We start from the raw sequence: 230,686 nt of genomic DNA, 5'->3' as shown, positions 1-230,686 counted from the left end.
TGCTTATCGGCCGCGAGCTTTTCAACGAATCTAAGTAGATCGGGATTACGGGTAAAAGGCAAATTCTATTGAACAAAGAAAAATTAAACGCTCTTTGCTTTATAGAAATTAGCAAGACACCCACCCTAAATCTTATTAGGTACATTTACGAAAGCTGAACTTTATTTATAGGCCAATGAATTACAAAGACACCCACCGCAGCGAAAGTACTTAGCATGGGGGTCTCGCTAATCATATTGCTAACTAGTGGTTAATGCGACAGCCGTCGCATACGCCCAACACAAGGAGGGGTCATGCCCGTTCTTCGCTCAAGTATAAATACGAAGTCCGAAACATTTATCGCAAACGCCCAGCACATGCAGGCTCAGGTAAATGATTTAGTCGAAAAAATAGAACAAATTTGTCAAGGTGGTGGAGAAAAAGCAGCCGAACGCCACATTTCGCGAGGGAAACTACTACCACGTGACAGAATAAACGCCCTCATCGATCCGGATACTCCATTTCTCGAAATAGGCCAGTTAGCAGCCTGGGAAGTATATGAAGACTATGTGCCCTGTGCAGGGGTTGTTGCCGGTATCGGTATTGTTGCTGGCATCGAGTGCATGATTGTAGCTAATGATGCCACTGTCAAAGGCGGGACTTACTACCCTCTAACTGTTAAAAAGCACCTTCGAGCTCAAACCATCGCAGAGCAAAATAACTTACCTTGTATTTATCTTGTGGATTCAGGTGGTGCTAACTTACCGCGCCAAGATGATGTATTCCCCGACAGAGATCACTTCGGCCGCATATTCTTCAATCAGGCGAATATGTCTGCAAAGAATATCCCACAAATTGCGGTAGTTATGGGCTCCTGTACAGCAGGTGGCGCTTATGTTCCTGCTATGGCTGATGAAAGTATTATCGTTAAAGAGCAGGCGACTATTTTCTTAGGTGGGCCACCTCTTGTTAAAGCAGCAACAGGTGAAGTGGTAACTGCAGAAGAACTTGGTGGCGGAGACGTTCACACTCGTATTTCAGGGGTTGCTGATCAGTTAGCCAACAATGACCATCATGCACTTTCTCTAGCCCGAAATGCTATATCAAGGTTAAACCGAAAGAAACCTCAAGACTTAGACGTTGCTGCGGTGAAACCTCCACGCTACGACACAAAAGAGATATATGGCATCGTGCCTGCCGATAGTCGTCAGACTTATGACGTGAGGGAAATTATTGCTCGAATCGTTGATGATTCAGATTTCGATGAATTCAAACCCCTTTATGGCACTACCCTTGTTTGTGGGTTTGCTCGCATATTCGGTTTCCCTGTCGGCATTGTTGCGAACAACGGCATACTTTTCGGTGAAAGTGCGCTCAAAGGTGCTCATTTCGTCGAGCTTTGCGCAATGCGAAAAATTCCCCTCGTGTTTTTGCAAAACATCACCGGATTTATGGTTGGTAAGCAATACGAACATGGCGGGATCGCAAAACACGGTGCCAAAATGGTAACCGCTGTAGCGTGCGCGAATGTACCAAAACTCACTGTGCTTATCGGCGGAAGTTTTGGTGCAGGTAACTACGGCATGTGCGGCAGAGCCTATGACCCACGCTTTCTTTTCATGTGGCCAAATGCTCGCATCTCTGTGATGGGCGGTGAGCAAGCAGCAGGTGTTCTCGCACAGGTAAAACGCGACCAAAAAGAGCGTTCTGGCGAATCTTGGAGCGCAGAAGAAGAGAAAGCATTCAAACAACCCGTTGTTGATACCTACGAAAAGCAAGGACATCCATACTATGCATCTGCAAGGCTTTGGGACGATGGCGTTATTGACCCGGCGGATACGCGATTAGTGCTTGGGCTATCGCTGTCAGCGACTCTCAACAAGCCTATCGAAGACACCCAATTTGGCATATTTAGAATGTAGGAGTTCGGGTTATGGAACAATCAGTTATTTACAGCGTAGATGATAGAAATATTGCCACTGTTACTTTAAACAGAGCTGAAAAACACAATGCTTTCAACGATGAAATGATAATCGAGCTGACTCGTTTGTTTAAAAAAGCGGGCGAAGACGAAAACGTGCGTGCGCTTATTTTAAGAGCGGAAGGTAAAAGTTTTAGCGCAGGCGCCGATCTTAACTGGATGAAAAAAATGGCCAGTTATACCGAAGCGCAAAATGAAAGTGACGCTTTTGCATTAGCAACCATGCTGCAGACGCTTTATAAAATGCCAAAGCCCACAATAGCGAGAGTACAAGGTGCAGCTTTTGGAGGCGCAGTTGGTTTAATTGCCTGTTGCGATATTGCTATTGGAAGCAAGCTTAGCAAGTTTTGCTTAAGCGAAGTTAAAATAGGCCTTATCCCAGCGACTATCAGCCCCTACGTTGTTGAAGCAATGGGCGCACGAGTGTGCCGACGATACTTCCAGACCGCTGAAGTGTTTTCTGCGCGTAGAGCACGACGACTAGGTTTATTAAGCGAATCAGTTACCGAAGATGAGCTAGATAGCACTATAGATGACATTGTATCAAACATACTGAAAAACGGCCCTCAAGCAGTGGCGAAAGCAAAAGACTTGGTGCAATGGGTGTCTACGCAAGAGATTAACGATGCCCTTCTCACAAAAACGAGCAAGCTTATTGCACAAGTTAGAACTTCTGATGAAGGTCAAGAAGGTTTGTCAGCCTTTTTAGAAAAGCGCAGTGCGTCATGGGTGGAGGTACAAAATGATAAATAAATTACTAATCGCAAACCGTGGCGAAATAGCCTGCCGCGTTATAAAGACAGCCAACGCACAAGGTATAAAAACCGTAGCTGTTTATTCAGACGCGGATGAGAATGCACTTCATGTACAAATGGCTGACGAAGCAGTTTATCTAGGGCCATCTCCGTCAAAAGAAAGTTACTTACGTGGTGAACTCATTATTGAGAAATCGAAAGAGCTGGGTGTAGATGCTATCCACCCGGGTTACGGCTTTCTCTCTGAAAATGCTGAATTTGCAAATCTGTGCGCAGAAAACAATATTATCTTTGTAGGTCCACCCGCATCTGCAATAGAAGCGATGGGTTCCAAATCTGCCGCGAAGCACATCATGGAAAAAGCAGGCGTTCCATTGGTTCCAGGCTATCATGGCGACGAACAAAGTGAAGCAGTGTTGAAAGGCGCTGCCGATGAGATGGGCTATCCAGTGCTTTTAAAAGCCGCAGCTGGTGGCGGCGGTAAAGGCATGCGCCAAGTGTGGAGCGAGAAAGAGTTTTCTCAGGCTTTAAACGCCGCTAAACGTGAATCTATGGCCAGCTTTGGTGACGACCATATGCTGGTTGAAAAGTACCTAACCCGTCCTCGTCATGTTGAAATACAAGTCTTCTGTGACACCCATGGTAACGGTGTATATCTTTTCGAGCGTGATTGTTCGGTGCAACGCCGTCACCAAAAAATTATTGAAGAAGCGCCAGCGCCTAATATGTCTCAGTCAGTGAGAGAAAAAATGGGCGAAGCGGCGATACTGGCGGCGAAAGCAATTAATTACGTAGGTGCAGGAACTGTAGAGTTCTTACTTGATGAAGACGATTCATTTTACTTTATGGAAATGAATACGCGCTTGCAGGTTGAACACCCTGTTACAGAAATGATTACCCGGGAAGATTTGGTTCACTGGCAATTAACTATTGCTGAAGGTAAGCCCCTACCTAAGCAACAAAAGGAACTTACTCTAACAGGACACGCATTCGAAGCACGTATTTATGCTGAAGATCCGAACAACGAGTTTCTACCTTCCACCGGCACGCTGTGCCTGTTGCGCACACCAAAAGAAAATGACGTAGTCCGTGTTGATACTGGCGTTGTGGAAGGCGATGAGGTAAGCGTTTTCTATGACCCTATGATTGCCAAGCTTGTAGTTTGGGGAGAGAACCGTGAGATAGCCCTTAAGCGCCTAATTAGTGCGTTGGGCGATTACTATATTGACGGTGTAAGCACAAATATTGACTTCCTAAAGCGCGTCGCTACCCACCCGGCATTCGGTGCTGCTGAGTTGACAACTACATTTGTTGAAAAGCATAACGATTCGTTGTTTAACCGTATAGCTAGCGAAGACACCCATTCTAATATTCCAGCGATGGCGTTACTTTCCCTATTAAATAGAAAAATTACCTTGAGTAATCGCACACCTGAAGTATGGTCCACTGCAGGTGCGTGGCGGCCTAATGGAAATCACCAAGAAACCCTAACGTTGATTTGCGGCCAAGAAGAGGTCCGCGTTGATGTGAAACATCTACTACACGGGAGTCAGCCTGTTTGGGAGCTAACGGTAGCTAACGAAAGCTTCGAAGTAAAAGGAAAAATCATAGAAAGCACGCTGAAAGCGACAATCAATGGATACAAATCGACGTTTTCGTTTTCAGAAAATGATGGCGTGTTTACTCTTTTTAACAAAGACACCCATGCTAAATTTAGTGTAGTTTCACCCTCGTTAGGTGATCATAACAGTGATGGTGATGATGCCAATTTAAGTGCTCCTATGAATGGAACAATAGTTGCGCATTTAGTTGAAAAAGATCAGCAGGTTAAGAAAGGTGATCCAATTTTAGTCATGGAAGCGATGAAGATGGAGCATAGTATCATTGCCCCACACGACGGCTCAGTAGAAGAGTTCTTCTTCAAACCTGGTGAACTAGTTGATGGCGGGGCCACGCTATTGGCATTTTCGACCAAAGAAGCTGCCGAGGTTTAATATGACGTTTCCTAAAGAAGTAAGCATTGTCGAAGTCGGCCCTCGAGACGGCCTTCAAAATGAAAAGCAGACTTTAAGGGTTGAGCAAAAGGTAGAGCTTATAAAGCTTCTATCAGAAACTGGCCTAAACCGCATTGAGGCGGGTAGCTTTGTTTCGCCCAAATGGGTGCCTCAAATGGCGAATTCAGGTGAGGTTATTAAAGCGCTAAATTCGAAGGCGAATATTCGTTATTCTGCGTTGACCCCCAACCTTAAGGGGCTAGAAGCGGCTATAGAATCGGGAGTGAAAGAGGTTGCAGTATTTGGTGCAGCATCTGAGTCTTTTTCACAAAAGAATATCAACTGCTCAATAAGCGAAAGCTTAAAGCGTTTCGAAGCGCTGTTTGAACTAGCCAATCACAATAATATAAAAGTCAGAGGTTATGTCTCGTGCGTAATGGGCTGTCCCTATGAGGGTGATATCTTACCTAAAGCTGTAACACAGGTCAGTAAGGAGCTGATTGATATGGGATGTTACGAGGTTTCACTAGGCGATACTATTGGGGTGGGCACTCCAAAAGCGACTAGTGTAATGCTTGATGATGTACTAAAAGAGATCGATGTCAGCAAAATTGCAGCTCACTTTCATGATACTTATGGGCAGGCATTAGTTAATTTATATACGGCTCTAGGATATGGTGTTTCTACCATAGATTCGGCTGTTGCAGGACTAGGAGGTTGCCCTTATGCCAAAGGGGCCAGCGGTAACGTAGCGACTGAAGATGTCCTGTATATGTTGAATGGCATGGACATTTCCACAGGAGTGAACATGAATAAGCTGCTTGTAGCCTCATCGTATATTTCTGACGTATTGGGTCGCTCGCCTGTATCGAAATCAGCCAACGCGCTTTTGGGTAGATAGCTTTTGGTTACGGGTCCATGATTTCATGTATCCGTTTTATGAAGACACCCACCCTAAATATTAAGAATATTTTTAAGATGGGTGTCTCTACAAGCTTTCGCTCTATACCAAGCTCTGAAGAATGGATGTCTCTAGTAGCTGCAGCCTCTTTAGGATGGGTGTCTTTGTAAGCTATCCCCCGTTATCGACGTGTGACGATAAAAACCACTCTTTTGTTCAGGTCACAGAACAGCGCCTCCGATGGTAAGGTCTGCTCAAGTAATATAACCTTGCTGGATGAAAAAAGTGGCGCAAAGCAGAAAATCTCTCATTAGCCTTCAAGACACTCCTTACTATCACTGCATATCTCGCTGTGTAAGGCGCAGTTATCTGTGTGGATACGATCGAAACAATAACGTTAGTTATGAACATAGAAAATCATGGGTAGAGAAAAGGCTTCTATTTTTAAGTAAAGTTTTCTCTATAGACATTTGTGCTTATGCAGTAATGAGCAACCACGTTCATGTTGTTCTATGCGTAAATAAAAGCGCTGCGCTTTCGTGGCCGACAGAAACTGTCTTACAGCAGTGGCATAAAATGCACAAAGGCACCCTCCTCACTCAAAAATATATGAAGGGCGAATTACTTAGAGATAGTGAATTAGATGCAGTTAAAGCTACAGCTGAAGTTTATAGAAAACGTCTCTTTGATATCAGTTGGTTTATGAGGAACTTAAATGAGTTTATTGCAAGAAAAGCCAACGAAGAGGATAACTGTACCGGCAGATTTTGGGAGGGGCGTTTTCGTTCACAGGCTTTATTGACTGAAAAGGCTCTACTTTCCTGTATGGCTTATGTCGATTTAAACCCAATTCGTGCAAAGGCTGCAACAAACATACAGAACTCGTATCACACTAGTATACATACCAGGCTAGCTTCAAACGCATTGAATAACAAACCGATTAAAGGGCTAATGCCTTTTAAAAGTCAAAGGATAAGTAAGAACCACCGCTGCTTAAATTTCACCCTCAATAACTATTGTGAGCTTCTCGATGACTCTATTAAGTTACTCACTGATAATAATAAAGAAGCCGCAACACACGAAAGTGATGACGACATAAAGCTAATCGGCCTCGGCAAACCTCATTGGCTCAAAGTCATCAATGATTTTGAGAGCACTTTTTCTTTTGCTGCTGGAGACACAGCATCCATGCAGAAATTCAAAGAACGTACTCATAGAAAGCGAATGGCCAAACAGAAAGCAGCATCGCTCTGCTTCGACCTTAAATCTACTTCTCAGAAGGTAGAATTACAGTCATAACAACTGCCACCAAAAGTACTAATGCCATAATATAAACTACTGAAAATGGTAAAACAGGGGTTAGCGCAGCGTAGAGAGCGCCAAATGCTAATAAAATTACTCCTATCGCGGTATTAGAAAAACCGACTAACTCAGTTCGCTCATGCCCATCTTTAACGTCTAAACTATATGTTTTTCTCCCCGTCCTTACTCCTGTATGAGCAATTGAAAGCAAAAAGAATAGAAATGCCGATGTGACAACAGAGGAGGACTGCAAGTAAAGAAGCCCTCCACATGAACACAGTGCTAGCAAACCAGATAACCGTAGCGTTAATTTTGCACTTTTATCAGCAAGCCTCCCCCAAATAATCGAAGATAAAAGCGCAGCCGCAGCCTCAGCACCTATATAAATTGGTAGCAACTCTTGCGCGTCACCATTTTTTTCAATCATGAAATAGGGAGCAACGAGCGCCGAATGCACGAAAAGCCCCCTTACCAGAATAAATTTATAAACAGTAGAATCAAAGTTGATACTAAACGTTTTCTCTTTGTCGCTACCGGTGTCCACACTTGTCTTGATGGGCCACACACATACCAAGGTCAAAACAAAGGAGAGTAAACTTCCACCTAAAACTAGCAGAAGTACGTTTGAAGAAAGGTTGTCATTTAAAATAACCAAAGGTATTGAAATTACGAGCGTAACCACCCCAGAAATAGTAGAGGCCGACCCTATCAGATTGCCGCGTTTTCCTTTTTCAGCGACATCTGCTTCCATATCTTTCACAGTTAACGAGCACGCCGAACGACCTAAACTTAGAAATATAAGAGAGGCTAGGAGCAAAGCGCCTGCTGTGAAGCTAGAAAAGAATATGACCGAAAATAGCATACCGACTACAGCAAATGCCTGTATTGCCATACCAATGCGCCAAACTATATGCCGTTGCGTGTGTTTTCGAAGATAGACGCTGATAAAAACTTGGGGAAGAAGCGCCCCTGATTCTCTGATAGGAACTAACCACCCCACCATCCAAAGTGGGGCACCAACGCTTAGAAGTACCGCCGTCAAGGTGGTCTTAGCTGATATTAATAGGTCGGCTAACTTATTAAGTGAAAGGCCGGCAATAAGGAGATTTTTTTCTTTCATGGACGATGCCACGTACCGTAAACCAATCTGATGTTTACGGCACTTTTATATTTTCAGATCAAAACGTCGGGCATATCAACTGTTGTTTTCGACCAGCACCTTAAGGTTTTCAAGGCCCATTTCGAAATCTGGGCCAATCATACTATCCATCATCAACGCGAAGTATTTGTTTACTGGATTATTGTCGACAGAACCTTCATCCCTCCAGGTTACTATAGAACCGTCGACTGTAGATTTTATTTCGACCACACCCGATGAGCCCATGTCGAAATCAGGAAAATATAAACGATAGAGAACTCGTTTGTTGTGTTCTAATTGCGTGATTTCCATCTCGCCATTCCCTTCCGTTTCACTTATCCATTCCGAACGCATCCCAATAGCCCTATCTGGACCAGAATAATCAAGCTTCATGTTTGGATCGCGTTTAAACCACACTCCCCACTTCTGCCATTCTTTTAGATCAACGACATACGGATATATCTCAGAAGGTTCGGCGTCTATGCTAACTTTCCTTTCCACACTGTACTCATTTGGAATAAAAAAGCTTGTAATTACAAACAATAGAATTACAACACCAACTACCACTAAAACTTTCTTTAATGCTCCCATCTGAGACTCCACAAAAAAACAGTTATTCAAATATAACATCTAATTAACAATTGTCACTTTAAGTCGTATGTAACGCTTTTCCGAAATTGCCGTTATATAGACACCCAACCAGCTATTTTTAACGGAGTTAAAGGCGCTTCGGCGTACAGGTACCTTTTATGTGTTCGTAATTTTAGATGGGTGTCTTTCTAGCTCCTTCTAACACTCTCCTACCCCGTCTTTCACCTTGTGATAGTGGATACCTCAACTATGCTTTATGAGTATGAATCTTACGATGGGTGTCTTGCTAAACCCTTCTTTCTTATCCCTTAGGAAAGAAGGTCGATGTTACGATGGGTGTCTTGTTTAGATACTTATAGTATAAGTTTGATGTTACGGTGGGTGTCTTGCTTAGAACCATCGTCAAGCAACAAAATATTTAAAAATTTAACCATTTCATCACAAAGCAAGAAAATCACGCTGTTATTATAAATTATCTTGTGTAATATGGGTTTAGGTTATCAGTAAAGCCTGTTCTGTCGGGCCTTTCATGCATAGCGCAATCAATCGCAACACCTCGTTTTCTTTTTATATTTCTATCGATACACAGTTGTCGCTTTTTTACAGGAGTTTTTAGGAAATGGCAGATCAAAGTTCTCGTTACATCAGTAACCTTACCCGCGATACATATGCGCTTATTTTAGCTGGGGGGAAAGGTTCAAGACTACACGAGCTCACTACTTGGCGAGCCAAACCGGCGCTTTATTTCGGCGGTAAATTTAGAATCATCGACTTTCCCCTATCAAATTGTGTTAACTCAGGCATTCGAAGAATTGGCGTAGTGACACAGTACAAGTCTCACTCCTTAATTCGCCACTTGGTCAGAGGATGGGGGCACTTCAAGAAAGAACTTGGCGAATCAGTTGAAATTCTTCCCGCGTCTCAACGGTTTTCCGACAGTTGGTATGAAGGCACCGCCGATGCTGTTTTTCAAAATATCGACATCATTCGTGATGAGCTGCCCAAATACGTTATGATCCTATCAGGTGACCATATCTATCGTATGGACTACGGTGATTTGCTCGCTAAGCACAAAGAGTCTGGTGCGAAAATGACCGTGTCATGTATGTCAGTGCCTCTAGAAGAAGCAGCAGGTGCGTTTGGTGTAATGTCCGTAGATGAAAACTACCGTATCAATGGTTTTGAAGAAAAACCTGCCAACCCTACCCCGCTTCCGAACGACCCCACGCGCTGCCTAGCCTCTATGGGCAACTATGTATTCGACACCGAGTTTTTGTTTGAGCAACTGCGAGTAGACTCTGAAAATATGGGTTCTCAGCGTGATTTTGGTAAAGACATTATTCCATCGATAATAGCTGACCACCCGGTATATGCTTACCCATTTGAGCAAAGTGGCGGTGACAACGCTTATTGGCGTGATGTAGGTACAATTGATTCGTTCTGGGAAGCCAATATGGAGATGGTTGCACCTGTACCTCAGCTTAATCTATACGATAGAAAATGGCCTATTTGGACTTATCAGGAACAATTACCACCTGCCAAGTTTGTATGGGAAGACCACGACAGACGAGGTGAAGCTATTAACTCTGTTGTATCCGGTGGCTGTATAATCTCTGGCTCTACCCTTCGTTCTTCTATTTGTTTTTCTAACGTAAGGGTGCATTCATACGGTCTTATTGAAGATGCCGTCATCCTTCCAGACGTTGAAATTAAACGCCATTGTAAGTTGAAAAAGGTGATTATTGATCGCGGCTGCGTTGTACCGGAAGGAACGACCATTGGTTACGATCACGAACAGGATAAAGCACGAGGCTTCCGTGTATCAGAAAAAGGTGTGGTACTTGTAACACGTGAAATGCTTGGACAGCCAGTGGGTGGGTTAAGCGCCTCGAGCAAACAGAATTAATAAAGGTTTTAAAAGCCTACAAGATTGGTTTTGGCGTTGCACGCCAAAATCAATCTCAGGCCAGCTAGCCTTAAATTAACTTAGCTAAATCTATTTGTTCAACAAGCCAACCCTGCCGTTCAATTCGCCTCATTGTTCCACCTTGTAAGGGTTTGCTCAATGAAGCTCGCTACTGCTTCAGGATGCTCTAACGGGAACATATGCCCCCCATCTAATACCGCATGTTCAATTGCATTATGCTTCATCAGTCGCGAGTACATTTCGGGCTTACATACATTGCTGCTGCTACCCGTCGCCAATACTGCAGGGCACTTTAGCTTTCCTTTGTATTTCCCGAGGTTATGAGGCACGTTGCGAAATAAATCAGCTTCCACGTCAGCCCGAAATGTTAGTGAGATATTGTCTCCCTTACTCTCTGTAACAGACTTCACATAGTCACGTACGCATCGTTTATCCATATCTCTAAACAGTGCTTTGCCATGAAAGTACGCAACCATATCAGTATTGCTTGGCCAACGTGTATTACGCGTTTGCGCAAGTTTTGCAGGCGTTAGTTTATTAATTAAAGGTGTATGTTTCGCAAACTTAAAGAAGTAACTCAGTGGGCCAACTACTAGCGGTGGGTCGAATAAAATAACGCCCCTAAATAGCTCAGGCGCCTCACACGCCGCCATGTAGGTAATTACGGCTCCAAACGAATGCCCTATACCGTAAACACCGCGCGGATCTTTGTTTTCTTTCTTAATATGTTTAATGAGTTCGTGAACCTGATTGCGCCAGTTGCCATTTACGGGAAGCTGAGGGTCGTGCCCGAATCGCTCAACGTGCAAACGGTTAAAGTGGCTGGGTAACGCCGAAAACATTGCGTTATAGCTTCCTGCAGGAAACCCGTTTGCATGGGCAAAATGAAAACTCAACTCTGACGAGGACACCTATACACTCCTTCACATTCAAACAATAAAGGGGCCTATAATCAGCCCCTTACCATGAAAGGTCGATAATACTACAAGCCCCTAGCTTCTGCCATTTCCCAATCTTTTACAATTTTAGTACTTGTCCATAAGAACACTGCAATTGAAATGGCGTAAGGAACTACTAGGTAAATCAAAGCTTGCCTTAGCGCTTCAGTCTCGCCTAAGGACGGCACCAGCGCTTGGCTTATAATACCGGTAAGTGTAGGTCCACCGCCTAATGCGATTATATTTAAAACAAAGAAGAAGAGTGCCGTCGACATTGCCCTTACGTTTATTGGCGCAAGGGTTTGTGCCATTGCAAAACTAGGTCCTAAGTAAGAGCCACTTGTAAATAACAGCAGCGCCATAAGCCCAACCGACAACCACAAGTCTTGAACTTGTAAAGATGCATAGAAGGCAGGCACACCGATAATAAGCGCGATAGCTGGCAACAATGCATAAGCTTTCTTATTGTGCTTGCCCCATCTGTCAGCTATATAGCCACCTAACCACACGCCCAATGCGTATGCAGTACCGTTGATGATGCCAAATACAATAAGAAGTTGTGTAATATCTAGCCCTGCAAATGCTCGCACGTAGTAATCAATGACCCATGTCGATATTGCATAGTTGCCGAACGATCCAAATGAAATACCTAACGCCATTCCCCACCACGTGGGTATTTTTAGCAGCATTTTCAGTGAAGATTTAACACTTGGCTTATTCGCGTCATCTGCACTTGGCGTAGAAACTGTTCTAGCGGGCTCTTTTACCGTCAACTTCAGCAGAATAGCCAGTATTACTCCTGGTATACCCACGCTGTACATTACCGTACGCCAGTCAGCAGATCCGCCTTGTAGAAAGAACGCTGATGCAAAAAACGCCAGCATTACACCAAATGGAATGCCTAAAGAATAAATGGCCAGAGCTCCAGCGCGTTTTTCTTTAGGGAAAAGGTCAGAAATAATGCTGTGCGATGGTGGGCTGCCCCCAGCCTCTCCAATACCTACACCAATGCGAGCAATAGCAAGTTGCATATAGTTAGCTGCCAGGCCAGATGCTGCAGTAAAGCCACTCCAGAGCGTTAATGATATTGCGATGATATTTACTCGGCTATAACGGTCTGCAAGCCACGCAATTGGGATACCCATTACGGTATAAAGTAGCGCAAAGTAGATGCCTTTAAGCCATCCCAACTGGGCGTCATCTAACCCCAGATCGGCTTTGATAAAGGGCGATAATATTCCGATAATTTGCCTATCTATAAAGTTAAAGGCATACACTAAGGTTAATATGAACAGAACGTAATTGCGGTAACTTCTAGATGTTCCAGCTTGGTTAGCGGGAATACCTTCAACGTGCGTATGGGCCATAACAGTCCTTTTGAGTGACGATAACCCAGTCTACGCATCTGGTAAAAAAATAAACAACTAATTGTTACTTATTTGTTAACATAACGAAAATTTCTAACTCAGGCTTTTCGTTCCACAGCGCTTAATGTACGATGACACCCACTTAACTCATCAGACCAGACAAGCCAATATGACAGTAGATGAATTGCTCAATATTCCCCAATTATCACAAACATCGGAAAATACCTGGAAAGTTGACGGGCTAGTCATTCCGAAAACCTGGGGTCAAGGACGAACGGCGTTTGGCGGCATCTCTGCCGGCATGCTATATACCGCTGTGAAGCAGCAGGTAACTGATAATCGCGTATTACGCTCTTTTACTACTAACTTTGTTGGCCCTTTATCCCTCGAAGCCCCTTTTTCTATCGAAGTTACCCTATTAAGAACGGGAAAAAATGTCTCCCAATATACTGCGCATGCCACTCAAGACGGCAAAAGCTGCGTTTTTTCCCAAGCTTGCTTTGGGGTTGCTAGAGAATCTGGTATTAAGGTAGAGAATACCGAAAAACATGATATGCCTTTGCCTAATAAGGCGAAATTTATCCCACAAATACCTAAAGTTACACCAAAGTTTTTACGTTACTTTGACTTAGCCATTGAAGATGGCGGCATTCCTTTTACGCGCAGGAAAACAAGCCACTACCACGGTTTCATGCGTTTTAAACAAGCTCCTGCTGCCATAACTGATGCACACATTATTACCATGATTGATGCCTGGCCGCCTACGCTATTGCAAATGATGAAATTGCCGGCACCGGCTAGCACGGTTAGCTGGAATTTAGAATTTATCCACCCGCATAAGCCAGTAAGCCCTACCGATTGGTTCGGCTATAAAGCCCATACCAGACAGGCAGCTGACGGTTACGGTCATACGGAAGCGACGATTTGGGATAAAGATAACGAAGTCATAGCAATTAGCAGACAAACCGTAGCGGTTTTTGATTAACCGCCACGGCATTAGCTAAGAATAAAGGAGTGTAGCTTTAATAGAGCATAAACGCGTTAGGATTAAACAAGGAAATAACCGAAATACATTGGAGGTTAGTTATATCTAGCGCGTCTTCCAAATCGTCGCGATTAAGCGATAACGCCTCGTGCATCTCAGGTTTTAAATTGTGATAGCTTGGATAAATTTCTGGATTTACGTTATCTAGCGCCAGCACGTAAGAGAGCTGTAGGATTTTATCTTCTACATTTGTCTCCACGTCTTCGCCTTTGTGAATAGTGGCAATTGGCGAGTAAATTGAACTAGGGATATCCCATTTTTCGATCAGTCTTGCCGACAAGTCTGCGTAAGTAAACCCTAATACGCCAAATTGAAGCTCTGCGGGACTTACCCGTGCATTAAATGCCTGACAGCGGGTTGCCGACTCGGGCATAAGCGAAACGGTAACTAGCTCTCCAATATTGTGAAGCAGCCCAGAAACGAAAAGTCTTTCGGGCTCTCTGATATTACGCATATCGGCAAAATACTTGGCTAATAACCCGCAAGAAACGCTTTGTTCCCAGAACTTGTCTAAGTCTATTGCTTGTCCATTTACTTCACTAAATGCCTGACTTACACCATAGGCCAATGCTAAGTCGTAGGTTGAGCGGGTCCCCACAACCTGGATAGCACGTGTTATCGTGTCAATTTTATTGGGAAAACGATAGAGTGCTGAGTTTGCCACTCTGAGTAGCTGGGTAGCCAAGGACGGGTCGAAAGCAATGATATCGCCAATATCGTCAATGCTTGAAGCTTCATCATCCATACAAGCTTTAAGTCTCGTTACCGAGTCTGGTAAAACAAAGAGGTCTTCCGCTTTCGAAACTAATTCATCTAAATTCATTCGTGCACTCTCTTCAATGCAATCTTTGACATTGTTGTGTTCAAGGCACCTCCATTCGCCATGAGCTTCATTAAGGTATAGGCGTTAAAACTAAAGAGGTCAATTAACATCACCTAGTAAAAAAGTATGATTTCTTTATTAATCAGAAAGTTAAAAAACTCTTAGAAGAGTAATTATTAATTGATGTTCCTATATAAGTATAGGCTGTTTTTCCAACCCTGAGCATTATCAATTTTGGTAATACCCTAGACTACAAGACACCTCTGTAGTTCCTCGAACATGCCGGAAAGTCGCGTATTATAACGGGCCGCTTGTTTTTACAAACCTAAAATTCTTTTTCAAAGAAAAACTTAGGGTAATTACCTATAAGAATTAGAATTTCTAAGGCAGAGCCCCTTTAATTAATGACGTGAGTAGTTTTGTGATAGCATTTGCCGCAAAATAACCGTGCAGTTCAGGCACATTTTTAAATAAGAGTTGTAACCCATACCATGTTAAATGTTGTTGTAGTCGGCTATGTGTGGCCCGAGCCAAATTCCTCAGCAGCGGGGCAGAATATGCTCTCTATTATCGAGCGTTGCTTAGCCGCTAACTTCAACGTGACATTTTTAACAGCTGCCACCGATAGCGAGCACAAAGCCGATCTTTTAACAATGGGGGTAAATGTTCAGCCTGTGGCACTAAACTGCAGTTCATTTAATGCTCTTATTGCAGAGATTGCCCCAGACGTGGTTATTTTTGATCGCTACATGACTGAAGAACAGTTTTCCTGGCGAGTAAAAGAAGTTTGCCCGAATGCACTTAGAGTACTTAATACCGAAGATTTACACAGCCTTCGCCAAGCAAGACATGAAGCTGTAAAAAAGCATGGCGACGCAAGCCTAGCACATTTACATAGCGAACTGGCCCAAAGAGAAATTGCTTCAATTATTCGAAGCGATCTAACCTTGATTATCTCAAAAAAAGAAATGGTCTTATTGACTGAACACTACGGTGTACCTTCAGCGCAACTTCAGTATCATCCTCTTGTAGTTGGACGTTCTATTAGTTCTCCCCCACCTTTTGAGCAGCGCTCGCATTTTATCCATATTGGTAACTTTCGCCATGCGCCGAATTGGGATGCGGTTTTGCAGTTAAAGCAGCATCTGTGGCCTTCTATAAAAAAAGCATTACCCCATGCTGAATTGCATATTTACGGCGCTTACCCACCTAAGAAAGCAACGCAACTTCACAACGAAAAACAAGGCTTTCTAGTGAAAGGCTGGGCGAACGATGTTGAGTCTGTAATGATGAATGCTAGAGCCCTTATTGCTCCCTTACGATTCGGCGCGGGGATAAAAGGAAAATTACTTGATGCGATGCGCTGCGGCACGCCTAGTATCACGACTTGGATTGGCGCAGAAGGTATTGCTGAAGATAGCCTTGATGTAAACAGCGACATTAGCGCAAAAGTTGAAAACGAGGGTGAAAATTTGCAGTTTGCACAGTGGCCTGGTGCTCTATGCGATGCTGATACTTCTAATGCGGCGGTTATTCAAAACTACGTCGAAAGGGCCGTAGCGCTCTATGAAGACGAGAAGGTATGGAGTTTAGCCAATAAACATACGGTTAGTTTGATAAACGAATTTAAACAGCAGCAGCCAGAGGTGCCGCTTATTGAAAGAATAAGTGAGTTAAAAGAAGGGCTGAATAAACATAGAGATGCGCTGTTTATGCAAAGTATGTTGTGGCATCAAACGCTTGCAGCAAGTAAATATATGAGCCAGTGGATTGAAGCAAAGAACAAGTAGAGGGGCGAGAGGAAAGCGCCTATACGCCCTTCAACTTTGCTATCACTGACTTTATTCCGTTGCCTCGCGACTGACTTAGATATCGCTCTAACTGGCATCGAGACAAGTAACTTTCGAAGTCAAAATTTTCACGCTGTGCTTCGGACAAGGTATTGGCTTTTTCAAGTAATACAGCAAGTACTCCCCGAATTACCTTACTTGGCGAGTACGCCATTATGCCGCCTTGTTCCTTTAAATATGCCATCCACACAGGGCTTTCACACCCTTCAACTGCTGTGTCTGATGTGCGTTCATCTAAAGGGAGTGGCGTTAAAGATTTACCCGCTAACATAAGTGTGCGAGTGAAATCATCCCACCCTTTTGAAGCGGCAAGCGATGAAGCTAAAGGAAGCAAAGTTTCATCCGAATTCATCTGCTATAAACCCAGACTAATTACCGTTTAGTTCGGCAGCTAAATCTTCTGCAGTCATAACTAAGTTTTCAACGTCACTTGTTGTTGGAAACATAACCAGTTCCACACCATTTTTTGTAAGACCAGGTAACCAAGTTTCTGTAAATTCAGCCAATTCAACACTTACGCATTGGCCTTCTATTTCATTTATGTCTACGAACTTTTGCGCCAAGTCGCGATGTGGGAATACGGGTAATTGAACGCTCTCGCCGCCTTCGAACATAACAAAGCCTTCACTGCCCTGTATCATCCATATTTCTTTTGCTTTCGCTACATAGCTAACAACAAGCTCTTGTCGCTCTTCAGCGCTTAGCTTCATCGCTTGCTCAATGACCGCATCGCTCAACTTGTCTGCAATTGTTTCTGGAAACACGTTTATTCACCTATCTCAAAATTTGGGGCAAGTATACCCGCACCAGCAAAAGGCGCAATGCAATAGTCACCAAAACCTCCCTTACAAAGACACCCATGCTAAAGCAGCATAACCATCCTTACAAAGACACCCACGCTAAAAGCAGCCCCCCCCTTACAAAGACACCCACGCTAAAGCAGCATAACCATCCTTACAAAGACACCCACGCTAAAAGCCCCCCCTTACAAAGACACCCATGCTAAAAGCAGCAAGCAATCTCGTTCATTTGAAATTATCTAGCTTTCCTTCAATTCACTACCAGTTACAGAGACACCCATGCTAAAGTAAAGCCCACCGACAATGACTACAAAGCAACAACGCCAAGATACTTAAACCATGCGCAACCTTTTCACTGCTCTTAAACAAGACACCCATGCAAACCACGATATTTTGGAAAACACCTTCCCATTTTCTATTTATCACAAAGACAGTTTGTTCGATGAAAAGGCATACCTCGCTATTTTGAAAATCATGAGTATGTTCCACCAAGCCTCAGCAAACGCTGTTCAACAAGCTGAATTTGAAGTTCCTGCCCTTGCAGCAGTTGCTTCGATGATAAACAGTGGCGTAATTCAAGATGCGCTAAATCGAGACATTATTGCGCTTACCAGAGATTCACTTACCGAAGACACCCACGCTACAGGTACATACACAGACCAGGCTTACAAAGACACCCACCACAACAAACCATCTATGCCATACAGCAGCTCGCCCACCAGCCAAGCTATTTCAGCTATATACGTATGGCTAGGGTCATCGATGGGAGCGAATATCATTGTTCGTAGGCTAAATGCCATGGAGCGCGATATTCCTACAAACTATTACCAAGCAATGGCTGGATGTGCGAAAGCATGGGTGTCATTCAAACAAGAAGTCGAAAAGCTACTCCCTGAACTCGATTTAGAAAATGAAAGCTTTGTTGCAGATGCAGTTAAAGATGCGAATGCATGGTTTGAATATTTGATTTCATTAGCTGATGCTGAAATGCACAACAACACTAGTCAGGCGGTTGAGATTAGCTAGCATAGCGCTGTTAAGAACAAAGGCGATTTCCGCCATAGGCAGAAATCCCGCGGTAATTCGCCTTAATCACATTCCCCGCCATCACCTGGCGACGATCAAGCTTCCTAGCTATAAATAAACTTAATCCAGCCAATCGACTGAATGCATTAATATATCGGTAGTTCTTCGTTAAGCGCTTGCTGAGTTTCTGATAGAATCAACGTAACCTCGAAACAACAAAAATATAAATATGAAAGTAATCTCATTTAATATAAACGGCATACGCGCCCGCTTGCACCAACTACAAGCGGTTATTGACGCTCACCAACCAGACATTATTGGCTTGCAAGAAATTAAAGTTCACAACGAGCAGTTTCCAGTAGAAGCAGTGGAAGCCATGGGCTACCACGTTTATTTTCACGGGCAAAAAAGTCACTACGGCGTAGCGTTTTTAGCAAAGAAAGAAGCCCTTTCTGTTTCTATGGGTTTCCCTACCGACGAGGAAGATGCCCAGCGTAGAATGATCATCTTGAAAACCACTGATGAAGCTGGCGAACCTCTAACTATCCTTAACGGCTATTTCCCTCAAGGTGAAAACGAGAAACACGAAACGAAATACCCTGCTAAGCGCAAGTTTTATAAAGATTTAATGACGTATTTAAACGAGAACCACACCCCTGATGAAAACGTCGTTGTGATGGGCGATGTGAACATCTCTCATACAGATTTAGACATTGGCATTGGTGAAGAAAACAAAAAGCGCTGGTTGAGGACAGGCAAGTGTAGCTTTTTACCGGAAGAGCGTGAATGGTTGAACACACTTATCGATTGGGGTTTTGAGGATAGCTTTAGAACACTTAACCCTGAAGCTAATGACAAGTTTTCGTGGTTCGATTATCGCTCAAAAGGTTTTAATGACAACCGAGGCCTTCGCATAGACCTGATACTGGCTACAAAAACTCTGCATTCACGTCTGCACGATGCTGGCATTGATTATGAATTAAGAGGCATTGAAAAGCCGTCCGACCACGCTCCAATTTGGGCTGAATACAAAAAGTAGTTGGCCGTTAGCGTATAAAGTAGCCCCATATAAGGAGTACCAGTGAGTTCATTACAGTTGTTGGCATTGCTAATCTATGGCGCGTTTTTGTTAGGCGCGGCTAAGCACATCGACTTTACTCACTTTGCTCGCAATAAACAGCAGCAACACCTTATGTTCGGCACTGCTGCCTCTCTATTTGTGCTTTGGTTGTTTAAAGCGGGAATTTTTGAAGGCTTAGATGTTCATTTTCTAGGCCTTTCTGTACTCACCCTCATGTTGGGCTTTAGAAATGCAATTATTGCCTCTTTTATCGCGCTTCTGGGGGCAAACCTGATAGGTTACGGCACGTGGGAAAACTTCGGTGTTAATGGTCTGCTTGGAACTATTTTACCAATTGGAACAACTTACCTTTTCTACATGCTGTCTTTCCACCGTATACCCAGACAGCTGTTTGTATATATTTTTGTGTGTGCCTTTTTTCCTGCCGCACTGTCAATTGCTTTGAAAACATTATCATTGGGCGCCTTTTACTTTTATGAAGGTACATACACATGGGACATCGTTTTCGATAACTATATTTTACTCATTCCGCTATTGGTGTTTCCAGAAGCGCTTTTGAACGGAATGGCGATCACCCTACTCGTTATTTACCAGCCAACGTGGGTGTACACCTTCCACGACAAGTTCTATCTCGACAACTGATCTTTTTACCTTCTTTCGTCACTTCACTTATTTAACTTATTAAACTAAAAGTTAATAAGCTTTTCTTGATTTCAATCTATCATTACAGTGTGAAGTTGAGTGGTAGAGCTAGATGAATATTCAAACATTCGCCTTACAATGCGGCAGTACTGCGAGCGTAACATCGCAACTGGAAAATATTTTGTCCGATACAAGGCCTTCATTACTCATTGGTTACGGTAACACCGACTTACCTCTTGAAACGCTTGCATCGACCATTAACGATACAGCGCTACCATTTTTTATCTCTAGTTCTTGCTCAGGCGCGTTGCTTTGCGATAACAACATAGCCTCGCCCACTTGTGACTTAGCTTTGTTCTGCATTAACGATGAGAATGGGGCATTCGGTGTAGGCAGCGCAGATATAACTGATTGCAGCCCATTTAAAGCGGGAGCAACATCCTTGCAGAAAGCATTAGCAAACGCAGAGAGGCCATACGAAAGTCCAGCCCTTATCTGGTGCTCGCTCCCCCCTGGCAATGAAGAGAGAATACTCGAAGGTTTTGCCAGCGTAGTAGGAACAAAGGTCCCTATCTTCGGGGGCTCAATGGCAGATAATACTGTTTCAGGCAATTGGTGCACAGCAACAAAAACGTCCTCGGGGCCTCAAACCGTTGCCGTAGCCGTCTTGTACCCCTCAACACCTTTGGGCTTAAGCTATAGCTCTGGTTACAAACCAACTGAGACGGTATTTAAAGCCACTACAGCTCAAGGCCGACAACTTCAACAACTCGATAATGGTAAAGCCAGCACTATCTACAATAATGCGACTAATGGTCTAATTGCGGACCAGCTTAACGGCGGGCAAATATTAGGACTTACTTCATCAGCCCCTTTGGGCAAGCCAGTTGCGTTGGACAATGGTGCGGTTAACTATCTTCTCTGTCATCCCGACTCGGTAGACGAAGATGGTACTCTGAATGTTTTTTCCGAAGTACAGGAAGGCGAAGAGCTGGTTTTAATGGAAGGAAATATTACAAGCCTCACCTCTCGTGCAGAGCGTGTTATCAATAATGCAATCATGCTGCTTCCGGAAAACAAAACGCCCGTTGGCGTATTGATGATTTATTGCGCCGGATGCCGGTTAATGGTTGGCGATGAGATAAATGCGATGTTGAACTCATTACAAAAAACGTTTCCTTCGTTACCTATTTGTGGCCCATTTACGTTTGGCGAACAAGGGCGCTTTTTAGACGGCAAGAACAGGCACGGTAACCTTATGATATCAGCGGTAGTGTTTTCTCAATGAATAAAGATTACGAAAACGTTTTAGAAGATCTAGCCCTTGTTTACCGTTTGAAACAACAAGCTGAGGCTCATAAAAAAGAAAGCGATGCCTTGCTAGAGGGCACGCGAGTACTGCTTACCGCTGAGGATGAAGCAGACCTTTACAAAAAGATGTTTAGCGTCTTTAAGGGGCTTTACAACTACGAAGTATGCTTTGTGCTAGAGAATGAAAGCGCGGGAAAAATGAAATGTATCAATAGTACGCATGACGCTTTACTCAATACGGTTTGGGAGATAGACGACACCCTTTCTAGAGCGGTCAAAAGTGAACCCGTTGCATTGTTTAATGTTCAACAACAGCCTACTTGGCAACAGCACCTGCCATTATTTGAAACTCCAGTCACATCAGTACTCTATTGCCCGTTTAAAGTACATCAGCAGCAGGCCGTTATTGTGTTTTGCCATCAATCTCTGGGTTACTACACCCAAGAATACGTTGATATGGCAAATAGATACCGCACCTTTACCGAGCAAATGGCGATGGGGATGCAGGCCAAATTAATGACGCTGGAAACCGTAAGGCTGAAAGAAGAAAAAGCCAAAGTTGAAAAAAGCCTTATCGATTCTGAAAAAATGGCTTCTTTAGGGTTATTAGCAGCAGGTGTAGCTCACGAAATAAATAATCCGATAGCGTTTATCAATAGTAACATTCACTTTTTAAGAAACGTATTGCCCGCTTTATCTCAGATGCAGGACATAGTGCTGCAGTTGGCATCAAGCGCTAGCGATAAAGAAAGGTTAGAAATAGCGCAAAAAGCAATACTGTGGCAATCGCGCAATAAGATTGATTCACTAAGTGATGAAATTGCGGATATTTGTGGGGAATCCGAAGAAGGTTTAAACAGAGTCACTGACATAATCACCAGCCTTCGTTCTTTTTCTCATGACGCCGACATCCCTGATGACGAAACTATTAATGTAAATGACTGTATTGCGCATGCCTTAAGGTTAGTTAATAGCGAATTAAAGCACCGCATCAAAATACACCAGCGCTTGACCGAAGTCCCGCTAATTAAAGGTAAAACCGGAAAGTTAAATCAGGTGTTGGTAAACCTTTTTGTCAATGCTGCGCAAGCGATGGATGATGGAGACAAGCTAACCATCTCTTCCTTTGAAGAAGATAAGCACACTGTTATCACCATTAAAGACACAGGTTGTGGTATTGAAAAACACGCATTGCAGAAACTTTTCGAGCCGTTTTACACCACTAAGCCTACAGGTAAGGGAACTGGATTAGGTCTTTATATTTCTTTTTCTATCGTTGAGGCCATGGGCGGCACTATTTCCGTAGATAGCGAGGTTAACGTGGGCACTACATTTACGCTCTCGTTTCCAACGAATTTAGCCAATAAAAAAACCGCACAATCGTGCGGTTTAGATACGTTCGACAGCGATTCGTAATCGCTACAAAAGCTATATAGCTGTTATTTTTGGAATAAGATGTCCATAACGTCAGCTAACTCGCCCTTTCCTTCGCGGATCTCTTCTTCAGATAGACCTGCGATTTCGTGAGGAAACACTAGCCATTCATCACTTTCGTTTACGTAGTAATCTGGCACGATATCAGTAGTGTTGTTTTGAGGCTTATACCAAGGGCACGCAATACGAATGTCTTTTGGCATGTTCAAGCGCATAAGCTTGTTAATTTGCTTGATAAGCGCGTCAACACTTCGGCCTGAGTCAAAAACATCATCAACAATCAATAACTTGTCGTCAGCGTTGGCATTTTCAACTAAGTAGTGTAACCCGTGCACACGGATTTCTTTCGACTGCTTATTGATTCCATAGTAAGACGAAGTACGTACCGCGATATGGTCGGTTGACGTATCTTTAAATTCAAAGAATTCTTGAACTGCGATACCAATTGGAGCACCACCACGCCAAATACCAATAATAAAGTCAGGGCGGAAGCCGTCTTCATACACCTTTGCCGCTAAGCGAAAGGAATCCTGTAGAAGCGATTGCGAGGTGATAAAATTCTTGTTCATGACGTCTCACTGAGCAAATTTTAAAAGACCGCGAGTATAGTGAATTTCACGGTCTTTTGCACGGTAAATTCAACTATTTATTCGTTTTGAAGGGCCTGAGACGGTGCAATTTTCATCGCTTTGCGCGCAGGATAAACGCTGGCTAAAACGCACAACAATAACGACAGCAAAGTAATGCTGATAATTTGCACTACGTCCATATCAATGGGCAGCCCTCTTCCGTCAGCCGCTAGCGCTAACGGTGAACCTATTGCTTCCAGAATATTATTTAGCTGAAGGCTTATAAAGACACCCAAGATAAGCCCAAAACCTGCTCCTTTTATGCCATTAAATAAGCCATTAAATACAAAAATCCACATTACCGTACTGGGCAACATGCCTTGAGTTTGAAGTACCGCAATATCGCCCTGCTTTTCGGTGACCACCATTACCAGTGCAGACACTATGTTAAATGCAGCTACAGCGATAATAAGTAGCAACATGAGTGTCATCATGTTCTTTTCCATTTTTACAGCATCAAACAGCGGCCCTTGGCGCTCCCGCCACGTTCTAATATTATTTACAGAGACACCCACCCTATCTGTTAACTCATTAACCACCGCTTGGTAGTTGAACGCATCATCCAGAAAGAGACGCAATGATTGTTTACTGCCTTTGGGGTCTCTCATTAAGCGATTCACATCATCAAGGTTCATGTACATTACCTTGTCATCCATTTGCGAGCCCATATCGAAGACACCCACTACAGTCACAAGCCTCTGACTTGGCATTCTTCCAAACGGAGTATAAACACTGGCCCCGGCAACCATAACTCGAAGCCTGTCGCCCACACGCGCTTCAAGCTTTATAGCCAACGAACGCCCAATAATAGCGGCGAAACTACCTTTCGTTAGGTCGCTAAATCGGCCTTGCTCCATGTGGTTTGCAACTAAGGTGTGTTCAAGCATCACATCTGGCTGAACACCGTGAACCTGCACGCCACGTAAATCTGAGCGCGACTGCACTACGGCTTCAGCTTCTCTGTAATCCATACTGGCAACCACGCCTTCGATGGGTGTCATGCTAATTTCATTTTGGGTGGGTGTCTTTGCAACTTCTTTTTGGGTGGGTGTCTTGCTAAGACTATTTTGCATCTTTAACGTGGGTGTCTTGCTTAGGTTGCCCGACTTTTGTTCGTTTGGCGTGGGTGTCTCTGCAACTTCTTTTTGGTTGGGTGTCTTGCTTAGGCTGTTGCTTGCAATGGGTGTCTTTGTAATTTCGATATGCGGGACTATGCCTAGTATGCGCTGTTTTAACTGCCCTTCTAGGCCGTTCATAACTGATACGACAATAATAAGCGCCATCAAGCCTAGCGCGATGCCGGCCACTGAAAATCGGTTTATAAATGAGACAAAACTGGTTTGGCTTGCTTTGTTAGACTTGGCATAACGATAAGCAATGAATGCAGAAAGAGGATAAAACATAGCGCCTTGCTTTTCAGTAATACGGTAATCTGCCTCACATTTAGCTATGCTTAATGAATAAATAATTCAGATAAGTAGCCCAAAGGCGAGATGACGGGTTAACCCCAAAATAGTAAAGTGGGTATACTACGTGGTCGGTATACTACTTATAAGTTACTAGCGGCACAAGAAATAGTGGCAGAGGAATGATGTGAGCGAACTTAGCCTAGAACAAAAAAAAGCCCAATTCGATGAGTATTTTTCTATTGCGCACAGCATAAATGCGAATGTGCGCCCGTTAGGTGAAGACGAAAAAGTCCCTGATGAGGAAAATCTTGAAGACTCAATGCCCTATGCATTTCGTATTGCCAGTGAAATGGCCGCTTTAGAAGCGCAGGCGATCAGACCTCTAAGAAATCTAGGCGATCATGCTGAAACCTTGGCCGAATACTTGAATCATCAGTCGCGAAAAATTGACCTGATGATGTCTTTTGTATTGCATCAACAAGATGAGCCCGAATACCGTTTCAAAACCGTAAAGCTTGGTGGTGGTGGCGTAATTATCGAATCATCCGATTCGCTAGACGTAGGTACTAGAGCAGAACTAAAGCTTTTTCTTGATGCCGAAGCTGCAGCAATTTTTTGTTTTGGTGAAGTAATTACTTGCGAGCAAGTTGAAGATAGTTACCATATCGCCTTTATTTTTAATACCATTCGAGAGCAAGACCAGGAGCTTTTAGTTCGCGCTAGTTTGCATATTCAAACACAGCAACTAAGAAAACGGGCGAAAGAAAAAAAAGCGGGATCTGAATAGCCCCTAACAACAGTATATAAGCCGTAAAACTTATCTTGCACTTAAAAAACAGGACGTCATGACAGCCACTTTATTATCGCTTCCATTACCTGCGCCTAAAAAAGAAGCCTCATCACAAGATCACAAACACTGGGGCCAGCTTCAAGGTAGCAGCGCCGCGCTATGTATTAGCCAAACGCTAAACCAATACAAAGGCCCTATTGTATTAATCACCGCCGATACGCCATCGGCAATGAAGCTTGAAAAAGAAATAGCATTTTTCCTAAGCGATAATCAAAAAAATACGCCCATTACCCTGTTTCCAGATTGGGAAACATTGCCATACGATTCCTTTTCGCCTCACCAAGATATTGTTTCGCAAAGATTAGAAACTTTGTTTCGCTTTACCCAACAAGTCGAAGGCGTTTTTATTGTTCCTGTTAACACGCTAATGCAGCGCCTTGCGCCTACCGACTATTTAGCACAGTACCTACTAATGCTAAATAAAGGCGATACATTAGACAGAGACCAATTCAGGCGCAACCTAGAGCAAGCTGGCTATCTTCACGTTAGCCAGGTGATGAGCCATAGCGAATTCTCGGTACGCGGCAGCATTATCGACCTGTTCCCAATGGGTAGCGACCAGCCGTTTCGAATAGACTTATTCGACGATGAAATCGACTCTATTCGCTATTTCGATACAGAAACCCAGCGCTCTGGCGAAGCGGTAAATAAAATTCGCCTGCTGCCCGCTCGTGAATTCCCAACAGATAAAGAAGCGATAACCCTTTTTCGCCAGCAATTTTTAGAAAAATTCGACGCCAACAACGCCTCTGAAAGCGTCTTTTCTCAAGTAAGTAAAGGCACCATGCCAAGTGGCGTGGAATATTACTTGCCCTTATTTTTCAAACAAACCGCGACTTTGTTCGACTACCTACACCCGAAAAGCCTGCTGTTACTTCACGGCGACGTGCAAGACGCCAGCGAGTTCTTCTGGGCCGACGTGCAAGAACGTTACGAGCAGTATCGCTATAACTTAGCTCGCCCGTTACTTGCGCCAGATGAACTGTTTTTGCCCATTAACGAGCTATTCGGTGCTATTAAACAGTGGCCTCGTGCGTCACTTTCCAGCAAGGTACTTGAAGAAAAACATGGTTCTACCAACCTTCAGTGCGAAAAACTTGATGACATTGCGATTAACTCGCAGAAAAAAGTACCTGCTGAACGACTTATTAAAACCGTAAATCAAGCCACTGACAACGGGGCTAAAGTACTGTTTTGTGCTGAAACCCAAGGCCGCCGAGAGGGTTTGATTACTGTACTTGCCAAAGCAGGCATAAAACCAAAAATTGTTGATAGCTTTAGCGACTTCATCGCAAGCCACGATACTATTGGTATCACGGTGGGTATGGTTGATAACAGCTTTCGCTGGCAAACCCAGGAAGGTGAACTGTTATTTATTACGGAAACGGAATTATTAGGCCAAAAAGTAAGCCAGCGTCGTTTACGCGATAAGCGCACCGCCACCGATGAAAGTGCTATTATTCGCAACTTGGCCGAACTTTCTATTGGTCAACCTGTAGTGCATTTAGATCACGGCGTGGGCCGTTACTTAGGCTTACAAACGCTAGATGCGGGCGGCGTTGCCACCGAATACTTGTGTATTGAGTACGCCAAGCAGTCTAAGCTTTATGTGCCCGTAGCATCACTTCACTTGATATCTCGCTATACCGGCGGAGACGCAGACAGCGCGCCAGTTAGTGCTTTAGGCTCTGACGCATGGACAAAGGCCAAGCAAAAAGCCGCTGAAAAAGTACGCGACGTAGCCGCCGAGCTTTTAGATGTATACGCACGCCGTGCAGCCAAGCCAGGTTTTGCCTACAAAATTAATTGGGACGACTACCAAGCGTTCTCAGACAGCTTTCCTTTTGAAGAAACGCCCGACCAAGCCCAAGCCATTGCTGCGGTTATGCACGATATGGGCAGTCCTTCAGCAATGGACCGCTTAGTATGTGGTGACGTAGGCTTTGGTAAAACAGAAGTTGCTATGCGCGCGGCATTCCTTGCCGCCAATGCTGGTAAACAGGTGGCCATACTAGTACCTACTACCCTGCTCGCGCAGCAACACTATGAGAACTTTAAAGATCGCTTTGCGGCTTGGCCGTTTGAAATTGAAGTAATGAGCCGCTTTGTAAGCGGTAAAGCGCAAAAATCTGTGGTTGAGCGCATTGGCGAAGGCAAAGTCGATATCGTGGTAGGCACACATAAATTGCTATCTAGCGATATAAAATACAAAGACTTGGGCCTTGTGATCATCGATGAAGAACACCGCTTTGGCGTGCGTCAAAAAGAGAAGCTCAAGTCACTGCGTGCGGATGTAGATATTCTAACCCTTACCGCTACGCCTATTCCACGTACGCTTAACATGGCGCTATCTGGCATGCGCGACTTATCGATTATTGCTACAGCGCCGGCCCGTCGTTTATCAATTAAGACCTTTGTGCAGCAGCGAAACAAAGCCGTTATTCGCGAAGCCATCATGCGTGAAATTTTGCGTGGTGGTCAGGTTTACTTCCTTCACAATGAAGTGGAAAGCATTGCTCGCACGGTGGAGGAAATTGCGGAAATTGTTCCCGAAGCTCGTATTGCAATGGGCCACGGTCAAATGCGCGAGCGCGAATTAGAAGGCGTTATGAGCGACTTCTACCACCAGCGCTACAACGTGCTCGTATGTACCACTATCATTGAAACCGGTATCGACGTACCAAGCGCGAACACTATTATTATGGATAGAGCCGATCATTTAGGCTTAGCGCAGCTTCATCAGCTTCGTGGCCGCGTGGGGCGTTCACACCACCAAGCCTATGCTTACCTGTTAACACCGCATCCAAAGCGCATGACCAAAGATGCAGTGAAGCGCTTAGAAGCCATATCTCAACTTGAAGATTTAGGTGCAGGTTTCGCCCTTGCTACCCACGACTTGGAAATTCGTGGTGCTGGTGAGCTTTTAGGTGACGACCAATCAGGGCAAATAGCCAGCATTGGATTTAGCCTGTATATGGATATGCTCGATAAAGCGGTTAATGCCCTTAAAGAGGGTCGTGAGCCATCACTAGACGATGCAACATCAGGGCACACTGAGGTAGAACTGCGTATTCCTGCTCTATTACCTGAAGATTATATTGCCGACGTCAACACCCGCCTATCGCTATACAAACGTTTGGCAAGCTGTACTAACCAAGACGATATTGACGAATTCCAGGTAGAGTGTATTGACCGTTTTGGTCTTTTACCAGAGCCTGCTAAAAACTTGATAGAAGTAGCTGAAATTAAACTAAAAGCCCAAGAGTTAGGCATTCTAAAAGTAGACTTGTCGGCGCAAGGCGGTACCATAGAGTTTAAAGAAAACACTAAGGTCGACCCAGGCTTCATTATCAGCTTGGTGCAAACCAAACCTAATACTTTCAAATTTGAAGGTAGCCAAAAACTGCGTTTGGTGAAAAAGACCGAAACAGCTAAAGAACGCATCGCGTTTATTAGCGATATTATTGCCGATTTTGCAAAGGAGTCGCGATAACATGAAGTTATCTCGCTGGTGCCCGTTAGTCGCATCAATAAGCGCCGTATTTTTAACAACAATTTCAACCACAGCTTACGCCAACGATAACTGGTGGTTCGATGTGGAAGTGATTGCGTTTAAGCGCAACGTGGCACTGACTGAGTTAGAAGAGCAGTTTTCGCTAGCCGACAACTTAAACGCCCCTCGCGCTCAGGCAGACATCATCAGCGATGTAATTGCACCCGATATCAGCTATTTAAAACAGGGCTTAGCCGTTTGCGGAAAAGCCTCTACAATAAAATGGCCAAACGAAACCTTATTTGATATTCCGTCAAAAGATGTGGACTTTTTGTCGCTATCAACGCAAGAAAGCGAGCAAAGCGCAAATTCGTACACTGATGTGCCATCAAGCTCGAACACTAACGACGCTGGCAGTGCCTATAACAACACCACTGGCCACGCTGCAAATGCTAATAAGCAAGCAAACGACGCGTATACTTCAAACCAAGGTAACCTGGCTTATTCATCGGCGGGTTATACCGAAAACCTTGGCTATGTAAATGAAGAAGTTGCAGGTAACGCACCAGATGCAACAACTATCGCTAGCTACTGGACATCGTTTTTTGGGGTAAAACAAACTACGCCCGTTACTGTTCCCAAGTTTAAATATTGCGAAGAAGCAAAGCCTTGGCTTAGCGCAGAAATTACCACTGTACTAAACGTTGTAGCCTCGACAGAGAGCGACGTTAACAACGAGGCAATGACAAGCGCTATTTCAAATAAAACAGGGGTAATTCAGTCTGCACTGAAGCCGGCTATTGTTTGGAAGGTCAACAAGCCAGACAACAGAATGCCCGCCCCTGCAAGCCTACCCATAGTGGTTGAAGGGCACGACTGGCCACTAGCCTCAAAAGCTCACCTGCTTACCAGTGAGCAACAAGCGCTATCATCTATCTCGCGCCAAATTCGCTCGAACCGACAGTTAGAACGCTTATTTCATGCTACCTGGCGGCAACCCGTTATGTTCGGCAAAAACAATGCTTTTGATGTTCGACTCTACGGCGGTCAAAACTATTCGCAGCAGTTCGATTTAAATGGCGACATGCTAGAGCAAGAAAGCCACACAGCACTTGTTGAATCTGCCAACACTCAGACAGAATTTGGCTATGACGCAACCGCAAATTTAAATAGTGACGAGAGTAATGCAAACTCGCTTGGCACCAGTCAGGCTGCATCCCCTCTTACAGACAGCGCAGCCGCCAACGAGTTTTCGTTGAACGAAAGTAGTGCAACCGCTCAAAGCGTAACCGAAATAGCCACCACTTCAGATATTTTTGCTGATATCGACCGCCGGTTATCGAACCCACAAGCGATAAAGTATGAAGCGTTTAAAGCGCTAGATACCGCCATAATTGTAGAGCAAGGCGACGACAATGCACTAGACCCATCACTTAGAACCCCCATCTGGGAAATTGACGGCACAATAAAAGTATTCCTTAAATACATCAACCGCGTGCCGTATCTTCACGTAGATGGTGAGATGTTCTACCGCCAGCCAGTGCCGTTAAGTTACTTTAGTAGTGAAGAAAGTAACGCCGCATCAGCTGACCAAGCAACACCAACCGAATACAAATTGGTGTCAGTTCCTTTAGCCGAACAACGACGGGTGATCAGTACTCAGCTGCACTACTTCGACCACCCGCTTTTTGGGTTTGTGGTTCAGGTGCGTCGTTACAACCGCCCTAACATTAGCGAGTAGCTCTTTTCGCGCCCGCTACAGCATTGGCGCGTCTAGCTTTGCTAGTCGTTAGTTGCTAGTTGCTAGTTGCTAGTTTTGCCGCATTTAATAGCTAGCGTATAAAAGCAATACAAGAAATGAGTTGAGAGAATAAGGTTTTTATGAAAATTTACACTCGCACTGGCGATAAAGGCAGTACGCAGATTTATGCCGACAAAGCCGTACGTGTTGATAAAGACGATTTGGTAGTTCAAAGCTACGGTGACATGGACGAACTTAATAGCCATATTGGCTTGCTAGCCGCTCATGTTGCTGACGAACATCAGCCTATGCTGCACGATATTCAGCGTAACCTGTTCCAAGCCGGCTTTGCCATCTCTGCAAGCTCTACATTAAAACAAGCCGACGTTGAAAGCTTAGAAAGCCTGATAGACACCATTACAAGTAAAATGCCGCCCAATACCTCATTTGTACTGCCCGGCGGTTGTAAGGCTGCTGCGCAGGCCCATGTATGTCGTGCTGTATGCCGCCGTGCTGAACGGGCAGTTATCAGCCTTTCTAAACATTACGACGTACCCGAAGTAGTACATGCGTATTTAAACCGCTTAAGCGACTTCCTTTTCACCTTTGCGCGCTTTATGAATGTAGAAGCAGGTATAAAGGAAACCGCGGTATAAAGGGCCGCTATCAATTAGCCGGCGCAAAACTAGTTATAGATTCAGTTACGTAGCCAGCGCCCAAACTGGCAAAATCTAAGCAAGTAAAATAAACAAGCAAAAAACGGTAGGATTAAAAAACCTACCGTTCACTTAATTGCTTTACTAACTCAACGGCACTGTCGTACTTATCATTCAGCCCTGCAGGCATAACCCGCCCGTAAAGCGCCATAACCCGCTCTTGCTTCTGTGAATCGCCCTCACTTAAGTTAGAAAAGCGAGCTTCTAATCCATCCAGAATGCTCTCTGCCCCTTTTGGATTATTGCAAGCAAGGACCATGTCGCAGCCAGCATCTAGCGCCGCTTCAGCGCGCTCCACATAGCTTCCGGCAACGCTCGCGCCATGCATAGATAAATCGTCAGAAAATACAGCGCCACTAAAGCCCAAATCACGCTTGAGCACATCTTGTAGCCATTTCGGTGAAAACCCTGCTGGCTTATCGCACACCTGGTTATAAATAACATGGGCAGGCATAACGCCATCAAGCATAGCGCGCTCAACTAAGCGCTCAAACACCACCATATCAGTACTTCGTATAGCATCGAAATCACGCTCATCTACCGGTAATGCAATATGTGAGTCGGGGGCAACACTGCCATGCCCAGGAAAATGCTTTCCAATAGCGGGCATATTGACGGTTTTTAACCCTTGTATAAGGTGGGTAGCAAGACGTATCACCTCTTTTGCATTATCAGCAAATGCTCTATCGCCAATAACCTTAGATACACCGTTAATATCAAGCACAGGCGCAAAACTAAAATCGATATCTAGGGTTTTAAGCTCATGTGCCAACACAAGTCCACACGCCTTAGCATACGCTGCACTCTCATCCTGATGTTCTGACTGCTTTAAAATATTGCCCATAGCAGGTATTGCAGTGAAACCTTCACGGAAGCGCTGAACGCGGCCGCCTTCGTGATCAACTGCTATCAGTACGGGGCGTTTCGCATAGCGTCTTATATCTTGAACAAGCGCAGAAAGCTGGCGTTTGTCATGATAATTACGGCTAAATAAAATTACGCCCCCTACCACTGGGTGAGCTAACTTTTCCTTTTCTTCAGGCGCAAGTTCTTCAGCCTGACAATCCAACATTAATGGTCCCACAGCACCGCCTTTGTATGTGTCATAAAACATCACTTCAATTTTGCTAGTTCTGTGGTTAGGATAGAGAAAAACAAGGAATTTTACACGTGATAAATTGGTTCAAGTGGTTGGTTTTAAGTGTTTTAACACTGCTTCTAATAGCGGCTTTGGGACTATATATATCGCTTCGGCTAAGCTTACCCGCGCTTGATGGCAATAGTGCTACCTATCACGTAAACGCCCCCACCGAGTTAAGCCGCGACGGCTTAGGTCACGCTGTCATTAATGCCGACGATATTTTCGATGCTGCCTATGCGCTAGGCTTTGCTCACGCACAAGACCGTTTTTTTCAAATGGATTTACAACGTCGCGCCGCTTCGGGGAGTTTGTCGCAATGGGTGGGCGATGTAGCTCTAGACATTGATAAAAAAGCCCGCTTTCACCAATTTGAAAAACGCGCAAAAGCCGTTTTCAAAAGCCTGCCTTCAAACCAGCAGGAGGTGTTAGTACGCTACGCTCACGGCGTAAATGACGCACTAGATGAATACACCTTGCCGCCCTTTGAGTACCTCGCAGCAGGCGTTGACATAAAACAATGGCAGCCCACCGACAGTATTCTCGTTATTTACAGTATGTATATAGACTTACAGGGCACCCAAGTAGAACTAGATTTAGCAAGAGAGGCACTACTTTCAACTTTCGGAAATGATATATATAACTTTATTACCCAGCCAAGTAATTATCAAGCAGCGTTAGACGCCAGCGAAATCCCGTTACTTGAAGCTGAAATACCAGACTACCCTGCTTCCCTTCGTACCCTTACCAATCAGCAGAACAATGAAAGCGAGCAAAGCGCGGAGCCCAGCACCCAAAAGAGCAGCGAACAAAACACAAAACAAGGCTCAGATACTTCTACCTCTACCACTTCTACATCAACTACTACAAACGCGAAAACTACAAGCAATAGCAAAAACAACAACACAGCTATTGCTCGGGCTCAATATAACGGCACTGAACTACCTGATATTGGCAGCAACAATTGGGCGGTTACTGGAAGTCACACAGCAACAGGTGCAGGCCTTTTAGCGAACGACATGCACTTAGGATTACGAGTTCCGATCATCTGGTATCGCGCCCAGCTTAACTACCAAGAGTCGGGTAGCAAGGTGCAAATAACTGGCGTGTCTTTACCAGGCATTCCTGGAATAGTGGTGGGTACCAACGGTTATATTGCGTGGGGGTTCACTAACGCAAACTTAGACAACGTAGATTGGATAGCGCTAGATAATACAACGCCCACTAACACGGTGACAGAGCGTATTCCCCTCCCCGACGGTGAGCATGAGTTCACATTTGAAGTAAGTGAGTACGGCCCTGTAAAAGAACTTAACGGCAAACGTTACGCGCTGAACTGGGTTGCACACCATCCATTTGCTGCTAATTTGGGTATCATAAATTTCGGCGCCGCGAAGGATGTTCAAAAAGCTATTAATATAGGCAAGCGCATTGCCATTCCAACACAGAACTTAGTTATTGTAGATAAAACCGGCAATGCCGCGTGGCTTCCTGGCGGCGCGGTTATGAATAGGCAAACGGCGTCGTTCAACGCTATAAAACAGCAAGACGCGACGGTACCTGAGCGTGCTGCAAAACTGCCTATGTTGTTGAACCCTGAAATGGGAAGAATTTGGACAGCCAATGCCAGAGTAATTTCAGCTGACGACTTTAAAGTATGGGGCGACGGTGGCTATGCCCTAGGTGCCCGGGGGCAACAAATAAGAGACAGACTTTTTGAAAAAGACACCTTCAGTGAAACCGACTTTTACGCTATTCAGCTAGATAATCACGCCCGCTTTTTAATTCCATGGCAGCACCTGTTATACGGCTTGCTGAATATGCAAGATATTGAGTTCAAACCAGACCTTGCTTATTTAAACGCGTGGAAAGAATGCGCGTGTGAAGACTCAGTTGGCTACACTCTAGTTAAGCACTTTAGGCGCGAGGTAATACAAACACTTTTTGGTGGCATACTTTCACACTTAGACCAACAAGGCGTAAACAGCCGTACTCTGCTTAGAGGTATTGAACCTGCCACCTGGCAGCTTATTCATAGCCAGCCTGACTCGTGGTTACCTGCCGACACTGAAAGTTTCGACGAGTTATTGGTAGACGCTTACAGACGCGCTAAACACAAATTACTAGATAAGTATTCTCCGGTAGAAGCTGACATGGAAACCTTAGCCTGGGGTAAGGTCAATGCTTTATCAGTAGAGCACCCTTTCGCTAGTCAAATTCCCTTAGTTGGAAGCATGTTAAATATGCAGCAAGTAGAAGGCTTCGGCGATACCTACATGCCTGCAGTTCAAGCGCCTAGCTTCGGTGCATCGGAACGGTTCTTTGTAAGCCCTGGCCATTTGGAAGATGCCATTTTGACCTTACCTGGTGGGCAGAGCGGACACCCGCTGTCAGATTTTTTTACAGCAGGCTTTAACGACTATGCCACCCACGCGGCCACGCCCCTGCTACCCGGCGAACCTATTCACAGTCGAACATTCTATAAAAAAGAGGTTGAATGACACCTGCAATCACACTACTTACCAAAAAGCGTATAGCGCATAAGGTACTAAAGTATGACCACGATGCAAGCGCGGCATCCTATGGGCTAGAAGCGGTTGAAAAGCTAAACCTTAACGCCGATACCGTATTTAAAACCTTAGTGGTTAGTACAGACAACAATAAACTGGCTGTTGCTGTAGTACCCGTTAATACCAAGCTAAGCGAAAAGAAAATGGCAAAAGCCTTAGGTGTAAAAAAGGTAGAAATGGCTCAGGCAAACGCGGTAATGGTTGCCACAGGCTACGTATTAGGTGGGGTAAGCCCGTTGGGCCAGAAAAAGCGGTTAGCCAGCGTAATTCACAAAAGCGCCGAAAGCCTTGCTACTATGCACGTAAGCGCAGGAAAGCGAGGGTTAGAAGTGGCCCTTTCTCCGGCGGATTTGGCTTTGCTGACAAGCGCTAAATTTGCAGATATTTCTGTAAGTTAACTTAGCGCAATCCAATATATCGTTTGCTACGATAGCAAAAACTCGCAATGCAGCTTTTGGTTATGCGACTGCCGCCATTATATTCTTAAGGTTTTCGATTGGTTTGAGCCTTTTTTTAATCAGCACATCGTCGTTTATCTTTAGGATAATACCTTTCAGTAAATCAGTAGTATTTTCTATGTGCGAGAGTGACTTAAGGTGCTCTATGTCTTCGGAAATCTTACGCCCTTTTAGCGATAGGCGCTTTTCTGATCTACCTTTTGCCAAGTCACTTTGAAGGTAATTCGCTATCTTTTTTGCTGATTTTTCATCTTCAGACAATGAGTGAATGTAGTACTTCATCATGCTTGGAACAAAGTCTGTAGTTGCACCAATTTCCATTGTCGCTAAATTTAGAATATCGATTAAATGCGCTGGTAAACGCCCTTCCACTGGCTTTCGCTTTGCTTCATATTGACGTTTAACCGCAGGTGTTGATTGATGAGGTAATACAGTCACGTTTTCACACTTATCACATACCCCCACCAAAACCTTTTTAACTACACCCGTACCATCACTGAAAGGAACATCTCTAAGTTGAAATGTCGCATTTTCAAATGATTGGCAATTGCTGCATGCCGCTTTCTGCGACTCGCCTACTTTGAAAATTTTCATATCTTTTCCTCAATGATGGACGCTAATAAAAACGCTATTCGGCTCTACGAAATACCATTTAACATACCAATTATGACCGGCTAGTCTTTTCTTAATTACGTGTACTGTAATACTGCTATCAAAATGATGAGGGCTGGAAGAATAATCGCTTCCACGACTTCGACCTATAATTTCGGCAACTTCCTCAAGCGACACTTGCCCAATTGCCAATAGGTTTTTAACATCAATATCGTTTCTCTGCTCGTGGGAAACGTATCCTTTATTTAGACAGTCAATGATCTGCCGCTTTATTTCCTTGTAACCCACCCAGCACTCCGCATGCACGTAAAATGTACGCCAAATTGCGTACATTTTCAAATTAAGCTTTCAATCAGTTTATAGTATGAAAAGTAGGAAGAGGTATGAAGCTGGGCTGTGGTATGGGTTTCAGGTGAGTGTGTAAGTGCAGTGCGAGCAATAGCCTAAGTTATAGCCTTAGACATTGCCTTAGACATTGCCTAATTGGCCGCCTGCGCTAACCATTGCTTGCGTGCTTCTTCAAGCGCTGCTTCATCAGGCTGTTCGTTGCCCGAAATAGCTACGGCAATCTGCTGAATAATGTCATCGCGCTTTTTAATCAGCGCATCAGTGCGAGGGAATAGATCTTTAGCTTCAGGATACTGTTCTTTAAGCGCTTCTACATCTTCTAGCGCGTAATAGCGCGCTTCAAAAGCTTCGTTATACAGCTGTCGTTTGGCATTAAAAATTACGTAGTCTTTGGCGGTTTCTGAATTGAGGTAATCCATATCTTCTGACGCTAAATTAGCAGCCTGCCCTACTTCGCGGGCTTCTGCCATCCACGAATCTACAGCTTCAACATTCCCATTTTTAACAGCTTGCTTTACGCCTTGCTGCAAATCGCTGGCGTGAAGAATTTCCATCACGGTAATAAGCGGAACTTGTGCTGCGTCTTGGTCTCGTTTATCTGCATCTAGCGACAAATAGGCAAACCATGAAAAGGTAGCGGCAATAATAATAGCAAGAACGACAAGTGCTTTTTTCACACTTTCCTCCAAAGACATGCATATAGAAATCAGTGCGAATGCACTGCAAAAAAAAGAGGCAATACAAAAAGAGCGAGAGACCCCGCTCTTTTTCAGTATTGTAACGACCTAAAGACTATTGGTCGACAGGCTCTGAGTTTTCAACTCGGCTTTTCAGTTTTTGACCCGGGCGGAATGTCACCACGCGGCGCGCTTTAATTGGAATGTCTTCACCGGTTTTAGGATTACGGCCAGGACGTTCGTTTTTATCTCGCAAGTCAAAGTTACCAAAACCCGACAGTTTTACTTGCTCACCAGATTCCAGAGCGCCTTTAATCTCTTCGAAAAAAAGCTCTACCAGATCCTTCGCATCACGCTTGTTAATGCCTAGTTTCTCGAATAGGTGTTCAGCCATCTCGGCTTTGGTCAATGCCATAGTTTACTCTCTTAACGCGGCCCCAAACTCAGATTCCAGACCTTTAACCACAGTATCTACAGCTTGCTGAATTTCAGCTTCTTCCAAGGTTTTATCCGGATCTTGTAAATGAAGTGACAAAGCAAGGCTCTTATAGCCAGGCTCAATTCCCTTGCCTTTGTACTCATCGAACAAGTTTAGAGCAACTAGTTGATTTACGCCAATATTTTCTATGTAAGAAAGAACATTCCCTACACGCACTTCATCTTTAACCGTAATAGCAATATCACGGCGATTCGATGGGAAGCGCGATACTGGTACGGCTGACGGTAATTTACGATCGGTAATGGCATCTACCACTAGTTCGAACACAAATACGCGGCCGTTAACACCAAGCAATTTAGTAAACTGCGGGTGTATAGCACCAATATAGCCAACTTCTTCATCATTAAGCAAAATTTTTGCCGTCATACCAGGGTGTAACGCACTATGCTGCCCTGTAACGAACTGGAACTCACCGGTTTTACCCGTAAGTGCCAACAACGCCTCAACGTCTGCTTTCGCATCAAAGAAATCAACCGGGCTGTCGCCCAAGTCCCAATGTTCTTCATTACGACGCCCTGCTACTACACCACCAATTACTTGCTGTTGCAATACACCATTAGGCGCATCTTGTTGAGGAATAAAGCGTAATCCGGTTTCAAACATGCGAACACGTTGTTGCTGACGCTTCTGATTATAAGCAGTAGCACCTAGCAAACCCGGCCATAAACTTACGCGCATTACCGACATATCAGAAGAGATTGGGTGTGGTAACACCATGCCTTTCACGTCTGGGAATAATGCGTTTTGAATTTTAGGATCTACAAACGAGTAAGTAATCGCTTCATTGTAGCCACGGCTAAGTAGCAACGACTTCATTGTGTTTAGCGGAAGCTTAGCTTCTTGCGAAGGCAACATTGCCAACGTTGCTTTTGGTGCCACGTTTGGAATGTTGTTGTAGCCGTATACGCGAGCAATTTCTTCAATCAAATCTTCTTCAATTGAAATATCGAAACGATAACTTGGCGCAACTGCTTCCCAGCCGGCTTCAGTTTGCGTTACGTCTAAACCAAGGCGATTTAGCATTTCCGTTACTTTTGCATCGTCAATGCTAATGCCTAGTACGCGAGATAAACGTTCGCGACGAAGCGTAACCGTAGCCTGCTTAGGTAGCTTATCTTCAGCGACTGCTTCAACAACAGGGCCAGCTTCACCACCACAAATTTCTAGTACTAGTGCAGTAGCGCGCTCCATGGCTTTACGCTGAAGCTGTGGATCTACACCACGCTCGTAACGGTGCGATGCATCGGTATGTAAACCGTACTGACGAGCACGGCCCATAATCGCATCACGGCCAAAGAAAGCACTTTCAAGCAAAATGTCTTGAGTTTCAGTGGTTACTCCAGAGTGTAGGCCGCCGAAAATACCCGCCATTGCTAACGCTTTGTTGTCATCAGCAATAACCAAAGTATTGCTTTGCAGCTTAGCTTCGGTTTCGTCAAGTAGCGTAAGGGCTTCGCCTTCATTCGCCATACGCACGTTAATGTTGCCTTCAATGCTGGCAAGGTTAAACGCGTGCATCGGTTGGCCAAGCTCTAGCAATACAAAGTTAGTCACATCTACAATGGGGTCGATGCTGCGAATACCGCAACGACGTAGCTTTTCAACTAACCACAGCGGCGATGCTGCTTTTACGTTAACGCCTTTAACCACACGGCCTAAATAACGTGGGCATGCGTCATCCGCGCTTAACGTAATTGATAATTTATCTTCAATAGTTGCGTTTACCGCAGCTACTTCAGGCTCGCACACGTCAAGGTTATTAAGTACGCCAACTTCACGGGCAATACCGCGAATACCCAAACAGTCTGCGCGGTTTGGTGTTAGGTCTACTTCAATGGCGTTGTCATCAAGACCAAGGTAATTGCGAATGTCTTCGCCAATAGGTGCATCGGCTGGAAGCTCGATAATACCGTCGTGGTCGTCGCTAATACCTAGCTCAGAGAAGCTACACAGCATACCGAATGACGGCTCGCCGCGAAGCTTCGCTTTTTTAATTTTAAAGTCGCCAGGTAATACAGCGCCAACAACAGCAACTGCTACTTTAATGCCCTGACGGCAGTTAGGCGCACCACAAACGATATCAAGTAGCTCATCGCCACCTACGTTAATTTTCGTTACGCGCAGTTTGTCGGCGTTAGGGTGCTGACCGCACTCAACCACTTCACCTACTAGCACGCCTTTAAAGTCGCCTGCTACTGGCTCAACACCGTCTACTTCAAGGCCAGCCATGCTCAACTGTTCAGACAGCTCATGTGCCGACAGCGACGGGTTAACCCACTCTCTTAACCATTTTTCACTGAATTTCATGTGTACTCTCTGCCTTAGTTGAACTGCTTAAGGAAACGAAGATCGTTTTCAAAGAACGCGCGCAAGTCGTTAACACCGTAACGAAGCATAGTTAAGCGCTCTACGCCCATACCAAAGGCAAAACCTGTGTACTCTTCTGGGTCGATACCCACAGCTTTAAGTACATTTGGGTGCACCATGCCGCAGCCCAATACTTCAAGCCACTGGCCGTTTTTACCCATAACGTCTACTTCTGCTGAAGGCTCAGTAAACGGGAAATAAGACGGACGGAAGCGAATTTCTAGCGACTCTTCAAAGAAGTGATGTAAGAAATCATGCAAAATACCTTTAAGGTCGGTAAAGCTAACGTTTTTATCAACCATCAAACCTTCCACTTGGTGGAACATTGGCGTGTGGGTTTGATCGTAGTCGTTACGATAGACGCGCCCTGGCGAGATAATACGCAATGGCGGCTTTTCCGCTTCCATTGTGCGAATTTGAACACCAGAGGTTTGCGTACGAAGCATCATGTCTGGGTTGAAATAAAAGGTATCGTGATCGGCACGCGCTGGGTGATTCGCAGGAATGTTCAGCGCGTCGAAGTTGTGGAAACCGTCTTCAATTTCAGGGCCAGTCTTAACTGAAAAACCAAGCTCGCCAAAGAAAGATTCAATACGCGCAATCGTGCGGCTTACCGGATGCAAGTTTCCTGGCTTTTCAGTGCGACCAGGCAAAGTTACATCAATGGCTTCTTCTGCTAGCTTTTTGTTGAGCTCTTCAGTGCGTAAAAACTCACCTTTTGCAGAAATAGCTTGCTGAATAACCTGCTTAGCTTGGTTAATCTTCTGGCCTGCGGCAGGACGTTCTTCGTTCGATAACTTTCCAAGCCCTTTAAGTAAGTCGGTAAGTTTACCTTTCTTACCCATGAATTCGACCCTAACTTGGTCTAATGTGGCTGCATCTTGTGCAGCGTCAATCTGGCTTTGTGCCTGATTGATAATAGCGTCAAGCTCCATGTTTTCCTCAATTTACATGATGACTGCATGGCCAAAGCATAGGAAGAATTATTCTGTGCGCTAAGGCTTGCCTGAAATAAAAGCGGTAGTTTACACGAGTGACAGACATTACCGCTACCCTATATAGCTGATAATGGCGAAATTTTCGCTACATCTAAACGTTCATTGGGTTTATGAAGTTCGTGATTTTGTTTATTTCTCAATTAAAGCTGCTAATAGCGAAATAAATGTAGCCCATTTTTTAACCAGCCATTATTATTGCTTTTCGTATTTCACTGAAAAGGTATAGCTGTAATTCCCCTTTTTATTTCTCCCCCAAGCAAAAAGGAAGTGTTATGTTCATTAAGGTCGCAGCAGTACTTTTATTTCTCATATCAACCTACGCTAATTCAGCTTTCATGCAGTTCAACTTTACAGGTCAGGTATCGAGTGTCGAAAACTATATCGATACCTATTTTGACGAATCTGCTTTAATTAACACCCCTATCAGAGGCTCATTTAGGCTAGATCTTTCTAAAGAAGTAAACGGTAGGCTTGAAACTCGGTGGTATTGGTGGGGACAAGTTGAATATGGCACACCAGTTCTAACCTCATCAATAACTCTAGGTAGCACAACTTTTAGTTTAAATAACCAAGGTATTTATAACGCTGAAGGTGATGAAAACTTACCAGAAGAAACCATCCATATGTATGACGGACCTGACTACGATGATGCGCCAATAGGTGATGGAGAGTATTTTAGTGATTACGCAAGAGATGTAGAAATCGAAACTAATGGAGAAAGTAACACTGCATACAATTTGAGCATTTACTTTATTGATTTAGTTAACGACTTCCTTCAGTTTAGTGAAGATACTAACCTTTTTGATAAACAACCCGATTTTTCTCAGCCATTTTTGTGGGAAGATTTCGATTTTTCTAATAATGACCAGCAAGGTTCAGGTTCTTTTTATGTTGCGCGGCACTTCTATTCAACAGACGGTGTTTACGAACACTTAGTTGATTCAGAGGTAACGTTCAATTTGAGTTCAGTTAGTGCTATTAAAGTTAGCTCAACAAGTTCGCTAGTTTCCTTCATATTTTTATTCATTAGTTTTGCTGTAATGCGTAATGCTATTTCACGTATGGAAGTCCACTGACGATGTCGTAAGCTTTTGAAAATTAAAGGATAGCATCACCCTCTACTGAGTTGAATCACTGTAGCGCGAATCTGGCAGACTGATTGATAGTGATGCTAAGCGCCATGTTTTTCTCAATTTACATGATGACTTCATGGCCAAAGCTTAGGAAGAATTTTTCTATGCGCTAAGGCTTGCCTGAAATAAAAGGGGTGGTTTTCACGAGTGACAGACATTACCGCTACCCTATATAGCTAATAATGGGAAAAATTAGTGGAAAAAGGACGAACGCTTAAACTAAAGCGGCTTCGTTCATCAAGCGGCAGCGCCAATTTAAAATTTCTTAGGTGTAAAAACGCTATCATATAGCCATTAATATTGGCATTATAGTGATGTCGAGCATAATGATATTCACTCGATGAATTTCTGTCTTTTACAGATATAATCTGTTGATTAACTTAAAGGGATTTAGATGTCTTCATCAGCAGCTCTTGTTGTATTTTTAGTCGTTTCTATAGTACTTTTATATTTCGTTAGTAAATTCTCCTCCCTAAACTTTAGGGAGATAGAAACACCTCGCAATCATGTTCGGGAAGATGAAAAAGTCTCTATTGCAGCTCTTACCCTTCTCTTTGTATCCATTTTTGCTTCAATTTATCTAAGCACTTACAACTTTACCAGTTTCGGTGTTGACTACGATTCAATGTCTGTGCAATTGAACTTCCTCATAAAAAATGAAATAAAATTTCAAATGTGGAACGGAAGGTTTTTTCCTTTATCTCACGTAGACAACGCCATTTTACTTAAGGTTTTTAACAGTTTTACTGCCTTGAAGTTTTATTTAATCGTTCATTTTATTAGTTTGTTAGCGATAGCCTACTTTGCATTTGATTTCATCCCCAAGAACAGAAGGCTAGTATTCCTAAGCTTAGTTGCAATTGCGCCTCCCGTAGTTAACATTTATTCTTCGGCGATTTATTCTGAAAGAAATATTCTTTTGCTTCTATGTGCAAGTGTTCTTTTTCTTCGGTTGGGAATGCGGGGAGTGTTGAGTAAAAAGTTAGCTTTACACCTCTCCCTGTCATCATTTTTGATATCGCTTTACTTTAAAGAAACTACAATACTTTACGTTGGTTCGTTTTTGGGGTTGTTTTTTATTTTAATAAACGTCAAAGCTTTAAAAGCCCTCAACTATTCAGTGTTTATCGATTATTTGAAAAGCCCATTAAGCTATATTGAGACAATATTTCTTATACCGTGCTTGCTTTGGCTTCTCTCGTTCTTTCTTCTTGGCGGAGAGTTAAACCCTGAATATGTAGCTAAAAGGGATAATAGCCTTACAGAGTATGTTGGTAAAAACTACTTAGAACTGACTGTGATTTCTGCCATCTTAGTATTTATGACTCTACGTGCTCAATTCGACCTCTACACCGTTTTAATACTGTCATGTGTTCCTGTAGCTCTTTACTGTCTTTTAGTTAGCCAGTCAATGGGGGCGTATAACATCTTCACTTATTATAACTACCTTATTTATCTTGTTTTCGCCTTATATATTATTTCAACAGGAAAAAGTAAATTTTTAACCTTAGTTCCCATAGTATTTGTAGTGTTTACTGCGATAACTATTACTGGCTTTGTTGAGTTTACAAGAAAAGTTAATATGCGAAATAAGGTTGTAAGTGATGCAGTGGAAATCATTAAAAATGAGACCTTGAGCATTGACCTCGGAGAACCATGGAAGGAGCGTAATCTAGCAAGATTTATTTTATACAAAGCAAACCAAGGCCATATTAATCACTTAACTGGCCATGACTTATTTTGTAAAGACGCTAATTTATATGATGAAAACACGACATGTACTACTGGTGAGCTGCCACCTGGCTGTAAAACGCTTATTAATGCTAAAATATCAAGCGACCAACCAGAAACACTTGAGATCATCGTAGCTGGTCATGAAGGTTGCAACTAGTCTGCTGTTGTGCGTTTAACTTCTTAAAATGTATCGAGGTCGCTTTTTAGTTTCTACGTAGATGCGACCTATATACTCTCCAAGCACCCCTATCCCTATAAGTTGAACTCCACCAAGAAAGAGAACTGACACCATTAAAGACGGATAGCCTGGAACATCATTTCCCCATATAAGTTTTTCAACAATCATCATCAGCCCATATGCAAACGCCAACGAAGAAATAGCGAAGCCAATATAGGTCCACATCCGAAGAGGTACTGTTGAGAAGCCTGTGATCCCCTCTAATGCCAGATTCCATAACTTCCAACCATTAAACTTTGTTGTACCAGCTGCACGTTCATCGCGGGTATATTCTACAATCGCAGTTTTGCCGCCACACCAAGACAAAATAGCTTTCATAAAGAGGTTACGCTCTTCAAGTTGAATAATACTTTGTACTATCTTTTTATCTAGGAGCCTAAAATCGCCAACGTTTTCTTCTATTTTAGTGTTGCTTATTTTGTTGTGGAAAGAGTAAAACCATTGAGCTGTCTTACGTTTGAGGTAAGTATCTGAATCTCGATTGGCGCGTTTAGCGAGCACCATTTCGTAACCTTGTCGCCACTTTGCAATCAATTCGTGAACAACTGCGATAGGATCTTGTAAGTCCACATCAATAGGAATAACTGCGTCACCATCGCTATGCTCTAAACCTGCGAATAGCGCCGGCTCTTTTCCGAAGTTTTTAATAAACGAAAGCGCTTTAACACTTTGGTCATTTGATGCTAGCTGAGTGATAATTTCCAGTGTTTTATCTGAACTACCATCATCTATAAAAACGATCTGTACGTGGTACTGACTCAATTCTGCTTTCACTCTATCATAAAAAATGTTTATGACTTCTTCTTCATTAAATACAGGAACAACTAGCGATATTTTTTCCATGGCTTTGCCTAGACCTCTTTAAAAACAACGTATTTTGAAAACAAAAAACCAACTACTAAACTTGTTCCAGAAAACAGTACTAGCGTAACTAACTCGTGCAATTGCCAGAAGTCTGCTAAAAAACCTAATGAGTAAGCCAAGGCCCCCATAAACGTTGTGAAAGTAATGTAGCGCCCGAGAGAAACGTTGGTCTTGAAAGTGAATTTGCCATTCGCAAAGAACGAAAATGTAACCGCAATAATAAAAGCAATTAAATTTGATCGAGCTTGACCATAACCAAAGTAGGTTAATGCGAAAAATGATAACCAATGAATTGCAGTGTTGATAACACCCACTGAGAGAAATCTTGAAAAAAGCGAGAAGGTTGAAAAGCGTTTTGTTTTGAACAAAGCCATTCCCTAGCATTAGATATAAAAAAACAAAAATCTATTGATAAAAACACTGCACTCTATTCTTGAAGCAGTGCCTAAAAATGAGATAACTAAAACTATCCTCAGTATACATTCTGTCTCTCTTAATTCTATACATTTCTAATGTTCAGACACGGTTAAACACAAAGGAATACATTTTCAAAATTGTTATTTACATAACAATTACAGTGGATACTTTCTAGTAACATATAGTAAAAGTGCTATTACAACTGGAGCACTGGGTAACAAGCGTTTGCCTGAAATCGGTGTTAAAAGGCTAGTAGTATGTATTCGAGTAACTGTAACCCTTTATTGTTACCATGCTAACGCTTCGTATGAAATATGGTAAGATTTTACATCTTGGTGAGCTTTTTGCTTTGAACTAAGCTGTAAGGCTCACAAAGCGTTTTTTAGTTACCTCTTCAAAAACATCATGGAATTAAGATGCAAAAAACAGTTTCCGTTGTAATTACAACACACAATCGCCCTGATTATTTAAAAGAGTCACTCGCTGCAGTACTAAAACAAACTGTTATGCCAAAAGAAGTGTTCGTTATTGATGATGGCTCGTCAGTAAGTTATGAAGAAGTATTATCTCTTTTTCCAAGTGAACAATTTACTTACGTTAATGTTCCAGTTGCATCAGGTGCTAACGCGGCACGTAATTTAGGTATATCCAAGTCGACATCAGATATTATTGCGTTCTTAGATGACGATGATGTATGGGACAATGATTATCTAGAACAGCACATCGCAGAGCATCAACGCGCTGACGCTGTGACCTGTGGCTATCGATTTCTTGAAACGCCCGATAAAATTCACATTAACGAAACTGAAGTTATCACCACCGATGTTATCAAGAAAGGTAATAAATTCTGCGGAATGAGTGGCGTTACGTGCAAGGCTACATTAGCTAAAAAGCTAATGTTTGATGAAGAACTAAAGAACAGCCAAGATTGGGACTTCTTTGTTCGCATCACGTTAGAAGATGCTGTTTTCAGAAACATACCTAAAGATATCTATTTCTATCGCAGAGGTCACGTCAGTATTTCTACCGAAGTAGCTAATATGCCACTAGAAAAAGTCTTCCCAAGGCTTAAGGCATTTAAAAAACATAAGTCGCTATTAGGCAAAGAAGCTTATAACGACCGTGTTGCTAATCAAATTCTTAGTCAAATTGGCAAGAAGAATAATAAGCTAGGCTGGATTAGTTTATCTGTTAGAGAAGCGGGTTTGGTAGCCACAGCAAAAGTTATATTAGGGAAAGACAGGCTTCGTAGGAAATTCGGCAAGTAGCGCCTACATCACTTCACCTGTAGTGTGCGCCGTTAGCAAAATTAACAGCGCACTCGCTATATCAGAACAAATACACTATAAACTCTTTATCACGTCCGCATAGCGCTCGGCCACACTCTTCCAACTAAAGTCTGCTGCTTGCTCTAACGGCGCATTTGCCCAGTTGGTTGATAATGTAGTGGCTATGGCAGCAGCGTATTCTTCAGTGTTTTCAACATCACAGACTACTCCGGCTTTACCTATCAATGTTCTGCGCATGGCATCATCGGTAGCTATAACAGGTAACCCGCTAGCCATTGCTTCTAGATATACTCGCCCAAAAGGCTCGTCTTCAGATGGCAATGTAAATGCATCAACTGAACGATAAACATTAGGAATATCAGCGAAGTCGACTTTAACGATTTTAAAACGTTTTACACCTAACTTTTGTGTACAAAGGTCATTAAAGTACTGTACATCCGGGCCGTCACCACAGATAAGTAACGATACATCGGTTAACTGGCTTACTGCCTCAATCGCTAAATGTATACGCTTGTGATTTTGCCTATTTAACGCACCAACAGTTAATAACACTTTGCCCTGTAAACCATGCTCATATTGTTCGCCCTGCGGGCTAAATTTAGCTAAGTTTACACCGTTAGGGATAATCTCGACCCGTTGTTCAGGTGCTATAGAATGAACATACTCTTTGGTCTCTTGGTTAAAAACAACCAAGCAGTCGGGCTTAAATTTCAAGTTGCGGCGTAATACTTTACCGTTCGATACCATCCCTGCCCTTTCGGTATAAAGAATGGGAGTCTTAAATAGCTTTCTAATTACTGCAGCTACTGCCAAGCCCCCATAATCGTTATTAGGGTAAATGACATCACATCGCTTAAACATTAAATATGGCGTGTATGTTAGGAAGCTAGTTAGCGACTCGATAAGCAATGATGGATTAGAAACAAAGCGAGTAAGTAACCAATCAATAGTTTTATTACGCTGGGCTTTTTTCACTTTCCCTCTGGGAATACAGGGGATAACTACACTGTGTTCACTACATTTAGATGAGCTTAAAAGCTTTACGTCAAAAAATGTGGCAAGGTGTTCCGCCATTTCATACGCACTGAGCTGAGATCCGCCGCTTGATGAAAACCCTGCTTCAGGGTGAATAACGGCTACTTTTTTTTTCATAAAATTTCCATTTTAGTGCATAGAAGCAATTGCTTTGTCCGGTAACCTTGTTAAGTATACCAAATTGTCTTTAAAGATTATTCTTGAAATAGGTGAGTTAGTAACAAGCTATTATTAATAGTCCATTTTCAAATATTTAGATTAAGCAATTTAGATTCCGTTTTTTCTAAAACTTCAAAGAACTACAATAAGGCGGGCTGTTTTACCAGCAGAAGCAAACTAAAATTGTAAAGATCCTAGCCACCGCCTTGCTACGTACCAACGTTAGCACTACCCTTTCAATACAGCCCTAGTTTTCCTTTTATGTTTTTCAATCTATAGGGATATACCATGCACTCTGCTAACTCAAAGCCATCTATTTTTCGCTTCGCTTTTATTGGTTTACTGTCGTTTCTAATGCTTTCTTGTGCCACAGTGAACAAGAATGATAAAGATTATACAAAAGGCGGCCAACCCGGTGATATTTTGTATAACTATCTTAATGCGCATATTAATGACAACAATACCGTAAACTCATTACTAGCTGATTACAAAGGCCCAAAAAACCTATCAACCGTTGTTGAAAAGTACGACGACGAAATAGCCCAACTGTATAAGCAAAAAGTGTTATCACGTAAGCCACCACTTAGTGAAGAAGCAAAGAAAACGCTGTTCGCCAATTTAACCTCTAACCAAGCCTCTGCGCTATTTGCTTTGTACCCAATCGATACAGCAAAATGGATGAAAACAATTTCAACGTACTCGGGCTTAAGTAAGAACGATATTTATGAGTCAGCAATAACAGCAGGGCTAGACCCGTCAATAGTTTTTGCAGCTTCGGCTTCTGGGTTTGAAGATACTGCTACCCCGCTCATTAACTCAATAGGGTTAGTTATTTACGGCCAGGATGAAGAAAGTACTGCCGCCGTTAAATTTAGAGCCGAAGGTGATACCTATTGGCGTGAAGGGCTAGATTTATCTTGGGAGCCCATTTACGGGTCGTTCGCCGGAAGTATAGTGTACCTAGAAGCAGACACTACGTACCATATTGAAGTGACGATTACGGATGCTTATGGCGATATCGTTGAACATTCCTTTCAAACAACTACAAAGCCTAACACGCCCCCTATCGACCCAAACAAAATTTATTACCTTTCAGAAATTTATTCTGGCGGCCAACTGGACTTAGAAGCGCTAAATATAGAAGGTAGCGCCGATGGCTATGCAAAAATTATAGGCGACGGCCCCGTTATTGAAGCTGGCAACGATGCACTTGCGGCTGTGAATATTGGTAACAACTCTTATGTTATGTTAGAAAACCTTACCGTTAAAGGCGGACAGCGTTACGGCATATTTGCAAAAAAGGCACATCATATATGGATAAAAGGCTGCAACGTATCGGAGTATGGCAGAGAAGCAGTGGATATTAGAAATGGTGTAGCCTTTTCAAGTACGACTAATAATTCACCTATCAATTATGATTCCGGTATTTACCTAGAGCGAAGTGGTATTGCTGTGATTGAAGAGTGTGAAGTCCATAGCCCTAACTTAGGTGCGAATAGCTGGGCAGTTGGTCACCCTAAAGGTGCAAATGCGCTTCAAGTTTGGGCATACCACGACAGTGATGCCTACAGGGGCGAATTCATTGTTCGAAATAACCGCTTTTACGGCGCGCCAGACCACAGATTCAACGATGTTATTGAGGGCAGAAAAAATTTTGAAAGGCGGGGTGGCTTCGTTAAGAACTCGGCAATCTATGGCAACTACCTAGCCTATGCAAATGACGACTTGATAGAAATAGATGGCGGCCAACAAAATGTGTTGGTGTACGACAACGAAATGGAGCAAGGCTATGCTGGTATTAGCATAGCGCCAAATACGTTAGGCCCTAGCTATATTTTTCACAACTACATCCACAATTTAGGTGACGAAACAGGTAAAGAGTGGACTGCAATAAAAGCTGGAGGACTAATTTCTAAACCAGCTGGCAGAACCTATGTTTTCGAAAATGTTATTGACGTAGAGCGTAATGGCATTGCAGCATCAAAAGTAAATAATGACACGACATTTTGGGTTACCACCCAGAACAATATTATATGGACTAAGAATACGGGCTATTCAGTTGGCTACTGTATTTTTGATAAAGAAAAATATGTAGGCAGTACAAGCACTAACGACCTTTGTTTTAATGAGAACTCAGGTGACGCAAGATACGAATTTAATTTAGATAACGTTGTTGAACACCCCTACTCTGATGATTTTTCATACATAGAGTCATTGCAAAGCACGTCTGAACCTACTCTATATGTACCCGAAGAATTTAAAATACCTAACTTTTCGACGGAAGTAGCGTTACAAGCCGTTGTAGTGCAGCCGCCAACAGTGTGGGAATTTAAAGCGAGAGAGATTGAATACTCGGGTTTCCCTAAACAGTATCGCTACGGCACTACAACAATTACTGACGACAATACAGTCATTTTAACCGGTAACAACTGGCAGATGTTTCCTATTAGCTACGTACTAACCGAAGACTCTGTATTGGAATTGGAGCTTGAAGTAGAAGGTAACCCAGAGGTAGTTGGTATTGGCTTTGAGACAGATACTAAGTTAAATAGCTCTAGAGTGGTTAAATTTTACGGCAAACAGGCTTGGGGGATTAGGGGCGAAGACTCCTTTGCACCCAAATCTAGCGCTATAACTTTTCCTATTGGGCAATATGTGAAAGGTAGAGTGAACTATTTGATACTAGTACTAGACAATGATGATATTGAGAGCTGGCGTAATAGAGACAAAGCAGTGTTTAGAAAATTAGTTATCAAATAATCGCGATTAATGTTTTGTAGGTAGCTTCATCGTAATATACCTTCGGATATACTCTCGATGACAGCTGTGTCAACATTTTAAACACTTGATAACTTCTTTATAGTTCCACAACTCTTAAGCCATTGTAATTAAAGCTCTTTAACCAGGTGGCACTACAATTGCTTTAAAAATATAGACGTATAAAAATTTACTAATAATTTTGGAGTTATCGTGTTTAAAAAGTTAATTAAAGCGACTTTAGCAGTAGCGGCACTATCTTCTGCTTTATCTGCGAATGCAGAAATAATCTTGGCATCTGATTTTACAGGTACATCAGGTGACCCTTCAAACATTTCTTGGACAGAAAACAGCGTTGAAGTGACAAACACACTTGATCCTCAAACAACTAGTTTTTCTTCTTTAGATCTATTCGACAACTACGACAATTTGTTTGCCGTAGATTACAACATCCACAATGAAGGAACTTGGTTTGTTGACGTTCTACTTACAGCAAGCTTCCTGGTAAGTAGTATCGATCTAGAGTCTCTAACTCTTGATGCTTCAATTTTTAGTAACAATGGACAATTTCAAATAAATCAACGCGACTTTAGCCTTTCACTAGATATTTTTGAAGGCGTAAGTTCACTATTTTCAAGCACCGTAGACGTATTCGAAGGTGATAATAACAACGCTGGTTTCGTACCAACGAAATCAATCGCATTTGATTTAAGCAATGTCACTCTGTCTGGCGGAAGCGACTATGTACTTCGTTTTACAGCATTCGGTGATGGCGGTGGTAACAACGCTGGTTTTGACAACTTAGTACTTAACGGTACAGCGAATGGCTCTTCCCTAGTGAATGTACCAGCACCAGGTAGCATGGCTATATTAATGACTTCTTTAGTTATCCTCTGCTTCCGCAAAACGAAGTAATGTTCTACTAAGCGTTCCTAAAAGGCTCTTATTGTATAAGAGCCTTTTTTATTTCTGCTTTAGTAAATAAAAAAATTAGCATATCATTCTCCACTTAAATATACGTGAAACTTTTTGCATTAAACTTATTATTCCCTGCCTAGAATTAGACAAAACGCCTTCAAGCTTTCGTGTTATTTTTTTGTGCTCATGATGATCTTTTTTACTAGACTACTGAAAATGGGCTATTAATTGCATACCCATTATCTCTATGTGATAAATAAGAACTTAACAGTTTGGTTCAGGTTTAAAATTAAAGGAAAATAATGGAATCTACTTCTCCACTTATCTCTGTAATTATTCCCGCTTTCAACGCGGAGTTATACATTAAAGAAGCTCTAGAAAGCGTTTGCAGCCAGACTTATGTGAATTTAGAAATAATTATAATCGACGACGGTTCTTCTGATAGAACTAGAGAAATAATAGAGAAATTTCAAGACGCCAGAATTAGGCTAATATCTAGGGAAAATCGAGGGTTGATAGCAACTCTAAACGAAGGGATAGAGATTAGTCGTGGCGATTACATTGCAAGAATGGATGCAGATGATATTTGCCTGAGTACAAGACTTGAAACGCAAGTAGAGTATCTACGGAAACATAATAATATTGGATTACTATTTACTGGTATTGAATATATCGATGAAAATGGAAGAAAACTTAGGGAAAAAGTTTCCACTAAATCGCGAAAGCTTGAACCGGTAGAGTTACTCTTTGGCTGTCCAGTTTGCCATCCTACTGTAATGTTTGATATGACAAAATTAAAAAAGAGTGATATTCAATATGATAAAGCTTACTGCCTCGCAGAAGATTTCGAACTATGGACCAGATTAGTTAGCATTACAGAAATTGGTATTATAAACAGAGTGTTGTTTAAATACAGAATTCATCCAAATAGCATCACATCTAAAAACAATGAAAAACAACGTATAGTCGCAACCAGAGCAGTCAAAGAAAATATGATTATGAGTCACCAATTTTCAGATAATCAACATTTTTTTACAATTTACAATAATCATCTAGGTGACGAGTCGAAATTTCAGACATTGCATTCTTTAGCATTCGTGGCATTGAATTTAAAGAAGCTTAACAAGAAGTTCAATTATAGAAAATACTTTTCTAAATCTTACTATTTGTTTAGAGACAAAATAAGAAAAAAAAATAAAAAATTAATAAGAGGCTAGTTTAATCGCTCCATTCAGAACTCCACGTTATTTGTGATAAGTAACTAGATTGCGACGCATGCCTAAAATTGTGCATAAACCAGCCGGCCAGCTCGTCTAGATTGGCTTAATAAAATAGTTACGGACTAAAAGTCCGCTAACTATTAGCAATTAGACAGAGAATGTTAAAATTATAAGCTTCGCTTTTTTATTAATTCAATTATATCTAAATATTGTTCAGTCATTTTATGAGCCAACTTTTCGGGAATTTCGACCTCGCTATTTTCGGCAGTCCTGACGATTTTACCCATTTTGATGTTATTTGAAGTATCACCCGACTTTTCTTTTCCCGTTTTGTTAAATGAAGAATACTCGTTTGACAAAGGAGACTTTAAATTTAGCGCTTTAGACAGTTTCGTAAGCGTCGTTTCTGTATTATCGACAATATCATCCGAATTTAAATAGATAAATTTATCTAGTTTTTTTGCAAACCCTGCAAGCGAGTTGAGCCGCTCAGAATAATATTCACAAGCCCAATCAACGTCACTATACTTTAGGTTATTACGTTTTCTTCCCATTGTTACAATGCTCTTCACAGTAGCCACTGGCTGCCTAACTAGTATGATAGCATTGCAACTAACCTTATCTATATCTGAACATCTTCTAAAGTCATAGCTTTTATGAAGGATTTTGTCGTATAAAATGTTAGAGGAGTCGAACTTCAATCCATCCTGGTGTAACGCGATTTTTTGGTCTATTAGCGAAAAAGCACGTTTGTATTTAATACTTAGCTCACTATAGCCTATTATTTCTTCGTTTGAACCTAGTATATGCGAAAGCAATGATGATCTGCTTCTCATATGGCTGAGCATAAATAGCCTCCTAGGCTTAATCCAGGTAAGCTGGGGGTTTTTTAATAAGTAACCAAATCGCTGACTATGATTCATTAACTAACATTCCTTTTTTTCATTGCTGTACCGAACACAGTTGTTTAATTTAAAGTTCATTTGGGTGGGTATACTTGTCACACCAACTTATTAAATAAGTAACCTAACCTATTTTAAGTAACAGCGTATGTTTCCTACTCTTCACCTAAATTGATAAGATGTATTACTTTACTTAACGATAGACTTTTTGACTAGCCTTCTCAATTGGGCATAATTTTAAGGCCAGAAATTTTCGGTCAAAGAGTGGTAAGATACTATGGCTGTAAAATTTTTTAATTACGCTTACGATAACCGATAAAAATTGAAGTTTATACAATACCTAAGTATTTAAGCGCTGACATTTTAAATTGCATTCAAATTTTTTATAGTTCTGGACGTAAGTATGCTGAAGCGAATAATATGGCCTATAAGTTCGTGGGAAGCTAGAAGAGTTTGTAAGAGAATCTATCTAGTCAAATCAGTCGGTTCATATGGTATGGAATAGTGAAACCTTATCTCAAAAAATTTAGCAATCAATTAATCGAATTTAGAAATTCTATTAAAGTAAAGAAAGCGTGCAAACGTGGGGATTTCTCAAATGTAATTTGGCTTATTGGCGATGGTAGAAGTGGAACTACATGGGTTGCTACATTGATAAACGCCGATAACTCATATAGAGAAATGTTCGAGCCCTTTCATCCTAACAAAGTAAATGAGGCACGTTTTTTTGAAGAAAACATGTACATCCCAAATGAAACTCAAAACCATGAGTTAAAACAGTTGATGTCTTCAATTTTTAGTGGCTCGCTGACCAACTTATGGATAGACAAAACACCTTTATCTAACCAATATGAAGGCTTAATAGTAAAAGATGTATTTGCAAATTTACACGCAAAGTGGTCAACAACACAGTTTCCAAATGTTAAGCCTGTATTACTTGTACGAAACCCTTTATCAGTTGCAGCATCTAAATACGTCACCAGACGCTGGAACTGGCCAAGCTCTCCTGAGCATTTTCTTAACGACAAAGCTTTAATGACTACTCATTTATATGGACTAGACAAAATAATTGAGGAGGTTGCGGCGAGAAATGATTACATAGAAAAACAAATCTTAAATTGGTGCGTTATCCATAGAGTAATTTCCAAGCAGTTTTCTCTAAACGAAATTCATATCATTTGCTACGAGCAAGTATTGAAAAGTCCTCAAGACGAAATTCAAAAGGTACTAGAGTATAGCGGTAAAAAAAGAAACGCTGAGCTAACGACTTCCAAACTGTTCGGCTCTTCAATAGTTTCATTCAAAGGTAGCTCTGTTGTGGAAAACAAAGACCCATTGACGATATGGAAAGAAAGCATTACTGAAAAGCAGGTTTCGCTGGCAAAAAATCTGTTAAAGCAGTTTCAATTAGACGGATGGTACGAAGATCTACATTTGCCTAATATGAACAACATATTTTCGAGCTTCGAGTAGACGACAACTCAGATAACAACTAATCCATTAATTATCAAACTATACTGAGAATCAACTAACTGCCCTTTAAAAATAGTATTCTTTTCTCGCGTTTCTAATGAAAGTGTTGCCTTGAGTAACATACATTCAATTAGAGGACAAGAACACTATATAGAACGCTCTAATGTGGGTTTTAGTAACTGATAAATTGGGAAGCGATTAAAAAACTTCATAGTATTACTAGTTGTGAAATCAACCGTACCAACAATATTAACGGTTCAAGGCTTTTAAATAACCGTACTGCGCCACAGATCATAAGAGGCTTCATATACTATTGTGAATCAGCCAGTTTTTTTGTTTTAAACATAGCTATTAACTCCGCAGCACAAATCTTTGCACTTTTGTAGAAAGCGGCGAAGTATACTATTGGATAGATTAATACCCCTGCAAGAATTAGCAATGTAATCAATAGGATATCGTTTGAGAACCATGTAGTGAAGTAGGGTTTTAAAGCTACTAGAATTAAATACATCGCCATCGATGAAGCGAAGGGCGGTATCAGCTCATGAAACAAACGTTTATAATTTATAGGTACATGTTTGTTTACTATCATTAACCTTATAGGTAACGAAACAAATCCTGCTATTACCGTGCTTATAAGCATTATTTTGACTCCAAACCAAATAGTTGCTCCCGCAACTACTATGCTAGAAAACAAATTTAGCAGCGTAAGGTTGAACGCATCTTTCGTCTTCCCGTTTGCAATAAGAAGGTTTGGTAAGAACCATGCGATGACTGCAGGAAACATACTGAACGAGGTTATAACCATATATTCGGCACTAGGAGAAAATTTTTCTCCGAATGCGATTGTAACAAAAGGATCTGCGATTGCGGCTAGGCCCATGAAAATAGGCAATACCAGTAACGCCGTTAACGCTACCATTTTTATATATAGGTCTCCAAGCTTGTCTTTTTCCGTTACTCTTGAAAAACTCGGCACCACCATAGAATTAATAGAACTCATAGTAACCTGATTGATTATTAGCGAGCCTTTCTGCGCGGCAGCCAAAAGGGCAAAGCTAGCGGGCCCTAGTACAAAACCAGTAAACATGTTGCTGGCTTTCCGGTGAAGAAAGTTCATTATTGTCATTCCGAAAAGGGGCAGGCAAAAGCTGATCAACTCCTTATTGTCACTTTTGTTAAAGTGAAAATAAGGTTTGAATTTAGCTACATAAAGCAGAAGAAAATATTGGACTATTGCGTTAACCAATTTTCCGATAATTAGCGCCCAAAGCCCATAACCATTTTCGGCCAATACTATAATCGTCACAGCAGAGATTAGGGTTGCACAGAACTTTGCTACGCCCATTTGTTTGTTTTTAAATTCGCGAAGTAGTTTACCACTTACCACAACCTGTAAGCTTGTGACTAGGGTAATTGGGGCGAGGCTGGCAACAACCCAAGCAGCTAATTCTGAGTAAGAGTAATAAGCAATAGGCGCCCCTATACCCAGAATTCCTAATACAACTATCATTCCCATACCAGCAACGAACGTCATTGTGCTGGCAGCGTATCTGTCTTCCCACTTGTCTCTTTGAACTAGATTCTGATTAACCCCCGCATTTACAAGCGTATTGGCGAATTCAATGAACAGAAAACAGAAACCAGCCAAACCGAATTCTTCTAAAGTTAGAACTCGTGCCAGATAGGCATATACAAGAAAATCAACGACGTTGATCCCTGTTCTTGTTAAAGACGTCCAAATGCTACCTTTTGTAGCTTTTTTCTTAAGCGACATTTATTTCTCAATAATTTAACTGGAAGGGGGTTTACGAAACTATTAATTAAGTTCTATTTGCTTCTTTTCCTAATTGAAGCTGGAGGAACTCGCTCATGCTGGTGAGAAAGATTAAAAAAAGTAGCCAAGTAAGACTTACCTTACGTTTGAAAGGAAAACTAGCATTCATAAAAGTCTTCTTTGTTCGCCCTAAAAACATTTTAACTAAACCAACACAAAACCGCAGTTTACGTCCTATGCTAGCCTTTGAAAGTTCTGCGTCCCAAGTCCCTCCTACTACACGCTTTCGTTTGATTAACAACTCTTTTTTATTGCGCGATGGGTGAAAAACTTCGGCTTTTTCTGAATATACAATTTCGCCACCGGAGCTCACTACTCGCTGACTAAACTCAACGTCCCCGCCAGATTTTAACTTTTCGTTAAACCCGCCGTGTGTTTCAAGTAATTGCTTTGTACAAAACAAATTTGCAGTTATGCACTTGCCGTTTTTTGCGTTCTGATCTTGTTTCATAGAAAACATGTTTTCAAAGTCTAGAGCACATTGTTCAGTATTTTTTGCGCTATCTGAGAAAAACGATACTTTTCCTGCGACCACAGTCCTTCCACTTTGCGCTTTCCAACAATCAAGTAGGCTATGAAGCCAATTTTCAGACACTAGACAATCGGAATCTGTAAATGCCACGAATTCACCTTTAGCTAATTTCAACCCTTCATTTCGGGCTGCATAAGATCCGGGGGTGAGGCATTGAATAAGGCGAAACGCTTTATCATCTAATTCAGAAACTAATTTTTGAAGAAATTCGTAGGTACCGTCAGATGAACCATTATCAATAATAATCACCTCATATTCATCTTTAGGAAAAGCCATGGCACTTAGCTTTTCTATACAAAGGCCCACTCTATCAATATCGTTATAAACTGGTATTAAAACGCTTACTTGTGGGGGATATAGGGAAGCACTGTTATCTGAATTCATTCTATTTTCGTCCAATACTCTAGGCATTATTTATAACCGTATTCCAAGCTTCGACTACTCGGTTTTCACCGTAACAAGCTAACACCTCTTTGCGAACTTCTCTTTTAGATACAAAAATAGTTTGCAGCAAATCCTTTGAAATTTTCCCAATATCTACTAGATGAACAAATGAATGCTGCTCACTTTTGACTCTTCCAAACTGACTTGCATTCACTAGGACGTTACACCCTTCACCAATAGCATGATAAAAAGACCCTGAACTTATCATAGTGTTATCCGAATGAGGTAATAGGACAAACTTTGATGACTTCAACATTTCATTCAACTCATCACTTGAAAGAAAGCGATTATCCCAATCAACGTTTAGGCCTCGTTCTTTAATTATCTTTTCTAACTTCCGAGTGTAAGATAAATCAGAGCACTTCCCCGCTATTTTCAAGGAAAGTGACGAAGGCCAGTCGAGAAGAACTTTATCCAAATTTTTATAAGGCTTTATCCCACCAAAAAACAACACATCTATCGTATTTTCTTGCTCTGTTTCTTCATCGTCCTCAATAAGTTCATTGTCAGATTTATACAACGGATGAATAAGAGACGGAGAAGAAAAGTAACTCTCTAATGATATTGGAGGAATGTTTAGCAATGAATATAACTTGCATAAAAAATCGAAGCGCTTAGTGCTTCCTCTGCTATTATGGGGCCGAAAGTTATGCTTTATCCAAATCACTTTTTTCGCACATACTTTTGAAAAGATGACTAATAAAACCATTTTAAAAAAATACTGAACAGTAGTTTTATATGACCTGCCATATACTCTATCTTCAACCCAGTTCAAAATCACAATGGCTTTCTTAGGGTGGGATAATAAATATCTAATAAAAGTTAAATCTGTAGGCTGAACATCGTAACCTAACTTATGGAGTGCTTTTTTATTTAAGTCTAGAAACTCATTTTGACTTCTTGGTGGATACATAAAAGCTTTTTGCATACTTTCCTGCTTCATTACGCTAATCCCAACTTAGTTATTTCCTTCGCTTTTATTCCAACTAAATACACTATATCGCCATAGGTTTTTTCAATACTTTTCTGCGCAAAGCTCTAAAGAAAAAATTTACCGTAGCTTTGAAACCGACAAGCTTTATTGATAAAGAAATCCACCTTTTTTTATCTTCTTTGTGTTTTAACGAAAAGAGTACTTGCTCACTTACACGCTTTTTAAACCAGTAATCGCCTAAAAAATCCTTATGCTTGTATGCAGAAGCTAACCTAGGGTAAATATCTTTAGGAGCTAATTTACGCACTTTGGCTCCAATTCCATCTTCATTTTGAAAGCGGTATAAAAACAGTGCCTCTGGAATGTTTCTAAAATCTATTCCTTTTGTGAATAACCTCACAAACATATCCCAATCTTGTCCGTTGGGCAGAGCTTCATCGAACCGCAGCTTTTCTAAAACTTTCCTGCAGCAGCTAAACCCAGACATTCCACAATATGTGTTTCCACGTAACAATGATGTTTTCGTTACTTCTACATCACTGTTAATAACAACAACATTTTCTTTTCCCAGTTGCTTAAATCCAGCAACTACCGCATCGGCTCCGCTTTGGTATTTAGCCAAAATTTCATTCAAATACTCTGGTAGCCAAATGTCATCGTCATCTAAAAAAGCTATAATTTCGCCAGAACATTCTTCGATACCGATATTTCTAGCTCTGTTAGCGCCACTTCTCTCTTTCAAGAGAATGTGTTTCGCATTTACTTTTTTAATAACATCTAAAACTGATTCGTATGAAATATCAGAGCAGTCATTGACGATAATGACTTCTTTTGGTTTATATGTTTGCGCTGCTATACCTTCTAACGCTTCCTTTAAGAAAGCCGGCCGATTACACGTAGTGATTACAACTGAAATATCCAAATAGATTCCCTTCTAACTGCAATGAATAAAATTTTAACTCACGTTATGATACCAAATTTTTAGCATGACCGAACGTTGTTGTAGCTATACTTTCCCAGTCATACTTATTTAAAAATTCCTCTCTATCAAGACTTAGGTTTAGGCTCGATAAGGTAGATAATTTTACAGAAAGCTCTTCAACGTTCCCCACTTGAAAATAGCTATCGGCAGGTGCTTCTATATCAATATTGGGTGAAATATCGCTCAATAACACTTTACTACCAGCACTTATCGCCTCTAACGCTACAATGGGAAGACCTTCATGGTACGATGGTAAAACAAACACTGAAGCATGCTGATATAATGCTTTCAATTCGTCTCCTGAACGCCTGCCGGCAAATATAATGTTTGCACTTGCCGAACGTTTTAAACTTTTCGAATAGTCATCTTCATGATCTGCATCACCAACAATTACTAATTTTGGTGAAACGTTAGATTGTTTATAAGCTTCTACTAGGTCGTGAAAACCCTTTTCGGGAACTAGCCTACCAACAGTTAAAATATAACTATCCGCGCTGATACCTAAATCTTTTGGTAGATAGTCGGGCGTTATCTTTCCTGTAAGTGTAGGCAACATACCATTGGGAACAAAGCTAATTTTATCTGAATGTTTGGGGAAGCTATATTTAAGCTGTTCACTCAAGCTTCGCCCCACTACCAACACTCTATTTCCGTAGGTGATCCCCATCTTCTCGCCAAACTTTAGTACCTTTTTAGCGAATGGACTCCACTTTTGCCTGTCGTAGTCTGCCCCATGATGAGTAACCATTACCTTCATACCAAGTACTCGAGCTAACGGCGTAAATAGTGCCGGTCCTATAGCATGCAAATGCACAATATCTGGTTTTACAAAAAGTCTGGCATAAATAATCGCGATAAAGGTATGCAAAAAGGTTTCTAGCAATTTGTGCCTTAGTGCCCAAACACTAATAACTTCCACACCTTCATATTCGTATCGCTTCTGACTTACATACGGCGAGCGCGCCAGAACCGTAACTTCTGCACCTTGCCTTATCATTTTAGGATAAAGCTGTTGGCAATGAGACTCTATCCCTCCCATAACATCTGGAATACCGCGTAGACCTATTGCGCAAATCTTCATAAAACTAATCCGTTGTAGTTAATAGTGCTAACTGGTTTCTAAAACTATACCGCGCTTTTGCTGGGGCAGTATTACCTAAAGAAACGCCTATCAAAATTGCGAAGAATATTAGTCCTTCTATATTCCATAGCGGCATTGTTGCTAAATTCATTGTTAAAAAGCCAATTAAAGATAGTGGTAAGATTTTTGACAAGCGTTTGTCTTTTACACCAGCGGTAATAATCAAAGAATACGAGCATAGGAAAAGAAACGAGAACAGCCCTATGTATCCGTATTCATAAAAGTAAGAAACATATGTGTTATGTGCGTAATGCTTAAAGACACCATTCCACGCCTCTGGTCCATAACCAATCAATTGTTGAAGCAAGTCTGAATTTGTCAAAGCATCTATATATTGACTCCACAAATATACTCTTGAAGACATAATGTCTTTTTCAGCTTCAGTAAAATAAGCAGGTGCTTTAAATATTAGGTCTAAGTTCGATGCTAACGTCCCAACGTCGGCAAACCTTTCCCTCATCGTAAAAGAAAGTGCAACGAAAACAAAAATCAGAAACATAGAAACCACTGTTAAAACAGGGGCTTTTTGAGATGGCTTTAAACGCTGTTCTACTAACGAGTAATAGAATATTGCAGCGATGGGTAAAATTGTTAACACTGCAGTTCTGTAATTAACGAGTATAAGTAGAAAAACTGCTATCGTAAAAAGTGTAGTTCGAAACCTAATAGCATGTCTTTCTGTTAACCCAAGTACAAAGATGAAGCTAACTATTATCATAGAGAAAGCTGCTTCGTGGTTGTACCCGCCAATATAGCTAGCCGAGCCGTCATTCTCTGTAGCTTTCACTTCCCCAAGCACTATAGACAGCACTTGCATTGCTACAGGCATAAAAAAGCACACTAATAACTTTTTGAAAGTAACGCTGTGACCTTGAGCCCTTACAGATAAAAATATAGCCCCAGTTAACACCAAGAAATAACACCATTTAACTAAGACGTTTATAGTGCCTGGAATCAACATGTTGACAAAGCCACTTATTGCAATGGCAAGAAACAGAAAGTAGAAAGGAAGTAGTTTACGTAAGGTAAATACTGCAAACGGTAAAAAGAAAAGCCCAAGCCCTGCAACCGATATACTTGAAAGCGCATTAATTGAAAAACCCGCTACCAAAGAAGGGTACGTAATAGTATGAAACGCCGACAAAAAGAATCGCAGCCATATAGCGCAAATAGCAAACGCTAGATATTTATTGCAGTTCCCAGTTATGGTGCGATACACCATAATAAAACTTATTAGGCCAACAACTACTTTTAACCCTTCAAACATGTTTATTTGCAAACCTTTTCAATAATGGCTATTACTTTTTCTTGAAAGGCATTGTAAGAAAATTGCTTTGCACAGCTTTTGCTCTTAGCAGCGTAAGATACCCGAACGGTTTCATCACTGAATGAGCCTAACGCACTTGCAACACCTTCAGCGTTATTTAACTCACACAGAATACCGTTTTTTTCCTCACTAGCGCCAGTTACTCTGTAAGGATATTGTTCGGCAATAATTTCCGCAGGGCCCGACTCACAGTTTGTTGCTATTACTGCTTTTCCTAAACACATAGCTTCAACAATGGCGTTAGGAAACCCTTCAGCATTCGATGTACTTACAAAGTATTCGGCATTACTTAAATAAGGGTATGGGTTTGCTTTAAAGCCAAGAAACTGAACCTTGTTATCAATTCCTAGCTCTTTAGCTTGCGCTTTAAGGTTTGCTTCTTCATCGCCTACGCCCAAAATTACCAAGCTTTCTGCTATGTTTGCCTTGGCGTAGGCGTTAATTAGTAAAGAGAAGTTTTTATTCTTAACTAAGCGCCCTACCCCAATAATGTAAGGCTTAGTCGGTAGGTCCGACACACTTTCTGAAGCCTGAATCTGAAGCTGGTCTATATCGTAAGGGTTGTACAACACCGATACCTTGTCTCTTGATACTGAATAGTTATCGATAAGGTCAGCTCTTACACCTTCAGATACAGCTACAACACTGTCGGCTTTATTGTAAAGCAGACGAACTAATAAACGGCTTACACTATCCTTTAAGCCGCCAGAGAGATGACTTGTTGTATTAACCCGCTCGCTAATTATAGCTTTAAACTTTAAGCGCTTGGCTAACGTAGCGTTCAAGAAGTTACTTCGCGTTAAAAAGCTAAAGCAATATTCTGGGTTTAGTTCTGCTAGAACGGGCTTAAGCTGTTTATAACCTGAAACTAAACTGCCTTGGGAATTAAGCACTATTTTATTAACGTACTCGGGGCAAACTTGAGATTCTGGCAAGTCGTCTAGCAGAATTAGATGTACAGGAATGTTTTTAGCAACGAAATAAGATTGCATTATGGTTAACAATTTAACCATTACTCGTTCAGCGCCACCGCCTTCAAGTGAATTAATGATAAACACCGCTGGACGCGCTGAGTACTCCATGAAAGTTCCTTTTCGTTGTAAATTTACTACAAAGCTTGGTAATGATACCAGAAGGTGTGCAAGTTCATAACCCACACCCTGTACTTATATGTTCAAAACTCTATTCGAAGATAGGTTAAACATAAAATGTGCCAAAAAGATCAATAACAAACAAAAAAACTTCTTGGCTTCCAAAATGCCTTTCAAGTTCTTAATAAGTTTGCCATCATTGTCTTATTGGTTGGCAAGCTATGCTATAGCATGGTAGTGAAAGATTTTTTACACTTGCCTTAATCTATTGCATAAAGTACCCACGGTTTGCACCAAAAGAAACGTTTTTGTTTTCCTTTTCTTACCCAATCAGCTTTGCGCAGCATGCTAACCGCTGTTCGCTCGGCTGTTGTTGTAGGTCTTACTTTACTTGCGGTTACATCGCCAATCGCCCAACAAAAAACCGTTTTCACACCGCAAGTTTATGCACGCATTAACTCAGTTTATGGCAGCGAAGCAAAAGAAGACGTTGCTAAATGGCGACAATTGGTTGATGAGTTACAGAGCGAAGATCTAGACGAAAAGCTTTATCAGATAAACCGCTTTTTTAACCGTTTCGATTTTGTAGACGACCTTGTTCATTGGCAGCAAAAAGATTATTGGGCAACGCCAATTGAGTTTATTTCTACCGGTGCTGGCGACTGTGAAGACTACACTATTGCCAAATACTTCTCTTTAATTGAACTTGGCGTCCCTGAACAACAGTTGCGATTAATGTATGTAACCGCCTTAGAATTACGCCAACCCCACATGGTTTTGGCGTATTATGAAACCCCAACCTCTATTCCACTTGTTTTGGATAATATAAATAGGCGTATATTGCCTGCTAATAAAAGAAGAGATTTGTCACCCATTTATAGCTTTAATGGTAACGGCTTGTGGGCCGCAAAAGCTATGGGAACGGGCCGTAAGCTAAGGGGAAGTGGCCCGATGAAGATGTGGGACGATATGGTAGAGCGGCTAGACCGCGTTATGTACGGAGATAAAGAAGAATAATGAGACTATCTACCCAATTAAGTACAAGCTTACTCGTTTTTTTGATACTGGTTTTTGCTGGTTCTTTCATAATAAACGTTAAGCTAACCAGAGAGTATGTAAACGAGCAGCTTGCCACCCACGCGCAAGATACTGCGACCTCGTTGGGGCTATCTATCACCCCATATTTAAGTGAAGACAACGGTATTGCGGTAGCCGAAACCATGGTCAATGCTATTTTCGATAGAGGGTTTTACCAATATATAACCATTACCGATATGGAAGGGAATTTACTAATTGAAAGGCGCAACCCTAATACCATTGATTCAGTGCCAGACTGGTTTACTAACATTGTGGAAGTTACACCACCGGTAGAGAAAACTGAATTGAATAATGGTTGGACGATGGCGGGTGAGCTTGCGGTTCAAAGTCACCCAGGGCTTGCAAATGAAACCCTGTGGGAAAGCGTTAAACAAAGCGCGTTTATGTTTTTTGCAGCCTTCGTTTTTGCCTATATTGCCCTGCTCTTTATCATTACTGCCATCACAAAACCCCTTCGTATTGTGGTAAACAAAATTGAAGATATTCAAAATCAAAAGTTTTCCCACATTAACTACAAACCTTTTACGAAAGAACTTTCTTTTATAACTCAGGCGGTAAACAGGCTTTCATCTTCTGTTGAAGTAATGTTTAAAGAATTAACCCAAAAGGCCGAGCAGTTTAGAATTCAAGCTTTTGAAGACAGTCTTACCGGTGTGCAAAATAGAAACGCTTTCACCCGCCATATGAACGCGCTACTAAGTAAAACTGCCACCTCGGATGAAGGCTATGTAATTTTAATACGTCTTGCACAACTAAACGCTATTAACATGACATTAGGCGCACAAGATGGTGATAAGTATGTTACTGATGTGGCCAAAGAGCTTAAAAACTTCTCATCTAGTATTCAAGAAACATCATTTTTGTTTAGGATATCGGGCGCTGATTTTGTGTTAGTTACCGAGGCTATGACAAAGCAAGAATGTGAAGCGCACCTGCAGGTACTTAATACCACTTTGTCTCACTACAACCCGCTTAAAGATGGCAGTAAGGCAGTGTGGATAGGTGCAGCGCAATTCAATGACCAGCAATCTTTTTCTGAAATTATGGAAAACGCTGATAGCGCGCTTATGGCAGCCACAAAGCAACCCAATGGCTGGCAATTTGCGTCTGAGCTTTCTCACATTCACAGCAATACGGCGTGGAAAGAGCGTTTGAACCAAATATTACACCAGCAGTATGCCGATATACTTATTCAGCCTGTAATGAACGTTGACCAAAACACGCCCGCTTATTTCGAGGCGTTTGCCCGATTTAAAGACAAAGATACTGGCAACCCTATACCAATGTCTCAATTAATTCCGGCGTCAGAGCGCTTGAACTTAATTCCTGAGGTAGATAAGTTGGTGGTAAGTCTAGTGCTTAATAAGCTAGCAAAAGATAAACGCAATGTTGCCATTAACATTGCGAACGCGTCGCTAGCCAATGCTTCGTTTAGACAGTGGCTATTAGGTTTACTGAACCAAAATGAAGCGCTGTGCACCTATTTGATCTTTGAATTAGAAGATTCTGCACTAATACACCATAAGAACGATGCAGTATCGTTTTGCAAGTTGCTGGTTAATTTAGGCTGCAAGATTACCATTGAACATTTTGGAGACAATCTTGCATCGTTAGTCGGGTTGAGGGCTATTCAGCCTCATTTTGTAAAAATTTCCGGCAAACTTACGAAAGATATTCACTCAGACAAAGACAGTCAGCTGTTTGTAAGTAGTTTATTGAGTATCGCTCGTGGGTTAAGTATTAACATTATTGCTGAACTTGTTGAGAATGAAGCGGAATGTGTCGCTTTATCAAAGTTAGATGTTTCATATCAACAAGGGTTTTATTTCGCGAAACCTTCGCTGTGGCAGTATTAATACACGCGTAAAATGAGCATAAGTGAATAAGATGTACAACAAAAGCGAGATCTTGTACGTTCACTTGTTGTACAATATGGCTATATGGTGTTAGCAAGAAGCTAACCCGACGTTTTTAATCTAAGGATAAGTTATGCGTAGCAACGTTTTTTTATCTGTGCTTTTAAGCGCTTTAATCGCTTTTTCGACAGTTTCTTTTGCACAAGAAGGTAGCGTACCAGGCCTACAAGTTAGAAACCTTTTGGTTACTGAAATTGAAGAAGGTGCCGCGGTTGAGCAAGCAGCAAGTGAAGTAAGCCAAACCGTGCTTGATGAAGCACTATTTTTTGATGCATCAGCTATGGCTTATCTAGGTGAAAATCAGAATGCTTTCGAATCATTGGTGGGCCTTTTGAATGATAACGCCACCGGCTTTGAACTTGCTATAGCAGGTTTTACAGCATTGCCTGAACAAGCTGCGCAGGTTGTAACCATTGCTATTTTGATGTTCCCAGAAGATGCTAACGAGATTTATAACATTGCCCTTCAGATGCAGGTTATAAGCGAAGAAGACGCGCTATTAGCGGTTATCAATGCGGGTGTAGACCCTAGTACCCTAACTGCAACTGCTGCAGGCGCGGCTGGCAATACGTTTTCTCCGCTAGGTGTAGGTACGGGAGCTGCTGGCGCTGGCGGCGGCGACACCACTATTTCAGCGAACTAAAGTCCATTACATTTAAATTTCGCGCTAGTACGTTGTAAGTGCCTATTTTTAATACCCAGAAAACCGAAAAGTTTCTTTTCGGTTTTCTTTTGTTTACCTTGTTTTGGCTGCCTTTATCACTAGGTGCCAATCGCCCGTGGGCGTGGGCACTAATGCAAATGTCAGTTTTCTTTCTTGGCGGCATTTTATTACTTACGCACAAATCTCTACTTACAAAGCTATACACAAAATACAAACTGCTGGTAATTGTATGGTTAGTATTTTTAACCTGGCAGCTTATCAATATAGTCCCCCTACCCTTTTCTTTGATTGAAGCTCTGCGCCCCGAACGCGTTAATTTTTTACTTAATGAAAATATTCAGGGTATGGAAAATATAAGCTCGCAATGGCTACCTCTTAGCTTCGATGTGGGCCAAAGCGATGTAATATTCTTCAAATCCCTCGCCTATTGTTTCTTATTTTTTATAACGCTGACTTTGGTTAATACAGGCAAGCGACTTAGATATATATTGATTGTGATAAGTGCTGCTGGCGTGTTTCAGGCTATATATGGTTCGTTAGAAGTATTGTCTGGTCTGCAGTATAGCTTGGTGTTTAAGTTACCAGTTTCGCATATCGCAACGGGAAGTTTTGTGTATAAGAACCACTACGCTAACTTTCTTTTGCTATGTTTGAGCGCTGCCATTGGTTACATGATAGCTAGTTTGCGTGTTCGAAGCGGTTCTAGCCCTAGAGAGCGATTACGAAGAATAGTACGTTTTTGGTTAAGCAATAAAGTGCTGTTTCGTATAGGTATTATTATAATGGTTATCGCGTTAGTTATGTCTCGCTCTAGAATGGGTAACAGCGCTTTTTTCATAGCCATGACTATTACCGCTACACTAGGCTTAATTTACTTTAAACCCCGTCAAAAAAGCTATGTAGTACTATTTATCAGTATGCTGGTAATCGACATTCTTATTGTTAGTAGCCTTTTTGGACTTAAGCAGGTACAGCAACGCTTAGAACAAACAAACTTAACCCAAGAAAGCAGAGATGAAGTTGTAACTGATGCCCTGCCCCTTCTTTCTCAATATGGAGTTATCGGTACAGGCGGGGGCACCTTTTATACGGTATACCCTCAGGTACAAAGTGAATCTATTCAGCACTTTTACGATCACGCTCACAATGAATACCTTCAGTTTGCTATTGAGTTTGGCATAGTAGGCGCAGCCATTATAGCCGTGCTTGTATTGCTGTGCGCGAAAAGCGCCTTAAGCGCAATACGACACCGAAGACATCCACTGCCAAGAGGAACAGCCTTTGCAACTGTTATGGCGGTTATTGGGATGGCATTACACAGTACAGTAGACTTTCCTCTACAAGCACCAGCAAATACCGCTATATTTATTATACTGTTAGCGCTAGGTGCGTTAAGCCGCGATATACCTATGGGAAGACAAGATAAATAACCAGCATTGGTTTTATAACACAAGGGGATTTGTGTGGTATTAAAGATAAAGCGACCGATAAAAGAAGAGCCAAACGTTCAACATATGCTGGAACGTATGCCTAAAAATGTTGCCGATTCTTTTACTGACGACCAACTGTTTCACTTAAACACAGCCCTGGCCGGTCGGCGATGGGGTAGCCACAAAGTTGATGTAAGAGGCACTATAGGTTTACTACGAAGCCGATATTACTTTGTTTTATTGGCAGGCCGAGATAAGCGCGACCTGTCGCGTACCGAAAGCCGTATAGGCAAACTGGTGATGGCGGCGATTATTGCTTTATTCTTATGCGTATCTTTAGTGTTAGGCTTAGTGCTACTGTATATTTTAAAGAGCTGGTTGGGTATAAACCTTTTTGAAGGGTTTTCTTTAGGCTTGTGGGATTGGCTAAATGGAAAAGGCTAACTAATCATAAGTTATGCAGTTAGAAATGCGTTTTCGAACTGGGTAACTGGCGTCACGTAACCATCTACAAACGGTTTCACTCGCATTATGCTTTTGTATTGCCTTTAAAACAAAATCTCTGCTTAGTGGGTTTTGAAGGCCTAAATTCAAATGCTGTTTCAATTGCTCTTTAATTTTTACGTAGTGGATAGACCTTGCACTAAACATTTCTAAGCCGAACTCCACAATAAACTTGTGCACTATGGCATCCTGTGGGCCGGCTTGCTTGGCGTTTTTTAGATAACGATAAAACTCATCATCTAACTCATCACGCAGCAGCTTTACAGATGCCAAGCCAATCCAACTGCCGCTCCAAGTAGGCCTTAATAACAGGCTTTTTTCATAGCTTTCTGCCGCATTGTTTAAGTTATCGCTATGGCTCTTTAAGCCTAATTCAGCATCGCCCGATTCTTCACTTCTCTTTTCAACAACGGCTTTCCACTCAAATAACTGCCCTTGTATTTGATAATACAGAGCGTTATCTGGGAAATAATCGATAGCGTTCCCAATTTTACCTAGGCCCCTGTCAATTCTGTTTATTGAAGCTTTGTCAGGGCTTAGTTGCCACCCCTCAATATCATTTTTGACACTGTAATACGCATTGCCCGCTATAAAAAGCTGGAAGCTCCACAAAAAACAGAAGCCAGCAACTAGCACCATTGTCCACTTCAGTATTAGGCTGTTATCTTTGAAGATATTAAGTGAACGGCTAGTCATTGATTGGTTCATTTTTTTGTTCAAACGACACTATCGCACCAGGTCGCGTTACAAAAACTTCTTGTGCAAATTCATCACTGAATGCCGACACAACTTCGTAAGCGGCCCCCATATCGTTAGGCCGGCGTACAAGGTCATGGGTGTCTGACGCCACTACATGAAATGCTTTGTTTCGCATCATAGCTAATGCGAAATCTTCTACCTTGTCGCCAAAGCGGCCTGTTAACGCACCTGCGGTAACTTGAAACATACAGCCTTGACGCTGCAACCAACTAAATTTGTGCTGCTCGGCTAACAGCTCGCGATTGCGCTCTGGGTGTGCAATAAGTGGCTGTACATTATTTTTCAAGAGCCATTTTATAAGAACTTCCAAGCCTTGCGGTATATGACTATGTGGCATTTCCAGTAGCAGGATATGCTTGCCGTTATAATCGCCTAAAAAAGGCAGTTCCTTTTGCTTGAACCAAATAGGAATTAGCTCGTTAACGCGCACTTCTGCGGCAAAAGAAAGAGAAAGAGGAATAGACGCGCGGTTTATTTCTTTTTTAAATTCTAGGAAAGTATGTTCGATAGACTTAAACGTATTGTCAAAGTAGCCTTTGTGAATATGTGGTGTACAGACCATATGGCGAACACCGCCATCTACAGCTTGCTGCGCCATTTCCAAGGCAATGTCTAAAGACCTGGCACCATCGTCGATGCCAGGCAATATGTGGCTATGTAAGTCTATCAATAAATGCTGTTAGCTGTTTTTATGACTGGTATACCCATATTGATCATAAAACCCAGCGTACCTTTGTGCTGCTCCTGATTTGCGTAAGTCTACTTGATTTAGTACTACGCCATCAAGGCGATGACCTACTTGTAAGAAGCGAGACAGCCCATTATTAATAAGCTTTTCACTGGTACTATCAGCACGCACAACGTAAATAACCGAGTCACAAGAGTTAGCAATTAACATAGAGTCGCTTACCGCTTGAGTAGGTGCAGTATCAATTACAACATACTTATACTGTGTTTTTAACAGCTCAATAAGCTCGTTGAAACCTTTATCCGACAATAATTCCTGCGGGTTAGAAGGTATAGTACCTGCTGATAAAATATCAATATTAGACTCTTCATCCCTCACCAAACATTCATCTAAAGTATGTGACTTCAAGATAAGGTTTGCTACGCCCGGCTGATAGTTCGGAATGTTAAATTGCTTACCTACACTAGGACGACGTAAATCTGCATCGATAAGTATCGTTTTATCTAGCTGACCTAAGGCGAACGCCAAGTTTATAGAAACCGTCGTTTTACCTTCTTTAGGTACACTTGAGGTTACCATTATAGCTTGTTGCTCTTTGTCTAAATTCAATAGCGACAAGCTAGTACGCAATGTACGTACAGACTCGGCAAACTGATGCTTTTTACCGTCGAAGAATGAGCGAACGGGCAAATCAGTCTTTTTCTTATGTGGTAACCAAGGAATGAGGCCCAGCATACGTTGACCAAGCTTGCGCTCAACATCTTCCACTGAACGTATACCACTGTTAAGCGTTTCCATCGCAATAGCTAAGAACACACCAAAACCCACGCTGAATACAAAAGCTGCGCCAATTAACAATTTCTTGTTTGGTTTTGAAGGCGCGTAATTTGGAAGCGCTTCATCCAACACTCTTGCGTTTGCAGATTCAAAACCACCAAGCTCGTCTGTTTCTTTTAAGCGTGTGAAGAATGAATTGTATAGCTGCTGATTAATATCAACTTCTCGCTGAAGGGCTTTGCGCTGATTATCCAGCGCGGATAGGTCGCGGAATTCAGCTTTCGCACGAGACACTTCTCGTTCTAATTGCGCTACCCTATCTTCAGATACTTCGTATTGCGTTGTAATGCTTCTAATTAGGTCGCGTATTTGGCCGCTTAGTGTTTCTCTTATTGATGAAAGTTCAGCGTTTGCTGCAATCATACGCGGGTGTTTAGGGCCGTATACATTGCTAAGCTCGCTTACACGCGTCATAGCCTTAGCTTCATCTCGGCGAACGTCTCTGATAGTCGGGTGGTTAAGTACTTCAGGCAAGCGTGCAATGTCATCTAATGAAACATCATTACGCGTTTGTTTGTAAATAACCGCGTTTAATTTAAGCGCCGTTTGCGCATCTAATAACTGCTTACTTAGCTGCTCTAGCTCTTCAGACGCTAAACCTACTACACCGTCAATGTTTACTACTTGGTTTTCTTCATAGAACTTCGCCAAGTTACGTTCAGCTACATCTAGCTTTTGCTTCAAACCTTCTAAACTTTCTGTAAGAAAAGACGTCGCTTTTGCTGTCATATCTAACTTAGCTTGAAGGTAGTTTTCGATGTACACGTCAGCAACAGCATTTGCTAATTCAGCCGACAGTCGCGGAGATTCAGTAGTAACGGTAATACGCATTACTTGCGTGTTATCTACCATCTCTACTGACAATGCCCTCATCAATAAAGAAGTAGCTTTACGTTTTTTAGCCGCTAAAATTTGCTCTTCAGTAAGCTCTTTTGGATCTTCCTGAGGCAAAAATGGTAATGCTTCTAGAAGGCTGGCTTTAAGCTGGTCGACAATACCCGGCTCTTCTTTGGCTGGCATAAACTCTTCATTGTTCCATAATGATAAGCTTTCCACGGTACGCTCTGCAATTTGACGCGACTGTAATATTTCAAACTGAGTTTGCATGTAGTCTTTGCGCTTTGTATCTAAGCCATAGACCTCTTCAATTGAAACAACATTTGCTTTGTCTGCTTCTACCAAAATAGTGGTGGTAGAAGTATACATAGGCGTCATGCGCATTACCAAAAGCGCCACAAGTATTGTGAACGCGATTGCTAGCGAAATAATACGAAATGCGTAACGCTTTATAATTCCTAAATAGTGAGCAATGTCGATGGTTTCATTTTCAAACACACCGGCATTTGACTCTTCCCTGCTATTTACTGCCATTTTTATTCCTGAACGCTACGTATAATTTAGAAGAAACGCTGATTAATGGTGATTATGTCACCAGGCTGGATCATGTCGCTAACCGTTACTGTGAACTCGTTAGTTCTGCCATCTTTTTCACGAATGATAGTAATTTTGTCGCGCGCTGCGCGTTCGGTATACCCGCCTGCTAACGCGGCCGCTTTATTTACTGACAACCCTGGTTGATAAGCATAGCCGCCAGGGCGCTTAACTTCGCCATCAATAAAGAACGGACGATATTCTACAATAGCGACAGAAACAGATGGGTTAACAAGGTAATCCCCTAGTAAACCGTCGTAAATAAGCTGCTCTACTTGCGCTGCAGTTAGGCCTACAAGCTTTATCTCACCAAGAAATGGATAATTAATAGTACCTACATCTGGCAGGCGAACTTCCATAGATAGGTCTTCTTGCCCAAAAACGCTTATTTTAATTCTATCGCCAGAGCCCAACTGATATTGGCTCATACTTAAGTTGCCCTCTTGGGCCATTACTTGTAACGAGCCCAAAAGTAAAAATATTAATGAAAATAAGCTAACCGCTTTTTGCTTCACAGTGTTACCTCTACTGTTACACCAATTTCGCTTTTGTCGTAGCCAATGGTATCTCGGTTACTATCTCTATCTGTGTATTTGTAAAACGTGCTAAATTTTAACCATCTACGTGCTTGATAATTCAGCGCCGCCGAGTAGTTCATCAATTCGTCATCCCTATTAACAATATCTATTTCATTGAATACATATTCGTCATTTTGCTGTGTAACACTAAAAGACGTGCTGACTCTCTCTAACCAATCATGGTTCCATCGCACACTATAATTTTGACCTCGAATGAAGTCACCCTCACCGTTGGTTTCAAACGTATCTGCGCTGGTAGAAATTCTTACAGTTGAATAGCTAACAGGTTGCCAATCAATACCCACTTCCCAGTCGGTACCGTAGAAAGTACCACGAGATTCATCATCAAAGTCTTTTTCTTTATAACCTACTTTCGCAAAACCGGTAGTTGCAGCAGTACTCTCCCATACAACACCAACAAGTATACGAGTTTCATCATTGTCACGAGTAACTAAACCAAGTTGTTCGTCATATTTTACGAAAGTCTTTGTTACATCAACAACCATACTTGTTGCGGAGCCAATCTGGTAACCAAATTCAGCGCCGACCATGTTTTTTGCGCGGTCACGAATAATGTAAGCATCTTCTGTTCTATCGTAATCAAGGGTTTGACGACGTGCCTTTAACGTTATCATGCCATCAGTAGTAGCAGCGCCATAGCTATATTCACCATATAAATTGCTGCTTTTGTAAGTGTCTGGCGTCGATATATCTAACCCTGATCCAATTGAAAAACCAGTACCTCGGTTTTCATGCCCGTCTTCATATTGAGCAAGTGCACTTATGCGATGACGACTGTTTAATTCAAAGTCACCCGACGCTTCTACGAAATGGTCAATGTAATCATCATTTTCGCTAGAGAAATACACACCTTTCTCTAATCTGTAACCGACTTGAATTGGGTTTCCGTCAACCTCTGTGGCGGCGATTATCTCTGGAGAAAGTTTTGCTCGCCAGCTGTAGATTTTACTTTGATTGTCTCTTGCATTTGCTACGTTATCGACATACGCCATCGACGAAGTAAATGATGGAACTAAATCGAACTGCCCTGCTTGAATTCGACCGGCCTCTTGGGCATATAGTGTCGGAGTGGCGCAAATTACCGACATTGCTATGATGCTTTTGGTCCTTTTAAACATGTTTTTTCCTTCCTTCGATGACCTATCTGTAATGACAAACTATTAACTGTAACTTCGTTTCGGTTTCACACATTGCACAAGTAAATAATTCTATAAAGAGACAAATTGCATCTTTTACAGCTTTTGGTGTTTTTTTACCGATTTTCCTAAACTATATCTTACCGTGAGCAATAGACGTGCCGTTTTTGCGGGATCGTGCTTTGATGTGTAAGAAGTTGGTTCGTTCACATCTAAGTCAAACTCTCTCACTTACTAACACATCAGCCAAAATGAAAGTATGCACTAAAGTACCTAGGTATTGTTTCAGCTATATGTCGTCACGCTATTCTGCTTAGTATGCTATCGTATTTATATAACTAATGGAAAGTGCGTGGGCGTCATTCTACTCTTTCTGCACCAAATTAGTACGAAATAAAGTCGCTTGCTGTAATAAAATTACAATAACGGTCCAATATTGTTACAATGGCAAATGATGAATCTAAAATGACTAAGTTAATTACGTATAGTTGAGTGAGCAGCAGAAGTGGCGACACTATCAGGCATGACTCTTGCTTAGATTTAGACAAATGTATTAGCTGTTTTTACTGTTTACGTAATATTTGGATCAAGTTAGTAAGATAACCAATCCATTCACGGCGGCCTTCACTTTTCACCTAGAGATTACCTAAATGGACAATAGAGTAGATTCTAACAAAGCGATTAAAGCTCATCCGGTTGAACCCAATACCAACGGTGGTTTAGTTGTTAGAAACCAAAGTGGTTTTTCTACTGTTTACAGACTTATTGACCTTTCCCTTGTCACTATTCTTTATTATTCATCTGCTGCGTATTACGGAAATCAGATAGACACGACAAGCCTTATCCTTTTATTTGTTAATGTAATTTGCTTTCAAATTTCAGCAGAAGGCGTAGAGCTTTACAGGTCTTGGCGTGGACATGGAACCCAAGAGATGCTAAGAGCAGCAGCTATTACTTGGGCATTGAGTATTTTAGGTACTATGACGATGGGCTATTTCTTTGTTCAGGAAATCAAGACCCCGCCGCCTGCAATTTTATTATGGTTCGCATCGTCATTTGTTGTGTTGATAATGTGGCGCTTTGTAATGCGTAAATTTTTATTTCGCATTCGTAAAAGTGGCCTTAACTCTCGTCGTTCAATCATTATCGGCGCAACTCAACTTGGCGCAAATGTCGCACTTCAGATACAGCAAAATGAGCATTTGGGTATTAAGTTCAATGGCTTATTTGACGACAGAGAAGCAGATCGGCTGCCTCACGAAATGCAAGGTGCGGTGCTTGGAAATATAGAAGCCGCGATAGAAATGGCAAAGCGCAATGAAGTTGATTACATTTACATTGCCCTTCCTATGAGTGCGGAAAATCGGATTCGCAGCATATTAGAGCAGTGTAGTGATACAACAGCGAACGTTTATGTTATTCCGAACTTCTTCATGTACAACCTACTAAATGCTCGCTGGCAGACGGTAGGTAACGTACAGGCGCTAAGTGTTTATGACACCCCGTTCCAAGGTGCAAGCGACGTTCTGAAGCGTTTAGAAGACGTAGTCTTAAGCTCGTTAATTCTTATGCTGATATCTATACCCATGTTGGCAATTGCAGCAGCGGTTAAACTTACGTCTAAAGGGCCCGTAATTTTTAAACAAAAGCGTTACGGGTTAGATGGTAAGCAAATTACAGTGTACAAATTCCGGTCTATGACCACGCAAGATAATGGTGCGGTTGTGAAACAAGCCACCAAAAACGACGCGCGTTTGACTAAGATTGGTGGTTTCTTAAGAAGAACCTCTTTAGATGAACTTCCGCAGTTTATTAATGTTCTGCAAGGCCGCATGTCGATTGTAGGCCCTCGCCCTCACGCTGTGGCGCATAACGAGGAATACCGTAAAATTATTACAGGCTACATGTTACGCCATAAAGTTAAACCAGGAATTACAGGCTGGGCACAAGTGAATGGTCTGCGTGGTGAAACCGAGACAACAAATAAAATGGTACAGCGCGTAGAATACGATTTAGATTACATACATCGCTGGTCTATTTGGTTCGATATCAAAATAGTGTTTATGACCGTTTTTAATGGGTTTATTAATAAGAACGCGTACTAGACAGAATTTATAAGAAAGGGAAATCAGTAATGAAACCTGTAGTATTAGCTGGCGGAACAGGTAGCCGCCTGTGGCCGAAATCACGAGCAGCTCTACCTAAACAATTTTTAGCGCTAACTTCCGACAGCACAATGTTGCAAGATACCATAACGCGCCTAAGCGGCACTGATGCCGAAGAGCCCGTATTCATATGTAATGAAGCGCATCGTTTTTTAGTTGCTGAGCAGCTTCGTAAAAAGAATATTAAGCACGGTGGTATTCTATTAGAGCCTGTTGGTCGTAACACTGCCCCCGCGATAGCACTCGCAGCATTACACGCCACCAAGAATGGCGAAGATCCTATACTTCTTGTACTTGCAGCAGACCACCTAATTAAAGACCAAAGTACATTTCATAGTGCGATTACTAAAGCAGAAGCTTTAGCAAACGAAGGTAAGCTTGTAACTTTCGGTATAGTTCCAGACCAACCGCATACGGGATACGGTTACATCAAAGCTGGAAATGTACTTAATGTCGGGTTTGAAGTAGCTGAGTTTGTTGAAAAGCCAGAACTTGAAACTGCAAAACAGTATGTTGAGTCTGGTGACTTTTTCTGGAATAGCGGTATGTTTATGTTTAAAGCTAGCCGCTATATTGAAGAATTAGGTAAGTATCACCCTGAGATGCTAGAAATCTGTCGTCGGGCCATTGAAACTGAAGCCCCTGATTTAGACTTCATTCGTGTTGATTCTGAAATATTTTCTACCTGCCCTGACGATTCAATTGACTATGCAGTTATGGAGAAAACTGACAGCGCTGCAATGGTTCCATTAGATGCTGGGTGGAGTGACGTAGGCAGCTGGACGTCACTGTGGGAAACCGCAGATAAAGATGACAGTGGGAACGTTTGTGTAGGCGATACTATTTTAGAAAATACCAAAAATAGTTATGTAAACGCAGAGCAACGCTTAGTTTCGGTAATTGGTTTAGAAGATGTGATAGTCGTTGAAACTAAAGACGCTGTAATGGTCGCTCACAAAGACGATGCACAGAGCATTAAGAACGTTGTTAATAAATTAAAAGCCGAAAAGCGCCCTGAATTTGAATTCCATCGTGAAGTTTTCCGTCCTTGGGGTAGCTACGATTCAATTGACAGCGGCGCACGCTTCCAGGTTAAACGTATCACGGTAAAACCAGGCGAGAAACTATCAGTTCAAATGCACCACCATCGTGCCGAGCACTGGATTGTAGTTTCAGGCAGTGCCAATGTGACTATTGATGACAACACTCAGTTAGTAACAGAAAACGAATCTGTCTATATCCCAATTGGTGCAGTACACGCTTTAGAAAACCCTGGAAAAATCCCTCTAGAGCTTATAGAGGTGCAGTCGGGGGCTTACCTTGGTGAAGACGATATTGTTAGGTTTTCAGACCGTTATGGGCGCGTAGAGAAAAAATAACAGAGAGCGCTACACGCTAGTGTGATAGATATAAGCAGAGCTTTGGCTCTGCTTTTTTGTACTTGGGGATATAAAGGCTCTATTACCTACAACAATCGAAACCACAATAGCAGGTTGTCCATTCGAGATAAGAAAACCTCATAATAGGCCTGACGAGCGTTGCTTGTTAAAAATCGCGCTATCGACAAAATTAATTGTTGGATTATCGGAATGGGTTGTTGCGATTTACTCTATTACTATGGCCTTACATCCGGGGCTTATTCGCAATTCCTTCATATAAGATCCTATATAAAATTTTTGCTATACTGCGCCGCTGTCTTTCTTAACCTTAAAAGTCATAAAATTGAGCTTATTCATTTCCCTAATTCGCAACGCACTTGGCGGTTTTATCGCCTTGCTTGATTTAATTACTCGCGGCAGAAAACTTAAACGATTGCCACATGAACAACAGCAGGTTGAAAAAGCCGTACAAGAATTAACACTTTATCAATTTTTTGCATGCCCTTTTTGTATTAAAACACGCCGCGCTATGTATAAAATGAATTTGCCTATTCGTAAGCGCAGCGTATCGAGTGGGTCACCGTATCGTAATGAATTGGCGCAAGGCGGAGGAAAAGTGAAGGCCCCTTGCTTACGCATACAAACTACTGAAAAGGATATTTGGTTGTACGAGTCTTCAGAAATTATTAAGTATTTGCAGCAGCGCTTTCAGTAAGTTATTTATGCTAGCCTCTTAAAGGCGTGCAAAGTCAGCCACAAGGTAAAAAACCATAATAGAGTGTTTATCTAAACCCCAGAAACGAAAAAAGGCGAGCATCCTGCTCGCCTTTTTCCGAAAGAACTTAAACTTAATTAGTTAATAATTAAGCTAATGCGCCTTTAGCCGCTTCGACTAGTGCGCTGAAAGCTGCTTTGTCATGTACTGCGATGTCGGCAAGGATCTTACGATCGATCTCAACAGACGCTTTCTTCAAACCGTTAATGAAACGGCTGTATGACATACCATTTTGACGAGCAGCAGCATTGATACGTGCAATCCATAGTTGACGGAATTGACGCTTGCGCTGACGACGGTCACGGTAAGCATATTGACCAGCTTTAGTTACAGCTTGTACCGCTACGCGATATACACGTGAACGTGCGCCGTAATAACCTTTTGCCTGCTTGAGGACTTTTTTGTGACGAGCACGTGCGATAGTGCCGCGTTTTACTCTAGCCATTAATCAGTCTCCTAAGTCTTATACGTAAGGCAACATGCGCTGAACCAATTTGGTATCAGAGTCATGAACCAGTTTTTTGCCACGAAGGTGACGTTTACGCTTAGAGCTCTTCTTAGTCAGAATGTGACGTAAGTGAGACTGTTTGCTTTTAAAGCGGCCAGAACCCGTTTTCTTGAAACGTTTGGCGGCACCGCTTACAGTTTTCATTTTAGGCATTGCTAAAACTCCGCATTGTTTAATATCGGTATTTTTCGTGTTGCAGTCACTTCATACCGGCTAATGTTTAGCAGCAAGGTGTTTAAGGGTGCAGATTCCTTAAAACTTTAGACCGTTACTACTTCTTATTTGGGGCTAGCACCATGATCATCTGACGACCTTCCACACGACGTGGGAAAGACTCGCAGGTAGCGATATCTTCCAAATCACCTTTAACGCGATTTAGTAGATCGATACCGATGTCTTGGTGCGCCATTTCACGACCGCGGAAGCGGATCGTAACTTTGGCTTTGTCACCACCTTCAAGAAAGCGACGCAGGTTGCGCAGTTTTACCTGGTAATCGCCTTCATCAGTGCCAGGGCGAAATTTAATCTCCTTGACCTGAATTTGCTTCTGTTTTTTCTTCTGCTCTTTTTGAGCTTTACTTTTTTCGAAGAGGAATTTGCCATAGTCCATAACTTTACAGACTGGCGGCTCGGCATTTGGACTGATTTCTACTAGATCTAGGCTCGCTTCTTCAGCGGCACGCGTAGCATCTGCTAGCGAAACCACACCAACCTGTTCACCGTCTTTGCCAATTAATCTTACTTCTCTGGCTTTAATCTCATCGTTAATGCGGGCTTTGTCGCCCTGAGCCTTGTTGTTAGCGCCTTTAATGTGCTATTCCTCCAAACATTTAATTCTTTTGTCTGCTTCTGGGATAGTCGATTGACCTAAAGTAAAACCAAAAGCAGACACCTTACTTGTGCATTATACACAAATTGCTCAACTATTTAATTGTCTTTTCTACAACTTCTTGTTGAGCCATGGCAATAAAGTCTTCCAGGCTCATTTTGCCTAGGTCGTCGCCGCGACGAGAGCGCACTGCTACTTCGCCCGCTTCCATTTCTTTATCGCCCACAACTAGCATATATGGAATACGCTTTAACGTGTGCTCGCGGATTTTAAAGCCGATCTTCTCATTTCGCAAGTCAGACTTTGCTCTAAACCCTAAATCTTGCAGTTTTTTTACACAATTTGATGCGTAATCAGCTTGTTTGTCAGTAATGTTCATTACTACAACTTGCTGAGGTGCTAACCAAAGTGGGAAGAAACCTGCAAATTCTTCGGTCAAAATACCGATGAAGCGTTCTAGTGAACCCAAAATAGCGCGGTGAATCATTACCGGTACTTTGCGCTCGCCATCTTCAGCTACATAAGTAGAGCCTAAGCGACCTGGCATTGAGAAATCTAGCTGTACGGTTCCGCACTGCCATGCACGGTCTAAGCAATCGTGCAGCGTAAACTCAATTTTTGGCCCGTAGAACGCACCTTCGCCTGGCTGATAATCGAATTCGATATCGTTGGCTTTAAGTGCTTCCGCAAGCGCAGCTTCAGATTTATCCCAAATCTCGTCAGCACCTACACGCTTTTCAGGGCGAGTAGACAGCTTGACTTTGATATCTTCAAAACCAAACGCTGCGTATGTCTCATACACCATTTTAATACAGTCACTTACCTCTTGTAGGATCTGTTCTTCCGTACAAAAAATATGAGCATCGTCCTGCGTAAAGCCACGAACACGCATTAGACCGTGTAGTGCGCCTGATGGCTCATTACGGTGACAGCAGCCAAATTCCGCCATTTTTAGCGGTAGGTCGCGGTACGATTTCAAACCCTGGTTGAAAATTTGTACGTGGCCTGGGCAGTTCATTGGCTTAACAGCATATTCACGCTTTTCAGATTCGGTGGTGAACATGTTTTCTGCGTACTTGTCCCAGTGACCCGATTTTTCCCAAAGCGTACGGTCCATCATTAATGGGCCTTTTACTTCGTCGTAGCCGTATTCGCGAAGCTTCTTACGCACAAAGCTTTCTAGTTCGGTATAAATTGACCAACCATCGTTGTGCCAGAACACCATACCAGGCGCTTCTTCTTGCCAATGGAATAGGTTAAGTGCTTTACCAATTTTACGGTGGTCGCGCTTTTCCGCTTCTTCTAAACGCTGTAGGTAAGACTTAAGCTGCTTCTTGTCAGCCCATGCAGTACCGTAGATACGCTGAAGCATTTTGTTGTCGCTGTCGCCACGCCAGTAAGCACCTGCCACTTTCATTAGTTTGAAGTGGTGACAGAACTTCATGTTTGGCACGTGAGGACCACGACACATGTCTGTGTATTCTTCGTGGTGATAAAGTGCTGGGCGGTCGTCCTTGCTGATGTTCTCATCAAGAATTTCCATTTTGTAGCTTTCACCGCGTGCTTCAAATGCATCGCGTGCTTCTTGCCAGCTCACTTTATTTTTAACCACGTTGTAATTGGTTTTAGCCAGTTCAAGCATACGCTTTTCTAGTTTGGCTAAATCTTCCTGGGTTAGGCTTTCTTCCATATCAACATCGTAATAAAAACCGTTGTCGATAACTGGGCCGATAGCCATTTTGGTGTTAGGCCAAAGCTGTTTAATAGCGTGACCTAACAAGTGCGCGCAACTGTGACGAAGAATTTCTAACCCTTCATCGTCTTTTGCAGTAATAATTTGAAGTTGTGCGTCCGCGTCAATCATATCAACGGCGTCAACTAGCTCACCGTTTACTTTCCCTGCAATGGTTGCTTTGGCTAAACCAGGGCCAATGTCGTTTGCAACGTCTAGTACAGAAACAGCGTTATCGAAAGCGCGTTGGCTTCCATCAGGAAGGGTAATTACAGGCATTTTAATTCCTTTACAGTGGTGACGCCTACTCTGCGCCACATGCATTTATTTGATAAATTTAATCGTGCTTTTTAGCACTCGAAACTTGCTTAACTAATCCACGCTAGCTATCTACATTAGCTATCCAAAATAGCGTAACGGTAAAACACACGCGGTGCGCTTGTTTAATAAGCTTTTATAAATCAAGCCGTGTTAAAGCAAGTGGTGGATTATAACCAGTGTATGGTCAACTTCAATATTGAAAAGCCTTTATTCACTAATTAGTGTGTCATTGTTTATATCAAATAGGTTTTTAATTAGATTTGATGTCGTAACTTATGCATTTCACCATTTTTATCCCATACTTTAGTTGAAGGCGATAATGGTGAATAAACAAGCCCCTTGTATGCAACTCAAATTACATTAGGCCAATATCTGCAGAGCACCCTTTCCGCCTTGGGCTTAAGCATTAAACCAAGCAGAGTATGTAATATGTGGCATTTTATCAGCGAACATATTTCAGATGAAACACAGCAATTTTTTAGCTGCCAAAGGGCCGAGCGCGTAAGCGGTGGCGATACTCACGAAAGCTACATCATAAAAGATGAGACCCACAGGTATTTTGTAAAAACAAGGGGCTACGACGACACCCAGCAACTTTCACATGAAGCTGAAGGACTAACTGCTATTGCCAATACACAAACCATGTGTACGCCCCAGGTTATTTGTCACGGTATTACGGCAAACGAATCGCCCAATATGGAATATTTAGTACTTTCTCATATTCGATTTGTTGAGCCTGCTGTAAGCGATTATTTTACGCTAGGGCAGCAGCTTGCTGCGCTGCATAGCGTTAACGCCTACACCAGCTATGGGTGGCCCCACGACAACTATATTGGGGCCAGCGTGCAAACCAACGGGCGCATGGCATCGTGGGCCGACTTTTTTGCTGAGAAACGCATTGGCAGTATGTTAGAACGCTTGGCATTGAATGGGCAATGGACAAAACAAAACGGAGATATTGATAATATTGTTACGAAAGTAAAACACCTTCTAAGCTTACATCAACCCCACCCTTCGCTGCTTCACGGCGATTTATGGGCGGGTAACGCAGGCTTCAACAAAAAGGGGCCTGTTTTGTTCGACCCTGCCGTTTATGTTGGCGATGGGGAAACTGACCTTGCTATGGCTGAACTGTTTGGTGGGTTCCCTGATACCTTCTTTGATGGCTACCATCAGCACACGCCAATTGAAAAAAATTACGCGTTAAGAAAACCAATTTACCAGCTTTACCATATTTTAAATCACGGGTTATTATTCGGCGCGCATTATATTGCGCAAGCCGAGCAAATATTAGAAGACATCTATAGGCATTAAAAAAAGCGCAGTACACAAGCCTTACAACCGCCAAACGATTTAAAATAGAGAGTAGCTTTTATTATGACAAATTCAGGCCCTGTTGCACTTCCTGTAGCAATGATTACTGGGGCAGCTAAACGAATAGGCGCCGCCATGGCGTGTAAGCTACACAATGAAGGCTATCGCATTATCATTCATTATGGGCACTCTAAAGACGATGCTTTTGCGCTGGCTGAAAAGCTAAATAGTCAACGACCGGATTCTGCCGCCTGCCTACAAGCCAACCTTTGCAATTCAGACGAAGTAAAGGCGCTAGGCAAAAAGGCACTAGATGTATGGGGTCAGCTAGACGTGTTAGTAAACAATGCTTCAAGCTTTTACCCTACGCCCGTGGGTGATATTTCAGAAGATGATTGGGACTCTCTAGTAGGAAGCAACGTAAAAGGGCCGCTGTTTTTATCGCAAGCGCTAGCCCCCGCTTTAGAAACGAACAAAGGTTGCATTATCAACATGGTTGACATGCATATTGACCGGCCCCTGCCCAGCCACAGCGTTTATTTAATTGCTAAGTCGGGGCTTGCCTCGCTTACCCAATCGTTAGCTATAGATTTAGCCCCTAACGTACGTGTAAATGGTATCGCCCCTGGCGCTATTTTGTGGCCAGAGCGGGAAATGGATGATGCAGAAAAAGACAAACTGCTATCAAGCATTCCGCTGGGCGAGCTAGGTACACCTGAAGACATTGCTAATACGCTGTCGTTTTTAGTGTCGGCGCCCTATATCACCGGGCAAATCATCTATGTTGACGGTGGTCGCGGCCTTCATACTGGTGCATCAGCATGAAGGCTTTACGCAACCTGACTTTTCAATTGAAAAGCGCCCGCGGCTGTAAGAATAAAAGCCTCTACGGCTATGAGGGCAAGAGCGACCGCGGCTATCAGAAAAAAAGCTCCTGCGGCGCCCAAGATACAAATATATACAGCGGCGGTAGATTCATAAAACTCTGCCGCATCAGTATTGTCAGCGCAGGCATAGTTACCTTGTTCGGGTGCTTTGGGGGCAATACGGTAAAGCAGAGCATTGAAGATTATGCAGAACGTCTTTCTAGAGTACTAGACACGCCCCTACCCGATACATTCAACGACAAGATCACTACCCCACTTCCTAAACTGGCCGACTCAGCAACGCTAAAACACACTATAGAGGGTGTTAGCATTAACTTGCGCGAGTTTTATGCGCTGCAAGATTGTGAGTTAGGCACTGTGGTTGCCGAGCGCAATACATCGTTGGGAAAAAGCCAGCTGCCGTCACAAAGACTAGCTTACGAAAGCAAATTGCTTAGTGTTTTGAAAAGCTGTGAAGCAGCATTAGTAGCAAGTGGCAGGGTTAGTGATAGTGAAAGCGCAGATAAAAACGCGCTTAAAAAAAATAAGGCGCTGGCCGAAACGATTGCTTCGTGGCGTGAACAAAAGTCACAAGATTACAGCAAAACATGGGCAAACCTTATTCAAGGGAGCCAAGAATTAAGGTTGGCGCTAAACACGCCTGAACGTCTTTTTTCCGTTGAAAATAATAAAGACGCCCTTTCAAGCGTTAACGCGCTTTTTTACCTAAGCAGCTTAAATAACATGTCATTTTCTTATGGCGAGACGGCACCAAAGCAAAGCACTAGAACGGTGACCACCAATCAGAACCGCGTAGGCAATGCTTCTGAAGGTGTTACAGGTAGCGCCAGTGACGAGGTCATTGATAAAAGCCCAATTGATAGTGAAGAAAGCCTTATCGACAGCAGCGAGTTAGAACAACAGCTACAAATTATACGTTCAGCTCGATTACCCGCTACGCTGTGGCATACACAGCAAACGTTAACGCAAAACCTTTCTTTGCTTACAAACATGCTAACCACTGAACTTGATTCAGTGAGCTGCCCGGAAGGCCGCGCTAGTGATAAAGCTAAGATACTGCGAAACGTATTTTACTTATTTTTCATTGAAGAAATACAGCCCGTGGGAAGCTTGGTAAATCAATACCATTACAAGCTAGCTCCCTTGTGGGAAGACTGGCTTAAGCAGCCTGCGTTACATGAAGAGTTCAAAAACTATATCAAGCAGCAATCTCAAGACGGTTTTGATGAATACAGTCGCGCTATGAAAGCCCATGTTAACCTGTGGCAAGGGTTTCTTGGCAGGTGTAACCTTTCACCTGTACCACCGGTTTAACGCCGCGGTATTAGAGAATATTCTCACCGGCCTCTGGGTCTCTCGACTTGCGGGCCTGCTCTCTTATTTCATGGGCTTCTGATGATACGTCATCTTCATTAGATGTTGGCTGTTGGCGATTCTCTGTTTGCTTATTGCCTTTATGGCTATCGTTTTTGTGGCTATTAGTTTGTTGCTGCTCGTTGCTGTGCGCTGAAGTGCCTGAAGGCTCAACTGTATAATCACCGGCAGGACTATGACCTAACGGGTTCTTGCCCTTGCTCTTTTTCCGACTCTTGCCCTGGCCCTTCGTGTTAGCAGCACTTTCACTGCTTGTAGCCCTACCACTTTTATCACTTGAATGTTCAGCCACATTTTCCTGGGCCGATTCTTTTCCACCAGAAAAGCCTGAAGATACGCTTTCCTTGTCGCCTGTGCCTAGTTCTGGCTTTAGTTCTGAGCTTAGCTCTGGGCAGTCTTCTGTGTTTTCTTCATGACGTTGCGAGCCTACCGCTTCGCTTTTTTCAATACTAAGGTTCATACCCTCTGGGAATATTCGTTCTCGAGCATCATCCGGCATACTAATATTCGCATCTAAGAACGCTTGCGTGATATTACGCATTAGCACAGAAGCCATTTTTAATACGCTGGTTTTCTCTACATCTACCCAAAAGTAAACTTTTACGTTGTAGGTAGACGCACCTAGTTCATCAATAAGAATTTGCGGTTCAGGGTCACTTAAAACATTGCCTTGCTCTACTGTAACTTCGCGGGCAATTCGCTGCGCATCTTGTATGTCGGCGTCGTAACCTACCCCAATAACAAAATGGCCTCGCATAAGCGGATTAGCGGTTAAGTTCTTAATCACGCCTTTGTAAATGGTCGCGTTGGGTATTTGTATGTGGTTACCGTCAAAATCCACCAGCGTTGTCGCGCGCGCCGTCACTTTCTGAATAATGCCGGTGAAGTCATTAATTTGTACGATATCGCCTATTCGAAACGGGCGTTGAATGGTAAGCAAAAGGCTTGAAATAAAATTCTCTGCAATATCGCGAAATGCGAAACCAAGAATAAGCCCAACTACACCGGTACCACTTACTACCGCAATGGCAAAACCGGTAAGCCCAGCTAAGAACAGAAAAAGATAAATACCCAGTAGTATTAAAAGTAAGCTAACGCTTCGTTGAATTACCGAGCGCAAAAGCGGAGATGTGGTTGTCCGCGTTAGCGGCTTAACTAAAATCTTTGCGACATGTGGCGCCAAGAGAATGAACGCCACCATAATGACTATGCCTAACGCCATGCCTGGCAAACGATAAATAAAGTTATCCCACAGCTGCGAGAGCAACGACTGAGCGCTCGACAAGCTAGTTATCGCACCAGCGTCATCATCTTGCTGAAGCAAAGTTTGTGTGAAGGGGTTGAAAGCTAATTCTTTTAATTTCAGCGCTATGTCGTTTGAATTCAGGTCTACGCCGTTTAAGTTTGTGGCTACGCCGCTTAAACTTTCGGCTACGCCGCTGGAAAAAAAACTATTCTTTAAGCACTTATCTGCGATTGTTGATAGCAAAGTTTGCAAAGCACTGAACATAACCCTACTCCTTGGTGTTCATGTGTGATTGTTATTAACAAACGTTGTTACGAAGCAATAACTAAATAAGATCCCAACCCAATGGTGAACAAAAAGCTTCCCCATATGGCATGTTCAATAACCACAACAGGCGTTGAGTTTGTTTGCATATACCTGTAGCCAAAAATAGCACCACCAATCCAAGAAACTACTACTGCAATCCAGTTTCCATATACCAAATGAGCAAGACCAAATAGAAAAGTACTTAGCCCCCATCTTGCGTATTTGGAAGGCAAAATACGCTTGTAACGATGAAAGAAATAGGTACGGAAAATAATCTCTTGTGGGATAACCGACACTATGGGGTAAATCAGCAAAGTAGCTACCCACATCCATGGTTGATTCATAGGCCAGTGCAAAAACAGTTCGGGTTTTAAAAAGTAAACCACAAGCGCGAGTAAACTCGCCCACGGCAAAAATAGCCTAAGCGTACTTTTAAAATGTATTCGATAATCTTCCCAATGCCACAATTTAATACGTTTAAATTGTTTATCTGCTAACAAGACAGCCAAACAGCAAAGCCCCATTACCCCTAAGATAGGCATGAGATAATCTGCAAAATGCTTAATCCAGTAAAGAACGGCAAAAGGAACTGCTACAAATAGCAAGATCAATTCAGACCACAGCTTTGCCACAACTCACCTCTTTCTTTAAACCACGCTGAACTCGCTGTAGACCTTTCTAGTAAATCGGGTGTGCCTAGAAAAACAGCAAAACAGCTAAGCCAACAACATGATTACCAACTGATGACACTTTCGTGAATTTTTACCGTTAGTATGTATGAAAGTGTAGTGCCAAAATGTATGAATTGAAGAAGTAATTAGATGCAACTTTAGCCCAATACAGGCGTTAGTTTAGGTAAGCCATTACTGGCTTTAAACTTTTTAGATTTGTACTCGATAAATAAAGTTTGAAGGGCGGAATTTAGTAACCTATTTATTCGTTATTATCGCTCTTATCTTCGTAACCCTTGGCGATTTTCAGTGGAATTGATTGGTGAATTTCACGTTGTGTTTGTATATCGAACAAAAGTCGTGAAATAATTGCACAAGATGTATAAGGCGATACCAATGACAAAAAATAGCCCTAGCGACGTTTTACAACAGATTGAAAAACACTATGCCGCGTTGTCACCTTCGGGCAAATCTATCGCGCATTACATTCAGCAAAACCCTATCGCTGTCCTTAGCCAGTCCACCTCATTCATTGCAGAAAAAACAGGAACTTCGAAAGCCACCGTAAGTCGGTTCTTTCGCCAGCTGGGCTTCGAGTCGCACCAACAAGCCAAAGACGCATTAGTGCAACTACGTGAGCAGGGCGTGCCTGTAGTAAATCCTTCAAGCAGCGTTCTACAGCATGAAAGTGATAGTAAAAATTTAGCTAATACATTCGACGGTACATCGTCCGATGCACTAAAAGATATAGCTACACTGCTTGCTTCAGCAGGTCAGATTACTTTAATTGGGTTTCGCAACGCTTACCCAATCGCCCTTCATTTTAGACAGCAGCTTAAGCAAATTAGGACATCGGTTCGCGTACTTCCCCAACCTGGGCAGACCCTTAGCGAAGATCTTATTGACCTCACAGAAAATGATCTAGTGGTACTTTTCGGCTTTCGCCGCAGGACCCGCCAGTTCAAGTTTGTTCTAAACAGCATAAAACACTGCAAAACGGTGCTAATAACCGACCCTACAGGCCAAGGTTATCGCAATGATGTAGACCACCTGCTTGTAACCCACATTGGCAGTGACTCTCCTTTCGATAGCTACGCCGCGCCCATGAGCTTAGTCGCATCCCTGTGTAACCTTACCTACGACGCATTAGGTAGTAAGGCCGCAGACCGTGTTGATGCCATTACTGATATCTACATTCAAATGGATGAATTAGAAAGCCCTAAGCGTTAACTCTTCCCATAGCACACTTTTTAAGCAATACTATATAGGCGGTCGTAGCACACAATTACGATTTCGCAAGCGAAAATGGAACTTTTTCGATAAAAAGAAGTATAAGTCTTAATGACTTTAATTTTACTGCAGTAAGCGTGTAGTTGAGGTGAATATGGATAAAACGCGAGTAGTCATGGAAGAGGCTAACGGTGTACTAGACTTTTGGTTTGGTGAACTGTCACCTGAACAATGGTTTAAAGAAGATGCAGCATTAGATAAAACCATTGCTTCACGGTTTTCTACGTTGCGCACAGCGGCTGTGCGTGGTGAACTTTGGCCTTGGCGCGCTACGGCCACAGGTAGGCTTGCCGAAATTATTCTTCTTGATCAATTTTCCCGAAATATTTATCGCAATCAGCCAGATGCATTTAGTGCTGACAGTATAGCGCTGATATTGGCTCAAGAAGCGGTAAGCGTAGAGGCTGACAAAATGCTTACCCCGCAACAACGAGCGTTTCTGTACATGCCTTTTATGCACAGCGAGTCGTTAGCTATTCACGATGTAGCGCTGGAACTCTTCTCTCAGGAAGGGCTTGAGAAAGAATACACTTTTGAGAAACGCCATCAGGCGGTCATTGAAAGGTTTGGACGCTACCCTCACCGAAATTCAGTGTTGGGCCGTGAATCTACAGCCGAAGAAGCTGCCTTTCTGAAAGAAAACCCTCAAGGCTTTTAGCTACTAACTGGCACAACTACGCATATCCCAAGCTATTTACCCCATCCAAATAGCCTCAGAGAAAACGCAGAGAAAAGCACACAGCTTGGTAAGGCTGCTTAACCGTAATCCGCTGTAACTGAGCCTTGCTTTGCGTTCTTGCTCACGTCTTCATTTATTCTCTCTCAGTCAATTATTTCTATTGAAGCGAAAAGCAACGATCGTTTCTCTTGACTTTATAGTGAAACAGTTGTTTCATGATGGAAAGACTAATAAAGAAACAATAATTAATAAGTAACGCGCTGTGAGCTCTCCTTTTGTACTAAAGCCCTGTGATGCAAAGTTCACGCAGGCGATTGAAAATTTAGAAACAACCTTTAATGGCTTTAAAAACCGTAAGGAAGACACGTCTTCTTTAAATAACGGGGCAAGCCAAGGGTTAACCGAAGGCACAACAAAAGCGTGCAATGTAAACAAACCGCTAAGCGGTTTAGGGCTCGCGGTAAAAGACTTATTCGATATTGAAGGGTTACCGACAGCAGCGGGCAACCCGGATTGGTTGGCAACGCACCCCGTACCAAAAAGTACAAATAGCTGTGTGGCGAACATGCTTGCAGCAGGCGCCGCGTTTAAAGGTAAAACCATTACTGACGAACTTGCTTACAGCTTACACGGGCAAAATAAGCATTACGAAACGCTTGTGAACCCGGTAGCGCCAGCTCATATTCCTGGCGGTTCTTCGTCAGGCTCTGCGGTTGCCGTTAGCGCACACCTTGCCGATATTGGTCTTGGCACAGATACAGGTGGCTCTATACGCGTACCGTCTAGCTATCAGGGTTTATGGGGGCTTCGCACCACCCATGGCGCCGTGGCTTGCGACAACATGGTAGCCCTTGCGCCATCGTTCGATACCGTGGGTTGGATGACAAGGGATTTAGATACACTGTCAAAGGTAGCCAATGTTTGTCTTGATAGTGCTACGCAAAGTGACATACCTAACGAACCTCGCTTGGGTATAGCGGCACACTTATTTGAGCAAACCGCTCATACATCGCTTTGCCAAACCTGGCTTAATGCTCTTGAAGACAGCAATAATTGTATTGTGCTGTCAGAAACACAAGTTGATTTAAACAAGTTACAAACCGCCGCTACATTTCGCACTTTACAAGGCAGTGAAATTTGGCAGCAGCATGGCGAATGGATTGAAAATACTCAACCCGACATCGCTAACGATATTATGTTGCGCTTAGATTGGTGTAAAACCATAACAACACAAGATGTAGAACAAGCTAAAGCGCAGCAAATCGTGGTAATAAACCATTTAACTAGGCTATTTGAAGAAATAGACGTTTTGGTTATGCCCACAACACCTGGTGTCGCACCTCGATGTGACGCCGATGATACGACTCTGGCAAATGATAGAAACGCTCTGCTCGCCCTTACGGCAGTAGCAGGGCTTGCGGGTTTACCCCAGCTTCATTTACCGTTGTTTACCCTACACAATGCCCCGTGCGGATTATCGCTTGTGGGCAAAAAAGGCAACGATCTTGCACTTCTCGCGTTAGCTAAAACGCTAACCACTCGCTAAAGGTGAAAAGCGCGCAAAGTATCTGTTTAACTTCATTTAAGTGCCGGTTATGCCGCACTAAAATAAAGCACAGAGCGCCCTATCGCACTTAAGTTGAAAAAAGAGACGGAAGTTAGACGAGACAGCACGTCTATTTACCTAGCTATTGACTAACTAGGGCTAAACACGATGGCGTGGTTGCTGAGTTTTTGAAGGAAATAATTATGAGTGAAAAACCTAATATTGCGTTTACAGCCCCTCACTTTGCAGCATCACAAGTGGGCTTAAACATACTAGAAAAAGGCGGCACCGCTATTGAAGCTATGGTAGCCGCTGCAGCCTCTATTGCCGTTGAATACCCACATATGAACGGCATGGGCGGTGACGGATTTTGGCTCATCAGTGAGCCGGGCAAAAAGCCTATTGGTATCGATGCATCAGGCGTGGCAGCAAAAGGCGCAACACCCGCATTTTACGAAGGTAGCGATGCCATACCAAGCCGAGGCGGAAAGTCTGCATTGACCATGGCCGGCGCAGTGGCCGGTTGGAAAGCTGCTCTAGATATAAGCCATGAATGGCAAAGTGGTTTACCACTAACCACATTGTTTGATACGGCGATAAGCCAAGCTAACTGGGGTATTGAAGTTACTCAAAGTTTAGTTGATGCCAGTAACAAGACCTTCGACGAACTAAGCGCTGACGAAAACTTCGCGCAATTTTTAATTAAAGGCAAGGCGCTTAAAAAAGGCAAAATTTTAAAACTGACAAAGCTGTCAGAAACCTTAAAGCAATTGGCAGATAAAGGGCTTGATGATTTTTACCATGGTGAATTAGCGGCAAAACTGGCTGAAGACTTAGAAGCGGCTGGCTCGCCTATTCGCCTTGAAGATTTCAACAATTACAAAGCAACGATTGTTGAGCCATTGTCAGTATCTACCAGCAAAGGCAAGCTTTATAACCTACCTGCACCAACGCAAGGTGTAGCCTCGCTTATTATCTTGGCACTTTATGACAAGGTTCAGCATTTAGGCAATACCGATGCAGACATGGTGCATTTACTTATTGAATGTACCAAACAAGCTTTCATTGCCCGTAACGCGAATGTAACCGACCCGTCTCGTACCCCGGTAAATTTACAAAGCCTGTTAAGTGACGACGCACTTGATGAAATGGTGAAAAACATTTCACTAGATAAAGCATTGCCGTGGCCACACGAAGCCAAGCATGGCGATACCATCTGGATGGGCTGCTGCGACTCAGAAGGTCGTATGGTGAGCTACATTCAATCTCTTTATTGGGAGTTCGGTTCAGGCGTAGTTAGCCCTCAAACCGGCATTGTATGGAATAACCGAGGCACTTCGTTCTCGCTAGACTCAAACAGTAACCAATATTTAGCGCCTGGCTTAAAGCCGTTCCATACCTTAAACCCTGCGTTTGCCGAGCTTATCGACGGACGCCGTATGAGTTACGGCACCATGGGTGGTGAGGGTCAACCTCAAACCCAAGCCGCGCTATTTGCCCGCCATATTTACCACGGACAGCCTATTGGTAAAGCGATTTCCCTTGGTCGATGGTTACTTGGCAGAACCTGGGGCGATCAAAGCCACAACTTAAAAGCAGAACGTGATTTAGTTGAATACGTGGGCGAAAGCTTACTGGCAAGGGGGCACGATATGGTTACGGTAGATCCTTGCAACGAACTTATGGGCCACGCGGGTGCCATTATTCGCGACACAGAGGGCTCGGTTAGCGGCGCGAGCGACCCGCGAAGTGACGGTAAAGCTTACTTCGGTCATCGCTAGTTTTTTTTTAAACCTTGGCTTCCACAACCCCGTTTTTTTGGAAAGCGTCTGCAAAGGCGCTTCTCAAACAGCTTAACGCATACAAAGTATTTAAATAGCAATTGTTAAAGAGATAGAAATCACATGCAGTTTTTAATGGATAACCTCACGGTTATATTATCGCTCGCGGGAACGGGCGTATTTGCCGGCATACTAGCAGGTATGCTTGGCGTAGGTGGCGGTATTGTTATTGTGCCGGTACTATTTTTTCTTTTCCAAGCACTTGGTGTGTCGCCTGAAAGTGCCATGGTTATTGCCACGGCCACGTCGCTTGCGACTATCGTCCCTACTTCAGTTAGCTCTATTCGCGCTCACCACAGTAAAGGCAACGTTGACTTTGCGCTGCTAAAAGCATGGGCAGTATTTATTTTAATTGGGGTACTTGCTGGAAGCTATGCGGTAACCGTGGTTAACCCAACGTTCTTGACCCTGTTGTTCGGCGTTATCGCAACCTTATCTGCCATCAATATGCTTATTGGCAAAAAAGATGCGCTATTTAAAGGGCTACCGGGCCGTGCAGGTCAGTCAGTGATGGCAACGTGTATTGGTTTATTTAGCTCTATGGTGGGTATTGGCGGCGGTACGCTAACCGTGCCTACACTCACTTTTTGTAATTACCCAGCGCACAAAGCGGTTGGAACTGCTGCGGCGGTAGGCTTAATTATTTCGCTACCCGCAGCACTTACGTTGTTATTCGTAGGAACCACACCTGCTGACGCCCCCTTCGCAACATACGGCTATGTAAACTTGCTAGGTTTTGCGTGCATTGTTCCGCTAACGGTTTTATTTGCACCAGTCGGCGCGACCATTGCCAACAAGCTAGACGCTGGTTTACTTAAAAAAATCTTCGCCGTTGTTCTCATCATCACTGGCTTGCGCATGCTAGCGCAAGTGCTTATCTAGGAGTGCCCACATGTCTAAAGAAGCGTCTACAGGAACTTTCGCGCCACTTAATCCTCCACCTCGTTTGTTAATGGGCCCTGGCCCTATTAACTGCTACCCACGTGTGTTAAGCGCGATGTCTACTCAATTAGTAGGCCAGTACGACCCGGTAATGACAGGCTATATGAATGAGACAATGCAGCTTTATCGCGATGTGTTTAATACCCAAAACCAGCAAACCTTTTTGGTCGACGGTACATCGCGCGCGGGTATCGAAGCGGTTTTGGTCTCGGCAATAGAGCCAGGCGACAAAGTCCTTGTGCCTATCTTCGGGCGCTTCGGCCACTTACTTGCTGAAATTGCAGAGCGTGCCGACGCTGAAGTACACACCATTGAAGTGCCTTGGGGTGAAGTATTTACGCCTGAGCAAATAGAAGCAGCAGTAAAAGAAGTAAAACCCAAGCTTCTTGCCATTGTACAAGGCGATACCTCTACCACAATGCTTCAACCGCTTGAGCATATTGGCGCCATTTGTGAGGCGAATGACGTCTTGTTTTACTGCGATGCAACCGCGTCAGTAGGTGGAAACCCACTGGATGTTGATGCATGGAAATTAGACGCGGTATCGGTTGGCCTTCAAAAGTGTTTGGGTGGTCCGTCAGGCAGTGCGCCTATTACCCTTAGCGACAAGTTTGTTAAAAGCGTACGTACCCGTCATCACGTGGAAGCCGGTATTCGCGATGCCCATCACGAGGCGGCGCGCGGCCCTAAGATTCGCTCTAACTACTTCGATTTACCTATGATCATGGATTATTGGGGCGAAGAGCGCTTAAACCACCATACCGAAGCGGCCACTATGCTTTATTGCGCTCGGGAATGTGCGCGTGTGCATTTAGAGGAAGGTCAGCAAAACGTTATTGCGCGTCATAAAGTGGCTGGTGACGCCATGCTTGCCGGTATACAGGCTATGGGGCTTAAACCATTCGGCAATCTTAAGCACAAAATGTACAACGTGGTTGGTGTTCATATTCCCGATGGTGTTCACGGTGAAGAAGTACGCGAAACCTTATTGCTGCGATTCAATATTGAAATCGGCACCAGCTTTGGGCCTTTAAAAGGTAAGATTTGGCGCATTGGTACAATGGGGTACAACGCCAGAGAAGATGCCGTAATGCATACACTCCAGTCGCTTGAAACCGTACTTCGCATGCAAGGGTTTGCGCTACCTTCGGGTAAAGGGGTAGACGCTGCGCTTAGCGTTTATGCTGAGGCTAAAGCAACGGGAGTTGCGAATGGGTGAATTCGTAGAATTTACTGAACTAGCGACCCAGGTTATGGCAAGGTGCGAAACGTTAGGCACCTTAAGCCAAGACCCCACTTGCCTAGACAGACGCTATTTAACCGAGCAGCACAAGCTTGCCAACCAACTGGCCTCTGGCTGGATGATTGAGGCGGGCATGACTACATGGCAAGATGCCGTTGGCAACATTTGGGGGCGCTATACCTCCAGTGTGCCCAATGCGCCGCGATTAATTCTAGGTAGTCATCTCGACACCGTGCCTAACGGCGGAAAGTACGACGGAATGCTGGGCGTAGTTGCCGCTATCTCAATGGTTGCTATGTTTGACGGCACACAAACTAAGTTCCCGTTCCACATCGACATTGTGGGCTTTTGTGATGAAGAAGGCACGCGTTTTGGCACCACGCTATTAGGTAGCCGTGCACTAACCGGCAAATGGCAAGAGCAGTGGCGTCACTTAAAAGATGAAAACGGTGTAAGCCTAGAACAAGCCATGGCTAACTTTGGGCTTAGTTTCGATGCGGTTAACAGCGCGGCTATTTCCCCCACTGACATTCTGGGCTATTTAGAGCTTCACATTGAACAAGGGCCTGTTTTAGAGCAAGAAAACCTGCCTGTAGGTGTCGTAAGTGCTATTGCAGGTGCCAAGCGTTTTAACTTTACCGTAGAAGGAATGGCTGGACACGCCGGTACTGTGCCTATGTCTATGCGTCGTGACGCCCTATGCGCAAGTGCAGAAATGTTACTAGCGGTAGAAAGCATAAGCTTACAACGCCCGGGGGTTGTGGCCACCGTAGGTAAAATTGAGAATGCGCCGAACGGCGTAAACGTAATATCTGGGCGCACGCGATTCTCCCTTGATATTAGAAGCGAGGATGATGATTTACGCGATTCAGTATTGGCAGAAATATTGCAAAAATTTGATGACATTGCGCAAGCTAGGCAGTTAACTTTCACCCGCGAGCAAACCCATAGTGCGCCTGCGGTACATTGCGATAGTCAGTTAAAGCAAGCACTTGTTCGCGGTGTTCAAGAAAGCGGTATAGCACCACGAATTCTTGCTTCAGGAGCGGGTCATGACGCTATGGCTATTGCAGATATTTGCCCTGTAGCCATGCTATTCACACGCTGTAAGGGTGGCATAAGCCATCACCCAGCTGAGTCTATTACCCATGAGGATGTGGCTGCCAGTTTGTCGGTGCTTTATAAAACCATAAGCAAACTCAAGCACGCGTAATGTTCAAATCAGTACAGTCTTAAACAAGGGTCGATAATGAAAATAACAAGGATTTACAACGATGAAGCGGGCAAAAGCCACTTTGGCGAGGTCGAAATAGCGCTAAAAGACGGCGGTCCTATCGGTATGCTTTCAGAGAAATTTGGTGCAGATAAAATTATCTTTCGCGAGACACCTGCCGACTATGACTTCAAATGGCACCCTGCCCCTGCACGACAACTTCTTTTCATTATAAAAGGTCGTGCCGAATTTACAGTATCAAACGGAGAGCGCCATGTATTTGGTGCGGGCGATGTACTGCTGTTAGAAGATACCGAGGGTGAAGGTCACTGCTCTCGCGCGATGTACAATGAAGTACGTCACTCAATTTTTGTCACGCTAGATGAAGGTGTTACTCTTTAAATTAAACCTTCAAATCTTTCTTGAAAAAATGCGCTAATTTAGCGCATTTTTTTGTTTAAGCACCAAATTGGGGCTTATCCATTCATCCCTCTTATCCATCAAGATATAAGAATCAAAAATTAACTATTAAAAACAGTGTGATACAGCGGCAATTGTGAGCAGACCAATTGGTCAATATCTTGCAGTCATTGAGCAACTGTTATTAAGAAATATTGCTCATGTCTTCAAATCACAGCGAATTACTTTACGACCTTCACGATAGCCCGGCATTTCTTCCTTCTCTTACCGCGGCGTTCCAGCACTTATTAGCCAGCTTTGTTGGCGTTATTACACCAACACTCATTGTCACATCAACTTTAGGTCTTACCGAATATACACCTTACCTTATCAGCATGGCACTGTTTGTTAGTGGCCTAGGTACTGCAATACAAACAAAGCGTATTGGGCCGGTAGGTAGCGGGTTGGTAGCCATTCAAGGTACCAGCTTTGCGTTTATTAGCTCGCTAATTCTGGCGGGAAACCAAGTTAAAGCAAATGGCGGTACGCCCGAAGATATTTTAGCACTGCTGTTTGGCCTCACCATGGCAGGTGCGCTTGTTGAGGTAGTGTTCAGTCTATTTGTAGATAAACTTAAACGCATCATTACCCCTTTAACTACTGGCATTGTGATCACGGCCATAGGGCTTAGCTTAATCAACGTGGGCATGACCGACCTTGCAGGCGGTTTTCATGCTGCGGACTTTGCGAGTACTGACAACCTAGCGGTAGGTCTTGGCGTGTTGCTTGTTATTGTATTTTTAAACGCATCTCACAATCATTGGCTACGCTTAAGCGCTATTTTTATTGGCATGGCCATTGGTGCAACTTATGTTGGATTTACAAAAGGTCTTGATTTTAGCGGCCTTGCCTCTTTATCTATTGTCGCTATTCCTACGCCGTTTGCATTTGGCATCTCATTTGATATCAATCTGTTTTTACCTATTGCGCTAATTTACTTATTCAGTGCTATAGAAACCGCGGGCGATCTAACGGCCAATAGCCTTTTCTGCAAGCAACCGGTGAGCGGCCCGGTTTACTTAGCCCGAGTAAAGGGCGGTATTTTAGGCGACGGCGTAAATTCGCTACTGGCAGGTATGTTTAACACGTTTCCGAACACTACCTTTGGTCAAAATAATGGAGTTATTCAGCTAACTGGTATCGCAAGTCGCAAAGTGGGCTTCTTTGTTGCTGCGCTGTTTGTTCTTATTGGCTGCTTTCCAATTGTTGGTGGTGTGTTGCAGGCTATCCCTAAGTCTGTTTTAGGCGGCGCAACATTAGTGATGTTTGCCATGGTTGCAGTAGGCGGCCTTAAACTTCTTGCCAGCTATGCGTTGGATAGACGCAGCAGTTTGGTTACGGCTTGTGCCCTTGGTATGGCAATTGGGGTAATGATGGTACCCGAAGCCTTGGCCGAACTACCTAACTGGCTTGAAAATATTCTTCTTTCCCCTGTTACGTCAGCAGGACTTACGGCGGTTATTTTAGATTTAACGTTACCCGGGAAAAAAGGCGCTAGTGATAAGTCAGAAGCTTTGGCAACCACCGTCAATCAACTTACAGAAAGTAATGCGAGTGAAGCTTTGGACGACTCGGTCAAAACCGCTTCCCCTGAGGTAAAAAAGCGTACTAAAGAGAATCGCAGCAACTCAGCAACTTCCCCCCATAAAGCGATATTAGGTATAAAGCAGCGCCAAGTGCTGCGCCCTGCTCTTTATAGTGCAAAACCACGGTAGAAATCACTGCGAAGGTGCAAAAATAAGAAAAACCTTATTCGTTAACACAATAATAACAATATAAGAACAACATTATATTTTTAAATCCATATAATTCAGCAACTTAAGAGCAGGTTAAAAGTTGACCAACTGGTTAGGAAGTTGGCACTCATCCTGCTAAACCTCTTGCATACAGCAAGGCGCAATAGAAATAGTGCGTTGATAAAGCCCTAAAAAAGGGCAACTAAAAATAATGAGGAAACCATGAAAAACACTACATTCGCATTATCTCCTCTAGCAAAAGCCTTAGCGATGACAACGGCGGTAGCATTGTCATCTCAAGCATTTGCACAAGAAGAGACAGAGGTACAAGAAAAAGATGTCGAAAAGATTCAGGTGACTGGGTCGCTAGGCAGCTTGCCCGGGCAAGACGTCGAGTCGGTATTTGGCTTTGGTAAATCTATTCTTGAAACACCGCGCTCAGCATCCACTATTTCTCAAGAGCAAATGGAGCGTTTTAACGTTTCTGATATTGATGAATTAGTAGCATTTGCGCCAGGTACGTTCACCCAGTCTTTCTTTGGTGTTGCAGGCTCACTTGACGTACGTGGTACCCCGGGTGAAGTTTACTTTAGAGGGGTTCGCCGTTTAGATAACCCTGGCAACTACCCAACGCCAATTGGCGCCTCTAGTAGTGTAGATATTGTTCGTGGACCCGCCTCTCCTATTTATGGCCCAGCTAAAATAGGCGGATACCTAAACTTCAACCCTAAATCAGCAAAAGTAGGTAGAGGCCAATATCTAGATAACCCTACCGGTCAATTTTCTTATACCACAGGCTCTTGGGATAAGAATATCCTTACCGCCGAAGTCGGTGGACCGGGCAAGCTAGCCGGTAAAGATCTTGGCTATTATATCTATGCTGAGCAAGAAAACTCTGACTCTTACTATCGCAATAGTGAAACTGACCAAACCGTAGTTCAAGCCGCATTTGATATGGACTTGACTGATAATTTGAGTATCGAATTTGGCGGTATGTATCACAAGTACGATGGTAACCAAAACGCTGGCTGGAACCGCGTTACACAGGATTTAATTGATAATGGCACCTACATCACTGGTAACGCAAAACCGCTAGACGCTGATGGCGATGGTAGCATTAGTCACTTCGAATACTTCGCTGGCAATCTTTTTGTCGACGGTATTGACCCTTTGACAGAAGACGGTTCGAGCTTCGGCGATTCCATGGCTTTGGTCGATGTGGGTACTGCTCAGCTAGGTCGTGATCAAACCCTAATTGCTGCAGACGACGTGCTAGAAAATGAAGTCACAACGTTTTATTTCGATATGATTTATTTTGCAGATGACTGGGAAGTAAAGAATCAGTTCTTCTACGAAAGTTATGAAAATCTTAACGAAAATGCCTATGGTTTCTCGCAGTTTCACGATGCTTATGTGATAGAAGACAAGGTCGTATTTGCTACCGAATATGAAAACGATAGCCTACTTGCTCAGTTCCAGTTCTCTCCATCAATTCGATACACAGACTTTGAAAGTGGTGACGACTTCATAAATGAGTACTTCGATCGTCGCGACCTAACCGGCCCTTCAACGGCTTTAGATAGACGTTTACTTGCCACCCGCGCAGGCTTCGGCTACTCGAACTATGATGTAGGTAATTACCTTAACTTAGGTATAGCCGCAATGACCGACCTTACTTGGGAAAATGGATTAAATATTGTATTAGGGCTGCGCTACGACTCGGTAGATGTTGAAAGTACAACACCAGGAGGTATTACGCTGTTTGGTGGCGATGAAGATGTGACCGCTGAAGATAAAGAAGATGGTATTTCGTGGAATGCGAGTGTTTCATACAAAACAGATTTCGGTTTAATCCCCTACATTACCGTTGCTGAACAAGCGACTATTGTTGCGGGTCAAGGCGCGAACATCGATGTGGAAAACATCCCTGGTGGATACTTTGATACCTCTGAGCTTTTCGAATACGGTGTTAAAGGCTCATTTTTGGACGATAGCCTATATGTAGCTTTATCAATCTACGAGCAAGAGCGTACCGATATTAATGCACAGTCTACCGTTACAAATAACACAACATTAAATGAAGGTACTGAATTTGAACTTCGCTGGGTAGTAAACGAGCAATTGGTACTTACTGCTGTTTACACCAACATTGAAGTCACTAACTTAACCGTGCTTGATGGCGCTGGTTTCCAATTTGGTTTCTTCGGTGCTGAGGATTTTGCAAACATTGACGACCCATCTATTTTCTTTGGCGGAACACCTGTTGGTAACACTGCATATAGTAATGAAGGGGCAATCAAAGCGGGCATACCAGAAAATACGTATGGTTTAACCGCTACTTACGATTTCCTAAATGGCTATGCGGCTAGTGTAAGTGTTGTAAATGCTGACGAAGTGGCTTCTGGCTTCTCAGGCGCAGTTACACTACCTTCTTACACTTTGGTTAATGCTGGCCTTTCTTATCAGGCGGAAGATTGGAGCGTTAATCTAACAGTTAAGAACTTAACTGATGAAGATTACTTCCGTTCTAACTTCCCTGATCTGTTCGGTAGCCAAATCGTTCTACCTGAACTACCGCGTCACTGGAATGCTAAATTTACTTATTCATTCTAAGTATGCTTAGTTGTGGTGTTGTCGTACGTCTATCCAAGATAGAAGTGCGACTTTAATTCACTGCATCACATTCACTAAAGAGCTCAGTTTTTTTGAAACCTGGGCTCTTTTTTTTAGGAGTATCTTATGTTTTTACCGATGGAGAAGACTATTCGCCGTAAAAATACAGCTTATATAACCAAAAGCCTCTAAGCTGCTACTGATTTTGCATCTAGCGCTATCTTAAGCTGTAACGTTACATCATTTTGCACTACGGGCTTGGCCAGAAAGTCCTGCATGCCTGCTTCGCTGCAGCTAGCTTTATCTTCGGCTGTCGTGTTGGCGGTAACCGCAATAATTCGGCCATGCTTCGGCATCAGGTTTTCTTGCAGTATTATTTTCGTTGCACTTACACCATCTAATACAGGCATAGCACAGTCCATAAAGATGATATCGTACTTTTTGGCTCTTGCCATTTGTACTGCAACTTCTCCGTTTTCTGCTTCATCCGGTAGATAATTAAACTTCTCTAGCATAGACCCTAAAACCAGGCGGTTTATGTCGTTATCGTCAACTACTAATACGTTTAAAGGTACACTTAAAAGCTCAGAGGACAATTCTACATCGCCAGTGACTTTTTCATTTAATGACGCCATTTCAATGGGTATAGCCACGTCAAAACAGGTTCCCTTACCCACATTTGAGCGCACTTCAAGCTCACCGCCCATCTTGTCAACGAGTTGGTTTACTATAGATAGGCCTAACCCGTTGCCGTTTAGCTCTTCTGACGCACAGCCGGTATCATTCTGAAACGGTGTGAATACCCGTGACAGGATATCGTCGCTCATGCCTACGCCGGTGTCTTCTACTGAAGCAAGTAGAATGGGCACCTCGCCTTGATGTTTTAGCGTAACCTGCACTGAAATATAGCCTTTAGCAGTGAACTTTACGGCATTCGACAACAAGTTAGTTATTACCTGACTTATTCTTGCGGCATCGCCATGTACATAGGTCTTTTCGTCAAAAGACAGCACAGCGTAAAGCCGCACGCCTTTTTCAGCGCATTTAGTTTTAAACACATCTACAATGTCTTCGCACAAGGAGCGAACGCAAAAATCACTGTGCTTTAAGCTGAATTCCCCGTTGATAATTGATGTATAATCAAGCACATCGTTTATAAGCGATAACAAACGATCGGCGCTGTGTAGCGCAATGTCAGCTTTTCTAATTCTTACGTTGTCTTTCGTTTCAAACTTTATAGCCTGAAGCATGCCGGTGATGCCGTTCAAGGGCGTTTTTAGCTCGTGGCTGATTCTAGATAGCAACATACCGCGCTCTCTCGAGGCGGCTTCTGCCTCTTTGCGTCGCGCATCCAACTCTAACCTGAGCTGAACCGATTTATTCACATTTTGACACGTTCCAAACAAGCGAATGCACTTCCCATGCTTCATCTCTGCCATACCGTGGGTTTCTATCCACACCGAATTACCTTTTGCAGTGATAAGTTCGAGGGTTGCGCTCCATGGCTCACCGGTCTCGATAGTGTGAGAAACGATACGGCTTATTTCATTTCTATCAAACCCTTCTTTATAGAAGCTGATTGCCGTATCTAGCGTAGGCATGTAATTATCGTCCACCTCATGAATACAGCGAGTTTGAGATGACCAGGTTAACTCGTTGGTAATAAGGTCGACTTCCCACGTACCAACATTCGCTACGTTTTGTAGTTTTTCGTACAGCGTGTTTTGGGTTGATTCAGCTTTTTCTATATGAAACTTGTCCAAAGTAACGGACAGCCACTCGTCGAGCAACGCCACTTTATCCAGGTTACTTGGCTGGTCTGGGCATGCATTGATGAACACTAAACAGACGTATCCTCCATCAAGCTTGTGAACCTGGCCTCTAATGTATTTTTCCGCGCTGAAATAGGTGGTAAACCACTGCTTAAATGCTAGAGAACTCTTCGCACTACTTACGGGAAAACAATTATCTACCTGGGTGCAGCTTGCGAACGAGGGAATAGATTTAAAACTGGGAGGATAAGCCGATGAGGCTTTGACTAGGATGTTGACGGTATCCTCTTCGAGGTGCAAAAGCAGTGCTTGGAATATCCCAAGTGAGTCACAACCACGCTGTAATAACTGAGTAAGCGATGCTTTTAGCTGCTCTTCCAGCTTCACATTCAAACTCGATTGCTCGTCGAAATAAACCATTGCTCTTTACCTAAGCCTCAAACGTGTACCAGAGTGGTACTATCCGCTGCTATCACAAAATTTGGGAATAGTACGCCATTACATTTGATGATAGCGTGCAAGCAACACTTGCGACATTAAACAATAGGATAGTTTACAGCCTTACCTATGTTTAACCTTTTGCTTGATTTCGACCTAATTCTTTAGCTTCAAACAAGGACACGTCAGCGTCTTCAATTAGGGCCGCAAGGTTGTCCTGTGCAACTTCCGCGGCTTTCCAAACCGCAAAACCTGCGCTGATAGAGACCCGGTTTTCAATGCCTTTGCCGTGAGGAATTTTCGCTTCGGCTACCGCATCTACTAATTGGTTTGCCACAAGCTTGGTGCCATTATGGTCGTTGTAAGGAAGAACAACTAAAAACTCTTCACCGCCAAAACGTATCACAGCATCTTTGGGTCGTTTCACTGTATCAGAGACTATTTGTGCCACTTTTTGGAGACACAAGTCACCTTCAAGGTGTCCATAGGTATCGTTAAAGAGTTTGAAGTAATCAATGTCGAGCATTATTGCCCCTACCGACCCTTTGTCTCTGGCTACCTGCTTTATCAATAAAGGGATTTCCTTAGTCAGGTACATTCTATTGTAAAGGCCAGTAAGCTGGTCGTGAAACGTCATCATTTCAAGAAACTCGGTACGCAGCTTGTTTTGAAGGTGTGTTTTTACTCGGTGAGTTAGCGTTGACGCGTTTACTGGTTTCATCACAAAATCAGATGCCCCTACTTCCCAGCACGCGTTTTCACTCTCAATATCCATGGTAGACGTGACAAATACAACTGGAATATCTTTGGTTTCAGGAGTCGCTTTTAGTGTTGCACACACCTCAAGACCACCTATATCAGGCATGTTCATGTCAAGTAAAACCAAATCGGGTAGCGTTTTGGCGCAATAGGAAATGGCATCGGTTCCAGATTCGACCGTCGTGCATTGAAACTCTGCTTCAAGTATTGACTGTAATAGCAATCGACTCATTGGCTCGTCGTCGACAATAAGTACATTGCACTGTGAGTAGGGTTTAATTTCTTTTTTGTCCATTGTTTTTTCTAATGCGAGCCGCAAGCGATACAAGCGCTCTAGCATTGTAATATATGGCTTTTTTAATAGTTAAAGCGTTGCGACACAGTCTAACATTTAAAAGGAAGATGTATATTGAAAAGGTTAACTTTAGATACGCTATAGGTATTAGGAAAAACACCTAACAAGCGATGAATGGAAATAAATAAGATAGCCGCCTTCAATCAGGCGACTTCTTCATTACCAATAAATTGCGCAAAAAAATCGTTAATGGCTATGGGACGACACATAAAATAGCCTTGCCCCTGATGACAGCCTAGCGCTTTTAACTCATTAAAGTGTGATTGGGTTTCTATGCCCTCTGCTACAATGGTTAGCTCCAAGCTTAAAGCTAAATGTACGATAGCGGTGACAATATCGTGAGCTTGCTGCTCCTTATCCATATCAATAACAAAGGACCGGTCTATTTTTAGCACGTTCAGAGGGAACTGACGCAGATAAGATAAACTTGAATAACCCGTTCCAAAATCATCAAGGGCTAAAGTAACACCCAACGACGTTAACTTGTTGAGGATATCACGTGTTTGCTCAAAATCGTGCATTAGCGCCGACTCTGTCACTTCAAGCTCTATTGAACTGGCTTCAATGCCCGTTGCGTGAATGATTTCTGCAACTTCATCCGCAAACCCGGGGTTTGCTAGCTGTTTGGCAGCCACGTTCACCGCTACTTTAAAGTGCTTGCCTCGATCATTACAACGAGCAATGAACTCACAACTTTTCCGAAGCACCTGTTTACCGAGCTGATGTATAAGTCCGGTTTCTTCGGCGAGGGGAATGAATTCGTCAGGTCCTATTACATTGCCGTTTTCATCGAACATTCTAACTAAACTTTCAGCGCTGAATACTTCATCGCTATTAAAGTCGTATTTTGGCTGAAGATAAATCGCTAAACTGTTGTTTTCAATTGCCTGTCTAAGCTTAATCTCCATTTCGACCCTATGATGCATAGCATGTTGTAAGTCTTTTGAGAAAAAGCTGAACGTGTCTTTGCCTTTTGATTTCGACCGATACATTGCGGAATCAGCATGGCGCATCATTTCCTCTGCGTTCACTGCATCCTGTGGGTACAGGCTTATTCCTATGCTTAGGCTCAACCTATGAGACTTTCCATCGATCTCTATAGGTACTCTACCTGCCTGCAAACAAGCCATGGCAATACTATCTGCACTAAATCCAGAGCCTATATCTGATAAAAGACAAGCAAACTCGTCACCGCCTACACGCGCCAGGGTCGCGCTGTGCCCTAGCGTGTCTGCAAGACGCTTTGCTACCGTCGATATGACAAAATCACCGACCTGATGCCCTAGGCTATCGTTGAGGTATTTAAAATTATCGATGTCTATTAGCAGTAGCGCGATGCTTTGCTTACTAGTAAAACTTCGCGCTATAGCTTGGACGATGCGGTCGTGAAGTAACACACGGTTAGGCAAACCTGTAAGCTGATCATGGTTGGTTAAGTGCGTCATCTTCACCGCCATTTCTTCGGCTTCAGAAACATCCTGAAAAACCATAACAGCACCGTTAATATTACCTTCATCGTCCACAATTGGAGATGCCGTATCTTCAACCCTAAAAATTTGCTTGTGCTTACTGATAAGGGTTGCGTTATACGACATAGCCACTGGGCGTTTCACCTCTAGCGCGTAAAGAGCGGGGTTTAACAGTGGTTCATGGCTTGATGCATCGCGCAGATTCATTACTTCATCAATAGGCTTGCCTAAAGCATCCTGCACACTATATCCGGTAAGCCTTTGTGCCACGGGGTTTATGAATGTGATATCACCCGCAGCGTTAATTGAAATTACACCATCAGCTATGGATTTTAATGTTATGGCTAGTTGTTTTTTTTCCGCCTCGAGTTCTTGGTTAACTTTCTTCAATAAGTCTTTTTGAGATTGAAGCGTGAGTTGGTTCCTCACCCTCATTCGACACATTTCTATATCGATAGGCTTTGAGATAAAGTCTATCGCACCGAGCGACAAGGCGCTGTGTTCGTTTTCAGTATCGCTATGAGAAGTAACGAAGATAACAGGAATTGAAGCTGTACTTGAACATGCTTTGAGCTGCTTACATACATCAAAGCCTGACAGCTCAGGCATGCTTATATCCAACACGACCAAATCAGGCTGCTGCGACTGTATTACAGAAAATGCTGCTACACTTTGTGAGACCGTAATCACTTCTGCTAAAGACTCTACCGCACTTTCCAGTAGCAAGAGTGTTGTTGGTTCATCGTCAATGATGACTACTTTTTGTGTCTCATTATCCATGAGAATTACCACACTACATTATAAACTCCTTATTTAGTATCGTCCGACATACTCAAAAAAACATTAACCTTTAGTCTACTTTAGTTGGGAAATGCGTATTTAAAAGAGTAACTCATTGACTGCAATACTTTAGGTGTCGCACAATTAACATACTATTAAACCCTGTACTAACTGCTTGGTGATAAGAATGGATACGTTACATACGCATAAGGCGCTTCCAAAAGAACAATTATGGAATAAAGATGCTGCGTTAAGCAGGCTCGGGGGTAACGAAGGGTTACTAAACCGCATTGTGGAAATGTTTTTAGCTCAAATAACACAGAAACAAGAAGCCCTGCAAAAGGCCTCAACTGAGTTAGATGTCGATGCAGTAAAGTTCACAAGTCATGCGATGAAGGGAGTATCAGGGGATGTAGGGGCTGATGCTATTCGAGAAAAAGCGTCATCTATTGAAAATAAAGCCAAGCAAGGTGATTTAACAGAGATAGCTTCAGACATAGAAGAACTAAAAAGCTTAATTGAGCAAACGCTTATTGTTATGCAATCTTAAGGCGAAGCGAGCTAATTGAGACTTCCATTGATAAGCTCGCGCTAGTTCTTAAGTCTTGCTTTTGCAGGTCGCTTACATAGCCCCAGTTACTTGTTTAATAAGTGCGTTTTTCTTTTCTTCGGGTAAGAAACTTGCCTTAAAACTGTTTGCGGCCAGCACGCGGATCGTATCCTCATCTATGTTTAGCGACGTATGAAGCGCTTCAAAGTTTTCATTCAAAAAGCCGCCAAAATAGGTGGGGTCGTCAGAATTAACCGTCACTAATAAGCCTGCATCTAGCAGCTGCACGATATTGTGCTCTTTCATATCATCAATCACGCATAGCTTTAAATTACTTAGTGGGCATACGGTAAGCGGTATTTGCTTTTCTTTTAAAAGCGCCATTAGCGCCTGATCTTCCTGGCAGCGTACGCCATGATCAATGCGGTCTACGTCAAGTAATTCAATCGCTTCCCAAATATAAGATGCCGGCCCTTCTTCCCCTGCATGAGCAACAATCTTAAAGCCTAGAGACTTCGCTTTTTTGAAAACCCGCTCGAATTTAGACGGGGGGTGCCCTAGTTCAGAACTATCGAGGCCCACCGCCGTGATATGCTGATAGTAAGGTTTCGCTGCATCTAGTGTTTCGAAAGCTTCGCTTTCCGGCAAATGTCTTAGGAAAGACATGATTAGGTAGCTACTGATGCCAAATTCGCTTTCTGCTTTTTGTATAGCACGTAAAAAGCCAGGCATAAACACATCAAAACCTATACCCCGCTCAGTATGGGTTTGAGGGTCAAACATGATTTCTGTATGAACGATATTTTCTTCAGCGCACCGAGATAAGTATTCCCACATCAGCGTAAAGAAATCATCTTCATCTCTTAATACTCCTGCCCCTGCGTAATAGAGGTCAAGAAAGCTTTGTAAATCTTTGAAATTATAAGCGGCTTCAATCTCTTCCACGCTTGCGTAAGGAAGTGATACACTGTGCTTTTCAGCTAGGCGCCACATTAGTTCAGGCGTTAAGCTACCTTCTATATGCAGATGCAGTTCGGCCTTTGGTATGTTTTTAATTATTGATGACAGCGACATGGCCCCTCACTTATTTGCACCATAATGATGCAATGGCATTTAATTGGTGCGTAATAGTTTATCTTTAATGCTATCTGTAAACGAGTTCTATTGCTCATTTAGGTTTTTGTTTGCGGTTTTCTTAACATCATCTATGTTGTTTACTAACCGTTTGGCTGGCTTTGTGCTGCCTAGCTAGTGACCTTGAGTCACGCAATGATTGTTATTTAATCATTGTACTGAAATGTAAGTTAGCACAAAACACACCAACAAGTTGACTAATTGGTCAGTTTATTGCTTTCAAACGCACAAAACACTACATAAAACACAAACAGAGAACTCTAGATGTCCAACAACGTTATTGAACGGCTATTTAAGCTGCAGGAGCACGGTACAACTGTAAGAACTGAGATCATTGCAGGTCTTACTACGTTTGCGGCTATGTCTTATATCCTTGTGGTAAACCCAGGTATTTTGGGTCTTAGCGGTATGCCGGTGGAAGGTCTAATTACAGTGACAGCAGTCGCGGCCTGCATTGGCACATTAATGATGGCCTTGATGACCAACTACCCTATTGCACTGGCACCGGGTATGGGTTTAAACGCTTTTTTTGCTTTCACTATCTGTCTTGGCCGCGAAATCCCATGGGAAGCTGCCCTTGGCATTGTGTTCTGGAACGGTATTCTCTTCTTAATACTCTCTCTCACCGGCGTGCGAACCAAAATAGCTGAATCTATCCCGCCCTCCCTCAAGATTGGTGTTCAGTGCGGTATAGGCTTATTTATTGCCTTTATAGGCCTTAAGAATGCAGGTCTTATTGTTGATAACCCTGCGACCTTTGTTCAGCTTGGTGACCTTTCTGAGCCGGCAGTTATGCTTGCTCTTGTTGGTATTATTTTTACTATAGTTCTTATGGTTAAGCGCGTTACCGGCGCTATATTAATTTCTATCGTTACCCTTACTTTAATCGGTGCTTTTATCCCTACCGAAAGCGGAACGTTAACTGCCACACCATCTGCTGTTGTAGGCATGCCTGAATCTATGTCGAACACGTTTATGGCAATGGACTTCTGGTACCCTATCGACCATATCGCCGAGACATGGGACCTTATTTTCGCGCTTATGTTCGTGAACATGTTCGACACTATAGGCACATTAATAGGCGTATCTCGCAAGGCTAATTTACTAACCCCTGAAGGCAAGCTACCTAAAATAGGGTCAGCTATGACTGCCGACGCATCTGCAAGTATTGCTGGAGCAATGGTAGGCACATCGCCAGTGACAAGCTATGTTGAGTCCGCCACTGGCGTATCGTCTGGAGGGAGAACCGGCCTCACCGCTGTGGTAGTGTCTGTATGCTTTTTATTGTCGCTTTTCCTCACACCGTTAATGAAAGTCATTCCGCTAATGGCCACTACCCCAGCACTGCTAATGGTAGGCATTTTAATGATGGATTCGATTCGACATGTAGATTTCGATGACTTAGGGGCTTTGGCTACTGCGTCTGTCGCACTTATCGCTATGCCGCTTACCTTCAGCATTAGTGAAGGCATTGCCCTTGGCTTCATTACCTATGTGGGTATTAAGGTGGGTACCGGTAAATTTAAGGAAGTGACCCCACTTACTTATGCATTAGCTATCGTTTTCTTACTTAGATACTTACTAGATTTAAAATAATCTAGCGGTGCGTGCGAGTGATATTGTGCGCAACGACTTGCGTTAGATACAAAAAAGGTGGCTTAAATGCCACCTTTCTTTTTTATTGAGCAATGTGAACAAGCTATTGGTTTACTTTAAACCGTCGTATGTGAAGGTAACTGCTTTATCACCCATAAACACGATTTTCACATGTTTACTGTCTTCAGCGCCCCATGTACACGCCATAGTGCCCATTGTTTTACCACAGTTGTCGGCTGAACCTAAAATAGATTCAACTTCGTCCTGAGACATGCCCATCTCTAACTTGTCATAGTTTTCTTTAGTTAGTTTTGAACATGCGGTCAGTGCTAGTGCACCTAAAGCAATGATGGCTAATTTTGATTTCATGGTGTTATCCTTTATCCAAATAGAAGTGAAAGCAACCTATTGGCCCCCTTATCTTCCACCTTACTTTATGTCTATTACAATGGGCGTACTGTAAACGCTATGAACGTGCCTTGTCACTACCGTCTTTAGGATGAGTGGCTACCCAGTGACGCGCAATCTGTTCTCGCGTGGCTAACCACACTTTGTCATGTGATTTCACGTACTCGATAAAACGCTTAAGCGCAGCAAGCCTTGCAGGTCGACCTATAATACGATTGTGTAGACCAATTGAAAGCATTTTAGGCGCCTCTTCCCCTTCCTCGTACAGTACGTCAAACGCGTCTTTTAGATAGGTAAAGAACTGTTCACCACTGTTAAAACCTTGCGGCGTTGCAAAGCGCATATCGTTCGTGTCTAACGTGTAAGGCACCATAAGTAGCGGCTTGCTGTAATGGCAGTCGTAATATGGCAAATCGTCAGCGTAAGAATCGGCACAATATAAAATATCGTCACGCTCTGCTATTAGTTTAAGCGTATTGGGACTCGTTCTTCCCGTGTACCATCCTACGGGCTTCTTACCCGTTAACTGCTCGTGAAGAATAATCGCCTCGTCGATTTGTTTGCGCTCATCATCTTCACTCATATCTTGATAGTGCACCCAGCGCATGGCGTGGCTGGCTATTTCCCAGCCTGAATCCATCATGGCTTTAACAGCGTCAGGATGCCGCTGCATGGCCATGGTAACGCCAAATACAGTCACGGGGATGTCGTACTTATTGAGTAAGCGATGTAAACGCCAAAAGCCTGCGCGACTACCATATTCGTAAATTGACTCCATACTCAGGTGGCGATCTTTGTAAGCCTGCGCGCCGATAATCTCTGATAAAAATATTTCGGATGCTTCATCACCATGAAGTACACAGTTCTCGCCACCCTCTTCGTAGTTCAAGACGAACTGAATGGCAATTTTAGCATTATTCGGCCAGTTCGCATGGGGGACATGTTCACCGTAGCCAATAAGATCACGAGGATAAACAGATTCTGTCATACTACACCTCGAAACTTTCGGGTACCGCAAGACCGCAGCCGCCTAGCACAAGCTTAACCACTTGTTTTGTGGCGTCTTCAAAATCTGCTTTTGTCATTTTCTTTCCCCGTAGTCGGGTTATTTGCGCTGAAAAATCTGCATAGTGTTGGGTGCTGGCCCAAATGGTATAAAGCAAGTATTCGCCTTCAACGGGGGGCAGCTTACCCGCATTTATCCACGCTTCGATAACCGCGAGACGACCTTTCATCCATAGTGCGTGCTCTTCATCGAAGTATCCGCTTAAATTCTGCGCCCCGTTAATAATTTCCATGGCAAAAATCTTTGAAGCCATCGGATGAGTGCGTGACACTTCCATTTTTTCTGCTATGTAATTGGCAAGCACTTCGGCGGGGTCATCTTCTACCGTTGCTTTATCAAAACGCGAATTCCATAATGAAAGCGTCTCTTCTAATACTGCTACGTAAAGTTCTTGTTTCGTTTTGAAATAATACAAAACGTTGGTTTTTGGAAGCCCTGCTTCATCAGCAATCTTCTGTACCGCCGTACCTTTAAAACCAAACTGCGCAAAACACTTTTCTGCGGCTTGGAGTATTTTTCTTCTATTCATAGCGCCAACACCTGCGTCAGCACTTTTTACCTTCATCATTATTATCTAAATTCCTTTGCAATCTACTTTGCAAGCGGACAGGCAGGATAAATGCTGCATGCCTTTTCGATAGGTTAGCATTTATTGCCAAGATGTTGCTATGCTCTTAAAGTTCAGAGTTACCCACCATCTGCGCCCCTCACTAATGAAATGAGCCATTCAGAAAGTATTTATTGTGCATTTAACTTAAAACCTAGCACGAATCTTGCCTTATTCTTTTTACAAAATGATGCATTGCTTGTTAAAGAAAACTTGGAAAGGCGTTACATAACTTTCCAATAAATCTGCACAAAATCATGGCCTTTTATAACGCGGCCATTTTTTATAAGCAATAAATTGACCAAATGGTCTACTTTTCTTCAAAAAATACAGCTATATTAATGAATACAAGAATGAATATAACAAGAAGGTGTGAGTATGATTCGCTTTCTAATAAATAACGATGTTGTTGAGTTAAATGAAGCGCGAGCCGACCTCACCCTTCTACAGTTTATCCGGGAACATCGTAAGAAAACAGGCACTAAAGAAGGCTGTGCGGCAGGCGACTGTGGCGCTTGCACGGTTGTACTCGTAGAACCCGCATCATCTGATAGCGCTACAAAACTTAGCTACCGAACCGTGAATAGTTGTATCACGCTGATGAGCGCAGTTCACGGTAAGCAGCTATTATTCGTAGAACATTTAAGCGATGGTAAACACTTACATCCCGTGCAGCAGGCGCTAGTCGACCACCATGGTTCACAATGCGGTTTTTGTACACCAGGGTTTATCATGTCGATGTTCGCTTTATACCATAGCAATTCAAAGCCTAATCGCGACCATGTGTTAAATGCTTTATCTGGCAACCTGTGCCGCTGTACTGGATACCGCCCTATAATCGATGCCACGCTTGCGGTATGCGAGCAAGCACCTGATGATAAGTTTTCCAAGCGCCAAGATCAGACTCTTGCGACATTGCTTTCTTTGTCAGGTGAGAAGCCTTCTGGTACCGGCAATATACATACGCCAACCTCGCGAGAAGAATTAAAAGCGCTTATTAAGGCGAACCCTAACGCACAGTTAGTAGCAGGCAGCACTGATCTAAGTTTGCAGTTCACCCAACAGTTAAAGAACGTAGAAACGCTAATCAGCGTTACGCATATCGATGCACTAAAACAATGCACCAAAAACGAGCATTCTCTTATTATTGGTGCAGCTGTACCGCTCAATGATGCAGCACCGCTTTTACTAAACGCATTTCCACAAGTCGCTGAACTGGTAACGCGCTTTGCGTCTTTGCCTATTCGCAACCAGGCCACAATTGGTGGGAATGTCGCCAACGCATCACCTATTGGTGATATGCCTCCTTTACTACTTGCGCTTAACGCCATGCTGCATTTGGATAATGGAGAGCATGTTCGCACTATCCCAATTAGCACTTTCTTTACGGGTTATCGCGAAACGACACTCGCTAATGATGAATGGATAAGCGCAATAGAAATACCGCTTAAACAGCCTAATCAAGCACTGGCCGCATATAAAATATCAAAACGTTTTGAAGATGACATATCGGCGGTATGTGCAGTGTTTAACGTTACCTTAGAAAATGGCAAGGTCGAGGCAATTACTAGTGGCTTTGGCGGTGTGGCTGCTGTGCCGTCAACCTGCGAAGCATTGGAAAATGCTCTGAAAGGTAAACAGTTCGCGAGCAAAGAATGCTTAACCCTAGGCAAGCAAATCTTATTTGATGCGTTTGCGCCTATTGATGACGTACGCGCAACAGCACAATATCGCAAAACCGTGTTAGCTAACTTGTGGCACCGCTTCTGGTTAGAAAACCAAACAGTTAACCATATTGAAACTCGGGTGGTGCAGCATGCGTAAATTAATTGATGCCCCAAATCCTTTAGAAACAAACGGCGAACAAGGTGTTGTTCACGTTTCTAAAAAGCACGAAAGTGCGACACGTCAGGTACAAGGTAGCGCCAACTACGTTGATGACGTTGTTGAACCTCAAGGTACGCTTTATGGGGCAGTCGGTGTAAGCCAGTGCGCCAAAGGTACTATCAGCTCTGTAGATCTTGACGCCGTGCGCCAAAGCGAAGGCGTTGTTGATGTCATCACCATTGATGACGTACCTGGCCATAAAGATATTGGCCCTGTGTTTGAAGGCGACCCACTACTTGCGAACGGCGAAATCAAGTTCTACGGTCAACCGGTGTTTGCGGTACTTGCCACTTCAGTAAATCTTGCCCGACAAGCTGCGCTAAAGGGCAAAATAGAAGTAGACGCAGTTACACCTGTACTTGATGCTGAAGCCGCCCACCAGCAGCAAACATTCGTTCGTCCATTACATAGATTTGGCCAACATGTTGCCCGCGTCGACAGCACTATTGAAAAAGCTAAGTACCAGGCACATGGTTCGCTAAGCATTGGCGGTCAGGAGCACATGTACCTAGAAGGCCAAGTGAGCCTTGCGATCCCCGATGAAGAAGATCGCATGAAAATCTACACCTCTAGTCAGCATCCAAGTGAAGTGCAAAAGCTAGTTGCAGAAGTGCTAGATGTTAAATTGCACCGCGTAATGGTAGACATGAGGCGTATGGGCGGCGGTTTTGGTGGTAAAGAAACCCAAGCCGCACAATGGGCCTGTATCGCTGCCCTGCTCGCTTCACGCAATCAGTGCGCCGTTAAGCTTCGTTTGCCGCGCTTCACCGATATGCACGTTACGGGTAAACGCCACCCGTTTGAAAATGAATTTGATGTGGCATTTGACGAAACAGGTAAAATTGAAGCGACTCGCATGACCATTAATGGCATTTGTGGGCACTCTCCTGACTTGTCAGATGCTATTGTAGATAGGGCCATGTTCCACGCCGATAACGGCTACTTCCTAGGCGATAGCGATATTGTTGGTCACAGACTGCAAACAAATATGGTATCGCACACCGCTTACCGTGGATTTGGCGGCCCGCAAGGCATGATTATGGCCGAAGCCATGATTGACAAAATTGCACGGGCTATCGGCAGCGACCCGCTATCGGTGAGGAAGCGTAATTTATACGGCCCGACAACCGGTAGTTTTACTCCATATGGCATGAAGGTAGAGCACAACCTTTTACCTGATATGATTGCCGAGTTAGAAGAAAGTGCGCAGTATTGGCAGCGCCGGGACGCTATTGCAGCGTTTAACCGCGAAAGCCCGGTTATCAAGAAGGGGCTGGCGCTAACGCCGGTTAAATTTGGTATTTCATTTACCGCAAAGCACTTAAATCAAGCTGGCGCTTTAGTACACATTTATACCGATGGCAGTATTCAGGTAAACCACGGTGGCACAGAAATGGGCCAGGGCCTACACACTAAAATAGGCCAGATCGCAGCCAATGAGTTTGGGCTAGAGTTGGATATGATTGAAGTCACCGCTACGCGTACGGATAAAGTGCCAAACACTTCGCCGACAGCGGCATCAAGTGGTACTGACTTGAACGGAAAAGCCGTACAAAACGCGTGTATTACTTTAAAAACCCGTTTGGCTGAATGCTACGCTAAAAGTTTAGGTCTAGAGGGCCGCGCTGGTGATGTGAAGTTTATCAATCAACATGTTGTACTCGACGAAAACAGCATTGCTTTTACAGAGCTGGTTCAACAAGCCTATTTTGATCGTGTGTCGCTGTCTTCAAGCGGTTTTTATAAAACGCCTAAATTACAGTACAACCGTGATACAGGTGAAGGCCGCCCGTTTTTCTACTTTGCTTACGGCGTTTCAATGAGCGAAGTCTCGGTAGATACGCTGACTGGCGAATACACGGTAGATAAAGTTAACGTTATTCATGATGTGGGCAATAGCCTTAACCCTGCAATTGATATTGGCCAAATTGAAGGCGCCTTTATACAAGGTATGGGCTGGCTTACCACAGAAGACCTAAAATGGAATGAAGCAGGCAAGCTGATAAGTGAAAACATGGCGACCTATAAAATTCCTGCCATTGGCGACACGCCCAAGGAATTTAACGTGAAGCTTTTTGGTAGAGAAAACGCTGAAGACAGCATTTACCACTCAAAAGCTGTAGGTGAGCCACCGTTTATGCTAGCAATTTCAGTATGGTGTGCTTTAAAAGACGCAATATCTAGCCTATCTGGCTACACTGCCGACCCGCAGCTAGATACGCCAGCCACGCCTGAACGCGTGTTAAACGCTGTCGCTGCAATCCAACAAGCAGCTCAGCAAGCCGATAACCGAGGTGCTGCTGTATGACTCGCGTAGCAGGGCAATCATTACGCGCAGCCCCATCATTTCGTGCGACGCATTGGCACGAGGCAATAGCCGAGTGCCAGGAGCGTAATGAGGGCTATGTTTTAGTTACCGTTGTAGGTACAGCGGGCTCCACTCCCCGCGAGCCGGGCAGTAAAATGGTGGTCACCGCTTCACATAGTATCGATACTATTGGAGGCGGACACCTTGAATTTGATGCTATTGCCCGCGCCCGAGCATATCTCGCTAAAGGCGAAGTATGTACTGAGCTACACAGCTACCCATTAAGCAGTTCTTTAGGGCAATGCTGCGGCGGTGCAGTAAAGGTATTGTTTGATGTGTGTAATGTTCATCAGCAGCACATTGCCATCTTTGGCGCAGGCCATGTAGCAAAAGCGCTGGTGCCAATTTTGGCTCAAATGCCAGTGCGAATTTCGTGGATAGACAATCGAGAAGATTTGTTCCCATCATCGCTACCTGCCAATGTACAAAAGGTGGTGGAAGAAGCGCCTGAGAGTGAGGTAAGACACCTCGATGAGAACAGCTGGTTGATAATACTCACTCACGACCACCAATTGGACTACCGTATTACCGAGCAAGCATTAAAGCAGCCTTCCCTGCCTTTTGTTGGATTAATAGGTTCAGACACTAAAGCAAAGCGTTTTATTACTAAACTTACCCAGCGCGGGTTTGACGACAATGCGCTAGCAAGGCTGTTCACGCCTATTGGCAATCGAGATATTCCTGGAAAGCGCCCTATTGAAGTTGCTGTTTCTATATCAGCGCAAATCATTGAACGTCTTCATGCAAACCACGCAGCAGTGGCTTCAGATAAGAGCACTGAAACAAATGCTGACGCATATACGGGTGAACACACAAAGCCCCCTGCTAAAGTCGTGTAAATAGAAAAGGATACCAGCAGTGACACTTACTGAATTAAATACACTAAGCGCTGACGAAGCATTTTCTTGGTTTGAGCAATGCTGCGCGGCAAAAGCATGGATCTACCAAATGGTAGAAGCCCGCCCTTACAGCGATCAAGACGCCCTGGTTAATCAAGCAAAAGATGCTTGGGCAAAATGTAGCGATGATGACTACCTAGAAGCCTTTACCGCGCACCCAATGATTGGTGACGTAGACTCATTGCGTAAAAAGTTTGCCAACACTAAAGCTATTGCTGCCGGAGAACAATCAGGTACTGCTAGTGCGTCTGAGGCCGTCTTGCATCAACTAAAAGAAGCTAATCACGCCTATTTAGACAAGCATGGGTTTATTTTTATTATTTGCGCTACCGGGCTTTCTGCGCAAACCATGCTAACAGCACTGCAAGAAAGACTGCCGAATACCACGCAGCAAGAAATATCTAATGCTGGTGCACAGCAAATAAAGATAACCCTGTTACGTATTAATAAAGCGCTTAATTAGTGCGAAGCCTTAATCGACAGCCTCGGCGCTTATGCCATAGGCAACGGTAATACGAATTTAAAAAAATTTTTAGGACTATAGTATGAATACGCTTTCAAGCCACGTACTCGACACCACATTGGGTAAGCCAGCGCAAGGCATTGCACTTACTCTTACATTACCTGACGGCAGCACCCTCTCTGGTGAAACCGACAGTGACGGCCGCTTTAAAAATTGGGGCGTTGATGATGGTTTTGCTGCAGGGGCTTATAACTTGCGCTTTCACTGCAAGGAGTACTTAACACAAACTCATGGCAGCAGTTTCTATCCACACATTGATATTACGTTTGAACTTGTTGAGAATGGTGGTCACTATCACGTACCACTTCTTATTTCTCCATTCGGTTTCAGCAGCTACAGGGGCAGCTAATAAACATGCAGCTTTTTCGTGCAAGCATTGCGCACTTTCCTAAACAAACCACACAATTTGATAATGACATTGCCATTTTTAAAGATGGTGGCTTGCTAGTAGATAACAAAGAAATAAAAGACATTGGCCCGTTTAGCGACATTGCTGAACGTTACCCTGCGGCCACTGTCACAGATTTTTCGGGTAAGTGGATTTTACCGGGCTTAATAGACAGCCACCTGCATTACCCGCAAACCCAAAGTATTGCCCACTACGGTGAGCAGCTATTGAGCTGGCTTGAAAACTACACGTTTCCCACTGAAATGCAGTTTGCCGATAGCGAACACGCCGACACCATCGCAAAAGTATTTTTAAACCAGCTACTAAAGAACGGTACCACCACAGGTTTTGTATTTACTACCGTTCATAAAAGCAGTAGCCAAGCACTATTTAGCGCCGCCAGTGAAATTGATATGGCGATAGTGGCAGGTAAAGTGTGTATGGACAGAAACTGTCCAAGTGCGCTGAACGATTGCCCCGACACAGCACAAGCTGATAGTGCAGAGTTAATTGAAACTTGGCACAACAAGGGGCGTAACCGCTATGCGTTAACGCCTCGTTTTGCCCCTACTAGCACAGAAGCCCAGCTTGCCGCACTAGGCGAACTTGCCCAGCAGTATCCCGACGTATTCATCCAAACCCACTTGTCTGAAAATTTAGACGAGATTGCATGGGTAAAAAGCTTATTCCCTAACGCTGACGGCTATCTGGATGTTTACGACAGCTACAATTTGGTGCGCGAGCGTGCAGTGTTTGGCCACGGTATTCACCTTACGCCTAACGAATGGGCGCGCCTTGGCGACAGCGGCGCTACGGTTGCGTTTTGCCCTACATCTAACTTGTTTTTAGGCAGCGGGCTTTTTGATATGACCGCAGCGCGTGCTAATAAAGTACATGTTGCCATGGCTACCGATGTGGGCGCAGGTACCACATTCAACATGTTTAAGACCTATGGCGATGCATACAAGGTCAGTCAGTTGCGCAACGAGCCCATTAGCCCGCTGGAAGGGTTTTATCTTATGACCCAAGGCGCAGCAGTGGCCCATGCGCTTGATCATGAAATTGGTAACTTAAACCCAGGTTCTACTGCTGATTTTATTGTTGTAGAACCAAGGTTCGATGATTTAACACGATTGCGTATAAAAGAAGATGCACAGTTCGATGATGTATTTTTCGCGCTTAGTATTTTAGGTGATGACCGCGCTATCGAGCAGACGTGGATAAGCGGTACCTGCCGCTACACCAAAGAAGATAAAGAGTAACAAGCTACTATAGGGCCAGCCGGCCCTACATAAGGAGAATAATAATGCCGTGGCTAGATTGGATAAGTTTATTTGTACGTTGGTTTCACGTTGTGGCCGGTGTAGCTTGGATTGGTGCGTCGTTCTACTTCATATGGCTAGACAACAACTTGCGAACGCCACCTAAGTGGAAACAAGACAAAGGGATTAAAGGGGATTTATGGGCCATTCATGGCGGTGGCTTCTACGAGGTAGCAAAATACGCCTATGGACCAGAGAAAATGCCCGAAACATTACACTGGTTCAAATGGGAAGCCTATACGACTTGGTTATCAGGCTTTGCCCTTTTGATTATCGTTTATTACTTCGGTGCCAGCGCTTACCTTATTGATCCATCTGTCAACGCCATGTCGCCAGCTACGGCAATATCACTAGGACTTGGATTAATCTTTGGTGGGCTTGCCATATACGAATTCGCATGTCGTAGTCCATTGGCCAAATACCCTCTTGCTTTTGGTATTGGGTTAGTTGCTCTAGTGTGTGTTGTTAGCTATCTGTCTACCCAATGGTTTAGCGGTCGAGGCGCCTATATTCATGTAGGAGCCCTTATTGGCACCATCATGGCAGGTAACGTATTTTTCAATATTATGCCTAACCAGCGCAAAATGGTAGCTGCGGTAGCTGACAAAAAAGATATAGACCCTGCGTGGGGCGCAAGTGCCAAACTTCGCTCGGTACACAATAATTACTTCACGCTACCCCTGCTGTTTATTATGATTTCAAATCACTACCCAATGACCTATCAGCATCCTCAAAATTGGCTGGTACTCATTGCCATAATGGCCGCTGCAGCGTGGATACGCCATTTCTTTAACCTGCGTCATGTGGGTACCACTAAACCAAGTATATTAGTCTCTGGCGCTGTCGCCATGCTCGCTATAGCACTGTGGGTATCTTGGCCACAGGCATCTTCAATTCAACCGTTGAGTCATAATGACGCGCTACCTTCTTCAGCCATGAGCGCAAACACAGCGGCTCAACCTGATTTAAGCGCGCCTACAAGCGAAATAGAAAACGAAACATCGACAGTGGTTAGTAACGAAACCGTCGCGAGTCTAATTACCACTCACTGTGTAAGCTGCCACTCGCGCACACCAACTGATGAGATTTTCAAAGTGGCGCCTTTAGGCGTGGTCTTAGATTCATGGGAAGATGTTGAAAGGTTCGCGCCACAAGTGGTTCGAAGAACCACAGTGACCAAAGACATGCCGTTTTTGAACAAAACAAAGATGACCGAAGAAGAAAGGCAAATCATAGCGCGCTGGTTTGCACAGCGACAGCAGTAAAATACGTTGAGCGATGTAGCTGCTTGGCTACATCGCTTTATCCCACTTGCTATTTGGCGCTGCTAAAACTTGCCCACGTTGCTTTTTTTCGTACATTACCTCATCAGCTCGGTCTAACCATTCCTGAACAGATTCAATACCTTCGTTCCACTGCACCCAGCCTGCGCTAAAGTTGATAGCGACGGCATTGTTACCCTCAGTATGTAGTTCAAATTTACTGTCTTGAATTCTGTCGAAAAACGCCGCTGTTTCAGATTCGTCCGTGCCATAAAGCAAAATTACAAACTCATCACCGCCGATACGACCAAACCTGTCGCTCTCGCGCAAAAGTGCTCCCATTCTTTGTGAAAATTCGACTAACGCTTTGTCACCAATTTTGTGACCGTATTTATCATTGATTTCTTTAAATTTATTGAGGTCAACATAAACAAGAGTAGACGCTTTTTGACCTCGTCCCATTCGAGCAATCTCATCGCTTAACTGACTGAAAATCTCTCTTCTATTGGCAAGCCCTGTAAGTGCATCGGTTTTAGAAAGGTGCTCTAATTTAGTAACAGCACTCATCAAAGCCTGCTGCTGCGACTTCTCTCTCGTTACATCGTCTGCGGTACCTAGAATAAGCGAATGCATCTCGCTGTCGTCATAGATCAGACTGCCTCGGTCGTGCAGGTACTTTACCTCGCCTTTTGAATCATAAATACGATATTGAATATCCCAATTTTGCAAAGGCCGCTGACTGAACACTTTTAAAACCCGCGCTCTATCATCTTCGTGAACATGGTCAATAAATCCAATGGGGTTACAGTAAAGCTCAAATTCATTGCGCCCGAAAATCTTTTCATACCCATCATTGACATATTGCAGCTTTTTTAAATCAGGCGTCGCTACCCATATAAAGGTTCTGTTCGAAAACGCACTAACAATTTTACTGAACAGTGCGTCAACTCGAAAAAGCTCAGATTGAATACGCTTTTTTTCATCAATGTCCTCGACCACAGAAATAAAGTAGTCTGGGTTACCCCGCTGGTCTCTGACCATGGAAACGGTTAGCTGAGCCCATACCTGTTCTCCGTCGCGCCTTAAATATCGCTTTTCCAGCGTGTAGTTATCAACCTCGCCTTTTAATAGGCTTTCTAAATACCCCAGATCTCGGTCTAAATAATCTGGAGAGGTTAATTCTTGAAAAGTAAGTTTAGTAAGTTCCTCATTTGAATAACCTAAGAAATCACACAGTGGTTTGTTCACACGGATGAAGCTTCCATCCACACTGACATGGGCAAGTCCTACTGGACAAGAGTAAAAGGTTTCTTCAAACATAGGGCATCGCCCCGCTAGGTAATTGCATTCCGTCGCCTCAATAAAAATAGTGCTCACGTTAAGCACCTAGCTATCTTATACTTTAGTATAAACAAGTATAGATTAGTTTTTTTTCTTAGCTAACGCGAATAACTAAGAAAATGGCTTAGATATCACTAATGCTCGCGCTTGCAAACACATAAAAAGTATTAAGGTAAGTTGCCAGTCTCTCACCTTAAAAAAGTGGCAAATCATCTTTAAACACTACACAAAATTTATAGCGTGCATATGTTTAGAGTTTTTTACTAAGGACAAATTTAATGATCGAGTTCTCAGTTATTATTTTTTCTAAGCCTAATCAAAGTGAAGCCCTGTTAAATGTTTTAATACCTTTGGTTAGCGCGAGCCGCGAAGAAAAAGGGGCTGTAATGTATGACCTACATTCAAGTGAGGAGGGGGTGTTTGTTATTACGGAAAAATGGCAATCGCAAGCAGAACTTGATGCCCATGAAGCTACTAAGCACTTTACCAATTTTCAAGAAAAAGCGAGTGACCTTGTTGAAAAGGTTCTTAGATTACCGATAGTGCCAGTCTAATTTTAAGATGTTTGAGAACTTAAGCGTTGTTCTAGCGCGCTATTTAAAGGCAGTGAACAGATGCGTTCATTGCCTTAATCAATCTTCATGTTTATCAGCATTCGTTAATCGTTCGTATGGCTTTCAGACCAGACTCGCAGTTGTTCGAGGATATCTAGGGCAGAACGGCCAAAATCCGTCAGGCTATAAGCAACGGCTATAGGGCGAGAGTCGATAACATTGCGTATAACCATACCGTTGTTTTCAAGCTCTTTTAAGCGCTGGTCTACCATCTTGCGGCTTGCGCCACCTAGCATTCTACATAAGTCGTTAAACCTAACAGGCTCGTCTTTTAAATGATAAATAATAGAGCCTGTCCATTTACCACCTATCAAACGCATGCCGCGTTCAATGGCGCACGGCTCTGTACACGTATTTAAAACGGTTTTTCTACCCTTAGCGTCTGTTTTTATTTCAGTTTTCATTAACGTCCTTTAAAAAAGCACCTAGTAACTAAAAGTAAACTAATTGCTTAGTTGAACAAGGTAACTAAACTATACCACATAAACCATTTTGGCTGACAGTCGTATATCTCTTGTCAATTAGTCTACTTTATAAATAAAAGGTTCACAAAGTACTCACGCCCAAAGCATAAGACTAATACCGATATACAATATTGTTGGGCAAAAAATACAGGCAAAACAGACCGTTCAAACCAAGGCTTACTTTGGCGAGAGCATTTAGACTCTAACTTCACGGTGATGATTACCATGATTGAATTTACATTAAATGGAAAAACAGTGCAGACGGATGCTGCCTCAGATACGCCCCTTGTTTGGGTGATTCGCGATGAATTTGGATTAAAAGGTACTAAATTCGGATGTGGTGTGGCCATGTGCGGCGTATGCACCGTTCATATCGATGGCAATGCTATTCGTTCATGCTCTTACCCTGTCTCTCTCGTTAATGGAAAGAAGGTCAATACAATCGAAAGTTTAAACGGTGAGCATCCTTTGCAAGCGGCTTGGGTTGAGGAACAAGTACCACAGTGTGGCTACTGCCAGTCTGGTCAAATTATGCAGGCAGCGACACTACTGGATAGCAACCCTAATCCTAGTGACCAAGACATCGTTAATCACATGAATGGTAATTATTGTCGTTGTATGGCTTACACAAGAATAAAAAAAGCGATCAAGCGCGCCGCAACTTCTACGGTGCAGCATTACGACCCTAAGGCTTCATCAGAAGGTGAAAACGCATGAGCATTAAAGACCTATCTAGAGAGAAAAAAGACACAATAAACTTGTCTCGTCGCTCATTTATGGCGGGCTCACTTAAGACATCACTTTTCATGGCGTTTGGTGCCTCGGCAATACCATCCGTGTTATCAGCTAAAGAAGCCATAGAAAACAAAACATTTTCACCTAACGTCTGGTTTGAGATGGACACCCAGGGTCACGTGACGGTAAATATCGCTAAAGCTGAAATGGGACAGCATGTTGGCACTGCTTTAGCGCGTATCTTAGCAGACGAACTAGAGTGCGAATGGGACAAAGTTTCCATTGTGCACGTTGATACCGACCCTAAGTGGGGTTACATGGTGACAGGCGGTTCATGGTCTGTTTTCCAAACTTACAAACCTATGTCGCAAGCAGGGGCTGCTGGCCGCCAAGTACTACTTAGTGCCGGTGCTAAATTATTAGGCGTACCAGTATCAGATTGTGAAGCTAACGCGGGCTTCGTAGTATCGGGCAGTAAGAAAATCAGCTACGGCGATATTGTTGCGAACGGCAATATAGATAAGGTTTATTCGGCAGACGAATTAGAAAGCTTACCGATTAAGCCGGGAAATAAGAAACACCTTATCGGCTTGGGTAACCAATATAAAGCACTCGATATACCACCAAAAACAGATGGTACAGCAGTTTACGGCATTGATGTTGAAGTAGACAACATGCTGTACGCTCGCCCCATACTTCCGCCTACTCGTTATGGCAGTAAAGTCACTAAGGTGGATGACAGCCAAGCGAAATCGTTGCCTGGTTACAAAGGGTACAAAATTCTCAACGACCCATCAGGTACCGTTGAAGGATGGGTTGCGGTACTCGCTTCTGACTATCCGACGGCAATCAAAGCTATCGATAAAGTGAAGGTCAGCTATAACGCGGGTAAAACAGGAAATGTGAGCGAAGCTGACATTCAAAAAGAGGGAGAACGAATCTGCCGTGACAGAAGTGAAGGTACGCTGTTTGTCGATGAGGGGAATATCGAGAATGCTGGAAAGCAGGCAGCTGAATCAATCGAGGCCATGTATACCACAGCAACAGCGAGTCACTTTCAACTTGAGCCGCTAAACGCAATCGCTGAATTTAAAGAAGGCAAATGGCATGTCCACACGGGTAACCAGTGGCAAGGGCTTACACTGCCAGCAGTAGCAAAAGCCGCAGGCGTACCCGACTCTGATGTAGTCATACACCAATACTACCTTGGCGGAGGCTTCGGACGACGCCTTTTTGGTGATTGGATAATTCCTGCTCTACTTACCGCGAAAGCCGCTGGGCAACCTGTAAAGATGCTTTTCATGCGCCCAGACGATACCATGTTTGACCAACCTCGTTCGGCATCGACCTCGTTATTTAACGCCTATTTCGACGACGCTGGGAATTTCACAGGGATGGAGCACGCACTTGCTGCCGGCTGGCCAACATTGGCAATGGCTCCAGGGTTTATGCCCGACGGTGTTGATGGTAAAGGCAAATTCGATCCGTTTTCCGCCTCGGGTGCAGATCATTGGTATACCATGCAACATCACCGCGCCCGAGTGATAAACAACAAAGTCGCGCAAGAAACCTTTACTCCGGGATGGCTTCGCTCTGTAGGTCAAGGGTGGATAGTGTGGGGGCTTGAAAGCTTTATTGACGAAGTAGCACACAAAGCGAACCAAACCCCCCTAGACTTTAGACTGTCTATGCTAGACGGCAAAGGCAAACAGGCGGGTAAAGCGCCGGAAAGTGTTGGCGGAGCAACGCGCCTAGCTCACGCTTTGAAAAAGCTTAAAGACAAGACGGCTAATGTTGCACTTGGTGAGAACGATGGTATTGGGTTTAGTGTAACTGCAGGACAAGAACGCACCATGCCTGCATGGCTTGCTACTGCAGCGCATGTTCATGTAGATAAAAGTAGCGGTAAGATCACGCTTGAAAAATTATGGGTAGTAGCTGACGCGGGTATTGTTGTTCATCCAGATGGCGCTATGGCACAAATGGAAGGGTCTTTGCTATGGGGAACTAGCCTTGCGTTATTCGAACACAATGAGATAAAAGACGGCTACGTGGCAAAGAAAAACTTAACCACTTACCAGCCACTTAGAATGAATGATGTCCCTGATATGGACATTGAGTTCATTGAAAGTAATGAATTTCCAGTGGGACTTGGCGAGCCAGGAGTTATTGGCGTAGCACCAGCTGTAGGTAATGCGGTTTATAATGCGGTAGGTGTAAGGTTGCGACACCTCCCCATGTTATCAAGCGACGTCAAAAAAGCGCTTAAGGCTTAGCTAGCTATTTAGTATTAAAGTTAGAGCGCTGACACTAAACATGGAATAGTTGAGCAAAGTAAAAAACAACCCGCACTTTTGCGGGTTGTTTTATATTAAAAGGAAGCGCTTATTTAACCTGTGGGGGGCACTAGCTTGTTGCTAAAAAAGATAGTGAGCACTTAATACGAACGACTCTGAACCCGGGTTAGTGTCCCCTAGCCCACCGTTAGAAATATGACCAACTTCAGCCTCTAGCGAAAAGGTTTCAGAAACGTTGTATAAACCAGAAAGCGATGAGTAAAACTCAATGGTGTCGCCTAGATTTTCAGACTCATCGACAATACCGGCATGAAAAGCAACACGCAGGGAAAAGTCATTGTATTTGTAGACGTCTTTTGCCAATCCCGCAGCGAAATAGTGTTGACCTTGATCTGCGTTTACCAAGAGAACTGTTGGTCGAACTCCGTAAAATGATTCAAGCGGTTTGTGAACATAGGCCACATGCAATGCGTAACGGTCTGCGTCATCAAACAGATTCCAAACCGCAGCCCCAGCTTTGAGTTCGGTACCTTGAGGTAGAGCATAAGTGGAAAGGGATGCAAAAGGTGAAAGTAAAGATAATGCAAGTGCGAGTGTTTTTACTGGTGTTTTCATGTTTATACTGCTTTAAGCAAAATTAAAATTAGCGTTCCGTCTAAGTTTTTTTCGAAGTTTTCTTCGAATGTATTTCCATTTGTGAGTTCATAATGGTAATTAGGTTACTTTTTTCAACCTACTAATTATTAGTAACCTTATAACTTTGCGGAAACAGACATTACGAATTGCTCTAAACATAAAGTTTGAATAAAGGAGTAAGACGGGTGACTGCTGACCTTTGGTGTGTGCTTAACAGCAATAAGACCCAAACAGCGTCAGAAATATTGGCTGTAAAACTGAGTAGAGATGTATGACAGACGAAAACTCCATTAAACATGCTATTGAAAGCACCAAGAGCAGTAAAAAGGTACTGGTTTTGTTTGCCCACCCCGCACAAACGCACTCTGAAGTAAACGTGCCGCTCTTCCATGAAGCCCAGCTAAATAAACACGTTACCGCAGTAGATTTATACGCAGAGTACCCCGATTTCAATATTGATATTGAACGGGAACAGCAGCGTTTGATCGATCACGATGTCGTTGTGTTTTTGTTCCCTCTTTACTGGTATTCGACCCCTTCAATTTTAAAAGAATGGCAAGACTTGGTGTTGGAATATGGGTTCGCCTACGGTCATGAAGGCACTGCACTTAAGGATAAATTGTTTCTTTGTGCGTTGAGTGCAGGCGGTAAAGAAGAAGCCTACCAAACTGACGGTTTCAATCATTACACCATTAGACAACTACTTCAGCCATTAGAGCAAATGGCGCAAATCACGCATATGACCTACATCGCTCCGTTTGCAATATTCGGTTCCCGTACCGCCCAAGAAGAGCATCGGGTAGCCGAACATAGGGGTAAGTGGACAACTCTGCTTAACAAATTGACCTCCAATACTCTCGATTTAGAAAAAGCAAAGTATATCGAGAATCTCGCAGACCTTTGTACATCTCAAGGAGATTAACGTGACTGGCTATTTTCTATATGCATTTATTTACCTTATTGCCGCAGTAATAGCAGTGCCAATAGCAAAGCGCCTTGGGTTAGGATCTGTACTTGGTTATTTAATTGCAGGCCTTGTTATCGGGCCAGTATTCGGGCTCGTTGGCGATGAGACGGTTGCCATTCAACATTTTGCTGAATTCGGCGTAGTAATGATGCTGTTTTTAGTGGGGTTGGAGCTAGAGCCTCGGTCACTATGGGCAATGAAGTCCAAACTAATAGGCTTAGGCGGGCTACAATTAGCACTCACCACCGTTCTTATCACCGGCGTCGCCTTGTTTCTTGAACAGCCTTTTGGCATTGCTCTTACAATAGGCCTTATTTTTGCTCTTTCTTCAACCGCTATTGTTTTACAAACACTACAAGAAAAAGGCCTTCAGAAAACTGAGGGGGGCAAAAGCGCCTTCTCCGTTTTGCTATTTCAGGATATCGCCGTTATTCCCATGCTTGCGCTTATACCTCTTCTTGCCATACCCGAGCTGGTCGAAGCAGGAAATGCACATGGCGGCGATACAGGATCGCACGATAGTCTAAACGTTGTTGAAGGGCTTGCCCCTTGGGCTTCAGGTCTCGTGATCATTAGCTCAATTGCCTTTTTAACCATCGGAGGACACTACTTAAGTCGCCCATTATTTAAGTTTGTGGCCGCATCTGGCTTACGAGAAATTTTTACCGCAACCGCGCTTATGCTCATTATCGGAATTGCAGCTTTAATGGGGCTGGTCGGGCTCTCTCCTGCCCTTGGCGCATTTTTAGCGGGTGTAGTTCTAGCTAACAGTGAATTCAGGCATGAGCTTGAAGCCAATATCGAACCGTTCAAGGGATTATTACTGGGCCTCTTTTTTATTACGGTAGGCGCTGGCATTAACTTTTCTGTGCTTTCAGAAAACCCGGTGTTAATTGCAGGGTTAACCCTTGCTGTTATGTTAATTAAGGCCCTAGTTCTGTTTGTTATTGCCTTATTATTTAAAATAAAAGGTAAGAATAAATGGCTATTCACACTAAGCCTCGCACAGGCCGGTGAGTTTGGTTTTGTACTGTTAAGTTTCGCCTCGCAAAACTATGTATTGCCTAGCGACATCATTTCTATACTTTCTTTAGTCGTGGCCATTTCTATGTTTTTGACGCCGGGGCTTTTCATTTTATTCGACAAGGCCATAATTCCTCACTATAAAAAAGCTAAATCTCAACGTGATGAAGATGTTATCGACGAGAAAGGCACTGTTGTCATTGCCGGCATTGGCCGTTTTGGGCAGATAGTAAATCGCCTCTTAGTGGCCAACGACGTCAAAACGGTTGTGCTCGATATTCGCTCTGAGCAAATAGACCTTTTCAGGCGCTTCGGTAATAAAGCTTATTTCGGCGATGCATCTAAACCTGACATATTGCATACCGCTGGGGCACAGGAAGCCTCTTTATTGGTTATCGCCATTGACGACAGAAGTACAGCTGCAGAGATGGTGAAATATGCTAAGCACGCCTTTCCCAATGTAAAAGTGCTTGCTCGGGCGTTTGACCGAGGACATGGCTATCGGTTGCGCCAGTTAGGCGCAGATTTTGTGGTATCAGAAACCTACCATAGTGCGCTAGAGATGGGCGCAGAAGCATTACGCTCACTCAATATCCACCCCTTTCACGTTGAGCGACAGAAAATGGCTTACAAGAACATTGAATCTCAACAAAACGATGTGCTGTATCACGCGTGGGTAGATGACGCGAGTGGCGAAAGGATAGACAACAACTACCTTAAACTGTTCAGCGAACTAGAATCGCTTATTGAAGATGCACTGAAAGCAGATTTACATGACAAACATTCGAAGATGCGTGGCTGGACGCCACCACCAAAAGGGTATGCTGAAAAGCTTGCGCCTGATGAAAAACCAAGTAAAACAAATGAATGATGAGTGTGTAACTCTGCGGAGCTTAATTTGCGCTTTTGAACTGCGGGTCGAGGTGTTAATTGGTATTTGCCGATTAACGCTTGTATTTGTGAACAAAAATTCTGATCGAAAACGACAAATAACGCTATAACCTTTAAGTACAAAGAAGTAAGCGTATATTAGATTTTTACTACATCCTTCTTAAAAAGAATGGATATACGCGTAATAAAAGATAACCCATTGCCAAAATGGGGATAAAAAGTGGTTTATTTAAATGGAGAGTTACCATGTTGTCTAAAAAGAGTCTCTTTAACAGTGTAGCTATGCGCGCTGTAGTTGCATTTGCTGCACTTGCTGGCTTAAGTGCGTGTGAAGACGCCCCCACTCCACCAAAACCCGTCTCATCAACACCGGTAACACTTTATAAAGTTCAGCATTCAGACGAGACCATCGCTAAATTCCCAGGGCAAGTGGAAGCAGCCGAGTATTCTAACCTTTCGTTTCGCATTGGCGGCAAACTGCAAGAACTCAATGTAAAAGCGGGCGAGGAAGTTAAAGAGAATCAACTTATCGCACGGCTTGATGACAGAGACGCAAAAGCGCAGCTCGCCACCGCTCAGTCTCAGTTCGATGTAACTTCCGCTATGTTTGAACGTATGGAAGCATCGGTTGAAAAAGGCGCGGTAAGCCGCTCTACCTTTGATGAAGCGAAAGCCAATTTTTTAGCCGCTAAAGCCAGCCTGACCAATGCACAAGACCAGCTAAGTTATACTGAACTTCGTGCACCTTTTGCTGGGCTTATTGCCTCTGTGCCCGTTGAAAACTATCAAGTAATTGTGCCTCAGCAAACCATTGCCGAGCTTCATATGCCAGGCGCTATTGACGTAACGTTTCAGTTACCAGAGCAAAAAATGCGCATGATTGACCGCTCTAGAGCCCGTAAAAACCGTACCTCAGAAATGGCGTGGGTCACTTTTTCTGGCATGCCAGAAAAACGTTATGCTGCCATGTATAAGGATCACGAAAGCACTACACGACAAGGCGAGCTTAGCTATGAAGTGACCATTACGCTGCCAGAGCCAGACGACATCAATGTACTATCTGGTATGAGCGCTACTGTATTGCTGGATATGACCAAGCTCATTGAGTCTGATGCTAAACTTTGGTTAGTTCCCTTTGGTGCTGTAGTTACCGACAATGAAGAGCCAGAAAAAGCCATTGTCTGGCGCTTCAAACCTGATAGTGACGACACTAAAAAAGGCACTGTCGAAGCGGTAGAGGTAATGATCACACGCGCTATTTCAAACGGCTTGTTAGTTGAGGGCCCGCTAAACGACGAAGATAAAATTGTCGCTGCTGGTGCTCACCTTGTAAAAGAAGGCCAGGCGGTTACTGAGTGGACGAAAGAAGGAGGCCTGTAAATCATGGTCGAGTATTTTTTTCGTCAAAAAGTTATAAGCTGGATGGTCGCCATCATTTTAGGTGTTGGTGGCATTGTGTCTTTCTTAGGTCTTGGTCAGCTAGAGTTTCCTGAGTTTACGATTAGAAACGCTCTCGTCATAACGCAATACCCGGGGGCAACCCCTGAACAAGTGGAAGAAGAGGTCACGCTTCAGCTTGAAAAGGCCATTCAGCGTATACCCAACGTAAAGCGCATTAGTTCTGTAAACATGGTAGGGCTGTCGCAAATTACCGTTGAATTAAAGAGCAGCGTTCAAGCTAAGGATTTAGAGCAATACTGGGACAATTTGCGCCGTAAAGTGGGTGACGCACAAGCTTCACTGCCACCTGGAACCGGTACATCGATAGTTAATGATGACTTCGGCGATGTGTATGGGCTTTTGATGACCTTACAAAGCGAAGACTATTCATTAAAACAGTTAGAAGATTTTGCTGACCTTATGCAGCGAGAAATTCAGCTTGTCGATGGCGTTAAAAAAGTATCCATTGCAGGCACCGTTTCCGAGCAAATTATCGTGTCTTTAGATCACGATAAAATGAAAGCCCTTAATGTTTCTGCAGAATCTATTGCCGGTCTGTTAACTGCTCAAAACGTGGTAGGCAACGCAGGTTCAATTAAAGTTCAAGGTAAGCGTCTTTCTATTCAGCCTACGGGTGAGTTTGATAATTTGGAGGCATTAGGCCAGGTGGTAATTGGCTCACCAGCTAGCGGCCTTATTCGCTTAACTGATATTGCCACTATTGAGCGTAAGCTTAACGATACCCCTTCCCTTCTTTACCATAGTTCTGGCACCCCTGCGCTGTCTATTGGCGTGTCGTTCGCGTCGGCAGTAAATGTAGTTGATGTAGGCAAGCGACTTGATACCAAAATTGCGGAGCTAGAACAGCGTATGCCACTTGGTATGAGCCTGAATACTGTTTACAACCAGCCTTCGGTAGTCGACGATTCTGTAACCGGCTTCCTCATCAATCTTGCTGAAGCGGTAGCCATCGTTATTTTTGTACTGCTGCTATTTATGGGCTGGCGTAGCGGCGTACTGATGGGGCTTATTCTTGTTCTTACTATTCTTGGCACCTTTATTTTAATGTCGATAAAAGGCATTGAACTTCAAAAAATATCCTTAGGAGCCCTTATTATTGCCTTAGGTATGCTGGTCGACAACGCCATTGTGGTAACCGAAGGCATGTTAATAGGTGTGAGAAAAGGACAAACTAAACTTCAGGCGGCCAAGGACGTAGTCTCTCAAAACGGTTTACCGCTTCTTGGCGCGACCGTTATCGCTATTACCGCTTTCGCACCTATTGGGCTTTCCCCTGATGCCACGGGAGAATTTGTTGGCTCCCTTTTCTGGGTTCTGTGCTTCTCGCTATTCTTGAGTTGGATCACAGCGCTGACCATTACCCCATTCTTTTTCGACTTACTGTTTAACACAGAGAAAGAACGTCAATCAGATAGCGAGGATGACGACCCTTATAAAGGTATTATCTTCACCATTTATAAGCGACTACTTACTGCTGCCATTAATCATCGATATATCACTATTGTACTTGTCGTTCTTGCCCTAGTAGGCAGCGTCGCGTCGGGTAAATATGTGAAAAACGCGTTCTTTCCTAACTCATCTACTCCACTGTTTTTTGTAGACTTACGTCTGCCAGAAGGTAGCGATATTTTAACGACTGAACAATCGATACGACGTTTAGAAGAAAAAGTGATGGATATGCCTGAGATCGCCAACATTACCAGCGTAATAGGCGGCGGAGCACAGCGTCTTACACTAACTTACTCGCCTGAAGACCGCTACGCGAGCTATGGGCAACTTATCGTAGAGACCAGTACAGTGGAAGCTCGCGATGCCAGAATGCGAGAAATTATTGAGTTACTGCGCGAAACCTTCCCCAACGTGCAATACAAAGTACAAGCTCTACAAGTAGGGCCTTCTGCAAAAGCGGCCATTGAGGCCAGAATATACGGGCCTGAGCCTGAGGTTTTGCGTGAAATAAGTAGTGACGTTGAAGCTATATTTCAAGCAGAACAAACCATGGATAGCGTGCGCTTATCATGGAGTAATAAAGTCCCATTTATTGAGCCTGTATTCTTGGAAGAACAAGCCAGACGTATTGGGGTAACCCGAGATGCCGTTCACACCGCATTTCTCCTTAACAATGAAGGTGAAACTGTCGGGTTATACCGCGAAGGCAGCGATTTAATTCCGATTGTAATGCGCAACGACCCGAACCAGCGCTATGATATAGACAACCTTGCCTCGCTTAACGTGTGGAGTCAGGAGCAAGGTAAATATATCAGCATGGCTGACGTTATAAGCAATGTTGATGTGACCTTGAACAATCCCATTATAAAACGCCGAGACAGAGTGCGCATGTTAGCTGTCTATGCAGAACCACTTCCACTTTCTGGGGAAACAGCCGCTAGTGTGCAGGCTAAAGTTCGACCACTTGTAGAAGAACTTGAACTGCCCGATGGCTACCGTATTGAATGGGGCGGGGAATACGAAACATCAACAGATGCACAAAGCGCACTGTTTGCGAGTATGCCCATTGGAATTTTGGGTATGTTTATCATTACCGTATTATTGTTTGGTCGATTGCGCCAAGCGTTAGCCATATGGGGCGTAATACCACTTACCACTATCGGCATTATTGGTGGCTTAGTACTAGTAGGCGCCCCATTTACCTTTATGGCGCTGCTTGGCAGCTTGAGCCTTATTGGTATGGTGCTTAAAAACGGCATTGTGTTGATGGAAGAGATAAACGAGCAGGCGAAAGGTAATAGCGATGCGTTTAATGCCGTAGTTAAAGCATCGGTATCTCGTGTACGGCCTGTTTCTATGGCTGCCATCACTACTATACTGGGTATGATTCCGCTGTTTTCTGACGCGTTCTTCGCATCAATGGCGGTAGTTATTGTATTCGGCCTGACTGTTGCTACCGTGCTTACACTGCTCATTTTGCCGGTGCTTCACTGTACGTTCCACGGTATTAAGTCTGAGTAAAAAGTCTACAACCCAATCGTACAGAAAAAGCTGGCTCCTTTTTTAGGTTGCCAGCTTTTTTCTGTATATACTAACGCCCACTAATACCAATCCGCATAGATCATTACCCACTCAGAAGGCGCTGGCAAGCTTCATAGCGAAGCGTGGGAATGCAGGAATGGTTGTTCCCTTTCAAATTCCCAGAATGAAGCTAGGAAGCTTGCCAGACCTTCCCGAAGGGCGAGTTTAAAATGTCCGTACTCTTTGTTGTGTCACCTTGATGTAGAACCACTATACCTGCGGCAACACGCCGCGATTACGAACATTTTAACTCTCGCTGAGTGGGTAATTATCTATGCGGATTGGTATTAATGAACAAACCCTATTGTGGCTTATGTTTTTGCTGAGAAATAACGTCGTTTGAATACGTGCTAGTATTGCTTCTGGTTATTCACACCACAACACTTTTTGTTGATTATTAAGTGCTGACGCAGCCTCTTTAAATCTTGCTTCAATTTCAAAGCGCCTAATTTTCATCGTCGGCGTAAGCATATTATTTTCAATTGTCCATGGTTCACTTGCCACAAGAATATGGCTTAGCTTTTGATGGTTTTCCAAGCTTTCATTCGTATTTTGAAGAAACCGCTCAAGCTCTCGTCTAATAGCATCTTTATCTAATAATGATGCAGTGTCGCTAAGTACAACTGCAGCGAAAGGTTGAGGCCTATTGCTTCCCATCACACACGCAAGCTCTATAATGTCGTGATTGCACATCATTGCCTCGATAGGAGAAGGAATGATGTACTTTCCCGTTGTCGTTTTGAATTCGTCCTTTAATCGCCCTACGATTTTAAGAGCGCCCTGCTCATCCCACTCACCTCTATCTTTGGTTTTAAACCAGCCGTCGTCGGTGAAACTTTCAGCGGTTACCTCTGGACTCAAATGGTAACGTTCAAATACATTGCGCCCCTTCACCTGAATCTCATTATCTTGTGAGAGACGAACCTGAGCATCAGTAAAGGGCTTGCCTATTGTACCTATCATCGATGATTTAAACGGATAGTTAATACACCCTGCCCCCGTTACCTCAGTCATGCCCCAGGCTTCAGAAATGTAGATATCAAGGGCTTCAAACTCTTCAATAATTTCTCTCGCGATTGGCGCGGCAGCCGATACCCAAACTCTTGTTTCTTCAAAACCTAAACTACATTTTATTTTTCGTTTAATACTTTGATTTACAGAAGGGTCATTCAACAGTGATGACAGTTTTTTCTTGGGAACAGTGTGATAAATTGAAGCAAGGAACTTGGCCCATAGGCGAGGAACTGAGAAAAAAACAGTTGGCTTTGCCGCTTTCAGGTCGTCAATGAAGGTTTCAAGTGATTCGGAGAAATAAGTCACTGCACCTGGAGCATAAATCATCATACCTTCGGTAACAACACGCTCGGCAATATGAGCAAGAGGTAGGTAGGAAAAGAGCCTATCGCTTTGATTTACGTTAAGCCACCTTGCAGTATCACCACATGCTGATGCATATGCAGATTGGGTGAGTTCGACGCCTTTAGGTGTGCCAGTTGAGCCTGATGTGTACATGATACTGATAACACTATCAGCTGCCCCTTTAAAGAACTCACCGGTAAACGATTTTTGAGCCATCCAATCTTTCCATGCAATTGGGCCGTCAATTGAATCACAAGGAAGCGCTATCTGTGCAAGTGAAGAGGAAAATACCCGCTGACCTATTTGGTAATCGTCAACTTTTCCAATGAATACAGCCTTGCATTTTGTACGCTCAATAATAAAAGCCAGCGTTTCTTCATTTGCCGTTGGGTAAATGGGGATCGAAACCATACCAGCAAGCATTACCGCCCAGTCAGCAATTATCCATTCGGCGCTGTTTTTGCCATAAATTGCCACAGCATCGCCTTTACCCAGTCCTAAATCATGCAAACCACCTATTAACGATCGCACCGCTTTTTCTACCTCCTCCCAAGTCCATACGCGCTGCCTTGCACCATCAGGTTGGTAAAATGCCGGCTTCACAGCAAGATGTTTAAAGTTGTGTCTTAGCGCACTTAATGGGAGTACATCATTCATCATTTCGCATCCTTAGGCAGTTAGTTAGGCATGAGGGAGTCAAAAACCTACCACTCGGTAGGCAAAATAGAAATAACTTACCATGTGGTAGGTTGTCAACAGTAATAAAATTATTTGTTAAAAAGTTTAATCACTTAAAAGTCGTAAAATTTTTGGTAGGACTAGGAATTGAGGGTTGTGCAACAAACAAACCGTTAGCGGAAGAGAAAGCGTATTTTATTAGCTTTCATTTGTAGAAACAGGTTGAATATTGGCCCTATCAAGGGTCAATATTCACGTCGAGAAATTAAAGTACTTAACGAAATACCGTGCTAGGGGCGGCTATGCATCAAAAATAATACCCTTCAACATCTCCATGTGGTGCTGTTCATGTAGCTTTCGTTCTTCGCGCGTGTAAAGCTTGTCGAGCGTGGGACGGGAAACCACATAGTACTGCGTTGCGCCCAACAAGTGATATACGAAAGCAAGCGGTGACTGCCCTTTAAAATACCCGTGCTGCTGCCCGTTCGTTACAATAGCTACAACATCATCAAGAAACGGGCGTAAAAACCACTTTTGTGCTTGTTCAGCACGTTCGCGATTATCAAGTAACTCACGCATAAGCAATATAATTACTCTCAATCGTTCTTCATCAGCACATACCATTCTTTTAAATAGTGCGAAGAGCTGATTTTGCGCATTATCTGATTCAGTTCTTATTTCCTCTACCAAATCGACGAGATGATGCGCCGCCTGCGCTATTACGGCTGCATAAAGTTTTTCTTTTGATGGGAAATGGTGCAGCAGGCCTTGTTTGCTAACGCTAACCTCCGCGGCAACATCGTTAATACTTGTACCATAGAAACCATTTTTCGAAAAAAGAACTGTGGCAGTACTCAATAACTTATCTTTCGTTTTTAATTTCACTTCATCATTCCAAAGCAAAAAGTGTAGATAGCATATTGACAGCTTACCACCTGGTAGGTATTTTGTAAAAACCTACCAATCGGTAAGTAAATTGAAATACGCATACCGCGTTTGATTTATCAAAACATACGCTTCCCGTTTAGGAGTGACATCATGAACACCGATATCGAAAAGTTGTTGATTAAAAATGCGAAACAAAACGTCGCTAACAAAACCACCTCACTGGGTGATATTGAGGTGCGTTCAGACACCAACAGATACACTAGCCAATCTCGATTTAACGATGAACTAAAAAAGGTGTTCAATTCTCTACCGACCATTGTGGCTCATGCCTCTGAAGTAGGTGAGCTCGACAGTTATAAGGAAGTTAAGACAACTATGGGCTCGTTGATTGTAAGCCGAGATTCGAACAACCTCGTGCGCGTATTTAGAAACGCATGTCGACATCGAGGTGCGAAATTAGTTGAAGGCTCTGGGTGCAGTAAGCTGTTTGTATGTCCTTACCACGCATGGTCGTATACCACTGATGGCGCACTTAACAACATTCCAGGTCACCAGCACTGCTTTCCAAATACCAATAAGTCAGACAATGGCTTAATTGCACTGCCAAGCATCGAAATGTATGGCTTTATATGGGTATGCCCAAGCGCTGCTGAAAATGAAGATATCAAAGCCCATTTAACGGGACACTTGGCAGGTATGAATGCGCACCTTGAGTGGCTTAAAGCAGATGAACTAACGCATTTCAAGCGCTTTACTAAGGTATGGAAGGGTAATTGGAAGCTCTTTTCTGAAGGTGGACTTGAGACTTATCACTTTGCATTTGCACATAAAGAGACCATTGCGCCGTTTTTTTACAACAATGTTGCGGTAATTGACAAGGTTGATATGCATTACCGAGTAGTTATGCCCACAAAGAACCTGTCGTCTGAGGAAGCACAGGCAACAGATGATTTATCGCTGCACGACTATAGCCACACGCTGTTCATGTTGCTGCCGAATACGGCGCTGCTTATACAAAAGGAACACGTGGAATTTATTAACTTTCGCCCACTTTGCGCGGGAGAAACCGAAATTACTATTACGACCTTAATCCCCAAGAGCGCCGATCTTAACGATATTAATCAGCTTCGTCATTGGCAGAAAAACCACGACATCACCAATACCACGCTCAACGAGGATTGGGCTTTGGGTGAGTCTATCCAATCGTCGTTAGAAAGCGGCGCTCTGCCCTACATTCAATATGGTAAGAATGAATGGGCTTTACACGCCTTTAATGAAGAGCTTGATGCACTTCTTTCAGTGTAACGACTGTTTTGCATAAAAAATTGTCTTTAGTGGCTATAAAACAAAAGGCTCGGTGAGGTAGAAGCTATGTCGCAGTATAGAATATGGGAATGTCAGGCTTGTGGTTGGCTATATGATGAGGAGCAAGGCTGCCCTGAAGAAGGCTTACGTCCAGGTACTAAATGGGAAGACATTCCCGACAATTGGCGTTGCCCTGACTGTGGCATTAGTAAACGCGATTTTCAGATGAGACAAGTGGCTGAGGTGAGCGATGTTGAGCATATAAACACTCAAAAGGCATCGCTCCAACCCTTTCACAGTGAAGGCCCTGCAAGCACAAAACCGTTAGCCAGCCAAGGAACTCAGCACAACGACGCAAGCGATGCTCCCATCGTGGTTGTAGGTTCGGGCATGGCGGGCGTTAACTTTGTGAAATCGTACCGTCAACACGACAAGCATACGCCCATTGTTGTTATCTGCTCAGATGATGGCGCGGTTTACAGCAAGCCTCAGCTATCTAATGCTTATGCGCAACAAAAAAGTGTCGCTACGCTTACGCAAAGTTCGGCCTCGGATTTTTCACGCCAATATCGCGTTAGACTGTTTACTCATACGTTGGTAGAGCATATCGACACGCACGCTAAATGCGTGTTACTTCAAGGTGGCGGAGAGCAACCTTATGACAAGTTAGTTCTAGCTACAGGTTCATCGGCAATGACGCCAGCTATTGAGGGTAATGCAAGTCACAAGATTCGCGTTGTGAATAACCTCACTGATTATGGACAGTTCATTACCGACGCCGCGCATGCTCGCCACATTACGATCATGGGGGCTGGCTTAATTGGCTGTGAATTTGCTGATAACCTGCTGCAGGCAGGTGTTCATGTGAGTATTGTCGACCCTCAACCCAGTGCGCTCTGTGCGCTGCTGCCCAACGAAGCTTCTACTTCACTCACTCATGCATTAGCAGAGGCAGGTGCAGCATTTCACTTTGGCACTACAGTATCGCGTGTTGAGAATGATGGGCAGGGCGTAGAAGTGTTGCTTGCCAACGGCAAGCGACTTAAAAGCGACCTTGTGCTGTCAGCAATTGGTGTAAAGCCCAATATTGAGTTGGCGTTACGCGCTGACATTTCGTGTCAGCGTGGCATTTTAACCAATAGTAACCTAGAAACATCGGCGCCAGATGTGTTTGCAGTGGGAGACTGTGCGCAAGTATCAACACAGCACGACGATGCAGGCGCTCATATAATTGCTGATAATAAGCCCGAGCGGGTTGGCGTAGTGCTGCCCTATGTCGCGCCATTACTGAATCAAGTTAAGTTACTGGCATCAAACTTAGCCAACGAGAAAATGAACGGGAAGCAACCCGCGCATTTGTCCTACCCCATTATGCCCATTGTCGTAAAAACCAGCTGTCATCCTATAAACATGGTGCTACCCATTCATACTTCTGTTGGCCGCAGTCGTTGGTTAATTGAAGAACAAAGTAATAATGGGGTTAGTGCAAGGCTGCTCGACAATAAGTTCAATACCATTGGCTATGTGTTAACAGGTTGCTTTAATTCACCTAGTTCTGCGAAAGCATTCGCTCGACTCATCCCAGATTAGGTCCCGTATTACAAAGTAATTGTGCTTCATAGTTAAGCCTGTCAGTACAATCAAAACTTCAGACAAAGCAACAAAAACTACACCCACCAGTTTACTTTTAACAAAATTAGTTTATTATGGGTAAACTACACTGTGCAGTATACTTTTTATTTAAGGTGAGAGCATGCCCGTTTTTAATCGCACACGCTTTCTTGTTGGAGTTTTATTTATGACATCTTTCTGTGGTTCTTCAAACAGCCTTGCTGCAAGCGCGTCACAATCTGAAAAATTTGCGAATACCCATATTGAATATAAAACGACGTGGCGAGACATGTGGAAAGTGACCAAAGCGTATTTTCGTGACAACAGAGATGCAGCAACGCCAACGTTTGACATACCCGTCTCGGCACTGACACCTCAGATGCTTGACGCAGTTGCAGAAGATAGCGTGATAAAGCTGGGCCACTCTACTACCCTATTGAAACTTGCCGAGCGTTTTATATTAATCGATCCGGTATTTAGTGAACGAGCGTCTCCTGTGCAATGGATAGGACCCAAGCGGTTTCACGATGCACCAATATCACTTCAAGACTTACCTGACATCGATGCAGTGATAATTAGTCATGATCATTACGACCATTTAGATAAGAGCAGTATTGAAATACTTCAAAGCAAGGTTGGCGTATTTATCACGCCGTTAAAAGTAGGTAATCATCTACGCAACTGGGGAGTAAATGCAGACAAGATTGTAGAGTTAGATTGGTGGCAAAACACTGAAATTGGCAATCTTGAAATTGTTGCGACCCCTTCTCAGCATTTCTCCGGGCGAGGATTATTTGATAGAGATGAAACACTTTGGGCTAGCTGGGTTATCAAATCTTCAACTACAAGCATTTTTTACAGCGGCGACTCGGGCTATTTTGACGGATTTAAAGCTATTGGTGAAAAGTACGGTCCGTTTGATTTATCGATGATTGAAACCGGCGCATACAACGAGCTATGGTCTGACATTCACATGCTGCCTGAAGAGAGCTTGCAAGCCCATATTGATATTCAAGCGAGTGTCATGATGCCTGTGCACAACAGTACCTTTGATTTAGCACTACATAATTGGAATGAGCCTTTAATAAAAATCACAGACCTTGCTGGTGCTAAGGGTGTCCCTACCAGCATTCCTATCTTTGGCGAAATAGTACCTATAAAGCGTGCTGGTGAAGTCCCTAATAAGACCTGGTGGATGGAAAACAGATAAAACATATAGACAAAGAGAAGGCTTTATTACTACTCGCTTAACATTTTGTTTTACTGTACATTTATGGTTACATTGTATAATTCGCACTCATCTCTTGAGTAAGCTACAATTAGATAAAATGCTGTGCGGTTAAAGTCTAAGCGCACAGAGATGCTGCGCGACCGCTATAGCGAAAATCAATTTTTCAGTTGAAGGAGATAACTGCTAGTAATGAAGCTATCTAGCCAAACTAATTTGGGTATTGTAACCCTTTTGTTTTTAGCATTTACTGCATTGTCTGTCGCTGAATTACGTGAGCTACAATCAAACACGTCTGAGGCGGTAACGCTGCAGGCTGAAAAAAGTGCGCTGGTATATAAGAAGGCTGTCGCTCAACAGGTTCCTCTTTCCCCTCAAGCTGAGCGTCTAGCACTAGAAACGTTACTAGAAAGTGCCGTAGCACAGCCCTATGTATCTGCTGCATCAGTTGTTGACTCAAACGGTAAAGAAGCGTTGAGCGCAAAGGCCGCAAGCGAAAACACCGTGCCACCGTGGTATTCACTCGTTGACCCAAGCCCTGCTTTTGTGAAGCGCATCGCTTTATACAATAGTGAGAATAACCTCGTACTTACGGCAAGTAAAAGTACGCTTGCCAGTAATTTACTTGCTGTACTAATTAAAAATATCGCTGCTTTTCTCGCTCTTGCAGTGCTTCTTTCACTTTTCGTTGTACTCGTTAACCGACGCATAAAGCGCCCCGTTGATGACACCGTTAAAAAGCTCAATGAGATTGGCAGCCATAACTTTACATCGCCTAAAATAACAGCGTCGAGTGAAGATTTTAAGCCATTAACCGAAGCGGCTAACTCACTTGCAGGCACATTATCTACTAAATTTGATGAGCTAAAGCGTCAAGCAGAACTATTTAAAAAAGAAGCCAGTAAAGACTCGCTCACAATGCTAGCTAATAGAGGTGCTTTTGAGCGTCATATGCGCGCTCTTCTAAATGAAAATGCTTCTGCTCAAGAGAAAGAGCTTATCATTGTCAGACTAGCTCACTTAGGCAGTATAAATACGAAAATGGGTATGGTTCCGGGCGATAATTACATTAAAGCGGTGGCAAATATTTTGGTAGAAGAAACCAAGAACAACCACAATATCCGCTTTGTGTTTCGATTGTCGGGCGGTGATTTCGCACTAATCAGCGAAGCTATGGAAAGCGCGGCCCGAGAACTTATGCTTACTAATCTTGCAAAGCAATGTGCAAGCGCATCGCCGCTTCGAGATGGAACCAAAGCGACCTACATGGGGATCACTCGATTTGTCGGTACAATGACAATGCCGCAAATTATGGAAAGTGTGGATAGCGCTCTCATTACTGCAATGAAAACCCAAAACGGCTGGCAGTTGGCATCAGAGATATCAAAAGTACACAGTAATACTCAGTGGCGTGAGCGATTGAACTACATTGTGTCTCAACAGTACGCCGATATTATGATTCAGCCTGTAATGAACACAGACCAAAACGTTCCCGCTTATTACGAAGCATCAGGACGTTTCAAGGATAAGGATACAAATGACGTAATCCCTATGGGGCAACTGATTCCAGCCTCGGAGCGATTAGATCTTATTCCACAGGTGGACAAGCTTGTCACTACTATCGTACTGAAAAAGTTAGAAGTAACTTCTCAACATGTCGCTGTAAATTTAAGCATAGCCTCAATTGCGAATGCCGAGTTTAGAGACTGGTTAGTAAAGGAAATCGCTAAGCGTAAGCCCTTAAGCCATAGACTGAATTTTGAAGTAGAAGATGCCGCCCTAATTCAGTATAGAGAGGTTACAGAATCGCTTTGCCGCCAGTTAATTAACATAGGCTGTGGAATTACTATTGAGCGTTTTGGTGATAATTTTGCTTCACTTTCTGGCCTAAGGGCAATACAACCGCAGTTTGTAAAGCTCTCTGGCAGGCTGACCCAAGGTATTCATACAAATAAAGACAACCAGCTATTTATTTCAAGCCTTGTGAGTATAGCCAAAGGCTTGAACATAAAAGTGATAGCAGAAATGGTAGAAAACGAAGCTGAATCCGTGGCCTTGAATAAGCTTGGCGTCGATCATCAGCAAGGTTATTACTTTGCCAAACCATCACTGTGGAATGTGTATTAATACGCCGGTTGTTATTAATACTCGATAGATGATTACCGCGCTTTAAGACGTGCGCGGATGCATGTGAAAGGGTTAAGACATAATAGTGAGCGCCTTAAACGTTTTTTAGACCTACCAACTTTGACCTGAATATAAGCTTTCAATGGTGTCAGCGCTTACCGGCCTTGAGTACAGATAGCCTTGTACATATTCTACGTTTAGTGATTTACAGTAGTCAGACTGGCTTTCTGTTTCTACCCCTTCTACAACAATCTTCAAGTTTAGTTTGTGTCCTACATTTACAATGGCTTCCATTAATGCGCTGTCGTAGTCATTCTCCGGTGCGCCCTCTAGAAAAGAGCGGTCAATTTTTAAATGTGTAACAGGAAAATGCTTCAAATAACTTAGTGAGGAATAGCCAGTCCCAAAATCGTCAATTGAGATTTCTACGCCTAAATCTCGCTGTACTCGAAGATCTTCTAAAATGGTACTGTCTGATTTAATTAGTACGTTTTCAGTAAGCTCTAAACCGATATCTTTAGGCTGCAAGTTGTATTCGTCGCGACAAGCAGTAAGGCATTTAAAATAAGAGCTTTTTTCTAGCTCTTTGCCTGAAACGTTAATATCGATACGAATTTCGATGCCTTTTTGCTTCCATTCTTTCGCCTGTTGGCACGCTTTTCTAAGCACCCAGGTTCCTATATCGCCTATAAGCTCACCGCGCTCAGCGATAGGTATAAAGACATCAGGAGGTACAGCTTTAGTTTTATCTACAGGACACCACCTAAGCAGCGCTTCACATGAAGTAAACCCACCTGTTTTGCAGTCGACCTGAGGTTGATATACAAGCTCAAATTCATCATTGCGCAGCGATTCTCTTAAATTCGCTGCTACGTTTCTTTGCTCGCGAAGACGCTGGCTTAGCGCATCTGTGAAAAAATGATATCTGTTGCGGCCTTCAGCCTTCGCCTGGTACATAGCTGCGTCGGCGTGTTTTAGAATGTCGTCAATCACATCGCCATCACGGGGGTACAGGCTGATGCCAATGCTAGAGGTAATATGGACGTTTTCAGTACTTAGCGCAAAGCTCTCACGAAAACACGCGGACAGGGTTTTCGCGATTTCCTCACACCTAATTTCGCAACTTACGTTATTAGCCAAGTAAACAAACTCGTCGCCGCCAAATCGCGCCAGTACGCCATTAGCGTTATCAATGCAGCCTGACAAGCGTTTGGCCACTGACTTTAGCAATTCATCACCCCAGGAATGCCCCAAGGTATCGTTAACCTCTTTGAACATATCTAGGTCGATAAAAAACAGCCCAAAACCTGTGTTAGATGACCGTGCATCGTCAATAACAGAAGTTAAACATTGTTCTAACGCGCGTCTGTTGGGTAAATTCGTAAGTAAGTCAGTGCATGCCATTCGCTCAAGTTCTTGGCGTATCTCATGCTGTTCACTTAAGTCAATATCAACACAGTACATCTCCGGCGAATCAGTGCCTTGCTTTAACATTACGTGAGAAGAAAAAACGTGAATGGGCTGACCGCCCTTTTTCTTTAATACCAATTCATCGGAAGGGATAGGCTCATTAAACTCTATCCAGCGCTGATGAAATTTAATAACGTCATCGCGCATAAAGTTAGGGATAATGAGGTCTTCAAGCTTTTTACCCAGCGCCTCGGTTTCGCTGTAGCCATAGATATCTTCGCTTGATTTATTCCAGTAGATTACATTTCGGTACTTGTCGTATCCTTGCACAGATACTTTTGGTAAGGCGCTAATGAGCTCAAGGAACCGCCTCTCAGCAGCACCATGTTGTCCAAACAACAAGGGCTCTTCGTATCTCTGCAAGCTCATCGTACTCCCGTAACTACTTTTTAAGTACTCAGCGTTCGAAAAAAATTTTCAGCACTATTTCAGTGTAGTCTAAAACCAGTAGTTAGATGGTCTTATAAGACGCAATAACGAACACAGAGAATAAATGAATACTGTAACTGCCAATACACCATACCGTGTCAATAGCACAAGTAGGATACGACAAAGGTTGTAATCTTTGTGATGGAGAAATAAATGGTGCGTCTACCCTGATTCGAACAGGGGACCTCTACCATGTCAAGGTAGCGCTCTAACCAACTGAGCTATAGACGCATATAGAACTGTGTTGCACCTGTGAGGTGGGCGAATGCCGGACAACGGCGCGTATAATACTTAGCATAGGCGCCACCTGCAAGAAAAACTTATTAAAAGAAGGTTCAAGTGACTAATTTGACAGCAATTAGCCATTTATCTAACGATTAACTATTCCGTTTTATATCATATTAAATGGAAGCGGCTTGATAGCGTCCACTAAGGTTCCGTCGTTAACAGCACGCATAAAGTACTCCCCCAGCCTGTCGGTCTCCTTTAGTACCGTTTGCCAGTATTTAATGCGCGTGTCAGCATCGAGCACTTCAAAATCTTTCCTGTCGGGAATTTTGCTGTAAGGTAAATTTGCTACAAAAGAAGCTGAAGGGACTAACATCACCACATTATCGTAGCTCGAACTATGGGGTACCCTACCCTTTAAGCCCTTATCGAACCATCCCGGGATAGGTTTATTGTAAAAGTGCGGATACAGCACTAAACCTTCATCCGGTCCAAACGACAGATCAAAATGGTAGTCGATAATACCGCCATCGCGATACATACCGACAGGCGCACCTTCAATTTCCGGTACACCTTCGATCACAACAGGAATTGAACCCGATGCTAGTAATGCTGTATGTATGTTTCCCTGTGTCAGCTCATGGTACTTTGTAGGCAGCTGGTAAGGGTCATTAATAGCAAAGTCCGTATTCGGAGTAGAAAAGACATAACGTGTGTATAAGCGCGACAAATTTTTGCGATTAACCGTGTTCGCCGCTGCGCTCATAGCTAAGCCCGAAAGCTGTCTGAATTTACTTTCAAAGCGGGTAGCGCCTAAACACTTAGCAACAATAAGGTGGGCTTTGAAGCGAGAGTTAGACAGCACCTCTTGCTTGCCTACTTCGTTTACCATTTCTTTCAACAATTCTTCAGCTTTTGCGGTAATTTCTCTCGGTGTTGGTTTTTCGCTGTACGTAGTTGTCGAGTAAGACGTCGCTAGACGGTTTATTGCAGCCAACGGGTCGTCTTGGACAGCGCAAATTGCTCGAAACGCACCTGCTGATGAGCCTATAACATGTATTTGATGGTCAATATTGGCAAACCATTCAGGAAATAGCACGCGGTCTAGGCCCGCAAGTGAAAACCATTTAGGGCCGCCAGAAGCACCCAGGAAGTAACTAAACAACTCGGGCGTAAACCCGTTTTTCATTATAGTTTCGCGTGCTTTCTTACCTGCATATATGTCTAAGGGTGCCACTCAATTTCCTTGCTAAGTTTTTTAGATGAAGCTTCAATACAAGCTTTACTACAAGCGCTAATTAATAGCGATTTTTTACATACCTCTAGGGCAACAAGCCGCAATTAGTAAACGCCTAAGCTGCACCATTTAATAAGTTCAAAGGAATTTAACAGCTAAAGGGGTGAAAGTAACCTTTATGGCGATAGCCTCGCATCTGCTCAGACCAGCCCTATTAAGGATTTCACCCGAATTTTAAGGCCTGAGTGCATCTATCACTTTTAGAAATATTTGGTACTCATCATCAGTGATATTTTCTAATCGCTTATTTTGCCAGCGAGTGATTTTTGGTAACAAGGTTTGATAAATTTGTTCTCCTTTTATGGACAGTGAAATATGCGTGGCACGCTTATCATCTGCACAGGCACGTTTATGGATAGCGTCTCGTTTCACCAGTCGCTCTAACGCTCGTGAAACTTGAACCTTATCGAGACGCGTTGCCATAGCGAGTTCTTTTGCTGTTAGCGAAGCCCCTGGCGCACTATCATTCGTAGCGCCTAACGTGGCAATGATACGCCACTGTGGATTGGTGAGCTTATATTCAGCGTATTCCTTTGCGAGGGACTCACTTAAATCGCTTGCTAGCATGGCCACCTTATAGGCAAGCATATCGTCAAGCTTCATGTGCTACTTCCTTTGTAAAAGCAAGCCTGTTAACGCCTAATACAATGAGTGTAAAGCTAGCGTACCGAAACCTGCTTTACCTTTATCACGCCAACCAGACACGCATTATTGATTTACATTTCATTTACCTCTAGCCTAAATCACATAGTTTCATTTGCAACTACTTTATTATTGGTCTGGGAGCAGAGCCTAACTCTGGCCCTGCCTATTGGAGCGTATATGGATAACTTGTCTTATTTGACGGGCTTTAACAACGAACATGAAACTGAAGCGCTGCCAGGCGCACTCCCTCAAGGTCAGTTCAGCCCGCAGAAGGTGAACTATAAGCTCTATGCTGAACAGTTTAGCAGCACTGCATTTACCGCCCCTAGGGCTGAGAATCGCCGCAGCTGGACGTATCGCCTACGTCCATCTATCGCAATGGGGGACTTTAAAAGAGTTGATAATGGCCTGGTGAGAACTGCGCCAGAGACTGACGTGCATTGTCCACCTAATGTATTGAGATGGAGTCCGGTGCCTCTTCCTGAACAAGAGATTGATTTTGTAGATTCGCTCATCACCATTGCCACTAACGGGGATGCTAAGACGCAAGTGGGTATGGGCATACACTGCTACAGTGCTAATGCTTATATGCAAAACCGTGTTTTTTATTCATCTGATGGTGAAATGCTTATTGTCCCTCAGCTTGGCGATATGCTCATTACCACCGAATTCGGCAAGCTCAATTTGTCTGTGGGTGAAATTGCGGTTATCCCTCGAGGTGTTCGTTTTGCTGTTGACCCAACTAATGGACCAATTCGTGGGTATGTATGCGAAAACTACGGCCACCCTTTTGTATTGCCCGAACGCGGCCCGGTTGGCGCAAATGGCTATGCTAACCAACGAGACTTTTTTTACCCCACGGCTTGGTTTGAAGATAACGATACGCCTCATACCATGGTCAACAAGTTCTGCGGTAACCTATTTGAAGCCGAACTTAATCATTCCCCTTTTGATGTAGTGGCTTGGGTAGGTAATTCTGCGCCTTACAAATACGATCTTTCTCGTTTTAACGTAATAAATACGGTAAGTTTCGATCATTCTGACCCGTCTATTTTCACCGTGCTTACCTCACCGTCTGAGCTAGAGGGTACAGCGAACGTAGACTTCGTTATTTTTCCACCCAGGTGGATGGTAGCGGAAAATACCTTTCGCCCACCTTATTACCACAGAAATATTATGAGTGAATTTATGGGGCTTATTGAAGGGACGTACGATGCAAAAGAACATGGTTTCGTGCCGGGTGGTATGAGCCTTCATAACTGCATGACGCCACATGGACCTGAAGCTGAAGTTTTCGAAAAAGCATCTAACGCTGAGTTAGCACCCCAACGCTACGAAAACACATTGGCGTTTATGTTTGAGTCTCGCTATGCCATTGCTCCGACGGAATTTGCTTTAAATAATGACATTCGCCAACAAGACTATTTGGCGTGTTGGAAAGGTCTTAAAAAATATTATGATGGGCAGAAGTAAGCGAGCTACTCCCTCTGAATGCTTTTTAGTACTAAAAGGTTTACTCGTTTTATTACCTGTATCAATTTATGAACACAGGCATCAGCCGCAAAACTTGTTATATTTGCATTATGTTCAACAGGTTAGAGCAAAATCATTTGCTTTAACCTAGCGTTACCACCGCAAGTGAAAACTAAACGTTACAGCCTCGCTTTCCATCATTAAAACGGTCATGCACACCACCTATTGCCTGATTTTTCACTGCAGCCTTACAATCGAGTAACAATTATAAAATATGATTTACGTTGAGGATGTATTGCTATGGCTGATTTGTTTGAAAACCCAATTGGATTGGATGGGTTCGAATTTCTAGAGTTCACTGCGCCAGAAAAAGGCATACTAGAGCCTATATTTGAAGCAATGGGCTTTACCCTAGTTGCACGCCATAAATCAAAAGACGTTGAGCTATGGCGTCAGGGCGACATCAACCTGTTGAGTAACTACGAAAAAAACTGCCATGCGGGCTACTATGCTGAAGAGCACGGTCCTTCAGCGTGTGGCATGGCTTTTCGCGTTAAAGATTCCCAGCACGCTTATAAAGAAGTACTTTCTCGCGGTGCCCAGCCTATGGACACACACACAGGCCCAATGGAATTGAAACTACCCGCAATAAAAGGTATTGGTGGCGCTATGCTGTACCTTATTGACCGTTATGAAGGCGAGAACACTATCTATGATATCGACTTCAATTGGATTGAAGGGGTAGATCGCCATCCTGAGGGATGTGGATTCCACACCCTCGACCACCTCACCCATAATGTGTATCGCGGTCGCATGGATTTCTGGGCAGGGTTTTACGAAAAGCTATTTAATTTCAGAGAAATTCGCTACTTCGATATTAAAGGCGAATATACTGGCCTACTGTCGAAAGCTATGACAGCGCCAGACGGTAAAATTCGTATACCGCTAAACGAAGAAGCGGTTGGCGGTGGCGGCCAAATCGAAGAATTTTTGATGAAGTATAACGGTGAAGGTATACAGCATATCGCTTTTGCTTGTGACGACTTGGTGGCATGTTTAGATAAGCTGAAAGCAAGAGGCATGAAGTTTATGACGCCTCCGCCCAATACCTATTATGAAATGCTAGAAGAGCGCCTACCTGGTCATGGTGAAAACGTAGACGAACTTCAAAAACGCGGTATTTTGCTTGATGGTACTACCGAGAATGGTGAACCACGCTTGTTACTTCAGATTTTCTCTGAAACCGTATTTGGCCCGGTGTTCTTTGAATTTATTCAGCGCAAGCAAGATGAAGGTTTCGGAGAGGGTAACTTCAAAGCCCTGTTCGAATCTATTGAACGGGATCAAGTTAACCGCGGTGTGCTGAACAAGTAAACGCCTCGAACTGAATGAGTAATCTCTTCGCGCTAGGCGAGTAAAATCGCTTAATAGGCTATCTAGAAAGGCAGCGAGTAGCTCTACACGCTGCCTTTTTTATTTTTCGTTTTGCTCTCTTAGTGCGCTATTTCTAATTGTGGTGGTATTAAACCCCTGTTTAACTTTGCCCTTTTTCATAAAGCGCACAAGCAGCACCACTTGGGTCAAGGATCACACAGAAGCTGTCTTTGCCATGGTGACGTATGTCACCCACCTGCTTTCCGCCCTTTTCAGTTACCGCATTTAACGCAGACTCAAGATTTTCCACCGTAAAATAATTAATCCACCCGCCGGGATACTGCGCATTAACACCTTGCTTATGACAAATACCGCCTACTGGCGTGCCGTCAGGCTTCAGCATGACGTAATCATTGTAGCCCCCCATATCAATAGGTTCTTTCTTCCAGCCCATCACAGCTTCATAAAAACTGACCAGTTCATCTGCATTTTCTACAGTAATATCGCACCATGAAGAATCTGACATTATCTTTTTCTCTTTTGTTAGAGTTAGGAATAAGGTCAATCGCTTTGGTCAAAGCTTGCGCTAAACGTGCAATATAACTGTTTTGCTATAGCTGTTTTGTTATAACAGAATCATGCTTTTGCTGTGCCTTGATCCAAACATTGACCCAAAACTTAAATTAAATCTTGTTCCTGCACATTGGAGTAAACCCTCCGCCTTGTTTCTGACTTTAGTACGTTCCGAAATATTTGTTAAATAAAAGATCGATTTAACTTACTCACGGTTTCAAACAACAGTTTTTAAGCGGCAGATCCCCGGTTAGCCGCCGCTTCTTAATGTTCTAAATTTTTTAAAAAAGTGACGCTTGTCAAGCTAAGAAATTGCAAAATGACCAAACATTTTTTATTTTAGTTGTAGACATGGCCTGTGGAAAATGCTTGTTAATTTGAGAATGTTATCCACTGAACATTGTTTGTACAGTTTATTTAATCATTTAATATCAGCAACTTACAATAAGACCCCAAACTACTCAACAAACTTATCCACAGATTAAGTGGATAACACGTAGCACTTAATCACAGTTAGTGGTTTAATGTGAATATCTTCGAAGTTATCTTTTTTCCGGTTTTTCATGCCAAAACAAACACTGCTAGTTAGAGAATCTTTGTTTACAATTCATAGCTTGGATCCAGAAAGTGATATCCCAGCCTCTGTACTCAATAGCCCATTATTTTTTCTAGGTAAAACAGAAGATGAGTTGTCTATCGTTGTGCCAGATTCTATTAATGTTCCCTCCCTTGATAGCGATGAAGGTTGGCGTGCCCTTGAGTTGCTAGGACCTTTACACTTGTCTATGGTAGGGATCATGGCACAAATAGGCGAAGTATTAGCATCAGCTAAAGTCGCCATTTTTGTCGTTTCAACCTTTGATACCGATTTCTTCTTAGTAAAAGATAACAAACTAAAAGATGCTATCAGCGCTCTTAAAGGCGCGGGCTATACCGTAAATCAGGACATTTAAAATAGTGAAAGCTAAGCAATTACAGTGCCCGCCAGAAAGTTTTGCCAAGCAATTCGTCACCTTAAGTCCGTTTTCGGGGCAGGTAGTATCGCTCTCAGATATTGATGACCCTTTCTATAAAAATGGGCTTATGGGGCCAGGTGCCGCTATAAGTTCTAACTCAAATACCGTGATTTCGCCTTTCGCTGGCAAAGTAATTAATATTTCGCCCTTAGACTACGCTATAGATATACAGTCTACTGCTGGTCTTAAATGCAAAATTAAATACGGCGGTGACACAACGTCTCTGCATGGCGCACAATTCGTTTGCGCGTTAAAGCGCGGAGAGCAAATTAAACCAAAACAGGTACTTTTTACCGTAAATGCCGCATGGCTGAAACAGCGTGGTGTAAGCAACACTTGTGCGTTAACTTTACTTAATGCCCAGGCGCTTATCGGTGTATTGCCCACTCACCAAAAATTTGTAGAAGCCGGTGAAGACACACTTCTAACACTCTATCTATAACTTCATTCTTAACCTAAATATAGGCTTTAACCTTCCAAAAACCATCGCGAGTGAGTTTAACAACGTATCAACTGCTTGTATGATGTAGCAAATAAGAAAAGTCGACAGCTGAAATCCTGTTGGTGCTCAAGACGCGCTTCGCGTTTTCTTCTTATGCACCGACATAAATACTGGACTTAATGGCACGCTAGTAACTGTGCCTTTATCAACAAAGTAGTACGGAATAAATCACCATGAGCACAATCCTTTATGGGATCCCTAACTGTGACACCATCAAAAAAGCGAAGAAATGGTTAGCAGATAACGATATCCCGTTCACCTTTCACGACTACCGCAAAGACGGTATCGACAACGGTTTCCTTGTACGCGCTGAGTCTGAGCTTGGCTGGGAAACCATGTTAAACAAACGTGGAACAACCTATCGCCAGCTAGAAGAGCAAGAAAAAGCAAGCTTAGATAAAGACAAAGCGCTCGCTTTGTTAGAGCTTCATCCAGCTATGGTTAAACGCCCTATTCTTTATCACAACAATGCTTTTTACATTGGATTTAAGCCTGCACAGTATGAGGAAATATTTTGTTAAACGACTCTGTTATTGAAATTGCTAAGCAACTCATAAACCGCCGCTCAGTAACGCCAGAAGATGCGGGCTGCCAAGAGGCCATGGGCGAGTTTCTAGGCGCTCTGGGGTTTGACAATGAAACTATGGTGTTTGAAGACACCACTAACCTCTGGTCTCGCCGAGGTAAAGAAGGCCCCGTATTTTGTTTTGCTGGCCATACCGATGTGGTACCAAGCGGCCCAGAATCGGCGTGGAAAACACCCCCTTTCACTGCGACAGAAGTTGATGGCTATTTACACGGCCGCGGCGCTGCCGACATGAAAGGCAGCCTTGCTGCTATGCTAGTCGCCACTCGTGAATTTGTGAATAAGTACCCAGACCATAAGGGGAGCATTGCTTACCTTATTACGAGCGACGAAGAAGGCCCATTTATTAACGGTACTACACGCGTTATCGACACCCTAGAAGCGCGAAATGAAAAGATAGACTGGTGTATTGTTGGTGAACCCTCTTCAACAGACGAAGTTGGTGATATTGTCAAAAATGGTCGTAGAGGCTCATTAACTGGCGATTTAGTTGTAAAAGGCGTGCAAGGCCATGTTGCCTACCCTCATCTAGCTAACAACCCTGTGCACAGCGCCATGGCAGCGCTTGATGAATTAGCAAAATCACACTGGGATAACGGTAACGATTTCTTCCCACCCACCAGCTTTCAGATTTCAAATATCCACGCAGGTACAGGGGCAGGTAATGTGATACCAGGCGAACTTCACGTTTGCTTCAACTTCCGCTTTTCAACAGAAGTGACCGACCAACTTCTTATTGAACGTGTCACCGCTATTTTAGAAGCCCACGATTTTGAGTACGAGATAAACTGGACCTTTAATGGACAACCATTTTTGACCGATACAGGCGCGCTATTAGAAGCAACCCAAGGTGCGATTGCTGCAGTTAAAGGTACACCTACAGTACTCTCTACTGCTGGCGGCACATCTGATGGACGCTTTATTGCGCCCACGGGAGCACAAGTTATTGAGCTAGGCCCGGTCAACGCCACTATTCACAAAATTGACGAGTGCGTAAAAATGGCTGACCTAGAGCAACTTGCCGATATGTATTTCGGTATTTTAGAACGTTTGCTGGCTAAATAGCTTTTTTGTCGTACATGAATCAGATACCTCAACAAGCATGGCTAGGCCAGCACAACGACTACCTTGTTGATGCTGGCAGTGGCCATAGGCTTCATCAAGACGTCATTTCGCCCTTTCTTGCTATGCAAGATGCTGCGCACAATGACGGTGTAGACCTGCAGTTAGTCAGTAGCTTTCGTGATTTTGATAGGCAAACCGCCATTTTTAACCGCAAGTGGACGGGGCAGGCGCAGCTTCTTGATGTTAACGGCAAAGAACTTCCTTTCGAAACGCTAAGTGACAATGAAAAACTCCATGCAATTTTGACCTGGTCTGCGCTACCTGGCGGCAGTCGTCATCATTGGGGTACCGACATTGACGTTTATGACAGAGCTGCTGTGCACAATTGGGGCGGCGACTTTAACCTTGTAGAAAGCGAATACCTTAGTGGCGGCCCCTGCCATAACCTTTCTTGTTGGTTAGCTGATAATATGGATCAGTTCGGTTTCTACCGTCCATTCTCTGTCAATACTGGTGGTGTGGCCGTTGAACCTTGGCATTTGAGCTTTAAAAGTACAGCAAGTACCTTTGAAGGTGCCAGAAACCTAGAAGGTTTTACTCAAGCCATCGAACAAAGCGGTATAGAAGGTAAGTCGTGTATTTTGCCCCAGCTGCCTAACTTGTATAATCGCTACGTTTTGAACAAAGGGCGCTAGCCTACGGAATTTTTATGAGTACTACCTGGGTCATTATCGTTATTGTTTTAGTATTAGGCGTAGTTATTGGAAATATTACGTTACTTAAATACAGCGCTAAGTTTAAATTCCCTACCCCCTCTAAGCCTTTTGATGATCAAGGTGATGAATATGATGACGAGTACGACAATCCTAATAAAGACGCTACTCGCCCACATGCCGAGAATGAAACGGCGGGCGACCATGCTTCGTTGATACAAACAAATAATGGTAGTGGCGACAACGCCAAGAAATCCGTGAAATAGCTTTTTCATTTAACTCTATTATCGCTCATTACCGCCCTTTATCGATAGTGACGCTTGAAGCGAGCACCTAATCCAATTTTTTAGTTAGGTGCTTTTAGTCATTGTGTGCATCAAAGTATGCCGTTTAGGCTAGTTGCAAGCACAAACCGCTCACTATCTTTCCATCACATAAATACACTCTACGAGGTTCTAGACGTGTCTAATAAACAAACCTTACTTAGCAATATCGGCGTTCAAGTTGTCATTGCTATGATCATTGGTACTGCCGTTGGTGCTTTTATGGGCGAAAGCGCTGAAATGTTCGCACCTTTGGGAGCTATTTTTATCAACTTGATAAAAATGCTGGTTATTCCACTGGTCGCCGTGGCGCTTATCTCAGGTGCAGCGGGGCTAGGTAACAGCACCAACGCAGGAAAAGTGGGGCTATTAACCCTAGCCTACTTTGGCTTCACCTCAGCCCTAGCTGTAGCGCTTGCGCTAATAATGGGCGAAGTGTTTAAGCCTGGTATTGGTATTGATGTATCATCGGTGCAAGGCATGTTCTCTGGCGAATATGCCTCTAAAGGTGAGCTACCCTCTTTTTGGGCAACCGTGACAGGCATGATCCCGACCAATGTGTTTGCGTCATTAACTAACGCTAACATTCTACAAATTTTAGTGTTTTGCTTATTCTTCGGCATTGCCCTTTCCAAACAGCCGAAAAAGAGCCGTGAGCCTATTTTAAATGGGGTAAACACCATTGTTGATGCCATGGTGTGGATGATTAACTGCGTAATGAAAATTGCCCCTATCGGCGTTTTTGGCTTGATGGCAGAAGCAGTAGGCACATTCGGCTTTTCCGCGCTCATGGTAGTGTTCAAACTTTTCTTAGTGTTTACTGCTGCTATTTTAGTGTTTGGTTTTGTGATCTACCCCCTACTGGTTCAACTATTTACAAAGACCTCAGCTAAGTCTTTTCTTGTTGCGATGAAAAAGCCGCAAGCAGTGGCGTTATCAACGGCATCATCGATGGCAACGCTGCCAGTTACTATGAATACTGTAGAAAACGAACTGGGTGTAAGAAATGCAACGGCGTCGTTTGTACTGCCGTTAGGTGCCACCATTAATATGAGCGGAAACGCTATCTATTACGGCTTAGTGGCGGTGTTTTTTGCGCAGCTTTTCAATATCGATTTATCCATGGGCGCCTATGTCGCTATTATCCTAACTTCTACCCTTGGCGCCGTTGGACAAGCAGGAGTACCTGGCCCGTCATTCTTGGTCGTTGCCGTATTACTTGCTGCAGGCATTCCTATTGAAGGCTTACCTTTGTTGTTTGCCCTCGACAGAATTTTCGACATGATCCGTACCGCCCTGAACATTACCGGTGACGCGGCTTGTGCCGTGATTATTGATACTATTGCTATTGATAAAACTGATATTGATGATAGTGCTATTGATAAAACTAACATGGATGATAGTGCTATTGATAAAACTAACATGGATGATAGTGCTAGCGATGCGACCTTTAAAGAAAAGGTGGGCACAGATAAAAGCTAGATAAATGTGCATCCAATTGGCAGTGAAAATGCCATAAAGTAATAAGTTTTACAGCAAAAGAAAAAGGTGGTCACTTCACAGTGCCACCTTTTTTTAACCGTGCTAGCAATATATAGCTTAAGTTAGTTTGGGTTATTGTGCTTGTTTAGCGCCTTTGTTTTTCACATACTTTTCAAGCCACTGGTCTTGTTCCCAAAGGGTGTGCAATACGCTTTCTTTTGCACGGTATCCATGACTTTCTTTTGGCAGCATAACTAATCGTGTCACTGCGCCTAAGCCTTTTAAAGCGTTAAAATAACGTTCACTTTGCATAGGGTAGGTTCCCGAATTATTGTCTGCTTCGCCATGTATGAGTAAAAGTGGCGTCTTCATTTTTTCAGCGTGCATAAATGGCGACATAGTGTAATACACGTCTGGCGCATCCCAGTAATGGCGCTCTTCCGACTGAAAACCAAACGGGGTCAGTGTACGATTGTAGGCACCAGAACGGGCAATACCGGCAGCGAACAGATCCGAATGGGACAACAGGTTTGCCACCATGAAGGCACCGTAGCTATGACCGCCCACCGCGACACGCTCTGGGTCAATAAGCCCTTTTTCGTCTAGCGCATCAATTGCTGCCTTTGCGTTGGCAACTAGCTGAGGCCTAAAGGTGTCGTTAGGCTCTTCGTCTCCCTCCCCTACAATAGGGAAAGAGGCATCGTCTAACACAACATAGCCTTTGGTTACCCAATAGATAGGCGAGCCGTACCATGGATAAATAAAACGATTAGGGTTTTGTGTATTTTGACCTGCGCTAGATTTATCCTTAAATTCTTCTGGGTAAGCCCATAGGATCATAGGGTAGCGTTTGCCCTCTTCGTAATCTGTTGGCAAATATAAGGTACCTGTTAAATCTAAACCGTCATTACGCTTGTACGTAATCACCTCTTTCTTAACGTTTTGAATGCTTTCGAAAGGATTTTCAAAGTGGGTTAACTGAGTCAGCGTGTTATCTTTTAAACTACGGAAATAGTAGTTCGGGTAATCTCGCTTAGACTCAATTCTTACCAACAAGCGTTCGTTTTCCATATTGAAATCGCGCAAGTCTTCAAATTTATCTGTGTATTCACTTAAATAAACCCGTGATGTTTCAAGGGTGTTAAGATTGAACTTATCTAAGAACGGAAACTGCCCTTCGGGCGTAAACCCATCTCCCAGCAAAAACGCATTCTCGCCATCTAGCGCCAGTACATCTTTGAAGTATTCATTTTTGCGGGTAACAAAGCTGCCTGGGTCGCTGTATTTATCTTGATAGCTTCGATTTGAGATAATCTTTGCAGGCTTACTTTGGTCAGGGCTAAACAGATAGGTTTTGAGATTGCGGGTATTCCACCAATAATCCATGGCTACCGCAGTACTGTCGTCGCTCCAAATAAAACGGTAAAACCTGTCTTCTGTTTTAAGGATTTGCTCGGCATCGCCACTAAATGGCGCATCAAGCTGCATAAGCTTGTCACGGTGCATTACCTCTTTCTCAGGGTCTCCCCCGTCTAGCGCTTCAGCGTATACAATTGTATTTGGTTTATCGTTACGCCACTGTACATCGCGAGGCCCAGTACGAACAGCCATGAAGCCTTGTGGTAAATCTTCAATAAGCGGAACGTCGACAAGTGTTTTAGCTAGCGTTCCATTTTTATTATACAAGCTGATAGTGTGAGGAAAGCGGCGGTAGGTCACCAAATAAGAAAACGGGGTGTTGTACTCCTGCACCATCACGTAGTCGCCGGCAGGAGATACGCTAATATCGCCATACATTCCCGACGCTAGCCAAGGTGAAGGCTCACCTTTTAGTGGCACTTCATAAATTTCAGAACGGGCTAATTGCTCAAAATTAAACTCGTCGTTTTTGTTTTTCAGCAAGTCTTGATATGTGCGGTTTTGCGCTTTTTTACCGTCGCTTACTGAAATCGTTGGGCCCGTTGGCACTGCTACGCTGGTGTCGATCAAGTCTTTTCTATCTTTGGGTACGACTTTTACCAAAAGTGAAAGACTATCTGCATTCCAATTTAAGGTATCGCCCATATTCGCATTTATGGGTTTATCAAAAAGCTTTCTCGCCGCTGCCGCTTTGATATCGAGCACCCATAGCTCAACACCTTTACTTGTAGTGTGAGTGAACGCCATATAGCGCTGATTCGGTGACCAAGAAAAGTTGGTAAGACGCGGGGTTTCAGGCATGCCTTTAACAGCAATGCTATCTTTACTCCCTACGCGCTGAACCTCTAATTTATTATAATAAGTGACACGACTTCCAATGTTGGTGACAGGGTCAATTCTAAGACCTGCTAAGCGAAGCTCTTCTTTCGATAAGTCTTCTATCGACTTATAGTTATCGCGAAACAACAGCACCATATTCTTTTGTGCGTCATCTACGAGGGTCGCTGGCGCTAGCGTAACATCTACTAAATCTAGAATTTCTTTAGACGGTTTTTGATACTGAAGGCCATCCTGCGCAAATAGCTGACAGGAGCATGCGGCAAATAGGACAAACATCCATTTTCGTAGCATTCTATTTCCTTAATAAGTTTTTTGAGGGTAATAAACAAAAAAAGCGAGACATTGCGCCCGTTGACAAACAACGGGCTCTAGCCTCGCTCTAATTGGTGGATAAGCGCATACTTTAAAAACTATACACTTTTTGTATTTATACCGGCGTCGTTTTTACTGCAGTACCACTAATGCTCACCATTAGCATGCTGCCTTTATCTCCAATTACTTGATAGTCTAAATCTATACCAACCACAGCGTTTGCGCCCATGCTTCTTGCTTCATGCTCTAGTTCGGTAAACGCTAGTTTTCGCGCAGTGGTAAGCTCTTCTTCATAAGACCCCGAGCGTCCGCCTACAATATCGCGAATAGATGCGAAAAGATCTTTAAACACATTTGCGCCCATTACGGCCTCGCCCACAACAATACCGTAATAAGCCTCAATTTTGTGACCTTCCAAGGTTGGGGTAGTTGAAACAATCATGCGTAACTCCTTTTAATGTGAACTATTAATCTACCGCTATTAGACATAACCGCCTAACTATTGTCTTTAAACCATTGCTTAATGGTCTCAACAAGTGCTTGCTCTTTATTAGTGTCATAGGCCACTGTAGGCTGATTACCCCATACAGGTTTTGGCCAAGCACAGTCGTTTTCAAAACGCGCGACGTGGTGTACATGAAGCTGTCTTACCACGTTACCTAATGCGGCTACATTTAGTTTTAATGGTGAAAATATGGCTTGCATCGCCTTTGAAGCCAGCGCAGATTCTCTTAGTAAGACCACCTGGTCATCTTCTGATAAATCGATAATTTCCGCGATATCATTTTTCATAGGCACCAGTATGAGCCACGGAAACTGGCTGTCGTTCATCAACAGTACACGACACAGCGAGAGATCACAGACAAAAAATGTATCATTGTGTAAACGGCTATCAAGTTTAAACATCTAGCTTATCCAGGGTGGTAGGCACTACGGTTAATAAGGCGCGTTGCCCAATGGCCACCTTTGCGTTAGGAAAAACAATAGCTTCACCGTCTTGCTCAGCAACGTATTCTTTGCCTGGTTCAGACGCCAACACTGTGCCTTTAGGGTAGTCAGTGAAGTTTGGGGTATCGTCGTCAAAATGGAGTGTAAACTCTTCTTCCTGGCGGTTTATTACTTGGTTCACGCGGTAGATATCAAGGTCGTCCATATTTACCGAAGGTGAAAAGTCTTGTTCCGTTATAAGCTGCATGAGTGCGTTTTTAGCATCAGCAAACCGGCTCATGTCGTTCTGCCCAAACGGGCGTACTTTTCCAAGTTCAACGGTAAACGCATGGGCGTTATATTGATAAGAAGAAAAATAACTAAATGTGGTGGTTGAACTTTCAGAAAGTAGAATGGTTTTTACCCCACACGCTGCAAGGAAGGCAAGCTGCCCTTTACTGTGAACTCTGTCGTGAAGATAAGGATATACCGCAAACTTTTCATTTTTAGAAGCGCGTATTGCCGTGTGCAGGTCGTAGTGATAACGGGTGCCTTCAGCCGCTTCAAAGAAAGACGCTACCGCCTCTTCTAACTGCTTAGCACGCACACGTTCGGCGTTCACTAAACCCTCACCTTTTGAGTGCGCGCCGCTAAACAATCGGTTCATGTTCTCTTCGACAAAGCGCTCAGCAATATCCATGGCCGGTAAATTACCGAATAAAAACAGCACATCATGTGCTAACGTCATTGCCCCTGTAAGGATACCTTTAACCAACTCATCACAAATTTCGATAGGTGCAGTTTCATTACCATGAACACCACAGGACAAAACAATGCGTTTACTTGGCGTAGAGGTAGGCTGTACGGAGAAACTAATGATGCCAGGCGCAGTGATACTAACGTCGGTACCATTGGCTAGCGTAAATTGGTGAGCACGTTCGAATAACTCGGGTTGACGGCGAGAAAGTGTTAAAAAATGGCCGCTTTCGATAAGTTCTTGCATAAGTGTGAGCTTTGTTGACTTTGTCTAATCTCGAATGACTTAAGTGTACCGAGACAGTCTATCAAAATCACCTAATCTCAAGGTTTTATTGCGCTAGGCTGTAACTAATAAATAACGCTTTCACGTAATGGTAGCGATATTTTGCATGCCCAGGCCGCGCTTCAATAACCAGAGCATAGCAACATTTAACTTAAATCGGTGACCAAAATTGAAAAGTCTAGAAACCAAGATGCAATAAAGTGCAAAGCCACTGAGGTTTATTGCGATTGACTAGCGTTGGCAGTAGTTAGGCCTGTGCCCTTCTTGGCGAACTACCGACAATAATCTCTTGCTGAGTAAGTTGAACAAATTCAGTAAAAGGTACGGCACGAGAGAATAAATACCCCTGCCCTTGGGAAACCCCGACTTCTCGTAGAATATGAAGCTGCTCTACGGTTTCAATACCTTCAGCGACTACACAACACCCCTTAGCGTGACCTATAACTTTTGCAGCTTCAATAATCGCCCTGTTGACCGGATGTGTTTCTAATTCCATGACAAAAGATTTGTCTATTTTAAGCGCATCAATATCTAGGTCGCGAATATAGGCAAGGTTAGAATATCCTTTGCCGAAGTCATCTACCGATATAGCCACACCAAGACTTCTTAGCTCATCTAGCTGTTTTTTCACCATTAGTGAATTGGATAGCGCAACGTCTTCGGTGAGTTCTAATTCAATGAGGGATAGCGGCAAACCATAGGTATCACTTAACATTCTCAGTGTAGGTATTAACTGATTGTCGTAGAGCTGAGTAGGTGAAATGTTTACCGACAGAACAATCGGCATTCGTAGCCCATCCAGTTCAGCGAGTGCTCTAAACGCTTGCTCCAACGTCCAGTAGCCCAGTTCATTCATCATGTTGTATGACTCTGCGGCTTCAATTAACGGCCCGGGAAACAATACACCGTCAAGAGGATGGTTCCAACGCAACAGGCACTCAGCCCCCACAACTTCAAGGGTATTCAGGTCAACTTTGGGTTGATAATAAAGCTCAAGTTCATTTTGGGAAAGTGCTCGCTTTAGGTCCGCTTTTAGCGCCAAACTTCTGCCCGTATCAGATTTGTCTGACTTGGTCAGTGCAAAGTAGTTTTCGTATTTATTCTCTTTGGCCTGCTTTAATGCAGATTCTGCACGAGATACAAAAGCGGTAATCTCAAACCCATCGTTTTCGCCGCATACCACGCCAACATTAAAATCAGCAATAAATGCCGTGCCGTCATAATGCATAGGTGTTTTGAAATGCTCTACAAGGCGCTCGAACATTTGTCGCATTACGGTTTCTTTATTTTCGTTGGGAAAAACAATTCCAAATACATCGCCGCTAATTCGGCCGATAAGCACATGTTGCCCAAAAAGGTGTTGAATACGATTAGCAATTTCAAGCAAGAAACGGTCGCCAACGTGAATACCTAAACTCGTTGTTACATCTGAAAAACGCACTACATCAACCAGCATCAAAGAAATAGAGGTACTTTGAGACGCCTGCTTTAAAACGCTATCGATAAACGCATAGCGATTGGGAATGGTTGCCAGTGATCTATGTTGGCTCATGATGTTTTCCTTGAGCTTTACGCTTCTAGGTACTAAAAACAACTACTTATATAAGACCATGCCGATACAAATGGCGCAACGACACGTGCGTATAATTTTGCATACCTTCTTATACTTTTGTACAACATTGTTTAATTCTGTGCCCCTGTTTGGCCAATAGCTACTTAACTATCGTTAATAAAATACCAAAGAAACCTTTCAAGTAAGGCAATACCTCGTGAGGGTGCACTGATTTAACAATATAGACGCTTTTTAAAGAGGTAATAAAAAAACCCGGCTAGTTTAACACTGCCGGGTTCTTTCTATACGCTTCTGCGATTAGCTTTCAATCTTACACGGTGAAAGCTTCCAAACGCGCTCAACGTAGTCACGAATTGAGCGATCTGAAGTGAACTTACCCATCTTCGCTGTGTTGATAATAGCCATTTCCGCCCAGCGCTCTTTGTCGCGATACGCAGCATCAACGGCTATTTGCGCGTCAGAATAGGCGCGGAAATCCGCTAGCACCATGTAGGGGTCGCCGTTATCTAGCAGGCTTTGCTTGATAGATACCAGAGCTCCTGGTTTACCCGGCGTGAAATAATCGGTTTCTAACCAATCCAGCACCGCTTTAATCTCAGGGTCTTTGTAGTAGTAATCGTGCGGGTTGTAGCCGCTAGCCTTAAGCTCGTTCACTTCTTCTACAGTCAGACCGAAGATAAAGATGTTGTCATCACCTACTTCTTCAGCAATTTCAACGTTGGCCCCGTCAAGTGTACCAATAGTAACCGCACCATTGAGTGCAAGCTTCATATTACCTGTACCTGATGCCTCTTTACCTGCCGTACTGATTTGCTCAGACACGTCTGCTGCAGGGATCATTTTCTCTGCAAGCGACACGCGGTAGTTTGGTAAGAATGCCACTTTGATCTTGTTGTTGACGCGCGGGTCGTTATTAATCTTGTCAGCAACTTTGTTAATCGCGTAAATAATGTCTTTTGCAAGCTTGTAGCCCGGCGCTGCTTTTGCACCGAATACAAATACACGCGGGTGCATATCGTAATCTGGATTTTCAAGAATACGACGGTACAACGCCATAATATTAAGTAGTGCTAAGTGCTGACGTTTATACTCGTGCAAGCGCTTAATTTGCACATCGAAAATAGCGTTTACGTCTACTTCTATATCCAATGACTTGCGAATCTCTTCTGCTAGCAACTCTTTATTCTCAAGCTTCACTTTCATAAATTGCTTTTGGAACGTTTTGTTGCTTGCGAATTTTGCCAAGCCCTGTAGCTTGTCTAAATCTCTTGGCCAATCATCACCTATTTTCTTATCAATAAGCTTAGATAGCCCAGGGTTACATGCTTTCAGCCAGCGACGCGGCGTAATACCGTTGGTCACGTTAGTAAGCTTACCCGGGTAGAGTTCGTCAAATTCAGGGAAAAGCGATGATTTAACTAGGCGAGAGTGCATTTCTGCCACGCCGTTAACCGCAAACGAGCCAATTACCGAAAGGTGACCCATTCGCACCATCTTTTCGTTACCTTCCTCAATGATTGAAAGCTTAGCCTTCATTGCATTGTCGCCAGGCCACTTCTTATCAACCTCTGCCATAAAGCGGTGATTGATTTCGTAGATGATTTCCAAATGACGAGGAAGAATTTTCTCAATCATGCGGGCAGGCCACTTTTCAAGCGCTTCTGGCAGCAAGGTATGGTTGGTATAGGCGAATACTTTGGTACAGATACCCCAAGCTTCGTCCCAACCTAACTCTGCGCGATCTACAAGAATACGCATTAGCTCTGGTATTGAAATAGCTGGGTGAGTGTCGTTTAGCTGAATAACAACCTGGTCTGCGAAACGGCTCCAATCGTCACCGTGGGCGCGCTTGTAACGACGAATAATATCTTTTAGCGAGCACGAGCAGAAGAAGTATTGCTGAATAAGGCGTAGCTCTTTACCCGCTTCGGTTTCATCATTTGGATAAAGCACTTTTGAGATGGTTTCTGCCTGCACGTTTTCACGCTGTGCATCAACGTAGCCACCCGCATTAAACACGTCCCAATTAAAGTAATCAGACGCTTCTGACTGCCACAAACGCAGTACGTTTACGGTTTTACCTTCGTAGCCTACAACCGGAATATCCCATGGTACACCTTTTACAATAGAACCAGGGTGCCACTCTTTAAGCACGCGACCATTTTCGCCGTACTTTGTTTCTACGTAACCATAAAGAGAGACTTCTTGTATAGATTCTGGACGGCAAATTTCCCAAGGGTTACCGTAATCACGCCAGCTATCTGGGCGCTCGATTTGCGCACCGCTCTTAATTTCCTGACGGAACAGACCGTGTTCGTAGTGAATACCATACCCAATAGCAGGCAATTCCATGGTAGCTAGGGAGTCAATAAAACACGCTGCTAGTCTGCCAAGGCCGCCGTTACCAAGCGCCATGTCAGGCTCTTCTTCAAGAATATCTGAAATCTCAACGCCTAGCTCTTTCAGTGCGCCGCCAGCAACGTCGAACAAGCCAAAGTTTTGCAGGTTGTTTGAAAGTAAACGACCCATAAGGAATTCGGCCGAGAAGTAATGAACGGCGCGGGTGTCGTTCAAATAGTGACTCTTCTGCGTTTTGCGCAATCCTTCAAGCACTTGCTCTTGAATAGCCGCACAAGTAGCTTTCCACCAGGCGTGGTTGTTTGCTTTGTTTTCGTCGGTGCCTAGCGTGCAGTGTAAGTGTTTGATAACCGCTGCTTTGAATGCAGCCTTATCGATCACTGGAGAGGGTTGCGTCTTGGTCGCTTTTGCGTTCATTTTGCGTCTCACTCTTAAGTAAAAGCGGTGTTCACACACCGAAAGCGTAATTTAATTACAGAATAACTTCAGAATATGACAGCAATATAGCAGTGACTCACACCTAATGTTGTAATAATTTTGTTAAAATAACAAGAAAGCCGCATGAATTCGTATGCATTCATGCGGCCTTTTACATTTTAGTTACAAACAAACCGCTAAAGCGATTTATTTTTGTACTTATTTAATAATTTTACCCACCAGCGTTTCAGCTTCGCCAATTAACTCTTGTAAGTGGCTTTCACCATTGAAGCTTTCTGCGTAAATTTTGTAGATCTGCTCGGTGCCAGATGGGCGAGCTGCAAACCAGCCGTTTTCTGTTGATACTTTAACACCACCAATGGCTGCATTATTACCCGGAGCGTGAGTTTGCACAGAAGTTATAGACTCTCCTGCTAAGGTATCGCTAGTGACTACAGACGCATCCATCGCTGAAAGTTTCTGCTTTTGCTCAAGGGTCGCTGCTACGTCTACACGGCTGTATACCGGTGCTGCAAATTTTTCCGTTAGCGCTTCGTAGTGCTCGCCAGGATCTTTGCCTGTAACGGCTAGAATTTCTGCTGCCAACAAACAAAGAATAAAGCCATCTTTATCTGTTGCCCACGTGCTTCCATTACGCTCTAGAAAAATACCACCCGCACTTTCTTCACCAGCGAAACCAATAGTGCTGTTAGATAGACCCTCTACAAACCATTTGAAGCCAACAGGCATTTCAGCCAGCGGCTTACCTAGACTATTCGCTACGCGGTCAATCATGCTGCTAGATACGAGTGTCTTGCCGATATTCAAGTCACTTGGCCAGTCTGGACGGTGGGTATAAAGATAATTAATTGCCACGGCCAAATAGTGGTTAGGGTTCATCAGCCCTGCGCTTTTGCACACGATACCATGACGGTCGAAATCTGGATCGTTGCCCCATGCTAAGTCAAAGTTGTCTTTTAGCTCAATTAACCCTGCCATGGCGTAAGCAGATGAACAATCCATGCGAAGCTTGCCGTCTTTGTCACGACGCATAAAACCAAACTGAGGGTCGACAGCATCATTAACCACCGTAATGTCTAACCCGTATTTTTCAGAAATACGCGACCAATATCCTACTCCGGCGCCACCCAGTGGGTCTGTGCCTAGCTTTAAGTTCGCTTTTGCAATCGCTTCCATGTCGATGACTTTGGCTAAGTCCTCGATGTAAGGCTCCATAAAGTCTTCTTCACGGACCAGTTTGCGCTCGGTAGCTTGGCGAATATTAATACGCTGAACATCTTTGTTGCCATCAGCAATTAACGTGTTTGCGCGATCTTGAATTTGCTTAGTTACATCGCTATCGGCAGGGCCACCGTGTGGGGGATTGTATTTAAAGCCGCCGTCTGAAGGAGGGTTATGAGAAGGTGTAATAACGATCCCGTCCGCCTTGTCTTTATTATCAGCACGATTATAACGAATGATAGTGCGGGAAATAACAGGCGTTGGCGTATAACCCATGCTTTCATTATCTGCACGTTGCACCACAACATCTACGCCGTTGGCACATAAAACTTCTATTGCAGTGATCATGGCCGGTTCAGATAACGCGTGGGTATCTTTACCAACGTATAGCGGGCCGTCAATGCCTTCTTGCTTGCGGTATTCTACCAAAGCTTGGCAAATTGCACTGATGTGAGTATCGGTAAAGGTAGCGTTTGAAGCGGTACCTCTGTGGCCTGAGGTACCGAAGGAAACCGCTTGGCCCGGGTCATTCATATCCGGTTTGTAGCTGTAATACTGGCTCACCAACTGTGGTACGTTAATGAGTTGTTCCTTTGCTGCATGCTCTCCAGCCTGCGGATGTAATGCCATGAAAAAAGTCCTTATTTAGAAGTTTCGTTATTTGTTGCTTGGCTTGCTATTTACCTTCTGAAGAGAAACGCGCGACGACGGTTTCAATTACATCAGGTTGATAACCTAGGTTACGCAAAACTTGTTCCAGCATGTTCGTTTTCTTGGCAGTGTTATTATTTGTCACCACCCAGAACGGGCTATCTGGGATAGCTTTGGGATTTGTACTGCTGCCATTTTCAAGTAACGCTTCCTTACTTGTCGCAAAGTAAGTACGGTTTTTACCCTTAATGCTTTCAACACGCGCAAAATTTTCTGCATTAAGCTTGTGCGCTGCACTTAAAACAAACAAGAACTGATCAACCCGTTTAGTAAAGGTGCTCAATGCATCTTTTGACACGGCATCCAAAATGTCTCGCTTGGTGTGGGCGTCGTTTGAAAGCGATGTTTCAGTAGCCGCCGCTGGCTTTTTCACAGCTTTGGTGCCAGCGGATGTTTTCGCTGCAGCAGTTTTTGCAGGCGTGGCCTTTGCTGGCGCTTTCTTCGCCGCAGTTCTATTAACCGAGGCTTTTTTCGTTGTTGACCTTGCCGAAGCGTTAGACGCTTTTGTAGCAGTTTTGGCTGATGGTACTTTAGGCTCCACTTCTGCTTCTACCGCCGAGCTTGGTTTACTTGTCGACTCTGTAACGTCTGCACTTTTTGTTTCGCTTGTTTTTGCAGGCGTCGATGAAGCTTCACTAGGCTTTGAGCCCTGCGATACAGCTCCGTCTTCAGGTAAAAGTAAACGTCTTAAAATTTGCGATGCACTCTCACCAATATGCTTAGTCTGGCTGGCGATGAAGGCATATAAATCGTCATCTATTTCAATGCTTTTCATAACTACTTCCTTTTTAAGAGGCACCATTATAGACAACACAATTAAAGTACGCAGCACTTAATAGCAGATGTTTTGAGGAATCGTGAATATTAAAGGTTGAACAGACCCATTGCATACCAACGTATAGATTTACAAAGGTATAAGAATAGAAAGCGATACCCTATCGTTGCTACTATGATTAAAACTATCGTCATTAGCATGACAGAGTATTTTTAAATAAAAGTGACAAAACTATGCGCCAAGATATTATTCGTATTCAGCAAGCTCTTAGTCAAAAAATTATTGGTAAAGAGCACCAGTTGAAACTTGCCATTACGTGTTTACTGGCCAATGGTCACTTGTTAATTGAAGACTTACCTGGAATGGGGAAAACCACCCTTTCACATGCCCTCTCACAAGTTTTTGGTCTTCAATATGCGCGTATTCAGTTTACGTCAGACTTACTTCCTTCCGACATGTTGGGCGTAAACATTTTTCACAGTCACGAAAGCGATGAGCAAAAACGCTTCTCTTTTAAACACGGCCCTATTTTCAGCCAAGTAGTTCTGGCCGACGAATTAAATAGAGCAAGCCCTAAAACTCAAAGTGCCCTATTAGAGGCAATGGAAGAGCGCCAAGTGAGTATTGATGGTGTGACCCACGCACTTCCCTCGCCTTTTTTTGTGATTGCTACGCAAAACCCTAGCTATCAATCTGGCACTTACCCTTTACCAGAGTCTCAGCTAGACCGCTTCTTTATGCGTATTTCACTGGGCTATCCTGCTTGGGAAGCCGAAAAAGCTATGCTTTTGCAGCAAGACGCTTCAGCGCCTCTCAGCCAAATTCTAACTGAAGCAAATTTACACCAAATGCAAAGTGAAGTGTCTGCTATTCATACGAGCGATGCCATTCTTGACTATATTTTGCGACTGGTAAGCGAAAGCAGAGAGAGCGGCGACTACCCTAACCCGCTTTCACCGAGAGCAAGCCGAGCAATACTTCAAGGTGCTAAGGCATGGGCATATGTGTGTGGTAGAGATTATGTGACGCCCGACGATGTTCAGGCTGTATTTGTGGCAATTACCGCACACCGATTAAGTTTATCTTCCCACCAAGGTGCTCAGGGACAACATAACCAAACTTTTGATGGAGAGAAACTGAGCCAAAAATTACTTAATAGTATCGACCCATTAGCAGCGTAGTATTTATGGATTGTCGGAGTATTACACGTGCGTAAAGTGCCTGCCTCCTTATCAAATTACTTCAAGCAGCGACTACTGAAGTGGCTAGATAAACGTGTTCCGGCTTCCCCCGAACATCACCTAAACTTGAACAGTATTTTTATACTACCAAGTGGGTTTGGCTGGTCGTTTATTATTTTGTCGCTGTGCTTGTTTTTACTCGGGACCAACTATCAAAACAACTTGATGTTACTGCTTAGCTATTTGTGCTTAAGCATTATGCTACTCACGTTGTTTTACACTCATAAAAACTTTGCCCGTCTAGCTCTTAAAGCTCTTCCGCCCGACTCATTTCATTGCAACTTAGACGGTGAAATACACCTTCAGATCATTCCTCATAAGAACACTCCAACGAAACCCTGCAGTGGCGTACTGTCGGTAAAGTGGCTGAATGTAGTGCGCACAGCAAATACTCACACTCAAAAAACAACTGATGGCGACACATCAGCATTTTTAGAGCGAAACTTTAGCTTTGCGTTAAATACACATCTAGGCTCAAACAAAGGCCAGCGACAAAGCCTCAGGGTACCTTTGCAAATACCAAAGCGAGGGCTATTCACTTTGGGTCGAATGACCATCGCCTGTGACTTTCCTCTTGGGCTTTATAAATGCTGGACTCACCTTGATTTTGATCAGCAAGTTATTGTGTATGCCAAGCCTCAGGAAGGCCCTATCACTATCAATAGGATTGCCAATACAGATGAGTCAAAAAATGTTAGTGAATTGAGCCACCCAACCAGTAGCGAAGACTTTTACGCATTGAAGGATTACGAAGTTGGACAGCCACTTAACCGGGTATCGTGGAAGCATGTGGCTAAAAATGGAAACTGGGTTTCTAAATCTTTTACTTCTCTGCAAAGCGACAGCTATATACTTTCAATACCGTCTAATACGGATTTAGAAACTGCGGTTTCGGCGCTTACTCATGCCGTACTTTCTTTGACAAAAGCGGGCTCTTGGACAAAAGCGGAATTTGGGTCAAGTGCAAAACGCGGGTTCGGTGTACAGTTCAAAGGACTAAATATTGCGCCTGACCATGGAGCTGAGCACATACATGAATGCCTTAGCGCACTTGCTTGTTTAGCGTCTGCAAGTAACACAAGCCATAATACGTCATCGTTCACCTCAACAACAAACAGGCCCGTATCTTTAGCTTCCAAGCAAAAGAAGAAGATGAGGCCTTTAAAGTGAGTATCCTTACTTCTAGGCAGTTTTCACAATTAGCTGTTTTAAAAAGCGTATTTAGCCAACCCCAATCTGTGGCTGTTCTTCTACTTTGCGCAGCCTTTTCCCTAATACTCTCTACGCTTACCTCACCTTTAATGATATGGGTATTGATGCTTAGCGGGTGTGCTGTGGTGGTGAGGGTTGCAGGCCTTAGCACACTGCACAACTTACCTACTTCACGTACGGTGAATTTACTTGCTGTACTTGCCGTATTTGCTTTGTCTTGGTTTGGTTTCTCAGTAGGTCTTCTTGATAGCATGATTAATTTGTTGACGGTAGCGTGCGCCTTAAAAATCATGCTTGTTAAAAATAAGCGAGATTTTCACCTGCTAATATGTACCAGCTTATTCTTAATCGGCTGCGGTTTTATTTCGTCACTGAGTGTATTTGCATGGATAGGCTATACAGCTATATTAGCATTACTGCTCGTCGCAACGGCCATTTATCACGGTGCTGGTGTTTCTATAGCGAGAAGCGTTAGATTCGTCAGTATACTTATCGTTCAAGCTTTTCCCATTGCGCTACTTTTATTCCTATTATTGCCTCAGCTTCCGCCCCTTTGGCAAATGCCCACGTCAAAATCCACGGAAACCGGGCTTTCCGATACAGTGACGCCTGGTGATATAGCATCACTTGCTAGCTCATCTGAACTTGCTTTTAGTGCTACCTTCAATAGTGAAGAAGAGGTTCCCGATGCGCCTTTGAGATACTGGCGTGCAATGACACTCGAGCATTTTGATGGAAAAACCTGGTCTATCAGTAACAAACGCAAACAAGCCGAGCAACAGTTAGCTTCTATGGGTAGATCAACGCCTCTATCCATCCTAGCAGTAAAAGAATTATCCCTTGTAACCGACTATGAATTAATTGTAGAGCCGACTCAACAAAGGTGGCTATTCGCGCTAGAACCTTCATCGCCTAATAACCTTAAGAACAGTATTACTGTCAGCACGCTATTTGATTATACCTTGCGTGCCGATACGCCTATATCCAGCAAAAAAGCCTTTTATTTACGCTACTTTTCAAACGCACCGATCATAAACGGTATAGGAAACTTTGAAGCGCAACTAAATTTGCAAGTTTCAACAAATGGCAACCCCGAAGCCAGGGCTTGGGGACAAGCACTAGCCAATCAATACAGCAATACTATTGAGGTCGTCAATGCGGTAATGCGAGAATTCAATCAAGGGGGGTTCCGCTATACCCTTTCCCCAAATGCTATGCCCGTGGACCCTATAGACAGCTTTTTATTTGAGCAACGGGCCGGCTTTTGCGCTCACTATGCTGGCGCTATGGTATACGTGCTTCGCGCAGCTGGCGTACCGGCTAGAATGGTAACAGGCTACCAGGGTGGTAGCGCACTAAGTGATAACGTCCTTCAAGTAAGGCAGTACGATGCCCATGCATGGGTAGAAGCCTTAATAGACAGTAAGTGGATACGTTTCGACCCCACCAGCATGGTCGCGCCGTCTCGATTATCTTTTGGGCTTGAACACGCATTAGAAGAATTAGGGGAGTCACGCGAAACAACCATATTAAGTGAATTTGGCAATTCTGCATTTTTTGCAACCTTGCAAGGCTGGTTTCAGCAACTCGATTATTCGTGGAGCAAGTGGGTGCTGGGTTTCGATAATACAGCCCAGACCAACATGCTTGAGGAACTATTAGGCGCGCTGACTCCGCAGAAAATGCGTGCAGTATTTTTATCGGCTCTTGGGTTAATCGGGCTCATATTGGCGCTATATTTTTTACCCAAAAAACAAAAGGTCCACTTGTCGCCTTCGTATCGCATATTGCTAAAAGCGATAAAGCTTGTTGAAACAAAGACAGGGGTACGTAGAGATAACAAAACCTTATCAGCTTATATAAATCAAACCAGCGCTTATTTACCCCCGCATGCAGCCAGGTCATTTAAAAAACTCTGCGAGATATTTGAGCGTGAGCGTTATGCAAAGAGGGATCGAAGCTCTGATAGACATGAAGTCATGAAGCTTCAATTAAAAACACTCAAACAGTCTCTCAAATAAAGATCCTATCTAAAAGCGTAAGTGCGCTTGTGAAATAGATATCGACATTGCACCTTAAACATTCACGCCCCCACCTTTTTAGTGCAAATGGCTGAATTTCTATCAGGACTACTTTTTACTTCCGCCTAAAAAAATAAGCTTAATATAATGTTTTAAATAGATTTTTTTAAAACCATCGCTTATTTTTCATCTATTGGCACTTTTTTGGCTACTTCTTTGGTGTTTTAAAACCATAGTTATTAAAGTTCGAAGCGATGGCTGCTATGTAATATTGCTTAGGAACTTTGGTGTACAAAGGCGTGCACATATAAAGCGTTTAAAAAATTACGACTGATAGCTACTACAATGCACAATTTTTGGACAAAGGCGTCCCCAGTTCTTTCTAACGAGAGTGCTGCGGACGCCTTTTTTTGATCTGCAAGAGCGCATGTAGATAGCTAACTTTCGGAACACAACTGGCAACTTATTAATAACGACAACGTGAGGTGAAACCATGGCTTATCTTCTCCCCGCTGAGTTTGCGACCAAAATGGTAGATGCAGGCGAAGCGAAGATTTATATGTCTACACGAGATACTTTAATACGCGCTTATATGGCAGGCGCAATCTTGGCACTCGCTGCCGTTTTTGCAATTACCATAGCCGTTCAAACTGGTATTTTCCTACTAGGAGCCGTGCTGTTCCCGGTTGGCTTTTGTATGCTTTACCTTATGGGTTTCGACCTTTTAACCGGCGTGTTTGTATTAACGCCGCTAGCATGGCTTGCCCAGCGCCCAGGGGTTACCCCGAAACAGATATTACGAAACTGGGGCTTAGTCTTCTTAGGTAACTTCGGCGGCGCATTAACCGTTGCCTTTATGATGTCGTTTATTTTTACCATGGGCTACAACGTAGATGGCGGCGCTATTGCGACCAAGGTTGCCAGTATTGGCGAAGCCCGAACGTTAGGCTATGCAGAGCATGGCGCAGCTGGCTGGTTCACCATTTTCATCCGCGGCATGCTATGTAACTGGATGGTGTCTCTAGGCGTTGTAGGAGCGATGATCTCAACTCACGTAAGCGGTAAGGTGTTGGCTATGTGGATGCCCATCATGCTGTTCTTCTTCATGGGTTTTGAACACTCTGTGGTAAATATGTTCCTTTTCCCATTTGGTCTTATCATGGGCGGTGATTTCTCTGTAATGGATTACTTCATTTGGAATGAAATTCCAACAGCACTAGGCAACCTAGTAGGCGGTTTAGCGTTTACTGGCCTAACGCTTTATACCACCCACGTGAAGACATTGCCAAAGCGTACAATCCCTGTTGATAAAGCAGCGGCATCTCAAACGCTACCTATCTAATAAAGCTATTTAGCCAAACCGCCATCACGACATAAACCTTTATATTAAGTCGTGATGGCAACATTCTTTCCTATTTAAAAGTAAGTCGACAGACCTATGTCCAGGTAACTAGGAAACAAGCAATTGAATATGAATAAGCAAGCAGCGCTAAAAACATCGAACTCCTCGCTACCTTGCACACTTTCAGTAAGTGCTTTTTCAACAACTGGCATCAAAGACATAAACCAGGATGCTTACACCTACCACGTTTCCTCTGACGAGCTAAATCAAAGTAGCATTTTTATAGTTGCTGACGGTGTCAGCAGTAGCACGGTAAGCCAGGTTGCTAGCGATTTTGCCACACGCCAGTTTACTAAGCTGTTTAACATAGCGCCCGAACAATGGACGGTCAAAACCCGCGCCGAAACCATTATTAAAGAAATTAATGCACTGCTTTATACCCGAACGCAGAAAAGCGCTTTTTGCTACACCCCAGAAAAAGGCTATGTGTGCACATTTTCGGTAGCAATCGTAACCGGCAATCGCCTTGACGTATTTCACGTTGGAGATAGCCAAATTCAGGTTGTTACAAGTAATGCTAAAGACCCTATATTGCTAACTCGCCCTCATCGACAAGCATCAGATAGTGAACCTTCACAAACTTACCTTGCTAATGCGTTGGGCGTTACAGCAAGTATCGATATTGACCACACTTCATTAACGTTAACCTCACCAAGTACCATTGCGATAAGTACCGACGGCGTTTATGAATTTGTAGCGCTACCGAGCATACTCAATAAAATAAATAATGCTTATACGCTATCTGAAAACCAAGCTGCTTTAGTGGTACACGAAGCGTTTAACAATGGAAGCGATGATAACCTCACCCTTCTGCTTATAAAAGTCGAGTTCGGTAATATTGATGTTGGTAGTAGTGGTGATATTGATGGTGAACAAAGCTTGATTACGGCTACTGGAGAAATAGATAGCAACTGTCACGGTGTATCTAATGCAGCCGGCTATAATGATGATAAATTACCACTAAAGACTACCGGCGAGTTAGCGTTTACCGAACTTAAAACAGGCGATGAAATAGATGGCTTTAACTTAAAGCGACAGCTTTATACTTCTGCGCGCAGTCATGTATTTATCGCCACGCGACGCACGTCACCCGTTGCAAACCCGTATGATACTGTAGTTGTAAAAACACCAGCCACTGACTTTTCCCAATCACCTGAAATGCTAAACGGTTTTCTAATAGAGAATTGGTTTTTAAGGCGGGTCGACTCACCCCATATTGTAAAAAGCCCCACGTTTACGGACTTGGGTTATAAAAACACACCCACAGCCTTTTATAGCGTGAGTAGCTATGTACAAGGGCAGACCTTGGCACAGTGGTCTATTGATAACCCTACACCTTCATTAGAACAAGTTCGGAATATTGTTGAGCAAGTCTGTAATGGATTACAGGCAATGCATCGCCAGGGCATTCTTCACAGGGATATACGTCCCGACAATATTATCATCAGCGAACTCGGTCACTGTACCCTTATTGACCTTGGATCAGCTGCCTTACAAAATGCCCCCAGTCTTTATAGTGATGCGCCTATTCCTGGCGCAGCACTCTTTGCTGCACCAGAATACTTTTTAGGAAATGTAGGCACCGAGCGCTCTGATTTATTTTCCTTAGCCGTACTCACTTATTACCTTTTATGTGGTCGTTATCCTTACCATACCAAGCTTGCCCACTGTCGCACTTTTGCTGAACAGAAAAAACTAAAATACGAGACGGCGTTAGATCCTAAAAGGCGAATACCTACTTGGGTTGATAGTGCGCTTAAGCGTGCCTTACACATAAACCCTGACAAACGCTACTCTTCGCTTTCAGAGTTTATACACTCGCTGCGCTACCCAAATCCTTCTGAGCACACAACGTATCAGCCCTTAGTAAAGCGCCATCCGCTTTTTGTCTACAAAGCACTAATACTGGCCCTTATTGTTTGCAACCTAGTAACGCTCATTTTGTTTAATTAACCTGTTGAGGAAATACTAATGATTACATCAAGAACACAAGTTACCGACATGATCCAATCAGCCAAAATTCTAAAAGGCATAAAGTGGAGCCAAATTGCTGAGGTTGTAGGTCAGTCTAAAGAGTGGAGTACTGCCGCTTGCTTAGGCCAGATGGCCATGACAAAGCAACAAGCAGAAGCGGTAGGCGAATTACTTGAACTTACCGACGAAGCCATTGCTTGGCTTCAAATCGTACCTTATAAAGGCTCATTACCCACAGAAGTGCCTACCGACCCGCTTATTTATCGCTGGTATGAACTCGTAAATGTATATGGCACTACCTTAAAAGAACTTATCCATGAAGAGTTTGGCGACGGTATTATGAGCGCGATTGATTTCTCAATGGATTTACAGCGTGAGAACGACCCTAAAGGCGACCGCGTGAGCGTAGTTATGTCAGGGAAGTTTTTACCATACAAAATGTACTAAAGCCCAGTGCTTTAGGCATAAAAAAGCCGGTCGAATGACCGGCTTTTTGGTATTTTTTTGAAGCGTTAGCTAACACAAGTTAGCTAACGTTCGCAAAGGCTAATTACTTAGCGTCTTTACGTGCTTTCGCTTCTTCAATTACTTTGTCAGCTACGTTCTGAGGACATGCTGAGTAGTGGCTGAATTCCATAGAGAACTGACCACGACCAGATGTAATAGTACGTAGGTGACCGATGTAACCAAACATCTCAGATAGAGGTACATCTGCTTTGATGCGAACGCCAGTAGCGCCAGCTTCTTGGTCTTTGATCATACCACGACGACGGTTAAGGTCACCGATTACGTCACCAACGTTGTCTTCTGGGCTGAATACGTCAACTTTCATCACAGGCTCAAGAATTTGAGGACCTGCTTTTGGCATTGACTGACGGAATGCACCTTTAGCTGCAATTTCGAACGCGATTGCTGATGAGTCAACTGCGTGGAAACCACCGTCGTATAGCTCAACTTCAACGTCTAGTACTGGGTAACCAGCTAGAGGACCTACTTCCATCATACCTGCGAAACCTTTTTCGATTGCAGGGAAGAATTCTTTAGGTACGTTACCGCCCACAACAGTAGATGTGAACTTGAAGCCAGAGTTAGTTTCGCCTGGCTTGATGCGGTAATCAATCTTACCAAACTGACCAGAACCACCAGACTGCTTCTTGTGCGTGTAGCTGTCTTCAACAGGTAGCGTGATAGTTTCACGGTATGCAACCTGTGGCTGACCAACTTCTAGCTCAACGCCGTAAGTACGCTTCAAGATGTCTACTTTGATATCAAGGTGAAGTTCACCCATACCTTTAAGGATGGTTTCGCCTGAATCTTCGTCAGTTTCAACTTGGAAAGATGGATCTTCTGCTACTAGTTTACCGATAGCGATAGACATCTTTTCGTTAGCGCCTTTGTCTTTTGGCTTAACAGCAATCGAGATTACTGGCTCAGGGAAGATCATTGGCTCTAGTGTACAAGCGTTTTTAGGATCACAAAGCGTGTGACCAGTTTGAACGTTCTTCATACCTACAACAGCTAGGATGTCACCTGCTTGTGCAGAAGTAAGTTCAGTACGCTCATCAGCGTGCATCTCAACCATACGGCCGATACGCTCAGTTTTACCTGTAGCACTGTTAAGGATAGTGTCACCCTTGTTAAGTACACCAGAGTAAATACGGATAAACGTAAGCGCACCAAAACGGTCGTCCATGATTTTGAACGCAAGCGCACGGAACGGCTCGTCAACAGATACTGTTGCTACTTCACCAGTAGGTTCACCAGTCTCTTCGTCTGTAAGAGGCTGTGGGTCTACTTCTGTTGGAGAAGGTAGGAAATCGATAACCGCGTCAAGAACTAGCTGAATACCTTTGTTCTTAAATGCAGAACCACAGTATGTTGGGAAGAACGCTAGGTCACGAGTACCCTTACGGATACAACGCTTGATGTCTTCTAGAGACGGCTCTTCGCCATCCATGTAAGCCATCATTAGGTCGTCGTCTTGCTCAACAGCAGTCTCGATTAGTTGCTCACGGTATTCGTTTGCTTTCTCAACCATATCTTCTGGGATATCTACTACTTCGTAGTTCTCAGGTAGGCCTGAGTCATCCCAGATGTACGCTTTCATGTCTAGAAGGTTAACAACGCCTTTGAAGTCGTCTTCGATACCGATTGGAAGCGTCATTACTAGTGGGTTAGCAGCAAGAACTTTCTTAACTTGGCCAACAACACGGTAGAAGTCTGCACCCATACGGTCTAGCTTGTTAACGAAGATACAGCGTGCAACGCCAGATTCGTTAGCATAGCGCCAGTTAGTTTCTGACTGAGGCTCAACACCGCCAGAACCACAGAATACACCGATACCGCCGTCTAGTACTTTAAGTGAACGATATACTTCAACTGTAAAGTCAACGTGTCCCGGAGTATCGATGATGTTCATGCGATGATCTTTCCAGAAACAGGTTGTTGCCGCTGACTGGATGGTAATACCACGCTCAGCTTCCTGCTCCATGAAGTCAGTTGTTGATTCACCATCGTGAACCTCACCAGTTTTATGGATTTTACCAGTAAGCTTCAAGATACGTTCTGTTGTGGTAGTTTTACCCGCGTCTACGTGGGCGAAAATACCAATGTTTCTGTATAAAGATAAGTCTGACATTAGTTCACTTTCATTGGTTCAGAGTAAAAAAACGGCTGGATTATAAAGGATTTCTATACCAGATTTACACCTTTTTTAGCATAAACCTAAAATTCGCTTGCCAAAATCCGCGCCAGCATCAATTCTTTTCTATAAGTATCAACAACTTAACATGTTATGACACTTTTTTGAAAAATAACAAAATCACACCTCATCAGCTGAAGTGCGAACAATTGTTACTGTAACTTCATCTCTGTCGTGGTAGAGATGCCTAACCTTAACCGCGAATGCATCATCTAAGGCATTTAAACGGCTATTTAGCAACGCCATGGCTTCGACTACAGTTTCATAGCGTTGTTTCATAGGTAGCTTTAAGTTAAAAATGGCGTGGGTCGCCCAGTGCTTGACCAGCCAATCCCCCATCAATTTCGCTACTCTATCGGGTTGTTCTATCATATCACAGACAAGCAGATCGACGCGACCAAATTGTGGTCGATAAGTAAACCCGTCTGCTGCGTGATGTTCAACCAACCCAGTACTCATTAAACTATCGGCTACAAGTCCATTGTCGATAGCTTCCACATACATGCCGCGTTTCACCAGTTGATAGGTCCAGCCGCCAGGGCACGCCCCTAAGTCAACCGCACGACCACCGCTTCGAAGTACTTTCGTTTGCTGTTTGTCACTCAGCATGTTTACAAGTGCATCTTCGAGTTTAAGCGTAGACCGGCTAGGCGCATCACTCGGAAATTTCAATCGGCAGATACCGAGATGATCACGACTTGCGTGGCTAGGTAATGTATAGCCAATATGACAAATTTCAAACGACTCAAAAAAAATATGCAGCTTAGGTTTACCTAAATTTTCTTTTGCAGTGAGCCACCCCGCCTTTCTTAACGCTTGGCGAAGAGGTACGGTAAACTTACGGCAAAACTTAGCGAGGGTTTTCCCATCCTCGGTATCAGGGTACTCCACGTCGATGGCACCAAAAATAGAAAACGGTTTTTCTACTTCTTTTAGTGCTTCAAGTACCTGCCCCACTCTATCTTCTTTTTCCACTTCAGTTAACGTGACAAAAACAGCCACTAGCTGGCGAGGAAAGATACTGTCGTGAACAGCAAACTGGGTAATGGTTTGCTCTAATTGCGCGGCATCATATAAATGGTAGTGCACAAAGCCACTATTTTTCTTTGACACTGGGTAGCCGTAACACTGAGCTTCACCGTATCGAGATGTAAGTTCGTTAGCCGTGTCATTTTCATACCCCGGTCGGCAATAGCCTAAAATACTAGCATTAGACATTACCTGCTCCTCTGTTTTTGTCCGTTATTTCGGCTTGCGCCATGTGTTTAGCATTTGTCCGATCTAAATCAGATAAGTTTTGCTGTACCCTTTCGTTCTCTTTAGACCTTCCCACAAGCAAACCAATCATTAATAAAGTCCACCCAGCGATAAAGAATAGGCCGCCCAATGGGGTAACTGGACCAAACCATTTAATACCACTGATGGCGAGCGCGTATAAACTTCCGCTAAACAATACCGTACCGGTAACAAAACAAAATGCCGCACGGTTAACCCATTTCGATGAGACGTAAGCAGACAAAGCGGGCAATAGCAACAAGGCTATTGAATGATACATTTGATAGCGCACGCCTATTTCAAATGTGTTGAGTTGCTGTGTATTTAATACACTTTTTAAACCATGTGCGCCAAACGCCCCTAGAACAACCGCTAAGCCTGCAAGTGCAGCTCCAATTACAAGATAAGGTTTAGCGAGGCTAGCCAACCCAAGTTTTTTGTTACTCATTAATTTAATCGTTCGCTTTCATTTAAAATGTTGTTTTGAATATCAACTAGACAGATTGCGGGTTATAAACGCCGCGGTCAAATCAGCAGCTTTAACAATATGCTCTTGTTGGGTTTTACCGCTAGCCTTTCGAGGTTTGAAGCTGTGGTCACCGTCCTCTAAAAATACGCATTCAATAATTGAGGATAGCGCGTAGTTCTCTTCACCACTTTCAATCTCATTTTTAGTACCAAAGGTATCTCTTTCCCCTTGGATGATAAGCAGAGGTTTTGCCGCTGTTAGCAAGTGTTCTGTGCGGGTTTTCTCCGGCTTACCCGGTGGGTGAAATGGATAGCCCAGCGCTATCGCGCCTTTTACGTTGCTAATACCTTCATACACCATGGTGGCCATACGCCCGCCCATGGACTTCCCGCCAATGAAGACGGGTAAGTTATGCAGGGCACTGTTATCTTTGCTACAGGACTCAATTACCGCAGCAAAGTGTGACATGAGTTTATCGGCTTTATCAGGAGGTCTGCGCTTACCAGTAGACTTAATGGTTTGCATATAAGGAAAATTGAAAAGCACCGTAGATATGCCCTTTGCAACAAGTTCGTTTGCCATGTCTTGCATGAACTCATGCTCTTTACCCGCACCAGCGCCGTGCCCAAGTATTAAGCATGCGACAGGCGCTTTGGCTACGTGCACTTCCATATCAAAAGCAACATCCTTTGTGCTAGCTTCTGTATTGGTTTGTAAATTGGCTCCTTCTATTTTAGCCATACTACAACAAATCCTCTTGTTCAGCTTCAACCAGCGCTAAGATCCAGTCTCTAAACGCTGCAATTTTTCCTAATTCAGCCTGTGATTCCTCACAAACCAAATAAAATGCGTCGCGACTCTCTACCCGTTCTTCAAACGGCATCACAAGGCGACCTGCTTCAATTTCTGGCCTAGCGAGTATGGTGTTACCCAACGCGATACCTTGACCTAGCGCAGCCGCTTGCAATACCAACATAGAATGGCTAAAAACCGGGCCATGATTTACATTCACGCCAACAACGCCAACGTGTTTTAGCCAGTTTTTCCACGCGGTTCGGCTTAAATCGTGAAGTAACACATGGTGTCTTAAGTCAGACAAGCTAGAAAGAGGCTTAGGCCCTTGAAAAAGCATGGGTGAACATAGCGGCGTTAGAAACTCTCTGTGCAGCTGATCAGCCTGCAGACCAGCCCAACGCCCCTTACCGTAATATATTCCAACGTCCACATCGTCTTCTAAGAAGCCCTCATCGAAGTCTACCGCTTTTATGCGCACGTCAATATCAGGGTGAGCCAAACTAAACTTATGAATACGGGGTACCAACCATTGGCTCGCAAAGCTAGGCGGCATGGCGACTGTAATGGCACCTTTACTGCCCTTCGCAAGCAATCTTTCTGTCGCGTCCTGTAAGTTTTTAAAGATATCTTTTAACTCTAAGAAATAGGCCTGTCCCTCCTCGGTCAGAAGCAAGGTTCTGTTTCTTCTTAGAAACAGCTTCATAGATAAGAAATCTTCAAGGGCTTTTATTTGATGACTTACTGCTGCTTGAGTAACAAACAATTCGTCCGCTGCCTTGGTAAAGCTCAAATGGCGTGCTGCCGCTTCGAACGACTTTAAGGCATTAAGAGGAGGTAAACGTCGGTGCATATATTGTATTCAAATCCAGTGTGACCGAAGCATGACAAATCCATTAGTTTTTCTAATGACAACCCATACTTTTACTCGTTTTATTTTTCGCCACCTGCTGATTATAATTTACCCGAAATTAAGAAAGAGCATTTAATTTCAATTAATTATGCCGACCAAATGTTAAACATTTTAACATTAGCCAACAAATTTTTAATTATTTTTATTAGGTGTGAAAATGAAAAAACTACTTTTAGCTAGCGTTTCTGTAATGGCTTTCGCAAGCGCTGCTGCAAATGCTAACGCACAACCAGAAAAGATCAATCTACAATCTTTAATCAACACGGCAATGACCAGTGTAAAAATGGCTGAAGTCTTGCCAGAAAACGATGCTCACATCGTTGTTAAGAAGCAATCAAAAGCAATTTTAGCTGAAGAGATCCAAGTTCAGCTTCACAAAAATCTATTAGCAATGGCGAAAGGTGAAGAGCGCGTAACCGTTTCTGAAGCGGAATAAGCAACTTACACACCTGATACGCATGCCGGTGCTTGCACCGGCATACGCCATCAACATAAGCTTAGGTATTACTTGTATCTAACGCGTCAAAACCTTTCACTAATTCATCTAACGCTTTCATTTGCTGCAAATATGGCTCTAATTTCGCCAGCGGCAATGCACAAGGCCCGTCACATAGTGCTTCATCAGGATTAGGGTGTGCTTCAATGAACAAGCCCGCTAAGCCCAACGCCATTCCGCTTCTTGCTAGTTGAGCAGCTTGTGCTCGTCGACCATCTGCAGAGGTAGCACGACCACCTGGCATCTGTAGTGCGTGAGTCGCATCGAATATCACTGGCGCATATTCTTTCATTGCGTCCATACCAAGCATATCCACAACAAGGTTGTTGTAGCCAAAACAGCTGCCGCGTTCACAAAGAATAACCTTATCGTTGCCCGCTTCGCCAAGCTTACCAATTATATGGCGCATTTCGTGTGGTGCTAAAAATTGAGGTTTTTTAACGTTTATTACACTACCCGTTTTTGCCATAGCAACTACGAGGTCGGTCTGACGTGCTAGAAAGGCAGGTAGCTGAATAACGTCAACTACTTCGGCAACAGGTGCCGCTTGATGGGGTTCGTGTACATCAGTGATAAGTGGTACGTTAAAAGTCGACTTGATTTCTTCAAAAATACGTAAGCCCTCTTCCATACCTGGGCCGCGGTAAGACGTTACTGATGAACGGTTGGCTTTATCAAAGGAAGCTTTAAAAACGTAAGGTATATTGAGCTTTTGCGTTACTTCAACATAGTGTTCAGCAATTCGCATAGCAAGATCGCGTGACTCAAGTACGTTCATCCCTCCAAACAGTACGAAGGGCAAATGATTGGCAACCTCGACGTTACCTACATTAATAATCTGTTGAGATTCAGACATTATCTATTTCCAATTAAATCTTAAAAAAGAGGTTGTTTGGTCACTGCAACCATAGCTGTTGCCATTAGGACCACCAGTGCGGCAACGAAGAAGCCCCACTTGCTTAACGTTGTCTTAGCCTTTTTAAGCGCAAACAACCCAAACGCAATGTACAGCACTACGCCGAGCACCTTAAATGTGAGCCATGCGTTAACGAACGGATATTGAGACAGAATAAAACACAGCCAAATTGCAGTAGCTAAAAGCACGGTATCAATGATATGAGGGAGAATTTTCACCCACTTTTTGTTCAACGCTGTGGCGTCGAATTGGCTCCAAATAAACCGAAAGACAAAGAATAAAATACTTAAGCCAACAGCGGTTAAATGAAGGTGTTTTGCCATCATGTACATAGTGTGTTCCTGTTTTTATTAGATGATGAGCCTGCTGCTCGTTACTCTAACACATGTGCTAATTGGGCATTGCTTGATCTTTGAAGCGAAAAGCAAGTGCCCTCTAGAAGACAACTATGGTTAGGCCTTTCTTTATAAGGGCTTTGGCAATATCCGATTGCCCTAGCGTCACATTTTAAAGTGCGAGCAGTCATCTTAAAGGCAGGTGCATTTGGTTACACCTGCCTTATTTTTATAGCGCGCGTTTAAACACTGTTATTGTAACGTATTACAGTACGTAAATAACGGGGAAATGCATCACTTCGCATCAGGATATTGAGCTTGTATTGCTATAAAAGCGGGAAGATCGTTTAGCATACATTCTACCAAGTGTGGGTCGAAGTGTTTACCGCTTTCCTCTTTTAATACAGCTTCAACCTTATCAACTGTCCACGCGGGCTTGTAGGGTCGTGAGTTTATTAGCGCATCAAACACATCTACCAATGTGGCAATACGGCTTTTAATATCTATTTCTTCGCCCTTAAGCCCATCGGGATAACCTGTTCCATCCCAACGTTCGTGATGTTGTTTTGCTAACATGGCGGCAAGCTGAACCGTTGGGCGGTTTGAGTCTTGCAAAATTTGATACCCAAACTCTGCATGCTGACGTATGTTGAAAACTTCTTCTTCGGTTAAAGGCGTTGTTTTTTTCAAAATAGCTTTTGGTACAATAGAAGTACCAATATCATGCAGCGGTATAGCAAGGCGCAGAGTATCAAGGTCCTGTTCACCAAGCCCTGCTTTTTCTGCCAATAGTTGGGCCATTTCAACCATTCTCGTTAGGTGATTTGACGCATTTGATTCATGCTCTAAAGCGCGCCCTAAGCGCTCAATAATTTCTTTCTGCGTTGCTTCAACATCAACGCTTTTTAGTACGTTATCGAACGCCAGCTGCACACTATCAGAAAAGCGTTTCACCAAATGCCGATCATTATCACCAATTCTTCTGGGCAAACCCGATAAATACAAAAGTGCACCGTCGTGAGTTTTGCTGTTACAGTAAGCCACAACGTGATCTTCTGCATATACAATCTGCTTATCGCGCATTGCCTGTGCACATAGTGCATATTCTTCTGCACTAATCGCATCTTTTAGCGGCACGCCTTCTTTACTGGCATATTCGCCATTTCCTGCAAACACATAAAGTTCGTCTTTGCCCAACTGACTATTGTTTGTATTGATTGTTCGCGATGTAGTGGCAACCGCAGTAGTGATATAGGCGGCATCTTTCGAACAACCCAAAATAGAGGCCAACTGTTGAATGATGCCCTGCATGAATTTTTCGAGAGAACGTGAAGAAAACAAATCAACAGAGGCATCAATGATCTTTTCAAGGCCGCGCCTGTTTTCTTCAATAACAATAATATCGCGATAAGAGCGCAGTGCTGCAATAATAACAGTAAATAGTTTTTGTGCAGTTAGTTCGGTTTTAGATTTATAGTCATTGATGTCGTAGTTAATGATAACATCTTTTTCTGGTGCTTGGCCGGGCTGGCCGGTGCGTAAAATTATGCGAGTGAAGTGATTATCGAGTTCGTTGCGAATGTAGTCTGCCACTTGAAGGCCGGCATCATCGGTTTCCATGACCACGTCGAGTAACACAACTGCTATATCATCGTGGGTTTCGAAAATATATTTAGCTTCCTCACCGCTATAGGCACTTACAAACTCTAGTGTTTTACCATTTAAGCTAAAGTCATTTAGTGCCAGCTTGGTAACGGCGTGTACTTCAGGTTCATCATCAACGATAAGTACTTTCCAGCTACCCAGATCATCCGCTTCATTTTCATCGTCGTCTTCTGCGAAAAGAAAGTCATCATTCATCTGGTACGTCCTGTCCTGTAAGAGATTGTTTAACTTGGCGCTTTTTAGTTTTCTTTGACGCTAAACAAATACTAATGCAAAACCAGATATAAGCAAGTTTGCAATTAAACAGCAATGGTTACTGCCAATTCTATGCGTGATGAAAGTAATGAAAGCGCTAGCGCCACTGACCTAGCGTCACGCGGTCGTTGTTACCGAAATCTTTGACAGTCTTAACCTTAACAAAGCCTGCATCAGTGAGCAGTGTATTAACCGCACTTCCTTGATCGAAGCCGTGTTCGAAGGCTAACAAAGCCCCTTTATTGAGGTATGCAGGCGCATTCTTAATAATGTGCTTTATATCGTCTAAGCCATCGTGGCCCGAGGTTAACGCTGTTTTCGGTTCAAAACGCACGTCGCCTTCATCAAGGTATGGGCTGGTTTCTTCGATATAAGGCGGGTTTGAAACAATAATGTCGAAGGTCTGGCCATCGAGTGCACTAAACCAGTCACTTTGCACGAAGCGGGCATTAAGTAAGTTGTTAGCTTGTGCATTACGAGTAGCAAGTTTTACCGCTCCCTGCTGGAAGTCCACACCAGTAACTGATGCTTTAGGTAATTCGCTTGCTAACGCCAGAGCAATAGCGCCCGTGCCCGTTCCTAAGTCGCAGATTGATAGAGGATGAGATAGATGTTCATTGGCCCAGTTGAGCACTTGCTCGACCAGCACTTCAGTGTCAGGACGCGGTATTAAGGTATCCGGCGAGGTAAATAGTGATAGGGTCCAGAAATCGCGCTTGCCGATAATATAAGCAACAGGCTCACCCCGTTTTCTTTTTGCCACTGCAGCTTCAAATTGCACCTGCTCAGTGTCATCCAAAGTTTTATCTGGCCATGTGAAAAGGTAAGTTTGAGACTTGCCTAGAATACTTGCCAATATAACTTTGGCATCAACAGAGGGTGACTCGCCACCCTCTAGTTGTTTAACAGCCCATGCTAGGGCGTTATCTATGCGCATTATCTTTTTTAACGCTATTTTTGCTGTAATACGAAATTATTCGTCAGAAAGCGAGGCTAACAAGTCAGCCTGATGTTCTTGCAAAATCGGATCGACGAGCTGTTTTAGATCCCCTTCTACTACTTCATCTAAGCGGTAAATAGTCAGGTTGATACGGTGATCGGTAACGCGACCTTGCGGGAAGTTGTAAGTACGAATACGCTCTGAGCGGTCACCACTACCTACTAAGCTTTTACGGGTAGAAGCTTCTTCTGCCGCGCGCTTTTCTTCTTCAATTTGATTTAAACGCGCTTGAAGTACTGACATAGCCTTAGCACGGTTTTTATGCTGAGAACGCTCGTCCTGACACTCTACAACCAAGCCTGTTGGCAAGTGAGTAATACGAATAGCAGAGTCAGTTTTGTTAACGTGCTGACCACCCGCGCCCGATGCACGGAAGGTATCGATACGAAGCTCAGCCGGGTTGATTTCAATGGCTTCTGACTCAGGGATTTCAGGCAAAACAGCAACAGTACATGCAGAGGTGTGAATACGACCTTGTGATTCGGTTTCTGGTACACGCTGTACGCGGTGACCGCCCGACTCGAACTTGAGCACGCCGTAAACGCCATCGCCACTAACGTTAGCAACCACCTCTTTATAGCCACCGTGTTCACTTTCGTTGGCATTCACCAACTCAACACGCCAACCGCGGCTTTCTGCATAACGGCTATACATACGGAATAAATCACCTGCAAATATCGCCGCTTCGTCGCCACCCGCACCTGCGCGAATTTCTAAGAAACAGTTGTTATCATCGTTTGGATCTTTAGGCAGAAGTAAAACCTGAAGCTCAGTTTCAAGGCGCTCAATTTCAGCCTTAGCTTCTTTCATCTCTTCTTGTGCCATTTCACGCATTTCAGCATCGTCTTCGTTCAGCATTTCCTGTGCTGAGCTTAAGTTTTCTTGTGCTTGCTGATAGGCATTAAAGCCAGCGACTACATCTTCTAGCTGACTAAACTCTTTTGACAAGTTGCGAAACTTATCCTGATCGCCGATAACTTCAGGGTCGCCGAGTAACGCCTGAACTTCTTCGAAACGCTCGACTAAGTGTTCGAGTTTCCTAACTACCGACTCTTTCATATGCTTTTTATTACCTTATTTATTATTGTCTGACAAAAAGTCAGATAAATCTAATGCCTGTCCCATCCAACGGCTTAACGCCGGGTCATCGTGCATGGCAGCTTCGCGTAACGCTAGGGTTGTTGAATGCAACAGCGTATTGGTTAGTTTATACGCCATTTCTTCTAATACCGCTTCGGCATTTTTACCTTCCGCTAATTGCGCTTTGGCTTTTTCCACAATATCGTCACGCTGCGCCATGCCTTTCTGGCGATACTGTCTTACTAAATCGATAGATTGCTGCGACTGTTTCCATGTCATATAGTCGCCAGCTTGTTTGTCGATAAGCTTTTCAGCTTCTTTTGCAGCCTGCTCGCGGTTTTCTAAATTCTTTTGAACAATGTGCTGTAAGTCATCGACAGTATAAAGATAGGCATCACCTAGCTCGTTTACTTCTGACTCTATATCTCGCGGTACTGCCAGGTCGACCAAAAACATAGGCATGTTTCTACGCTGTTTAAGCGCTTTTTCCACCATGCCTTTGCCAATTAAGGGCAGTTGGCTAGCTGTAGAGCTTATCACGATATCAAAATCTTTTAAGTGCTCTGGTACTTGCGACAAGGTAAACACGCTTGCATCCAGTGTTTCGGCTAAGGCTTCTGCTCTGGCCACCGTTCTGTTTGCAACGGCTAAGCAGCTTACGCCCTGCTCTTTCAAATGCTGTGCAACCAATTCAATAGTTTCACCAGCGCCTACTAGTAGCACTGAACGCTTTGGTAATTCAGCGAAGATATGCTTGGCAAGTTGCACTGCTGCATAGGCCACGCTAACCGCGTTCGCCCCTATATCAGTTTCACTGCGAACGCGCTTGGCCACCGAAAATGTGTGTTGAAACAGCTTATCAAATTCGCTGCTCACCATACCTGAGTGTTTTGCATCACCAAACGCCTGCTTCACCTGACCTAAGATTTGAGGTTCTCCCAAAATCAGTGAATCAAGTCCGCTGGCTACACGCATAATGTGCTTTACCGCTTCATCCTGCGCGAGCACATAGCTGTTATTGGCAATCTCTTCTACATCCAAGTGATGGAAGTCACTTAACCATTGTAGAAGCTTTTGGCCGGTGTCGTCTTGAGTATTAACGTATAGCTCAGTGCGGTTACAGGTCGATACAATGACAGACTCATCTACGCCTTCCAGCTTTTTTAAACTCGCAAGCGCTTCCACCAGAGAATCTGGTGTAAAGGCCACTTTTTCGCGAAGTGCTACTGGTGCTGTTTTGTGGTTAATACCGAGGGCGAGTAAAGTCATTAAAATCTGTGCTGGCAACGTCGGAGCGGCATTGTACGAAAAACCCAAAATGATTGAAAGTGTTGGTGAAACTGTGTTCCCATAATGTCACAATTAAATGTGTTTTATTTTTATACAGGTAACGCGCCTTAATGATTCGCTTTATTTCCCTACTGTTGTTTCTCTGCTTCGTACTGAGCGCATGCACAACCGCTCCCAAAGGCCCAGAAAACGCGGTAAACCTCACGGCTCAACTTGAAAAAGTCGCTGAAGTACATCAGTGGCAAATGCGCGGAAAAATTGCATTTCGCCAAGGAAAAGAAGCGGCCAGCCTTAATTTAGTCTGGAAAAACGATTCCGGTGATTTTGATTTTCGATTAACTAATTTCTTAGGAGTAAGTCTAGTTAATCTAAACGTGAACAAAAACCAGTCAGTATTAGAGGCTGACGGCGAAACCTATGTAGATGCTTTACCAGAACCACTTATTTATCAAATCACCAAAATGGTAATACCGGTAAAGCCTCTTCTGTCTTGGGTAAAAGGTCTGCCCCTTGAAGGCGATAAATACACCTTAACCGAAAAAGGGCTTGTGAATACCCTTGAAAGCTATTGCCAAGGTTGCCGTAATTGGCAGGTGACTTACGGCAACTACGGTAGTGTTGATTTAGAAGATGGAACATCTGTATGGCTACCGCACAGCATCACGCTTACCCAAGATGAAACCCCAAATATGCCTAAAACTCAGCTTAAAATTAAAATATATCAGTGGACTCTGTAGTGAACGCATCTGAATCAACGCAAAAAGATTGGTGGCCTTCCCCCGCCAAACTTAACCTGTTCTTACACATTTTAGGCCGATACGACAACGGCTATCATCAGCTTCAAAGTTTATTTCAAATGCTGGATTACGGCGATGCCCTCGCCTTTGATATAGATACTGCCAACAAAGAAGGCATAGATAATTCAAATATCCGAATGGAAATGCCACTAGATGGTGTACCCGATGATGATAATTTAATCATAAAAGCCGCGCGATTGCTGGCAGCAAAAACCAAGTGCAATAAAGGTGCTGTTATTTCAATTGATAAACGGCTACCCATGGGTGGCGGCATTGGGGGTGGCTCATCGAATGCAGCAACAACCCTTGTCGCGCTTAATCATTTATGGAATACAGGGCTAAGCGAAAACGAACTAGCCGAGTTAGGATTAAGTTTAGGTGCCGATGTACCTATCTTCGTACGAGGCCTTACAGCATTTGCAGGAGGTGTGGGTGAAGAAATAACGCCTGCACCACAAAAAGAAATGTATTTTCTTGTCGCAAACCCTAATGTTCATGTAAGTACGGCTGAGGTGTTTACTTCACCCGATTTGCCCAGAAATACACCTGCGATACGATGGGAAGACTATAAATTTGAAAAAACTTGGAATGATTGTCAGCAATTAGTCGCGAATCGCTATCCTGAAGTTGCAAAATTATTACAGTGGTTGGTACACTACGCACCGTCGCGAATGACGGGCACAGGTGCTTGCGTATTTGCCACTTTTTCTGACTACACTTTAGCCGAACAGGTTAGGGCTAAAATGCCTGAAGCCTGGCAGAGTTTTGTCGCAAAAGGTGTGAATCGCTCACCACTATTAGACAAATTAGAACAACAAAAATAGCGTGTACGCCACATCGGACAAGAACTTAAAAATTGGGGTATAGCCAAGTTGGTAAGGCAGCGGGTTTTGATCCCGCCATTCGTAGGTTCGAGTCCTGCTACCCCAGCCAAACCTCTTTTATCAACGCACTGAGGAACCACTTGTGCCAGATATGAAGCTCTTTGCAGGTAATGCCGTACCAGAACTTGCCCAGAAAGTTGCCGATCGCCTCTACACCAAACTTGGAAATGCCAAAGTTGGCCGTTTCAGTGACGGTGAAATCAGCGTAGAAATTCATGAAAACGTCCGTGGCTCGGACGTTTTTATTATCCAGTCTACGTGTGCACCTACTAACGATAACCTTATGGAACTTATTGTGATGATCGACGCACTACGTCGCGCATCCGCTGGTCGTATTACAGCAGTAATTCCTTACTTTGGTTATGCACGCCAAGACCGTCGTGTTCGTTCAGCTAGGGTGCCAATTACTGCGAAAGTAGTGGCTGACTTCCTGTCTAACGTTGGTGTTGACCGCGTACTTACCATCGACCTACACGCCGAACAGATTCAAGGTTTCTTTGATGTTCCGGTGGATAACGCATTCGGTACTCCTATCCTTCTTGCTGACATGGTAAGACGTGACTTTGCCGACCCTGTTGTCGTTTCTCCTGACATTGGCGGTGTTGTTCGTGCACGTGCTACTGCGAAACTACTTAACGACACCGACCTTGCCATTATCGATAAACGTCGCCCTAAAGCGAACGTGGCTCAGGTAATGAATATTATTGGTGATGTTAAAGATAGAGACTGTATCATCGTTGATGACATGATTGATACAGGCGGTACGCTTGCAAAAGCAGCAGAAGCACTTAAAGCACATGGTGCTCGCCGTGTTTATGCTTACGCTACTCACGCTATCTTTTCAGGTAACGCTGCAAACAATCTTAAAGAGTCTGTTATTGACGAAATTATCGTTACCGACTCTATCCCATTAAGTGCAGAGATGAAGCAAATTGGAAAAGTAAAACAGCTTACTTTATCTGAGATGCTTGCAGAAACTATTCGTCGCATTAGCAACGAAGAATCGATTTCAGCAATGTTTGAATACTAATTCAATCTAAAAAACGAGTGAAACAGTGATGATAAATAGCACTGTTTCACTCGCTTCTTTTACGGGAAGTTTTATTTAGTTACCCGTTTCGTCTTCTTCGTCGTCTTCTGGCATATCTACGTCAACAACAGGTACTTCAACTTCTTTAGTCTTTGTTTTTACGTCAACGTCCATCGTATCGACGTCATACTCAGGCATTTCGCCACCTTCAACATCAACGTCTGGCATTTGTCCATCATCGGTTTTCTTTACTTCATATTCAGGAAGCTCGCCAGATTCAACGTCAACATCGGGCATTTCGCCATCTTCAGTTTTGTTCACGTCGCACGCACTTGCCGCTAGTGCCAAACTCGATACTGCAAAAATTTTAGTTAAGTGCTTCATTTTCTCTCCTTAAAAACGTTGCTTTTGATAATCCCCAAATAAGGTTATGGAGATTATGCTAGCTGCGTAATACATTGCCTTTTGACTAGATAAGTAGGTCTCGGGGCTGTCATTACATAAGTCAATGGTTATGAAGCAGGCTCTATGCCAATCACTTTACAATATAGGGGAAGCGCGGAGGACGAAATTCCATTTCAGCATATTCTTCCCTTTTCGATAAAGAAAGTTCTATGTTTTTTTGCTGCATCACTTAGTATAAAAAGTTGTTTCCATCGCCCTATGAACAGCGGCTTAAGCAAATTTATAAAACTTTTTCTTCGCCAGTTACTGTGAAATAAAAGCATTTATAATCATCCCTTAAAAATTCTTCGTTTTTGTAAAAATTAAAAATCTCTCTCGTTCAAAAAAAAAATGAGCTCTACTTTTTAAAAGGTGAAAAAGATGTATAGGTTTCTGCGTTTTTTGTAGAAATTACTTAAACACCATGGAAAACTGTAAAACAAAGAACAAATTTATTTGGTAGACCCCAAAAGTTATGCACTGCAGTGCGCTTTACTCTAACTGGGTGCTAGCTGAACGCTAACGATAAAGCCCTACTCTTATCTAATAGAGGAATATAAGAATGACAACACATCGCCTTAAACTTGTACTTATTTTTACTTCAGTACTTACGCTTGTAGCTTGCTCTCAAGAAGAAGCCAATAAGGACATCAACATGGTAGATAAAGAAAAACAAATGGACACAAAGGTTGAGTCTATGCCTAAAGAACTGGTTGCTGAGCCTGTTACACAAGCTGAAGCTATTGAAGAGAACGTGAAAGGTGAAGTATCTATGAAAGGCAGCATTATATATAAAGACTTAGAGGGCGGTTTTTATGCGTTTATTGCAGAGAATGGCGATCGTTACACTCTACATGGATTAGATGAAACTTATCAAAAGAATGGCCTCGTTGTTGAAGTCAAAGGTACACCTAAGCCTGATATGATGACGTTCACCCAATTTGGTACTGTACTTCAAGTATCAAGCGTTAAAGTTCTTGATACCAGCAAGGTCATTGATAACCTGCAAACGAAATAGCCGTATTCTGTGCGAGGCAAGTAGCCTGTTATTGTAATATAGCACGGTTAGAAATCTGTCTTTACTGTTCTTGTTATAATAAAAGCGCGCCTCGGCGCGTTTTTATTATTAGTATCGTCAATTTTATACTTACCCGCTTCTATTTTTATCTGTGTTGGCAATTGTATGTTGTAGTGGGTGGTGTTAGAATTCGCCGCCCTTGAATTTTGGGCTGATGATTTATTGTGCGTAAGAATGTATTTTCAAACGTGACAAACATCAAATTACAGTGGGTTTTGGTCGCAAAAATCCACATCATTAGACTTATATTTTTTGGAGACAGACAATGTCTGAAGCAAATTTCAAACTAGATGCTTCTGTTCGTACAGACCTAGGGAAAGGTGCGAGCCGCCGCCTACGTCGCGAAGATAAGCTTCCTGGTATCATCTACGGTGGTGAAGAAGCACCAGTTTCTATCACACTAGATCACAACAAAGTTAACAACTCTGCTGACTTTGAAGCGTTTTACTCTCACGTTCTTGAACTAAACCTAGACGGTAAAGTTGTTGAAGTTCTAGTTAAAGACATGCAGCGTCACCCGTACAAGCCAAAGATCATGCACATTGACTTCCAACGTGTAATCGCTGGCGAAGACGTTCACACTAACGTACCACTTCACTTCGTAAACGAAGAGAAGTCTGCTGCTGTTAAAGCTGGCGGTATCGCTGAGCACCACGTAACTGAAATTGAAGTTACTTGTCTGCCTAAGAACCTTCCAGAGTTCATCGAAGTAGATATGGCTGCTGTTGAAATGGGTCAAACGCTACACCTTTCTGACCTAACACTTCCAGCTGGCGTTTCTTCAGTAGAACTTGCTAAGAACGACGAAGCTCACGACCTAGCAGTTGTGACTGTTAAGCCTGCTCCTAAAGCGGCTGACGCAGAAGAAGACGGCGAAGAAGAAGCTTCAGAGGAATAATCCTCTTGGCTGATATCCGCCTAATCGTGGGCCTGGGTAATCCAGGCCCCGAATATGAAAATACCCGACACAATGCCGGTGAATGGTTTCTCAACCAACTTGCCGACACCTATAACGCCCCGCTAAAACCAGAAACCAAATTCTTCGGTAAGACTGCTCGCATTACTATTGCTGGCAAAGATGTCCGTTTGCTCTACCCCACTACGTTTATGAATAAAAGTGGACAAGCCGTAGCAGCACTGGCTAATTTTTACCGCATAGAACCAGAACAAATATTAGTAGCATTTGACGAATTAGATTTGCCTCCCGGCGTAGCAAAATACAAAGTGGGTGGAAGTTCTAGTCAAAACGGCGTACGTGACATTGTGGCTAAAATGGGTAACAACAAGAATTTTTTGCGTTTGCGCATAGGTATTGGTCATCCAGGTCATAAAAGCCGAGTAACCGGCCATGTTCTTGGTAAGCCACCAGCGGATGAAAAGGCAGCTATTGAAAGCGCCGTTGATGAAGCGGTACGCTGTACCGAAATTTTGCTGAAAGAAGACCTTAAGCAAGCACAGAACAGGTTGCACTCTCACAAAGGGTAAACCTAGCCAGTTTTCACTTTTCCAAACTAAGGATCCATACCATGGGTTTTAAATGCGGTATTGTTGGCCTACCAAACGTAGGTAAATCAACACTTTTCAATGCATTAACAAAAGCAGGTATCGAAGCGGCCAACTTCCCTTTCTGTACCATCGAGCCAAACACAGGCGTAGTACCTGTGCCAGATCTTCGTTTGGACAAGTTGGCTGAAATCGTAAATCCACAGCGCGTTATTCCTACTACTATGGAATTCGTTGATATTGCGGGTTTGGTAGAAGGCGCATCTAAAGGTGAAGGCTTAGGTAATAAATTCCTAGCGAACATTCGTGAAACCGACGCTATCGGTCACGTAGTACGCTGCTTCGATGATGAAAACATTGTTCACGTTGCAGGTCGCGTTAGCCCTAAAGATGACATCGATGTTATTAATACCGAGCTTGCGCTATCTGATCTAGAAACCACAGAAAAAGCACTTCACCGTGTAGCAAAGCGCGCTAAAGGCGGCGACGCTGACGCTAAGTACGAAATGAAAGTACTTGAAAAGATTAAGCCGCACCTAGATGAAGGCTTATTACTTCGTTCACTTGAGCTTAGCAAAGAAGAACTTGCGGCAATCAGCTACATGAACATGCTTACTCTTAAGCCAACTATGTACATTGCTAACGTAAATGAAGACGGCTTTGAAAACAACCCGTACCTTGACCAGGTAAAAGAGATAGCATCTGGCGAGAATGCGACTGTAGTAGCCGTTTGCGCATCTATCGAGTCTGATATCGCGGAGCTTGAAGATGACGAGCGCGAAGAGTTTATGCAAGATATGGGATTAGAAGAGCCGGGGCTTAACCGCGTAATTCGTGCCGGTTATAACTTGCTAACGCTTCAAACTTACTTTACCGCAGGTGTTAAAGAAGTGCGCGCTTGGACTTTCCCTGAAGGTTCAACTGCTCCACAAGCAGCGGGTAAAATTCACACCGACTTTGAGAAAGGCTTTATTCGTGCCGAAATAGTGAGCTACGATCACTTTGTCGAGTTTAACGGCGAACAAGGTGCTAAAGATGCAGGTAAATGGCGTCTTGAAGGTAAAGACTACATTGTTAAAGATGGTGACGTTATTCACTTCCGCTTTAACGTGTAATTTCTCAAGTAGAAATTAGTGCTGTTTACAAAAGCCACCGCAAGGTGGCTTTTTTGTTTGCCGTAACCAATTGTGAAGTATACATAGGGCTGATATAACTAATAAAAAACTACCGACTTTTACAATGATTTTTAAACAGTTCTGCAATTTACACTCGTTCGCAGTATCGAAAGGCACGTCGCAACGATACACACAACTAAAAAAACGACAATCTCTATTTAGGGCCTCGGTTAGAACGTTATGTTTACTAACCTTTGCTAGTTTTTCCATCGCCAGTGAAACTCAAGTTAAAGCGGTAAACATACAATCTGACATCAGCGGCGGTGAAATGGCGCCAACATTGGTAAGCAATGCCGATAGTTGGTATCAGGTACCCCAAGCTAATACGGTAACTTTTAAAACCGCACATGGCGATGTGGTTATTGCACTTCACCCAACACTTGCGCCAAAGCATGTGGCCAGGTTCAAAGCGCTTATAGACGCAGGCTTTTACAACGAGCAAGCGTTTTATCGTGTAGTAGATGGATTTGTCGCACAAGCGGGCAGCAATGACACCCACGACACATCTCAATTTGCAGCAAATCTGCTTAAGCCAATAAGCGCTGAATTTACTCAGCCACTTAATAGCAATGTAAAATTGGTCGAATCTAAGGATATGTTTGCACCTAATACTGGATTTTTAGACGGATTCCCAGTGGGTATAGATAAAAATCGAAAAGAAATGTGGGGGCTTCACTGCCCTGGTGTTGTGGCGTTTGCTCGCAATAGCGAAAAAGATACCGCCAGTACCGAGTTTTATATTGTAATTGGTCAAGCGCCACGACACTTAGATAGAAATATGTCGGTGGTAGGCCGTGTGGTGAAGGGGATGGAACTACTTCAAAAATTACCTAGAGGCAATATGGACACAGGTGGTGTACTAGATGAGATAACCCAAGAGAGTAAAATTAAGCAGGCTTTTGTGCATACTAGCAACTCAACGCCTTACTTTTTACAAACACCACGCCATGAAGAATATAAAAAACGAGTGAATACAGGAAAAAACCTAGATAACCCGTTTTTTCATGATAATACCTATGGCCCGCGCCCTATTGACGTGTGTTATTACCAGACAAAAGCCAGTGACAAAACTTGGTAAATGGGTACTTAACCCCTTGCAAGTTGTTCAAATTCACGGCTTTTTGTGCGTATTTCGCCCTAATGCGCACACTTAATGAGCATTTAAAAAAAGTTAGTAAAAAAGGGGTTGACGGTTGCCAGTCATATACGCATAATACGCGCCACTTCCTGAGAGGGAAGAGAATAGCAAGGCTACGTAGCTCAGTTGGTTAGAGCACATCACTCATAATGATGGGGTCGCAAGTTCGAATCTCGCCGTAGCCACCAATTCTCTGTTATCTCTTTTAGGAAAGTCTAGCTGCGCGGAAGTGGTGGAATTGGTAGACACGCTGGATTTAGGTTCCAGTGCTTCACGGCGTGAGAGTTCAAGTCTCTCCTTCCGCACCACGACTGGGGTATAGCCAAGTTGGTAAGGCAGCGGGTTTTGATCCCGCCATTCATAGGTTCGAGTCCTGTTACCCCAGCCATTCTTTTTTGAATGACTATTATAGCTAGCGTCTACGCGGAAGTGGTGGAATTGGTAGACACGCTGGATTTAGGTTCCAGTGCTTCACGGCGTGAGAGTTCAAGTCTCTCCTTCCGCACCACGACTGGGGTATAGCCAAGTTGGTAAGGCAGCGGGTTTTGATCCCGCCATTCATAGGTTCGAGTCCTGTTACCCCAGCCAAATTCTTGAGAAGCCGCTCATCGAGCGGCTTTTTATTGAAGATAAAAGTTTAGGCTACGTAGCTCAGTTGGTTAGAGCACATCACTCATAATGATGGGGTCGCAAGTTCGAATCTCGCCGTAGCCACCAACTTTTACATTCCTTAATTGGAAGTCTACATTGCGGAAGTGGTGGAATTGGTAGACACGCTGGATTTAGGTTCCAGTGCTTCACGGCGTGAGAGTTCAAGTCTCTCCTTCCGCACCAAAATTGGGGTATAGCCAAGTTGGTAAGGCAGCGGGTTTTGATCCCGCCATTCATAGGTTCGAGTCCTGTTACCCCAGCCATATTTTTGAAGAAGCCGCTCTTTTGAGCGGCTTTTTTGTTTTTGTTTACCCTTTCTAAAAAGTACTGATAGATTTTAGTTAAAAACTCTACGGCCTTTCCCTTCTAAATGAATAAATTTGCTATATGCGAGCATAAAACGTCATAGTTTCAGTACGTTTTCATTGTCCAATCATTTAACTGTCGTGCTAGTATTGGTTCTTTATCGATATAGCTCGGCTTATCCTAAGGTTTAGGAAATATTTTTTTGCTAAATCCTAAACGTTTGTTCTGACAACGCACCTGTCATGTTCAGTTCATCTTTACACGCCGAGCAGCTATTAAAACAATAACGAAGGAAAGTGCGTGATAAACGAATTCGTTTCATTAGTTAACAATATTCTGTGGGGAGACGGCCAGGTACTTATTATCATGCTTCTGGCATGTGGTATTTGGTTTACCGTAAAACTAGGCGGTGTACAGCTTAGACATTTCGGTCATATGTTCAGCCTGCTTAAAGGCAGTAACACCTCTTCTAAAGATGGGATCAGTTCATTTCAAGCTTTATGTACCAGTTTATCTGCCCGTGTGGGTACTGGTAACTTAGCTGGCGTTGCGGTTGCTATATCACTAGGTGGCGCTGGCGCTATCTTTTGGATGTGGATGATTGCCCTTCTTGGTATGGCAACAGGCTTTGCTGAAAGTGTTTTGGGTCAGCTTTACAAAGTACGTGACGAAAACGGCGAATTTCGTGGCGGCCCAGCTTACTACATTAAGCAGGGGTTAAATAAAACGTGGTTAGCTGTCGCTTTCTCGCTGTGTTTGTTCTTTGGCTACGGTTTTGTTTTCAGTGCCGTACAAGCTAACACTATTACCGATGCATTAAACAATGCGTACTCTTTCCCTGCTGAATATGTTGGCCTAGCCATTATTGCCCTAGCCGCTTTAATTGTAGTGGGAGGGCTTAAAAGCATTGCCCGCTTTGCCGAGTTTGTGGTTCCTTTCATGGGGATTGGCTACGTACTAGTAGCGCTCGCCATCACCTTCATTAATATTTCCGAACTGCCCGCTATGCTGCTTGATATTATAAAGTCAGCATTTGGCTTGCAGGAAGCTGGCGCTGGCGCACTAGGTGCTGCCATTAAAAATGGAATTCAGCGTGGTCTCTATTCAAATGAAGCGGGTAGCGGCTCTGTACCGCACGCAGCAGCAAGTGCTGTTCCAAACCCTAATCACCCAGTATCTCAAGGTTACATTCAGATGCTTGGCGTTTTCTTAGATACGCTAGTACTGTGTACGTCTACTGCCTTTATCATTCTACTTGCTGGCGGTTCAAGCTCTGATCAAATGGAAGGCATACGCTTAACCCAAGACGCGATGAGTAGTCACTTAGGTGAAGGCGGTACCGACTTTGTGGCAGCCGCCATCAGCTTATTTGCATTCACATCTGTAGTAGCAAACTACGCCTACGGCGAAAGTAACCTGCACATGTTCAAGCTGGATAATAAAATAGGCCGTTTGGTCTACACTATTGGCTATTTAGGCATGATTTATTGGGGTGCACAAGCAGCGCTACCTCAGGTATGGGCCATGGCCGACATGGCGCTAGGTTTAATGACGGTAATCAACATCATCGCTATTGTATGGATGACCCCAACCATTGTTTCTATCAGCAAAGACTACTTTAAGAAAAAAGACACTGGCGCAGACATGGAATACAAAGCGGGTGACTGTGAAATACAGGGTAAGTCAGAAGATGGCGTGTGGGATTAATTTCGATTTTAAATTAAGTTGAATGTTATCTCCGTAACTATGATTAAGCAGTTCTAAATAAGTCAGCTACAACAAGAAAGGCTAACCTAAGGTTAGCCTTTTTCATGTCTAGCCATGAGTTGGCAAAAACAATTCATCACGTCATATTCATTTACTATCAGAATGTAAAAGTCATGATGTCTTACAACGCCACTGGCAAATGCCCTGTCTTAACCCAGATGATTGTTTCTTCATCAACGTATGGATGATGCTGACTCATATGCGGGCTTCTTATCCATGTACCTTTGGGGTATTCACCATGCTCGTCTTTAAACGTCCCAGACAGTACAAATATTTCTTCACCACCGAAATGCTTGTGGGGCTTAAATACCTCGCCAACAGGCCACTTAACCAGCGCAACATGTTCATGCTCAAAGTTGTGAAGCGGCATCACCTCTAAACCGCCCTGCCCTTGCAGCCATTCTGCCGTATTCGTGTTCACTCTAACCTCAGCTAAATCGCGCTTATCGAATTGATTCAGTTTAACCAAGATCACGCAGCCTTCTTTACTAAACGGGCTGTGTTTACTGCCTGGAGGATTGCGCAGGTATGTGCCTGCAGGGTAGTCTCCATGCTCATCGGAAAACACGCCTTCAAGCACTAGAATTTCTTCTCCGTACGGATGGCTATGCTGTTTGAAGCTGGCGCCAGGCTCGTATTTCACCACGCTGGTTGTATGGCCAGACTCTTTTGCTTCACGCTCTAACGGCTTACGCCAAACAGTGGAAGACGGTGACGGCTGCCACTCTTGCTTTTGTGTATTGATAACTAAGCGTTCATCAAAGTTCATATTTAACATTTAGGTCACCGATTGGTATTGGCGCGTTGTCGCTATTTTCTTAAAGACCGTTACTCAGGTCTTAGCATTTCGAAAAAATTATCTTGGGATATAGTGTAGTAATCACCTCGTCCGCCGCCACGACTCACTGGCGCGCTTTTTAGCGTACTGTAAACACCGTTTTCAATTAGCGACTTATCGATGTGTACGCCCACGACTTCGCCCATAATGAACCAACTATTCACCGCATCACCTGAAGCCGTCTTAAGCTGGACCACATCGGTAAGCTTACACTCCATGCTCACCTTACTGGCTTTCACGCGAGGAACCTGCACTATTTCGCTTTCTACGGTTTGAAGTCCAGCATGGTCGAACTCGCTTTCCTCAGATGCTAAAGGCTTGCTTGTTTTATTCATCGCATCAACCAAATCTTGGGATACGAGATTCCAGCAAAACTCGCCTGTTTCCTGCACGTTTATCAATGAGTCTTTCTTACTGCCTACTACAGAAAAGCCGATAATTGGCGGCGTATAATTAAGGGCATTGAAAAAGCTGTAAGGGGCAAGGTTTAGCACACCCGCTTTTGATTTTGTAGAAATCCACCCTATGGGGCGCGGTGCAATAATCGCGTTAAAGGGGTCGTGAGCTAAGCCATGACCTTCTTTTGGTTGATAAAAATGCGTTTGTGACAAAACCATTCCTTAAAATGTGTGGTAGGGTAAAACTACTACTGATATGAACGCTTACACGGCGTTTTTCAAGGGCTTAAGATTAAAGGTTGTTTATGACTGCACGAAGTGTCGCATTTTCGAGAACAAGACTTACTGAATTAATGGTACCGTCATTCGCTAATTTTGGCGGAAAAGTACATGGTGGCGTTATCTTATCTTTAATGGATAAGGTCGCTTACGCGTGTGCAAGTAAGCATGCAGGCGCCTACTGCGTTACGGTAACTGTCGACGGCGTTGAATTTCTACAGCCCGTTGAGGTTGGCGATCTTCTTCATCTAGATGCAACTGTGCATTATGTTGGGAACACATCGTTAGTTGTGGGGATAAAGGTAACCACAGAGAACATAAAAACGAACGAGGTTAAGCATACTAATAATAGTTTCTTTACCATGGTAGCCAAAGATGACAGCGGTAAACCTGTGGCCGTTCCTGAACTTGAACTATCTACTCACTATGAAATGCGAAACTTTGTCACCGCTATTCGCCGCAGTAAAATTCGTAAAGAAGCGCAAGTTAAGCTTCAACGTGATTACGATGCATTTATTCCTAAAGAAGACTTTGCGCTTCTCGATGCGCATAGATGCACCGTTACTTTTGACCGGGATGATGTGCCTGCAAAACAAAACGATGAAGATTAGAGGTTAAATCTGAAAGCAAAGGACTTATAGTAGTACCGCAATATACATTTAATTTTGACTATGTTTCGCTGTCCGCCAATAGCATCTTGCCCAGCAAATAAAAAGCCCCCTAAGGTTGTACATCTAACCTTAGGGGGCTTTTCAAATTACGACTCTAGTATTTCTACGTTTATCCTAAGCGCTTAATTAAAAACGATATGCAACTTTTCCGTAAACAAAACGGCCGGTAAAGCCGTACGGCGAGAAGCCTGAATAGGAAAACAGGCGAGAGAAAGTCGTTACTTCATCAACAAGATCTCGCGTTGGCTCTGGGTATACATCAAAGACATTATTAGCACCTACAGAAACGGTTAGCCCTTCCGTTAGCGCAATGCGAATATCTAAATCTGTAATCCATTCTGAGGGAATGATTTCATTTCTTGCTTCAACTGATGATGGATCTTCTACTTCACCATAGCGTGTAGTACGAAGCGTAGTGGTGTAACGGTCGTAATTCCACGTCACACCTAAGTTCAGCTTGCTGTCAGGTGAAGCAGTTTCGAAACGACGAAGCTCTACATCATCAAACAAGTTATCCTGATCAAACCCTGCATTTTGAAGTACATCAGGTGCATCGATTACACTGGTTACTTCATTATCATTAAAGTTAGCGCCTGCGTTAAAGTTGAATGCACCGTAGTCTGCCGTATTAAGTGTATAGGTAGAAACAATATCTACGCCCTCTGTACGTGAATCAATCGCGTTTAAGAAGAATCTTGCCTGGTTAGCGCCCGTTCCCTCTAGTAATGCTTCAATTGCTTCACCCGAAAGGTTGTTAGACAGCACAATACGATCATCAATATCAATGCGATAGAAGTCTACGGTTAAGTTGAAATCGGCTGTGGGCGAGTAGGTAAAACCTGCACTGTAGTTATTCGACTCTTCTGCATCTAAGCCTGGGCTACCAAGCGCTTGTGCAACCTCACTTGATGGCGCAAAGGTGCCAGTTTCAGTTGGCTCGCCATCAACAAATACGGTGGCAATAGAGGTAAAATACTGCTGCTGAAGAGACGGTGCTCTGAAGCCTGTTGATACCGACGCACGAAGAGCAAATGCATCACTGACCGTTACACGGTGCGACATTTTCCAGTTAAAGGTGCTGCCAAAATCAGAATAATCCTCATAGCGCCCTGCCACTGCTACATTCCAGTTTTCTACAACATCGGCTTCTACATCAACATAAAAGCTGTAGTTGTGACGGCTATTATCACCTGCAGACTCTGGAGTGAAGCCAGGGAATACTTGCGCGCCAGCCGCGCCAAACGGCCCATCTACTGGGTCAGTTACCGCTCCACCAGGGCCAAAGGTACCTTGAATGTAAGAGTTTTCTTCACCGGCTGTAATATCGTAACCTTCGTGACGGTATTCTGCTCCCATTGCGAAGTTCATCTCGCTATAAAACAAGCCAGTATCCACCAATCGAGACGCGTCTGCATTAATGATAGTGGTATCGTACTCTAGCGTACCGGCATCAAACTCAGTTTGGCTTGTTGGGCCAAGTGACGTATTTAATGTGTTTACTACACCGTATTCTAGCTCGTTACCACCGTGAGTTAACGATAGGTCGTAATTCCAGACATCGCCATAGCCTTTAATTCCAGCGATAAACGACATATCGGTAATATCGGTTTGGATAGAAGGTAAGAAACCATCTGGGTATATCTCAACAATGTTACGTGAGTCTTGAGCTCGGCGATAAAAGCCACTACCAAGAGAGTCACGAGTGCTATAACCGGCTGTAGTGTAAAACTCAATGCTATCGGTGAGTGCTTTACCCGCATTGATGAACAGTGCGTAGTCTTCTACCTCGCCGTTTCCATAAACGTGGTTGTAGCGATTAACCGTAAGCTCACGAGGATCTAAATTACCTTCTGCATCGCGGGCATAGTTTTCTCGCTGATCGTAGTCTGCACGATTTGCTTGGCCGCGGTCGCGATATTCTGCAGAAACGTTTACAAAGCCATCGTCCCCCCACTCAAAGCCCATGTTACCGCGAAGGGTAAAGGTTTGACCGTCGGTTACCTCTCGGTCACTGCCTTCTTCAAATGCTAAATTACCGTCAGCGCCAATACTTACCCCTTCAAGGTTAGGTACGCCGTCCATAGTCGTTACGTTAGCACCGTAAGTCGCCGATACTTCTCCACCTTCAGCGGCGTCTTTCAATACAATATTGATTACGCCAGCGATAGCGTCTGAACCATATTGCGCTGCAGCTCCGTCGCGCAACACTTCAATTCGTTTGATAGCGTTAGCAGGAATAGCGTTTAAATCTACTGCCGACGAGCCTCGCCCTACCGATCCATTAAGATTAAGCAGCGCTGAAGTATGACGGCGTTTTCCATTTACCAATACCAGGGTATGGTCAGGTGCTAAGCCTCGCAGCTGGGCTGGACGCACGTGGTCTGTACCATCGGTAACTGAGGGTTGAGGAAAGTTAAAGCTTGGCAGCAACTGATTCAAAATCATATTGGTTTCAGTTAAGCCCGTCGCTTCTATCGAAGAAGCGTCGATGATATCAATTGGAACAGGAGAGTCATTGACAGTGCGGCCAACTCGTCGTGAACCTACAATTTGAATTTGCTCAACATCTTGCTCATCAACAGAAGCTTGGTCTTGTGCAAGAACCGACGTGGAAAAAGGCATTCCAGCTATTGCAGAAGCAATAAGGGAAAGCTTAAAAGCAGAAGCGTTAAATTTTGCCTGTTGCATGGTGTTGTTCCTGAATTCTTTTAAATTTTACTTATTGAAGTGTGCTGTCTTGTACTTAACCGCGTTGATTTTAGTTTAAATACAATAACTTCATTCTGTTGTTGGGGTACTGCTAAACGTCAGATTGTCTGGGTAGACTTATTATTATTAGAGATGAAAAGCACCGGGTACTTTCGAACTGAGTAAATCACAAATAGATTCGCTCGCACAATACTAAAGTAGTAATAAAAGCGTAATATCGACGACAAGTAGATTTTTAAAGGTGAAGCGACGGAATTATCTTTTTTTAGACTAAACGAGCCAATAATAAGGGGTTGTAACTCTCGGGAGCCATTGTTGCCAGACTAATTGGGATACAAAAAAGCGCTCTGTTAAGAGCGCTCTCTATCATATTAGGTGGGGTTAGCACTTACGCCTTTTTAAGCTTCTTCTTAAGTTTTTTGAGCTTCCCTTCTTGTTTAGCAATTTTAGCTTTAGTTACCTTTATTTCTTTTTTAAGTTCTTTTTTCTTAGCCATGATTTAGTTCCTTATCATAATTTTTTGTAGTGTTGACCTTACACAAATGTCATTTGGTAACGCCGTTATTTATCGCCATGCTTAGCGATAAATTCTCGAATAAAATGCCTAACTTCGCGAGCAGCTGACGTGTCCATCTCGTCGCATAACGCGATAAATTGCGCCCGCTCTTCGTCGTTAATACGAATAATCATCTGACTATTCTTTTTCTTCTTTTTGTTATTTTTCTCAGACATTTACGACCTGCGCTAAAAGTAAACTACATTATCCGAATTAAAAATGTATAGCCTATGTATATACATTTCAAGAGATTTTGAACTTTTTCGTTAGATTTTTCATAAAAGCGTCATAACGTTGTCACAATAGTGACTTTAGGCTAGGACATAGTTCTGTTATGAAAGTAACGTCAACTAATGCAAAAAATCAGAAGTGAAGTAGACATGACACAAGCACAATCGATAACTCACCTATCTTGTTTCATTGAAGCGGTTGCTATTGCAAAGCAAAACAAATGTGATAATTGTGATGACTTGAAAGCACTGTTGCAGCAGAAAGGTTATGAAGCGTTAATCGCGAGTGAAACTGTAGAAGAGTTGAGCCCCCAGCTACCCTTGGCGTCTTAAACCATTGTTTTCGATGCACTTAGCATTCCTGTTTACGGTATGAGTCTGAACCATTATTAAGTGCGCAGATAATTGAGCGTTTCCGCTAGCTCTTCTGCCCATCTCCAAAAACGAAAAACGGAAGCTAGGCTTCCGTTTTCAATCGTTCGCGTACTACGCTTATTTAGGTGACCATTCGAATTGCTTGAACGGCTCATCAACCGGTGTTTCGGCTAAGTGGTTTGTATAGTTACTCATCACTTTTTGCGCCAAAATAAGAATAATTTCAAGTAGTTGCTGGTGCTTATAGCCTGCACTGTAAAACGCATCTAGCTGCGCACTATCAACATTGCCGCGACCGCGAGTTACGGCAAGTACGGTCTCTTTTAGCGTATTTAATTTGCTATCAGACAATGTTTCATCGTTGCGTAGCTCTTCTATTAAGTCATCACTTACTTTCATGCTTTTAGCAATGCCAGTATGCGCAGGTACACAGTAATGACATGCATGTTCTACGTTTACTGCCTGCCAAACTACTGTTAGTTCTTCAGCGTTAAACGAGGTTTCTTGGGCTAGCTTGTGTAGTACTTGATAACCTTCAAGCAACGTTGGCGCTTCTGCCATTACTGCATGTAGGTTAGGAAGCATACCGAATGCGCTAACCGAATTATCGATTAGTGGCTTTGCCGCCTCTGGCGCTGTGTCTTTTGTATGTAATTTAAAATCGCTCATATCACTCTCCTATTGATGTGACTAGAAATTAAAGTAACCCTTTTGATTACCCTTACCTCTTTGATGTGGGATCAATAATATGTTTACTTGAACGATCGTTCAAGCGATAATTGAACACATGTTCAAAATATTCACGCATAAGGTATGCAGCTATGAAATATGATCACGATGACATTATTGAAAAAGCCACTACGCTTTTTTGGCAACGAGGCTTTCATGCTGCGGGTATGCGCGATATTCAACAAGCGTTAGATATGCGCCCCGGCAGTATCTACGCTCGCTTTCAAAGTAAAGAAGGTTTATTCAAGCTTGTTGTTGAACAATATGCGCAAAATAGCGCAGCGCGGTTAAAGCAAGTAGCACAGGCCGAATCGCCTTTAAATGCGCTTTATAGCTTTTTTGAAACGGCACTAACTGGCCCTAATGAACAGCGCTATATGCGCCAGTGCTTGCTAGTAAAGTCTATTGCAGAACTAGATATCATTGGTGAGGTGGCAAAAAAAGCCGTACTTGAAAGCATGCAAACCCTTAAGGCTGGTTTCAGAGATATTATAGAAGCCTGTATAGAAAACGGTGAACTGCCCGAATATACGCCAACGAAACTGGCCGCAGAGTGGCTTCAGAATCAATTCGTAGGTTTACGTGCGTTCGCCCTTATGCAAGATGAAAACACAGCAACTATGCAGATGATCGACAAAGTAATGATCGATTTAAAAGGGCAATGGCCGCAAAAAACGCATTAATGTAGATTACAGCTGAAAGGGCTGAAACAGCGTATTTTCACAATGAGTGCTTTAAAGGCAGTTGCATAGAATATGGCTTAATTAAACAAACGCCTCGGTATGACTCTCTTTATCCAAACGAAAAAGTTATTGTTGCTAGCTTTTGAGTCAAGACGGGTTCGCTTTATTTCAACCCACTGTTCTTGGTCAACAATTACTTTACCATCAGTAAAAGGCACGTATAACTGGTCACCTTCAAAGTGGGTTCTAAACTCTAAGTAAAAGTCGCCTTGCAGCTCCTCAAGTAAGGCATCCGACTCCCCCAAACCGTCTGGAAGAAAATAATAAAACTTAGTGAGAATAAGTTTTCCTTCCGCACTCAACTGGTAACTCCCTGTGTATCCATCCCAGCAAGCAGACATCACCTCAACCTTCTCGGGGTCAGGTTTACTTTTTAACTGATAAAAATGTTTTTCGCCTTCTTCTGATGGGTGCCCTTGCCAAATATAGTAGAGACTATAGCCTTTTAAACTAACTAACGGACATTGATTAGAGAACCCCTGCGAAAACTGTATGGTCATTCCTTTGAACCTTTTTAATTATGAATAGAGTTAGCTTAAACAAATAACAAGATTTTGCGACTTTTCAAAACCTAAGCAAAAGCTTTTAGGAGAAGAGCAAACGCAGTAATTGCGCGACAAGCAATATTCCCATTAAAGGCCAAATCCACTTCGCCCATTTAGCGGCATCTTCATTACTGATACGCATTTTAGAGCGCTCTATTAGCGGTATAATCAGTGCCAGTGCACCGAACAATACTGCCAGTAAAATTAATACTTCCATTATCGTAACCCTATCGCATATTTAAGCACTTGTTGTTTAGCAGGCTCCATGCGCTGCGCCACAGAAAGCAGCTGGTTTCTTACCCATTTAATGGGGGCAATATCGTTACTAAACAAGGTATAGAACCCATCCATTGCGCTCATCATTACCAAGTTATCTCGCTTTCGTGGCCTTTCATAGTCGTTAGCGAGCATTTGCAAGAATCGTTTATCCGTAAGCGACAATTCTCCAGTGCTGTGACAAGAATTAACCTTAGCGGTAACAGATAAAAACGCCTCTATATCTTTAAAACCTAAATTCACACCCTGCCCCGCCAATGGGTTAATGGTGTGCGCTGCATCGCCAATTAACACACAGCAGTCCTTAACATAGTGATTCGCATGAGAACGGGTAAGCGGAAAAACCGCTTTATCTACAACAAAAAAGCTGTTGTCATTTTTAGTGAGTTCATCCGGAAACGTTTTAAGGATTTCACTTTCAAGTTGGCTCGCTTTTAAACTTTTTATACGTTTTAGTTCATCGGGCGAGTCGTACCACACAAGCGAGGCATAATTGTCGAACATAGGCAAAAACGCTTTTGGGCCACTTGAGGTAAATTGCTGCCAAGTCACAGGCTCTACAGGCTTTTCCATTTTGATTGTTATACCCATTGCCTGTTGGGCATACTGCCAACCTGTGGTGCCAATACCGGCCGCCTTTCTTACCTGAGAGTTTGCACCGTCTGCGCCAACAAGCCATTTGGCTTCAATGGTTCTGCCATTAGATAGTTTAATGGTAGCAGTATTGGCTAACTGAATGTCTTGCACTGTATGGCCACTAATAAGCTCTACATTGTCATACTGCTTTAGTGCTTCATGGCAACCTAGTTGCAACAATCGATTTTCTACAAAGAAACCCAGCTGAGGCATGTCGATACTTTGTGCGGTAAAATCTGTTCGATGAGACGGGTGGTCCCATACACTTAAACCTGTGTAGGGTTTCACGCGCATGGCAGCAATATGGTCCCACGCTCCCAATGCTTTTAATAGGGTAACCGACGCCTCGCTTATGGCCGATACCCGCAAGTCCGGGCCGTCTTCAGCTTTATATGTTGCAGGTAAATAAGGCTCGATTACCGCTACTTTAAACTGCTGTTGGGCCAAACCTAGGGCAAGAGCTGCACCCACCATACCGCCGCCATTTATACAAAAATCGACCATTTACTCTCCTTAAAACACGCACTTGCATTATGTCTTAAAACACAAAGCGCTGTGAAGTAAAACGTAGAACAGGCTTGGCTTAGATCAATTCTTCACGAATCGTCGTAAGACACTGGGAATATGCCTACATAACAGGTAAAATATGCGGCTATTTTGAACATCTTCCTGTAACTGACATTTCCGATGCTTTTTGCATGGGCGCTTTAGATGCCCTATGCAGAATAACATTCTGGCAGACACCTTAACTGAACCAAGGTGATTCTGCATTCACTTACAGGAACACTAACAGGTTATCGAATAGTTGTTATGACTAAAAAGCTGTATATCAAAACCTGGGGCTGCCAAATGAACGAGTACGACTCGGAAAAAATGGCAGACTTACTAGACTCAACGCATGGCTTTAGCGCTGCACAAAGTGCTGAAGAAGCCGACGTTATTTTGCTTAACACCTGCTCTATTCGCGAAAAGGCGCAAGAGAAGGTTTTCCATCAACTTGGTCGCTGGAAGACGTTGAAGCAAGACAAGCCTGAACTTATTATTGGCGTAGGTGGCTGTGTGGCTTCACAAGAAGGCGACACCATACGCCAGCGTGCGCCGTTCGTAGACTTGGTATTTGGCCCTCAAACACTGCACCGTTTGCCTGAAATGATCAACGAACTTCAAGGCGGCGCAAAGTCAGTGATTGACGTGAGCTTCCCTGAAATTGAAAAGTTTGATCGCCTGCCTGAGCCACGTGCTGAAGGCCCAACGGCATTCGTTTCGATTATGGAAGGCTGTTCAAAATACTGTACGTTCTGCGTAGTACCTTACACCCGTGGTGAAGAAGTAAGCCGCCCTGTTGACGACGTATTGCTTGAAATTGCACAACTTGCGGGCCAAGGCGTACGTGAAGTGAATCTTCTAGGTCAAAACGTTAACGCGTATCGCGGTGACAATTACGACGGCACAATTTGTCGTTTCTCTGAGTTACTAGAGCTAGTAGCTGCTATTGATGGCATCGACCGTATTCGTTACACCACATCTCACCCGGTTGAGTTTACTGACGATATCATTGAAGCATACGCGTCTATTCCTGAGTTAGTAGACCACCTTCACTTACCTGTTCAAAGCGGTTCTGACCGTATTTTGAACCTGATGAAGCGTGGCCATACGGCAATTGAATACAAGTCGAAAATGCGTAAGCTGAAAAAAATTCGCCCAAACATTAGTTTGTCGAGCGACTTCATTATTGGCTTCCCTGGTGAGACCGATGCCGACTTTGAAGCTACTATGGATTTGATTCAGGCCGTGGATTATGACCTTAGCTTCAGCTTTATTTACAGTGCTCGCCCTGGTACACCTGCTGCCGATGCAGTAGATGATGTAAGTGAAGAAACTAAGAAGCAACGTCTTCACTTACTACAGCAGCGTATTACGCAGCAAGCACTTCGTATTGCGCGTCACATGGTTGGCACTGAGCAGCGAATTTTGGTTGAAGGCCCGTCTAAGAAAAACCCAATGGAGCTTTCTGGACGTACTGAAAACAACCGCGTAGTAAACTTTGAAGGCACACCAGATATGATTGGCGAATTCGTTGATGTAAACATCACAGACGTATTTACCAACTCACTACGTGGTGAAGTTGTGCGCAGAGAAAGTGAAATGGGCTTGCGTGTTGCAGTTTCGCCCCAATCTATCATGGCAAAGCATCAGGCTGATATGCCTAATGAGCTTGGCGTGGGTCAATTTAACCCAGCCTAAAAACAATTTTATAGCGAGGAAAAGAGTAGCTTGAGTACATTGGTTAGTAACGAATTTGATTTAGAACCGGCAGATAGCAAACGTTTGTCGAGTTTATGTGGCCCCTTTGATGACAACATTAAACAAATTGAGCGCAGGCTGGGTGTAGAAATTACCTACCGAAATAACGCGTTCAAGGTGTTGGGTGAACCGCAGCAAATAAAAAGTGCTAGCGAATTACTTAAGCTTCTTTATATAGAAACACAACCTATCAAGGGTCGTATTCCTGAGCTAGAAGCAGAGCAAGTTCATCTTGCCATTCAAGAAGCCCGCGTTATTGAAAAAGACGCAACGGGCGGTTATGGCAAAGAGATCAATATTAAAACTAAGCGCGGTGTAATAAAGCCGCGTAACCCAAACCAAGCGCAGTATGTGGCAAACATTGTTAACCACGATATTGCTTTTGGTATTGGGCCTGCCGGAACAGGTAAAACTTACCTTGCTGTTGCCGCTGCTGTCGATGCGCTTGAGCGCCAAGAAATTCGCCGAATCTTGCTTACCCGCCCCGCGGTTGAAGCAGGTGAAAAGCTTGGTTTCTTGCCTGGCGATCTTTCGCAAAAAGTAGACCCTTACTTGCGACCGCTTTACGACGCCCTATTTGAAATGCTTGGCTTCGAGAAAGTTGAAAAGCTTATGGAGCGCAATGTTATTGAAGTTGCGCCGTTAGCCTACATGCGTGGTCGTACGCTAAACGACGCGTTTATCATTTTGGATGAAAGCCAGAATACCACGGTAGAGCAAATGAAAATGTTCTTAACCCGTATTGGCTTTAATTCGAAAGCGGTGATTACTGGTGATATCACGCAGGTAGACCTACCTCGCGGTGCCAAATCAGGCCTTCGCCACGCCATCGAGGTATTGAGCGAAGTAAATGACATTTCTTTCAACTTCTTCCATGCTGAAGACGTGGTTCGCCACCCTGTGGTTGCGCGTATTGTAAGAGCTTACGAAGTGCATGACGCTGAGCAAGAGCGTATTCGCAAAGCGAAAAAAGAAGAAGCGTTGCGTGTTCAGCGTGAACAATCAGCGCACAGCCTTGAGCCTAGTACTGACAACAGCCTTGAGCCAACTAGTAATAATAGCCTTGAGCCAACTAGCAATAATAGCCCTGAGCTAACTGACGGCAACAATCATGAGCAATCAAACGATGCTCGAACAAAAGACGACAGCACATCGTGACAGCCATTATTGATGTACAACAAGCATTTGAAGGTGACGAGGCTATCTTATCAGCCATTCCGTCATCTTCAGAACTTGAACTTTGGGCTAATGCTGTTCTCAAGTATGAAGGTTTGAACGAGCAAGAAGTCACCATTCGCTTTACCGACGAAGCAGAAAGCCAAAGCCTCAACCATGAATACCGAGGCAAAGATAAACCGACAAACGTGCTATCCTTTCCCTTCGAAGCGCCGCCCGGCATTGAAATCAACTTATTAGGCGACTTAGTTATTTGTGCCCCTGTTATTAGCCGTGAAGCTGAAGAGCAGCAAAAGAGAGTGAGCGATCACTACACGCACATGACGGTTCACGGGCTATTGCATTTAATGGGTTATGACCATATTGACGATGCAGATGCCGAGGAAATGGAAAGCAAAGAAATTGATATTCTAGCTAGCCTTGGCATAGATAACCCTTATGAAGTCAACGATTAACAAATAACCATAACCATCTGTTATATAAGTAAATTAACACTTAATAACAATAAAACATTGACGACCAGCACGAACCATTTTAACGTTGGCGTTGACCTAACAATTAAACGGACATTATGAGCGACGATAATCCTCACTCTACCAACGGCTCATCAGGCAAGAGTTGGTTAGATAAACTAAAAAATTCGATTTCTGGCGAGCCGAAAAGTAAAGAAGAGTTAGTATCGGTTATTACTGATGCTGAACAAAACGACATCATAGACCCACAAACCCGCGAAATGATTGAAGGGGTAATTGGGGTAAATGAAATGCGAGTGAGGGATATCATGATCCCTCGCGCTCAAATGACCACCATAGATGTAGAGCAAAAAGTAGAAGAATTTCTACCGGTGATGCTTGAATCTGCCCACTCACGTTTTCCTGTTATAAGTGAAGATAAAGACCATATCGAAGGTATTTTGCTTGCAAAAGACCTGCTTGCCTTTGCCTTCAATGCAGAAAAAGAATTCAACCTTCGCGATATTCTTCGCCCAGCGGTTATCGTTCCAGAGAGCAAACGAGTAGACGTTCTACTTAAAGAGTTCCGTCAGCAGCGCTATCACATGGCCATTGTTGTAGACGAATATGGCGGTGTATCTGGCTTGGTGACTATCGAAGATATTCTAGAGATTATCGTGGGTGAAATTGAAGATGAGTACGATACCGAAGAAGACGGTACCGACGATATTCGCCCATTAAACAAATCGACATACTCAGTTAAAGCGTTAACTCCAGTGGATGACTTTAACGAGTTTTTTGAAACCAAATTTAGCGAAGAAGAAGCCGATACCATTGGTGGTATTGTGCTTAAAGCGTTTGGTCATATGCCTGAAACCAATGATGAAATCACCATTGGCGATGTTCAGTTTAAAGTGACTAACTCTGATAAGCGCCGACTTATTCAACTTAAGGTTTCAGTGCCTTCATTGGAATAGAGACGTCGTCACAATAACGTTTATTTCAGCACAGGGTAGCGCGTATTTTTAAGCGCTTCCCCAGTGTAAAACAAAACCTATCAACCACCATCAGATGACTTCTATGCTGAAACGGTTTATCCCCCATTTTCTTCTTGTGTTAAGCGGCGCAAGTTTAACGCTGGCTTTTGCCCCATTTAATATGTGGCTTTTAACTATACCTGCCCTCGCACTTGCTATACGTCAAGTTATCAAGCTGAAGCATCGGCCCTTTCTAGCTGGATGGTTATTTGGTGCAGGCTGGTTTGGCGCTGGCATAAGCTGGGTACACGTAAGTATCGCCGACTTTGGTGGGCTACCTCTTATCGGCTCCATTGCCTTAATGGCATTGCTTTGTGGATATTTGGCGCTATACCCAGCGCTTGCTACCAAATTCACTGCCAGGTATTTCTCTCCCCAATTGTGGCCCATGGCACTGCCTTTTTTCTGGGTTGTGGCCGAGTGGTTGCGAAGCTGGATGCTAAGTGGCTTTCCGTGGTTATCATTAGGCTATAGCCAGCTAGAAAGTCCACTGTCTGGTTTTGCGCCTATTATTGGGGAAACTGGTATAAGCGCGCTTATCGTTATTAGCGCTACCCTATTTGCACTGATTCACGATAAGCGAACTTTCGCCAACGCAATGCTAGTGGCGCTGTGCTTATTTACCAGTGGCTACCTTCTTAAACAACATACTTGGGTTGCCCCCCAAAAAACCTACTCAGTAGGCATGGCGCAGGGCAATATCGCGCAAAGTCTGCGATGGGTGCCAGAGCAAGATGGCCCTACTATGGACACCTACTGGAAGCTAACCGAAAGCCTATGGGGTAACGACCTAATTATTTGGCCAGAAGCGGCCGTTCCCAAGCTTGAGCCTTTAGCCCAACCTTATCTTGCCAAAGTTAACGAAAGAGCTTTTAAAGAAAACACCGCGCTTATTACTGGTATTGTTAACTATAACTGGGAAACTGATGAAGCGTGGAACAACCTAATTGTGCTCGGTAAACGCACGCCAGATGCTACGTACCCTGATTACCAATATTTCCACAATAACCGCTTTTCGAAACATCATCTATTGCCCGTAGGCGAATTCGTACCTTTTGAAGACTGGCTTCGCCCCCTCGCCCCTCTATTCGACTTGCCTATGTCGTCATTCTCTCGTGGTGATTATCAGCAAGCTAATCTTGAAGCGAATGGCATTCGCCTAGCGCCCGCTATCTGTTTTGAAATTGCGTTCCCTCATCAAGTTATGGCAAACGTATATGAAGATACCGACATGATCATTACAGTAAGTAACGATGCGTGGTTTGGACATTCTCACGGCCCTGCACAGCATCTGCAGATTGCGCAAATGCGCGCCCTTGAGTTAGGCCGCCCTGTCGTTAGAGCGACAAATAATGGTATTACGGCTTTTATAGACCACAGAGGCGAAATAACTGCTCGGCTACCTCAATTCATGGCAGGTAATATTTCGGCGCCAGTTGTCGCAACCAGAGGGTTTACACCGTATTACCATCTTCAAGAGCTAGGCGTTTGGTTTATTGTTAGTCTGCTGTTTGTTTGCGCGGTCTTAATTAAACGCAGGCAGCGCTGATTGCTCAATAGCAGCGGGTTGAAACAATGTTTATGCTATGCCAATGTAGGACCTATCCAACTTGTATTACTTAAAAAATCAGAAGGTGCGAGCTTGCGATACTAATTTCGCGAAAGAATCGTTTTAACCTCAAAGAATTCGTCTATCCAAGGAATTGAAGGAGACGCTATGAATCTTAAGGCTATATTATTTACAGTAATTGTAGTTATTGCGGCTACACTCGTCAGCTATGAAGCCAGTGCTACTATTAAACTTACCCCATGTAATGGGTGTACCTATGACGATATGAAACGGACAGCAGAACTGAGCCAGAAAAGAGTCGGCTCAAGCAATATAGCCGTTGTAAACTTCAGGAATGCGACCGCACATAAATTTCGCACTAGTTTAGAAATTGATGGCGATGGAGAACCAGTTACAAACTCCACCCCTGTTAGTTTTTCAACTAATGAACAACGCGACATAGATCTCTACTTTCGCTTCAGAGATGCACTCGGTGCCTATATCGCTAACTTTTCTTACCAGCTATACGACTCATCTTTAGATAGTAAAACTCACATAATATCTCCGACTCACCCACAATATTCTCTTAATACTTTCGACAATAAATCTGGCTATGTCTCTAAGGGCGTCATTTTGGTCAAAGGTTCTCCCTACGAATTTTTGTCAGCTAGCTACCAACGAAACGATGTCTATGACTGGTTTATTGGTGGAGCGAAAAAAGATGTTTTAGCGATTTTGGACTCATCTCTACAAGCCGTTGAATTACCAAATGGTAAAGATTTAGACCTGGACTTAAACGCAATCTTTTACACATCTCCAGAAGCACTAAAAAATGGAAATCAAAACGGAAGGGTCAAGATTACTTTAGATTTTATCAATGAGGCTTTTGTAATCATAAATGCCAGAGATACAAATAATAACAGTATCCCCCTCAAAAATGACAAGCTGAGGGGTGAGTAAAATACAACCAAAAGCGCAAAAAACGGCGCTAACTTCATTTGAAGTAGCGCCGTTTTTATTAGCAGTAACTACCTTACCACTGACAGGTAGTTTACCCCGTTAAATTGCACGTTATACATTGCCTGCAGCTTGTATTGCAGTAAGCGCAATTGTAAATACAATATCGTCAACCAATGCACCGCGACTTAAATCGTTAACGGGCTTTCGCATGCCTTGCAGCATTGGGCCAATACACACTAAGTCGAAGCTACGCTGTACCGCTTTATAAGTGGTATTTCCGGTATTGAGGTCAGGAAAAACAAACACGTTTGCCTTACCAGCAACAGGGCTATTTGGTGCCTTGCTCTTGCCCACACTTTCGATAGCCGCTGCATCGTATTGAAGTGGACCATCAATAAGTAAATCAGGGCGTAGCTCTTGTGCAATCTTAGTTGCCTCACGCACTTTCTCTACATCGCTACCTGCACCTGACGAGCCAGTACTGTAACTTATCATAGCTACCCGTGGTTCAATGCCAAACATTTGCGCCGATTCCGCAGACTGTATAGCTATGTCGGCTAGTTGCTGAGCATTAGGGTCAGGGTTAATGGCGCAGTCGCCGTAAACCAAAACTTGGTCAGGCAACAGCATAAAAAATACTGACGATACTAGTGATGCATTTTCCGCTGTTTTAATTAACTGAAGCGCTGGGCGAATAGTGTTTGCAGTGGTATTTACTGCGCCAGAGACTAGGCCATCTACGTCATCTTGCTGAAGCATCATTGTGCCTAAAGTCACGTTATCTTCCAGTAACTCTTTTGCAACCACTTCAGTAACGCCTTTGTGGCCGCGAAGAGCCACTAAACCTTCAACATAGTTATCTTTTATTTCACTCGGAGAAACGATTTCTACGCCATCGCTCAATACTACACCCTGTTGTTCTGCTACTCGGCGAATCTCTGTTTCATCACCAATAAGAACAGGTCGTGCTAAACCACGTTTTGCACAGATTGATGCAGCCACAACGGTTCTAGGCTCATTACCTTCTGGCAGCACAACACGCTTGTTAACCTGTCTTGCGCGGTTAGTAAGGTAGAAACGGAACGCCGATGGAGACAGCTTCTTCTGGCGAGACACTTTTTGCGTTAGTGAGTTAACCCAGCTTGCATCTAAGCTTTCCGCTGTATGCACCATCACTTTTTCGATACGCTGGCTGTCATCAACCGGTACTTCTTGGTTGAATGCGTGAAGTGCTTGAGCTGTTTGCCATGTATTCGAATTTACTAGCATGACCGGCAGGCCGGTTTCCATGGCTTGACTACATAGTGCCATGATGTTTTCATCGGGCTGGTAGCCACCTGTAAGTAATAGCGCGCCCAGCTTAGTCCCGTTTAGCGCAGCCAAACAGCATGACACAAATACATCACCGCGATCGCCTGACATCACAAGTAACGCACCCGGTTTAAGGGTATGCGTCATGTTGTGAATTTCGCGCGCGCAGAAAGTAACGCTGCTTAATCTGCGTTCTGCTAGCTCGCCCTCGTTAAGCAAGGTTGCGTTAAGATGCTTTGCTACGTCGGTAGCTCGGGGAGACACTAAATCTGCGCTCCAATCAACCGTACCAAGAAGGCTTAAGCCTTTTTTGAAAATAGGCAAGTCACGTAATGCCTGCGTGCGCACTTCGTCGTGCTCTGGCGCTTCTATTGCACCGATATCGGCACGAAGTCGACCATGTTCATCAAACGGCGCATTTACCTTGTTAAAGATGCAGCCAACCACTTTTTGACTTTTATGACCGCCATAGGTGTCTACAACAATTTCAAGGCGATGATTAATATCTGTCGTCGATTCGTTGCCAGGCACGGCCACAAAAACAATATCGGCATCAAGAGCACGACTAATTTCAAGGTTTAAACGCTCCGCATAGGGGTGATGACGCGTGGTCACTAGCCCTTCTATGACGGTTACCGCTTCTTGAACGCTCTTTTCTTCAAACCGTTCAATAATTTCTTCTAATAGCTCATCAGTATTGTCGGTACTGATCATACGCTCAACGTAATCAAGCTCGAAAGGCTCAATCGGCGAGACACTGGCGTGGTGAGCAATGATCGCCGTAGAGCGCTCTTCCCCATTGTCGCCCTTTCTAGGCTGTGCCACCGGCTTGAAAAAATTAAGCTTTATACCTTGTTCTTCTATTGCGCGAACAAGACCCATGCTGACCGTTGTTAGGCCCACACTAGTGCCCACGGGGATCAACATAATTCTGCGAGACATAATTACTCCTGCTATTGCCAACGTCCGAGCGTTGGCCTTGCTAGTTTGATTTTACGCGAAGGTCGCAGCTTCAGCTGCAATTACCCATTCTTCATTAGTAGGTACGACATAAACAGAGGTTGATGCTGTATCGGTAGAAATTTTTCCGCCTTGCCCAAATCGCGCGTCAATATTTCTTTGCTCATCAAGGCTAATACCAAAGTGAGCGAAATATCCCATTGTGGTCTCTCGAATAAGCGACGAGTTTTCTCCAATACCACCTGTAAAGACAATAGCATCTAGCGTCGGCACAGCTACCATGTAGCCCGCTATGTATTTAGCCAAGCGGTAACAAAAAATTTCGATTGCCAACAGGGCGCCTTCATGACCTTCTAGGGCAGCATCTTCTAGGGTTCTGCAGTCGTTGCTAAGTTCTGAAATACCTAGCAAACCTGACTGTTTGTTTAACAGGTCGCTAATTTCGTCTGCGGTTTTACCAAGCTTTTTCTGTAGTGTACCTGGCAAGCTAGGATCTAAATCACCACAGCGCGTGCCCATAACCAAGCCTTCTAAAGGAATGAAGCCAAGGCTGGTGTCTACCGCCTGCCCTTTTTCAATGGCGGACACGCTACAACCGTTGCCTAAATGCGCACTGATTATGCTTGTGTCTGAAACTGGTTTTTCAAGAATTTTCGCCATGCTATCGAGAATGAATTTATGGCTGGTTCCATGGAAGCCATAGCGTCTAATGCCATGCTCACGATAAAGCGACATCGGTAAAGCATAGATAAAGGCTTTTTTAGGAAGTGTTTGAAAAAATGAAGTATCAAATACCACGACATGAGGCAAATCTGGATACGCAGCTTGAGCGGTCACAATGCCTTTTAGATTAGCCATATTGTGAAGCGGTGCCATGCTCGCATAATCTTCGATTGCTTCGAGCACGCTATCATCTACAAGGGCTGCACCTTTAAACTTTTCCCCCCCGTGTACAACACGGTGGCCAATGGCAATAGGCTGCACGCCTGTGCTTGCAATAATTTCAGAGATAGCGTTAAGTGCCTCGGTATGCCCTGCCTTTGCTGGCAATGCCTGCTTCTCTTTTTTACCGTTTAGCTTAAAGGACAAACTCGCATCACTATTTCCCAACGCTTCTGCAATGCCAGAGAGACCAGCTTCGCCAGTATCGGCGTCGATAATGGCAAACTTTACTGAAGAGCTGCCACAGTTTAAAACAATAACTTCTTTTTTCATTTTTGTAATTTCAATTAAAGTGGTAAGACATTCTGTTTAACCAATTGTAGCATTTCTAAACAATTAGAGGGGTTAAACAATTGCTAAATGTTTTATAAAAATTATCGCATACACCTATTTTATATAGGGTTTTATGGCAAACTTTCGCTTAATTAAGCTTATCCACGCTTGTTTTGAAATTTTTATCATTATAATAATCAATAAATTTCAGCAACTTAGAGGTTTATTGAAACTATTTTTGAAAAAATTCAACTTTCTTTCTTGAAAAGTATTTGGGCCATTCCTATATATAATTTGTCGGCGCTGAACAGACAGGTCGACGAAACCGCCGCCGCAGAGTCGGGGCATTTAAATTTTAAACATATTGCTTAATTTTGAGGATATGACTATGCGTACTATCGATCTATCTCCACTTTACCGTTCATTCATTGGTTCTGATCACCTAGCATCACTTATTGATGCAGCTTCTCGTGCAGAGAAACAGAGCACCTATCCGCCGTATAACATCGAGCTGCTTGGTGATGACAAGTACAGAGTAACCATGGCGATTGCTGGTTTTAGTAAAGACGATGTATCAATTCAGGTTGAAGAGAATACATTAACTATTACTGGAACCAAGAAAACGGAAGCGGAAAACAATGACAGTAAAGAACGTAAGTTCTTACATAAAGGCATCTCAGAACGTAACTTTGAGCGTAAATTCCAACTTGGCGACCATGTAAAAGTGTTAGCTGCAGATATGGAAAATGGTCTATTACACATCGATATGGAGCGAGTCATTCCCGAAGCCAAGAAGCCTCGCCAAATAGAAATTGGTTCTCGTTTACTTGAGAGTTAATACATAGTTTCTTGGTTTGTTTCCCAACTTTTAGCGGCGCCTTACGGCGCCGTTTTTTTTGCTTTTGTAAGCTGCAGATAAGCCTATTGCTAGCTTATTTTGTTTTAGCTTCAACCATTAACAGTTTCGACATCGTTTACTTCAAGCGTGTAATCAGCTTTACCTGACTCGCCAGACTTAAAGCTGCCTTGTAAGGCCTTGCCGGTGAGCTCTCCGGTTGCAGAATCTTTGATAGATTCGAAATCACTACTAGCAACACCGTTTTCAAACTTGCCTTTATGCTGAAAAGTAACCGTACCACGCAACCCGTTTATCACACCGACAAAAGTTTCAAAACCCGTAAATTGAGCTGACATTTGCGATTGATAAGACATCAAAAACTCAACACTCGATTCACCACTCATATCACCTGAATAGACCTGTTTGATGCTGGCTTGAGATACCTTAATTCCTTCTGCTCTTTCACTCAGCGTGTCTTCATCCCATTGCGTAATGGAGAAGTTTCCTTCGATTGTCATGAATATCTCTTTTATATTAGCGTTATAGTAGATTTACCTACCCTAACCTCTTATGCAGAAAAAAGACAGCCTAAGAATTGTAACAGCGCGTTTAAATAAATCCTTTAAGCATGGCTAAACCTACTGCGTTACAGGTACTTGCATCCTTTATCTCTCCGTTGATGATTTTTTCCTTCAAGACAGTTAACGAAAGCGGAACAACCTGTAAATCTTCTTCTTCAACATCTAGTTTTTGTTCGCCTTGGGTCAACCCTTTAGCCACGTAAATATGGTACCCCTGATTACAAAAGCCGTATGCAAGATATTGGAAGCCAACATACTCCATTGACTCAGCGGTTAAGCCTGTCTCTTCTTTAAGCTCACCTTTTGCAAGCTGAACTGGATCAGCGTCGGGGTTGCTCTCCCATGCACCCTGGGGAAGCTCAAGCTGTCGCTCTTTGATGGTATAGCGGTATTGCTCAACCATATACACGGTATCGCCTTCAATCGGTAAAATAATGGCAAAGTCCGGCTTTTCCACCACACCATATATACCTTCGTTTCCGCTGCTGCGAACTATTTTGTCTTCTCTTAGGCGAAGCCATTTGTTTTCATAAACTACTTTTGAATCCAACGTCTTAATTTCTTCCAAAACCCTTCCTTATCTCTGCGTTTAGTTATTTATAACGCAAAGAATATTCAGTTGGAAATGCTTAATCTGCTTTGAACCCATCAATGGTGCGCTGCAGTAAGTCATTATTTTGCTGCATTTCATTAGAGAGCTCTGACAACTGCTCCGCAATGTAGAGTTCATGTCGAGCAGCTTCTTCCACAGAGACAACATCTTTAGCCACCTCTTCGGTAGTGACAGATTGTTGTTCAGCAGCAGAAGACATGCTGTTTGCCATACCTTCAAGTTCACTTGCTGCTTCTTTTACCTTCTCAGCGGTAGCTCGCCCCTCAACGGTAGTATCCATTGATGTAGATATTGAGCTTACGTTTTTATTAATGTCATTTACGACAACAACACTCGCCTCTTTTAAGCTAACTAAGAGTGATGATATTTTATCTGAAGATTCTCGGCTGCTTTGCGCTAACTTTCTCACTTCGTCAGCTACAACGGCAAATCCTCTTCCGTGATCACCCGCTCTCGCAGCCTCAATTGCAGCATTCAATGCCAGTAAGTTAGTCTGATCTGAAAGGGTGTTAATGGTCTCTAATATAGAGCTTATTTCGGTTACTTTTAGCTCCATCTGCGCCGCGTTAGTTTGAACGCCCCGAATGTCTTCTGACAGCACAGTCATGCTATTTCGTATATTGTCATTCGCTGCTAGTGATTGGTCTGCTAGTTCATCAAGTTTTTTACTTGCGTTTAAGGTATCCAAAGATGAGCTAGCAATTTCTCGACTTGTTACCGCTACCTCTTCAATCGCAGACGCTATATTGGCTGTAAGCTGTTGTGTATTTCCCGCGTCGCTTAACATTTCTGCACATGCCGACTCTAATTTTCCGGAAAGCCTTGTGCTGGTGCCAATTGACTGCCCTAACCCTCTGATAAGGTCACGAAGTGCCAAAATAGTAGTGTTAACAGAACGAGAAATTTCCCCTAATTCGTTACTCGTACTCATCGATACATCAATAGTAAGATCACCTTTTTGCGCAATCTTGTCCAAGTTAGAAACCAATATGGTTAGTTGCTGGGTGATAATGCCTATCAATACTTTGTAAATAAGTGCGATAAATAAGGCCACAACGACAATTATAATAATAATTGCCGTTAACGAAGACTGAGCACTGGCGACATTACTGTAAGATTCTTGTTTGGCTGTATCAAAAACCTTACTAAGCACCGTTGCCACTTGACCTATTTGCGCTGTTGCTAGTTTGAACCATTCGCTATTGGCTGGCAGGGAAGAGAAATTTACATCCGTCGCGACTACGTTAGCAGCAATTGACTCAACCTGCGTCGATGTGGAAGACGACATGGCGTTCGCGAATTCGGTTTTGAAATCGCCGTTTAAACCGAGAGTTAGCTTTTCACTTAAATAAGTAATATCGCCGGTATAACTGTTAATCTCTATTTTCGTATTAGGGTTAATACTTCGCTTGGCTAGTACAGCGTTTATCTTTCCCCTGCGTTGTCCGAGTCTTTCTTTTAGACCAGCTAATGTAAGCCCCTGAAGTAAATACTGTTTAGCATTTTTATCGCTAAGTAAAATCGTGAAGGCATTAGCGGCGTTTAAGGCTCGCTTGTTCAAATCACTGTAATAGCTAAACGCTTTGGCGCCATTTAACGAGTCGACCGTTTCCCGCATTGCAGTTTTATTGGTTTCGACGTCGACAAGCGGCTGCAATATAACGCCTATTCCTAAGTCTTCTGGCCACTTTTCATTAGAAATTGCTCTTAAGTTTTGAAAAGCTTCATCCGCCTTCTTGCGTTGACTTACGACCTTTTGTTTCGAATCTGCATTTGGGTTGCCTAAATAACCAGCGGTGAGCCCACGCTCGACGGCATGATGATGGGCAACTCGTTCTACAGCACTTATCAATGTGACGATACGTTCGTCTTGCTCTGCCGCTGACATATTATTCACAAGTTGACTAATATCTTTATATGCAAGAAACGCTATAGAAAGGAAAAGGGTGCCTGTTCCTAACAGTGTAAGCTGTACGACGGACAATCTATTGAAAATGGTCAAGGCTTTGGCCTCCATTCCGAGCGTTTAAATACTGAACCTCATACATAGATTTCGCTTAGCGAGCGCGTAAAAAGATCCCGTTAATAAGAACTAATACGTTTAAAGTATAGGCATCAAATAGGAAATGGAGATTTTTTGTTCTAATAAATTAGTCTAAATTAGGATAGTAATTACCAAGATAAGCCAATTAAAAATGACGTAAATATCAGAGGTGGAATATTTGTGATAAGCAGATGATTATAAAAAAGTATGGCTTGAACAAAGGTCAGCAGCATTGCGCCACTGACCGATAGCAATTAAATATACTCAACTTCGATGATTTCAACTTCAACAGCACCAGCTGGCGTTTGAATAGTTACCGTATCATCAAGCTCTTTACCGATGAGACCACGAGCGATAGGCGAATTAACTGAAATTAAGTTGTTCTTAATATCAGCTTCATCATCGCCAACAATGCGGTAAGTTGTTTCTTCATCGGTATCAACGTTTAAAATGGTAACCGTAGTGCCGAAAATAACTTTACCGGTATTTTCCATTTTAGTTACGTCAATAATCTGTGCATTTGAAAGCTTACCTTCGATATCTTGAATACGACCTTCACAGAAGCTTTGCTGTTCACGGGCAGCGTGATATTCAGCGTTTTCTTTCAAATCACCGTGCTCACGTGCTTCGGCAATAGACTCGATAATACGTGGGCGTGTTTTTGTTTTAAGCTCATTTAATTCGTCACGCAGCATTTGAGCGCCGCGCGCTGTCATTGGATACTGACTCATGAATACCGTCTCACTTAGCTAGTAATTTAAACAGAAAAGTGCGCCGCGAAGGCGCACTTTTAATTGGTTCACACAAATGTAATATTGCTAGGATACCTCGTATCCTAGCGTATGTCATTAGTGTTTGAGTCTAGCGTGTAGTTCTTGAACTGATGCCACTTTATTGCGGTCATCTGCAGACTTAGCACGGATAGTTGCAAATGCAGCGTTCATTGTCGTGGTGTAAGTCACCTTATTCACCAAGGCTTCACGACGAATGTATACTGAATCTGTGATGGCTTGACGACCTTCCGTTGTGTTGATCAAGTAAGCGTATTCGCCGTTCTTGATAGCATCAACAATGTTAGGACGACCTTCCGACATTTTGTTCACTACAGTGCTCATGATGCCTGCATCGTAAAGCTCAGTAGCGGTACCGCGGGTAGCTTCAATGCTAAAGCCGGCTTCTACCAACGCTTTTGCCAGTGCAATCATACGAGGCTTGTCGGTATCACGGACTGAAATAAGCGCTTTACCTTGCTTAGGCAATGGTGCACCTGCACCCAAGTTAGCTTTTGCATAGGCTTCTTCGAAGGTATCACCAACACCCATTACTTCACCTGTAGAACGCATTTCTGGACCTAGTAGTGGGTCAACACCTTGGAACTTAGCAAATGGAAGTACCACTTCCTTCACTGAGTAAAAAGGTGGGATAACTTCTTCTGTTACACCCTGCTCGGCTAGGCTTACGCCAGCCATCGCACGTGCTGCCACTTTAGCAAGTGGAACACCCGTTGCCTTAGATACAAATGGCACAGTACGCGCAGCACGAGGATTAACCTCGATAAGGTACACTTCACCATCTTTAATCGCAAACTGGGTATTCATCAAACCGACTACACCAAGCTCAAGCGCCATGGCTTTTACTTGCTCGCGCATAACGTCCTGAATGTCTTTTGGTAGCGAGTGCGGAGGCAGTGAACACGCTGAGTCACCTGAGTGGACCCCGGCCTGCTCGATGTGTTCCATGATGCCGCCAATTACAACCTCTTTGCCATCGCATATAGCGTCGATATCAACTTCAATAGCGTCGTCAAGGAAGCGGTCTAGCAATACTGGTGCGTCATTAGACACTTTAACCGCTTCGTTTAGGTAACGCTTAAGGTCTTTGATGTCATAAACGATTTCCATCGCTCGACCCCCCAGCACGTAGCTTGGACGAACAACCAGCGGGAAGCCAATCTCTTCAGCCATAGTTAGCGCTTGCTCAACGTTAGTTACCGTGGCATTCGCAGGCTGCTTGAGGTTAAGCTTGTTCACCATTTGCTGGAAGCGCTCACGGTCTTCGGCACGGTCAATCGCTTCTGGTGAGGTACCGATAACCGGTACACCCGCCGCCTCTAGTGCACGCGCAAGTTTAAGTGGCGTTTGACCACCATACTGCACGATAACGCCTTTAGGCTGCTCTTTAGCAACGATTTCAAGTACATCTTCCAACGTTACTGGCTCGAAGTACAGACGGTCTGATGTGTCGTAATCGGTAGATACTGTCTCAGGGTTACAGTTAACCATAATGGTCTCGTAACCGTCTTCACGCATTGAAAGCGCCGCGTGAACACAGCAGTAGTCGAACTCAATACCTTGACCAATTCGGTTTGGACCGCCGCCCAAAACCATAATCTTTTCTTTGTCAGTTGGCGCTGCTTCACACTCTTCGTCATACGTTGAGTACATATAAGCAGTACTGGTAGAGAATTCTGCTGCACAAGTATCTACACGCTTGTAGACAGGAGAAATACCAAAGTCACGACGGGTTTCACGAATGTCGCTTTCTGCCACTTTGGTTAGCTCAGCAAGACGCGCGTCAGAGAAGCCTTTACGCTTAAGTGCGCGCATAAAGTCAGCGTCAATACCTGGCAAACCAAGCTCAGATACTTTAGCTTCAAGCAGAATCAAATCTTCAAGCTGCACAAGGTACCAGCGGTCGATATTAGTAAGGTTAAATACCTCTTCAACCGTCATACCCATGCGGAATGCATCACCGATGTACCAAATACGCTCTGCGCCAGGTTGACGAAGTTCGTAAACCACTTTGTTGCGTGATTCAGGGTCTTCAAGGTCAACCATTGGATTAAGGCCTGTCGCACCTACTTCAAGACCGCGAAGGGCTTTTTGTAGTGATTCTTGCTGGTTACGGCCAATGGCCATCACTTCACCAACAGACTTCATCTGGGTAGTTAGACGGTCGTTAGCACCGGCAAACTTCTCAAAGTTGAAGCGTGGGATCTTAGTCACTACGTAGTCGATAGACGGCTCGAAAGAGGCTGGCGTTAAGCCACCTGTAATGTCATTTGCTAATTCATCTAGCGTGTAACCTACCGCAAGTTTTGCAGCTACTTTCGCAATCGGGAAGCCCGTTGCTTTAGAAGCAAGCGCAGATGAACGCGATACGCGAGGATTCATTTCGATGATAACCACACGACCAGTTTTCGGGTCTACACCGAACTGTACGTTTGAACCACCAGTTTCAACACCAATCTCACGCAGTACAGCCATAGCGGCATTACGCATTAGCTGGAATTCTTTGTCGGTTAGGGTTTGCGCTGGAGCAACTGTGATTGAGTCGCCGGTGTGCACGCCCATAGGGTCGAAGTTTTCGATTGTACATACAATAATGCAGTTATCTGCTTTATCGCGTACTACTTCCATTTCGTATTCTTTCCAGCCTAACAAGGATTCATCGATAAGAAGCTCGTTGGTAGGAGAAAGGTCAAGGCCACGGTGACAAATTTCGTTAAACTCGTCAATGTTGTACGCGATACCGCCGCCGGTTCCACCCATGGTGAAAGACGGACGAATGATACAAGGGAAGCCGATGCGGCTTAGTACATCGTGCGCTTCATCCATGCTGTGCGCGATTTCCGCACGTGGACACTCAAGGCCGATGTTTTTCATTGCTTTGTCAAAGCGCTCGCGGTTTTCTGCTTTATCAATAGCATCTGCCGTAGCACCGATGAGCTCACAACCGAACTCTTCTAGTACGCCGTGCTTGTCTAGCTCAAGCGCACAGTTAAGTGCAGTTTGTCCACCCATTGTAGGTAAGATGGCATCTGGACGTTCTTTTTCGATGATCTTGCGAACCACTTCCCAGTGAATAGGCTCGATGTAAGTTGCATCTGCCATTTCTGGGTCGGTCATAATGGTTGCTGGGTTAGAGTTAACCAAAATAACACGGTAGCCTTCTTCACGAAGGGCTTTACACGCTTGCGCGCCTGAATAATCGAATTCACAAGCCTGGCCAATCACAATAGGGCCAGCACCAATGATAAGAATACTTTGTATGTCGGTACGTTTTGGCATAGTTGGCTAATTCCTACTGCTTGTGTTGTTCAATAAGTTCAATGAAGTGGTCGAATAACGGCGCCGCTTCATGAGGACCTGGACTGGCTTCAGGGTGACCCTGGAAGCTGAACGCAGGCTTGTCGGTGCGGTGAATACCCTGCAACGACTTGTCGAACAACGAAATGTGAGTTACTTCTAGGTTATCTGGCAAGCTAGACTCATCAACAGCAAAACCGTGGTTTTGGCTGGTGATCATAACTACATTGCGCTTAAGATCTTTAACCGGGTGGTTTGCACCGTGGTGACCAAACTTCATCTTCACTGTCTTCGCACCACTTGCAATTGCAAGCAGCTGATGACCAAGACAAATACCAAATACTGGCGTACCGGTTTCGACGATAGTTTTAATTGCGGTTACTGCATAATCGCATGGTTCTGGGTCGCCCGGACCATTTGACAAAAAGACACCGTCAGGATTCATAGCAAGCACATCTTCTGCAGGCGTTTGCGCCGGAACCAGGGTTACTTTACAACCACGGTCAGCTAGCATGCGAAGAATGTTGTTTTTAACACCGTAGTCATAGGCTACAACATGATATTTGAACTCATTGGGTGTTACGTAGCCTTTGCCAAGTACCCAGCTGCCTTCGGTCCATGTTTTTGGCTCAGTGATGCTCACTACTTTTGCCAAATCCATGCCTTTAAGGCCAGGGAAATCTTTTGCTTGCGCTAGTGCGCTAGACTCGTCTAATTCATCAGAGCAAATAATGCAGCCATTCTGTGCACCTTTGTCTCGCAAGATACGCGTTAAACGGCGAGTATCTATATCAGCAATACCCACAACGCCTTTCGCTTTAAGGTATTCAGACAAAGTTTGCTGTTGACGAAAGTTACTAGCAACAAGAGGTAGGTCACGGATGATTAGACCTTTCGACCAGATTGTATCTGCTTCGACGTCTTCTTCGTTAGTGCCGGTGTTGCCAATGTGTGGATAAGTAAGGGTGATGAGTTGTTCAGCGTAGGATGGGTCGGTGAGAATTTCTTGATAGCCGGTCATGGAAGTATTAAAAACAACTTCTCCAACGGCGGAGCCTGTAGCGCCTATCGCCGTACCTTTAAAAACAGAACCATCCTCTAACACCAAAAGGGCAGAATTAGCCAAGTCAACCTCCAGATTAAGGATAACTATGTGTTTGTGCAGTTTTTTGCACAAACCCCACAAAAAACGGGAGTTATTGATAACAATACATCCCGTTTTACGATCTTTGCAGCTAATAAAACCGCACTCTTCAGCCGTTTTGACGGCTTCAAAATACGAAATTCTGGCAAATTCCGGCGAGTATACATCACTGACCGAAAATGGCAAATTTATTTGCAATAATTTACTAAAATAACGCTTTTACCACCTTTTTTGCGCAGAACCACCGAAAGTGCGGCTTATTGCTCATTAAAAGTGCAACTTTAGTTTAACACTTTAATCACGTCTTAAAGTTTGCGTAAACCCAAACGGTTTCCCACCAACCCTAATAAACGCTTATAGCTTCAAATCCAGAACATCAACCATGGAGTATAGACCAGGTTGCTTTCCATACAACCACTTTGCAGCATGCACAGCACCTTTGGCGAAAGTAAGGCGGCTTGATGCTTTATGCGTAATTTCTAAACGTTCACCAATATCCGCGAATAATGCGGTATGCTCGCCGACGATATCTCCCGCGCGAACTGTGGCAAAGCCAATGGTACCTTGGTCGCGTTCAGGCTCTTTTCCTTCTCTGCCGTATACAGCACATGTTTTGAGGTCACGACCTAATTCGTCGGCAA

At 43.5% G+C, this 230,686-nt stretch carries 193 protein-coding genes and 10 tRNA genes (2 of these 203 only partly in view); 112 read left to right on the top strand and 91 right to left on the bottom strand.

Going from position 1 to position 230,686, the window contains the following annotated elements:
* From PCAR9_RS07760 to PCAR9_RS07735, 6 genes are all read left to right on the top strand, one after another.
* Positions 1-38 carry the final stretch of an isovaleryl-CoA dehydrogenase gene (locus PCAR9_RS07760; protein ID WP_179983105.1) on the top strand. It extends 1,132 nt beyond the left edge of the window, so 38 of the gene's 1,170 nt are visible here — the last part of the coding sequence; its start codon lies beyond the left edge, outside the window; the stop codon is at positions 36-38.
* A gap of 255 nt (positions 39-293) precedes the next feature.
* The gene (locus tag PCAR9_RS07755) at positions 294-1,901 is read left to right on the top strand and encodes a carboxyl transferase domain-containing protein (RefSeq protein WP_179983104.1); all 1,608 of its coding nucleotides are present in this window, start codon (positions 294-296) and stop codon (positions 1,899-1,901) included.
* 11 nt (positions 1,902-1,912) lie between these two features.
* Positions 1,913-2,713 carry an enoyl-CoA hydratase/isomerase family protein gene (locus PCAR9_RS07750; protein ID WP_179983103.1) on the top strand — a complete coding sequence of 267 codons (801 nt, stop codon included), beginning with the start codon at positions 1,913-1,915 and terminating at the stop codon, positions 2,711-2,713.
* Positions 2,703-4,709: an acetyl-CoA carboxylase biotin carboxylase subunit gene (locus PCAR9_RS07745; protein ID WP_179983102.1), complete on the top strand. Its 2,007-nt coding sequence runs from the start codon at positions 2,703-2,705 to the stop codon at positions 4,707-4,709. Before PCAR9_RS07750 ends, PCAR9_RS07745 begins: the two co-directional genes overlap by 11 nt.
* A 1-nt stretch (position 4,710) precedes the next feature.
* The gene (locus PCAR9_RS07740; RefSeq protein WP_179983101.1) at positions 4,711-5,610 is read left to right on the top strand and encodes a hydroxymethylglutaryl-CoA lyase; all 900 of its coding nucleotides are present in this window, start codon (positions 4,711-4,713) and stop codon (positions 5,608-5,610) included.
* Between the two features lie 285 nt (positions 5,611-5,895).
* Positions 5,896-6,909 (top strand): transposase, encoded by a 1,014-nt coding sequence (locus PCAR9_RS07735; protein ID WP_179983100.1) that lies wholly within the window; start codon positions 5,896-5,898, stop codon positions 6,907-6,909.
* On the opposite strand, the gene PCAR9_RS07730 is transcribed toward PCAR9_RS07735, so the two are convergent.
* Positions 6,878-8,032 (bottom strand): MFS transporter, encoded by a 1,155-nt coding sequence (locus PCAR9_RS07730; protein ID WP_179983099.1) that lies wholly within the window; start codon positions 8,030-8,032, stop codon positions 6,878-6,880. The genes PCAR9_RS07735 and PCAR9_RS07730 overlap by 32 nt on opposite strands.
* Before the next feature lie 75 nt (positions 8,033-8,107).
* Entirely contained in the window at positions 8,108-8,641 is a 534-nt protein-coding gene (locus PCAR9_RS07725; RefSeq protein ID WP_179983098.1) for an SRPBCC family protein, read from the bottom strand.
* Between the two features lie 619 nt (positions 8,642-9,260).
* On the opposite strand from PCAR9_RS07725, the gene glgC reads away from it, so the two are divergent.
* Positions 9,261-10,547, top strand: coding sequence for a glucose-1-phosphate adenylyltransferase (glgC, locus tag PCAR9_RS07720; RefSeq protein WP_179983097.1), 1,287 nt, complete (start codon positions 9,261-9,263; stop codon positions 10,545-10,547).
* Positions 10,548-10,666: 119 nt separating this feature from the next.
* Here glgC and PCAR9_RS07715 read toward each other — a convergent pair whose 3' ends face one another.
* Together PCAR9_RS07715 and PCAR9_RS07710 are read right to left on the bottom strand one after the other, a co-directional pair.
* Complete coding sequence (locus PCAR9_RS07715; RefSeq protein WP_179983096.1) at positions 10,667-11,479, bottom strand: alpha/beta fold hydrolase; 813 nt, start codon at positions 11,477-11,479, stop codon at positions 10,667-10,669.
* A 71-nt stretch (positions 11,480-11,550) separates the two neighbouring features.
* On the bottom strand, positions 11,551-12,873 hold the full coding sequence (locus PCAR9_RS07710; RefSeq protein ID WP_179983095.1) for a spinster family MFS transporter: 1,323 nt from the start codon (positions 12,871-12,873) through the stop codon (positions 11,551-11,553).
* Positions 12,874-13,042: 169 nt separating this feature from the next.
* Here PCAR9_RS07710 and PCAR9_RS07705 point away from each other — a divergent pair, with 169 nt between their 5' ends.
* Positions 13,043-13,858: an acyl-CoA thioesterase gene (locus PCAR9_RS07705; RefSeq protein ID WP_179983094.1), complete on the top strand. Its 816-nt coding sequence runs from the start codon at positions 13,043-13,045 to the stop codon at positions 13,856-13,858.
* A gap of 37 nt (positions 13,859-13,895) precedes the next feature.
* On the opposite strand, the gene PCAR9_RS07700 is transcribed toward PCAR9_RS07705, so the two are convergent.
* A complete protein-coding gene (locus PCAR9_RS07700; RefSeq protein WP_179983093.1) occupies positions 13,896-14,741 on the bottom strand; it encodes an HDOD domain-containing protein in 846 nt (281 codons plus the stop codon).
* A 491-nt stretch (positions 14,742-15,232) separates the two neighbouring features.
* Here PCAR9_RS07700 and PCAR9_RS07695 point away from each other — a divergent pair, with 491 nt between their 5' ends.
* Positions 15,233-16,531 (top strand): glycosyltransferase, encoded by a 1,299-nt coding sequence (locus PCAR9_RS07695; protein WP_179983092.1) that lies wholly within the window; start codon positions 15,233-15,235, stop codon positions 16,529-16,531.
* Positions 16,532-16,550: 19 nt separating this feature from the next.
* Here PCAR9_RS07695 and PCAR9_RS07690 read toward each other — a convergent pair whose 3' ends face one another.
* Complete coding sequence (locus tag PCAR9_RS07690; protein WP_179983091.1) at positions 16,551-16,943, bottom strand: SufE family protein; 393 nt, start codon at positions 16,941-16,943, stop codon at positions 16,551-16,553.
* Positions 16,944-16,959: 16 nt separating this feature from the next.
* A complete protein-coding gene (locus PCAR9_RS07685; protein WP_179983090.1) occupies positions 16,960-17,355 on the bottom strand; it encodes a DUF2750 domain-containing protein in 396 nt (131 codons plus the stop codon).
* Positions 17,356-17,730: 375 nt separating this feature from the next.
* Here PCAR9_RS07685 and PCAR9_RS07680 point away from each other — a divergent pair, with 375 nt between their 5' ends.
* The 5 genes from PCAR9_RS07680 to PCAR9_RS07660 all read left to right on the top strand — a co-directional run bounded on the left by PCAR9_RS07680 (position 17,731) and on the right by PCAR9_RS07660 (position 22,867).
* On the top strand, positions 17,731-18,417 hold the full coding sequence (locus tag PCAR9_RS07680) for a biliverdin-producing heme oxygenase (RefSeq protein WP_179983089.1): 687 nt from the start codon (positions 17,731-17,733) through the stop codon (positions 18,415-18,417).
* A 229-nt stretch (positions 18,418-18,646) separates the two neighbouring features.
* Complete coding sequence (gene xthA, locus PCAR9_RS07675) at positions 18,647-19,456, top strand: exodeoxyribonuclease III (protein WP_179983088.1); 810 nt, start codon at positions 18,647-18,649, stop codon at positions 19,454-19,456.
* A gap of 42 nt (positions 19,457-19,498) precedes the next feature.
* The gene (locus PCAR9_RS07670) at positions 19,499-20,140 is read left to right on the top strand and encodes an energy-coupling factor ABC transporter permease (RefSeq protein WP_179983087.1); all 642 of its coding nucleotides are present in this window, start codon (positions 19,499-19,501) and stop codon (positions 20,138-20,140) included.
* A gap of 112 nt (positions 20,141-20,252) precedes the next feature.
* Positions 20,253-21,428: an FIST signal transduction protein gene (locus tag PCAR9_RS07665; protein ID WP_179983086.1), complete on the top strand. Its 1,176-nt coding sequence runs from the start codon at positions 20,253-20,255 to the stop codon at positions 21,426-21,428.
* The gene (locus PCAR9_RS07660; protein ID WP_179983085.1) at positions 21,425-22,867 is read left to right on the top strand and encodes an ATP-binding protein; all 1,443 of its coding nucleotides are present in this window, start codon (positions 21,425-21,427) and stop codon (positions 22,865-22,867) included. The genes PCAR9_RS07665 and PCAR9_RS07660 overlap by 4 nt, the downstream gene beginning before the upstream one ends.
* Positions 22,868-22,890: 23 nt before the next feature.
* On the opposite strand, the gene PCAR9_RS07655 is transcribed toward PCAR9_RS07660, so the two are convergent.
* Together PCAR9_RS07655 and PCAR9_RS07650 are read right to left on the bottom strand one after the other, a co-directional pair.
* On the bottom strand, positions 22,891-23,454 hold the full coding sequence (locus tag PCAR9_RS07655; RefSeq protein ID WP_118489551.1) for a phosphoribosyltransferase: 564 nt from the start codon (positions 23,452-23,454) through the stop codon (positions 22,891-22,893).
* A gap of 77 nt (positions 23,455-23,531) precedes the next feature.
* Positions 23,532-24,917: an FtsX-like permease family protein gene (locus tag PCAR9_RS07650; RefSeq protein ID WP_179983084.1), complete on the bottom strand. Its 1,386-nt coding sequence runs from the start codon at positions 24,915-24,917 to the stop codon at positions 23,532-23,534.
* Positions 24,918-25,107: 190 nt separating this feature from the next.
* Here PCAR9_RS07650 and PCAR9_RS07645 point away from each other — a divergent pair, with 190 nt between their 5' ends.
* The 4 genes from PCAR9_RS07645 to PCAR9_RS07630 all read left to right on the top strand — a co-directional run bounded on the left by PCAR9_RS07645 (position 25,108) and on the right by PCAR9_RS07630 (position 31,663).
* A complete protein-coding gene (locus PCAR9_RS07645) occupies positions 25,108-25,710 on the top strand; it encodes a PilZ domain-containing protein (RefSeq protein ID WP_179983083.1) in 603 nt (200 codons plus the stop codon).
* Positions 25,711-25,768: 58 nt separating this feature from the next.
* Positions 25,769-29,266 carry a transcription-repair coupling factor gene (gene mfd / locus PCAR9_RS07640; RefSeq protein ID WP_179983082.1) on the top strand — a complete coding sequence of 1,166 codons (3,498 nt, stop codon included), beginning with the start codon at positions 25,769-25,771 and terminating at the stop codon, positions 29,264-29,266.
* A gap of 1 nt (position 29,267) precedes the next feature.
* Complete coding sequence (locus PCAR9_RS07635; protein ID WP_179983081.1) at positions 29,268-31,007, top strand: CsiV family protein; 1,740 nt, start codon at positions 29,268-29,270, stop codon at positions 31,005-31,007.
* 140 nt (positions 31,008-31,147) lie between these two features.
* The gene (locus tag PCAR9_RS07630) at positions 31,148-31,663 is read left to right on the top strand and encodes a cob(I)yrinic acid a,c-diamide adenosyltransferase (protein ID WP_179983080.1); all 516 of its coding nucleotides are present in this window, start codon (positions 31,148-31,150) and stop codon (positions 31,661-31,663) included.
* Positions 31,664-31,784: 121 nt separating this feature from the next.
* On the opposite strand, the gene nagZ is transcribed toward PCAR9_RS07630, so the two are convergent.
* A complete protein-coding gene (gene nagZ, locus PCAR9_RS07625; protein ID WP_179985178.1) occupies positions 31,785-32,795 on the bottom strand; it encodes a beta-N-acetylhexosaminidase in 1,011 nt (336 codons plus the stop codon).
* Between the two features lie 98 nt (positions 32,796-32,893).
* Between nagZ and PCAR9_RS07620 the strand changes: the two genes are divergently transcribed.
* A complete protein-coding gene (locus PCAR9_RS07620) occupies positions 32,894-35,362 on the top strand; it encodes a penicillin acylase family protein (RefSeq protein ID WP_179983079.1) in 2,469 nt (822 codons plus the stop codon).
* The gene (gene ybaK, locus PCAR9_RS07615) at positions 35,359-35,829 is read left to right on the top strand and encodes a Cys-tRNA(Pro) deacylase (RefSeq protein WP_179983078.1); all 471 of its coding nucleotides are present in this window, start codon (positions 35,359-35,361) and stop codon (positions 35,827-35,829) included. The genes PCAR9_RS07620 and ybaK overlap by 4 nt, the downstream gene beginning before the upstream one ends.
* A gap of 60 nt (positions 35,830-35,889) precedes the next feature.
* Here the strand turns inward: ybaK and PCAR9_RS07610 are convergent, their stop codons facing one another.
* The 5 genes from PCAR9_RS07610 to pheS all read right to left on the bottom strand — a co-directional run bounded on the left by PCAR9_RS07610 (position 35,890) and on the right by pheS (position 41,327).
* Positions 35,890-36,483, bottom strand: coding sequence for a hypothetical protein (locus PCAR9_RS07610; protein WP_179983077.1), 594 nt, complete (start codon positions 36,481-36,483; stop codon positions 35,890-35,892).
* Positions 36,484-36,980: 497 nt separating this feature from the next.
* Positions 36,981-37,526 carry a hypothetical protein gene (locus PCAR9_RS07605; protein WP_179983076.1) on the bottom strand — a complete coding sequence of 182 codons (546 nt, stop codon included), beginning with the start codon at positions 37,524-37,526 and terminating at the stop codon, positions 36,981-36,983.
* Between the two features lie 115 nt (positions 37,527-37,641).
* Positions 37,642-37,941: an integration host factor subunit alpha gene (ihfA, locus tag PCAR9_RS07600; RefSeq protein WP_012518129.1), complete on the bottom strand. Its 300-nt coding sequence runs from the start codon at positions 37,939-37,941 to the stop codon at positions 37,642-37,644.
* A 3-nt stretch (positions 37,942-37,944) separates the two neighbouring features.
* The gene (pheT, locus tag PCAR9_RS07595) at positions 37,945-40,332 is read right to left on the bottom strand and encodes a phenylalanine--tRNA ligase subunit beta (RefSeq protein WP_179983075.1); all 2,388 of its coding nucleotides are present in this window, start codon (positions 40,330-40,332) and stop codon (positions 37,945-37,947) included.
* Between the two features lie 14 nt (positions 40,333-40,346).
* The gene (gene pheS, locus PCAR9_RS07590; protein WP_015066912.1) at positions 40,347-41,327 is read right to left on the bottom strand and encodes a phenylalanine--tRNA ligase subunit alpha; all 981 of its coding nucleotides are present in this window, start codon (positions 41,325-41,327) and stop codon (positions 40,347-40,349) included.
* A 335-nt stretch (positions 41,328-41,662) separates the two neighbouring features.
* Between pheS and PCAR9_RS07585 the strand changes: the two genes are divergently transcribed.
* Positions 41,663-42,466 carry a hypothetical protein gene (locus tag PCAR9_RS07585; RefSeq protein ID WP_179983074.1) on the top strand — a complete coding sequence of 268 codons (804 nt, stop codon included), beginning with the start codon at positions 41,663-41,665 and terminating at the stop codon, positions 42,464-42,466.
* 451 nt (positions 42,467-42,917) lie between these two features.
* Entirely contained in the window at positions 42,918-44,414 is a 1,497-nt protein-coding gene (locus PCAR9_RS07580) for a hypothetical protein (RefSeq protein WP_179983073.1), read from the top strand.
* Positions 44,415-44,429: 15 nt separating this feature from the next.
* On the opposite strand, the gene PCAR9_RS07575 is transcribed toward PCAR9_RS07580, so the two are convergent.
* Together PCAR9_RS07575 and PCAR9_RS07570 are read right to left on the bottom strand one after the other, a co-directional pair.
* Positions 44,430-45,338 carry a glycosyltransferase family 2 protein gene (locus tag PCAR9_RS07575; protein WP_179983072.1) on the bottom strand — a complete coding sequence of 303 codons (909 nt, stop codon included), beginning with the start codon at positions 45,336-45,338 and terminating at the stop codon, positions 44,430-44,432.
* Between the two features lie 8 nt (positions 45,339-45,346).
* The gene (locus PCAR9_RS07570) at positions 45,347-45,733 is read right to left on the bottom strand and encodes a GtrA family protein (protein WP_179983071.1); all 387 of its coding nucleotides are present in this window, start codon (positions 45,731-45,733) and stop codon (positions 45,347-45,349) included.
* A 459-nt stretch (positions 45,734-46,192) separates the two neighbouring features.
* Between PCAR9_RS07570 and PCAR9_RS07565 the strand changes: the two genes are divergently transcribed.
* Positions 46,193-47,044 carry a glycosyltransferase family 2 protein gene (locus tag PCAR9_RS07565; RefSeq protein ID WP_179983070.1) on the top strand — a complete coding sequence of 284 codons (852 nt, stop codon included), beginning with the start codon at positions 46,193-46,195 and terminating at the stop codon, positions 47,042-47,044.
* A gap of 75 nt (positions 47,045-47,119) precedes the next feature.
* Here the strand turns inward: PCAR9_RS07565 and PCAR9_RS07560 are convergent, their stop codons facing one another.
* On the bottom strand, positions 47,120-48,217 hold the full coding sequence (locus PCAR9_RS07560) for a glycosyltransferase (RefSeq protein ID WP_179983069.1): 1,098 nt from the start codon (positions 48,215-48,217) through the stop codon (positions 47,120-47,122).
* A 330-nt stretch (positions 48,218-48,547) separates the two neighbouring features.
* Between PCAR9_RS07560 and PCAR9_RS07555 the strand changes: the two genes are divergently transcribed.
* The 3 genes from PCAR9_RS07555 (at position 48,548) to PCAR9_RS07545 (ending at position 53,151) form a co-directional block, all read left to right on the top strand.
* Entirely contained in the window at positions 48,548-51,019 is a 2,472-nt protein-coding gene (locus PCAR9_RS07555; protein WP_179983068.1) for a right-handed parallel beta-helix repeat-containing protein, read from the top strand.
* 210 nt (positions 51,020-51,229) lie between these two features.
* Positions 51,230-51,931 (top strand): hypothetical protein, encoded by a 702-nt coding sequence (locus PCAR9_RS07550; RefSeq protein WP_179983067.1) that lies wholly within the window; start codon positions 51,230-51,232, stop codon positions 51,929-51,931.
* A gap of 305 nt (positions 51,932-52,236) precedes the next feature.
* On the top strand, positions 52,237-53,151 hold the full coding sequence (locus PCAR9_RS07545; protein WP_179983066.1) for a glycosyltransferase: 915 nt from the start codon (positions 52,237-52,239) through the stop codon (positions 53,149-53,151).
* A gap of 170 nt (positions 53,152-53,321) precedes the next feature.
* On the opposite strand, the gene PCAR9_RS07540 is transcribed toward PCAR9_RS07545, so the two are convergent.
* The gene (locus PCAR9_RS07540) at positions 53,322-54,077 is read right to left on the bottom strand and encodes a sulfotransferase family protein (protein ID WP_179983065.1); all 756 of its coding nucleotides are present in this window, start codon (positions 54,075-54,077) and stop codon (positions 53,322-53,324) included.
* A gap of 483 nt (positions 54,078-54,560) precedes the next feature.
* Here PCAR9_RS07540 and PCAR9_RS07535 point away from each other — a divergent pair, with 483 nt between their 5' ends.
* Positions 54,561-55,529 carry a sulfotransferase domain-containing protein gene (locus PCAR9_RS07535; protein ID WP_232091147.1) on the top strand — a complete coding sequence of 323 codons (969 nt, stop codon included), beginning with the start codon at positions 54,561-54,563 and terminating at the stop codon, positions 55,527-55,529.
* Positions 55,530-55,839: 310 nt separating this feature from the next.
* Here the strand turns inward: PCAR9_RS07535 and PCAR9_RS07530 are convergent, their stop codons facing one another.
* From PCAR9_RS07530 to PCAR9_RS07500, 7 genes are read right to left on the bottom strand one after another with little or no spacing between them, the layout of a single operon-like run.
* Positions 55,840-57,306 (bottom strand): oligosaccharide flippase family protein, encoded by a 1,467-nt coding sequence (locus PCAR9_RS07530; RefSeq protein ID WP_179983064.1) that lies wholly within the window; start codon positions 57,304-57,306, stop codon positions 55,840-55,842.
* Between the two features lie 46 nt (positions 57,307-57,352).
* Entirely contained in the window at positions 57,353-58,282 is a 930-nt protein-coding gene (locus tag PCAR9_RS07525) for a glycosyltransferase family 2 protein (protein WP_232091146.1), read from the bottom strand.
* Positions 58,283-58,301: 19 nt separating this feature from the next.
* Positions 58,302-59,285: a glycosyltransferase family protein gene (locus tag PCAR9_RS07520; protein ID WP_179983062.1), complete on the bottom strand. Its 984-nt coding sequence runs from the start codon at positions 59,283-59,285 to the stop codon at positions 58,302-58,304.
* Between the two features lie 52 nt (positions 59,286-59,337).
* The gene (locus PCAR9_RS07515) at positions 59,338-60,198 is read right to left on the bottom strand and encodes a glycosyltransferase family 2 protein (RefSeq protein ID WP_179983061.1); all 861 of its coding nucleotides are present in this window, start codon (positions 60,196-60,198) and stop codon (positions 59,338-59,340) included.
* 43 nt (positions 60,199-60,241) lie between these two features.
* A complete protein-coding gene (locus PCAR9_RS07510; RefSeq protein ID WP_179983060.1) occupies positions 60,242-61,339 on the bottom strand; it encodes a glycosyltransferase family 4 protein in 1,098 nt (365 codons plus the stop codon).
* Between the two features lie 4 nt (positions 61,340-61,343).
* Positions 61,344-62,666: an O-antigen ligase family protein gene (locus PCAR9_RS07505; protein WP_179983059.1), complete on the bottom strand. Its 1,323-nt coding sequence runs from the start codon at positions 62,664-62,666 to the stop codon at positions 61,344-61,346.
* A 2-nt stretch (positions 62,667-62,668) separates the two neighbouring features.
* On the bottom strand, positions 62,669-63,808 hold the full coding sequence (locus tag PCAR9_RS07500; protein WP_179983058.1) for a glycosyltransferase: 1,140 nt from the start codon (positions 63,806-63,808) through the stop codon (positions 62,669-62,671).
* Between the two features lie 354 nt (positions 63,809-64,162).
* Between PCAR9_RS07500 and PCAR9_RS07495 the strand changes: the two genes are divergently transcribed.
* The 5 genes from PCAR9_RS07495 to PCAR9_RS07475 all read left to right on the top strand — a co-directional run bounded on the left by PCAR9_RS07495 (position 64,163) and on the right by PCAR9_RS07475 (position 69,369).
* On the top strand, positions 64,163-64,834 hold the full coding sequence (locus PCAR9_RS07495) for a transglutaminase-like cysteine peptidase (RefSeq protein ID WP_179985176.1): 672 nt from the start codon (positions 64,163-64,165) through the stop codon (positions 64,832-64,834).
* Positions 64,834-66,771, top strand: coding sequence for a bifunctional diguanylate cyclase/phosphodiesterase (locus PCAR9_RS07490; RefSeq protein WP_179983057.1), 1,938 nt, complete (start codon positions 64,834-64,836; stop codon positions 66,769-66,771). Before PCAR9_RS07495 ends, PCAR9_RS07490 begins: the two co-directional genes overlap by 1 nt.
* Before the next feature lie 133 nt (positions 66,772-66,904).
* Complete coding sequence (locus tag PCAR9_RS07485; RefSeq protein WP_179983056.1) at positions 66,905-67,474, top strand: hypothetical protein; 570 nt, start codon at positions 66,905-66,907, stop codon at positions 67,472-67,474.
* A 44-nt stretch (positions 67,475-67,518) separates the two neighbouring features.
* The gene (locus tag PCAR9_RS07480; RefSeq protein ID WP_179985175.1) at positions 67,519-68,925 is read left to right on the top strand and encodes an O-antigen ligase family protein; all 1,407 of its coding nucleotides are present in this window, start codon (positions 67,519-67,521) and stop codon (positions 68,923-68,925) included.
* Between the two features lie 33 nt (positions 68,926-68,958).
* Positions 68,959-69,369 carry a 3-phosphoshikimate 1-carboxyvinyltransferase gene (locus PCAR9_RS07475; protein WP_179983055.1) on the top strand — a complete coding sequence of 137 codons (411 nt, stop codon included), beginning with the start codon at positions 68,959-68,961 and terminating at the stop codon, positions 69,367-69,369.
* On the opposite strand, the gene PCAR9_RS07470 is transcribed toward PCAR9_RS07475, so the two are convergent.
* From PCAR9_RS07470 to PCAR9_RS07450, 5 genes are all read right to left on the bottom strand, one after another.
* Complete coding sequence (locus tag PCAR9_RS07470) at positions 69,370-70,125, bottom strand: VpsP family polysaccharide biosynthesis protein (RefSeq protein WP_179983054.1); 756 nt, start codon at positions 70,123-70,125, stop codon at positions 69,370-69,372.
* Positions 70,118-70,858 (bottom strand): tyrosine-protein phosphatase, encoded by a 741-nt coding sequence (locus PCAR9_RS07465; protein WP_179983053.1) that lies wholly within the window; start codon positions 70,856-70,858, stop codon positions 70,118-70,120. Before PCAR9_RS07465 ends, PCAR9_RS07470 begins: the two co-directional genes overlap by 8 nt.
* A gap of 9 nt (positions 70,859-70,867) precedes the next feature.
* Positions 70,868-73,084, bottom strand: coding sequence for a GumC family protein (locus tag PCAR9_RS07460; RefSeq protein WP_179983052.1), 2,217 nt, complete (start codon positions 73,082-73,084; stop codon positions 70,868-70,870).
* A gap of 26 nt (positions 73,085-73,110) precedes the next feature.
* Positions 73,111-73,572, bottom strand: coding sequence for a polysaccharide biosynthesis/export family protein (locus PCAR9_RS07455; RefSeq protein WP_179983051.1), 462 nt, complete (start codon positions 73,570-73,572; stop codon positions 73,111-73,113).
* 83 nt (positions 73,573-73,655) lie between these two features.
* Positions 73,656-74,861, bottom strand: coding sequence for an outer membrane beta-barrel protein (locus PCAR9_RS07450; protein WP_179983050.1), 1,206 nt, complete (start codon positions 74,859-74,861; stop codon positions 73,656-73,658).
* A gap of 668 nt (positions 74,862-75,529) precedes the next feature.
* Here PCAR9_RS07450 and PCAR9_RS07445 point away from each other — a divergent pair.
* The 3 genes from PCAR9_RS07445 (at position 75,530) to PCAR9_RS07435 (ending at position 79,138) form a co-directional block, all read left to right on the top strand.
* Entirely contained in the window at positions 75,530-76,984 is a 1,455-nt protein-coding gene (locus PCAR9_RS07445) for an undecaprenyl-phosphate glucose phosphotransferase (RefSeq protein ID WP_179983049.1), read from the top strand.
* Positions 76,985-77,013: 29 nt separating this feature from the next.
* Positions 77,014-78,423 carry a mannose-1-phosphate guanylyltransferase/mannose-6-phosphate isomerase gene (locus tag PCAR9_RS07440; protein ID WP_179983048.1) on the top strand — a complete coding sequence of 470 codons (1,410 nt, stop codon included), beginning with the start codon at positions 77,014-77,016 and terminating at the stop codon, positions 78,421-78,423.
* A gap of 343 nt (positions 78,424-78,766) precedes the next feature.
* The gene (locus tag PCAR9_RS07435; RefSeq protein WP_179983047.1) at positions 78,767-79,138 is read left to right on the top strand and encodes a glutathione S-transferase N-terminal domain-containing protein; all 372 of its coding nucleotides are present in this window, start codon (positions 78,767-78,769) and stop codon (positions 79,136-79,138) included.
* A gap of 148 nt (positions 79,139-79,286) precedes the next feature.
* Here the strand turns inward: PCAR9_RS07435 and rplT are convergent, their stop codons facing one another.
* The 4 genes from rplT to thrS form a co-directional block, all read right to left on the bottom strand.
* Complete coding sequence (rplT, locus tag PCAR9_RS07430) at positions 79,287-79,643, bottom strand: 50S ribosomal protein L20 (protein WP_012518092.1); 357 nt, start codon at positions 79,641-79,643, stop codon at positions 79,287-79,289.
* 18 nt (positions 79,644-79,661) lie between these two features.
* Positions 79,662-79,859, bottom strand: coding sequence for a 50S ribosomal protein L35 (rpmI, locus tag PCAR9_RS07425; protein WP_012518091.1), 198 nt, complete (start codon positions 79,857-79,859; stop codon positions 79,662-79,664).
* A 118-nt stretch (positions 79,860-79,977) separates the two neighbouring features.
* Positions 79,978-80,517, bottom strand: a complete 540-nt coding sequence (gene infC, locus PCAR9_RS07420) for a translation initiation factor IF-3 (protein ID WP_179985174.1) — start codon at positions 80,515-80,517, stop codon at positions 79,978-79,980.
* A gap of 112 nt (positions 80,518-80,629) precedes the next feature.
* The gene (gene thrS / locus PCAR9_RS07415) at positions 80,630-82,546 is read right to left on the bottom strand and encodes a threonine--tRNA ligase (protein ID WP_118489586.1); all 1,917 of its coding nucleotides are present in this window, start codon (positions 82,544-82,546) and stop codon (positions 80,630-80,632) included.
* Positions 82,547-83,017: 471 nt separating this feature from the next.
* On the opposite strand from thrS, the gene PCAR9_RS07410 reads away from it, so the two are divergent.
* The 3 genes from PCAR9_RS07410 (at position 83,018) to PCAR9_RS07400 (ending at position 86,103) form a co-directional block, all read left to right on the top strand.
* Positions 83,018-83,902, top strand: a complete 885-nt coding sequence (locus PCAR9_RS07410) for a fructosamine kinase family protein (protein WP_179983046.1) — start codon at positions 83,018-83,020, stop codon at positions 83,900-83,902.
* Between the two features lie 63 nt (positions 83,903-83,965).
* Positions 83,966-84,727: a pteridine reductase gene (locus PCAR9_RS07405; RefSeq protein WP_179983045.1), complete on the top strand. Its 762-nt coding sequence runs from the start codon at positions 83,966-83,968 to the stop codon at positions 84,725-84,727.
* Positions 84,724-86,103 (top strand): DUF3080 family protein, encoded by a 1,380-nt coding sequence (locus PCAR9_RS07400; RefSeq protein WP_179983044.1) that lies wholly within the window; start codon positions 84,724-84,726, stop codon positions 86,101-86,103. The genes PCAR9_RS07405 and PCAR9_RS07400 overlap by 4 nt, the downstream gene beginning before the upstream one ends.
* A 10-nt stretch (positions 86,104-86,113) precedes the next feature.
* Here the strand turns inward: PCAR9_RS07400 and PCAR9_RS20240 are convergent, their stop codons facing one another.
* Together PCAR9_RS20240 and PCAR9_RS07390 are read right to left on the bottom strand one after the other, a co-directional pair.
* Positions 86,114-87,673, bottom strand: a complete 1,560-nt coding sequence (locus PCAR9_RS20240) for a mechanosensitive ion channel family protein (protein WP_420000782.1) — start codon at positions 87,671-87,673, stop codon at positions 86,114-86,116.
* 47 nt (positions 87,674-87,720) lie between these two features.
* Complete coding sequence (locus PCAR9_RS07390) at positions 87,721-88,347, bottom strand: CPBP family intramembrane glutamic endopeptidase (RefSeq protein WP_179983043.1); 627 nt, start codon at positions 88,345-88,347, stop codon at positions 87,721-87,723.
* Positions 88,348-88,782: 435 nt separating this feature from the next.
* On the opposite strand from PCAR9_RS07390, the gene PCAR9_RS07385 reads away from it, so the two are divergent.
* The 10 genes from PCAR9_RS07385 (at position 88,783) to PCAR9_RS07340 (ending at position 101,948) form a co-directional block, all read left to right on the top strand.
* Positions 88,783-89,616, top strand: a complete 834-nt coding sequence (locus tag PCAR9_RS07385) for a MurR/RpiR family transcriptional regulator (protein WP_179983042.1) — start codon at positions 88,783-88,785, stop codon at positions 89,614-89,616.
* 154 nt (positions 89,617-89,770) lie between these two features.
* On the top strand, positions 89,771-90,334 hold the full coding sequence (locus PCAR9_RS07380; protein WP_179983041.1) for a DUF924 family protein: 564 nt from the start codon (positions 89,771-89,773) through the stop codon (positions 90,332-90,334).
* Between the two features lie 283 nt (positions 90,335-90,617).
* Positions 90,618-91,901, top strand: coding sequence for an amidase (locus PCAR9_RS07375; RefSeq protein ID WP_179983040.1), 1,284 nt, complete (start codon positions 90,618-90,620; stop codon positions 91,899-91,901).
* A gap of 203 nt (positions 91,902-92,104) precedes the next feature.
* The gene (locus PCAR9_RS07370; protein WP_179983039.1) at positions 92,105-93,682 is read left to right on the top strand and encodes a gamma-glutamyltransferase family protein; all 1,578 of its coding nucleotides are present in this window, start codon (positions 92,105-92,107) and stop codon (positions 93,680-93,682) included.
* A gap of 123 nt (positions 93,683-93,805) precedes the next feature.
* Positions 93,806-94,624 (top strand): sulfite exporter TauE/SafE family protein, encoded by an 819-nt coding sequence (locus PCAR9_RS07365; protein WP_179983038.1) that lies wholly within the window; start codon positions 93,806-93,808, stop codon positions 94,622-94,624.
* A gap of 10 nt (positions 94,625-94,634) precedes the next feature.
* Positions 94,635-95,903 carry a pyridoxal-phosphate-dependent aminotransferase family protein gene (gene pucG / locus PCAR9_RS07360; protein ID WP_179983037.1) on the top strand — a complete coding sequence of 423 codons (1,269 nt, stop codon included), beginning with the start codon at positions 94,635-94,637 and terminating at the stop codon, positions 95,901-95,903.
* On the top strand, positions 95,896-97,140 hold the full coding sequence (locus PCAR9_RS07355) for an allantoate amidohydrolase (RefSeq protein WP_179983036.1): 1,245 nt from the start codon (positions 95,896-95,898) through the stop codon (positions 97,138-97,140). The genes pucG and PCAR9_RS07355 overlap by 8 nt, the downstream gene beginning before the upstream one ends.
* A 36-nt stretch (positions 97,141-97,176) precedes the next feature.
* Positions 97,177-97,542 carry an AraC family ligand binding domain-containing protein gene (locus tag PCAR9_RS07350; protein WP_179983035.1) on the top strand — a complete coding sequence of 122 codons (366 nt, stop codon included), beginning with the start codon at positions 97,177-97,179 and terminating at the stop codon, positions 97,540-97,542.
* A 218-nt stretch (positions 97,543-97,760) separates the two neighbouring features.
* A complete protein-coding gene (locus PCAR9_RS07345; protein ID WP_232091144.1) occupies positions 97,761-99,314 on the top strand; it encodes a uracil-xanthine permease family protein in 1,554 nt (517 codons plus the stop codon).
* A 243-nt stretch (positions 99,315-99,557) separates the two neighbouring features.
* Positions 99,558-101,948 carry a TonB-dependent siderophore receptor gene (locus tag PCAR9_RS07340; protein WP_179983034.1) on the top strand — a complete coding sequence of 797 codons (2,391 nt, stop codon included), beginning with the start codon at positions 99,558-99,560 and terminating at the stop codon, positions 101,946-101,948.
* Positions 101,949-102,136: 188 nt separating this feature from the next.
* Here PCAR9_RS07340 and PCAR9_RS07335 read toward each other — a convergent pair whose 3' ends face one another.
* The 3 genes from PCAR9_RS07335 to PCAR9_RS07325 all read right to left on the bottom strand — a co-directional run bounded on the left by PCAR9_RS07335 (position 102,137) and on the right by PCAR9_RS07325 (position 107,521).
* A complete protein-coding gene (locus PCAR9_RS07335) occupies positions 102,137-104,140 on the bottom strand; it encodes a hybrid sensor histidine kinase/response regulator (RefSeq protein WP_179983033.1) in 2,004 nt (667 codons plus the stop codon).
* Between the two features lie 151 nt (positions 104,141-104,291).
* The gene (locus PCAR9_RS07330) at positions 104,292-105,212 is read right to left on the bottom strand and encodes a diguanylate cyclase (RefSeq protein WP_179983032.1); all 921 of its coding nucleotides are present in this window, start codon (positions 105,210-105,212) and stop codon (positions 104,292-104,294) included.
* Between the two features lie 203 nt (positions 105,213-105,415).
* Entirely contained in the window at positions 105,416-107,521 is a 2,106-nt protein-coding gene (locus PCAR9_RS07325) for a two-component system response regulator (protein ID WP_179983031.1), read from the bottom strand.
* A gap of 187 nt (positions 107,522-107,708) precedes the next feature.
* Between PCAR9_RS07325 and PCAR9_RS07320 the strand changes: the two genes are divergently transcribed.
* Complete coding sequence (locus PCAR9_RS07320) at positions 107,709-108,071, top strand: Hpt domain-containing protein (RefSeq protein WP_179983030.1); 363 nt, start codon at positions 107,709-107,711, stop codon at positions 108,069-108,071.
* A 72-nt stretch (positions 108,072-108,143) separates the two neighbouring features.
* Here PCAR9_RS07320 and PCAR9_RS07315 read toward each other — a convergent pair whose 3' ends face one another.
* Positions 108,144-109,145, bottom strand: a complete 1,002-nt coding sequence (locus PCAR9_RS07315; protein WP_179983029.1) for an adenosine deaminase — start codon at positions 109,143-109,145, stop codon at positions 108,144-108,146.
* A 324-nt stretch (positions 109,146-109,469) separates the two neighbouring features.
* Here PCAR9_RS07315 and PCAR9_RS07310 point away from each other — a divergent pair, with 324 nt between their 5' ends.
* Entirely contained in the window at positions 109,470-110,801 is a 1,332-nt protein-coding gene (locus PCAR9_RS07310) for an NCS2 family permease (protein ID WP_179983028.1), read from the top strand.
* 111 nt (positions 110,802-110,912) lie between these two features.
* On the opposite strand, the gene PCAR9_RS07305 is transcribed toward PCAR9_RS07310, so the two are convergent.
* From PCAR9_RS07305 to PCAR9_RS07295, 3 genes are all read right to left on the bottom strand, one after another.
* Positions 110,913-111,170 (bottom strand): DUF3862 domain-containing protein, encoded by a 258-nt coding sequence (locus PCAR9_RS07305; RefSeq protein ID WP_179983027.1) that lies wholly within the window; start codon positions 111,168-111,170, stop codon positions 110,913-110,915.
* Between the two features lie 97 nt (positions 111,171-111,267).
* Entirely contained in the window at positions 111,268-112,197 is a 930-nt protein-coding gene (gene puuE, locus PCAR9_RS07300) for an allantoinase PuuE (protein WP_179983026.1), read from the bottom strand.
* Between the two features lies 1 nt (position 112,198).
* Entirely contained in the window at positions 112,199-112,843 is a 645-nt protein-coding gene (locus PCAR9_RS07295; RefSeq protein WP_179983025.1) for a TetR/AcrR family transcriptional regulator, read from the bottom strand.
* A gap of 417 nt (positions 112,844-113,260) precedes the next feature.
* On the opposite strand from PCAR9_RS07295, the gene xdhA reads away from it, so the two are divergent.
* The 7 genes from xdhA (at position 113,261) to PCAR9_RS07260 (ending at position 121,534) form a co-directional block, all read left to right on the top strand.
* The gene (gene xdhA / locus PCAR9_RS07290) at positions 113,261-114,706 is read left to right on the top strand and encodes a xanthine dehydrogenase small subunit (RefSeq protein ID WP_179983024.1); all 1,446 of its coding nucleotides are present in this window, start codon (positions 113,261-113,263) and stop codon (positions 114,704-114,706) included.
* A complete protein-coding gene (xdhB, locus tag PCAR9_RS07285) occupies positions 114,699-117,077 on the top strand; it encodes a xanthine dehydrogenase molybdopterin binding subunit (RefSeq protein ID WP_179983023.1) in 2,379 nt (792 codons plus the stop codon). Before xdhA ends, xdhB begins: the two co-directional genes overlap by 8 nt.
* Positions 117,074-117,976 carry a xanthine dehydrogenase accessory protein XdhC gene (gene xdhC, locus PCAR9_RS07280; RefSeq protein WP_232091143.1) on the top strand — a complete coding sequence of 301 codons (903 nt, stop codon included), beginning with the start codon at positions 117,074-117,076 and terminating at the stop codon, positions 117,974-117,976. The genes xdhB and xdhC overlap by 4 nt, the downstream gene beginning before the upstream one ends.
* A 19-nt stretch (positions 117,977-117,995) precedes the next feature.
* Complete coding sequence (gene uraD, locus PCAR9_RS07275) at positions 117,996-118,499, top strand: 2-oxo-4-hydroxy-4-carboxy-5-ureidoimidazoline decarboxylase (protein ID WP_179983022.1); 504 nt, start codon at positions 117,996-117,998, stop codon at positions 118,497-118,499.
* Between the two features lie 82 nt (positions 118,500-118,581).
* Positions 118,582-118,908 carry a hydroxyisourate hydrolase gene (uraH, locus tag PCAR9_RS07270; RefSeq protein WP_179983021.1) on the top strand — a complete coding sequence of 109 codons (327 nt, stop codon included), beginning with the start codon at positions 118,582-118,584 and terminating at the stop codon, positions 118,906-118,908.
* A 5-nt stretch (positions 118,909-118,913) separates the two neighbouring features.
* Positions 118,914-120,209 (top strand): guanine deaminase, encoded by a 1,296-nt coding sequence (gene guaD / locus PCAR9_RS07265; RefSeq protein ID WP_179983020.1) that lies wholly within the window; start codon positions 118,914-118,916, stop codon positions 120,207-120,209.
* Between the two features lie 44 nt (positions 120,210-120,253).
* Positions 120,254-121,534, top strand: a complete 1,281-nt coding sequence (locus tag PCAR9_RS07260) for a urate hydroxylase PuuD (RefSeq protein ID WP_179983019.1) — start codon at positions 120,254-120,256, stop codon at positions 121,532-121,534.
* A 27-nt stretch (positions 121,535-121,561) separates the two neighbouring features.
* Here PCAR9_RS07260 and PCAR9_RS07255 read toward each other — a convergent pair whose 3' ends face one another.
* Entirely contained in the window at positions 121,562-122,908 is a 1,347-nt protein-coding gene (locus tag PCAR9_RS07255) for a diguanylate cyclase domain-containing protein (protein ID WP_232091142.1), read from the bottom strand.
* A gap of 242 nt (positions 122,909-123,150) precedes the next feature.
* On the opposite strand from PCAR9_RS07255, the gene PCAR9_RS07250 reads away from it, so the two are divergent.
* Positions 123,151-123,426, top strand: a complete 276-nt coding sequence (locus PCAR9_RS07250; RefSeq protein WP_179983018.1) for a putative quinol monooxygenase — start codon at positions 123,151-123,153, stop codon at positions 123,424-123,426.
* A gap of 104 nt (positions 123,427-123,530) precedes the next feature.
* Here PCAR9_RS07250 and PCAR9_RS07245 read toward each other — a convergent pair whose 3' ends face one another.
* Positions 123,531-123,890, bottom strand: coding sequence for a winged helix-turn-helix transcriptional regulator (locus PCAR9_RS07245; protein WP_025254827.1), 360 nt, complete (start codon positions 123,888-123,890; stop codon positions 123,531-123,533).
* A 285-nt stretch (positions 123,891-124,175) separates the two neighbouring features.
* Here PCAR9_RS07245 and PCAR9_RS07240 point away from each other — a divergent pair, with 285 nt between their 5' ends.
* Positions 124,176-124,667: a (2Fe-2S)-binding protein gene (locus PCAR9_RS07240; RefSeq protein WP_179983017.1), complete on the top strand. Its 492-nt coding sequence runs from the start codon at positions 124,176-124,178 to the stop codon at positions 124,665-124,667.
* A complete protein-coding gene (locus tag PCAR9_RS07235; protein WP_179983016.1) occupies positions 124,664-126,961 on the top strand; it encodes a xanthine dehydrogenase family protein molybdopterin-binding subunit in 2,298 nt (765 codons plus the stop codon). The genes PCAR9_RS07240 and PCAR9_RS07235 overlap by 4 nt, the downstream gene beginning before the upstream one ends.
* Before the next feature lie 141 nt (positions 126,962-127,102).
* Here PCAR9_RS07235 and PCAR9_RS07230 read toward each other — a convergent pair whose 3' ends face one another.
* Positions 127,103-127,597, bottom strand: coding sequence for an acyloxyacyl hydrolase (locus PCAR9_RS07230; protein WP_179983015.1), 495 nt, complete (start codon positions 127,595-127,597; stop codon positions 127,103-127,105).
* Between the two features lie 292 nt (positions 127,598-127,889).
* On the opposite strand from PCAR9_RS07230, the gene PCAR9_RS07225 reads away from it, so the two are divergent.
* From PCAR9_RS07225 to PCAR9_RS07210, 4 genes are all read left to right on the top strand, one after another.
* On the top strand, positions 127,890-128,540 hold the full coding sequence (locus PCAR9_RS07225) for an NAD(P)H-dependent oxidoreductase (protein ID WP_179983014.1): 651 nt from the start codon (positions 127,890-127,892) through the stop codon (positions 128,538-128,540).
* Position 128,541: 1 nt separating this feature from the next.
* Positions 128,542-130,479: a monovalent cation:proton antiporter-2 (CPA2) family protein gene (locus tag PCAR9_RS07220; RefSeq protein ID WP_179983013.1), complete on the top strand. Its 1,938-nt coding sequence runs from the start codon at positions 128,542-128,544 to the stop codon at positions 130,477-130,479.
* Between the two features lie 266 nt (positions 130,480-130,745).
* Complete coding sequence (locus PCAR9_RS07215) at positions 130,746-131,879, top strand: efflux RND transporter periplasmic adaptor subunit (RefSeq protein WP_179983012.1); 1,134 nt, start codon at positions 130,746-130,748, stop codon at positions 131,877-131,879.
* A gap of 3 nt (positions 131,880-131,882) precedes the next feature.
* The gene (locus PCAR9_RS07210) at positions 131,883-134,930 is read left to right on the top strand and encodes an efflux RND transporter permease subunit (RefSeq protein WP_179983011.1); all 3,048 of its coding nucleotides are present in this window, start codon (positions 131,883-131,885) and stop codon (positions 134,928-134,930) included.
* A 426-nt stretch (positions 134,931-135,356) separates the two neighbouring features.
* On the opposite strand, the gene PCAR9_RS07205 is transcribed toward PCAR9_RS07210, so the two are convergent.
* Positions 135,357-137,009 carry an AMP-binding protein gene (locus tag PCAR9_RS07205; protein ID WP_179983010.1) on the bottom strand — a complete coding sequence of 551 codons (1,653 nt, stop codon included), beginning with the start codon at positions 137,007-137,009 and terminating at the stop codon, positions 135,357-135,359.
* Positions 137,010-137,327: 318 nt separating this feature from the next.
* Positions 137,328-137,912 (bottom strand): TetR/AcrR family transcriptional regulator, encoded by a 585-nt coding sequence (locus tag PCAR9_RS07200; protein WP_179983009.1) that lies wholly within the window; start codon positions 137,910-137,912, stop codon positions 137,328-137,330.
* A gap of 153 nt (positions 137,913-138,065) precedes the next feature.
* On the opposite strand from PCAR9_RS07200, the gene PCAR9_RS07195 reads away from it, so the two are divergent.
* The 4 genes from PCAR9_RS07195 (at position 138,066) to PCAR9_RS07180 (ending at position 144,186) form a co-directional block, all read left to right on the top strand.
* Positions 138,066-139,220, top strand: a complete 1,155-nt coding sequence (locus PCAR9_RS07195) for an aromatic ring-hydroxylating oxygenase subunit alpha (protein WP_179983008.1) — start codon at positions 138,066-138,068, stop codon at positions 139,218-139,220.
* A 66-nt stretch (positions 139,221-139,286) separates the two neighbouring features.
* Entirely contained in the window at positions 139,287-140,810 is a 1,524-nt protein-coding gene (locus PCAR9_RS07190) for an FAD-dependent oxidoreductase (RefSeq protein ID WP_179983007.1), read from the top strand.
* Positions 140,811-141,018: 208 nt separating this feature from the next.
* The gene (locus tag PCAR9_RS07185; protein WP_232091141.1) at positions 141,019-142,041 is read left to right on the top strand and encodes an MBL fold metallo-hydrolase; all 1,023 of its coding nucleotides are present in this window, start codon (positions 141,019-141,021) and stop codon (positions 142,039-142,041) included.
* A gap of 210 nt (positions 142,042-142,251) precedes the next feature.
* A complete protein-coding gene (locus PCAR9_RS07180) occupies positions 142,252-144,186 on the top strand; it encodes an EAL domain-containing protein (protein WP_179983005.1) in 1,935 nt (644 codons plus the stop codon).
* Positions 144,187-144,297: 111 nt separating this feature from the next.
* On the opposite strand, the gene PCAR9_RS07175 is transcribed toward PCAR9_RS07180, so the two are convergent.
* From PCAR9_RS07175 to PCAR9_RS07160, 4 genes are all read right to left on the bottom strand, one after another.
* The gene (locus PCAR9_RS07175; protein WP_179983004.1) at positions 144,298-146,025 is read right to left on the bottom strand and encodes a sensor domain-containing protein; all 1,728 of its coding nucleotides are present in this window, start codon (positions 146,023-146,025) and stop codon (positions 144,298-144,300) included.
* Positions 146,026-146,239: 214 nt separating this feature from the next.
* A tRNA-Val gene (locus PCAR9_RS07170) sits at positions 146,240-146,316 on the bottom strand.
* Between the two features lie 160 nt (positions 146,317-146,476).
* The gene (locus PCAR9_RS07165; RefSeq protein ID WP_179983003.1) at positions 146,477-147,550 is read right to left on the bottom strand and encodes a patatin-like phospholipase family protein; all 1,074 of its coding nucleotides are present in this window, start codon (positions 147,548-147,550) and stop codon (positions 146,477-146,479) included.
* Positions 147,551-147,784: 234 nt separating this feature from the next.
* The gene (locus PCAR9_RS07160; RefSeq protein ID WP_179983002.1) at positions 147,785-148,213 is read right to left on the bottom strand and encodes a MarR family winged helix-turn-helix transcriptional regulator; all 429 of its coding nucleotides are present in this window, start codon (positions 148,211-148,213) and stop codon (positions 147,785-147,787) included.
* A gap of 219 nt (positions 148,214-148,432) precedes the next feature.
* On the opposite strand from PCAR9_RS07160, the gene hmgA reads away from it, so the two are divergent.
* Both hmgA and hppD read left to right on the top strand, forming a co-directional pair.
* On the top strand, positions 148,433-149,728 hold the full coding sequence (gene hmgA, locus PCAR9_RS07155; RefSeq protein ID WP_179983001.1) for a homogentisate 1,2-dioxygenase: 1,296 nt from the start codon (positions 148,433-148,435) through the stop codon (positions 149,726-149,728).
* A 300-nt stretch (positions 149,729-150,028) separates the two neighbouring features.
* Positions 150,029-151,102, top strand: a complete 1,074-nt coding sequence (hppD, locus tag PCAR9_RS07150; RefSeq protein ID WP_179983000.1) for a 4-hydroxyphenylpyruvate dioxygenase — start codon at positions 150,029-150,031, stop codon at positions 151,100-151,102.
* A gap of 160 nt (positions 151,103-151,262) precedes the next feature.
* Here the strand turns inward: hppD and PCAR9_RS07145 are convergent, their stop codons facing one another.
* Entirely contained in the window at positions 151,263-151,628 is a 366-nt protein-coding gene (locus PCAR9_RS07145; RefSeq protein ID WP_179982999.1) for a VOC family protein, read from the bottom strand.
* 610 nt (positions 151,629-152,238) lie between these two features.
* Here PCAR9_RS07145 and PCAR9_RS07140 point away from each other — a divergent pair.
* The 7 genes from PCAR9_RS07140 (at position 152,239) to PCAR9_RS07110 (ending at position 157,362) form a co-directional block, all read left to right on the top strand.
* Positions 152,239-152,628: an ACT domain-containing protein gene (locus PCAR9_RS07140; RefSeq protein WP_179982998.1), complete on the top strand. Its 390-nt coding sequence runs from the start codon at positions 152,239-152,241 to the stop codon at positions 152,626-152,628.
* A gap of 4 nt (positions 152,629-152,632) precedes the next feature.
* Positions 152,633-153,133 carry a PTS sugar transporter subunit IIA gene (locus PCAR9_RS07135; protein WP_179982997.1) on the top strand — a complete coding sequence of 167 codons (501 nt, stop codon included), beginning with the start codon at positions 152,633-152,635 and terminating at the stop codon, positions 153,131-153,133.
* Positions 153,134-153,366: 233 nt separating this feature from the next.
* Positions 153,367-153,714, top strand: coding sequence for an ArsC family reductase (locus PCAR9_RS07130; RefSeq protein ID WP_179982996.1), 348 nt, complete (start codon positions 153,367-153,369; stop codon positions 153,712-153,714).
* A complete protein-coding gene (gene dapE / locus PCAR9_RS07125; protein ID WP_179982995.1) occupies positions 153,708-154,844 on the top strand; it encodes a succinyl-diaminopimelate desuccinylase in 1,137 nt (378 codons plus the stop codon). The genes PCAR9_RS07130 and dapE overlap by 7 nt, the downstream gene beginning before the upstream one ends.
* Positions 154,845-154,858: 14 nt before the next feature.
* Entirely contained in the window at positions 154,859-155,539 is a 681-nt protein-coding gene (locus PCAR9_RS07120) for a M15 family metallopeptidase (protein ID WP_179982994.1), read from the top strand.
* A 14-nt stretch (positions 155,540-155,553) separates the two neighbouring features.
* Positions 155,554-155,823, top strand: a complete 270-nt coding sequence (locus PCAR9_RS20055; protein WP_232091140.1) for a DUF2897 family protein — start codon at positions 155,554-155,556, stop codon at positions 155,821-155,823.
* 195 nt (positions 155,824-156,018) lie between these two features.
* Positions 156,019-157,362 (top strand): dicarboxylate/amino acid:cation symporter, encoded by a 1,344-nt coding sequence (locus tag PCAR9_RS07110; protein ID WP_232091139.1) that lies wholly within the window; start codon positions 156,019-156,021, stop codon positions 157,360-157,362.
* A 132-nt stretch (positions 157,363-157,494) separates the two neighbouring features.
* Here PCAR9_RS07110 and PCAR9_RS07105 read toward each other — a convergent pair whose 3' ends face one another.
* The 8 genes from PCAR9_RS07105 to seqA all read right to left on the bottom strand — a co-directional run bounded on the left by PCAR9_RS07105 (position 157,495) and on the right by seqA (position 168,978).
* Entirely contained in the window at positions 157,495-159,912 is a 2,418-nt protein-coding gene (locus PCAR9_RS07105) for an alpha/beta hydrolase family protein (RefSeq protein WP_179982993.1), read from the bottom strand.
* A gap of 136 nt (positions 159,913-160,048) precedes the next feature.
* On the bottom strand, positions 160,049-160,375 hold the full coding sequence (locus PCAR9_RS07100; protein ID WP_025254804.1) for a heavy metal-binding domain-containing protein: 327 nt from the start codon (positions 160,373-160,375) through the stop codon (positions 160,049-160,051).
* A 53-nt stretch (positions 160,376-160,428) separates the two neighbouring features.
* The gene (locus tag PCAR9_RS07095; protein WP_179982992.1) at positions 160,429-160,839 is read right to left on the bottom strand and encodes an HIT domain-containing protein; all 411 of its coding nucleotides are present in this window, start codon (positions 160,837-160,839) and stop codon (positions 160,429-160,431) included.
* Positions 160,832-161,863: a succinylglutamate desuccinylase gene (gene astE, locus PCAR9_RS07090; protein WP_179982991.1), complete on the bottom strand. Its 1,032-nt coding sequence runs from the start codon at positions 161,861-161,863 to the stop codon at positions 160,832-160,834. Before astE ends, PCAR9_RS07095 begins: the two co-directional genes overlap by 8 nt.
* A 286-nt stretch (positions 161,864-162,149) precedes the next feature.
* On the bottom strand, positions 162,150-163,454 hold the full coding sequence (locus tag PCAR9_RS07085; RefSeq protein WP_179982990.1) for a putative bifunctional diguanylate cyclase/phosphodiesterase: 1,305 nt from the start codon (positions 163,452-163,454) through the stop codon (positions 162,150-162,152).
* A gap of 318 nt (positions 163,455-163,772) precedes the next feature.
* Positions 163,773-166,250 (bottom strand): glycogen/starch/alpha-glucan phosphorylase, encoded by a 2,478-nt coding sequence (locus PCAR9_RS07080; protein WP_179982989.1) that lies wholly within the window; start codon positions 166,248-166,250, stop codon positions 163,773-163,775.
* Between the two features lie 219 nt (positions 166,251-166,469).
* Complete coding sequence (gene pgm, locus PCAR9_RS07075) at positions 166,470-168,122, bottom strand: phosphoglucomutase (alpha-D-glucose-1,6-bisphosphate-dependent) (RefSeq protein ID WP_179982988.1); 1,653 nt, start codon at positions 168,120-168,122, stop codon at positions 166,470-166,472.
* A 46-nt stretch (positions 168,123-168,168) separates the two neighbouring features.
* Positions 168,169-168,978 carry a replication initiation negative regulator SeqA gene (gene seqA, locus PCAR9_RS07070; RefSeq protein ID WP_179982987.1) on the bottom strand — a complete coding sequence of 270 codons (810 nt, stop codon included), beginning with the start codon at positions 168,976-168,978 and terminating at the stop codon, positions 168,169-168,171.
* A 233-nt stretch (positions 168,979-169,211) separates the two neighbouring features.
* Here seqA and PCAR9_RS07065 point away from each other — a divergent pair, with 233 nt between their 5' ends.
* The 6 genes from PCAR9_RS07065 (at position 169,212) to cynS (ending at position 177,275) form a co-directional block, all read left to right on the top strand.
* The gene (locus tag PCAR9_RS07065) at positions 169,212-170,159 is read left to right on the top strand and encodes an AAA family ATPase (RefSeq protein ID WP_179982986.1); all 948 of its coding nucleotides are present in this window, start codon (positions 169,212-169,214) and stop codon (positions 170,157-170,159) included.
* A gap of 27 nt (positions 170,160-170,186) precedes the next feature.
* Positions 170,187-171,389 (top strand): DUF58 domain-containing protein, encoded by a 1,203-nt coding sequence (locus tag PCAR9_RS07060; RefSeq protein ID WP_232091138.1) that lies wholly within the window; start codon positions 170,187-170,189, stop codon positions 171,387-171,389.
* A complete protein-coding gene (locus tag PCAR9_RS07055; protein ID WP_179982985.1) occupies positions 171,386-173,452 on the top strand; it encodes a transglutaminase TgpA family protein in 2,067 nt (688 codons plus the stop codon). Before PCAR9_RS07060 ends, PCAR9_RS07055 begins: the two co-directional genes overlap by 4 nt.
* A 493-nt stretch (positions 173,453-173,945) precedes the next feature.
* The gene (locus tag PCAR9_RS07050) at positions 173,946-174,794 is read left to right on the top strand and encodes a formate/nitrite transporter family protein (RefSeq protein ID WP_179982984.1); all 849 of its coding nucleotides are present in this window, start codon (positions 173,946-173,948) and stop codon (positions 174,792-174,794) included.
* 129 nt (positions 174,795-174,923) lie between these two features.
* Entirely contained in the window at positions 174,924-176,807 is a 1,884-nt protein-coding gene (locus PCAR9_RS07045) for a bifunctional protein-serine/threonine kinase/phosphatase (RefSeq protein ID WP_179982983.1), read from the top strand.
* An 18-nt stretch (positions 176,808-176,825) separates the two neighbouring features.
* Positions 176,826-177,275, top strand: coding sequence for a cyanase (gene cynS / locus PCAR9_RS07040; RefSeq protein WP_039216226.1), 450 nt, complete (start codon positions 176,826-176,828; stop codon positions 177,273-177,275).
* 103 nt (positions 177,276-177,378) lie between these two features.
* Here the strand turns inward: cynS and fusA are convergent, their stop codons facing one another.
* The 5 genes from fusA to PCAR9_RS07015 form a co-directional block, all read right to left on the bottom strand.
* Positions 177,379-179,466: an elongation factor G gene (gene fusA / locus PCAR9_RS07035; protein WP_179982982.1), complete on the bottom strand. Its 2,088-nt coding sequence runs from the start codon at positions 179,464-179,466 to the stop codon at positions 177,379-177,381.
* Positions 179,467-179,649: 183 nt separating this feature from the next.
* A complete protein-coding gene (gene rlmM / locus PCAR9_RS07030) occupies positions 179,650-180,747 on the bottom strand; it encodes a 23S rRNA (cytidine(2498)-2'-O)-methyltransferase RlmM (RefSeq protein WP_179982981.1) in 1,098 nt (365 codons plus the stop codon).
* Positions 180,740-181,252, bottom strand: a complete 513-nt coding sequence (locus tag PCAR9_RS07025) for a DUF423 domain-containing protein (RefSeq protein ID WP_179982980.1) — start codon at positions 181,250-181,252, stop codon at positions 180,740-180,742. Before PCAR9_RS07025 ends, rlmM begins: the two co-directional genes overlap by 8 nt.
* Positions 181,253-181,294: 42 nt before the next feature.
* Complete coding sequence (locus PCAR9_RS07020) at positions 181,295-181,945, bottom strand: alpha/beta family hydrolase (protein WP_232091282.1); 651 nt, start codon at positions 181,943-181,945, stop codon at positions 181,295-181,297.
* 70 nt (positions 181,946-182,015) lie between these two features.
* Positions 182,016-182,918 (bottom strand): transcriptional regulator GcvA, encoded by a 903-nt coding sequence (locus PCAR9_RS07015; RefSeq protein ID WP_179982978.1) that lies wholly within the window; start codon positions 182,916-182,918, stop codon positions 182,016-182,018.
* 217 nt (positions 182,919-183,135) lie between these two features.
* Here PCAR9_RS07015 and PCAR9_RS07010 point away from each other — a divergent pair, with 217 nt between their 5' ends.
* Complete coding sequence (locus PCAR9_RS07010; RefSeq protein WP_179982977.1) at positions 183,136-183,414, top strand: hypothetical protein; 279 nt, start codon at positions 183,136-183,138, stop codon at positions 183,412-183,414.
* A 61-nt stretch (positions 183,415-183,475) separates the two neighbouring features.
* Here the strand turns inward: PCAR9_RS07010 and kdsA are convergent, their stop codons facing one another.
* The 6 genes from kdsA to hemA form a co-directional block, all read right to left on the bottom strand.
* A complete protein-coding gene (gene kdsA / locus PCAR9_RS07005) occupies positions 183,476-184,330 on the bottom strand; it encodes a 3-deoxy-8-phosphooctulonate synthase (protein ID WP_179982976.1) in 855 nt (284 codons plus the stop codon).
* A 20-nt stretch (positions 184,331-184,350) separates the two neighbouring features.
* Positions 184,351-184,716 carry a SirB2 family protein gene (locus PCAR9_RS07000; protein ID WP_232091137.1) on the bottom strand — a complete coding sequence of 122 codons (366 nt, stop codon included), beginning with the start codon at positions 184,714-184,716 and terminating at the stop codon, positions 184,351-184,353.
* Positions 184,717-185,019: 303 nt separating this feature from the next.
* A complete protein-coding gene (locus tag PCAR9_RS06995) occupies positions 185,020-186,585 on the bottom strand; it encodes a response regulator (protein WP_179982974.1) in 1,566 nt (521 codons plus the stop codon).
* A gap of 157 nt (positions 186,586-186,742) precedes the next feature.
* Positions 186,743-187,582, bottom strand: coding sequence for a peptide chain release factor N(5)-glutamine methyltransferase (prmC, locus tag PCAR9_RS06990; RefSeq protein WP_179982973.1), 840 nt, complete (start codon positions 187,580-187,582; stop codon positions 186,743-186,745).
* Positions 187,583-187,618: 36 nt separating this feature from the next.
* Positions 187,619-188,704 carry a peptide chain release factor 1 gene (gene prfA, locus PCAR9_RS06985; protein WP_179982972.1) on the bottom strand — a complete coding sequence of 362 codons (1,086 nt, stop codon included), beginning with the start codon at positions 188,702-188,704 and terminating at the stop codon, positions 187,619-187,621.
* Between the two features lie 15 nt (positions 188,705-188,719).
* On the bottom strand, positions 188,720-189,994 hold the full coding sequence (hemA, locus tag PCAR9_RS06980; RefSeq protein ID WP_179982971.1) for a glutamyl-tRNA reductase: 1,275 nt from the start codon (positions 189,992-189,994) through the stop codon (positions 188,720-188,722).
* Positions 189,995-190,125: 131 nt separating this feature from the next.
* Here hemA and lolB point away from each other — a divergent pair, with 131 nt between their 5' ends.
* The 4 genes from lolB to PCAR9_RS06960 all read left to right on the top strand — a co-directional run bounded on the left by lolB (position 190,126) and on the right by PCAR9_RS06960 (position 192,726).
* Positions 190,126-190,752: a lipoprotein insertase outer membrane protein LolB gene (gene lolB, locus PCAR9_RS06975; RefSeq protein ID WP_179982970.1), complete on the top strand. Its 627-nt coding sequence runs from the start codon at positions 190,126-190,128 to the stop codon at positions 190,750-190,752.
* Positions 190,752-191,636 carry a 4-(cytidine 5'-diphospho)-2-C-methyl-D-erythritol kinase gene (gene ispE, locus PCAR9_RS06970; protein ID WP_179982969.1) on the top strand — a complete coding sequence of 295 codons (885 nt, stop codon included), beginning with the start codon at positions 190,752-190,754 and terminating at the stop codon, positions 191,634-191,636. Before lolB ends, ispE begins: the two co-directional genes overlap by 1 nt.
* A gap of 33 nt (positions 191,637-191,669) precedes the next feature.
* Positions 191,670-191,745, top strand: a tRNA-Gln gene (locus tag PCAR9_RS06965).
* 33 nt (positions 191,746-191,778) lie between these two features.
* Positions 191,779-192,726, top strand: coding sequence for a ribose-phosphate pyrophosphokinase (locus tag PCAR9_RS06960; protein ID WP_014949014.1), 948 nt, complete (start codon positions 191,779-191,781; stop codon positions 192,724-192,726).
* 75 nt (positions 192,727-192,801) lie between these two features.
* Here PCAR9_RS06960 and PCAR9_RS06955 read toward each other — a convergent pair whose 3' ends face one another.
* Positions 192,802-193,110, bottom strand: a complete 309-nt coding sequence (locus PCAR9_RS06955) for a hypothetical protein (RefSeq protein WP_179982968.1) — start codon at positions 193,108-193,110, stop codon at positions 192,802-192,804.
* A gap of 622 nt (positions 193,111-193,732) precedes the next feature.
* On the opposite strand from PCAR9_RS06955, the gene PCAR9_RS06950 reads away from it, so the two are divergent.
* The 14 genes from PCAR9_RS06950 to PCAR9_RS06885 all read left to right on the top strand — a co-directional run bounded on the left by PCAR9_RS06950 (position 193,733) and on the right by PCAR9_RS06885 (position 200,728).
* Complete coding sequence (locus tag PCAR9_RS06950) at positions 193,733-194,188, top strand: ribose-phosphate pyrophosphokinase (protein WP_179982967.1); 456 nt, start codon at positions 193,733-193,735, stop codon at positions 194,186-194,188.
* A gap of 325 nt (positions 194,189-194,513) precedes the next feature.
* Complete coding sequence (locus tag PCAR9_RS06945; RefSeq protein WP_179982966.1) at positions 194,514-195,146, top strand: 50S ribosomal protein L25/general stress protein Ctc; 633 nt, start codon at positions 194,514-194,516, stop codon at positions 195,144-195,146.
* Positions 195,147-195,151: 5 nt separating this feature from the next.
* Positions 195,152-195,733 carry an aminoacyl-tRNA hydrolase gene (pth, locus tag PCAR9_RS06940; RefSeq protein ID WP_025254772.1) on the top strand — a complete coding sequence of 194 codons (582 nt, stop codon included), beginning with the start codon at positions 195,152-195,154 and terminating at the stop codon, positions 195,731-195,733.
* Between the two features lie 41 nt (positions 195,734-195,774).
* Positions 195,775-196,866: a redox-regulated ATPase YchF gene (gene ychF / locus PCAR9_RS06935; protein ID WP_179982965.1), complete on the top strand. Its 1,092-nt coding sequence runs from the start codon at positions 195,775-195,777 to the stop codon at positions 196,864-196,866.
* A gap of 328 nt (positions 196,867-197,194) precedes the next feature.
* On the top strand, positions 197,195-198,004 hold the full coding sequence (locus PCAR9_RS06930; protein ID WP_232091136.1) for a peptidylprolyl isomerase: 810 nt from the start codon (positions 197,195-197,197) through the stop codon (positions 198,002-198,004).
* A 171-nt stretch (positions 198,005-198,175) separates the two neighbouring features.
* Positions 198,176-198,252 (top strand) — tRNA-Met (locus tag PCAR9_RS06925).
* Between the two features lie 35 nt (positions 198,253-198,287).
* Positions 198,288-198,372, top strand: a tRNA-Leu gene (locus tag PCAR9_RS06920).
* Between the two features lie 4 nt (positions 198,373-198,376).
* Positions 198,377-198,452, top strand: a tRNA-Gln gene (locus PCAR9_RS06915).
* Between the two features lie 35 nt (positions 198,453-198,487).
* Positions 198,488-198,572: transfer RNA gene (locus PCAR9_RS06910), tRNA-Leu, on the top strand.
* A gap of 4 nt (positions 198,573-198,576) precedes the next feature.
* A tRNA-Gln gene (locus PCAR9_RS06905) sits at positions 198,577-198,652 on the top strand.
* Between the two features lie 52 nt (positions 198,653-198,704).
* Positions 198,705-198,781, top strand: a tRNA-Met gene (locus tag PCAR9_RS06900).
* Between the two features lie 32 nt (positions 198,782-198,813).
* A tRNA-Leu gene (locus PCAR9_RS06895) sits at positions 198,814-198,898 on the top strand.
* Positions 198,899-198,902: 4 nt separating this feature from the next.
* A tRNA-Gln gene (locus tag PCAR9_RS06890) sits at positions 198,903-198,978 on the top strand.
* A gap of 343 nt (positions 198,979-199,321) precedes the next feature.
* A complete protein-coding gene (locus PCAR9_RS06885) occupies positions 199,322-200,728 on the top strand; it encodes an alanine/glycine:cation symporter family protein (RefSeq protein ID WP_179982963.1) in 1,407 nt (468 codons plus the stop codon).
* A 181-nt stretch (positions 200,729-200,909) separates the two neighbouring features.
* Here the strand turns inward: PCAR9_RS06885 and PCAR9_RS06880 are convergent, their stop codons facing one another.
* Both PCAR9_RS06880 and PCAR9_RS06875 read right to left on the bottom strand, forming a co-directional pair.
* Positions 200,910-201,566, bottom strand: a complete 657-nt coding sequence (locus PCAR9_RS06880) for a cupin domain-containing protein (RefSeq protein WP_179982962.1) — start codon at positions 201,564-201,566, stop codon at positions 200,910-200,912.
* Positions 201,567-201,616: 50 nt separating this feature from the next.
* Positions 201,617-202,237 carry a flavin reductase family protein gene (locus tag PCAR9_RS06875; protein ID WP_179982961.1) on the bottom strand — a complete coding sequence of 207 codons (621 nt, stop codon included), beginning with the start codon at positions 202,235-202,237 and terminating at the stop codon, positions 201,617-201,619.
* A 92-nt stretch (positions 202,238-202,329) separates the two neighbouring features.
* Here PCAR9_RS06875 and PCAR9_RS06870 point away from each other — a divergent pair, with 92 nt between their 5' ends.
* Positions 202,330-202,914, top strand: a complete 585-nt coding sequence (locus PCAR9_RS06870; RefSeq protein ID WP_179982960.1) for an acyl-CoA thioesterase — start codon at positions 202,330-202,332, stop codon at positions 202,912-202,914.
* A 186-nt stretch (positions 202,915-203,100) separates the two neighbouring features.
* Here the strand turns inward: PCAR9_RS06870 and PCAR9_RS06865 are convergent, their stop codons facing one another.
* Positions 203,101-205,662, bottom strand: a complete 2,562-nt coding sequence (locus PCAR9_RS06865) for a TonB-dependent receptor plug domain-containing protein (RefSeq protein ID WP_179982959.1) — start codon at positions 205,660-205,662, stop codon at positions 203,101-203,103.
* A gap of 582 nt (positions 205,663-206,244) precedes the next feature.
* The gene (locus PCAR9_RS06860) at positions 206,245-206,415 is read right to left on the bottom strand and encodes a hypothetical protein (protein WP_179982958.1); all 171 of its coding nucleotides are present in this window, start codon (positions 206,413-206,415) and stop codon (positions 206,245-206,247) included.
* 177 nt (positions 206,416-206,592) lie between these two features.
* Here PCAR9_RS06860 and PCAR9_RS06855 point away from each other — a divergent pair, with 177 nt between their 5' ends.
* Positions 206,593-206,802 (top strand): hypothetical protein, encoded by a 210-nt coding sequence (locus PCAR9_RS06855; protein WP_232091135.1) that lies wholly within the window; start codon positions 206,593-206,595, stop codon positions 206,800-206,802.
* Between the two features lie 159 nt (positions 206,803-206,961).
* Here PCAR9_RS06855 and PCAR9_RS06850 read toward each other — a convergent pair whose 3' ends face one another.
* Complete coding sequence (locus PCAR9_RS06850; RefSeq protein ID WP_179982957.1) at positions 206,962-207,513, bottom strand: carboxymuconolactone decarboxylase family protein; 552 nt, start codon at positions 207,511-207,513, stop codon at positions 206,962-206,964.
* A gap of 152 nt (positions 207,514-207,665) precedes the next feature.
* Between PCAR9_RS06850 and PCAR9_RS06845 the strand changes: the two genes are divergently transcribed.
* Positions 207,666-208,256 carry a TetR/AcrR family transcriptional regulator gene (locus tag PCAR9_RS06845; protein ID WP_179982956.1) on the top strand — a complete coding sequence of 197 codons (591 nt, stop codon included), beginning with the start codon at positions 207,666-207,668 and terminating at the stop codon, positions 208,254-208,256.
* A 77-nt stretch (positions 208,257-208,333) separates the two neighbouring features.
* Here the strand turns inward: PCAR9_RS06845 and PCAR9_RS06840 are convergent, their stop codons facing one another.
* The 3 genes from PCAR9_RS06840 to PCAR9_RS06830 all read right to left on the bottom strand — a co-directional run bounded on the left by PCAR9_RS06840 (position 208,334) and on the right by PCAR9_RS06830 (position 210,277).
* Positions 208,334-208,816 (bottom strand): hypothetical protein, encoded by a 483-nt coding sequence (locus PCAR9_RS06840; protein WP_179982955.1) that lies wholly within the window; start codon positions 208,814-208,816, stop codon positions 208,334-208,336.
* 85 nt (positions 208,817-208,901) lie between these two features.
* Positions 208,902-209,078: a hypothetical protein gene (locus PCAR9_RS06835; RefSeq protein ID WP_162889809.1), complete on the bottom strand. Its 177-nt coding sequence runs from the start codon at positions 209,076-209,078 to the stop codon at positions 208,902-208,904.
* Complete coding sequence (locus tag PCAR9_RS06830; protein WP_179982954.1) at positions 209,078-210,277, bottom strand: FAD-dependent monooxygenase; 1,200 nt, start codon at positions 210,275-210,277, stop codon at positions 209,078-209,080. The genes PCAR9_RS06835 and PCAR9_RS06830 overlap by 1 nt, the downstream gene beginning before the upstream one ends.
* 306 nt (positions 210,278-210,583) lie before the next feature.
* Between PCAR9_RS06830 and miaB the strand changes: the two genes are divergently transcribed.
* The 6 genes from miaB (at position 210,584) to PCAR9_RS06800 (ending at position 217,251) form a co-directional block, all read left to right on the top strand.
* On the top strand, positions 210,584-212,017 hold the full coding sequence (miaB, locus tag PCAR9_RS06825) for a tRNA (N6-isopentenyl adenosine(37)-C2)-methylthiotransferase MiaB (RefSeq protein WP_179982953.1): 1,434 nt from the start codon (positions 210,584-210,586) through the stop codon (positions 212,015-212,017).
* A gap of 30 nt (positions 212,018-212,047) precedes the next feature.
* Positions 212,048-213,235, top strand: a complete 1,188-nt coding sequence (locus tag PCAR9_RS06820; RefSeq protein ID WP_232091134.1) for a PhoH family protein — start codon at positions 212,048-212,050, stop codon at positions 213,233-213,235.
* Positions 213,232-213,708 (top strand): rRNA maturation RNase YbeY, encoded by a 477-nt coding sequence (gene ybeY / locus PCAR9_RS06815; protein WP_179982952.1) that lies wholly within the window; start codon positions 213,232-213,234, stop codon positions 213,706-213,708. Before PCAR9_RS06820 ends, ybeY begins: the two co-directional genes overlap by 4 nt.
* A gap of 116 nt (positions 213,709-213,824) precedes the next feature.
* On the top strand, positions 213,825-214,682 hold the full coding sequence (corC, locus tag PCAR9_RS06810; protein ID WP_179982951.1) for a CNNM family magnesium/cobalt transport protein CorC: 858 nt from the start codon (positions 213,825-213,827) through the stop codon (positions 214,680-214,682).
* A 103-nt stretch (positions 214,683-214,785) separates the two neighbouring features.
* Positions 214,786-216,291: an apolipoprotein N-acyltransferase gene (gene lnt / locus PCAR9_RS06805; protein ID WP_179982950.1), complete on the top strand. Its 1,506-nt coding sequence runs from the start codon at positions 214,786-214,788 to the stop codon at positions 216,289-216,291.
* 168 nt (positions 216,292-216,459) lie between these two features.
* Positions 216,460-217,251, top strand: coding sequence for a hypothetical protein (locus PCAR9_RS06800; RefSeq protein ID WP_179982949.1), 792 nt, complete (start codon positions 216,460-216,462; stop codon positions 217,249-217,251).
* A gap of 111 nt (positions 217,252-217,362) precedes the next feature.
* On the opposite strand, the gene pta is transcribed toward PCAR9_RS06800, so the two are convergent.
* A complete protein-coding gene (gene pta / locus PCAR9_RS06795) occupies positions 217,363-219,504 on the bottom strand; it encodes a phosphate acetyltransferase (protein ID WP_179982948.1) in 2,142 nt (713 codons plus the stop codon).
* A gap of 51 nt (positions 219,505-219,555) precedes the next feature.
* The gene (locus PCAR9_RS06790) at positions 219,556-220,737 is read right to left on the bottom strand and encodes an acetate kinase (RefSeq protein ID WP_179982947.1); all 1,182 of its coding nucleotides are present in this window, start codon (positions 220,735-220,737) and stop codon (positions 219,556-219,558) included.
* Between the two features lie 388 nt (positions 220,738-221,125).
* Between PCAR9_RS06790 and PCAR9_RS06785 the strand changes: the two genes are divergently transcribed.
* The gene (locus PCAR9_RS06785) at positions 221,126-221,575 is read left to right on the top strand and encodes an Hsp20 family protein (RefSeq protein WP_179982946.1); all 450 of its coding nucleotides are present in this window, start codon (positions 221,126-221,128) and stop codon (positions 221,573-221,575) included.
* Between the two features lie 110 nt (positions 221,576-221,685).
* On the opposite strand, the gene PCAR9_RS06780 is transcribed toward PCAR9_RS06785, so the two are convergent.
* The 7 genes from PCAR9_RS06780 to dapB all read right to left on the bottom strand — a co-directional run.
* Entirely contained in the window at positions 221,686-222,093 is a 408-nt protein-coding gene (locus PCAR9_RS06780; protein ID WP_179982945.1) for a DUF3224 domain-containing protein, read from the bottom strand.
* Between the two features lie 91 nt (positions 222,094-222,184).
* Positions 222,185-222,724: an NUDIX domain-containing protein gene (locus PCAR9_RS06775; protein ID WP_179982944.1), complete on the bottom strand. Its 540-nt coding sequence runs from the start codon at positions 222,722-222,724 to the stop codon at positions 222,185-222,187.
* A 61-nt stretch (positions 222,725-222,785) separates the two neighbouring features.
* Positions 222,786-224,771 (bottom strand): methyl-accepting chemotaxis protein, encoded by a 1,986-nt coding sequence (locus PCAR9_RS06770; RefSeq protein ID WP_179982943.1) that lies wholly within the window; start codon positions 224,769-224,771, stop codon positions 222,786-222,788.
* Between the two features lie 296 nt (positions 224,772-225,067).
* The gene (gene greA, locus PCAR9_RS06765; RefSeq protein WP_025254739.1) at positions 225,068-225,544 is read right to left on the bottom strand and encodes a transcription elongation factor GreA; all 477 of its coding nucleotides are present in this window, start codon (positions 225,542-225,544) and stop codon (positions 225,068-225,070) included.
* Positions 225,545-225,661: 117 nt separating this feature from the next.
* On the bottom strand, positions 225,662-228,883 hold the full coding sequence (gene carB, locus PCAR9_RS06760) for a carbamoyl-phosphate synthase large subunit (protein WP_179982942.1): 3,222 nt from the start codon (positions 228,881-228,883) through the stop codon (positions 225,662-225,664).
* 13 nt (positions 228,884-228,896) lie between these two features.
* Entirely contained in the window at positions 228,897-230,027 is a 1,131-nt protein-coding gene (gene carA, locus PCAR9_RS06755) for a glutamine-hydrolyzing carbamoyl-phosphate synthase small subunit (RefSeq protein ID WP_179982941.1), read from the bottom strand.
* A 372-nt stretch (positions 230,028-230,399) separates the two neighbouring features.
* Positions 230,400-230,686, bottom strand: the final stretch of a protein-coding gene (gene dapB / locus PCAR9_RS06750) for a 4-hydroxy-tetrahydrodipicolinate reductase (protein WP_179982940.1). Its footprint extends 517 nt past the window's final position; only the last 287 of its 804 coding nucleotides appear in the window; the start codon falls outside the window, past its right edge; its stop codon occupies positions 230,400-230,402.

Source organism: Alteromonas macleodii (assembly GCF_903772925.1).
Lineage (GTDB): Bacteria > Pseudomonadota > Gammaproteobacteria > Enterobacterales > Alteromonadaceae > Alteromonas > Alteromonas macleodii_A.
The sequence above is the reverse complement of the archived record's forward strand: the minus strand, read 5'-3'. Positions and strand labels throughout refer to the sequence as shown.

What these genes read in the sequence shown, in the direction of transcription:
- PCAR9_RS07755 (WP_179983104.1), top strand. Translation starts at nt 294, where the DNA reads ATGCCCGTTCTTCGCTCAAGTATAAATACGAAGTCCGAAACATTTATC.
- PCAR9_RS07750 (WP_179983103.1), top strand. Translation starts at nt 1,913, where the DNA reads ATGGAACAATCAGTTATTTACAGCGTAGATGATAGAAATATTGCCACT.
- PCAR9_RS07745 (WP_179983102.1), top strand. Translation starts at nt 2,703, where the DNA reads ATGATAAATAAATTACTAATCGCAAACCGTGGCGAAATAGCCTGCCGC.
- PCAR9_RS07740 (WP_179983101.1), top strand. Translation starts at nt 4,711, where the DNA reads ATGACGTTTCCTAAAGAAGTAAGCATTGTCGAAGTCGGCCCTCGAGAC.
- PCAR9_RS07730 (WP_179983099.1), bottom strand. Translation starts at nt 8,032, where the DNA reads ATGAAAGAAAAAAATCTCCTTATTGCCGGCCTTTCACTTAATAAGTTA.
- PCAR9_RS07725 (WP_179983098.1), bottom strand. Translation starts at nt 8,641, where the DNA reads ATGGGAGCATTAAAGAAAGTTTTAGTGGTAGTTGGTGTTGTAATTCTA.
- glgC (WP_179983097.1), top strand. Translation starts at nt 9,261, where the DNA reads ATGGCAGATCAAAGTTCTCGTTACATCAGTAACCTTACCCGCGATACA.
- PCAR9_RS07710 (WP_179983095.1), bottom strand. Translation starts at nt 12,873, where the DNA reads ATGGCCCATACGCACGTTGAAGGTATTCCCGCTAACCAAGCTGGAACA.
- PCAR9_RS07705 (WP_179983094.1), top strand. Translation starts at nt 13,043, where the DNA reads ATGACAGTAGATGAATTGCTCAATATTCCCCAATTATCACAAACATCG.
- PCAR9_RS07700 (WP_179983093.1), bottom strand. Translation starts at nt 14,741, where the DNA reads ATGAATTTAGATGAATTAGTTTCGAAAGCGGAAGACCTCTTTGTTTTA.
- PCAR9_RS07695 (WP_179983092.1), top strand. Translation starts at nt 15,233, where the DNA reads ATGTTAAATGTTGTTGTAGTCGGCTATGTGTGGCCCGAGCCAAATTCC.
- PCAR9_RS07690 (WP_179983091.1), bottom strand. Translation starts at nt 16,943, where the DNA reads ATGAATTCGGATGAAACTTTGCTTCCTTTAGCTTCATCGCTTGCCGCT.
- PCAR9_RS07680 (WP_179983089.1), top strand. Translation starts at nt 17,731, where the DNA reads ATGCGCAACCTTTTCACTGCTCTTAAACAAGACACCCATGCAAACCAC.
- xthA (WP_179983088.1), top strand. Translation starts at nt 18,647, where the DNA reads ATGAAAGTAATCTCATTTAATATAAACGGCATACGCGCCCGCTTGCAC.
- PCAR9_RS07665 (WP_179983086.1), top strand. Translation starts at nt 20,253, where the DNA reads ATGAATATTCAAACATTCGCCTTACAATGCGGCAGTACTGCGAGCGTA.
- PCAR9_RS07660 (WP_179983085.1), top strand. Translation starts at nt 21,425, where the DNA reads ATGAATAAAGATTACGAAAACGTTTTAGAAGATCTAGCCCTTGTTTAC.
- PCAR9_RS07655 (WP_118489551.1), bottom strand. Translation starts at nt 23,454, where the DNA reads ATGAACAAGAATTTTATCACCTCGCAATCGCTTCTACAGGATTCCTTT.
- PCAR9_RS07650 (WP_179983084.1), bottom strand. Translation starts at nt 24,917, where the DNA reads ATGTTTTATCCTCTTTCTGCATTCATTGCTTATCGTTATGCCAAGTCT.
- mfd (WP_179983082.1), top strand. Translation starts at nt 25,769, where the DNA reads ATGACAGCCACTTTATTATCGCTTCCATTACCTGCGCCTAAAAAAGAA.
- PCAR9_RS07635 (WP_179983081.1), top strand. Translation starts at nt 29,268, where the DNA reads ATGAAGTTATCTCGCTGGTGCCCGTTAGTCGCATCAATAAGCGCCGTA.
- PCAR9_RS07630 (WP_179983080.1), top strand. Translation starts at nt 31,148, where the DNA reads ATGAAAATTTACACTCGCACTGGCGATAAAGGCAGTACGCAGATTTAT.
- nagZ (WP_179985178.1), bottom strand. Translation starts at nt 32,795, where the DNA reads ATGTTGGATTGTCAGGCTGAAGAACTTGCGCCTGAAGAAAAGGAAAAG.
- ybaK (WP_179983078.1), top strand. Translation starts at nt 35,359, where the DNA reads ATGACACCTGCAATCACACTACTTACCAAAAAGCGTATAGCGCATAAG.
- PCAR9_RS07610 (WP_179983077.1), bottom strand. Translation starts at nt 36,483, where the DNA reads ATGAAAATTTTCAAAGTAGGCGAGTCGCAGAAAGCGGCATGCAGCAAT.
- ihfA (WP_012518129.1), bottom strand. Translation starts at nt 37,941, where the DNA reads ATGGCATTGACCAAAGCCGAGATGGCTGAACACCTATTCGAGAAACTA.
- pheT (WP_179983075.1), bottom strand. Translation starts at nt 40,332, where the DNA reads ATGAAATTCAGTGAAAAATGGTTAAGAGAGTGGGTTAACCCGTCGCTG.
- pheS (WP_015066912.1), bottom strand. Translation starts at nt 41,327, where the DNA reads ATGGAGCTTGACGCTATTATCAATCAGGCACAAAGCCAGATTGACGCT.
- PCAR9_RS07585 (WP_179983074.1), top strand. Translation starts at nt 41,663, where the DNA reads ATGTTCATTAAGGTCGCAGCAGTACTTTTATTTCTCATATCAACCTAC.
- PCAR9_RS07580 (WP_179983073.1), top strand. Translation starts at nt 42,918, where the DNA reads ATGTCTTCATCAGCAGCTCTTGTTGTATTTTTAGTCGTTTCTATAGTA.
- PCAR9_RS07575 (WP_179983072.1), bottom strand. Translation starts at nt 45,338, where the DNA reads ATGGAAAAAATATCGCTAGTTGTTCCTGTATTTAATGAAGAAGAAGTC.
- PCAR9_RS07570 (WP_179983071.1), bottom strand. Translation starts at nt 45,733, where the DNA reads ATGGCTTTGTTCAAAACAAAACGCTTTTCAACCTTCTCGCTTTTTTCA.
- PCAR9_RS07565 (WP_179983070.1), top strand. Translation starts at nt 46,193, where the DNA reads ATGCAAAAAACAGTTTCCGTTGTAATTACAACACACAATCGCCCTGAT.
- PCAR9_RS07560 (WP_179983069.1), bottom strand. Translation starts at nt 48,217, where the DNA reads ATGAAAAAAAAAGTAGCCGTTATTCACCCTGAAGCAGGGTTTTCATCA.
- PCAR9_RS07555 (WP_179983068.1), top strand. Translation starts at nt 48,548, where the DNA reads ATGCACTCTGCTAACTCAAAGCCATCTATTTTTCGCTTCGCTTTTATT.
- PCAR9_RS07545 (WP_179983066.1), top strand. Translation starts at nt 52,237, where the DNA reads ATGGAATCTACTTCTCCACTTATCTCTGTAATTATTCCCGCTTTCAAC.
- PCAR9_RS07540 (WP_179983065.1), bottom strand. Translation starts at nt 54,077, where the DNA reads ATGAATCATAGTCAGCGATTTGGTTACTTATTAAAAAACCCCCAGCTT.
- PCAR9_RS07530 (WP_179983064.1), bottom strand. Translation starts at nt 57,306, where the DNA reads ATGTCGCTTAAGAAAAAAGCTACAAAAGGTAGCATTTGGACGTCTTTA.
- PCAR9_RS07525 (WP_232091146.1), bottom strand. Translation starts at nt 58,282, where the DNA reads ATGAATTCAGATAACAGTGCTTCCCTATATCCCCCACAAGTAAGCGTT.
- PCAR9_RS07520 (WP_179983062.1), bottom strand. Translation starts at nt 59,285, where the DNA reads ATGAAGCAGGAAAGTATGCAAAAAGCTTTTATGTATCCACCAAGAAGT.
- PCAR9_RS07510 (WP_179983060.1), bottom strand. Translation starts at nt 61,339, where the DNA reads ATGAAGATTTGCGCAATAGGTCTACGCGGTATTCCAGATGTTATGGGA.
- PCAR9_RS07505 (WP_179983059.1), bottom strand. Translation starts at nt 62,666, where the DNA reads ATGTTTGAAGGGTTAAAAGTAGTTGTTGGCCTAATAAGTTTTATTATG.
- PCAR9_RS07500 (WP_179983058.1), bottom strand. Translation starts at nt 63,808, where the DNA reads ATGGAGTACTCAGCGCGTCCAGCGGTGTTTATCATTAATTCACTTGAA.
- PCAR9_RS07495 (WP_179985176.1), top strand. Translation starts at nt 64,163, where the DNA reads ATGCTAACCGCTGTTCGCTCGGCTGTTGTTGTAGGTCTTACTTTACTT.
- PCAR9_RS07490 (WP_179983057.1), top strand. Translation starts at nt 64,834, where the DNA reads ATGAGACTATCTACCCAATTAAGTACAAGCTTACTCGTTTTTTTGATA.
- PCAR9_RS07485 (WP_179983056.1), top strand. Translation starts at nt 66,905, where the DNA reads ATGCGTAGCAACGTTTTTTTATCTGTGCTTTTAAGCGCTTTAATCGCT.
- PCAR9_RS07470 (WP_179983054.1), bottom strand. Translation starts at nt 70,125, where the DNA reads ATGACTAGCCGTTCACTTAATATCTTCAAAGATAACAGCCTAATACTG.
- PCAR9_RS07460 (WP_179983052.1), bottom strand. Translation starts at nt 73,084, where the DNA reads ATGGCAGTAAATAGCAGGGAAGAGTCAAATGCCGGTGTGTTTGAAAAT.
- PCAR9_RS07455 (WP_179983051.1), bottom strand. Translation starts at nt 73,572, where the DNA reads ATGAGCCAATATCAGTTGGGCTCTGGCGATAGAATTAAAATAAGCGTT.
- PCAR9_RS07450 (WP_179983050.1), bottom strand. Translation starts at nt 74,861, where the DNA reads ATGTTTAAAAGGACCAAAAGCATCATAGCAATGTCGGTAATTTGCGCC.
- PCAR9_RS07445 (WP_179983049.1), top strand. Translation starts at nt 75,530, where the DNA reads ATGGACAATAGAGTAGATTCTAACAAAGCGATTAAAGCTCATCCGGTT.
- PCAR9_RS07440 (WP_179983048.1), top strand. Translation starts at nt 77,014, where the DNA reads ATGAAACCTGTAGTATTAGCTGGCGGAACAGGTAGCCGCCTGTGGCCG.
- rplT (WP_012518092.1), bottom strand. Translation starts at nt 79,643, where the DNA reads ATGGCTAGAGTAAAACGCGGCACTATCGCACGTGCTCGTCACAAAAAA.
- rpmI (WP_012518091.1), bottom strand. Translation starts at nt 79,859, where the DNA reads ATGCCTAAAATGAAAACTGTAAGCGGTGCCGCCAAACGTTTCAAGAAA.
- thrS (WP_118489586.1), bottom strand. Translation starts at nt 82,546, where the DNA reads ATGCCTGTAATTACCCTTCCTGATGGAAGCCAACGCGCTTTCGATAAC.
- PCAR9_RS07410 (WP_179983046.1), top strand. Translation starts at nt 83,018, where the DNA reads ATGTGGCATTTTATCAGCGAACATATTTCAGATGAAACACAGCAATTT.
- PCAR9_RS07405 (WP_179983045.1), top strand. Translation starts at nt 83,966, where the DNA reads ATGACAAATTCAGGCCCTGTTGCACTTCCTGTAGCAATGATTACTGGG.
- PCAR9_RS07400 (WP_179983044.1), top strand. Translation starts at nt 84,724, where the DNA reads ATGAAGGCTTTACGCAACCTGACTTTTCAATTGAAAAGCGCCCGCGGC.
- PCAR9_RS20240 (WP_420000782.1), bottom strand. Translation starts at nt 87,673, where the DNA reads ATGTTCAGTGCTTTGCAAACTTTGCTATCAACAATCGCAGATAAGTGC.
- PCAR9_RS07385 (WP_179983042.1), top strand. Translation starts at nt 88,783, where the DNA reads ATGACAAAAAATAGCCCTAGCGACGTTTTACAACAGATTGAAAAACAC.
- PCAR9_RS07380 (WP_179983041.1), top strand. Translation starts at nt 89,771, where the DNA reads ATGGATAAAACGCGAGTAGTCATGGAAGAGGCTAACGGTGTACTAGAC.
- PCAR9_RS07370 (WP_179983039.1), top strand. Translation starts at nt 92,105, where the DNA reads ATGAGTGAAAAACCTAATATTGCGTTTACAGCCCCTCACTTTGCAGCA.
- PCAR9_RS07365 (WP_179983038.1), top strand. Translation starts at nt 93,806, where the DNA reads ATGCAGTTTTTAATGGATAACCTCACGGTTATATTATCGCTCGCGGGA.
- pucG (WP_179983037.1), top strand. Translation starts at nt 94,635, where the DNA reads ATGTCTAAAGAAGCGTCTACAGGAACTTTCGCGCCACTTAATCCTCCA.
- PCAR9_RS07355 (WP_179983036.1), top strand. Translation starts at nt 95,896, where the DNA reads ATGGGTGAATTCGTAGAATTTACTGAACTAGCGACCCAGGTTATGGCA.
- PCAR9_RS07350 (WP_179983035.1), top strand. Translation starts at nt 97,177, where the DNA reads ATGAAAATAACAAGGATTTACAACGATGAAGCGGGCAAAAGCCACTTT.
- PCAR9_RS07345 (WP_232091144.1), top strand. Translation starts at nt 97,761, where the DNA reads ATGTCTTCAAATCACAGCGAATTACTTTACGACCTTCACGATAGCCCG.
- PCAR9_RS07340 (WP_179983034.1), top strand. Translation starts at nt 99,558, where the DNA reads ATGAAAAACACTACATTCGCATTATCTCCTCTAGCAAAAGCCTTAGCG.
- PCAR9_RS07335 (WP_179983033.1), bottom strand. Translation starts at nt 104,140, where the DNA reads ATGGTTTATTTCGACGAGCAATCGAGTTTGAATGTGAAGCTGGAAGAG.
- PCAR9_RS07330 (WP_179983032.1), bottom strand. Translation starts at nt 105,212, where the DNA reads ATGGACAAAAAAGAAATTAAACCCTACTCACAGTGCAATGTACTTATT.
- PCAR9_RS07325 (WP_179983031.1), bottom strand. Translation starts at nt 107,521, where the DNA reads ATGGATAATGAGACACAAAAAGTAGTCATCATTGACGATGAACCAACA.
- PCAR9_RS07320 (WP_179983030.1), top strand. Translation starts at nt 107,709, where the DNA reads ATGGATACGTTACATACGCATAAGGCGCTTCCAAAAGAACAATTATGG.
- PCAR9_RS07315 (WP_179983029.1), bottom strand. Translation starts at nt 109,145, where the DNA reads ATGTCGCTGTCATCAATAATTAAAAACATACCAAAGGCCGAACTGCAT.
- PCAR9_RS07310 (WP_179983028.1), top strand. Translation starts at nt 109,470, where the DNA reads ATGTCCAACAACGTTATTGAACGGCTATTTAAGCTGCAGGAGCACGGT.
- PCAR9_RS07305 (WP_179983027.1), bottom strand. Translation starts at nt 111,170, where the DNA reads ATGAAATCAAAATTAGCCATCATTGCTTTAGGTGCACTAGCACTGACC.
- puuE (WP_179983026.1), bottom strand. Translation starts at nt 112,197, where the DNA reads ATGACAGAATCTGTTTATCCTCGTGATCTTATTGGCTACGGTGAACAT.
- PCAR9_RS07295 (WP_179983025.1), bottom strand. Translation starts at nt 112,843, where the DNA reads ATGATGAAGGTAAAAAGTGCTGACGCAGGTGTTGGCGCTATGAATAGA.
- xdhA (WP_179983024.1), top strand. Translation starts at nt 113,261, where the DNA reads ATGATTCGCTTTCTAATAAATAACGATGTTGTTGAGTTAAATGAAGCG.
- xdhB (WP_179983023.1), top strand. Translation starts at nt 114,699, where the DNA reads ATGCGTAAATTAATTGATGCCCCAAATCCTTTAGAAACAAACGGCGAA.
- xdhC (WP_232091143.1), top strand. Translation starts at nt 117,074, where the DNA reads ATGACTCGCGTAGCAGGGCAATCATTACGCGCAGCCCCATCATTTCGT.
- uraH (WP_179983021.1), top strand. Translation starts at nt 118,582, where the DNA reads ATGAATACGCTTTCAAGCCACGTACTCGACACCACATTGGGTAAGCCA.
- guaD (WP_179983020.1), top strand. Translation starts at nt 118,914, where the DNA reads ATGCAGCTTTTTCGTGCAAGCATTGCGCACTTTCCTAAACAAACCACA.
- PCAR9_RS07260 (WP_179983019.1), top strand. Translation starts at nt 120,254, where the DNA reads ATGCCGTGGCTAGATTGGATAAGTTTATTTGTACGTTGGTTTCACGTT.
- PCAR9_RS07250 (WP_179983018.1), top strand. Translation starts at nt 123,151, where the DNA reads ATGATCGAGTTCTCAGTTATTATTTTTTCTAAGCCTAATCAAAGTGAA.
- PCAR9_RS07245 (WP_025254827.1), bottom strand. Translation starts at nt 123,890, where the DNA reads ATGAAAACTGAAATAAAAACAGACGCTAAGGGTAGAAAAACCGTTTTA.
- PCAR9_RS07240 (WP_179983017.1), top strand. Translation starts at nt 124,176, where the DNA reads ATGATTGAATTTACATTAAATGGAAAAACAGTGCAGACGGATGCTGCC.
- PCAR9_RS07235 (WP_179983016.1), top strand. Translation starts at nt 124,664, where the DNA reads ATGAGCATTAAAGACCTATCTAGAGAGAAAAAAGACACAATAAACTTG.
- PCAR9_RS07230 (WP_179983015.1), bottom strand. Translation starts at nt 127,597, where the DNA reads ATGAAAACACCAGTAAAAACACTCGCACTTGCATTATCTTTACTTTCA.
- PCAR9_RS07225 (WP_179983014.1), top strand. Translation starts at nt 127,890, where the DNA reads ATGACAGACGAAAACTCCATTAAACATGCTATTGAAAGCACCAAGAGC.
- PCAR9_RS07215 (WP_179983012.1), top strand. Translation starts at nt 130,746, where the DNA reads ATGTTGTCTAAAAAGAGTCTCTTTAACAGTGTAGCTATGCGCGCTGTA.
- PCAR9_RS07210 (WP_179983011.1), top strand. Translation starts at nt 131,883, where the DNA reads ATGGTCGAGTATTTTTTTCGTCAAAAAGTTATAAGCTGGATGGTCGCC.
- PCAR9_RS07205 (WP_179983010.1), bottom strand. Translation starts at nt 137,009, where the DNA reads ATGATGAATGATGTACTCCCATTAAGTGCGCTAAGACACAACTTTAAA.
- PCAR9_RS07195 (WP_179983008.1), top strand. Translation starts at nt 138,066, where the DNA reads ATGAACACCGATATCGAAAAGTTGTTGATTAAAAATGCGAAACAAAAC.
- PCAR9_RS07190 (WP_179983007.1), top strand. Translation starts at nt 139,287, where the DNA reads ATGTCGCAGTATAGAATATGGGAATGTCAGGCTTGTGGTTGGCTATAT.
- PCAR9_RS07185 (WP_232091141.1), top strand. Translation starts at nt 141,019, where the DNA reads ATGACATCTTTCTGTGGTTCTTCAAACAGCCTTGCTGCAAGCGCGTCA.
- PCAR9_RS07180 (WP_179983005.1), top strand. Translation starts at nt 142,252, where the DNA reads ATGAAGCTATCTAGCCAAACTAATTTGGGTATTGTAACCCTTTTGTTT.
- PCAR9_RS07175 (WP_179983004.1), bottom strand. Translation starts at nt 146,025, where the DNA reads ATGAGCTTGCAGAGATACGAAGAGCCCTTGTTGTTTGGACAACATGGT.
- PCAR9_RS07160 (WP_179983002.1), bottom strand. Translation starts at nt 148,213, where the DNA reads ATGAAGCTTGACGATATGCTTGCCTATAAGGTGGCCATGCTAGCAAGC.
- hmgA (WP_179983001.1), top strand. Translation starts at nt 148,433, where the DNA reads ATGGATAACTTGTCTTATTTGACGGGCTTTAACAACGAACATGAAACT.
- hppD (WP_179983000.1), top strand. Translation starts at nt 150,029, where the DNA reads ATGGCTGATTTGTTTGAAAACCCAATTGGATTGGATGGGTTCGAATTT.
- PCAR9_RS07145 (WP_179982999.1), bottom strand. Translation starts at nt 151,628, where the DNA reads ATGTCAGATTCTTCATGGTGCGATATTACTGTAGAAAATGCAGATGAA.
- PCAR9_RS07140 (WP_179982998.1), top strand. Translation starts at nt 152,239, where the DNA reads ATGCCAAAACAAACACTGCTAGTTAGAGAATCTTTGTTTACAATTCAT.
- PCAR9_RS07130 (WP_179982996.1), top strand. Translation starts at nt 153,367, where the DNA reads ATGAGCACAATCCTTTATGGGATCCCTAACTGTGACACCATCAAAAAA.
- PCAR9_RS07120 (WP_179982994.1), top strand. Translation starts at nt 154,859, where the DNA reads ATGAATCAGATACCTCAACAAGCATGGCTAGGCCAGCACAACGACTAC.
- PCAR9_RS20055 (WP_232091140.1), top strand. Translation starts at nt 155,554, where the DNA reads ATGAGTACTACCTGGGTCATTATCGTTATTGTTTTAGTATTAGGCGTA.
- PCAR9_RS07105 (WP_179982993.1), bottom strand. Translation starts at nt 159,912, where the DNA reads ATGCTACGAAAATGGATGTTTGTCCTATTTGCCGCATGCTCCTGTCAG.
- PCAR9_RS07100 (WP_025254804.1), bottom strand. Translation starts at nt 160,375, where the DNA reads ATGATTGTTTCAACTACCCCAACCTTGGAAGGTCACAAAATTGAGGCT.
- PCAR9_RS07095 (WP_179982992.1), bottom strand. Translation starts at nt 160,839, where the DNA reads ATGTTTAAACTTGATAGCCGTTTACACAATGATACATTTTTTGTCTGT.
- astE (WP_179982991.1), bottom strand. Translation starts at nt 161,863, where the DNA reads ATGCAAGAACTTATCGAAAGCGGCCATTTTTTAACACTTTCTCGCCGT.
- PCAR9_RS07085 (WP_179982990.1), bottom strand. Translation starts at nt 163,454, where the DNA reads ATGAGCCAACATAGATCACTGGCAACCATTCCCAATCGCTATGCGTTT.
- PCAR9_RS07080 (WP_179982989.1), bottom strand. Translation starts at nt 166,250, where the DNA reads ATGAACGCAAAAGCGACCAAGACGCAACCCTCTCCAGTGATCGATAAG.
- pgm (WP_179982988.1), bottom strand. Translation starts at nt 168,122, where the DNA reads ATGGCATTACATCCGCAGGCTGGAGAGCATGCAGCAAAGGAACAACTC.
- seqA (WP_179982987.1), bottom strand. Translation starts at nt 168,978, where the DNA reads ATGAAAAGCATTGAAATAGATGACGATTTATATGCCTTCATCGCCAGC.
- PCAR9_RS07065 (WP_179982986.1), top strand. Translation starts at nt 169,212, where the DNA reads ATGCGCCAAGATATTATTCGTATTCAGCAAGCTCTTAGTCAAAAAATT.
- PCAR9_RS07050 (WP_179982984.1), top strand. Translation starts at nt 173,946, where the DNA reads ATGGCTTATCTTCTCCCCGCTGAGTTTGCGACCAAAATGGTAGATGCA.
- PCAR9_RS07045 (WP_179982983.1), top strand. Translation starts at nt 174,924, where the DNA reads ATGAATAAGCAAGCAGCGCTAAAAACATCGAACTCCTCGCTACCTTGC.
- cynS (WP_039216226.1), top strand. Translation starts at nt 176,826, where the DNA reads ATGATTACATCAAGAACACAAGTTACCGACATGATCCAATCAGCCAAA.
- fusA (WP_179982982.1), bottom strand. Translation starts at nt 179,466, where the DNA reads ATGTCAGACTTATCTTTATACAGAAACATTGGTATTTTCGCCCACGTA.
- rlmM (WP_179982981.1), bottom strand. Translation starts at nt 180,747, where the DNA reads ATGTCTAATGCTAGTATTTTAGGCTATTGCCGACCGGGGTATGAAAAT.
- PCAR9_RS07025 (WP_179982980.1), bottom strand. Translation starts at nt 181,252, where the DNA reads ATGAGTAACAAAAAACTTGGGTTGGCTAGCCTCGCTAAACCTTATCTT.
- PCAR9_RS07020 (WP_232091282.1), bottom strand. Translation starts at nt 181,945, where the DNA reads ATGGAAGTGCACGTAGCCAAAGCGCCTGTCGCATGCTTAATACTTGGG.
- PCAR9_RS07015 (WP_179982978.1), bottom strand. Translation starts at nt 182,918, where the DNA reads ATGCACCGACGTTTACCTCCTCTTAATGCCTTAAAGTCGTTCGAAGCG.
- PCAR9_RS07010 (WP_179982977.1), top strand. Translation starts at nt 183,136, where the DNA reads ATGAAAAAACTACTTTTAGCTAGCGTTTCTGTAATGGCTTTCGCAAGC.
- kdsA (WP_179982976.1), bottom strand. Translation starts at nt 184,330, where the DNA reads ATGTCTGAATCTCAACAGATTATTAATGTAGGTAACGTCGAGGTTGCC.
- PCAR9_RS07000 (WP_232091137.1), bottom strand. Translation starts at nt 184,716, where the DNA reads ATGATGGCAAAACACCTTCATTTAACCGCTGTTGGCTTAAGTATTTTA.
- PCAR9_RS06995 (WP_179982974.1), bottom strand. Translation starts at nt 186,585, where the DNA reads ATGAATGATGACTTTCTTTTCGCAGAAGACGACGATGAAAATGAAGCG.
- prmC (WP_179982973.1), bottom strand. Translation starts at nt 187,582, where the DNA reads ATGCGCATAGATAACGCCCTAGCATGGGCTGTTAAACAACTAGAGGGT.
- prfA (WP_179982972.1), bottom strand. Translation starts at nt 188,704, where the DNA reads ATGAAAGAGTCGGTAGTTAGGAAACTCGAACACTTAGTCGAGCGTTTC.
- hemA (WP_179982971.1), bottom strand. Translation starts at nt 189,994, where the DNA reads ATGACTTTACTCGCCCTCGGTATTAACCACAAAACAGCACCAGTAGCA.
- lolB (WP_179982970.1), top strand. Translation starts at nt 190,126, where the DNA reads ATGATTCGCTTTATTTCCCTACTGTTGTTTCTCTGCTTCGTACTGAGC.
- PCAR9_RS06955 (WP_179982968.1), bottom strand. Translation starts at nt 193,110, where the DNA reads ATGAAGCACTTAACTAAAATTTTTGCAGTATCGAGTTTGGCACTAGCG.
- PCAR9_RS06950 (WP_179982967.1), top strand. Translation starts at nt 193,733, where the DNA reads ATGACAACACATCGCCTTAAACTTGTACTTATTTTTACTTCAGTACTT.
- PCAR9_RS06945 (WP_179982966.1), top strand. Translation starts at nt 194,514, where the DNA reads ATGTCTGAAGCAAATTTCAAACTAGATGCTTCTGTTCGTACAGACCTA.
- ychF (WP_179982965.1), top strand. Translation starts at nt 195,775, where the DNA reads ATGGGTTTTAAATGCGGTATTGTTGGCCTACCAAACGTAGGTAAATCA.
- PCAR9_RS06930 (WP_232091136.1), top strand. Translation starts at nt 197,195, where the DNA reads ATGGCGCCAACATTGGTAAGCAATGCCGATAGTTGGTATCAGGTACCC.
- PCAR9_RS06880 (WP_179982962.1), bottom strand. Translation starts at nt 201,566, where the DNA reads ATGTTAAATATGAACTTTGATGAACGCTTAGTTATCAATACACAAAAG.
- PCAR9_RS06870 (WP_179982960.1), top strand. Translation starts at nt 202,330, where the DNA reads ATGACTGCACGAAGTGTCGCATTTTCGAGAACAAGACTTACTGAATTA.
- PCAR9_RS06865 (WP_179982959.1), bottom strand. Translation starts at nt 205,662, where the DNA reads ATGCAACAGGCAAAATTTAACGCTTCTGCTTTTAAGCTTTCCCTTATT.
- PCAR9_RS06860 (WP_179982958.1), bottom strand. Translation starts at nt 206,415, where the DNA reads ATGTCTGAGAAAAATAACAAAAAGAAGAAAAAGAATAGTCAGATGATT.
- PCAR9_RS06855 (WP_232091135.1), top strand. Translation starts at nt 206,593, where the DNA reads ATGCAAAAAATCAGAAGTGAAGTAGACATGACACAAGCACAATCGATA.
- PCAR9_RS06850 (WP_179982957.1), bottom strand. Translation starts at nt 207,513, where the DNA reads ATGAGCGATTTTAAATTACATACAAAAGACACAGCGCCAGAGGCGGCA.
- PCAR9_RS06845 (WP_179982956.1), top strand. Translation starts at nt 207,666, where the DNA reads ATGAAATATGATCACGATGACATTATTGAAAAAGCCACTACGCTTTTT.
- PCAR9_RS06840 (WP_179982955.1), bottom strand. Translation starts at nt 208,816, where the DNA reads ATGACCATACAGTTTTCGCAGGGGTTCTCTAATCAATGTCCGTTAGTT.
- PCAR9_RS06835 (WP_162889809.1), bottom strand. Translation starts at nt 209,078, where the DNA reads ATGGAAGTATTAATTTTACTGGCAGTATTGTTCGGTGCACTGGCACTG.
- PCAR9_RS06830 (WP_179982954.1), bottom strand. Translation starts at nt 210,277, where the DNA reads ATGGTCGATTTTTGTATAAATGGCGGCGGTATGGTGGGTGCAGCTCTT.
- miaB (WP_179982953.1), top strand. Translation starts at nt 210,584, where the DNA reads ATGACTAAAAAGCTGTATATCAAAACCTGGGGCTGCCAAATGAACGAG.
- corC (WP_179982951.1), top strand. Translation starts at nt 213,825, where the DNA reads ATGAGCGACGATAATCCTCACTCTACCAACGGCTCATCAGGCAAGAGT.
- lnt (WP_179982950.1), top strand. Translation starts at nt 214,786, where the DNA reads ATGCTGAAACGGTTTATCCCCCATTTTCTTCTTGTGTTAAGCGGCGCA.
- PCAR9_RS06800 (WP_179982949.1), top strand. Translation starts at nt 216,460, where the DNA reads ATGAATCTTAAGGCTATATTATTTACAGTAATTGTAGTTATTGCGGCT.
- pta (WP_179982948.1), bottom strand. Translation starts at nt 219,504, where the DNA reads ATGTCTCGCAGAATTATGTTGATCCCCGTGGGCACTAGTGTGGGCCTA.
- PCAR9_RS06790 (WP_179982947.1), bottom strand. Translation starts at nt 220,737, where the DNA reads ATGAAAAAAGAAGTTATTGTTTTAAACTGTGGCAGCTCTTCAGTAAAG.
- PCAR9_RS06785 (WP_179982946.1), top strand. Translation starts at nt 221,126, where the DNA reads ATGCGTACTATCGATCTATCTCCACTTTACCGTTCATTCATTGGTTCT.
- PCAR9_RS06780 (WP_179982945.1), bottom strand. Translation starts at nt 222,093, where the DNA reads ATGACAATCGAAGGAAACTTCTCCATTACGCAATGGGATGAAGACACG.
- greA (WP_025254739.1), bottom strand. Translation starts at nt 225,544, where the DNA reads ATGAGTCAGTATCCAATGACAGCGCGCGGCGCTCAAATGCTGCGTGAC.
- carB (WP_179982942.1), bottom strand. Translation starts at nt 228,883, where the DNA reads ATGCCAAAACGTACCGACATACAAAGTATTCTTATCATTGGTGCTGGC.